The 230,686-nt window shown below is 61.8% G+C and carries 183 protein-coding genes, 2 tRNA genes, 10 pseudogenes and 1 riboswitch (2 of these 196 running past the window's edge); of the genes and pseudogenes, 91 read left to right on the forward strand and 104 right to left on the reverse strand.

Features of this window, described 5'->3' with window-relative positions; genetic code table 11:
- Window positions 1-386: the 5' end (the start) of a dermonecrotic toxin domain-containing protein gene (locus GN234_RS14915; RefSeq protein ID WP_176688705.1), read on the reverse strand. Its footprint begins 3,583 nt before the window's first position; the window shows 386 of its 3,969 coding nt (coding positions 1-386); its start codon is at window positions 384-386; its stop codon lies off the left edge, out of view.
- Window positions 387-579: 193 nt separating this feature from the next.
- Between GN234_RS14915 and prmA the strand changes: the two genes are divergently transcribed.
- The 7 genes from prmA (at window position 580) to GN234_RS14950 (ending at window position 10,307) form a co-directional block, all read left to right on the forward strand.
- The gene (gene prmA / locus GN234_RS14920; RefSeq protein ID WP_109752251.1) at window positions 580-1,458 is read left to right on the forward strand and encodes a 50S ribosomal protein L11 methyltransferase; all 879 of its coding nucleotides are present in this window, start codon (window positions 580-582) and stop codon (window positions 1,456-1,458) included.
- 30 nt (window positions 1,459-1,488) lie between these two features.
- Window positions 1,489-2,715 carry a DUF3426 domain-containing protein gene (locus GN234_RS14925; protein WP_109752249.1) on the forward strand — a complete coding sequence of 409 codons (1,227 nt, stop codon included), beginning with the start codon at window positions 1,489-1,491 and terminating at the stop codon, window positions 2,713-2,715.
- Between the two features lie 185 nt (window positions 2,716-2,900).
- Window positions 2,901-3,908, forward strand: a complete 1,008-nt coding sequence (gene dusB / locus GN234_RS14930; RefSeq protein ID WP_109752247.1) for a tRNA dihydrouridine synthase DusB — start codon at window positions 2,901-2,903, stop codon at window positions 3,906-3,908.
- On the forward strand, window positions 3,905-4,225 hold the full coding sequence (fis, locus tag GN234_RS14935) for a DNA-binding transcriptional regulator Fis (protein ID WP_003186237.1): 321 nt from the start codon (window positions 3,905-3,907) through the stop codon (window positions 4,223-4,225). Before dusB ends, fis begins: the two co-directional genes overlap by 4 nt.
- An 83-nt stretch (window positions 4,226-4,308) precedes the next feature.
- Window positions 4,309-5,916 carry a bifunctional phosphoribosylaminoimidazolecarboxamide formyltransferase/IMP cyclohydrolase gene (gene purH, locus GN234_RS14940; protein ID WP_109752245.1) on the forward strand — a complete coding sequence of 536 codons (1,608 nt, stop codon included), beginning with the start codon at window positions 4,309-4,311 and terminating at the stop codon, window positions 5,914-5,916.
- Window positions 5,917-6,134: 218 nt separating this feature from the next.
- Entirely contained in the window at window positions 6,135-7,430 is a 1,296-nt protein-coding gene (purD, locus tag GN234_RS14945; protein ID WP_109752243.1) for a phosphoribosylamine--glycine ligase, read from the forward strand.
- Window positions 7,431-7,529: 99 nt separating this feature from the next.
- A complete protein-coding gene (locus GN234_RS14950; RefSeq protein WP_109752242.1) occupies window positions 7,530-10,307 on the forward strand; it encodes a hybrid sensor histidine kinase/response regulator in 2,778 nt (925 codons plus the stop codon).
- 37 nt (window positions 10,308-10,344) lie between these two features.
- Here GN234_RS14950 and GN234_RS14955 read toward each other — a convergent pair whose 3' ends face one another.
- The 3 genes from GN234_RS14955 to GN234_RS14965 all read right to left on the reverse strand — a co-directional run bounded on the left by GN234_RS14955 (window position 10,345) and on the right by GN234_RS14965 (window position 12,597).
- Window positions 10,345-10,938, reverse strand: coding sequence for a hypothetical protein (locus GN234_RS14955; RefSeq protein WP_233459472.1), 594 nt, complete (start codon window positions 10,936-10,938; stop codon window positions 10,345-10,347).
- A gap of 81 nt (window positions 10,939-11,019) precedes the next feature.
- Window positions 11,020-11,724: a hypothetical protein gene (locus GN234_RS14960; RefSeq protein ID WP_176688706.1), complete on the reverse strand. Its 705-nt coding sequence runs from the start codon at window positions 11,722-11,724 to the stop codon at window positions 11,020-11,022.
- Window positions 11,725-11,787: 63 nt separating this feature from the next.
- The gene (locus tag GN234_RS14965) at window positions 11,788-12,597 is read right to left on the reverse strand and encodes a hypothetical protein (RefSeq protein WP_109752238.1); all 810 of its coding nucleotides are present in this window, start codon (window positions 12,595-12,597) and stop codon (window positions 11,788-11,790) included.
- Window positions 12,598-12,849: 252 nt separating this feature from the next.
- On the opposite strand from GN234_RS14965, the gene GN234_RS14970 reads away from it, so the two are divergent.
- On the forward strand, window positions 12,850-13,446 hold the full coding sequence (locus tag GN234_RS14970; RefSeq protein WP_109752236.1) for a MarC family protein: 597 nt from the start codon (window positions 12,850-12,852) through the stop codon (window positions 13,444-13,446).
- On the opposite strand, the gene GN234_RS14975 is transcribed toward GN234_RS14970, so the two are convergent.
- The 5 genes from GN234_RS14975 to cobG form a co-directional block, all read right to left on the reverse strand.
- Window positions 13,447-20,514 (reverse strand): TcdA/TcdB pore-forming domain-containing protein, encoded by a 7,068-nt coding sequence (locus GN234_RS14975; RefSeq protein ID WP_176688707.1) that lies wholly within the window; start codon window positions 20,512-20,514, stop codon window positions 13,447-13,449.
- A gap of 345 nt (window positions 20,515-20,859) precedes the next feature.
- Window positions 20,860-22,551: a precorrin-3B C(17)-methyltransferase gene (cobJ, locus tag GN234_RS14980; protein ID WP_176688708.1), complete on the reverse strand. Its 1,692-nt coding sequence runs from the start codon at window positions 22,549-22,551 to the stop codon at window positions 20,860-20,862.
- Window positions 22,551-23,282, reverse strand: a complete 732-nt coding sequence (locus GN234_RS14985; protein WP_176689594.1) for a precorrin-2 C(20)-methyltransferase — start codon at window positions 23,280-23,282, stop codon at window positions 22,551-22,553. The genes cobJ and GN234_RS14985 overlap by 1 nt, the downstream gene beginning before the upstream one ends.
- Window positions 23,282-23,908: a precorrin-8X methylmutase gene (locus GN234_RS14990; protein WP_109752230.1), complete on the reverse strand. Its 627-nt coding sequence runs from the start codon at window positions 23,906-23,908 to the stop codon at window positions 23,282-23,284. Before GN234_RS14990 ends, GN234_RS14985 begins: the two co-directional genes overlap by 1 nt.
- Complete coding sequence (gene cobG / locus GN234_RS14995; RefSeq protein ID WP_176688709.1) at window positions 23,901-25,169, reverse strand: precorrin-3B synthase; 1,269 nt, start codon at window positions 25,167-25,169, stop codon at window positions 23,901-23,903. The genes GN234_RS14990 and cobG overlap by 8 nt, the downstream gene beginning before the upstream one ends.
- A 611-nt stretch (window positions 25,170-25,780) precedes the next feature.
- Here cobG and cbiE point away from each other — a divergent pair.
- The 13 genes from cbiE to GN234_RS15060 all read left to right on the forward strand — a co-directional run bounded on the left by cbiE (window position 25,781) and on the right by GN234_RS15060 (window position 37,818).
- The gene (cbiE, locus tag GN234_RS15000) at window positions 25,781-26,980 is read left to right on the forward strand and encodes a precorrin-6y C5,15-methyltransferase (decarboxylating) subunit CbiE (protein ID WP_176689595.1); all 1,200 of its coding nucleotides are present in this window, start codon (window positions 25,781-25,783) and stop codon (window positions 26,978-26,980) included.
- Window positions 26,973-28,070, forward strand: coding sequence for a cobalt-precorrin-5B (C(1))-methyltransferase (locus tag GN234_RS15005; protein WP_176688710.1), 1,098 nt, complete (start codon window positions 26,973-26,975; stop codon window positions 28,068-28,070). Before cbiE ends, GN234_RS15005 begins: the two co-directional genes overlap by 8 nt.
- The gene (locus GN234_RS15010; protein ID WP_176688711.1) at window positions 28,067-28,795 is read left to right on the forward strand and encodes a cobalt-precorrin-6A reductase; all 729 of its coding nucleotides are present in this window, start codon (window positions 28,067-28,069) and stop codon (window positions 28,793-28,795) included. The genes GN234_RS15005 and GN234_RS15010 overlap by 4 nt, the downstream gene beginning before the upstream one ends.
- A gap of 192 nt (window positions 28,796-28,987) precedes the next feature.
- Complete coding sequence (locus GN234_RS15015) at window positions 28,988-29,290, forward strand: type II toxin-antitoxin system RelE/ParE family toxin (RefSeq protein ID WP_109752224.1); 303 nt, start codon at window positions 28,988-28,990, stop codon at window positions 29,288-29,290.
- A gap of 3 nt (window positions 29,291-29,293) precedes the next feature.
- Window positions 29,294-29,584, forward strand: coding sequence for an addiction module antidote protein (locus GN234_RS15020; RefSeq protein WP_109752223.1), 291 nt, complete (start codon window positions 29,294-29,296; stop codon window positions 29,582-29,584).
- A gap of 158 nt (window positions 29,585-29,742) precedes the next feature.
- Complete coding sequence (locus tag GN234_RS15025; RefSeq protein ID WP_135843484.1) at window positions 29,743-30,141, forward strand: DUF2946 domain-containing protein; 399 nt, start codon at window positions 29,743-29,745, stop codon at window positions 30,139-30,141.
- Window positions 30,142-30,188: 47 nt separating this feature from the next.
- Entirely contained in the window at window positions 30,189-30,668 is a 480-nt protein-coding gene (locus GN234_RS15030) for a copper chaperone PCu(A)C (protein WP_176688712.1), read from the forward strand.
- A 57-nt stretch (window positions 30,669-30,725) separates the two neighbouring features.
- A complete protein-coding gene (locus GN234_RS15035; RefSeq protein ID WP_176688713.1) occupies window positions 30,726-31,124 on the forward strand; it encodes a DUF2946 domain-containing protein in 399 nt (132 codons plus the stop codon).
- Between the two features lie 84 nt (window positions 31,125-31,208).
- Window positions 31,209-33,335 carry a TonB-dependent copper receptor gene (locus GN234_RS15040; RefSeq protein WP_176688714.1) on the forward strand — a complete coding sequence of 709 codons (2,127 nt, stop codon included), beginning with the start codon at window positions 31,209-31,211 and terminating at the stop codon, window positions 33,333-33,335.
- Between the two features lie 161 nt (window positions 33,336-33,496).
- Window positions 33,497-34,876: a PepSY-associated TM helix domain-containing protein gene (locus GN234_RS15045; protein WP_176688715.1), complete on the forward strand. Its 1,380-nt coding sequence runs from the start codon at window positions 33,497-33,499 to the stop codon at window positions 34,874-34,876.
- A gap of 202 nt (window positions 34,877-35,078) precedes the next feature.
- The gene (locus GN234_RS15050; RefSeq protein ID WP_176688716.1) at window positions 35,079-35,867 is read left to right on the forward strand and encodes an ABC transporter ATP-binding protein; all 789 of its coding nucleotides are present in this window, start codon (window positions 35,079-35,081) and stop codon (window positions 35,865-35,867) included.
- Entirely contained in the window at window positions 35,864-36,811 is a 948-nt protein-coding gene (locus tag GN234_RS15055) for an ABC transporter substrate-binding protein (protein WP_116834068.1), read from the forward strand. Before GN234_RS15050 ends, GN234_RS15055 begins: the two co-directional genes overlap by 4 nt.
- Window positions 36,808-37,818: a FecCD family ABC transporter permease gene (locus GN234_RS15060; protein WP_116834067.1), complete on the forward strand. Its 1,011-nt coding sequence runs from the start codon at window positions 36,808-36,810 to the stop codon at window positions 37,816-37,818. Before GN234_RS15055 ends, GN234_RS15060 begins: the two co-directional genes overlap by 4 nt.
- On the opposite strand, the gene GN234_RS15065 is transcribed toward GN234_RS15060, so the two are convergent.
- The gene (locus tag GN234_RS15065) at window positions 37,793-39,328 is read right to left on the reverse strand and encodes a class I SAM-dependent methyltransferase (RefSeq protein WP_176688717.1); all 1,536 of its coding nucleotides are present in this window, start codon (window positions 39,326-39,328) and stop codon (window positions 37,793-37,795) included. The two genes, GN234_RS15060 and GN234_RS15065, sit on opposite strands and share 26 nt — an antisense overlap.
- 275 nt (window positions 39,329-39,603) lie before the next feature.
- Between GN234_RS15065 and urtA the strand changes: the two genes are divergently transcribed.
- The 11 genes and pseudogenes from urtA to ureC all read left to right on the forward strand — a co-directional run bounded on the left by urtA (window position 39,604) and on the right by ureC (window position 49,825).
- Window positions 39,604-40,869 (forward strand): urea ABC transporter substrate-binding protein, encoded by a 1,266-nt coding sequence (urtA, locus tag GN234_RS15070; RefSeq protein WP_025211599.1) that lies wholly within the window; start codon window positions 39,604-39,606, stop codon window positions 40,867-40,869.
- Window positions 40,870-41,028: 159 nt separating this feature from the next.
- Window positions 41,029-42,531, forward strand: coding sequence for an urea ABC transporter permease subunit UrtB (gene urtB, locus GN234_RS15075; RefSeq protein ID WP_116834065.1), 1,503 nt, complete (start codon window positions 41,029-41,031; stop codon window positions 42,529-42,531).
- The gene (gene urtC, locus GN234_RS15080) at window positions 42,531-43,610 is read left to right on the forward strand and encodes an urea ABC transporter permease subunit UrtC (protein ID WP_109752212.1); all 1,080 of its coding nucleotides are present in this window, start codon (window positions 42,531-42,533) and stop codon (window positions 43,608-43,610) included. Before urtB ends, urtC begins: the two co-directional genes overlap by 1 nt.
- Complete coding sequence (urtD, locus tag GN234_RS15085; protein WP_134922663.1) at window positions 43,607-44,476, forward strand: urea ABC transporter ATP-binding protein UrtD; 870 nt, start codon at window positions 43,607-43,609, stop codon at window positions 44,474-44,476. The genes urtC and urtD overlap by 4 nt, the downstream gene beginning before the upstream one ends.
- 167 nt (window positions 44,477-44,643) lie before the next feature.
- Window positions 44,644-45,342: an urea ABC transporter ATP-binding subunit UrtE gene (gene urtE / locus GN234_RS15090; protein WP_109752210.1), complete on the forward strand. Its 699-nt coding sequence runs from the start codon at window positions 44,644-44,646 to the stop codon at window positions 45,340-45,342.
- Window positions 45,343-45,372: 30 nt separating this feature from the next.
- A pseudogene (locus GN234_RS15095) lies at window positions 45,373-46,225 on the forward strand (urease accessory protein UreD).
- Window positions 46,226-46,378: 153 nt separating this feature from the next.
- Window positions 46,379-46,682 (forward strand): annotated as a pseudogene (ureA, locus tag GN234_RS15100) (urease subunit gamma).
- Between the two features lie 9 nt (window positions 46,683-46,691).
- On the forward strand, window positions 46,692-47,225 hold the full coding sequence (locus tag GN234_RS15105) for a GNAT family N-acetyltransferase (protein ID WP_109752207.1): 534 nt from the start codon (window positions 46,692-46,694) through the stop codon (window positions 47,223-47,225).
- A 7-nt stretch (window positions 47,226-47,232) separates the two neighbouring features.
- Window positions 47,233-47,766: a GNAT family N-acetyltransferase gene (locus tag GN234_RS15110; RefSeq protein ID WP_109752206.1), complete on the forward strand. Its 534-nt coding sequence runs from the start codon at window positions 47,233-47,235 to the stop codon at window positions 47,764-47,766.
- Window positions 47,763-48,071 carry an urease subunit beta gene (locus GN234_RS15115; RefSeq protein WP_003186307.1) on the forward strand — a complete coding sequence of 103 codons (309 nt, stop codon included), beginning with the start codon at window positions 47,763-47,765 and terminating at the stop codon, window positions 48,069-48,071. The genes GN234_RS15110 and GN234_RS15115 overlap by 4 nt, the downstream gene beginning before the upstream one ends.
- Before the next feature lie 53 nt (window positions 48,072-48,124).
- Window positions 48,125-49,825, forward strand: coding sequence for an urease subunit alpha (gene ureC, locus GN234_RS15120; RefSeq protein ID WP_092443963.1), 1,701 nt, complete (start codon window positions 48,125-48,127; stop codon window positions 49,823-49,825).
- Window positions 49,826-49,965: 140 nt separating this feature from the next.
- Here ureC and GN234_RS15125 read toward each other — a convergent pair whose 3' ends face one another.
- A complete protein-coding gene (locus GN234_RS15125; protein ID WP_163855514.1) occupies window positions 49,966-50,265 on the reverse strand; it encodes a chaperone modulator CbpM in 300 nt (99 codons plus the stop codon).
- 50 nt (window positions 50,266-50,315) lie between these two features.
- Window positions 50,316-51,254, reverse strand: coding sequence for a DnaJ C-terminal domain-containing protein (locus GN234_RS15130; protein WP_176688718.1), 939 nt, complete (start codon window positions 51,252-51,254; stop codon window positions 50,316-50,318).
- A gap of 296 nt (window positions 51,255-51,550) precedes the next feature.
- On the opposite strand from GN234_RS15130, the gene GN234_RS15135 reads away from it, so the two are divergent.
- A complete protein-coding gene (locus tag GN234_RS15135; protein WP_109752202.1) occupies window positions 51,551-52,825 on the forward strand; it encodes an Hsp70 family protein in 1,275 nt (424 codons plus the stop codon).
- 133 nt (window positions 52,826-52,958) lie between these two features.
- On the opposite strand, the gene GN234_RS15140 is transcribed toward GN234_RS15135, so the two are convergent.
- The 5 genes from GN234_RS15140 to GN234_RS15160 all read right to left on the reverse strand — a co-directional run bounded on the left by GN234_RS15140 (window position 52,959) and on the right by GN234_RS15160 (window position 57,696).
- Window positions 52,959-53,972: an AI-2E family transporter gene (locus GN234_RS15140; RefSeq protein WP_109752201.1), complete on the reverse strand. Its 1,014-nt coding sequence runs from the start codon at window positions 53,970-53,972 to the stop codon at window positions 52,959-52,961.
- Window positions 53,973-54,189: 217 nt separating this feature from the next.
- Window positions 54,190-54,480 (reverse strand): PsiF family protein, encoded by a 291-nt coding sequence (locus GN234_RS15145; protein WP_116834059.1) that lies wholly within the window; start codon window positions 54,478-54,480, stop codon window positions 54,190-54,192.
- A gap of 375 nt (window positions 54,481-54,855) precedes the next feature.
- Entirely contained in the window at window positions 54,856-55,878 is a 1,023-nt protein-coding gene (locus GN234_RS15150; RefSeq protein ID WP_176688516.1) for an IS110 family RNA-guided transposase, read from the reverse strand.
- 158 nt (window positions 55,879-56,036) lie between these two features.
- Window positions 56,037-56,927 carry an esterase/lipase family protein gene (locus GN234_RS15155; protein ID WP_109752199.1) on the reverse strand — a complete coding sequence of 297 codons (891 nt, stop codon included), beginning with the start codon at window positions 56,925-56,927 and terminating at the stop codon, window positions 56,037-56,039.
- Window positions 56,928-57,057: 130 nt separating this feature from the next.
- A complete protein-coding gene (locus tag GN234_RS15160; RefSeq protein ID WP_116834058.1) occupies window positions 57,058-57,696 on the reverse strand; it encodes an FMN-dependent NADH-azoreductase in 639 nt (212 codons plus the stop codon).
- Between the two features lie 137 nt (window positions 57,697-57,833).
- On the opposite strand from GN234_RS15160, the gene GN234_RS15165 reads away from it, so the two are divergent.
- Window positions 57,834-58,775 carry a LysR substrate-binding domain-containing protein gene (locus GN234_RS15165; RefSeq protein WP_176688719.1) on the forward strand — a complete coding sequence of 314 codons (942 nt, stop codon included), beginning with the start codon at window positions 57,834-57,836 and terminating at the stop codon, window positions 58,773-58,775.
- Between the two features lie 57 nt (window positions 58,776-58,832).
- On the forward strand, window positions 58,833-59,363 hold the full coding sequence (locus GN234_RS15170) for a ferritin-like domain-containing protein (protein ID WP_109752196.1): 531 nt from the start codon (window positions 58,833-58,835) through the stop codon (window positions 59,361-59,363).
- Window positions 59,364-59,482: 119 nt separating this feature from the next.
- On the opposite strand, the gene GN234_RS15175 is transcribed toward GN234_RS15170, so the two are convergent.
- Window positions 59,483-61,558: an AsmA family protein gene (locus GN234_RS15175; protein WP_176688720.1), complete on the reverse strand. Its 2,076-nt coding sequence runs from the start codon at window positions 61,556-61,558 to the stop codon at window positions 59,483-59,485.
- Between the two features lie 377 nt (window positions 61,559-61,935).
- On the opposite strand from GN234_RS15175, the gene GN234_RS15180 reads away from it, so the two are divergent.
- The 7 genes from GN234_RS15180 (at window position 61,936) to GN234_RS15210 (ending at window position 67,119) form a co-directional block, all read left to right on the forward strand.
- Window positions 61,936-62,445, forward strand: coding sequence for a hypothetical protein (locus GN234_RS15180; protein ID WP_109752194.1), 510 nt, complete (start codon window positions 61,936-61,938; stop codon window positions 62,443-62,445).
- A 156-nt stretch (window positions 62,446-62,601) separates the two neighbouring features.
- Entirely contained in the window at window positions 62,602-63,234 is a 633-nt protein-coding gene (locus GN234_RS15185) for a TetR family transcriptional regulator (RefSeq protein ID WP_109752193.1), read from the forward strand.
- 172 nt (window positions 63,235-63,406) lie between these two features.
- On the forward strand, window positions 63,407-63,907 hold the full coding sequence (ureE, locus tag GN234_RS15190; RefSeq protein ID WP_063323158.1) for an urease accessory protein UreE: 501 nt from the start codon (window positions 63,407-63,409) through the stop codon (window positions 63,905-63,907).
- Window positions 63,904-64,578, forward strand: a complete 675-nt coding sequence (locus GN234_RS15195; protein ID WP_176688721.1) for an urease accessory protein UreF — start codon at window positions 63,904-63,906, stop codon at window positions 64,576-64,578. Before ureE ends, GN234_RS15195 begins: the two co-directional genes overlap by 4 nt.
- Before the next feature lie 9 nt (window positions 64,579-64,587).
- On the forward strand, window positions 64,588-65,202 hold the full coding sequence (gene ureG, locus GN234_RS15200; protein ID WP_003197309.1) for an urease accessory protein UreG: 615 nt from the start codon (window positions 64,588-64,590) through the stop codon (window positions 65,200-65,202).
- A 31-nt stretch (window positions 65,203-65,233) separates the two neighbouring features.
- Window positions 65,234-65,806 (forward strand): HupE/UreJ family protein, encoded by a 573-nt coding sequence (locus GN234_RS15205; protein WP_109752191.1) that lies wholly within the window; start codon window positions 65,234-65,236, stop codon window positions 65,804-65,806.
- A gap of 179 nt (window positions 65,807-65,985) precedes the next feature.
- Complete coding sequence (locus GN234_RS15210) at window positions 65,986-67,119, forward strand: AGE family epimerase/isomerase (protein WP_163855528.1); 1,134 nt, start codon at window positions 65,986-65,988, stop codon at window positions 67,117-67,119.
- 159 nt (window positions 67,120-67,278) lie between these two features.
- Here the strand turns inward: GN234_RS15210 and GN234_RS15215 are convergent, their stop codons facing one another.
- The 8 genes from GN234_RS15215 to amaB form a co-directional block, all read right to left on the reverse strand.
- Window positions 67,279-68,043, reverse strand: a complete 765-nt coding sequence (locus GN234_RS15215) for an SDR family oxidoreductase (RefSeq protein ID WP_103310938.1) — start codon at window positions 68,041-68,043, stop codon at window positions 67,279-67,281.
- A gap of 852 nt (window positions 68,044-68,895) precedes the next feature.
- Complete coding sequence (locus GN234_RS15220) at window positions 68,896-69,612, reverse strand: ABC transporter ATP-binding protein (RefSeq protein WP_176688722.1); 717 nt, start codon at window positions 69,610-69,612, stop codon at window positions 68,896-68,898.
- The gene (locus GN234_RS15225; protein WP_109752188.1) at window positions 69,609-70,481 is read right to left on the reverse strand and encodes an ABC transporter ATP-binding protein; all 873 of its coding nucleotides are present in this window, start codon (window positions 70,479-70,481) and stop codon (window positions 69,609-69,611) included. Before GN234_RS15225 ends, GN234_RS15220 begins: the two co-directional genes overlap by 4 nt.
- Window positions 70,478-71,758 carry a high-affinity branched-chain amino acid ABC transporter permease LivM gene (gene livM, locus GN234_RS15230; RefSeq protein ID WP_116834052.1) on the reverse strand — a complete coding sequence of 427 codons (1,281 nt, stop codon included), beginning with the start codon at window positions 71,756-71,758 and terminating at the stop codon, window positions 70,478-70,480. The genes GN234_RS15225 and livM overlap by 4 nt, the downstream gene beginning before the upstream one ends.
- 2 nt (window positions 71,759-71,760) lie before the next feature.
- On the reverse strand, window positions 71,761-72,675 hold the full coding sequence (locus tag GN234_RS15235; RefSeq protein WP_042732182.1) for an ABC transporter permease subunit: 915 nt from the start codon (window positions 72,673-72,675) through the stop codon (window positions 71,761-71,763).
- Window positions 72,676-72,839: 164 nt separating this feature from the next.
- Window positions 72,840-73,976 carry a branched-chain amino acid ABC transporter substrate-binding protein gene (locus GN234_RS15240; RefSeq protein ID WP_109752186.1) on the reverse strand — a complete coding sequence of 379 codons (1,137 nt, stop codon included), beginning with the start codon at window positions 73,974-73,976 and terminating at the stop codon, window positions 72,840-72,842.
- A 371-nt stretch (window positions 73,977-74,347) separates the two neighbouring features.
- The gene (gene amaA, locus GN234_RS15245) at window positions 74,348-75,631 is read right to left on the reverse strand and encodes an L-pipecolate oxidase (RefSeq protein WP_163855535.1); all 1,284 of its coding nucleotides are present in this window, start codon (window positions 75,629-75,631) and stop codon (window positions 74,348-74,350) included.
- A gap of 155 nt (window positions 75,632-75,786) precedes the next feature.
- Entirely contained in the window at window positions 75,787-77,277 is a 1,491-nt protein-coding gene (amaB, locus tag GN234_RS15250; RefSeq protein ID WP_109752184.1) for an L-piperidine-6-carboxylate dehydrogenase, read from the reverse strand.
- A gap of 178 nt (window positions 77,278-77,455) precedes the next feature.
- Here amaB and GN234_RS15255 point away from each other — a divergent pair, with 178 nt between their 5' ends.
- The 3 genes from GN234_RS15255 (at window position 77,456) to nadE (ending at window position 80,568) form a co-directional block, all read left to right on the forward strand.
- Entirely contained in the window at window positions 77,456-78,367 is a 912-nt protein-coding gene (locus GN234_RS15255) for a LysR family transcriptional regulator (RefSeq protein ID WP_109752183.1), read from the forward strand.
- 142 nt (window positions 78,368-78,509) lie between these two features.
- Entirely contained in the window at window positions 78,510-79,736 is a 1,227-nt protein-coding gene (gene pncB, locus GN234_RS15260; RefSeq protein WP_109752182.1) for a nicotinate phosphoribosyltransferase, read from the forward strand.
- A 4-nt stretch (window positions 79,737-79,740) separates the two neighbouring features.
- On the forward strand, window positions 79,741-80,568 hold the full coding sequence (nadE, locus tag GN234_RS15265) for an ammonia-dependent NAD(+) synthetase (RefSeq protein ID WP_163855539.1): 828 nt from the start codon (window positions 79,741-79,743) through the stop codon (window positions 80,566-80,568).
- Between the two features lie 171 nt (window positions 80,569-80,739).
- Here the strand turns inward: nadE and azu are convergent, their stop codons facing one another.
- Window positions 80,740-81,186 carry an azurin gene (gene azu, locus GN234_RS15270; RefSeq protein ID WP_109752180.1) on the reverse strand — a complete coding sequence of 149 codons (447 nt, stop codon included), beginning with the start codon at window positions 81,184-81,186 and terminating at the stop codon, window positions 80,740-80,742.
- Between the two features lie 342 nt (window positions 81,187-81,528).
- Here azu and GN234_RS15275 point away from each other — a divergent pair, with 342 nt between their 5' ends.
- Together GN234_RS15275 and GN234_RS15280 are read left to right on the forward strand one after the other, a co-directional pair.
- Window positions 81,529-82,116 carry an LOG family protein gene (locus GN234_RS15275; protein ID WP_116834050.1) on the forward strand — a complete coding sequence of 196 codons (588 nt, stop codon included), beginning with the start codon at window positions 81,529-81,531 and terminating at the stop codon, window positions 82,114-82,116.
- A gap of 68 nt (window positions 82,117-82,184) precedes the next feature.
- Complete coding sequence (locus GN234_RS15280) at window positions 82,185-82,373, forward strand: hypothetical protein (RefSeq protein ID WP_109752178.1); 189 nt, start codon at window positions 82,185-82,187, stop codon at window positions 82,371-82,373.
- A 43-nt stretch (window positions 82,374-82,416) separates the two neighbouring features.
- Here the strand turns inward: GN234_RS15280 and GN234_RS15285 are convergent, their stop codons facing one another.
- From GN234_RS15285 to rnr, 14 genes are all read right to left on the reverse strand, one after another.
- Complete coding sequence (locus GN234_RS15285) at window positions 82,417-82,794, reverse strand: NUDIX hydrolase (RefSeq protein ID WP_176688723.1); 378 nt, start codon at window positions 82,792-82,794, stop codon at window positions 82,417-82,419.
- Window positions 82,795-82,918: 124 nt separating this feature from the next.
- A complete protein-coding gene (locus GN234_RS15290) occupies window positions 82,919-83,812 on the reverse strand; it encodes a transglutaminase family protein (RefSeq protein WP_116834047.1) in 894 nt (297 codons plus the stop codon).
- Window positions 83,812-86,298 (reverse strand): circularly permuted type 2 ATP-grasp protein, encoded by a 2,487-nt coding sequence (locus GN234_RS15295; protein WP_109752175.1) that lies wholly within the window; start codon window positions 86,296-86,298, stop codon window positions 83,812-83,814. The genes GN234_RS15290 and GN234_RS15295 overlap by 1 nt, the downstream gene beginning before the upstream one ends.
- An 88-nt stretch (window positions 86,299-86,386) precedes the next feature.
- Window positions 86,387-89,662: a transglutaminase family protein gene (locus tag GN234_RS15300; RefSeq protein WP_176688724.1), complete on the reverse strand. Its 3,276-nt coding sequence runs from the start codon at window positions 89,660-89,662 to the stop codon at window positions 86,387-86,389.
- 174 nt (window positions 89,663-89,836) lie between these two features.
- On the reverse strand, window positions 89,837-90,298 hold the full coding sequence (locus GN234_RS15305) for a hypothetical protein (RefSeq protein WP_109752173.1): 462 nt from the start codon (window positions 90,296-90,298) through the stop codon (window positions 89,837-89,839).
- Window positions 90,295-91,221 carry an NAD synthetase gene (locus GN234_RS15310; RefSeq protein WP_109752172.1) on the reverse strand — a complete coding sequence of 309 codons (927 nt, stop codon included), beginning with the start codon at window positions 91,219-91,221 and terminating at the stop codon, window positions 90,295-90,297. Before GN234_RS15310 ends, GN234_RS15305 begins: the two co-directional genes overlap by 4 nt.
- Window positions 91,222-91,524: 303 nt before the next feature.
- Complete coding sequence (locus GN234_RS15315) at window positions 91,525-93,825, reverse strand: YgiQ family radical SAM protein (RefSeq protein ID WP_176688725.1); 2,301 nt, start codon at window positions 93,823-93,825, stop codon at window positions 91,525-91,527.
- A 196-nt stretch (window positions 93,826-94,021) separates the two neighbouring features.
- Window positions 94,022-95,419 (reverse strand): replicative DNA helicase, encoded by a 1,398-nt coding sequence (gene dnaB / locus GN234_RS15320; protein WP_027911801.1) that lies wholly within the window; start codon window positions 95,417-95,419, stop codon window positions 94,022-94,024.
- Window positions 95,420-95,536: 117 nt separating this feature from the next.
- Entirely contained in the window at window positions 95,537-95,983 is a 447-nt protein-coding gene (gene rplI, locus GN234_RS15325) for a 50S ribosomal protein L9 (RefSeq protein ID WP_003197251.1), read from the reverse strand.
- Window positions 95,984-96,001: 18 nt separating this feature from the next.
- Complete coding sequence (locus tag GN234_RS15330) at window positions 96,002-96,892, reverse strand: YybS family protein (RefSeq protein ID WP_109752170.1); 891 nt, start codon at window positions 96,890-96,892, stop codon at window positions 96,002-96,004.
- A gap of 36 nt (window positions 96,893-96,928) precedes the next feature.
- Window positions 96,929-97,159 (reverse strand): 30S ribosomal protein S18, encoded by a 231-nt coding sequence (rpsR, locus tag GN234_RS15335; RefSeq protein WP_002551829.1) that lies wholly within the window; start codon window positions 97,157-97,159, stop codon window positions 96,929-96,931.
- A 28-nt stretch (window positions 97,160-97,187) separates the two neighbouring features.
- The gene (gene rpsF, locus GN234_RS15340) at window positions 97,188-97,616 is read right to left on the reverse strand and encodes a 30S ribosomal protein S6 (RefSeq protein ID WP_003186395.1); all 429 of its coding nucleotides are present in this window, start codon (window positions 97,614-97,616) and stop codon (window positions 97,188-97,190) included.
- A gap of 306 nt (window positions 97,617-97,922) precedes the next feature.
- The gene (gene rlmB / locus GN234_RS15345) at window positions 97,923-98,684 is read right to left on the reverse strand and encodes a 23S rRNA (guanosine(2251)-2'-O)-methyltransferase RlmB (RefSeq protein WP_109752169.1); all 762 of its coding nucleotides are present in this window, start codon (window positions 98,682-98,684) and stop codon (window positions 97,923-97,925) included.
- Entirely contained in the window at window positions 98,681-101,311 is a 2,631-nt protein-coding gene (rnr, locus tag GN234_RS15350; protein WP_176688726.1) for a ribonuclease R, read from the reverse strand. Before rnr ends, rlmB begins: the two co-directional genes overlap by 4 nt.
- Before the next feature lie 227 nt (window positions 101,312-101,538).
- On the opposite strand from rnr, the gene GN234_RS15355 reads away from it, so the two are divergent.
- Window positions 101,539-101,625: transfer RNA gene (locus GN234_RS15355), tRNA-Leu, on the forward strand.
- Between the two features lie 177 nt (window positions 101,626-101,802).
- Window positions 101,803-101,889: transfer RNA gene (locus GN234_RS15360), tRNA-Leu, on the forward strand.
- 374 nt (window positions 101,890-102,263) lie between these two features.
- Here GN234_RS15360 and GN234_RS30355 read toward each other — a convergent pair.
- From GN234_RS30355 to GN234_RS15420, 13 genes and pseudogenes are all read right to left on the reverse strand, one after another.
- Window positions 102,264-103,148: a methyl-accepting chemotaxis protein gene (locus GN234_RS30355; RefSeq protein ID WP_371914581.1), complete on the reverse strand. Its 885-nt coding sequence runs from the start codon at window positions 103,146-103,148 to the stop codon at window positions 102,264-102,266.
- A 21-nt stretch (window positions 103,149-103,169) separates the two neighbouring features.
- Window positions 103,170-103,862: pseudogene (locus tag GN234_RS30360) on the reverse strand (methyl-accepting chemotaxis protein); the annotation flags it as partial.
- A gap of 486 nt (window positions 103,863-104,348) precedes the next feature.
- Window positions 104,349-105,641: an adenylosuccinate synthase gene (locus GN234_RS15370; protein ID WP_003186407.1), complete on the reverse strand. Its 1,293-nt coding sequence runs from the start codon at window positions 105,639-105,641 to the stop codon at window positions 104,349-104,351.
- A 54-nt stretch (window positions 105,642-105,695) separates the two neighbouring features.
- On the reverse strand, window positions 105,696-106,883 hold the full coding sequence (locus tag GN234_RS15375; protein ID WP_109752166.1) for an ATP phosphoribosyltransferase regulatory subunit: 1,188 nt from the start codon (window positions 106,881-106,883) through the stop codon (window positions 105,696-105,698).
- Between the two features lie 313 nt (window positions 106,884-107,196).
- Window positions 107,197-108,066, reverse strand: a complete 870-nt coding sequence (hflC, locus tag GN234_RS15380; protein WP_109752165.1) for a protease modulator HflC — start codon at window positions 108,064-108,066, stop codon at window positions 107,197-107,199.
- Window positions 108,066-109,238, reverse strand: coding sequence for an FtsH protease activity modulator HflK (gene hflK / locus GN234_RS15385; protein ID WP_109752164.1), 1,173 nt, complete (start codon window positions 109,236-109,238; stop codon window positions 108,066-108,068). Before hflK ends, hflC begins: the two co-directional genes overlap by 1 nt.
- 85 nt (window positions 109,239-109,323) lie before the next feature.
- The gene (gene hflX, locus GN234_RS15390) at window positions 109,324-110,625 is read right to left on the reverse strand and encodes a ribosome rescue GTPase HflX (protein WP_109752163.1); all 1,302 of its coding nucleotides are present in this window, start codon (window positions 110,623-110,625) and stop codon (window positions 109,324-109,326) included.
- Between the two features lie 12 nt (window positions 110,626-110,637).
- Complete coding sequence (gene hfq, locus GN234_RS15395; RefSeq protein WP_003186419.1) at window positions 110,638-110,898, reverse strand: RNA chaperone Hfq; 261 nt, start codon at window positions 110,896-110,898, stop codon at window positions 110,638-110,640.
- A gap of 91 nt (window positions 110,899-110,989) precedes the next feature.
- A complete protein-coding gene (miaA, locus tag GN234_RS15400) occupies window positions 110,990-111,961 on the reverse strand; it encodes a tRNA (adenosine(37)-N6)-dimethylallyltransferase MiaA (RefSeq protein ID WP_109752162.1) in 972 nt (323 codons plus the stop codon).
- Complete coding sequence (gene mutL, locus GN234_RS15405) at window positions 111,961-113,874, reverse strand: DNA mismatch repair endonuclease MutL (RefSeq protein WP_116834041.1); 1,914 nt, start codon at window positions 113,872-113,874, stop codon at window positions 111,961-111,963. Before mutL ends, miaA begins: the two co-directional genes overlap by 1 nt.
- A complete protein-coding gene (locus tag GN234_RS15410) occupies window positions 113,871-115,301 on the reverse strand; it encodes an N-acetylmuramoyl-L-alanine amidase (RefSeq protein WP_109752160.1) in 1,431 nt (476 codons plus the stop codon). Before GN234_RS15410 ends, mutL begins: the two co-directional genes overlap by 4 nt.
- On the reverse strand, window positions 115,301-115,771 hold the full coding sequence (tsaE, locus tag GN234_RS15415) for a tRNA (adenosine(37)-N6)-threonylcarbamoyltransferase complex ATPase subunit type 1 TsaE (RefSeq protein ID WP_109752159.1): 471 nt from the start codon (window positions 115,769-115,771) through the stop codon (window positions 115,301-115,303). The genes GN234_RS15410 and tsaE overlap by 1 nt, the downstream gene beginning before the upstream one ends.
- A complete protein-coding gene (locus GN234_RS15420; protein WP_176688727.1) occupies window positions 115,759-117,258 on the reverse strand; it encodes an NAD(P)H-hydrate dehydratase in 1,500 nt (499 codons plus the stop codon). The genes tsaE and GN234_RS15420 overlap by 13 nt, the downstream gene beginning before the upstream one ends.
- Window positions 117,259-117,321: 63 nt before the next feature.
- On the opposite strand from GN234_RS15420, the gene queG reads away from it, so the two are divergent.
- Entirely contained in the window at window positions 117,322-118,401 is a 1,080-nt protein-coding gene (gene queG / locus GN234_RS15425; RefSeq protein WP_109752157.1) for a tRNA epoxyqueuosine(34) reductase QueG, read from the forward strand.
- Here queG and GN234_RS15430 read toward each other — a convergent pair.
- The gene (locus GN234_RS15430; protein ID WP_170866829.1) at window positions 118,383-118,997 is read right to left on the reverse strand and encodes a trimeric intracellular cation channel family protein; all 615 of its coding nucleotides are present in this window, start codon (window positions 118,995-118,997) and stop codon (window positions 118,383-118,385) included. The two genes, queG and GN234_RS15430, sit on opposite strands and share 19 nt — an antisense overlap.
- A 254-nt stretch (window positions 118,998-119,251) precedes the next feature.
- Window positions 119,252-119,796, reverse strand: a pseudogene (gene orn, locus GN234_RS15435) (oligoribonuclease).
- A 110-nt stretch (window positions 119,797-119,906) separates the two neighbouring features.
- Between orn and rsgA the strand changes: the two are divergent.
- Entirely contained in the window at window positions 119,907-120,938 is a 1,032-nt protein-coding gene (rsgA, locus tag GN234_RS15440) for a small ribosomal subunit biogenesis GTPase RsgA (protein ID WP_028237543.1), read from the forward strand.
- A gap of 138 nt (window positions 120,939-121,076) precedes the next feature.
- On the opposite strand, the gene motB is transcribed toward rsgA, so the two are convergent.
- Window positions 121,077-122,114: a flagellar motor protein MotB gene (motB, locus tag GN234_RS15445; protein WP_176688728.1), complete on the reverse strand. Its 1,038-nt coding sequence runs from the start codon at window positions 122,112-122,114 to the stop codon at window positions 121,077-121,079.
- Between the two features lie 3 nt (window positions 122,115-122,117).
- Window positions 122,118-122,969 (reverse strand): flagellar motor stator protein MotA, encoded by an 852-nt coding sequence (gene motA / locus GN234_RS15450; protein ID WP_003197198.1) that lies wholly within the window; start codon window positions 122,967-122,969, stop codon window positions 122,118-122,120.
- Window positions 122,970-123,135: 166 nt separating this feature from the next.
- Here motA and GN234_RS15455 point away from each other — a divergent pair, with 166 nt between their 5' ends.
- The 4 genes from GN234_RS15455 (at window position 123,136) to GN234_RS15470 (ending at window position 128,401) form a co-directional block, all read left to right on the forward strand.
- Window positions 123,136-124,674, forward strand: a complete 1,539-nt coding sequence (locus tag GN234_RS15455) for an HDOD domain-containing protein (RefSeq protein ID WP_116834039.1) — start codon at window positions 123,136-123,138, stop codon at window positions 124,672-124,674.
- A gap of 42 nt (window positions 124,675-124,716) precedes the next feature.
- Window positions 124,717-125,532 carry a rhodanese-like domain-containing protein gene (locus GN234_RS15460; RefSeq protein ID WP_109752154.1) on the forward strand — a complete coding sequence of 272 codons (816 nt, stop codon included), beginning with the start codon at window positions 124,717-124,719 and terminating at the stop codon, window positions 125,530-125,532.
- 19 nt (window positions 125,533-125,551) lie between these two features.
- Window positions 125,552-126,412 (forward strand): archaetidylserine decarboxylase, encoded by an 861-nt coding sequence (gene asd, locus GN234_RS15465; protein WP_109752153.1) that lies wholly within the window; start codon window positions 125,552-125,554, stop codon window positions 126,410-126,412.
- Window positions 126,413-126,640: 228 nt separating this feature from the next.
- On the forward strand, window positions 126,641-128,401 hold the full coding sequence (locus GN234_RS15470) for a molecular chaperone (protein WP_109752152.1): 1,761 nt from the start codon (window positions 126,641-126,643) through the stop codon (window positions 128,399-128,401).
- A 186-nt stretch (window positions 128,402-128,587) separates the two neighbouring features.
- Here GN234_RS15470 and serB read toward each other — a convergent pair whose 3' ends face one another.
- On the reverse strand, window positions 128,588-129,802 hold the full coding sequence (gene serB, locus GN234_RS15475; protein ID WP_003197189.1) for a phosphoserine phosphatase SerB: 1,215 nt from the start codon (window positions 129,800-129,802) through the stop codon (window positions 128,588-128,590).
- A 133-nt stretch (window positions 129,803-129,935) separates the two neighbouring features.
- Here serB and GN234_RS15480 point away from each other — a divergent pair, with 133 nt between their 5' ends.
- The gene (locus tag GN234_RS15480) at window positions 129,936-131,453 is read left to right on the forward strand and encodes an AhpA/YtjB family protein (RefSeq protein WP_109752151.1); all 1,518 of its coding nucleotides are present in this window, start codon (window positions 129,936-129,938) and stop codon (window positions 131,451-131,453) included.
- Window positions 131,454-131,689: 236 nt separating this feature from the next.
- On the opposite strand, the gene GN234_RS15485 is transcribed toward GN234_RS15480, so the two are convergent.
- The 11 genes and pseudogenes from GN234_RS15485 to GN234_RS15535 form a co-directional block, all read right to left on the reverse strand.
- The gene (locus tag GN234_RS15485) at window positions 131,690-132,394 is read right to left on the reverse strand and encodes a PqiC family protein (RefSeq protein WP_176688729.1); all 705 of its coding nucleotides are present in this window, start codon (window positions 132,392-132,394) and stop codon (window positions 131,690-131,692) included.
- A 179-nt stretch (window positions 132,395-132,573) separates the two neighbouring features.
- Window positions 132,574-134,838, reverse strand: a complete 2,265-nt coding sequence (parC, locus tag GN234_RS15490) for a DNA topoisomerase IV subunit A (protein WP_116834037.1) — start codon at window positions 134,836-134,838, stop codon at window positions 132,574-132,576.
- Window positions 134,839-134,848: 10 nt separating this feature from the next.
- Window positions 134,849-135,370 carry a retropepsin-like aspartic protease family protein gene (locus tag GN234_RS15495; protein ID WP_109752147.1) on the reverse strand — a complete coding sequence of 174 codons (522 nt, stop codon included), beginning with the start codon at window positions 135,368-135,370 and terminating at the stop codon, window positions 134,849-134,851.
- Window positions 135,367-136,353 (reverse strand): esterase-like activity of phytase family protein, encoded by a 987-nt coding sequence (locus tag GN234_RS15500; RefSeq protein ID WP_109752146.1) that lies wholly within the window; start codon window positions 136,351-136,353, stop codon window positions 135,367-135,369. The genes GN234_RS15495 and GN234_RS15500 overlap by 4 nt, the downstream gene beginning before the upstream one ends.
- A complete protein-coding gene (parE, locus tag GN234_RS15505) occupies window positions 136,353-138,257 on the reverse strand; it encodes a DNA topoisomerase IV subunit B (RefSeq protein WP_116834034.1) in 1,905 nt (634 codons plus the stop codon). Before parE ends, GN234_RS15500 begins: the two co-directional genes overlap by 1 nt.
- Before the next feature lie 42 nt (window positions 138,258-138,299).
- A complete protein-coding gene (locus tag GN234_RS15510) occupies window positions 138,300-138,908 on the reverse strand; it encodes a YqiA/YcfP family alpha/beta fold hydrolase (protein ID WP_116834033.1) in 609 nt (202 codons plus the stop codon).
- Between the two features lie 227 nt (window positions 138,909-139,135).
- A pseudogene (locus tag GN234_RS15515) lies at window positions 139,136-140,436 on the reverse strand (IS4 family transposase).
- 507 nt (window positions 140,437-140,943) lie between these two features.
- On the reverse strand, window positions 140,944-141,300 hold the full coding sequence (locus GN234_RS15520; protein ID WP_109752143.1) for a DUF6124 family protein: 357 nt from the start codon (window positions 141,298-141,300) through the stop codon (window positions 140,944-140,946).
- A 489-nt stretch (window positions 141,301-141,789) separates the two neighbouring features.
- Window positions 141,790-142,605: a 3',5'-cyclic-AMP phosphodiesterase gene (cpdA, locus tag GN234_RS15525; RefSeq protein WP_109752141.1), complete on the reverse strand. Its 816-nt coding sequence runs from the start codon at window positions 142,603-142,605 to the stop codon at window positions 141,790-141,792.
- A 99-nt stretch (window positions 142,606-142,704) separates the two neighbouring features.
- Window positions 142,705-143,157 (reverse strand): DUF1249 domain-containing protein, encoded by a 453-nt coding sequence (locus GN234_RS15530; protein WP_003186471.1) that lies wholly within the window; start codon window positions 143,155-143,157, stop codon window positions 142,705-142,707.
- On the reverse strand, window positions 143,148-143,765 hold the full coding sequence (locus tag GN234_RS15535) for an NUDIX domain-containing protein (RefSeq protein ID WP_109752140.1): 618 nt from the start codon (window positions 143,763-143,765) through the stop codon (window positions 143,148-143,150). The genes GN234_RS15530 and GN234_RS15535 overlap by 10 nt, the downstream gene beginning before the upstream one ends.
- Before the next feature lie 214 nt (window positions 143,766-143,979).
- On the opposite strand from GN234_RS15535, the gene GN234_RS15540 reads away from it, so the two are divergent.
- Window positions 143,980-144,726, forward strand: coding sequence for a DUF3298 domain-containing protein (locus GN234_RS15540; protein ID WP_109752139.1), 747 nt, complete (start codon window positions 143,980-143,982; stop codon window positions 144,724-144,726).
- Here the strand turns inward: GN234_RS15540 and cytX are convergent.
- On the reverse strand, window positions 144,695-145,987 hold the full coding sequence (cytX, locus tag GN234_RS15545; RefSeq protein ID WP_176688730.1) for a putative hydroxymethylpyrimidine transporter CytX: 1,293 nt from the start codon (window positions 145,985-145,987) through the stop codon (window positions 144,695-144,697). The genes GN234_RS15540 and cytX overlap by 32 nt on opposite strands.
- A 171-nt stretch (window positions 145,988-146,158) precedes the next feature.
- Window positions 146,159-148,048 (reverse strand): phosphomethylpyrimidine synthase ThiC, encoded by a 1,890-nt coding sequence (thiC, locus tag GN234_RS15550; protein WP_109752137.1) that lies wholly within the window; start codon window positions 148,046-148,048, stop codon window positions 146,159-146,161.
- A 175-nt stretch (window positions 148,049-148,223) separates the two neighbouring features.
- Window positions 148,224-148,329: riboswitch (TPP riboswitch) on the reverse strand.
- A 154-nt stretch (window positions 148,330-148,483) separates the two neighbouring features.
- Between thiC and GN234_RS15555 the strand changes: the two genes are divergently transcribed.
- Complete coding sequence (locus GN234_RS15555; RefSeq protein WP_109752136.1) at window positions 148,484-149,923, forward strand: TolC family outer membrane protein; 1,440 nt, start codon at window positions 148,484-148,486, stop codon at window positions 149,921-149,923.
- 132 nt (window positions 149,924-150,055) lie between these two features.
- Here the strand turns inward: GN234_RS15555 and waaA are convergent, their stop codons facing one another.
- Both waaA and GN234_RS15565 read right to left on the reverse strand, forming a co-directional pair.
- Window positions 150,056-151,330, reverse strand: a complete 1,275-nt coding sequence (gene waaA, locus GN234_RS15560) for a lipid IV(A) 3-deoxy-D-manno-octulosonic acid transferase (protein ID WP_176688731.1) — start codon at window positions 151,328-151,330, stop codon at window positions 150,056-150,058.
- A gap of 22 nt (window positions 151,331-151,352) precedes the next feature.
- Window positions 151,353-152,243: a LysR family transcriptional regulator gene (locus GN234_RS15565; RefSeq protein WP_176688732.1), complete on the reverse strand. Its 891-nt coding sequence runs from the start codon at window positions 152,241-152,243 to the stop codon at window positions 151,353-151,355.
- Between the two features lie 104 nt (window positions 152,244-152,347).
- Here GN234_RS15565 and GN234_RS15570 point away from each other — a divergent pair, with 104 nt between their 5' ends.
- From GN234_RS15570 to GN234_RS15585, 4 genes and pseudogenes are all read left to right on the forward strand, one after another.
- On the forward strand, window positions 152,348-152,680 hold the full coding sequence (locus tag GN234_RS15570; RefSeq protein WP_109752132.1) for a DMT family transporter: 333 nt from the start codon (window positions 152,348-152,350) through the stop codon (window positions 152,678-152,680).
- A gap of 203 nt (window positions 152,681-152,883) precedes the next feature.
- The gene (locus GN234_RS15575; protein ID WP_109752130.1) at window positions 152,884-154,059 is read left to right on the forward strand and encodes an NAD(P)/FAD-dependent oxidoreductase; all 1,176 of its coding nucleotides are present in this window, start codon (window positions 152,884-152,886) and stop codon (window positions 154,057-154,059) included.
- Entirely contained in the window at window positions 154,056-154,868 is an 813-nt protein-coding gene (locus tag GN234_RS15580; RefSeq protein ID WP_109752129.1) for an aldo/keto reductase, read from the forward strand. Before GN234_RS15575 ends, GN234_RS15580 begins: the two co-directional genes overlap by 4 nt.
- Before the next feature lie 34 nt (window positions 154,869-154,902).
- Window positions 154,903-155,869, forward strand: a pseudogene (locus GN234_RS15585) (metal ABC transporter ATPase).
- 141 nt (window positions 155,870-156,010) lie between these two features.
- Here GN234_RS15585 and hldE read toward each other — a convergent pair.
- The 5 genes and pseudogenes from hldE to GN234_RS15610 form a co-directional block, all read right to left on the reverse strand.
- A pseudogene (gene hldE / locus GN234_RS15590) lies at window positions 156,011-157,434 on the reverse strand (bifunctional D-glycero-beta-D-manno-heptose-7-phosphate kinase/D-glycero-beta-D-manno-heptose 1-phosphate adenylyltransferase HldE).
- Window positions 157,435-157,533: 99 nt separating this feature from the next.
- The gene (gene cysC / locus GN234_RS15595) at window positions 157,534-158,142 is read right to left on the reverse strand and encodes an adenylyl-sulfate kinase (protein WP_176688733.1); all 609 of its coding nucleotides are present in this window, start codon (window positions 158,140-158,142) and stop codon (window positions 157,534-157,536) included.
- Window positions 158,135-158,839 carry a sulfotransferase family 2 domain-containing protein gene (locus tag GN234_RS15600; protein WP_176688734.1) on the reverse strand — a complete coding sequence of 235 codons (705 nt, stop codon included), beginning with the start codon at window positions 158,837-158,839 and terminating at the stop codon, window positions 158,135-158,137. Before GN234_RS15600 ends, cysC begins: the two co-directional genes overlap by 8 nt.
- Window positions 158,840-159,153: 314 nt before the next feature.
- Window positions 159,154-160,959 carry a lipid A export permease/ATP-binding protein MsbA gene (msbA, locus tag GN234_RS15605; RefSeq protein ID WP_109752123.1) on the reverse strand — a complete coding sequence of 602 codons (1,806 nt, stop codon included), beginning with the start codon at window positions 160,957-160,959 and terminating at the stop codon, window positions 159,154-159,156.
- Between the two features lie 15 nt (window positions 160,960-160,974).
- Window positions 160,975-162,147: an O-antigen ligase family protein gene (locus GN234_RS15610; protein WP_163855578.1), complete on the reverse strand. Its 1,173-nt coding sequence runs from the start codon at window positions 162,145-162,147 to the stop codon at window positions 160,975-160,977.
- A 107-nt stretch (window positions 162,148-162,254) separates the two neighbouring features.
- Here GN234_RS15610 and GN234_RS15615 point away from each other — a divergent pair, with 107 nt between their 5' ends.
- Complete coding sequence (locus tag GN234_RS15615; RefSeq protein WP_116834023.1) at window positions 162,255-162,860, forward strand: BUD32 family EKC/KEOPS complex subunit; 606 nt, start codon at window positions 162,255-162,257, stop codon at window positions 162,858-162,860.
- Here GN234_RS15615 and GN234_RS15620 read toward each other — a convergent pair.
- The 15 genes from GN234_RS15620 to glnE form a co-directional block, all read right to left on the reverse strand.
- Complete coding sequence (locus tag GN234_RS15620; protein ID WP_109752120.1) at window positions 162,846-163,949, reverse strand: glycosyltransferase; 1,104 nt, start codon at window positions 163,947-163,949, stop codon at window positions 162,846-162,848. The genes GN234_RS15615 and GN234_RS15620 overlap by 15 nt on opposite strands.
- A gap of 48 nt (window positions 163,950-163,997) precedes the next feature.
- Complete coding sequence (locus tag GN234_RS15625; protein WP_109752119.1) at window positions 163,998-164,762, reverse strand: glycosyltransferase family protein; 765 nt, start codon at window positions 164,760-164,762, stop codon at window positions 163,998-164,000.
- 55 nt (window positions 164,763-164,817) lie between these two features.
- Window positions 164,818-165,774, reverse strand: a complete 957-nt coding sequence (locus GN234_RS15630) for a glycosyltransferase family protein (protein ID WP_109752118.1) — start codon at window positions 165,772-165,774, stop codon at window positions 164,818-164,820.
- Window positions 165,775-165,858: 84 nt separating this feature from the next.
- Complete coding sequence (locus tag GN234_RS15635) at window positions 165,859-167,259, reverse strand: PIG-L deacetylase family protein (RefSeq protein WP_109752117.1); 1,401 nt, start codon at window positions 167,257-167,259, stop codon at window positions 165,859-165,861.
- Between the two features lie 8 nt (window positions 167,260-167,267).
- On the reverse strand, window positions 167,268-168,164 hold the full coding sequence (locus GN234_RS15640) for an antimicrobial resistance protein Mig-14 (protein ID WP_116834021.1): 897 nt from the start codon (window positions 168,162-168,164) through the stop codon (window positions 167,268-167,270).
- A complete protein-coding gene (locus GN234_RS15645) occupies window positions 168,164-169,294 on the reverse strand; it encodes a glycosyltransferase (RefSeq protein WP_109752115.1) in 1,131 nt (376 codons plus the stop codon). The genes GN234_RS15640 and GN234_RS15645 overlap by 1 nt, the downstream gene beginning before the upstream one ends.
- The gene (locus tag GN234_RS15650; protein ID WP_109752114.1) at window positions 169,278-171,035 is read right to left on the reverse strand and encodes a carbamoyltransferase family protein; all 1,758 of its coding nucleotides are present in this window, start codon (window positions 171,033-171,035) and stop codon (window positions 169,278-169,280) included. The genes GN234_RS15645 and GN234_RS15650 overlap by 17 nt, the downstream gene beginning before the upstream one ends.
- A 360-nt stretch (window positions 171,036-171,395) precedes the next feature.
- Window positions 171,396-172,856 carry a lipopolysaccharide kinase InaA family protein gene (locus tag GN234_RS15655; protein ID WP_176688735.1) on the reverse strand — a complete coding sequence of 487 codons (1,461 nt, stop codon included), beginning with the start codon at window positions 172,854-172,856 and terminating at the stop codon, window positions 171,396-171,398.
- Window positions 172,856-173,608 (reverse strand): lipopolysaccharide kinase InaA family protein, encoded by a 753-nt coding sequence (locus tag GN234_RS15660; protein WP_176688736.1) that lies wholly within the window; start codon window positions 173,606-173,608, stop codon window positions 172,856-172,858. Before GN234_RS15660 ends, GN234_RS15655 begins: the two co-directional genes overlap by 1 nt.
- Window positions 173,605-174,339: a lipopolysaccharide kinase InaA family protein gene (locus tag GN234_RS15665; protein ID WP_163855584.1), complete on the reverse strand. Its 735-nt coding sequence runs from the start codon at window positions 174,337-174,339 to the stop codon at window positions 173,605-173,607. The genes GN234_RS15660 and GN234_RS15665 overlap by 4 nt, the downstream gene beginning before the upstream one ends.
- Entirely contained in the window at window positions 174,339-175,145 is an 807-nt protein-coding gene (gene rfaP, locus GN234_RS15670; protein ID WP_109752110.1) for a lipopolysaccharide core heptose(I) kinase RfaP, read from the reverse strand. The genes GN234_RS15665 and rfaP overlap by 1 nt, the downstream gene beginning before the upstream one ends.
- Window positions 175,142-176,266 carry a glycosyltransferase family 4 protein gene (locus GN234_RS15675; RefSeq protein ID WP_163855588.1) on the reverse strand — a complete coding sequence of 375 codons (1,125 nt, stop codon included), beginning with the start codon at window positions 176,264-176,266 and terminating at the stop codon, window positions 175,142-175,144. Before GN234_RS15675 ends, rfaP begins: the two co-directional genes overlap by 4 nt.
- Window positions 176,266-177,324: a lipopolysaccharide heptosyltransferase I gene (gene waaC, locus GN234_RS15680; protein WP_176688737.1), complete on the reverse strand. Its 1,059-nt coding sequence runs from the start codon at window positions 177,322-177,324 to the stop codon at window positions 176,266-176,268. The genes GN234_RS15675 and waaC overlap by 1 nt, the downstream gene beginning before the upstream one ends.
- Before the next feature lies 1 nt (window position 177,325).
- Window positions 177,326-178,360 carry a lipopolysaccharide heptosyltransferase II gene (gene waaF, locus GN234_RS15685; protein ID WP_176688738.1) on the reverse strand — a complete coding sequence of 345 codons (1,035 nt, stop codon included), beginning with the start codon at window positions 178,358-178,360 and terminating at the stop codon, window positions 177,326-177,328.
- Window positions 178,361-178,704: 344 nt separating this feature from the next.
- Window positions 178,705-181,644: a bifunctional [glutamate--ammonia ligase]-adenylyl-L-tyrosine phosphorylase/[glutamate--ammonia-ligase] adenylyltransferase gene (gene glnE / locus GN234_RS15690; RefSeq protein WP_109752106.1), complete on the reverse strand. Its 2,940-nt coding sequence runs from the start codon at window positions 181,642-181,644 to the stop codon at window positions 178,705-178,707.
- Window positions 181,645-182,026: 382 nt separating this feature from the next.
- On the opposite strand from glnE, the gene aceE reads away from it, so the two are divergent.
- The 5 genes from aceE to msrA all read left to right on the forward strand — a co-directional run bounded on the left by aceE (window position 182,027) and on the right by msrA (window position 191,720).
- Entirely contained in the window at window positions 182,027-184,672 is a 2,646-nt protein-coding gene (aceE, locus tag GN234_RS15695; RefSeq protein WP_063323231.1) for a pyruvate dehydrogenase (acetyl-transferring), homodimeric type, read from the forward strand.
- Between the two features lie 11 nt (window positions 184,673-184,683).
- Window positions 184,684-186,324, forward strand: coding sequence for a dihydrolipoyllysine-residue acetyltransferase (gene aceF, locus GN234_RS15700; protein WP_163855593.1), 1,641 nt, complete (start codon window positions 184,684-184,686; stop codon window positions 186,322-186,324).
- Window positions 186,325-186,674: 350 nt separating this feature from the next.
- Window positions 186,675-188,066 (forward strand): alkaline phosphatase D family protein, encoded by a 1,392-nt coding sequence (locus tag GN234_RS15705; RefSeq protein ID WP_176688739.1) that lies wholly within the window; start codon window positions 186,675-186,677, stop codon window positions 188,064-188,066.
- A 194-nt stretch (window positions 188,067-188,260) separates the two neighbouring features.
- Window positions 188,261-190,954 carry a putative bifunctional diguanylate cyclase/phosphodiesterase gene (locus GN234_RS15710; protein WP_163855597.1) on the forward strand — a complete coding sequence of 898 codons (2,694 nt, stop codon included), beginning with the start codon at window positions 188,261-188,263 and terminating at the stop codon, window positions 190,952-190,954.
- Window positions 190,955-191,072: 118 nt separating this feature from the next.
- Window positions 191,073-191,720, forward strand: coding sequence for a peptide-methionine (S)-S-oxide reductase MsrA (gene msrA, locus GN234_RS15715; RefSeq protein WP_109752361.1), 648 nt, complete (start codon window positions 191,073-191,075; stop codon window positions 191,718-191,720).
- Window positions 191,721-191,842: 122 nt separating this feature from the next.
- Here the strand turns inward: msrA and GN234_RS15720 are convergent, their stop codons facing one another.
- The 3 genes from GN234_RS15720 to GN234_RS15730 form a co-directional block, all read right to left on the reverse strand.
- Complete coding sequence (locus GN234_RS15720; RefSeq protein WP_116834017.1) at window positions 191,843-192,682, reverse strand: 23S rRNA (adenine(2030)-N(6))-methyltransferase RlmJ; 840 nt, start codon at window positions 192,680-192,682, stop codon at window positions 191,843-191,845.
- Between the two features lie 81 nt (window positions 192,683-192,763).
- A complete protein-coding gene (locus GN234_RS15725) occupies window positions 192,764-193,495 on the reverse strand; it encodes a DUF4123 domain-containing protein (RefSeq protein ID WP_176688740.1) in 732 nt (243 codons plus the stop codon).
- Entirely contained in the window at window positions 193,492-195,546 is a 2,055-nt protein-coding gene (locus GN234_RS15730; RefSeq protein ID WP_176688741.1) for a type VI secretion system Vgr family protein, read from the reverse strand. The genes GN234_RS15725 and GN234_RS15730 overlap by 4 nt, the downstream gene beginning before the upstream one ends.
- Before the next feature lie 266 nt (window positions 195,547-195,812).
- On the opposite strand from GN234_RS15730, the gene GN234_RS15735 reads away from it, so the two are divergent.
- Complete coding sequence (locus GN234_RS15735) at window positions 195,813-196,307, forward strand: DUF2165 family protein (protein ID WP_176689596.1); 495 nt, start codon at window positions 195,813-195,815, stop codon at window positions 196,305-196,307.
- 220 nt (window positions 196,308-196,527) lie between these two features.
- Here GN234_RS15735 and putP read toward each other — a convergent pair whose 3' ends face one another.
- A complete protein-coding gene (putP, locus tag GN234_RS15740) occupies window positions 196,528-198,012 on the reverse strand; it encodes a sodium/proline symporter PutP (RefSeq protein WP_109752099.1) in 1,485 nt (494 codons plus the stop codon).
- Window positions 198,013-198,475: 463 nt separating this feature from the next.
- Between putP and putA the strand changes: the two genes are divergently transcribed.
- The gene (gene putA, locus GN234_RS15745) at window positions 198,476-202,429 is read left to right on the forward strand and encodes a trifunctional transcriptional regulator/proline dehydrogenase/L-glutamate gamma-semialdehyde dehydrogenase (RefSeq protein WP_116834015.1); all 3,954 of its coding nucleotides are present in this window, start codon (window positions 198,476-198,478) and stop codon (window positions 202,427-202,429) included.
- Window positions 202,430-202,697: 268 nt separating this feature from the next.
- Complete coding sequence (locus tag GN234_RS15750; protein WP_109752097.1) at window positions 202,698-204,500, forward strand: acyl-CoA dehydrogenase; 1,803 nt, start codon at window positions 202,698-202,700, stop codon at window positions 204,498-204,500.
- A 162-nt stretch (window positions 204,501-204,662) separates the two neighbouring features.
- Here the strand turns inward: GN234_RS15750 and GN234_RS15755 are convergent, their stop codons facing one another.
- Together GN234_RS15755 and GN234_RS15760 are read right to left on the reverse strand one after the other, a co-directional pair.
- On the reverse strand, window positions 204,663-204,965 hold the full coding sequence (locus tag GN234_RS15755) for a cell division protein ZapA (protein WP_109752096.1): 303 nt from the start codon (window positions 204,963-204,965) through the stop codon (window positions 204,663-204,665).
- Entirely contained in the window at window positions 204,962-205,192 is a 231-nt protein-coding gene (locus GN234_RS15760; protein WP_109752095.1) for a hypothetical protein, read from the reverse strand. Before GN234_RS15760 ends, GN234_RS15755 begins: the two co-directional genes overlap by 4 nt.
- Window positions 205,193-205,516: 324 nt before the next feature.
- On the opposite strand from GN234_RS15760, the pseudogene GN234_RS30365 reads away from it, so the two are divergent.
- From GN234_RS30365 to GN234_RS15785, 6 genes and pseudogenes are all read left to right on the forward strand, one after another.
- Window positions 205,517-206,173: pseudogene (locus tag GN234_RS30365) on the forward strand (MCP four helix bundle domain-containing protein); the annotation flags it as partial.
- Window positions 206,174-206,476: 303 nt separating this feature from the next.
- A pseudogene (locus tag GN234_RS30370) lies at window positions 206,477-207,076 on the forward strand (methyl-accepting chemotaxis protein); the annotation flags it as partial.
- Window positions 207,077-207,352: 276 nt separating this feature from the next.
- Complete coding sequence (locus GN234_RS15770; protein WP_109752093.1) at window positions 207,353-209,095, forward strand: potassium/proton antiporter; 1,743 nt, start codon at window positions 207,353-207,355, stop codon at window positions 209,093-209,095.
- A 34-nt stretch (window positions 209,096-209,129) separates the two neighbouring features.
- Complete coding sequence (gene mscK / locus GN234_RS15775) at window positions 209,130-212,492, forward strand: mechanosensitive channel MscK (protein ID WP_109752092.1); 3,363 nt, start codon at window positions 209,130-209,132, stop codon at window positions 212,490-212,492.
- A 36-nt stretch (window positions 212,493-212,528) separates the two neighbouring features.
- The gene (selO, locus tag GN234_RS15780) at window positions 212,529-213,992 is read left to right on the forward strand and encodes a protein adenylyltransferase SelO (RefSeq protein ID WP_176688742.1); all 1,464 of its coding nucleotides are present in this window, start codon (window positions 212,529-212,531) and stop codon (window positions 213,990-213,992) included.
- Window positions 213,993-214,530: 538 nt separating this feature from the next.
- Window positions 214,531-214,881 (forward strand): DUF6124 family protein, encoded by a 351-nt coding sequence (locus GN234_RS15785; protein ID WP_109752090.1) that lies wholly within the window; start codon window positions 214,531-214,533, stop codon window positions 214,879-214,881.
- A 125-nt stretch (window positions 214,882-215,006) separates the two neighbouring features.
- Here GN234_RS15785 and GN234_RS15790 read toward each other — a convergent pair.
- From GN234_RS15790 to GN234_RS15800, 3 genes and pseudogenes are all read right to left on the reverse strand, one after another.
- Window positions 215,007-215,409, reverse strand: a pseudogene (locus GN234_RS15790) (helix-turn-helix domain-containing protein).
- A gap of 303 nt (window positions 215,410-215,712) precedes the next feature.
- On the reverse strand, window positions 215,713-215,991 hold the full coding sequence (locus GN234_RS15795) for a hypothetical protein (protein WP_109752088.1): 279 nt from the start codon (window positions 215,989-215,991) through the stop codon (window positions 215,713-215,715).
- A gap of 250 nt (window positions 215,992-216,241) precedes the next feature.
- Window positions 216,242-217,147: a LysR family transcriptional regulator gene (locus GN234_RS15800; protein WP_204334279.1), complete on the reverse strand. Its 906-nt coding sequence runs from the start codon at window positions 217,145-217,147 to the stop codon at window positions 216,242-216,244.
- Window positions 217,148-217,354: 207 nt separating this feature from the next.
- Here GN234_RS15800 and ycaC point away from each other — a divergent pair, with 207 nt between their 5' ends.
- Together ycaC and trxC are read left to right on the forward strand one after the other, a co-directional pair.
- Window positions 217,355-217,981: an isochorismate family cysteine hydrolase YcaC gene (gene ycaC / locus GN234_RS15805; RefSeq protein ID WP_109752086.1), complete on the forward strand. Its 627-nt coding sequence runs from the start codon at window positions 217,355-217,357 to the stop codon at window positions 217,979-217,981.
- Window positions 217,982-218,156: 175 nt separating this feature from the next.
- Window positions 218,157-218,579 (forward strand): thioredoxin TrxC, encoded by a 423-nt coding sequence (trxC, locus tag GN234_RS15810; protein WP_176688743.1) that lies wholly within the window; start codon window positions 218,157-218,159, stop codon window positions 218,577-218,579.
- Window positions 218,580-218,731: 152 nt separating this feature from the next.
- Here trxC and GN234_RS15815 read toward each other — a convergent pair whose 3' ends face one another.
- On the reverse strand, window positions 218,732-219,502 hold the full coding sequence (locus GN234_RS15815; RefSeq protein ID WP_109752084.1) for a ParA family protein: 771 nt from the start codon (window positions 219,500-219,502) through the stop codon (window positions 218,732-218,734).
- A 340-nt stretch (window positions 219,503-219,842) separates the two neighbouring features.
- Here GN234_RS15815 and GN234_RS15820 point away from each other — a divergent pair, with 340 nt between their 5' ends.
- The 12 genes from GN234_RS15820 to GN234_RS15875 form a co-directional block, all read left to right on the forward strand.
- A complete protein-coding gene (locus GN234_RS15820) occupies window positions 219,843-220,571 on the forward strand; it encodes a beta-ketoacyl synthase chain length factor (RefSeq protein ID WP_109752083.1) in 729 nt (242 codons plus the stop codon).
- Window positions 220,547-221,356, forward strand: a complete 810-nt coding sequence (locus tag GN234_RS15825; protein ID WP_109752082.1) for a lysophospholipid acyltransferase family protein — start codon at window positions 220,547-220,549, stop codon at window positions 221,354-221,356. The genes GN234_RS15820 and GN234_RS15825 overlap by 25 nt, the downstream gene beginning before the upstream one ends.
- Complete coding sequence (locus GN234_RS15830; protein ID WP_109752081.1) at window positions 221,337-221,594, forward strand: phosphopantetheine-binding protein; 258 nt, start codon at window positions 221,337-221,339, stop codon at window positions 221,592-221,594. Before GN234_RS15825 ends, GN234_RS15830 begins: the two co-directional genes overlap by 20 nt.
- Before the next feature lie 9 nt (window positions 221,595-221,603).
- Window positions 221,604-221,858 carry an acyl carrier protein gene (locus tag GN234_RS15835; protein ID WP_030140951.1) on the forward strand — a complete coding sequence of 85 codons (255 nt, stop codon included), beginning with the start codon at window positions 221,604-221,606 and terminating at the stop codon, window positions 221,856-221,858.
- On the forward strand, window positions 221,855-222,400 hold the full coding sequence (locus tag GN234_RS15840) for a COG4648 family protein (protein WP_109752080.1): 546 nt from the start codon (window positions 221,855-221,857) through the stop codon (window positions 222,398-222,400). Before GN234_RS15835 ends, GN234_RS15840 begins: the two co-directional genes overlap by 4 nt.
- Window positions 222,397-224,076: an AMP-binding protein gene (locus GN234_RS15845; protein WP_109752079.1), complete on the forward strand. Its 1,680-nt coding sequence runs from the start codon at window positions 222,397-222,399 to the stop codon at window positions 224,074-224,076. Before GN234_RS15840 ends, GN234_RS15845 begins: the two co-directional genes overlap by 4 nt.
- A 146-nt stretch (window positions 224,077-224,222) precedes the next feature.
- Window positions 224,223-224,957, forward strand: coding sequence for a glycosyltransferase family 2 protein (locus GN234_RS15850; protein WP_109752078.1), 735 nt, complete (start codon window positions 224,223-224,225; stop codon window positions 224,955-224,957).
- A complete protein-coding gene (locus GN234_RS15855) occupies window positions 224,954-225,898 on the forward strand; it encodes an LpxL/LpxP family acyltransferase (protein WP_109752077.1) in 945 nt (314 codons plus the stop codon). The genes GN234_RS15850 and GN234_RS15855 overlap by 4 nt, the downstream gene beginning before the upstream one ends.
- Window positions 225,879-227,423 carry an HAL/PAL/TAL family ammonia-lyase gene (locus tag GN234_RS15860; RefSeq protein ID WP_109752076.1) on the forward strand — a complete coding sequence of 515 codons (1,545 nt, stop codon included), beginning with the start codon at window positions 225,879-225,881 and terminating at the stop codon, window positions 227,421-227,423. Before GN234_RS15855 ends, GN234_RS15860 begins: the two co-directional genes overlap by 20 nt.
- Complete coding sequence (locus tag GN234_RS15865; protein ID WP_176688744.1) at window positions 227,416-227,841, forward strand: acyl-CoA thioesterase; 426 nt, start codon at window positions 227,416-227,418, stop codon at window positions 227,839-227,841. The genes GN234_RS15860 and GN234_RS15865 overlap by 8 nt, the downstream gene beginning before the upstream one ends.
- Window positions 227,838-228,431 carry an outer membrane lipoprotein carrier protein LolA gene (locus GN234_RS15870; RefSeq protein WP_176688745.1) on the forward strand — a complete coding sequence of 198 codons (594 nt, stop codon included), beginning with the start codon at window positions 227,838-227,840 and terminating at the stop codon, window positions 228,429-228,431. The genes GN234_RS15865 and GN234_RS15870 overlap by 4 nt, the downstream gene beginning before the upstream one ends.
- Window positions 228,415-230,686, forward strand: partial view of an MMPL family transporter gene (locus GN234_RS15875; RefSeq protein WP_163855615.1) — the 5' portion only. Its footprint extends 68 nt past the window's final position; 2,272 of the gene's 2,340 nt are visible here — the first part of the coding sequence; it begins with the start codon at window positions 228,415-228,417; its stop codon lies beyond the right edge, outside the window. Before GN234_RS15870 ends, GN234_RS15875 begins: the two co-directional genes overlap by 17 nt.

Consider the following 230,686-nt stretch of genomic DNA (forward strand, 5'->3'; position numbering starts at 1 on the left):
GAAGCGCTGCTTTCCACCACCTGGGCGATGACCTCCTGGCGCTCGACCGGCATCCCTCGATCAGCCGCGTCCGGCCAACGGTAAGGTGCGTCCTGCTCTTCGTCGGGCATGACCGGTTGCTGGTCGATCATGCGTTGCAACACCGTATCGAGCAGGGTGCCGATGAAGTGCGGATCGATGTTGTCTTGGTAATAATGGGTGCGCAGTTCGACCAGCAGATACTCCTCCAGCACCTCCAGCACGCTCATCTGGGCTTGCAGTCGAGGGTCGATGACTGCCTGCCAGCGAGTCAGTGTTTCCAGGACCGCTTGTGCCGTTGCCGCCTGCGGGGAAGATATCGGCCCCCTGCCGCTCACGTTTCTTTGTCGCTCGGCCGTGTTATCCATCACATTCCTCCCTGTTGTGTGGACCCGCACCTTATCTGCCCGCCAGTTCCTCCATGTCATACATATATATATCGAAACACCAAGCTGGACGGCGCATGACTCGCTTATCCACTTTGACGGCGACCTGGCGTACACTGCGCGCCTTTGCAGCCCCGTGCTGTCCCCCTGTAGATTTTTTCCAAAGGTGCCCGCCATGCCTTGGCTGCAAGTACGTCTGGCCATCAGCCCGGAACAAGCCGAAACCTACGAAGACGCGTTTCTTGAAGTAGGCGCCGTATCGGTAACCTTCATGGACGCCGAAGACCAGCCGATCTTCGAGCCAGAGCTCAATACCACCCCGCTGTGGTCCCACACCCACCTGCTGGCCCTGTTCGAAGGCGGTACCGAAGCGGCCAGCGTGCTGGCCCACCTCGAACTGCTCACCGGCAGCCCGCTGCCCGAGCATCACAGCGAAGTGATCGAGGACCAGGATTGGGAACGCAGCTGGATGGACAACTTCCAGCCGATGCGTTTCGGCCAGCGCCTGTGGATCGTTCCGAGCTGGCACGCCGCACCGGAGCCGGACGCGGTCAACCTGCTGCTGGACCCGGGCCTGGCGTTCGGCACCGGCACACACCCGACCACCGCACTGTGCCTGGAATGGCTCGACGGCCAGGACCTCAAGGGCTGCGACGTGCTCGACTTCGGCTGTGGCTCGGGGATCCTGGCGATTGCCGCGCTCCTGCTGGGCGCCCGGGAAGCGATCGGCACCGACATCGACGTCCAGGCCCTGGAAGCCTCCCGCGACAACGCCGGACGCAACAATATTGCCGAGGCGCAGTTCCCGCTGTACCTGCCGCAAGACTTGCCAGCGGTCCAGGCTGACGTATTGGTTGCCAACATCCTGGCCGGCCCACTGGTGTCCCTGGCGCCGCAGCTGTCGAGCCTGGTCAAGCCGGGCGGACGCCTGGCGCTGTCGGGCATCCTCGCCGAACAGGGCGAAGAAGTCGCTGGCGCTTATGCCGCGGACTTTGACCTGGACCCGATCGCCAATCGCGATGGCTGGGTGCGCATCACCGGACGTCGGCGCTAGAATGACCGCCTGTATCCACCGGATTGCCGCATGACTGACAGCTTCGTCACCCAGTGCCCGCATTGCCACACCCGTTTTCGCGTCAGCCATGCTCAATTGAGCGTGGCCCGCGGGGTGGTTCGTTGCGGCTCGTGCCTGCAGGTATTCAATGCCGCACGACAGTTGCTGGAACAACGCACTGCCAAGCAAGCGGCTCCTGCCGTCGCGCCGCCCGCCAAGCCTGCCGTCGAAGCCCCGCCCCGGGCGATCAGCCAGAAACAATGGAGCGCCGCCGAGCTGGATCTGGATGATCTGGACAAGGAACTGGCGCGCCTGGAACGACGCGACAATCGCGCCCCGGGAAATACCGGCCGGCGCCGGGAAGACAACCTGAGCGCGCAACGCGACTCGCTCTCCAGCGAGCAGCAAGCCTGGCCCGACAGCCTGTACAGCGAAACCCCGAGCGAGCGCGTCGAAACTGTCCTCGATACCCCGTTCGAACCGTTCGAACCCCACGAACCGGTGCGACCACCGCGTACCGAGCCGTCCTTGTCCCTGGCCCTTGAACCACTGGAACCGGACGACGAACCTGTCGCCCCGCTCCACCTGGCGCCAGACGACGAGCCCGACGAACACCTCGAGCGCCTGTCCGCCACCGACGACCACGACGACGAACCCGAGCAACCGGCACCGTTGCGCAAGTCACGCGAACGCCAGGAACCCGGGATACGTGCCGAGGCGCTCCACGACCTGGACGACGACCCACTGCAACTGGACTGGCGCAAACGCCGCTCGCCCTGGGGCCGCCGCCTGCTGTGGGGCCTGTTGGTGCTGCTCGCCGCTGCGGCCCTGGGCGGTCAGTACATTGCCTACCATTTCGAGGAGTTGGCCCGCCAGGACCAGTACCGCCCATGGTTCCTGCAAATCTGTCCGACCATCGGTTGCGACGTGCCATCCAAGGTCGACATCGCCAAGATCAAGAGCAGCAACCTGGTGGTGCGCAGCCATCCGGAATTCAGCGGCGCCCTGGTGGTGGACGCGATCATCTATAACCGTGCGCCCTTCTCCCAGCCTTTTCCGCTGCTGGAACTGCGTTTTGCCGACCTCAACGGGCACCTGATCGCCAGTCGCCGCTTCAAGCCAGGGGAATACCTGGGTGGCGATCTCGAGGGGCGCGGCGAAATGCCGCCGCAGACGCCCATCCATATCGCGCTGGATATCCTGGACCCTGGTCCCAAAGCGGTGAACTACAGTCTGAGCTTCCATTCTCCCGAATGAAGCCGGCGCGGGTCGGTCGATTGACGGCAGCTTTCTGACTCACCCCACCCAGACCAAACCGCTGGCGATAACAAAATAGCTGTTCAGATTTTATCCAATTCGACCTTTATCCAGTCATCGAGAGCGGGTATCATGCCAACCCTTTTTCGAACTCTCATGATCCGGCCCCACTTCAGGGAAGTCCTATGTCGGCGGTACGCATCGGCCCATATACATTGCAGAACGGCCTGGTTCTCGCCCCTATGGCGGGCGTCACCGACCAGCCCTTTCGTCAGCTGTGCAAACGCTTGGGCGCAGGTCTTGTGGTTTCGGAAATGGTCACCAGCGACATGAGTTTGTGGAACACCCGCAAATCGCGTCTGCGCATGATCCACGAAGGCGATCCCGAGCCGCGCTCGGTACAGATCGCCGGTGGCGATGCACAGATGCTGGCGGAGGCGGCCCGGGCCAATGTGGCGTTGGGCGCGCAGATCATCGATATCAACATGGGCTGCCCGGCAAAGAAGGTCTGCAACAAGGCCGCAGGCTCGGCACTGTTGAAGGATGAAGCCCTGGTCACCGAGATCCTGCAGGCGGTCGTCGCCGCAGTCGATGTGCCGGTGACCCTGAAGATTCGCACCGGATGGGACCGGGAGAACAAGAACGGCCTGACGGTGGCGAAGATCGCCGAACAGGCAGGCATCACGGCGCTGGCGGTCCACGGCCGCACCCGTGCCGACCTGTATACGGGCGAGGCCGAGTACGACACCATCGCCGCGATCAAGCAGGCGGTGTCGATTCCGGTCTTTGCCAATGGCGACGTCGACTCGCCCGAGAAGGCCCGGTACGTGCTGGACGCGACCGGTGCCGATGGCCTGTTGATCGGTCGGGCCGCCCAAGGGCGGCCATGGATTTTTCGTGAGATCGAACACTACCTGCGCACCGGGGAAAAGCTCGCGGCGCCGCAGTTGGCCGAGGTGGAACGTATTCTGCTAGAGCATCTGGCCGCGCTCCATGCCTTCTACGGAGAAGTCATGGGCGTACGCATCGCTCGCAAGCATGTGGGCTGGTATCTCGCAACCCTGCCGGGCGCCAGGGAGTTTCGCGCCCGTTTCAATCGTTTGGATGGTACGCAAGCACAATGCGCCGACGTTCAGGCGTTCTTCGCTGAGCGTTACAAGAGCCTGACAGGGGACGAAGGGGTGGCCGCATGACGATGATGACCGAGACTTTAGTGAGTGGAACAACACCCGTGAGCGACAACGTGAATTTGAAACAGCACCTCAATACGCCCAGCGAAGAAGGCCAGACCCTTCGCGGGAGTGTCGAGAAGGCGCTGCACAATTATTTCGCCCACCTTGAGGGCGCTGCCGTCACGGATGTGTACAACCTGGTGCTTTCCGAAGTCGAGGCGCCTTTGCTCGAAAGCGTGATGAACTACGTCAAGGGCAACCAGACCAAAGCCAGTGAGCTGCTGGGCCTGAACCGCGGCACCCTGCGCAAGAAACTCAAGCAGTACGATCTGCTGTAAGCATTCAATCAAACCAGAAAGGCGCCCGTGTAAAAAACGGTCGCCTTTTTTGCTGACTTCCCTTGCTTTTGATGGAAATTGAAATGACCGACCAGACCACCCGCCTGCCGATCCGCCGCGCCTTGATCAGCGTCTCCGACAAGACCGGGATCCTCGAATTCGCCCGCGAGCTGCAACAGCTGGGCGTCGAGATTCTCTCCACCGGCGGGACCTTCAAGCTGCTGCAGGACAATGGCGTTGCCGCAGTGGAAGTCGCGGACTACACCGGTTTTGCGGAAATGATGGACGGTCGGGTCAAGACCCTGCACCCGAAAATCCATGGCGGGATCCTCGGTCGTCGCGGCATCGACGATGCAATCATGAACGAACACGGCATCAAGCCGATCGACCTGGTGGCCGTCAACCTCTACCCGTTCGAAGCCACCATCAGCAAGCCTGGTTGCGACCTGCCGACCGCCATCGAAAACATCGACATCGGTGGCCCGACCATGGTCCGCTCGGCGGCCAAGAACCACAAGGACGTGGCCATCGTGGTCAACGCCAGCGACTACGCCGGCGTGCTGGAAAACCTCAAGGCCGGTGGCCTGACCTATGCCCAGCGTTTCGACCTGATGCTCAAGGCCTTCGAACACACCGCCGCCTACGACGGCATGATCGCCAACTACATGGGCACCGTGAACCAGGCTGCTGAAACCCTGAGCACAGAAGGCCGCAGTGAATTCCCACGCACCTTCAACACCCAGTTCATCAAGGCCCAGGAAATGCGCTACGGTGAGAACCCGCACCAGAGCGCGGCGTTCTACGTGGAAGCCAAGCCAGCCGAAGTCGGCATTGCCACCGCCACCCAACTGCAAGGCAAGGAACTGTCGTTCAACAACGTGGCCGACACCGACGCCGCGCTGGAGTGCGTGAAGAGCTTCGTCAAGCCGGCCTGCGTGATCGTCAAGCACGCCAACCCGTGCGGCGTGGCCGTGAGCCCGGACGCCGAGGGCGGCATCCGCCAGGCCTACGAACTGGCCTACGCCACCGACACCGAGTCGGCCTTCGGCGGCATCATCGCCTTCAACCGTGAACTGGACGCCGCGACCGCCAAGGCCATCGTCGAGCGCCAGTTCGTCGAAGTGATCATCGCCCCTTCGGTCAGCGAAGAAGCCCGCGCCATCGTCGCCGCCAAGGCCAATGTGCGCCTGCTGGCTTGCGGCCAATGGTCGGCCGACCGTGCGCCGGCCTGGGACTACAAGCGCGTCAACGGCGGCCTGCTGGTCCAGAGCCGCGACATCGGCATGATCGGCAGCGAAGACCTGAAAGTGGTGACCAAGCGCGCCCCGAGCGAGCAGGAAATCAACGACCTGATCTTCGCCTGGAAAGTCGCCAAGTACGTCAAGTCCAATGCCATCGTCTACGCCAAGAACCGCCAGACCATCGGCGTTGGCGCCGGCCAGATGAGCCGCGTGAACTCGGCCCGCATCGCCGCCATCAAGGCCGAGCACGCCGGTTTGCAGGTACAAGGCGCGGTCATGGCCTCCGATGCGTTCTTCCCGTTCCGCGACGGCATCGACAATGCGGCCAAGGTCGGCATCACCGCGGTGATCCAGCCGGGTGGTTCAATGCGTGACAGCGAAGTGATCGCTGCTGCTGATGAAGCAGGCATTGCCATGGTATTCACCGGCATGCGCCACTTCCGTCACTAACATCGATCAATGTGGGAGCTGGATTTGTGTGGGAGCAAGGCTCTGTGGGAGCAAGGCTTGCCCGCGATGCAGGCAACTCGGTCCATCAGGCAAACCGAGGTGATGCTATCGCGGGCAAGCCTTGCTCCCACACAAGCCCAGCTCCCACACAAACTCGCTCCCACAGAAAAGCATCTCTGTGGTGCTCAACAGAATCAGCGTCATCCGAGGTTTTTGAAATGAATGTTTTGATCATTGGCAGCGGTGGCCGCGAACACGCCCTGGCCTGGAAAGTGGCTCAGGATCCGCGTGTGCAGAAGGTCTTCGTGGCACCGGGCAATGCCGGCACCGCCATTGAAGCCAAGTGTGAAAACGTCGCCATCGACGTGCTGGCCCTGGAACAACTGGCCGATTTCGCCGAGAAAAACGTCTCGCTGACCATCGTCGGCCCGGAAGTGCCACTGGTCGCCGGCGTGGTCGATCTGTTCCGCTCCCGTGGCCTGGACTGCTTCGGTCCGACCGCCGGTGCCGCGCAACTGGAAGGCTCGAAAGCGTTCACCAAGGACTTCCTGGCGCGTCACAAGATCCCGACCGCCGACTACCAGAACTTCACCGAAATCGAACCGGCCCTGGCCTACCTGCGCGAGAAAGGCGCACCGATCGTGATCAAGGCCGACGGCCTGGCGGCCGGTAAAGGCGTGATCGTCGCCATGACCCTGGCCGAAGCCGAAGACGCCGTGCGCGACATGCTGGCCGGCAATGCCTTCGGTGACGCCGGTTCGCGCGTGGTGATCGAAGAGTTCCTCGACGGCGAGGAAGCCAGCTTCATCGTCATGGTCGATGGCAAGAACGTCCTGCCAATGGCTACCAGCCAGGACCACAAGCGCGTCGGCGATGGCGACAGCGGCCCGAACACCGGTGGCATGGGCGCCTACTCCCCGGCCCCGGTGGTGACCGCCCAAGTGCACCAACGGGTCATGGACCAGGTGATCTGGCCGACCGTGCGCGGCATGGCCGAGGAAGGTAATGTCTACACCGGTTTCCTCTATGCTGGCCTGATGATCGACAAGGCTGGTAACCCAAAAGTCATCGAATTCAACTGCCGTTTCGGCGATCCTGAGACCCAGCCGGTGATGCTGCGCCTGCAATCGAGCCTGGTCCTGCTGGTCGAGGCCGCACTGGCCCAGGCACTGGACAAAGTGGAAGCCCAGTGGGATCCACGCCCAAGCGTCGGTGTCGTATTGGCGGCCGGCGGTTACCCGGGCGACTATGCCAAAGGTAGCGCGATCTTGGGCCTGGACGCCGCGGCCCGGTTGGAAGGCAAGGTCTTCCATGCAGGCACAGCGTTGAAGGATGGACACGTGGTCACCGCCGGCGGTCGTGTGCTTTGCGCCACCGCCATGGGCGCCAGTGTCGACGAAGCTCAGCAGCAGGCCTACAAGCTTGCCGCCGAGATCGACTGGGAAGGTTGTTTCTACCGCAAGGACATTGGCTACCGCGCCATTGCCCGCGAGCGTGGCGAAAATCTGGAATAACCCAGCCATTCAGCCAGGCAAGGGTCTACGGCCCTTGCCTGACTGTTCCGGCGCCGCGCATAGTTATAATCTGGCATCAACCTACGAAGGGATTTCGCCGTGCGCTGGCTCAGGATTGCCATAGGCCTTACCGTCACCCTGCTGACGCTGCTCTGCATGCTCCCGGCCCAGGCCGCGCCAGGCAGTGGCTGGGCGGTATTGCTCGACGAACAGGGCGACCTGACGCTGAGCGACATCCGTTCTGCCCGCTACACCAATCAATTCAGCCCCATCGACCTGGATCGCCTCAAGGCCGCCGAGCCCGGCGGAGCATTGTGGCTGCGTTTCCGCCTGGCCCCCGACAGACACGAACAGATCCTGCGCATCTTCGCGCCCGACCTGTCACGCCTGAACCTCTATGTGCTGGACGGCGACACCCTGGTTGACCAACAAGTCAGCGGCAATGCCACGCCGCACACCGAACCCGCGGTCCCCAGCAGCGACTTCATGCTGCCCCTGCCGCGCAGCGACAAATCACTGGACGTCTACCTGCGACTGGCCTCGCGCCATGAACTGCGCCCCTACGTGACCTTGCAATCGGCGGTCGTGGCGGCGGCCGATCAGAACCAGACGCTGATCTACGGGTTGCTGTTCGGCTGCATCGCCATGCTGATCCTGCACAACCTCACCCGCTATGCCTACACTCGCTCACGCAGTTGCCTGTGGCTGGCAGCCTGTGAAGGGCTGCTGATGCTCAGCCTCGCGTTGCTGCTGAACCTGGCCGGGCCCTGGTTGCCTGACTGGCCTGCGGTCCAGACGCCAGGAGCCTACCTGGCCTTGCTGCTGACGGCGCCCTGCGGCCTGATGTTCGCCTACCGCTTCTTCGCTCCCCTGGGACCGCACCCATTGAACCGGCTGCTGCTGGGGGACATTGTGTTCGTCATGCTGTGCTGCCTGCTGCTGTTGTTCGTCAACACGCTGCCGCTCAACATCATGACTTATACCCTGGTGGCCCTGGCCGGCCTGAGCATGCTGTTCGTCAGCGCCTGGCACTGGCAAAAGGGCTACCGCCCGGCCCGGCTGTTCGTCGCGGCCATGGTGGTCTTCAACCTGGGCACGCTGATCATCCTTCCGGCGCTGCAAGGGCTCACGGAAGTTCCTCCCCAGGGCTTGATCATCACCCTGTTGATCTTCATCTGCATCAGCGGCCTGTTGATGAGTGTCGCCCTGGGCGAGCGCCAACGCTCGATCAACGAAAGCCGGTTCAGCATCAGCCGCGACCTGGCGGCGAGCAATGCCGAAATCAATGCCAAGGCCGAGTTCCTGGCCAAGATCAGCCACGAGATCCGCACCCCGATGAACGGCGTGCTGGGCATGACCGAGCTGCTGCTGGGCACGCCGTTGTCGGTCAAGCAGCGCGACTACGTGCAGACGATCCACAGCGCCGGCAATGAACTGCTGACCCTGATCAACGAGATCCTCGACATTTCCCGGCTCGAATCCGGGCAAATCGAGCTGGACGACGTGCAGTTCGACCTCAATGCACTGATCGAGGATTGCCTGAGTATCTTCCGCGCCAAGGCCGAACAGCAGAATGTCGAGCTGATCAGTTTCATCCAGCCCCAGGTGCCGCGAGTGATCAGTGGTGACCCGACACGGCTGCGCCAGGCGCTGCTGAGCCTGTTGGAAAACGCCCTGAAGAAGACTGACGAGGGCGAAGTGCTGATCGTCGTCGCCCTCGACGAGCGCAGCAATCAGCCGCGCCTGCGCATCGCCGTGCAGGACAGTGGGACACCGATGGACGCTGAAGAGCGCGACACGCTGATGCACGCCGAGCTGCACAGCAAGAATTTCCTTTCGGCCACGCGCCTGGGGGGTAACCTGGGCCTGGTCATCGCCCGCCAGTTGATCATCCTGATGCACGGGGAATTCGGCATCAAAAGCGGCAGCAACCAGGGCAGTACCTTATGGCTGACCCTGCCCCTGGACCCGGATCGCCTCGAACATCCGACTTCCGACCTCGATGGCCCGCTGCAAGGAGCGCGCGTGTTGATCGTCGACGACAACGACACCTGCCGCAAAGTGCTGGTGCAACAGTGCAGCGCCTGGGGCCTGAACGTCAGCGCGGTGCCATCGGGCAAGGAAGCCCTGGCGCTGCTGCGTACCAAGGCCCACCTGCGCGATTATTTCGACGTGGTGCTGCTGGACCAGAACATGCCGGGCATGACCGGCATGCAACTGGCGGCCAAGATCAAGGAAGACCCGAGCCTTAACCACGACATCCTGTTGATCATGCTCACCGGTATCAGCAACGCGCCGAGCAAGATCGTGGCGCGCAACAGCGGAGTCAAGCGCATCCTCGCCAAACCGGTGGCCGGTTATACCCTCAAGACTACGCTGGCGGATGAGCTGAACCAGCGCAACAGGGGCCAGGCGACGAATGTACAGGTGAATGCCGGTCCGCCCATGCCGGTGAAGGTACCGAGCGATTTCCGCATCCTGGTGGCCGAGGACAACAGCATTTCCACCAAGGTCATTCGCGGCATGCTCGGTAAGCTCAACCTGCAACCCGACACCGCCAGCAACGGCGAAGAAGCCCTCAAGGCCATGAAGGAACAACGCTACGACCTGGTTCTGATGGACTGTGAAATGCCGATCCTCGACGGGTTTTCCGCCACCCAGCAATTGCGCGCCTGGGAAATGGGCAACCAGCGGACCCGCACCCCCGTCGTGGCGCTCACCGCGCATATCCTGGCCGAACACAAGGAACGCGCCCGCCAGGCCGGAATGGACGGGCACATGGCCAAGCCGGTGGAGCTGTCGCAATTGCGCGAGCTGATCGAGCACTGGGTGGCCCAGCGTGATCAGCAGAACAGGTCGGCGGCGCACACATCCTAGGCGGCGACATGGCTGTCAGCGGGCCCCGCCGCTCTGTTCAAAGTTCCAACGCATGCAGATGTCGGACTGTCTCGCTCATCACCGCGGCGGCGACTTTTTCTCTGAACGTCGCGTAGTGCAGCGTGCTGAATGTAATGACCGCCATTTCCTCCTGGCTGCTTTCCACCACGTCCTCTATCGGCCAGAACAGAAATCTCGAGACCGTTCTGCGGGTGCGGAACTGCTTGTGGTAGAGGCCTATTTCTATTCTCCCGGAAGACTTGGACGTGCAAGGAATCACTTGGAAGAATCCCCTATCACGCAGCAGGCTTGTCCTTTCGAATACCTCGAGCGCATCGGGATTACGCCTCAGGGTTCCTAACGCCTGGCTCGCCTGCCGGGAAAAACGTTCATCGAATGACCGGGATATTTGCCGCGAAACGCTATCAACCATCAATCCCTGCCCCGCCCGCCCGGCACTGACAGGACGCGCCGAATCCCATCCCAGATACCTGAGTTTATTCTTGTAATAGTCGAACCAGTTGCCGACCAAACCGTCCTTGTAGGCCGAACGTGTTGCCAATTGCGCGTACAGGTTGCTCAGGTAGATATCCTCCCGATCCTGGAAGGACAGCCCCTCATCGAATGACACGATACTCCCGCCCACCACGGCAGCCGCCGGTGTGCCGCTGTGGCGAAGCAACTGCCCATCGGTCGATCGCCCCCATGTCATTCATAAAGACACAGCCCCCGTTACCTCAGGCTCGACCGCGTCGGAAATATCGATGATGTTCTTGGCGGCCTTATCCCCCAGCTTCTTGATAATGGCATCGCGAACGGGCGCATAAAGCGCATCGGACAAGTTCGCCTGGAAGCAGCGCAGTTGAATATCACCCGGTACAGGACCGGTGGAAAAAAGCGACCCAAGAGGATTGGTCGTAATGTGCCCAGTCTCAAACTCCACGCAAACACTGTTCAGCACAGGCCCCCGCTGGGCCAGGATGACTTGCAGCCTGACCCTGCACGCAGGCTCCGGGGATCTGGTACCTTGAACCCGCTTACACAATCGTTCAATGGCCGGCAAGGTGCAGGGCAATTGAGCGACACGATTCAACAGGCGCGTGAATTCAGTCACTTTAGTTTGGTCAACATATGTACCCAGTCGTTTTTCCACCCAAGTCATCATGGTGCATGTCGAAGAAGCATCGAGTGTAAAGTTGTCCCACGCTACCGCCTTCTGCAACCAACCCGTCTGTAAGACTTCCCGATATGCCCCGTACCATTCACCCAGTGACGTAAGAGCCGGATACCTCTTGTCGGCTACCAGCTGCGCAAACAATACCGAATTCATTACATCGCACTTCTCCTGCTCCAGCATATCCGCTGACAACAAGACAACAGCCCCGGCGTTGATAAAAACCGAACAATGATCACTCATTATAGTTACCTGATTCGCTAATGGATGGCGACCACTGTGTAGTCGCCAAAAGATCAAACGAGATTAAATCTCGTAGTCTTCGATCTTTTTCTGCGCACGATCACCCAACCTTGCAATGATGGTGGCTCGGGTACGATTAATAATTGACGGCACCATGGTCATATGACATTCGCCGCGATACAGATCGACCGAACTGCTGTCCCAATTCACAAACAGGACTTTGGTCTGATTCGTCCGATTAATGAAACGCACGGCCCCCAATGCCATGATGACTTCACCGTGTGGGGTTTCGTGGCAGGTCGCCACACCAAAACCACCCGCACCGGTCTCCCTGATATTTTGATCAAAGAGTTGAAGTGGCTTGTCACTGCTTTGCAGCGCAGCTATTGCGTCACCTGCCACTTTAAGCATCAGTGCCGACGTTGGCCCAGGAACAGCGGCGGCAGCCACGGCCGAACCCAGGATCCTCAACACCAGTTGATCCATCTTGAAGCTCCTGCCCGACGCCGCGACTGTGTCGTAATAGCGTTGCAGGATCGTCCAGCCGCAGTCTTGCATGACTTGCAGAAAGAATTGATACCACTCTCTACCTTGATCTTCCCGTGGATACGCCCTGTTCGCCGCCAACGATGCATACAGATAGGAATGCTGGATATCCGCCTGATTTTGCTCAGTCATTCCCGAGACGAATGCCAGGATACTTTCCCCGACAATCGAAGCGCGATCCGGCTTTTCCACAGCCGCTTTATACCCGACAGGATTGATTGCAACAGTGCGCGAAGAAACAACTAAATTTTCCGGCATGATTTCATAACTATTCAGCCGATCAAGACGATCAGCCAAGGTTAAAACCGAATCAAACTTAACACTCATAGATATATTCCTTATTTAATTAAGGTCCTCCATGGACCCCGGGGACAACATGACTCAAACCCACTCCGAACAACAACTGCAAAACTGTAACGGCACATAATTTCTGCGACACTGACATTTCAATGACACTTCGCCCCTCACAATAAAGCGAAGTTTTCGGCACTTAAAAATTTCACGTTCACGGGCGAGCCGACAGACACCCCCAGCGCCTGATAAACTCCACGGCAATTTCATTCGTCGTGAGCTTCGACCATGCTCCATGTGCTGTTCAGCGTTTACCTGAAGATGTTGGTGCTCTACAGCCCTTTCTTCGTGTTGTCGTGTTTTATCGGCCTGACTCGCGGCTATTCACGCAAGGAACAACGTCGCCTGGCCTGGAAGGTCGCGACCGCGACGCTGGTATCCAGCGTATTGCTGTACCTGTTCGGGCGAGTGATTTTCAGTGTATTCGGCATCACCGTGGACGCGTTCCGTATTGGCGCCGGCAGCGTGCTGTTCATTTCGGCGCTGGGCATGGCCCAAGGCAAGTCGGCCGTCCAGACCGACAGCGTTCAGCAGGACGTGACCATCGTCCCGCTGACCATTCCGTTGACCGTCGGCCCAGGCACCATCGGCGCCCTGCTGGTGATGGGCGTGAGCCAACCGCACTGGGACGACAAACTCATGGCCATCATCAGCATCGCCCTGGCCAGCTTCACCGTCGGCGTGGTGCTTTACCTGTCCAGCCGCATCGAGCGGATCCTGGGCGACCAGGGCTTGCAGATCGTCAGCCGCCTGATGGGGCTGTTTGTCTGTGCGCTGGCCGCGCAGATCATCTTTACCGGGGTCAAAGGCTATCTGGTGCCGTAATCAACCCACCTCATTGGTTTCCACCGCAGACGACACACTCAGCGCCTTGAGCGTGATACCGCTCTCGGCGTCCTGCAAGGCGTCCAATCGCTCTATCAGGGTCGAAACGGCATAATGTCGATTCCCGCCAAAACTGAGCAGGACTTCCCCACGCATGTTGATATCTGTCGCATACACCTCACGAACAATCACACTGTGCCCACTGTCCGGATCAATGATCACCAGGTGTTCCTGGACACGACTGAACAACAACTGATCAGGCTCATCCAGGCTCCAGAGCAATTTGCCGGGGATTGTCACCGCACGGCCCAGGGCATGCCGGCAGTCGAGGATGACCGACTTGACCCGCAACCAGGCCGCTTTTGACAGCCGGTAACTCACCGCACCGTGCCCCATGCGCAAAATCAGGGTCGTGACATCGTCGGGCATCAGCGCCAGCAAATCATCGATCTTCATGTCCTGGCCCTCGACGACCAGCACCTCGCCTTCGCGCTGGACATAACTGAGTGGCCCCACATGCCCCGCCTCCGGCAGGGTCAACAGCTTTCCATTCTCGCTTTCATGAAGTAATACCTGGGTCTGGCGCTGGGTTCCCAATAGCTCGAAAGACTGCGCAATCGCGGCCCTGGGAACTCGGATCATACGTCCGGTCTTGGCGACGAACCACGTCAGGCTACCGGGCTCCTCCACCGACAGCAGTGCGCCGTGAGACGACTGGGCCGCCAATTGCCTGAGCCCCTCTTGCTCCCGGCCATCTTGAGCGACCAGCCATTGATGAGTGACACCAGTAATCGAGGCCGGCTCCTGGTCTCGTAACGCGACCACCACCCCCTCGAATGTCACGCCACGCAGCCCCACACCTTCAGCCGTCAGCTCGACAAACTGCCAGGGCGCCCATTCACGCTGCGCGCTGGGTAGCGCATCGATCTGCAGCAAGCGTGAACCCTGGCCAAAAGCCGCCTCCAGTTTCTGTGGGTCGATAAAGGCCTGGCGATAGACTTCACCCCTCGAAACATCGAATAACCACGCCGCCTCGCCATCCGGGGTAGCGCCGAGCAGGCGTACTTCCTTTGCAGGGCCCAGCTCAGCCAGTAACAGCCTGTTGCCGACGTACCAGGCACATAATTTGGCGTCGTCGTTGAAGTTGCTCAAACCGATAAGGGCAAATTGCTCGCTCGCCGATCTCCGGGCCAACGACTCCAATGCCAGCCACCAATGCCCCCGATCCTTGAACCATGTCTCGTTCACGCCGCCCAGCTTGAGGTCGCCCTGGCTCGTCAGATTTAAGAACCGGCCATCGGATGTCAGCACCACGTAGCCACTCTCGGCAGCGATCACATTCTCCAGCTTGTCGGATTGCAACCACCGGTTGGACCACTGCCCTTTGCCCGCGACCAAAGTTCGCTGCCTGCGGCACAGCTCCTTTGCAAGCCGGTCATACACAACAAACCTATCGCTGTCGTCCGCCAGCGTGAGCAGCGTCAGGTCCGTCATGTTCTTGATCGAGTCGGCCCAGCCACGGGGACGGCCGCGTCTCGACGAAGGACGAATGATCAAGCCGTCCCTGTGGCGAACCCAGGCCATGTCCCGCAACTGCGGCTCGCTCTTCCAGCAGACCGAAACGAAGGGAGCCGGTTGCCAATTGACGGTGGCAAAGGTGTCCTCGGTGCGAACAGACGGGACAAAGGGGTAATCGCTGCCCAGCACCTGGGACCAGTCGGCCAGTGTCTCGCTGGCGCTGAAAATGGATTCCAGCGCCGGGGCCAGATCGCGCGTGACCGAACTGAGCAGCAGTTGCCCTTCATGGATCACGTACACCAGCACATCGTCGGTCTGATCCTCGCGAGTGATGCGCTGCACGACATGAATCACCCCTTGCGCATCCGCCTCGACACGCTGGATGGTGGCGGTCGCATTCCTTGTGCTGCGCAACCAGTAACGATGGCTCAGCAACCCGGTGACCGCGTCGGCTTGCCAGATGATCAGGTCCTGTGGGTCATAGAAATAGCAGGCGCCACCTGCCACCGCGCCCAGCACCGCGTCATCGACGCCTGGTAGTTCATCACGAATGAACAGGAAACGGTCATCCTTGGCGTCATACCAGGCCGTGATGTAGCGGGGCTCTTCCGGCTTCTCGAACGGCACCAGGTAACGATGAACCGGCGTATACGGCATCACCAGGCGGTGCTGCCTGGCAAGGCTCTTGAAGTGCTCCTGCAATGCCTGTCGATCCATGCCCGCAGGCACATCCTGCTCGACAACCACAAGCTTGCCCGCCTCCACCTTGAACACTTGATTCTGGCTGATCCGCAGCAGCACGTCGTGACGCCCCGATCCAGTGAGCGCCACCTGAACGTCGCCGATGAACAGTCTCGCGTAACGCTCGAGCCGGATATCACTCTCCTGGGCCCAAGGGGCGTCCAACACCCAACTCGAGTTCAACGGGCGCGCCGTATCCAGGGTCAGGCTCACGCCGGGATGGAGCACCAATGCACAGCGCTTGCCGGCGCCCTGGATCTCATAGGTGATTTTTCCGTGCCAATCCGGTGGCAGCACGGGCACCACCAGCGAGCGATCGATGCCATCGAGCAACACCTTGATCACCGTCGGCCGGTAATCCGGGACCAGGCGATAAAGGATGTAGTCACTGGGGAACGAGTAGAAAGAAAACAGAAACAGCCATCCTCCCTGCGCGGTCTTTTTCTCCAGGCGCCGTGCCGTGTCGAACCCGATGTCATGGCGCAGCCCGGCGAAGGGCAATGCCTTGTACTCGTAGCGGTAACAGGTTTGCGGCGTACAGGGCAGGACGATGGCTGCACCTGCCGGTGGCGTGAATCGGGCTCGACCCGGCAGATTCAGCTGGCGACGGATATCGATCGCCCGGTCGTAATCGTCATCAAAGGTAGGCACCCCGAAATGATCGCGCAGCGGATACAGCTTGGGGCTGTCCAGCATCAGCTCGGCGCGGGTCAGGTCCAGTGTATGAACGATCAGCGATGAACGCGGAAACCATGCGCCACCGCGGGCATCAGCCCGATAAGGCTGGAGATGGGCGGTTGCCACCTCATCGAAAAACAGCCCGACCTGCTTGGCTTCTTCGGCAATGGTGGCGAAGCCCTGGGCCAGCGCCGCCACCCCCACCGCCAACCCGCCCAGCATCACCGCAGCGCCGCCCAGCAATGCTCCAGCGGTGGTAGCGCCGGCAGCGTAGGCGCTCACCGACAACATCAGGCTGGCCGAGTCGAACGCCAGTTGGGTACCGAACTGAGCGCGTTCGACGTCGTTTTGCGCAGTCGACAACTGGTAGATGTCGAACCCGACATTCGCCAGTTGCAGCAATCCCCCGGTCGCTTCGCTCACGCTGTTTCCCACTGCGGTCTTGACCACGGGCGCGACGGTTTGGGCAATCAGTTTCTCCTGGGCCAATGCCTGTCGAACCAGGCCGACCAGGCCAGCGATATCGGCCACGTTGCCATGCACCAATTGCGCGTAATTGACATAGGCATGCAACCGGACCGCCAGGCTCAGGGGCCGACCAGGCCCTTCTCGGCCCCGCAAGGCGTTCATCAGCGCTTGTATGGCGAAGCCGGCGTTCAGGGTGTGGACGCTGCCCACCTCGGTCGGATCGCTCGCTACGGAAGGTCTATTGGCCAAGGCTGAAAAACGTTCCGAGAGGTAGTTTTTTATCCGCAAGAGTCGAGGGTCGTCCGTGATGGCCCGTACCAACTGTTCCGGGTTCCCAGGATCGATCAGGCTTATCCGGTACGACCCGTTCGTCATGACCTCCAGGGTTTCGAACAACGGCACAAGGTGAGGGGCCAGCTGATTTTTCTGCTGGAGGCCGCTGGTCACGTGCTCGATCTGCTGGCCCCACCAGTGACCATCCAGCGCCAGCAGGCAGTTGCCCAGCCGCGGATTGCTCTGCAGCGACTGCCCACGAGCGTTGATCAACCGCTGCCTGACAGGACGTTGCAATTGGCCGGGCAACGCGCCGGGTTGCAGCAGTTTCGCGACCTGGACGGCACCCGCCAATGTCACCTGTGACACCCGCGCGCCGTCCAGTTCGATCAGGTCGAACGTCGGGCGAACCGCATCGCCATACGCCGCGTAATGACTGGCCATATTCTGCTGGAGGAAGAACTGCTCCAATGCCTGCCTGAACCGAGTCGAATCCTCGAATTCGAATACCCCAAAATTCGGATCGTAGAAGTGGTAAGTACCGCGCTCGCCCTCCCAGGTCTTGGCTACCAGCATGGCGTGATTATCGGAGTTGAGCATCAGTGTGCTGGTGGCTGTCCTGGCTTGCAGAATGTCCACGACTGCATTCAGGTCCGAGCGTGCCAGTGCACTGCCGACATCGCCGATCTGCACCTCGCGCAACGACTCCACGCACTGCAAGAAGGTCGCCGAATCGCTGGCCTCTGGCTCGATAACCCCCAAGTAAAAGCGCTCGCGCAGGGTATTGACCGCCGCCTTGCCCTCCGACAAGGCAGCCGCCATTGCCAGGGCCAGGGGATAACAACGTCCGCCGACCCTATCGCCCTCACCCTGGAGCAGTAAATCCTGGGGCACCAGCTTGATCGTGTCGGCTCCAAAATCGTCCAGGACGGTACCGAGGTGCTCCACGATCCGGACACGGTATTCCAGTTTCGCCACCTGCCGGATGCGAGCCACCTGCCGACCCCATTGGCGCAGTGTCAAAGGCTGTTCCAGCGCGGCTTTCTTCAGCCCCAAGGCAGTTTCGTCATGCCCTGGCGGATCATCGGTAGCGCTGGCGAGCCCGGCCAGGAAGGCTGGGGCCTTATGTTGATACAACGCCTGTTCGATCGTCGCGTAACGGCCAGCGGTGCCATGGGCGGCAAGGTTGTTGGCGAGGTTATCCAACTGCGGGCGAACCGCGTCGAAGCTGCGATTATCCAAGGTCTTCGCACCCGTCAAGGCGCCCAGCAGCAAGCGTTGCAGGGGGCTCAATTGCGCGGCTTCGAAACGCCCTTCGGCGAGTTGCTTCAAGAGCTCGGCGATGGGCAACTGCCGCGTCTTCGCGTCCCCCAACGAAGCAGGCGGCAACACGTCGACGCCTTGGGCGAGAATCACCTGACGCTCATCAAAGCCCAGCGGTATGGCCTTGTCGAAAGTCACCACGCCGTCATGGCTCCGACTCATGCTCTGCTTGAACGGCTCACCCAGCTCATCGGCCAGGTGCTGCAACAGGTCGGTGGACAGTACATACCGCCCCTCGATCACCGGCCAGCCATCATCGAATTGGAGAGTGCGGTACTTGAGCAGCTCAGCCAGCTCACCCGCATAACGAACCTTGAACTGACCCGCTTGCCAACGTTCAATCTCATCGCTGAGCCACTGCCGGGTGTCACTCTGATTCTCTTTCCAGGAGTGATCCAGTTCCTCCTCGGTGGCGCCATTGACGGTGCCGACGGCGGCAATGGCAGCCTCCTCCCGCCACTGCTCAGCGGTTTGAGGCGTAAAGTGCGTGTTCAGGTATTGCGCCATGCCCTCACGCATGGCGCCAGGCCCGGTCAGATAAATCGTCCCTTCGCTCTGGGGACGGATGCCGTCGCTGTAGTAAGTGGCGGCCGCCTCGACCAGAAAAGCCGCGCCCATTTCCGCTTCCGGCGGCAGCTCATGGAACGCACCGAAAACCTGCGTCGCAGCCTGCCGCGCCAGACCACTCATGGCCTCGACATCGGTGAGGGCCACGTTTTGTTCATCCGCCAGGCGAGCGGTGGCATCGACAATTGCATAATTGCGCCTGAAGCGCTCGAGCACGGCGTTGAGCATCGCCGCCCCTGGGTGGGCCATCAGGAAGGCGTTGCTCAACGAATTTCGTACGGTCACGGCTCGCAGCTCGTACGGACGAGCCAGGCGCTGCGCCGGCGGGCAGAAAACGCGGTTCAACTCGGGTCGGCTTTTGGCGAAACGCTCGAGTGCATCGCGATGCTCGGTCGGGATCGCACTGGAATAATCCGTGTACTGGCCGCGCAATGCCTGACGGCCCGGCATCCATTCGGGATTTCGATCGAGCAGCAACTGCAACACGCCCAGGCGTGCGTCGGTCTTGAACCCGCGAATGTCCACCTCGCCCAGCTTGTCCAACAACGGCGGCAGGTGATCGATATCGACGTAGCTGCCACCCTCGCTGAGCAAGGCTTCGACCCGCACGATATCGGAGCCGCCCGCCAACATGCCGCGCAGGCTGATCTCGCGTTCGTAGATATCCCGCAAATGCAAGGGTGCCTCACCAATGGCAACATCGCGCAGTATCAGGTCGCCGTCAGCCACGGCCATGAGACTGAGACGGTTATCGTTCACCAAGGCTTTCAGCCGTGCCTTATCTTGCCCATAGGCCCGAACCAGCAAATCGATTCTCGCGTCATCGGCGCTGCCGCCGCTTTCCACCACCTTCTTGATATGGGCGTACATCTGTTGTTTGAGAACAATGGCGCGCTCTTCATAACGGTCGCCCAACGCCAACGCATCGCTACTGGCCTGTGCGCCATTGAGCATGGCATCGGCCTTGGCGGCTTCGACAATGATTCGGTTGGTTTCATGGGCCAGCAGCGCGTCGCTGTCGTACCAGAGGCTGAGACGATAGCCCTCTGCGCCCATTACTTTTTTCCAGACATTGATATAGTCACGCTGAATGGCCCCGACGCCGCCGCCGAGCCAGACAAAATGCAGGTTCTTCGGCACCTCGGTGGCGGGCAGTTTCAACTGTTCGAAACTGTAGTGCAGACGCGTTTCAAACCCTTCTATCTTGTTATACGTTTGCACCAGGTCCGCAGCCCTGGCGTCCTCTGAGTTCAACGGCCCTGTCGCACGACGAGACCGGCTACTTCCCCGCAAAGCGCCTACCGCTTGTTTGAGCAACCCCAACGGTTCCAACATGCGCGGCGAATCCAGCAAGGTGATACAACCGAAGTAATACCGAAGCACCGCATCATATTGTTCGGAGCCCTTGTGGGAAATTAATGCCTGTTCGAGATCCTTGAGTTTTAACAACCCCACAAAATCGACGTAGTTATCCGCCGATGAAAACTTGGATTCACTCATAAACAACACTTCCATTTATTGTATAGAGATAAGAAAAACTTCACGCATCCATGCGCGAACGGGCCATTGGGAGCCTGCGGCCTAACCAAATGATGAGCATCAACTCAGGCAACAATTATTCCCAATGGGCTGGATAAAAACATAACGATCATTGACGCGCGGCTCAACTAACAAGGAATTCAATAAGTTTCCAACCAGCAGGAGTTCAAACTTTTTTCTTCACCGCTTAATAAGCGCAGCGCTGAAAAGTTTTTATATAAGCAATCATTGAGCAGACTTGCCCATGTAGAAGCCAGGGCATCACGAGCTCAGGTGAAGGTGGCCCGAACGGGCCACCGGGTTTGATCAAAGAGGTTTGTTGCCATACCAGCGCGGTGTGTACACCCAGTCGCCACCCTGGGCGCGTGGGAACACGCACGTGGTGGAGGAGCCGATCAGCACCATGGTGCGCATGTCCACTTGATCCGGGGTCAATGCCCCCAGCGTGGTGACACGCAACGTCTGCCCCGGACGACCGATATCGCGCCCCAGCACCACTGGCGTTTGCGCCGTGCGATGTTGCCCGACGATCTCCAGCGCCCGGCCCAACTGCCATGGCCGGGAGCGGGAGATCGGGTTGTAGAAGGCCAGGGCCAGGTCGGCCTCAGCCGCAAGAGCCAGGCGCTTTTCGATGATCGACCAGGGCTTGAGGTTGTCCGACAGCGACATCACACAGAAGTCATGCCCCAATGGCGCACCGGCCTGGGCAGCGGTCGCCAGGGACGCCGAGACACCCGGCAGGATCTGCAGGTCGACGTTGTGCCAATGGGCATCCGTCGACTCATGCAACGCTTCCAACACGGCGGCAGCCATGGCGAACACGCCCGGATCGCCGGACGACACCACCACCACGGAGCGGCCCTCGGCCGCCAGTTCGAAGGCATGTCGGGCCCGCTGCATCTCTTCGCGGTTGTCGGTGCAGTGTTGCACCTGATCGGCCCGAAAGGGCCCGGCCATGCGCACGTAGGTTTCATAACCGAGTACATCGGTGGCACGGTCGAGCTCGGCGCGCACCGCCGGCACCATCAACTCGGCGGCGCCCGGGCCAAGGCCGATCACCGCCAGGCGCCCGCGCGCACGACCAATCTGCTGCGGATCGAGGGGTTGCGCGGTCAAGGCGATGGCATGGCTGCCCATGACCTGTAGCGACGCCGGTTGACCGAGGGCATCGCTCAACCACGTTTCGAGGTTGCCATTGGCCGCGGCAAAACGCAGCGGCACCCCCAACGCCGAAGCCGTTTCGTGCAGCTCGGCACGGGCCATGTCACTGTCCGCCGCCAACAGGCACGCCAGCGACTGCGGCGCGAGGCTGGCCTGCTCCAGTATCGCGCCGATGTCCGCCGACGCCCCTGCACTCAACGCCACCAGCACATTGCGCGGATAAATACGCAGTTCATCCGCCGCCGGTTTACCCGCAGCACTGTCGATACGGATCGCCAGCCGTGCCTGTTCATCCTCGGGCAACTGCGCCTGATCCAGCCATGGCGCGGCGCCTTCGATGCGCACCGATTCACCGGCCAGCAGATCGGAGACGAAACGCTTGCCTTGCTCCAGGTCGCCGAGGCTATAGCCACTCGGCGGATTGAGCAGGCAAGTGCCAAAACGCAGTTCACCGCTGGTGGTGATCGCCGGCGCGACTTGCAGCGCTGCGGCGATTTCCCGGGCCATGACATTGACCCCGCCCAGGCCGCCCAACAGCGGGACCACGGCGCTGCCATCCTCGGCCACGGCCAGCACCGGCGGCTCGACGCCTTTTTCCAGCAGCAGCGGCGCCAGGGTGCGGATGACGATACCCGCCGCGCACAGGGCGATGATCGGTGTGTCTTGCTGATAGAGCTCGCGCAACGTGGTGCCGAACTCGAGGTATTGACGATCCACCCCCTCGACCCGCCCAGCCAGGCCGTGGATCAACGCCTCGGGGTAGCGCTGTTGAATCCGTCGGGCGGTTGCCAGGCTGCCGGGGCCGAGGATGACGATGGCCGGCGTCTTGGCGGCCATCAACCCTGCCACCGTTCGCCCGGCACGATGATCAGCGAGAAGTACGGCGATGACATCGGCTCGACTTCATCCAACGGCACGATCTTCTGGTTGGCCATGGTCGCCCGTTCGACGTACAGCGCCCGCCCATCCAGGCCCAGCTCCTGAAGCACTTGGCGAACCTTGGGGAAATTGCGCCCCAGCTTCATGATCACCGCCGCGTCGGCATCGGCCAGGCGTCGCTTGAGCTCGTCATGGGGCAAGACGCCGGAGAGCACCGACAGGCTCTGGTTGCGATAGACCAGCGGCGCGCCGAGCACCGAGGCCCCGCCGAGCATTGAGCACACGCCGGGAATGACCTGGGCCTCATGGCGCTCGGCCAGGCGATCGTGCAGGTACATGTAGGAGCCGTAGAAGAACGGATCGCCCTCGCAGATCACCGCTACGTCGCGCCCGGCATCCAGGTGCACGGCCAACTGCTCGGCGGCGGTGTCGTAGAAATCGGCGATCACCTGTTCATAGGACAGCGGCGCCGGCAGCGCTTCTGTGGTAACCGGGTAGACCAGCGGCAGCAACGTCTGCGCGTCCTGCAAATGCGCCTCGATGATGCCGAAGGCATTGCCCTTCTTGCCCTTGGCGACGAAGTACGCCACCACGGGCGATTCGCGCAGCAGGCGCAGGGCCTTGACGGTAATCAGTTCCGGGTCACCAGGGCCCACGCCGAGGCCGATCAGACGTCCAGGCTGCTGCATCATTCGATCTCCGTAGCGAGGGCGTTGACGGCGGCGGCGGCCATGGCACTGCCGCCGAGGCGGCCTTGCATGATCACGAACGGCACACCACGGCTGTTGGCCGCCAGCATCGCCTTGGACTCGGCGGCGCCGACGAAGCCCACCGGGAAACCGAGGATCAAGGCCGGTTTCGGTGCGCCGGCATCGAGCATTTCCAACAGGTAGAACAGCGCGGTCGGCGCGTTGCCGATGACCACGACGCTGCCCTCCAGGTGCGGACGCCACAACTCCAGCGCTGCCGCCGAACGGGTGTTGCCCAGTTCCACGGCCAACGCCGGCACGCGCTCGTCGCGCAAGGTGCAGATCACCGGGTTGTTGGCCGGCAGCCGAGCGCGGGTCACGCCTTCGGACACCATCCGTGCATCGCACAGGATCGGCGCACCGGCGGCCAACGCCTGACGCCCGGCCGTGCCCGCGCCCTCGGAAAACTGCAGGCCGTCGATGGCCTCGACCATGCCGCAGGCGTGGATTACTCGCACCGCGAGTTTCTCCAGGTCGGCCGGAATGCGCGCCAGGTTGGCTTCGGCGCGGATGATCGCGAAGGAGTTGCGATAGATCTCCTGACCGTCGCGGATGTAATCAAGCATCAAGGGGGCTCCGGGGGCGAGCGTCGAGCCAGTGGCCGAGCGCTTCAATAGTCAGATTGTGTGCCTGCAACGCGCCGAAACCCGGCAGCGTGGCATCGCGAAAATACAGGTCGTAACGACCGGGAGCGACGGCCAGCAAGGTGGCCGGCGCGACATGGGCCGCCGCGCAGGAGCGCGGGCAGCCCGATAGATGAGCCTTCAAGGCATGACCCTGGCCTTGCAGCCGCTCGGCCAGTTGGCGGGCGTCGGCCTTGGTGTCGGCCAGGGCCTTGGCGCAGCCACTGGAACCGGTGCAGGCGATGAGTTGCGCCAGGGGCTGCTCGACCGAGCACAACAGGCCCAACCCCTCGAGCCCCGCCAGCACTTCGTCGGCATCCGCGCGGCGCACATTGGGCAGCAACAGGCTTTGCCAGGGGGTGAAGCGCAGGCTGCCGTCGCCCTTCTCCCGCGCCAACTGCGCCGCACCGCGCAGCATGGCGGTGTCGAGCCGACCAAGGGGCGCAGCGGCACCGACGTAGACGCGGTCATCGTGCTGGGGATGGATACCGATATGCAGTCCGTCGATGGACACGTCCCGCTGCCAATCGAGACAAGGTTGCAGGGGCACACGACGGGCCAACCGGGCCATGAACTCATTCATGGGGATTTCAGCCAGCAGGTGGCGCATGCGGATCTGGTCCGGGCGGGCCAGCTCGAGAAACAACTCCAGCACCGCCACCACCAGCGCATGCCCCTGGGCCAGGGGCACCCTGCCCGCCGGTTTATCCAACGGAACGCCGGCCAAGCCGAAGGCCAGCCAAGGCTCGCCATCGCGAACAAGGGCCGACAGCCATAGGTCGTGGTGATGTTCGAGCATCGCCAACGCTTCTCCACCGTCCAGTTGCACGGCGAACTTGGCCGACAACTCATGGAAGCGTTCCTGGGTTTGCAGGGTGACGAGAGTCTGCTCGGCCAACGGGCGGGTGTCGAACAGCATCTGTCGGTCGATCCCGGCCGAGGGGCTGAGCATCAGGTTGCGTACGTCATCGCCGGCCGGTTTGCGAGGGCCAAGCCCGGCGGCCAGCAATGGCTCGATCAGCGCACCGTGCTCAAGGCCGATCCCACGGATTTGCAGGTTGGCCCGGTTGGTCGCCTCGATCACGCCCCCGGCAAACCGCTCGGCCACCGACGCCACGGCTTCGGCCTGACTGGCCTGAATGGAACCGCCATCGAGCTTGATCCGGCAGATCCCGCCGTCCAGCGCCTGGACGACACGCAGCAACCCCGGGCAACCGGAGGGGGCGTACGACGTTGGAGGATGGACATTCGTTCAAGGGCAGACCGAGATAAGGCACGCCATGACGGCGAAGGAGCGCCATTATGCCTGCTTTGCCGGGGGTCATGAAAAGCTTGCTGGTCGGATTGACGTGAGATTGCTCAAGAACACGGGCGGCCTGTTCCAATGAGGTTGTCTGTTGCTCGCGATAGCGGTCTGTCTGAAAAGCTGATGCTGAATGGACCGACGCCATCGCGAGCAGGCTCGCTCCCACAGTTTTGGTCTGGTGGTGCACAAACTCTGTGGTTCACCCAAAATCCCCTGTGGGAGCGAGCCTGCTCGCGATAGCGGTCCGCCTGAAAAGGTGATGTCGGATGGACCGCCGCCTTCGCGAGCAAGCCCGCTCCCACAGGTTTGGTCAGGTTGTGCGCAAATCCTGTGTTCACCACAAATCCACTGTGGGAGCGGGCTTGCTCGCGAAAGCGGTCTAGCAGCCACAATGATGTTGCGCCAGGCGCCTGATCCGCCGGGGCGCGGTATGATGGCGGCCCGGTTCGCGGCGGCAACGTCCTGTCGATCAACCCCATTTATTCGAGGAACAGAGATGACCCCCCTGGCTGACCGTAGTGGGCATCGGTGAAGACGGCTTCAAGGGCCTGGGCCGAACGGCTCGCCATGCCTTGCTGCGGGCGTCGCACATTGTCGGTAGCGATCGGCAACTGGCGCTGCTGCCACTGTGTATCAGCGGCGAACGGGAGCTGTGGCCGAGCCCGTTTTCCCTGGAACCGCTGCTCGCTCGGAAGGGTGAGCCGGTGTGCGTGCTGGCCAGCGGCGATCCGATGTTCTACGGCGTGGGCGCCAGCCTGGCGAAACAGGTGCCGAGTGAGCAAATGCTGGTCATCCCCGCGCCCTCATCCTGCTCGCTGGCCGCGGCGCGCATGGGCTGGCCGTTGCAGGACGTGGTCACGCTGTCGTTGGTGGCGCGTCCCCTGGCGGCGCTCAATGGGTATTTATCCACAGGCCTCAGGCTGTTGCTGCTGAGCAATGACCGCCACAGCCCTGCCGCCGTGGCGACGTTACTGCGGGAGCGGGGATTCGGTCCAAGTACCATGACCGTGCTGGAACATTTGGGCGGGGCGGCAGAACGACGGATCGACGGTCGCGCCGCGCAATGGTCCGACGACACCGTCGCCGACCTGAACCTGATCGCCATCGAATGCCGGGCCGAACCGTCGACACCGCGCCTGTCACGCCTGGCCGGTTTGCCAGACACCGCGTTCGAACATGACGGCCAGTTGACCAAACGCGACGTGCGCGCCATCACCCTGGCCCGCCTCGCCCCGACGCCCGGCGAACTGCTCTGGGATGTCGGCGCCGGCAGCGGCTCCATCGGCATCGAATGGATGCGCACCCACCCCAGTTGCCGAGCCCTGGCCATCGAGGCCGACGAGGGCCGCCAAGCCTTGATCGAACGCAACCGCGACAGCCTCGGCGTGCCCGGCCTGCAACTGATTCGCGGGAAAGCCCCGCAGGCTTTGGAAGGACTGGAGCGCCCGGACGCGGTATTCATCGGCGGCGGCGTCACCCGCGCGGGCGTGCTCGACGCTTGCTGGGCCCAACTCAAGCCCGGCGGTCGGCTTGTCGCCAACGCCGTGACACTGCAAAGCGAAACAACCCTCATGCACTGGCGCGAACGTCACGGCGGCGAACTGACCCGCATCCACATCGCCCAGGCCCAGCCATTGGGCGAATTCGACACCTGGCGCCAGGCCTTGCCGATCACCTTGCTCGACCTGGTCAAACCCCTCGATGCGTGACGAAACCGCCGAACAACCCGCCCCCCTGCGCAGCGGCCTGACCACCGGCAGTTGCGCCACGGCCACCAGCCTGGCGGCCGCTCGATTGCTGCTGCGCGGCACCGAAGCCGACGCCGTGGAAATCGTACTGCCCAAGGGCAAGCAAGTGCAGATGCGCCTGGAGTTCTGCCGATTGACCGAGCAAGGCGCCGAGGCCGGAACGATCAAGGACGCCGGCGATGACCCGGACGTGACCCACGGCGCCCTGCTGTTTTCCCAGGTGCGCTTGATCGCCGAGCCCGGCGTGCGTTTCCTCGCCGGTCGCGGCGTGGGAACAGTGACGCGACCGGGGTTGGTGCTGGAAGTCGGTGAGCCTGCGATCAACCCGGTGCCGCGCAAAATGATCAACGACCACCTCGGCCGTCTGGCCGAGGAAAGCGGTTACGCCGGCGGCTTCGAAGTCACGGTCAATGTCGAGGGCGGCGAAGCCCTGGCGCTGAAAACCATGAACCCACGCCTGGGGATTCTCGGCGGCCTGTCGATCCTCGGCACCAGCGGCATCGTCCGGCCGTTCTCCTGCGCGGCCTACATTGCCTCGATCCACCAGGGCATCGACGTGGCGAAAACCAACGGCTACCTGCACATCGCTGCCTGCACCGGCAATGCCAGCGAAGACACCATGCGCCGGGTCTACAACCTGCCGGAAATCGCCCTGATCGAAATGGGCGATTTCGTCGGCGCCGTGCTCAAGCATGTGCGCAAGGTGCCGGTGGAAAAACTCAGCCTCTGCGGCGGCTTCGGCAAAATCAGCAAACTCGCCGCCGGCCACATGGACCTGCACAGCCGTCACTCCAGCATCGACCTGCCACAACTGGCCGAATGGGCCGCCGCCATCGGTGCCGATGAGGCGTTGCAGCAAAGCATTCGCCAGGCCAACACCAGCCAGCAAGCCCTGGCAATGGCCAGCGCCGCCGGCATCGCCCTCGGCGACGCGGTGTGTGAGCATGCGCTGGCCTTCGCCCGCAGTGTGGTGCCGACCCAGGTCCAGGTCGAAGTCTTCGCCATCGATCGCCAGGGCGGGATCGTCGGCCACGCCGGAGCCTTGAAATGAAACGTATCCTGCTGCTCGGTGGCGTCACCGAAGCCCTGGCCATCGCCCGAACCCTCGGGCCCCAGCACATCTACAGTTTGGCGGGCATCGGTCGCGTTCCCACCGACCTGACCTGCCAGGTGCACGTCGGCGGCTACGGCGGCGCCGAAGGCTTGGCGCAGTTCATTCGCGCCGAAGGCATCGACCTGTTGCTGGACGCCACCCACCCCTACGCCGCCCAGATCAGCTACAACGCCGCCCAAGCAGCCCGAGCCTGCGCCATTCCCTGCTGGGCCCTGCGCCGTCCGGCCTGGCAGCCCCAGGCCGGGGACGACTGGCGCGAAGTGGCCGATTGGGCCGACCTGATCCAGGCCCTGCAACCGTTCCACCGGCCCCTGTTCACCCTCGGTCGTGAGCCATTGCAACACCTGCACGAAATTCCGCCCGGGCAATTCTGGACCCTGCGCGCCTTGGATGTTTACCCGGGGAATGAGCGCTGTGAAGTCATCGGGGCGCGGGGGCCGTTTCACATCGAGGATGAGCGTGAGCTGTTTGCGCGGCGGCAGATCGATGTGCTGGTCAGTAAGAACAGCGGGAGTACGGCCACCGAACCAAAGCTTGAGGTGGCGCGGGAGCTGGGGGTGCCGGTGTTGGTGTTGAAGCGGCCGGTGTTGCCGGGGGTAGATCGGGAGTTTGGAGTGGTCGATAAGGTGCTGGACGCTTTATTCGTACCTGACGGGTTCTGAATTCAGCACGCCAACGCGACATTTCCGACGAACTTTCAAGACGGAGCCGGCTGTTTCGTCCAAGACGTTCAACTCTATAGTTCCAATCCTTAATACCCGCCGCAGCACTTGACTGCCATTAAGCATGAACGAGCCGTCTCGCGCCGAGGAAAGTGCTGCTTGCCAATGTGTATCCCAAGGAATACGATCCGAATGATCGAATTTGAACACTCCCGAGTATTTTCAAGCTGGCTTAGCGGGTTGAAGGACATCTCTGGGAAGGCTCGCATCATCGCCAGGCTTCGATCTGCAGAGCATGGAAATTTTGGTGATTGCGAACCGGTGGGCAGCGCAGTATATGAGATGCGTATTCACTCGGGTCCGGGCTACAGAGTGTACTTCTCCCGTCGAGGCCCCGTGTTTTATTTACTGCTTGTGGGAGGTGACAAATCGACTCAGAAACGGGATATCACACGCGCTATTCAAATGGCGCAAACCATGGGCAATGAGGAGTGAATCATGACCGAGGAATTCACACGTTTCGATGCAGCCACCTACCTCAAGACGCCTGAGGAAATGGCCGCATATCTGGATGCCTGTTTTGAAGAAGATGCGGGTGACGGCGTACTGGTTCGAGCAGCTCTTAACGATATCGCCAGGGCAAAAGGCATGACGCAAATTGCCCGTGATGCGGGCCTGGGGCGAGAGAGTCTTTACAAAGCACTGGGAAGTGCGGGTAATCCAGAGTTCACAACTATCATGAAAGTCATGAAAGTTTTGGGCTTGAGGTTACATGCTACAACCATTTAACAAAACGTTCTCCCTCGCCACGAGAGCACTTACTTGAAGATCTGTTGCTACTGTTAAACCCTAGCCCTGCGACCCTACACCGCACGTGGCCTTTTTACTTCTCAACCCCGATCAGGCTAAATACCGCCACCTGATCGCCCAACCGAGCGGATTGCCCCATGTCCCGACAACGGCTTGCATTTGCCTGGATCGCCTGCTTCGCAGTGCTGTTCAACATGCTTGCCATGCCCCTTTCCGGCAGCGGTGGCACGGCGGCGAGTGCACCGACCGAACAAGTGCTGTGGGGCAGCTTCTGTTCCTCCAGCGGCACGAAAATGCTGGCGATTTCCCTGGGCAAGTTCGAGCAGGGCACGCCACAGAAAGACAATCATTCGACGATGCAGCATTGCTGGTGCTGCTCAGGTTCCGCGCCGTTGGTGGCGCTTACCGGCCATGTCCCACAGTTGTATCTGGATGCACAGCTGGCGCATCGCAGAATCGCCCATTCGAAACTCGACAGTCCCACACCGCGCCAGCAATGGCCGAGCCTCAACCCCCGCGCCTCGCCTCTGGTCTGATTCCTTCCGCATAACCCTGCGCCTTGAATCGTTCTGGAGAATCACCCATGTTGAACAGACTCATCCTGTTGGCTGCCCTGCTGCTTCCCGTCGGCTTCGCCCAAGCTCACCAATACAAGGTGGGCGAGCTTGAAATCGCCCATCCGTGGTCCCAGGAATTGCCACCCAACGCGCCGACCGTGGCCGCGTATTTCGTGATTCACAACAAGGGCACCACCGCCGACAAACTGCTCAGCGTCGACTCGCCGATTGCGGGCAAGGCCGAGCTCCACGAACACGTGATGCAAAACGACCTGATGAAAATGCAACCGGTGCCCGTCGTGGATATCGCCCCCGGTGCCACGGTCACTTTCGCACCGATGGCGTATCACGTGATGCTGCTGGACCTGAACGATCGCAGCCTGCTCAGCGATGGCAAACGCTTTGCCATGACCCTGCATTTCGAAAAGGCGGGGGATGTCACGGTCGACGTCGCGGTGCAGAAAAAAGGCCCCGGCGGCGACAAAAACCAGAAGCACATGCACTAAGCGCGTCTGCCCGTGGCTCTTCCTCGCAACAGGTCCGCCGTGCCCCGCCGTCAGCCCATGAGCCTGACACGCGGCAGCTGGCTCAGCCTGTTCGCCATGCTGATGATCTTTATCGGTCCACTGATTTCTCAGTCGATGCCGATGGATCAGCGCATGTCTTCGTCCATGTCCATGTCCATGAGCATGGAAATGGACATGTCGGCAGGAGCCCACGCCGAGCATGCCGCACCAGCGACCGAACACTGCCAGCCTAAGAGCGAGCATCACGCACTGTGGGAAAAGTGCGGCTATTGCAGCCTGCTGTTCAACTGTCCCGCATTGCCGGGTGGCCACACCTTCGCTGTCTTCGACACACCGTCGGCCAGCACCTACACCAGCCCTTTCCCACGCCTGGGCCATGCCCGGCAACCGTTCTTCCCGGGTGCCCGCACCCGCGCACCGCCCCTCGACGCGTAAGCCCGACACTTACCTCATCCCGGTCGCACAAGACAGCCCCAGGCTGCCCGACCGTGTCGTCTACGTCTGTTCGATGGAATTATCATGTCCAGGTTTTCTGCTGGCACCGCTTTGGGCACTGCCCAGGTTCGCTGCCCCCCGAACGAGCCACGGGTTCGTTTACGTCATTCGGTCGCCGCACTGTGCGGCCTGCTGCTCACGCCCTACGTACTTGCCGATGAGCACGAGCATCACGAGGCTCAGCTCGAAGAACTGAGCCCGACAGTCATCACCGCCATCGCCCCCAGTTCGCCCCTGACCGTCGTCACCAACCCCAAGGATCCGCGCCAACCGGTACCGGCCAGTGATGGCGGCGACTACCTTAAGACCATTCCCGGCTTCGCCCTGGTGCGCAACGGTGGCACCAATGGCGACCCGGTGCTGCGCGGCATGTTCGGCTCGCGGCTGAACATCCTCACCAATGGCAGCATGCTGTTGGGCGCCTGCCCAGGCCGGATGGACGCGCCGACCTCCTACATCTCGCCGGAAACCTACGACAAGCTCACCGTGATCAAGGGCCCGCAAACCGTGCTCTGGGGCCCCGGCTCATCGGCGGGGACCATCCTGTTCGACCGCGAGCCGGAACAGTTCGGCGAGCTCGGCACGCGGGTCAACGCCAGCGTGCTGGCCGGCTCCAACGGCCGTTTCGACAAAGTGGTGGATGCCGCCGCCGGTGGACCGCTGGGTTATGTGCGGGTAATTGGCAACACCGCCCATTCGGACGACTACCGCGACGGCAACAACGACACCGTACCGTCGCGCTATGACAAGTGGAACGGCGACGTCACCCTCGGCTGGACCCCGGATGCCGACACTCTGCTGGAGCTGACGGCCGGCAAGGGTGACGGCGAAGCGCGCTACGCCGGGCGTGGCATGGACGGCTCGCAGTTCAAGCGCGAAAGCCTCGGGCTGCGGTTCGAGCGCTCGAACATCGGTGACGTGCTGGATAAGGTCGAGGCGCAGGTCTACTACAACTACGCCGACCATGTGATGGACAACTACACGCTGCGCACACCCTCCGGCACCGGGATGATGGCCGGGCCCATGGCCTCCAACGTCGACCGCCGCACCCTCGGCGCACGTATCAAGGCCACCTGGCACTGGGCCGATGTGCAATTGATCAGCGGCCTGGACGCCCAGACCAACGAGCATCGCCAACGCAGCAGCATGGGCGTGGACACCTATAAGGACCTGCCCTACACCAAGGACGCCGACTTCCACAATTACGGCGTGTTCAGCGAGCTGACCTGGTACGCCGCCGACCGCGACAGAGTCATCACCGGCGCCCGCCTCGACCGGGCCTCGGCCAAGGATTACCGCCAGAGCATCGGTTCCGGCATGTCGGCCCGGCCCAACCCCACCGCCGACGAGACCCGTGCCGACACCCTGCCCAGCGGCTTCGTGCGCTACGAACACGATCTGGACGACAGCCCCACCACCCTCTACGCAGGCGTGGGTCACGCGCAACGCTTCCCCGACTACTGGGAGCTGTTCTCGGCGAACGCCGGCCCCAGCGGTTCGTTGAATGCCTTCGACGCGATCAAGCCGGAGAAAACCACCCAGCTCGACTTCGGCCTGCAATACAAGACCGAAACCCTCGAAGCCTGGGCATCGGGTTACGTCGGGCAGGTACGCGACTACATTCTGTTCGACTACACCCCAGGGATGATGGGCACCACTTCCCGGGCCGAGAACATCGATGCGCGGATCATGGGCGGTGAGCTGGGCGCAGCCTACAAGCTGACCGAGCGCTGGAAAGCCGACGCCACCCTGGCCTACGCCTGGGGCAAGAACAGCAGCGACGGCAGCGCCCTGGCGCAAATGCCGCCGCTGGACGCACGCCTGGGCCTGACCTACAGCGAAGACCGCTGGAGCGCCGGGGCCCTGTGGCGGGTGGTGGCGGCGCAGCACCGGGTCGATGAGAACAAGGGCAACGTGGTCGGCAAGGACTACGGCAAAAGCTCAGGCTTCGGCGTGTTCTCATTGAACGGCGCCTACCGCATCAATAAACACTGGAAGGTCAGCAGCGGCGTCGACAACCTGTTCGGCAAAGCCTACGCCGAGCACTTGAACCTGGCCGGTAACGCCGGGTTCGGCTACCCGGCGAGCGATCCCCAGGCCATCAACGAACCGGGGCGCACGCTCTGGACCAAGGTGGATATGAGTTTCTAAAAACTTGCCCGAAGCAAACATAAAACCTGTGGGAGCGAGCCTGCTCGCGATGCGATCTATCAGACACATTGGTGCTGAATGTACCGCCGTTATCGCGAGCAGGCTCGCTCCCACAAAGGGTTCCATCGTTCAACCCAATTTGCCCTGCGGAGCGCTTTCTAATGAGCCAACCGAAACCCAATTTCTACAACCTGGCCTGGCGCTGGCATTTCTATGCCGGGCTGTTCGTGGCACCGTTCATGGTGATGCTGGCCCTGACCGGGATCATTTACCTGTTCAAGCCGCAACTCGACCCACTGATGTACGGCAGCCTGCTGAATGTGCCCGCCGGCCATCACACCCTGGCGGCGGACGACTTGCTCAAGCAGGTCCGCCAGGCCTATCCCGAAGGCCAGATCAAACAGTATCTGCCGCCGATCAACGCCGAGCGCAGCGCGCAATTCGTGGTGATCGACAAGGGCCGGGAACTGAACGTGTTCATCGACCCGTACCACGGCGATGTCCTCGGCGAGCAGGATGCGAAGAACAACCTGCAAGCCATGGCCCGGGCCATCCACGGCGAGCTGCTGATCGGCACGGTCGGTGACTGCCTGGTGGAAATGGCCGCCGGTTGGGGCGTGGTGCTGGTGGTGTCGGGGCTGTACCTGTGGTGGCCGCGCGGGCAATCGTCGGCCGGGGTGCTGTGGCCACGCTGGAGCGCACGCGGTCGGCTGTTCTGGCGCGACTTGCATGTCGTCGTCGGCTTCTGGGGCGCGGCGTTGCTGTTGGTGATGCTGCTCAGCGGCATGACCTGGACCGGCTTCTGGGGCAAGCAATACGCCAACCTCTGGAACCGCTTTCCGGCGGTGATGTGGAACGACGTGCCCAAGTCCGACGTCGAGGCCGGCAGCCTCAACAACGCCCACCGCCAGACCGTGCCGTGGGCGGTGGAAAATACGCCGATGCCGATGTCCGGCGACCATGCCGAGCACATGGGCCACGGCGGCATGCACGAAGGCCCCGCCGCCCCGACCGTCAGCCTGCAAGCGGTGCAGAACATCGCCACCGAGCGCCAGGTCGAGCCCGGCTACAGCATCACCTTGCCGACCACCTCCACCGGCGTATTCACCATCGCCGTGTTCGCCGACGATCCGCGCAACGACGCCACCCTGCACGTGGACCAATACACCGGCAAGGTCCTGGCCGACGTGCGCTGGGCGCATTACAGCGTCGTCGCCCGCGCCACCGAAACCGGCGTGATGCTCCATGAAGGCAAGATGTTCGGCCCGCTGAACCAGATCATGGTGCTGCTGATTTGCCTGATGATCCTGCTCAGCGCCGTGAGTGGCGTGGTGATCTGGTGGAAGCGCCGGCCCCAGGGCAAGTTCGGCGTGCCGCCGCTGCGTCACGATCTGCCGACCTGGAAGACCGGGGTGTTCATCATGCTGGCCCTGGCGCTGGTGTTCCCGCTGGTGGGGGCTTCGCTGGTGGTGGTGTGGTTGCTGGACCGGCTCGTCAGCCGGCTCAATCGCCAGCCTGAGATCGCTTCATCTTCAAGCTGAAGACGGTGCATTAACGGAAGGCGGCGCGAAACCTCTACAATCGCGCCCGCTATCAAGCCGCAACCACAGTCCGAATGGTGGGAGCGAGCCTGCTCGCGATAGCGGTGGATCAGCCAACAGAGATGTGACTGACCTACCGCTATCGCGAGCAGGCTCGCTCCCACAAGAGGCTGTGTGTCGATCCAATAATTTGAGTAGATGCATGACCTCGCTAACCCTCTCCCACCTCGGCTGGACGCCCCTGGGCCACGGCCACTGCCATCACCAGTTCCAGCTGCGTGACGTGACGTTGCAGGTGGCGGCCGGGGAGTTCGTCGGCTTGATCGGACCCAATGGCAGCGGCAAGACCAGCCTGTTGCGCTGCGCCTACCGCTTCAACCGGCCGGAACACGGCGAGGTCAAACTCGAGCATCACAACGTCTGGAGACAGTCCTCGCGCTGGTGCGCCCAACGCATCGCCGTGGTGCTGCAAGAGTTTCCCGATGCCTTCGGCCTGACGGTGGAGGAGGTGGTCGCCATGGGTCGCACGCCCCACAAAGGCCTGTTCGACGGCGACAATCACGACGACCGCCGGCTGGTGCTCCAGGCATTGGAATCGGCCGGGCTTGCAGGTTTTGGCGAGCATGCATTCGCCACCCTCTCGGGCGGTGAAAAGCAACGGGTGATCCTCGCCCGCGCCCTGGCCCAGCAGCCGCAATTGTTGATCCTCGATGAACCGACCAATCACCTCGACCCCCACTATCAATTGCAATTGCTGCAACTGATCAAGGGCCTGGGCATCGGCACCCTCGCCAGCCTCCACGACCTGAATCTGGCCGCCGCCTTCTGCGACCGCCTGTACGTGATCGAACACGGACGCATCGTCGCCAGCGGCACGCCCAAGGATGTCCTCAGCGCCGAGCTGCTGCGTGAGGTGTTCGGCGTCGACGCCCTGGTGGATGAGCACCCGCTGTCCGGCTACCCACGAATCACCTGGATAACCCAACCATGACCTTGCGTTCCCTGCTGTCGCTCGCCCTGCTGCTGGGCAGTGCCCACGCCCTGGCCGAGGCCACCCGCTACCCGCTGACGATCCAGAGCTGCAACCGCCAGGTGGTGTTCAACGAAGCCCCCCGACATGCCGTCAGCCATGACATCAACATGACCCAGATGATGCTCGCCCTGGGCCTCAAGCCACGCATGGTCGGCTACAGCGGCATCAGTGGCTGGAAGTCGGTGACGCCCGAGATGGCGAAGATCCTCGATGGCCTGCCGGAACTGGCGGCCAAGTACCCGTCGGTGGAAACCCTGCTCAGTGCCAACGTCGACTTCTTCTTCGCCGGGTGGGACTACGGCATGCGAGTGGGCGGCGACCTGACGCCGCAGACCCTGCAACCGCTGGGCATCAACGTCTACGAGCTGACCGAGTCCTGCGCGTTCGTGATGAAACGCCCGGCAGCCTCGCTGGAAGACACCTACAACGATCTGCGCAACCTCGGAAAAATCTTCGACGTCCAGGATCGCGCCAACGAACTGATCGCCACGATGCAGGCTCAGGTGGCCGAAGTGCGCAAACACCTGCCTACCGACCAGCCCCGGGTGTTCCTGTATGACAGCGGCGAAGACCGCGCCATGACCTCCGGCCGCCTGGGCATGCCCCAGGCCCTGATCGATGCCGCCGGTGGACGCAACATTCTCGATGACGTGGAAAGCAGTTGGACCCGGGTGAACTGGGAGAACGTGGTCGAGCGCAACCCGCAGGTCATTGTGATCGTCGACTACGGCGAAGTCAGCGCCGAGCAGAAGCAGCAGTTCCTGCTGAACAACCCGGCCCTGCAATCGGTGGAGGCGATCAAGCAGCGGCGCTTCATCGTCATTCCTTACGTGCAGGCCACGCCGGGCATCGATAACGTGCTGGCGGTGCAAACCCTGGCGCGGGGGTTTCACCGCCAATGAACGGTCGTCGTTATGGCGCCCTGTTGGTGCTCCTCGGCGCGCTGATGCTGGTGTCGTGCGTGGTATCCCTGGGCTTCGGTCCGGCGCGGGTGCCGGTGGCGGTGGTCTGGGACATCTTGCTGAACAAGGCTTTCGGCTTGGGCGAGGTGCATTGGACGCCGGGGCAGGAACATATTGTCTGGCTGATCCGCGTGCCGCGCCTGCTGCTCGGTACCCTGGTGGGCGCTGGGTTGGCATTGATCGGCGCGGTGCTGCAAGCGGTCACGCGCAATCCACTGGCCGATCCACACCTGCTGGGCGTGACGTCCGGTGCGACCTTGGGCGCGGTCATCGTGGTGCTGCATATCGGCGAAATCATCGGCCTGCTGACCCTGCCCCTCGCTGCGTTCATTGGCGCACTGCTGAGCATGCTGCTGGTGCTCGCCATCGCTGCCCGCCAGGGCCGCCTGGAGAGTGACCGGTTGTTGCTGTGCGGCGTGGCAGTGTCCTTCGTGATGATGGCGGCGGCCAATCTACTGCTGTTCCTGGGAGATCACCGCGCCAGCTCCGCAGTGATGTTCTGGATGCTCGGTGGCCTGGGCCTGGCACGCTGGGAGCTGCTGGCAGTGCCGGCGGCCAGTGTATCGCTGGGGCTGGTGTTACTGCTGGGCATGGCCCGGCCGCTGAACGCGTTGATGGCGGGTGAACAGACCGCCGTGACTTTGGGTTTGAACGCGGCGCGGGTACGGCTGTGGATCTTCTTGATCGCGTCGCTGATGACCGGGGTGCTGGTGTCCATCAGCGGCTCAATTGGTTTTGTCGGGCTGATGGTGCCGCACATTGCCCGGCGTTTGGTCGGTGCCGAACATCGCCGGTTGCTGCCGGCCTGCGTGCTGTTGGGCAGCCTGTTCCTGGTGTGGGTGGACGTGGCGGCGCGGACGTTGATCGCCCCGGAAGACTTGCCGATTGGAGTCGCTACCGCAGCCATTGGCGGGCTATTCTTCATCGGCCTGATGCGCCGTCGCTGAAAAAATGCTTCTTTTTGTACACGCCGAATAGCTCGGTCCCCAGGCCTCCATTACGAAAATGCTCAAGTTCCGCTCGAACCATATCAATGACCAATTCCTGGTCTTCAGCGTCTTCAAGATGAAAATTTCCACTGTAGGCAAGATTAACCATTCGCCAGAGGAAGCAGTTGGTGCGGTAAACATCTACCGGTTGTAGCCAACGCTCAAGGAGCGCGGTAATTTCCTCGCTTCGAATCCCCTCAAAACACCCAATCGAATGGTCCTTGTCTGGAATGACAGCATCGACAACCTGAGTGTCGGCATTTAATCGGTAGCGCGCTGGCAAGGAAGAGAATGCTGCGTCAGCAGCCATTATTGCGTCGGGCCACAAACGATTGCCATTACGTCCCACGGCCTCCCCCACACTCCAGAACTCCCCATCATTTTTCAAACTACGGGAGATAAAGAGCATTACCTTTTCCAGCTCCACCAAATGATGCAATGCCGAAACACAAATAATGACATCCCACTGTTCACCGGTAGGCACCAGGTTATTCGCATCCGCCACGATCAAATCGAGGCTGATCCCTGGCGGAAACTGCTTTGCCGCGATTTGGAGCAGGTCCTCATTGATATCCAGCAGTGACCATTCGACGCCTTCGGGAATAGCCGCTGACAAACCCGCCTCTATCCGCGCGGCGCCACTGCAGATTGACAAGACCTTTATTGCCCCGTGGTCCGTGACTTTTTGGCGTAGCCTCGCTTGAAAATCAGGCGGAGTTTGCGGGACGTTCGCCCTCAGGAGACGAGTCGCATAAGAGTAGGCGGCCTCTCCTTCAAACGGCTCCGAAATGACAATGTCAGCCTGCGCACCAAACCCTTGCGCCTGAGCCAGTCCGTTTAATTGGCGAACGGTGCGAGCAACGCCCATTGCAGTTTCACTCTGTCGCTCCTGAACGTTTGAGTAAAACGCGTTCCGGTAGACGCTACTGAAGTGTGCTATCTCGTTTTTCATGCGCATCTGATGATGGGTTTTCGCCAGAAGCGCCTTCATCTGTCCCTCCCTGGCGACACACAAGTCAGCTATCGCCAGCCAGTCGGCCGTAGGATCGTTCTGCGCACCAGGCCCGCACTTTATCAAGAGACGGCCACGCATCCCTGCCAACCAAGCCAAGTCCAAATCCACCGTCCTCCATTCCGACGGTGTATATCCTGCGCAAAAATGAAAAGTTCCAAGTTGAAATTCGGCTTGAGCTTTATCATCGAAAAAAACAACTGAGCATGTGAGCCCATCCAAACTGATGCTGGGTAGAGCAGCCGAAAAACGAACGTGTAACGTTGAATCAGGAAACACCTTCAGCTCACTACTTCGAAGGTGCTCTCCAGCGATGAGAATCAGCGAATATCTTGCTTCTCTCAAGTGCGCCACATGCATCCATGTCGGATGCTCGGCCAGTTTAACGTCAGGCAACACGTCAAAAACCGCCGTCTCATCGAGAAGAAAAAAGCTTGCAACGCCAGCGTCATTCAAACGGATTTCCCCTCTTCAGAATGGCAGAAGAGTCAGCATAGTCGGGCGGTCGAAAATCTCACGTTGAATTAACCCTTATCCACGCCCCAATGCAGAGCGCCACATTGCACCAGCGCCGGTGATACGGTCACTGATGGTGCATTGTCGTTTTCCTCTCCCGCCGCCAACCCCGCATTTCAAAGCCTTCCCCCGACCGGGCACACCCCTTGCAAAAGCACCTTCAGCGTTTGCATCTGCCCTCGAAAAAAAACTCATAAGTCCACGGAGATCGCACAATGAAGCGTCGTAGCTTGATCAAGGCTTTTACACTCTCGGCAAGCATTGCCGCGATGGGCATGGCCTGGACCGTCCAGGCCGCCGAGACCATCAAGGTTGGCATCTTGCATTCGCTGTCCGGCACCATGGCGATCTCCGAGACGTCCCTCAAGGACATGGCGCTGATGACCATCGACGAGATCAACGCCAAGGGTGGTGTGAACGGTAAGAAGCTCGAAGCGGTGGTCGTGGACCCGGCGTCGAACTGGCCGCTGTTCGCGGAAAAGGGCCGTCAGTTACTGACCCAGGACAAGGTCGCGGTGGTGTTCGGCTGCTGGACGTCGGTGTCGCGCAAGTCGGTGTTGCCGGTGTTCGAAGAGCTCAACGGCCTGCTGTTCTACCCGGTGCAATACGAAGGCGAAGAGATGTCGCCGAACGTGTTCTACACCGGTGCCGCGCCGAACCAGCAGGCGATTCCAGCGGTGGAATACCTGATGAGCGAAGAAGGCGGCAGTGCCAAACGCTACTTCCTGCTGGGCACCGACTACGTCTACCCGCGCACCACCAACAAGATCCTGCGCTCGTTCCTGCACTCCAAAGGTGTGGCGGACAAAGACATCGAAGAGGTCTACACCCCGTTCGGCCACAGCGACTACCAGACCATCGTGGCCAACATCAAGAAGTTCTCGGCCGGCGGCAAGACTGCGGTCATTTCCACGGTCAACGGCGACTCCAACGTGCCCTTCTATAAAGAACTGGCGAACCAAGGCCTGAAGGCCACCGACGTACCGGTCGTGGCCTTCTCGGTGGGCGAAGAGGAACTGCGCGGCATCGATACCAAACCGCTGGTGGGCAACCTGGCGGCATGGAACTACTTCGAGTCCGTGGATAACCCGGCAAACAAGAAATTCGTCGACTCCTGGAAAGCCTACGCCAAGGCCAAGAACCTCCCAGGCGCCGATAAAGCGGTGACCAACGACCCGATGGAAGCCACTTATGTCGGCATCCACATGTGGGCGCAAGCGGTGGAAAAAGCCAAGTCCACCGACGTCGACAAAGTCCGCGAAGCCCTGGCCGGCCAGACCTTCGCCGCACCGTCGGGCTACACCCTGACCATGGACAAGACCAACCACCACCTGCACAAGCCGGTGATGATCGGCGAGATCCAGGCCGACGGTCAGTTCAACGTGGTCTGGCAGACCGAAGGCCCGATCCGCGCCCAACCGTGGAGCCCCTTCATCGCCGGCAACGACAAGAAGCCTGACTATGCAGTGAAGAGCAACTGAGCCCATGGGTGTCGGTCCCGGATCCCGGAACCGACACACAACCCTTGTGAGAGGAGCCTGCTCGCGATAGCGGTGGGTCAGCCAGAAAGATGTGACTGACACACCGCTATCGCGAGCAGGCTCGCTCCCACAGAAAGAAGTTCGCGCAAGGCCTAGCATATGCCCACCGCCCTTTACCGCCTCATCCTCGCCCTGGTGCTGCTGTTGCCACTGGAGGCCCACGCCGGCGACGCCGAAGACTTCGTCGCCGCCAACCCGACCCAGCAGGCCAAGCTCCTAGAAACCTGGGCCGCGCAGCCCGAGCCGGAGCGTGTCGAACTGATCAATGCCTTGCAGCAAGGCCAGTTGACCGTCGATGGCCAGCCCAAGACCCTGCGCCTGAACAACCGCTTGCGCGGGCTGATCGAAACCGCCCTGGCCAGCCATCAACTGCTCGCTGTCGATGCTCGCGTACGCCTGGGCGCCGCGCAGCAATTGCAAAAAAGCGCCCGTCCGGCGCAACTGGCCTTTCTCGATCGGCAACTGGCCGGCGAGCAGGACGAAGACGTACACGCCGCCCTGAGCCTGGCCCTGGCGAACCTGCAACTGGTGGATGCCAACCCAAGCGTGCGCCTGGCCGCCGTGCGGTTGCTGGGAGAAACCGGCGATCCGCTGGCCCGCACCCGCCTCGAAGGTTTGCTCGAACCCGGCGTCGAAACCGATGCCAGCGTACGCACCGCTGCGGAAACCAGCCTCAGCCAGGTCAAACGCAAACTGCTGGTGGGCGAGTTGTTGGGCCAGGCCTTCAGCGGCATGTCCCTGGGTTCGATCCTGCTGCTCGCCGCCCTCGGCCTGGCAATCACCTTTGGCCTGCTGGGGGTGATCAACATGGCCCACGGCGAAATGCTCATGCTCGGCGCCTATTCCACGTATGTGGTGCAGATGCTGTTCCAGCGCTTCGCCCCGAACGCCATCGAGTTCTACCCGCTGATCGCCCTGCCGGTGGCGTTTTTCATCACCGCCGCCATCGGCATGGCCCTGGAGCGCACGGTAATTCGCCACCTCTACGGGCGCCCACTGGAAACCCTGCTCGCCACCTGGGGCATCAGCCTGATGCTGATCCAACTGGTGCGCCTGGTGTTCGGCGCGCAGAACGTCGAAGTCGCCAACCCGGCCTGGCTGTCGGGCGGGATCCAGGTGTTGCCCAACCTGGTGCTGCCATACAACCGCATCGTGATCATCGCCTTCGCCCTGTTCGTAGTGGCGCTGACCTGGCTGTTGCTGAACAAGACCCGCCTGGGCCTGAACGTCCGCGCCGTCACCCAGAACCGTAACATGGCTGCCTGCTGTGGCGTGCCCACCGGTCGCGTGGACATGCTCGCCTTCGGCCTCGGCTCGGGCATCGCCGGGCTCGGGGGCGTGGCCCTGAGCCAGATCGGCAACGTCGGCCCCGACCTGGGCCAGAGCTACATCATCGACTCGTTCCTGGTGGTGGTGCTCGGCGGCGTCGGCCAGTTGGCTGGTAGTGTGTTCGCCGCGTTCGGCCTGGGCATCGCCAACAAGATTCTCGAACCGCAGATCGGCGCCGTGCTCGGCAAGATCCTGATCCTCGCGCTGATCATTCTGTTCATCCAGAAGCGTCCGCAAGGCCTCTTCGCGCTCAAAGGACGGGTAATCGACTGATGAACCAGCCCCTGATGCTCACGGCCACGCAAAAGGCCGGCCCCAAAGTCACCCTCGCCGTCGGCGCGGTGATCCTGGCAGTGCTGCTGAGCCTGCCGTTGCTGTCGTTGCTGGCGGCGGACAATCCGTTGCACGTCTCGGCCTATACCCTGACCCTGGTGGGCAAGATTCTCTGCTACGCCATCGTCGCCCTCGCCCTGGACCTGGTCTGGGGCTACGCCGGCCTGCTCTCCCTCGGTCATGGCCTGTTCTTCGCCCTGGGCGGCTACGCCATGGGCATGTACCTGATGCGCCAGGCGGCCGGGGATGGCTTGCCGGCGTTCATGACCTTTTTGTCGTGGACCGAATTGCCCTGGTACTGGGCCGGCACCGACAGCTTCCTCTGGGCCATGTGCCTGGTGGTGCTGGCGCCGGGGTTGCTGGCGCTGGTGTTCGGTTTCTTCGCCTTCCGCTCGCGGATCAAGGGCGTGTATTTCTCGATCATGACCCAGGCCCTGACCTTCGCCGGAATGCTGCTGTTTTTTCGCAACGAAACCGGGTTTGGCGGCAACAACGGCTTCACCAACTTCCGCTCGATCCTGGGGTTTGGCATCACCGAACCGGGCACCCGGGCGGTGTTGTTCCTCGCCACGGTAGTGTTGCTGGTGGCGAGCCTGTTCATCGGCTGGCGCCTGGCCCGCAGTAAATTCGGTCGTGTGCTGACCGCCCTGCGCGACGCGGAAAACCGCCTGATGTTCTGCGGCTACGATCCCCGTGGCTTCAAGCTGTTCGTCTGGGTGTTGAGTGCGGTGTTGTGCGGCCTGGCAGGCGCGTTGTACGTGCCGCAGGTGGGCATCATCAACCCCAGCGAAATGTCGCCGACCAACTCCATCGAGGCGGCCGTATGGGTCGCACTGGGCGGGCGCGGCACGCTGATCGGACCGCTGCTGGGCGCCGGCGTGGTCAATGGCATGAAGAGCTGGTTCACCGTGGCCTTTCCTGAGTACTGGCTGTTTTTCCTCGGTGCGCTGTTCATCGTCGTGACGCTGTATCTGCCCAAGGGCGTGATCGGCCTGCTGAAGAAAAGAGGTGAACAATGAGAATTACAGCGAGTGCCGAATTCATGCTCGAACCCGCTTTTTTTCCGCCCGAACCCAACCAGGACGCCGGCAGCAGCCGCGACGCCATCGGCCTCGGCCAAGCGGCGGGCGTTGGCCTGAACACCCGTCACGGCACCATCCTGACCCTGGAAGACATCAGCGTCAGCTTCGATGGCTTCAAGGCCTTGAACGATCTGAACCTGTACATCGGCGTCGGCGAATTGCGCTGCATCATCGGCCCCAACGGCGCGGGCAAGACCACGCTGATGGACGTGATCACCGGCAAGACCCGGCCCAGCCATGGCAAGGCCTGGTTCGGCGAAACCCTGGACCTGACCAGCATGAGCGAGGTGCAGATCGCCCAGGCCGGCATCGGTCGCAAGTTCCAGAAGCCCACGGTGTTCGAAGCCCTGAGCGTGTTCGAAAACCTGGAGCTGGCGCTCAAGACCGACAAATCGGTGTGGGCCAGCCTGCGGGCCAAACTCACTGGCGAGCAACACGCGCGCATCAGCGAAGTGCTGGAGACCATTCGCCTCACGACATCGGTCAATCGCGCCGCCGGGTTGCTGTCCCACGGGCAGAAGCAGTTCCTGGAGATCGGCATGCTGCTGGTGCAGGACCCGCAACTGTTGCTGCTCGACGAACCGGTGGCAGGCATGACCGACGCAGAAACCGAGTTCACCGCCGAGCTGTTCAAATCCCTGGCGGGCAAGCATTCGCTGATGGTAGTGGAACACGACATGGGCTTCGTCGGCGCGATTGCCGACCACGTCACCGTGTTGCACCAGGGCAGTGTGCTGGCCGAAGGGTCGCTGGAACAGGTGCAGGACAATGAGCGGGTGATCGAGGTGTACCTCGGTCGCTAGCCCTGCAAACACATTCCCCCTGTGGGAGCGGGCCTGTGGGAGCAAAGCTTGCTCGCGATGAACGATAACGCGGTCCTTCCGATGGACCGAGGTGCCGCTGTCGCGAGCAAGCTTTGCTCCCACAGAAAGCCATTGTTCCCACAAGGGACTTGAGGAGAATCTGGAACATGCTGCAAGTCGACAAGCTGCACCAATACTACGGCGGTAGCCACATCCTGCGCGGCCTGTCGTTTGACGTGAAGGTCGGCGAAGTTACGTGCCTGCTGGGGCGCAACGGCGTGGGCAAGACCACCCTGCTCAAATGCCTGATGGGCCTGCTGCCGGCCAAGGAAGGCGCGGTGAATTGGGAAGGCAAGGCCATCACCGCGTTCAAACCACACCAACGGGTGCACGCTGGCATCGCCTACGTGCCTCAAGGCCGGGAGATTTTCGGGCGGCTAACAGTGGAAGAAAACCTGCTGATGGGCCTGTCGCGCTTCCCCGGTTCCGAGGCCAAGGAAGTGCCGGCGTTCATCTACGAGCTGTTTCCGGTGCTGTTGCAGATGAAACAACGCCGTGGCGGTGACCTGTCCGGTGGCCAGCAACAGCAGCTCGCCATTGGCCGGGCCCTGGCGAGCCGTCCACGCCTGCTGATTCTCGACGAGCCCACCGAGGGCATCCAGCCCTCGGTGATCAAGGAGATCGGCGCGGTGATCAAGAAACTGGCGGCCCGGGGCGACATGGCGATTTTGCTGGTGGAGCAGTTCTACGACTTCGCCGCCGAACTGGCCGATCAGTACCTGGTGATGTCCCGGGGCGAGATCGTGCAGCAGGGGCGCGGAGAAAATATGGAAGCCGAGGGTGTGCGCGGGCTGGTTACGATCTAGTCTGTAGCGTCCTGACGATAATCAGAAATCATGAATCTACCTGTCTCATTACTGGCCCCTTCTGCGGTGTTCACCCCCAGTTGGCATGCCGAGCTGGATCTGGGTTACGCCCGCTTTGGCGATTGCACGCGCCCGGTCCAGCGGCGGCACAAAGGCCCGCTGCGGGTGCAGAAGCACCTGTACGCCGAAGGCCCCGAGGTGTGCCAGCACATCATCGTCCACCCGCCTGGCGGGATTGCCGGCGGTGACCGCCTGGACATCTCGGCCCACGTCGGCCCTGGCGCCTGGGCGCAACTGACCAGCCCCGGCGCGGCCAAGTGGTATCGCGCCGCCGGCCCGGCGTATCAACAACTGAGCCTCAGCATCGCCCCCGGCGCAACCCTGGAATGGCTGCCCCAGGAAACCATCGTCTTCAGCGCGGCCCAGGCCGAACTGAGCACGAGCATCGACCTGCAGGGCGATGGGCGGCTGTTCTACTGGGACATGGTTGCCCTCGGCCGACCGGCCAGCGGCGAGCGGTTCGACCTGGGGCATTTCCAGTCGCGGCTGGACATTCGCCGCGACGGCCAGTTGCTGTGGCATGAGCGCCAGCGCATTGTGGGCGGTGATGGGTTGTTGGACTCGCCCATCGGCCTGGGCGGCGACCCGGTGTTCGCTACGTTGTTGGTGACCGGCGAAATCGACAGCGAGCTGCTGGAGCAATGCAGATCCCTGGGCCATGACGTGCGTGGGGATTTGACGCAATTGCCCGGGCTGGTCGTGGCCCGCTGCCTGGCGAGCGAGGCGTTGCTGGCGCGGGGGGTGGTTGATTGAATTGTGGAGGCTTCTGCGCCCGGCAATGCTCGGTCGAGAGGCGGTACCTCCCAGAATCTGGAGCACCTGAATCCGCTGGTCCTGTGGGAGCGAGCCTGCTCGCGATAGCAATGGAACATTCACCATAAATGTTGACTGACACACCGCTATCGCGAGCAGGCTCGCTCCCACAGGGGCAGTATTCAAGGATCTGTAATTTTTACCTGCCTTTATTGGATTGCACATGGACCTGACCCCACGCGAAAAAAGACAAGCTGCTGATCTTCACCGCCGGCCTCGTCGCCGAACGGCGATTGGCCCGTGGCTTGAGGCTCAATTACCCGGAAGCCATGGCCTACATTTCCGCAGCCCTGCTCGAAGGCGCCCGTGACGGCCAGACCGTGGCCGAGCTGATGCATTACGGCACCACCCTGCTAAGCCGCGAACAGGTCATGGAAGGCATCCCGGAAATGATCCCGGAAATCCAGGTCGAGGCGACCTTTCCCGACGGAACCAAATTGGTCACCGTCCACCAGCCCATCGCCTGAGGCCGTGTCATGACCTATCACGTTCGTGACGCCCAGCCCGCCGACCTGCCGGCGATCCGTGACATCTATAACGACGCCGTCCTCAACACCACGGCGATCTGGAACGAACAGCCCGTGGACCTGGGCAACCGCCAGGCATGGTTCAGCGCCCGGCAAGCCCAGGGCTACCCGATACTGGTGGTCAGTGACCCCGAGGAGAACATGCTCGGCTACGCTTCATTCGGCGACTGGCGACCGTTCGACGGCTTCCGCCACACCGTGGAGCATTCGGTGTACGTGCGTAGTGACCAGCGCGGCAATGGCCTTGGCCCTCTATTGATGAGCGCTTTGATCGAGCGTGCCAGGGCCTGCGATAAACATGTCATGGTCGCCGCCATCGAAAGCGGTAACGCGGCCTCGATTCGCCTGCACGAGCGGGCCGGTTTCGTGATCACCGGGCAAATGCCCGAAGTGGGAACCAAGTTCGGTCGCTGGCTGGACCTGACCTTCATGCAATTGAACCTCAATCCCGGGGCGCTACCGCCTGCCGTCGATAAGGAGTGAAAAGCCAATGAACCCCGCCCAGTTGCGTCGAGTCCACGCCGAGAGCTTTGCGCATTATCGCCAGGGCCTGATCGATCTGTTGCTCGACGCCGTCGGGTACGGCGCCAGCGTGGGGTTCATGGCCGATCTCGATGCCGTCCAGGCCCGCGCCTATTTCGACGAGGTCCAGGCCAGCCTCAACCAAGGCCACCTGTTGCTGTGGGTGGTGGTCAAGGATGAACAGGTACAAGCCAGTGTCCAACTCGCCTTGTGCCAGAAACCCAACGGCCTCAACCGCGCCGAGGTACAGAAGCTGCTCGTGCGCGGCGAGGCTCGCCGTCGGGGCCTGGGCCAGCAATTGATGAGCGCCCTGGAACTCGGCGCCCGCCAACACAAACGTGGCCTGTTGTACCTCGACACCGAGGCCGGTTCCGAGGCCGAGGCATTCTACCGCGCCATGGGCTATACCCGCGTCGGTGAACTGCCCGACTACTGCCAGAGCCCGGACGGGACTTACACCCCGACCGCCATCTACTACAAGCTTTTGGGGCAACCGCAATGATTCCAGGCCAATACCAGGTCCAACCCGGCGACATCGAACTCAACGTCGGCCGCCGCACGCTCACGCTGAACGTCGCCAACAGCGGTGACCGGCCCATCCAGGTCGGTTCGCACTATCACTTTTTCGAAACCAACGACGCCCTGACCTTCGACCGCGCCGCCAGCCGTGGCATGCGCCTGAACATCCCGGCCGGCACGGCGGTGCGCTTCGAACCGGGCCAGAGCCGCGAGGTGGAACTGGTGGACCTGGCCGGGCATCGGCGGGTGTTCGGGTTTGCCGGGCGCGTCATGGGCGACCTGGACTGAAGCTCCCTCGCCACAATGGACTGCACACGACTTAAGAACCTCAAGGCAAGCACATGAAGATTTCGAGACAAGCCTACGCCGACATGTTCGGCCCCACCGTCGGCGACAAGGTCCGCCTGGCCGACACCGAGTTGTGGATCGAAGTGGAAAAGGACTTCACCACCTACGGCGAAGAAGTGAAATTCGGCGGCGGCAAGGTGATTCGCGACGGCATGGGCCAGAGCCAGTTGCTGGCCGCCGAGGTCGTCGATACCTTGATCACCAACGCGCTGATCATCGACCACTGGGGCATCGTCAAGGCCGATGTCGGCCTCAAGGACGGGCGCATCGCGGCCATCGGCAAGGCCGGCAACCCGGACATCCAGCCCGACGTGACCATCGCCATCGGCGCCAGCACCGAAGTGATCGCCGGCGAAGGCATGATCCTCACGGCTGGCGGCATCGACACCCACATTCACTTCATCTGCCCGCAGCAGATCGAAGAGGCGCTGATGAGCGGCGTCACCACCATGATCGGCGGCGGCACCGGCCCGGCCACCGGGACCAACGCCACCACGTGCACCTCCGGGCCATGGCACCTGGCGCGCATGCTCCAGGCCGCCGATGCCTTCCCGATGAACATCGGCTTCACCGGCAAGGGCAACGCCAGCCTGCCGGAGCCGTTGATCGAACAGGTCAAGGCCGGCGCCATCGGCCTGAAGCTGCACGAAGACTGGGGCACCACCCCGGCGGCTATCGACAACTGCCTGAGCGTGGCCGACCAGTACGACGTGCAGGTGGCGATCCACACCGACACCCTCAACGAATCCGGTTTCGTCGAAACCACCCTCGCCGCCTTCAAGGGCCGCACCATCCATACCTACCACACCGAAGGCGCCGGTGGCGGACATGCGCCGGACATCATCAAGGCCTGCGGTTTCCCCAACGTGTTGCCCAGCTCCACCAACCCGACCCGGCCGTTCACCCGCAACACCATCGACGAACACCTCGACATGCTGATGGTCTGCCATCACCTTGACCCGAGCATTGCCGAAGACGTGGCCTTCGCCGAGAGCCGCATCCGCCGCGAGACCATCGCCGCCGAAGACATTCTCCATGACCTGGGCGCGTTCTCGATGATCAGCTCCGACAGCCAGGCCATGGGCCGTGTCGGCGAAGTCATCACCCGCACCTGGCAAACCGCCGACAAGATGAAAAAGCAACGCGGCGCCTTGCCCGGTGACGGCGAAGGCAACGACAACTTCCGCATCAAACGCTACATCGCCAAGTACACCATCAACCCGGCGATCACCCACGGCATCAGCCATGAAGTGGGCTCCATCGAAGTGGGCAAGTGGGCCGACCTGGTGCTGTGGCGCCCGGCGTTCTTCGGCGTCAAACCGACGCTGATCCTCAAGGGCGGGGCCATTGCCGCCAGCCTGATGGGCGACGCCAACGCCTCGATCCCGACACCGCAGCCAGTGCACTACCGGCCGATGTTCGCCAGCTACGGCGGCTCACGACACGCCACCAGCCTCACCTTCATCAGCCAGGCCGCCGCCGAGGCCGGGTTGCCGGAACAGCTCGGGCTGAAGAAGAGAATCGCCGTGGTCAAGGGCTGCCGCGATGTGCAGAAGACCGACCTGATTCACAACGACTACTTGCCGAGCATCGATGTCGATCCGCAGACCTATCAGGTCAAGGCCGATGGGGTGTTGCTGTGGTGCGAACCGGCTGACGTGCTGCCGATGGCGCAGCGCTATTTTCTGTTTTGAATGGGGTGAGGACCTGAAAACAAGACTTGCGGGAGCAAAGCTTGCTCGCGATACAGGCGCCTCAACGCTTGAGGACCGAGTTGAATTCATCGAGGGCAAGCCTTGCTCCCAAAGATGGGCGCTTGCTCATTGATCGATTTTCACTCCACCAACCGCCCCAACCGCTGCTTGAGCATGCGATTTTCGCTGCGCAGTTGCTGCACCTCTTCCAATAAATCCAGGGCCAGGGCGACGCCTTCCCATTCCAACTCCAAGTCGTGCCGCAACTTCGCGGCACGCTTGGCCAAGACCAGTTCGTAATCGGTAAAGCGCCAATCCGTCGGGGCCGCGCCGTGGGGTTCGAGGATGCCATGCTCGACGATCTCGATAACATGGACATCCGCCAACGCGGCGGCCTCGCAGAATTCCGTCAGAGTCAGTTCAATGATCGGGTTGTTCATGGTCTGCTTCTCCCAATGCTTTAACTGTCGAGTCTAGCCCCTCAAGACAATCAGAAGTTCTCCCGCGGATCGAACGCAGCCTTCTTCGCCAGCTCCGCCCACAGCGCCTTGACCGCCTCGTCGTTGGCCTTGGGCATCACGGCCTTGAGCTGCACGAACAGGTAGCCGCGCTCGCCGGTCTTGTTGCGCAGGCCGTGGCCTTTGGCGCGCATGCGCTGGCCATTCTGGCTGCCGGCCGGGACCTTGAGGTTGATCTTGCCGGTCAGGGTCGGCATCGCCACTTCGGTGCCCAGTGCCAACTCCCACGGCGCCAGGGGCAAGGTGATGATCAGGTCCTGGCCTTCGACGTCGAACTTGGGGTGCGGCGCGAAACGAATGGTCAGGTACAGATCGCCATTGGCACCGCCGCCAATGCCGGGTGCACCCTGGCCTTTGAGGCGGATGCGTTCGCCGTCGGTCACGCCCAGCGGAATCTTCACGTTCAGGCTTTTGCTGGTGTTGCTCACATGCTGGCCGGCCGCGTTGTACTGCGGCACCTGGAAGCTGACTTTCTTCGACTCGCTCGAGAGGGTCTCTTCCAGGAAAATCGGTAGTTCCATTTCCACGTCTTGCCCTCGACGGCCGGCGCTGCGACCTGACTGTCCGCCACCGAAACCCGGCCCGCGATTGCCGAAGATCGAACTGAAGAAGTCCGAGAAATCCCCAGTGTCCTGCCCACCAAAACCGCCACGGCTCTGCCAGCCCGGCGGGCCCTGGAACGGCTGGCCGTGCTGGCCGTAGCGGCGCAGGTCATCGTATTCGGCGCGTTTGTCGGCGCTTTTCAGCGCTTCGTAGGCTTCGGAGACGTCCTTGAACTTGGTCTCGGCGTCCTTTTCCTTACTCACATCCGGGTGGTATTTGCGCGCCAGTTTGCGATAGGCGGCCTTGATCGTGGCGTCGTCAGCCGTCGGCTCCACACCCAGAATCTTGTAATAGTCTTTGAAGTCCATCGAAGGATCACCATCCGTTATCGATATCGCACCGCCACCCGCAGCATGCTCGTGATACAAGTCCTGAGGGTTTGACCGATCTCAAGGTTTGAGACCGGGCGGCGCTTCAGAAGTTTATCGGCAGCCGGTGGCGGTTCTTGCACCGCCCTGTGCTACCAGGCCCATGCCAGCAAGTTTGGGGGTATGAGGGCAGCTTTCAAGGCCAACGTTTACGAATTAGCGGATAACCGGCCTTCGAATCCGCGCCGCACTGACATACACTGCGCGGCCGTTTTTTCAACTGGAACCCGAAAGACATGAAAAACGCATCCCCGGCCCGTGCCTGCGGCATCGACTTTGGCACGTCCAACTCCACTGTCGGCTGGCTGCGCCCCGGCATGGAAACGTTGATCGCGCTGGAGGACGACAAGATCACCCTGCCCTCGGTGGTCTTTTTCAATCTCGAGGAGCGCCGTCCGGTGTATGGCCGCCTGGCCCTGCACGAATACCTGGAAGGCTACGAAGGCCGGCTGATGCGCTCGCTCAAGAGCCTGCTGGGCTCCAAGCTGATCAAGCACGACACCAGCGTGTTGGGCACGGCGATGCCGTTCAAGGATTTGCTGGGGTTGTTCATCGGCCAGTTGAAGAAACGCGCCGAAGCCACCGCCGGTCGGGAATTCGAAGAAGTGGTCCTGGGGCGCCCGGTGTTTTTCGTCGACGACGATGAACTGGCCGACCAGGAGGCAGAGAACACCCTGGTGGACGTCGCCCGTGCCATCGGCTTCAAGGAAGTCTCATTCCAGTACGAACCCATCGCGGCGGCCTTCGATTATGAATCGACCATCGAGAAGGAAGAGCTGGTGCTGATCGTCGACATCGGCGGTGGTACCTCGGACTTCTCCCTGGTGCGCCTGTCCCCCGAGCGTCGCACCCACGACAACCGTCACGCCGACATCCTCGCCACTGGCGGCGTGCACATCGGAGGCACCGATTTCGACAAGCAACTCTCGCTGGCCGGCCTGATGCCGCTGTTCGGCTACGGCAGCCGCATGAAAAGCGGCGCCTACATGCCCACCAGCCACCACATGAACCTGGCGACCTGGCACACCATCAACGCGGTGTACTCGCAGAAATCCACCCTGGCCCTGGGCAGCATGCGCTACGACATCGAAGACACTGGCGGCATCGACCGGCTGTTCAAGTTGATCGAACAGCGCGCCGGGCACTGGCTGGCGATGGAAGTGGAAGAAACCAAGATCCAGCTGACTCACAGCGACCAGCGCCACGTGCCACTGGACCGGATCGAGCCGGGCCTGAGCGTGGACCTGAGCAGAGCCTTGTTCGAGTCGGCCATCGACGGCTTGCTGGAACGGGTACGCGGCAGCGTCTCGCAGTTGCTCAACGATGCCAACGTGCGGGTCGATCAGGTCGACACGGTGTTCTTCACCGGCGGTTCCAGCGGCATCCCGGCGCTGCGCAACAGCGTCTCGGCAATGCTGCCCCAGGCGCGGCATGTGGAAGGCAATATCTTCGGCAGCATCGGCAGCGGGTTGGCGATCGAGGCGATGAAGCGCTACGGCACGCAGGCCTGATCCAAGACCGAGGCGCAGCTATCGCGAGCAGGCTCGCTCCCACACTTGACCGGGTTTCTTCAGAAGGAATGCCGTTGACTGTGGGAGCGAGCCTGCTCGCGATGGCGCCAGATCAGACGCCACACCCACCGGTTCAAACCATCCCCACCTGCTTCAACTCACTCTTCAAGTAAGCGTAGTAAATCGGCCCCGCCACCACCCCCGGCAGACCGAATGCCGCTTCGAACACCAGCATCGCCATGAGCAACTCCCAGGACTTGGCGCTGATCTGCCCGCCGACGATGCGGGCGTTGAGGAAGTATTCGAGCTTGTGGATCACGATCAGGTAACCCAGCGCCGCCACGGCGACCCAGATCGACAGCGACAGGCCGACAATGGTGATCAGCGTGTTGGACATCAGGTTGCCGATGACCGGCAGCAGTCCCAGCAGGAAAGTCATCACGATCAGGGTCTTGGTCAGCGGCAGTTTGATCCCGAATAGCGGCAGCACCACCGCCAGGAAGATCCCGGTGAAAAAGGTGTTGAGCAGGGAAATCTTGATTTGGGCGAAGACAATGTTGCGAAACGCCTTGACCAGCAAATTCAGGCGATCGAACAGCGCTGCGGCCAGGGGTTTGCGCTTGGTCAGGTCGGGGATGCGCTGCAAGGCAACGATGGCCCCCAGGACCATACCGATCAGCAGCGTCACGAACATGTGGGCCGCGTCCTTGCCCACCAGTTGCAGGTCGCTCAGGTGCTTGCTCACCCAGTCACCGATCGCCACGCGGAACTCGGCGGCGCTGGCTGGCAGGTAAGCGTCGATGAACGGCGGCAACTGTCCGCGGGCACGATCGACCACCGCCATGAACTTGTCCAGGGACGCGCCAGGGTTCTCCGCTTCATGCAGCAGGAAACTGAAGGCACCGGCGAAGATCAACGTCAGCACACTGACCACCAGCGTGCCCAGCAACGCCACCGCCAGCCAGCGAGCGCGGCGGCCTTCGATCAACCGTTGCAACTGCGGGGTGAGCATGTTGACCAGCTCGAACACCAGCAACCCGGCCAGCAGGCTCGGCAACAGGCGCAGCGGCAGCACCAGCAACAGCCCACCAAAAATGATCACCCAACTGATCACCAACAACACATGACGCTGAGAAAACGTTGGCATACAGCCTCAGGACAAAACGGCGTGAAAGGATCGGCAGTCTGCCAGCGATCCGCTGACAGCACTAGGGATTGTGTCGGCCGACCTTGGTCGCAGTTCAGGGGTTTTTTGTAACTTTTGCGCCGGCCATCGCGAGCAGGCTCGCTCCCACGATGGACCGAGCACGACAAATCCACTGTGGGAGCGGGCCTGCTCGCGATGAGGCCCCCGCAGGCGCCACTTACTTGTTCTTCAGGCAATCACTCATGAACGCCTTGCGGGCATCGCCCTTCAGGGCCTGGGTGGTGGCCGTGGCGTTGCAGGTCTTCATGCGTTCCTGGGGCGTGCTCGGCGCAGCAGGAGTGGCCTTGAGGCAGTTACTCATGAAGGCCTTGCGCTCGTCGCCCTTGAGCGCCTTGGCGGAGGCATCGGCGTTGCAGGTGGTCATCTTGGTCTGCTGCGCCGTCGCGGCGAAGCCCTGGGAACACAGCAGCAAACCAATCATCAACAAAGGCACACGAAGCATCTTCATGGTGTTTCTCCTGGCTGCCGCACGAGGGTACGGCGATGAAGTGCAGTGTAGACAAAGCCTGTTACACCTTCACCCGATTGATCCTCAGTGCCTGATATGCCGCTTTCGCGAGCAAGCCCGCTCCCACATCTATGGTTATCCCCTTTTCTGCAATACTGTTTTTGATGCGTGGTTGGCTTGCTTTCATCTATCCGGCGTCTGAGTGGGGTTGTGGCCCCGCGCCTCGATGAGAATCGATGCCCGACGATCCTAATTAATTGGACGGCCTTTCAGCCGTGTGGGAGCTCAGGGTTGTCGTCAGGCCGGTTGGCCGTTCACGTCATCAGTTATCCAGCATCGCAAAACCAGGTGGGTGGTGCTCGGATGACAGCAGGGTCAGGTGTTCATCGCAGCTGGCCCTGCATCGAATTCAGTGTGGTGTGCCGCAATCGCCCAAGCGATCCTCGCCATCTTATTGGCCAGCGCGCAGACCACATGGTTGGAGTGATGGTGGGCCAACAGCTGCCGGACCCAGTCCGCCAGCCAGCCTCTTTGGCGCTCCAGCTGCATTAAGTAGACTCGGGCACACTGGATGAGCAGACGCCTCTGATTCCGATCACCGCGCTTGCTGATGCCCAGCAGTACCGTCTTGTCGCCCGTGGAATGCTGTTTGGGCACCAGCCCGATTGAGGCCGCATAGTTTCGCCCGCACTTGAACTGTTTACCATCGCCCAACTCAGCAGCCAGGGCGCTGGAGGTGATCGGCCCGACACAGGGCATAGTCATCAAACGAGCCGCCAGATCATCTTCAGCGGCCTGGCTCTCCACGTCCTTGTCCAGTGTCTTGACCTGCTCATCCAGGTGGTTGAAGTGCTCATGCAGCTTCATCAGAATTTTGAAGCGTTCAGAAAGTGAACTCGCCTCCAGCCACGCCGGAAGCTCTTTGATGGATTTGAAGCCTGGGGCCAGGCTGATGCCCACCTCTAGAAGGGCGGCATGAATCCGATTGGCGGTCGCGGTGCGGTCTTTGATGAACGAATCGCGGGTCGAGTTGAGCATGGCTAGCGCCTGCTGAGCTTGGTTTTTTGGCGGCACAAAGCGCATCGTTGGGCGAGTCGCTGCCTCGCAGATCGCCTCGGCATCAGCGAAGTCGTTCTTGTTGCTCTTCACGTAAGGACGCACGAGATGAGGAGCAATGAGCTTGGGCGTATGTCCCAGCTTCGCGACCTCCTGCGCCATGAAGTGGGCTCCGCCACAAGCTTCCATCACGACGGTGCAAGGTTCGAGATTCGCCAGGTGTTGAGCGAGCGTCACTCGAGTAAATTTTTTGCGATAAAGCTCATGACCACGATCATCTTGAGCATGCAGGTGAAAGGAGTGTTTTCCCAAATCGATGGCGGCAATAGCTACTTTGTTCATGGCAACAGTCTCCGATGAGCCCCCTGCGAAAGCTTAGTGGGCGATCGCAGGGGGCGGTGGGGGTAGCCATTTCATTAGTTGACTGAGTTTCTCAGGAAGAATGCGATCAACTGTGGGAGCGAGCCTGCTCGCGAAGAACGACAACGCGGTCCAACCAGCTACACCCCGGCAGCCTTCAACCGCTCGGCATGCTCGACAAACAACCGGATCGGCTCGGCCCCCTTGCCCACCAGCCCCAGCGACTGGTTGACGATATCGAAGTGGTCCAACGGATAGTCATCGCGGATGACCGTGCCCAAGTGCGAGCTGTAGCGTCCGACCATGCCGTCGCATTGCCCTACCTCCCTTACAAAGGTGCGGGCGAATAAACGGCAACTGCGGTTGGTGCCGTCGAACAGGTTGCGCCCCTTATCGGTCTTGCCCGGTTGCAAGGTGCCGGACCAGGAGTAATAGCGCACGCCGTTGACTTCTTCCGGGCCATGCCCGCCCCAGGTCACCGGCAGGCCCTGTGGATAACGCTGGTTGAACAGCGTTACCCCGGCGGTGGTCAGGGAGGCATGGGAAGCGTGGATATCCACCGGTAGCTTCGGCCCCCGATAACCAGTATCCAGCAGGCTCATCAGGGCGTTGATCAGTCGCAGCACGGCACTGAGCACGCGCCCCCCGGCACTGTCGGCCGGATAGTGGAGTTGCAGGTAATCAGCCAGCTCGGAACCGTGGTTGGTGCCGGCCACCGAAGTGACCGACGCCACCAGGTCCGGGCGCTTGGCAGCTGCATAGCGGGCGGTGAGGCTGCCCTGGCTGTGGCCGATCAAATTGACTTTCTGCGCACCGGTTTGCCGCAGGATCTCCTCGATCCGCGCCAGCAATTGCTCGCCGCGCACCTCGGACGAATGCAACGGCGAAACCTTCACCGCCACCACCACCGCCCCGCCGCGACGCAACGCCGAGACGATCCCATACCAGTACGGGTACAGCACCAGGCGTATGAACCCGAGCATGCCCGGGACCAGCACCAGCGGGTAGCGAGTGGCGCAGCGTTGCGACATGGCGACATCCTTGTGATCAAGAGGTGGTCCAGCATCGGTACCGATGATGACCAGTCTATGACACCCGTGTTACTTGCGAGCCATGAAACTGTGAGCGCTTGCTCCCGTTAGGCTGTGCAGCAGGCTTTTCTCAAAAGGTCCGTGCCAACGCCAGCAAGCGCTCCTCGGCCTCGGCACAGGACAAGGCAAAACTGCGCTCGGCCGATTCTTCGCCTTCGGCCGCCACCACCGTCACATCGGTGATACCGATAAACCCCAGCACGGTACGCAACAACGTATCGGCGTGGTTCATGCTCTCCAATTGGCCGCCGGGCCCGAAACCAAAATCGCCGCGACTGGTCACGATCAGCGCCTTCTTGCCCAACACCAACGGCTCGTAGTGCGACACGCCGTTATCCAGGCGGTGGTTGAACGTCAGCCCGATGCGCACGATCTGGTCGATCCAGGCCTTCACGCCACTGGGCACGCTGAAGTTGTGCATGGGCGCGGAGATCACCAGTCGATCATGGGCTTGCAACTCCTCGACCAAGGCATCGCTCAGGGCCAGGTCCGCTTGCATGATCAATGGTCGCTCCTGAGGCTCGGGGTAGAACGCCGCGGCGATGAAGGCTTCGTTGACCGGCGCGATCACCGTCCGTCCGACTTCGCGACGGGTCAATTGCGATTGTGGATGGGCAGCCTGCCACGCCGAGACAAACGCCTCGGCCAGGCGCCGGGAATGGGAGCGTTCACCACGAGGACTACCGTGCACTACAAGAATCTTGCTCATCTGAATCTCCTTTTATGCAGCTACAATCAACACTGTTCGTGCCTTGCAGCTTGATATCCAGGGCTGCTTCCAGACAAATGAGCGCTAGTTCATCTGGATGAATTAATTTCATCCATTGTATTTTCAGGAGAGTTCAGATGTTCGCCAGCCTGCCGCTCAATGCCTTGCGCGCCTTCGAATCAGCCGCGCGACTGCTCAGTTTCAAGGCGGCTGCGGCGGAGTTGTCGGTGACGCCGACGGCGGTCTCCCATCAGATTCGAGCCTTGGAGAGCTGGCTGGGGCTGATGCTGTTCGAACGCCTGCCACGCCAGGTACGCCTCACCGAAGGCGGGCAACGCTTGTTCCACAGCCTGCACGGGGCCTTGCTGGAGGTGGCGCAAAGTGTCGACACCCTGCGCCCGCAACGCAGCACCAGCCACCTGACCCTGTCCACCACCGCCGCGTTTGCCGCCCTGTGGCTGGTGCCTCGCCTGGGCCGGTTTTATGCGCGGCACCCGAACATCAACGTGCGCCTGGACACCCATTGCGAGGTGATCGACCTGCATCAGGACGCCAGCGTCGACCTGGTGGTGCGCTACAGCCTGGAGGCCTACCCGAACCTGTACGGCATGTGCCTGTTCGATGAAAGCTTCGGGGTCTATGGCTCGCCTGAGCAGGTAGCCCTGGCGACCCGGCAGGCGCCGACGCTGATCAGCGTGCGCTGGCACAACTCCAAGCTGTACGCCCACGGTTGGGATGCCTGGTGCGCCCAGGCCGGGGAAACCTGGCTGACCCGACAGCCATGCATGCGCGAGTACGACGAGGAGCATTACGCCTTGCAAGCGGCGATTGCCGGGCAGGGCCTGGTGCTGGCGAGCAATATCCTGGCGTCCGAAAGCATCGCCAGCGGCTTGCTGGTGGGCTATCGCCCGGACGTCCAGGTCAATGGCGCCGGCTACAGTGCCCTGTGCGTCCCGGGTCGCGAACGCCATCCGCCGGTGCGGGCATTCTTCCAGTGGCTGGGAGAGGAAGCGCGGCTGTCCGGTCATGCGCTGAAAAACTCGGTAAAACTTTTTCAGGACCGCGTCACTCACATTTAGAGTGATCGCGCCAGCAGAGCGTGACGCCCAAACCGGATCAGCCTCCAGGAGAACGAGATGAGCGACATGCACTTATCCGATGTAACCACCCTGCGCGAACGTGCACGGCAGAACGTGCAGAATGGCGCAGTGACCGAAGGCTACGGCGCCGATCGACAGGAAGTCATCCGCCTGCTCAACGAAGCGCTGGCCACCGAACTGGTCTGCGTGCTGCGTTACAAGCGCCACTACTTCATGGCCGCCGGCCTCAAGGCCAGCGTGGCGGCCAACGAGTTCCTCGAACACGCGAACCAGGAAGCCGAGCACGCCGACAAACTCGCCGAGCGCATCGTGCAACTGGGCGGCGAGCCGGAGTTCAACCCCGACCTGTTGACCCGCAATTCCCACGCCCAGTACGTGGCGGGCAACACCCTCAAGGAAATGGTGTACGAGGACCTGGTGGCCGAACGGATCGCTATCGACAGCTACCGGGAAATCATCCAGTACATCGGTGAAAAAGACCCGACCACCCGGCGCATCTTCGAAGACATCCTGGCCCAGGAAGAAGAGCACGCCGATGATATGGCCGACATTCTGGCCGACCTCTGATACCGCTATCGCGAGCAGGCTCGCTCCCACATTTGATCGGGTTTCTTCAGGAAGAATGCGATCCAGTGTGGGAGCGAGCCTGCTCGCGATAGGGCCAGTAGCCTCACTGCAAGACTTGGCTACCGAGTGGGCTTGACCGTCACCGGCGCCTTGCCCGCCTTCATCTGCTCCAGCAGCGGCGCGCACTGGTTCGGCTCACCGCCGCTGGGCGCCACCAGTGCCAGCAACCCGGCGGCCGGTGCGGCGATCACGCCCAATGCCACCATCCCGGCACCGCGCAGCATCAGCGGTACCGCCTTGACCCCGGCGGCGGGCTTGGCGAACGTGCCTCGTACGTACAATGGCGAGCGCAGGGAAATCAGGCGCCAGCCCTTGGACTCGGGGGTGATGGTCAGGTCCAGCTGTTCACTCGCCATGTTCGCCGTGCCGTCGATGTAGATGATCGCGTTCTCGGTGTCGAACACGAACAGGCGTGTGGTTGCCAGGCCGGTTTTGATGTCGAAGTCCGCCGCCGCGCAATTGATCTTCACTTCCTTGTCGCCAAAGATCTTCCCCACCACGTAGTTGCCAACGTTCAGCCCCGCCAGCTCCATCAATTCCCGGCTGATGGCGCCATCGTTGATGAGCATTTTCAGTGTGCCGTTGGAAGTGCCCAGCAACGCCGCCACCGAATTGCCGCGCCCGGAGATATCGGCATCGCCGTTCAATTCACCGAAGCTGGTTTTCATCGGCTCAAAACCCGGAAACAGCTGCTTGAGCTTGAACCCACGCGCCGTCAACTTCGCCTGGCCTTCAAGGGGCTGGGTGTGCCCGTTCAGGCGGATCTGTGCATCGAGCCGGCCACCAGCCACGCCGAAGCGCAGGGGCTCAAGGCTCAACTGCCCATCGTTGAGCACCAGATGGGTGTAAAGGTCGGTGAACGGCAACTGTTCGCTATGGACAATGCGCTTGCCGGTGAACTCCACATCGGCGTCCATCACGCTCCAGCGCTCGGTGCGAAACTCTTCCACGGGCAAGACCTTGTCGGCCGGCTGCTTGCTGGCGCCGCCCCGGGCCTTTTGCTCGGTATTGGAGTCAGCACCGATCAGCGGCGCCAGGTCGCTGAACAGCAGTTGATTGGAGACCAGTGCGCCACTGAGTTTCGGCCTGGGCTGGCTGGCGACGTAGGCCAAGTCACCGTGGATATCGCTGTCGCCGATCTTGCCGTTGAACGCCTCATAGCGAAACAGCGCCCCACCCGGCTCATGCAACTTGGCAATCAAGCGGCCATCGGTGGCATAAGGCGGCGAATCCGGCAGGGTCACGCCGGTCAGCGGGTAGAGATGAGCCAGGCTGTTGCCGGCCAGTTTCAGACGCAAATCCAGGGCCCCGAGGTTCATCGGGTCGGTCAGGGTGCCAGCCAGTTCGACGCGGGTATCGGCGATCTTCGCCTGGGCCTGGATTGGAAAGGGTCGTGATGCATCCTGCAAGGCCAGCAAGCCGCCGACCTTGCCGGAGCCGCTCAGGTTTTGCCCGTGATACTGCCCGGTGACCTTGAAGGCGAACGCGTAGTCCTGCGGTGTCGCACCTTGGTCCTGGGCTTTTTTCGCGGCCTTGTCACCGACGATATCGCTGAACGGGATGGGTTTGCCCAGCGGGTCGATCAATAGGTCGAGGCGGGTCTTGAGCCTCTGGTCATCAAGGATGACGTGGCCTTTGTCGAAGCCGATGGCCCCGATGTCCACCACCCAGCTGGATGGCTCGGCATCCGGGTCTTTCGGATCGAACTGGAAGATCCAGTTGGCGCGCCCGTCGGCCAGGCGTTGCAGGTTGGCGTCGGGTTCAGTCAGGTCAATGCGCGGGATCGCCACCCGTCGGGCCAGCAGCGCCAGGGGCGAGATACGCAATTCAACACGCTTGAGCGTGACCATTTGCGGGGTTTTCGACCAGTCCGGGTTACCCAGGCTCAAGTCCTCGGCCACCACATGGGGCCAGGGCAACCAGGCTCGCCAACCCCCTTCCTCTGGCTCACGCTGCCAAGCCACCGCCAGGTTGCCGTTGATGGCGAAGGGGCGATGCAGTTCCTCGGAAACCTTGGCATTGAGCGTGGGCTTTATGCGGTTCCAGTCGAAGAAAGCGATGACCAGGACCAGCACCGCCAGCAGGACAACAAGGCTGGCAAAGCTCCAGGCGAGGATTTTCGAGGTGCGCGTCATGCACAAGGCTCCTGATGAACAAATCAGCGTCTCGCAATCGCGACGCCTTGGAAACACGAACCTGCAGTCGGTTCGTTATAAAGGGTTGGACTGGTAGAACGGCCCACAGGTGCCGATGAACGGCGCAAAAAAAGCCAGGATCCTGACCAACCAGCCAACAAACTGTTACCGCACCCGCACATTTGCGAGGCGTCGATGGGTACAAAATACCCACGACAGTGCAAAACCGCACCTCGGAAAAGCCCGTTCTAGAGCCTTCCGCGCAAACAATCAATTCCGTTGATTATTACCATTGTCTTTATGAACTTTTATATCGACTTATCGAGAGTAGCATTGCCCTCGTACCCACTTTATCGCCCTCCCAAGGAGCAACGATCATGAAACGCCAATTACTGATGAGCCTGTCCCTTTCACTGCTGGCCTCTACTGCTTTCGCACTGCCAGCTTCCGAACAAGCCACGCCACAGGTCAAGGACAGCCACTCTGTCTACAGCCAGACGGTTGCTGAAGGTGGTCGTGATCGCCTGGAAGAAAAAGGCCTGGTTCAAGATGGTTCCGACCGTACGCCACAAGGCCAGACCCTCGCAGCCGACGGTTCCGACCGCACCCCACAAGGCCAGACCCTCGCAGCCGACGGTTCCGATCGCACCCCACAAGGCCAGACCCTCGCAGCCGACGGTTCCGATCGCACCCCACAGGGCCAGACCCTCGCAGCCGACGGTTCCGACCGCACCCCACAAGGCCAGACCCTGGCAGCTGACGGTTCCGATCGCACTCCACTGGGCGAAACCCTGGCCGAAGGTGGTTCTGACCGCACCCCACTGGGCGAAGCCTTGGCAGCAGACGGTGGTGACCGCGTGATCGAACGCAACAGTGCAGTGAGCTGAGCCCATGGTGGCCCGGAAAAAAGCCCGATTCCTCCAATCGGGCTTTTGACTTTTCAAGCCCTTCGTTTTCCCCAATCGATCCCTCTCTACCGTTCGACGTTGGCAAAGCCGATTTGCTAGAGTGCGTCGCTCCCATGAATCAGAAGTCAGCTTGCGATGCTGCCCCGCGCCGAACAGAAACAACAGACCCGAATTGCCCTGATGGATGCAGCCCGCCATTTGATGGAGTGTGGCCGGGGATTCGGTAGCCTGAGCCTGCGGGAAGTTGCCAGGACGGCAGGCATCGTGCCCACCGGATTCTACCGGCACTTCGACGACATGGACCAACTGGGCCTGGCACTGGTCTGCGAAGTCGGCCAGACCTTTCGCGAAACCATCCGCCTGGTACGCCACAACGAATTCGTCATGGGCGGCATTATCGATGCCTCGGTGCGGATCTTTCTCGATGTGGTGCAGGCCAACCGCTCACAGTTCCTGTTCCTGGCCCGCGAGCAATACGGCGGCTCCCTGCCGGTGCGCCAGGCCATCGCCCAACTGCGCGAAGACATCAGCTCGGACCTGGCTGCCGACCTGGCCTTGATGCCCAAGCTGCAGCACCTGGACCTCGCAGCCCTGGGGGTGATGGCCGACCTCATCGTCAAGAGCGTGTTCGCCACCCTGCCGGACATCATCGACCCACCCGCCCACGCGCTCCCCGAACACCTCACGCCCCAGGCGAAGATTACCCAGCAACTGCGGTTCATCTTTATCGGCCTCAAGCATTGGCAAGGGCTGGGCAGTACCGAATAACCCACTGTTTTCTTTGCAAAGCCGCAAAATGGTGCGAAATATTTCAGCGCGCACCAATATGGCACGCAATCCGCCCCATCCTGAAACGCCATCCCAGCTATTTCCTACACCTCCTTCGATTGGCAAGCCCCTTGCTCTAAACACAGCACTGTTCATTGCTGGAAGCACTCCGATGCTGGTGATTCACCGCAGAATCGACACTCAACCGCGCTGGGACGCCGAGTTGCACCTGACCTTCGACGCCCGCAGCAAAAGCCGCCTGCGCTGTTTCAGTGCCGAGGGTGAAGACGTGGGGTTGTTCCTTGAGCGAGGCCAGCCGCCGTTATACGACGGCGAATGCCTGCAAGCCGAAGACGGTCGCATCGTGCGCGTCTGTGCCCGCGCCGAGCAATTGCTGCATGTCACCTGCGCCAACGCGTTCGAACTGACCCGCGCCGCCTATCACCTGGGCAATCGTCATGTCGCCCTGCAAGTGGGCGACGGCTGGTTGCGCCTGTTGGACGATTACGTACTCAAGGCGATGCTCGAACAACTGGGGGCCCGCGCCGAATCCATCGAAGCGCCGTTCCAACCGGAACACGGCGCCTATGGTGGCGGCCATCATCATTCCCGGCACGGCGACGAAGATTTCAACTACGCGCCACGCCTGCATCAATTCGGCGTGCGCACATGAACCCGGCCTGGGCGCTGCTGCGTCTGGCCAGCCCACAGTTGCCAATTGGCGGCTACAGCTATTCCCAAGGGCTGGAGATGGCGGTGGACAACGGCCAGGTAAAAAATCCCGACGACGCACGTCGCTGGATCAGCGATCAATTGCTGCTGAACCTGGCCCGCTTCGAAGCGCCCTTGTTGCTGGCTCACTGCACCGCAGCAGCCGCTGACGATTGGGACGCGCTGCTGCAACATTGTGAAGCGCACCGCGCCAGCCGGGAAACCCGTGAGCTGTATCAGGAAAGCCGGCAAATGGGCTACTCGTTGCAGCAACTGCTCGCCGGCCTGCCGGAGCTCGACGCCACCGCACGGGGCTTTCTGGAACAACGCAGCGAGCCGCACCTGGCATTGTGCTGGGCCTTGGCCGCCCGCGCCTGGCATATCACCCCCCAGGACGCCCTCGCCGCCTGGCTGTGGAGTTGGCTGGAAAACCAACTGGCAGTGCTGATGAAAACCCTGCCCCTGGGCCAGCAAGCCGCCCAGCGCCTGACCAGCGAACTGCTGCCGCTGTTGCAACAGGCCCAGCACAACACCTCGAACCTCGATCCCGATCATTACGGCAGCGCCGCGTTTGGCCTGTCCCTGGCGTGCATGGCCCATGAGCGCCAGTACAGCCGTCTGTTCCGTTCCTAGGAGACACCCATGAATACACAACCTCTGCGCGTCGGTATCGGCGGCCCGGTGGGTTCCGGCAAGACCGCCCTGACCTTGGCCCTGTGCCTGGCCCTGCGTGAACGCTACAACCTGGCGGTGGTCACCAACGACATCTACACCCGCGAAGACGCCGATTTCCTGGTACGCAACGAGGCCCTGGCGCCGGAGCGGATCATCGGCGTGGAAACCGGCGGCTGCCCGCACACGGCGATTCGCGAAGATGCGTCGATCAACCTTGAGGCGGTGGATCAGTTGAATCGACGCTTCCCGGGCCTGGACCTGATCCTGGTGGAATCGGGCGGTGACAACCTATCAGCGACCTTCAGCCCCGAGCTGTCGGACCTGACGATCTATGTGATCGACGTCTCGGCCGGCGACAAGCTGCCGCGCAAGGGCGGACCGGGCATCTGCAAATCAGACCTGCTGGTGATCAACAAAATCGACCTGGCACCGCTGGTGGGCGCGTCCCTGGAAATGATGGACAGCGACACCCGGCGGATGCGCAACGGCAAGCCCTTCGTGTTCAGCAACCAGAAGACCGGCCAGGGCCTGGACGACATCATCGCCTTCATCGAACGCCAGGGCCTGCTGACCGCCGCCTGATCTTTCCGACTGACCACAAGGAAGCCTATCCATGACCTTCAAACGTATCCTCGGCGCCCTCGCCCTGCTACTGACCCCAGCCCTGGCCTTCGCCCATCCCGGCCACGGCGACAACGGTCTGATCGCCGGCCTCGGCCACCCCATCGGCGGGCTCGACCATTTGCTGGCGATGCTCGCGGTCGGCTTATGGGCCGCACAACAACAGGGTGCCGCACGCTGGGCGCTGCCGTGCACCTTCGTCGGCACGATGCTGCTCGGCGGCCTGCTGGGCTTTGAAGGCCTGGCGCTGCCGGCGCTGGAAGGCGGGATCGCCGCCTCGGTGCTCGCCCTGGGCCTGGCGGTGGCACTGGCCGTGCGTCCGCCGTTGAGCCTGGCAATCGGCGCGACGGCACTGTTTGCGCTGTTCCATGGCGTGGCCCATGGCCTGGAACTGCCAGACATGTCGAGCCCCTGGGCCTATGCGGCAGGGTTCGTCGCGGCCACGGCGGCGCTGCACGGCGCAGGTTTTGCCCTGGTGCGGGTGATGCCACGAGCGGCGGCGCCATTGGTTCGGTTGGCTGGGGCGGCTTCTGCGGCGACCGGGGTTTGGTTGTTGGCCGGTTGATTTCAAGCGCCCGTTAAGGCCTCATCGCGAGCAGGCTCGCTCCCACATTAATCGGTGTACACCATACCCTGTGGGAGCGAGCCTGCTCGCGATGGCGGACTCGCAGGCCCCTCATCTCTCGGGCCTGCCACTCTGCTACCATGTCGCGCAATCGCCCCCAGCCGTGACGACGTCCGCCAATGCCTGATGCTTCCCGCCCCGCCCCCCAGCCTGAATTGACCGCCCTGTTCGCCACGGTGCGTGAGCATTTTCACGAGGTGATCGTGCCAATGTGGCAAGGCCCGGGCTGGAATGCCGAACTGGCGTTGCCCTACGAATCCCTGGATGCCAGGCATGCGCCGCTGCCGCCCCAGCGCTACCGCGCCATGGCCTGTGCACGGCAGTTGTATGTGTTCGCCAGCCTGATTGGCGAAGTGCCCCAGGCCGAGGAGCGGGCCAGCGCATTGTTCCGCTCGTTGCAACGGCACTTCCACGATGCCGAACATGGCGGCTGGTTCTACAGCATCGACCCGCAGGGCACACCGCTGGACACCAGCAAGGACCTTTACACCCACGCCTTTATCCTGTTCGCCTGCGCCCATTACTGGGGCAAGGTTCGCGAACCGCTGGTGGAATCGGTGCTCAACGCCAGCCTGGAGGTCATTGCCCAGCGCTTTGCCAGTACAGACGGCCTCTACGAAGCCAGCCTCAAGCGCGACTGGTCGACGAGCGGATCCGGCCCGTTGCAAAACCCGTTGATGCACTTGGCCGAAGCGTTCCTCGCCACCCTCGCGGTCCGCGAAGACGCCAACGTCCGCCAAGCGTTGCTGAGCCTGTGCGACGGGATGGCCAAGCATTTCATCGAACCGCAGCAACGGGTCATGATGGAAAAACCACTCAAGGCTGTGGATAACTGGTTCGAGCCGGGTCACCAGTTCGAATGGTATTACTTGCTGGCCTCATCGCCCCTGTTGCGCAACGGCAAGTTGCACAACGCCCTGGAACACAGCTTCGGCCATACCGAACAACGCGGCGTCGAGCCGGACTCCGGTGCGGTGTGCGCGATGCTGGACCTGGAGCCACAAGCAGGCCCACGCGATGCCACCCAACGAATCTGGGCTCAGGCGGAATACTTGCGGGCGCTGACATTGCGTTCGGGAAGCGAAGGGACTTTGTTGTCTCAACTACGGGCGTTGCAACAGCATTTCCTGCATGCCAAGGGCTGGAACGAATGCCTGGACGCCGATGGCATGGTCAGCCGTCGGGACATGCCGTCCACCACGCCGTATCACCTGCTGACCTGCTATCGCGGGCTGGCCGATTATCTAGGCTGATTGGCAAACCGCTATCGCGGGCAAGCCTTGCTCCCACAGGGATTTGAGCAGCCCTGCTCCCCCAGGGATAGATCAAGCCTGTGGGAACAGCCCTATTTCCCAGAAATGAATCAAAACCTGTGGGAGCAAGGCTTGCCCGCGATGAACGATAACGCGGTCTTATGTTTTGTTGCGCTCAATGGCGAAACCAGCCCAGGTCTGGCTCACCGGCATCAGCTCCAGGCTGTTGATGTTGATGTGCGCGGGAGTGTTGAGCACCCAGAAAATCGTATCGGCGATGTCCTGTGGCTGGATCGGCTCGGCACCGGCGTAGGTGGCGTTGTAGCGCTCCTGGTCGCCACCGAAGCGCACCAGGGAAAACTCGCTTTCGCACAGGCCTGGCTCAATATTGCTCACCCGCACGCCCGTGCCTTGCAAGTCGCAACGCAGGTTCAGGGAAAACTGTTTGACGAACGCCTTGCTCGCGCCATACACGTGGCTACCCGGATACGGGTAGTTGCCGGCGATGGAACCCAGGTTGACGATCCCGGCCCCTCGGCCGTGGGCGATCAGGCGCGGCAGCAGCAGGCGAGTGCTATAGATCAGCCCTTTCACATTGGTGTCGACCATGGTGTCCCAGTCATCGAGATCACACTTGGGCGCCGGGTCGACGCCCAGGGCCAGGCCGGCGTTGTTGATCAGCCCGCGCAATTTGGCGAAGGACGGCGGCAGGTTGGCGATTGCCTCTTCCATGGCCTTGCGATCACGCACGTCCAGGACCAGGCCATGGACTTCGGTCTGCTTCGACAGCTCTGCACAGAGAGCATTGAGGCGTTCTTCACGACGACCGGTCAGCACCAGTTTCCAACCGGCCTCGGCAAAACGACGGGCACAGGCTTCACCAAAACCGGACGTCGCGCCGGTGATAAACAGGGTGTCAGACATCGTGTTCTCCTTGTTTGAACTTCAAAAGCCGTTGAATGGAAATCGGCACACAGCATGCCCGGCCTGGCACGCTGGGAGCAAGGCTTGCACACGCGCGTTGCCCCACAACTGCTCATAAAACATCCAATCCAGGCCAGGCCTTGTCCAACAAGGCCCGCAGCCGGTTGCCCGCATCTTATCCACAGGCACGTCCACAGTAATCGGGGGCAAGTGCAAATCCCGCAAGCCGCTGTGCATAAGGCTTTGCGAGGTATTTGGAAATTTTTTTCGCTTGACCCTGCAAGTGACGTTGTGCAGCGCAATTTATCTGCTATAAGCCGACACTGGGTGGGCGATGGCTCCAAGCCAGTAACGACGGCCCTCAGCGCGGTCTTTCCAGAGTTTAATCACAGACTTATCCACAGGCTTGCCCACAGAATTTCGAGCCCATTGCAGCGCCCATAAAAGTGTTGACAACAGCTCCTTGAGCTTGACCAAAAACACCTGATCAAAAAAATAACCACAGCCCTGCAAGCCACGTATTCAAAGGCTTGCAGCCAGCTACTCCCACGTTACCCACAGCCAGTTCCACAGCAAACGGGGACAAGTCAAAACCGTGACAAAACAACTGTTTGCGGCGACTTTATGTCGCGGTTTCGCAGGGGCTCAGGATTGTTGTCCACAATTCTTCGGCACAGCCAAAATCCCATTGTGGGAGCGGGCTTGCTCGCGAAGGTGGCGGGTCAGTCAACATTGACGTCCCCGGCACTCCGCTTTCGCGAGCAAGCCCGCTCCCACAGGGGTTTTCGGTGGGTTGAAGAATAAAAAAAACCCGGCGATCACTCGCCGGGTTTTGTTATTGCTGTACCCGCCTCAGTGCCCGCCCAGATACGCGTTGCGCACTTCCTCGTTGGCCAGCAGTTCCTTGCCCGTGCCGGTCAGGCGGATTTCGCCGTTGACCATCACATAGGCCCGGTCCGACAGCCTGAGGGCGTGGTTGGCGTTCTGCTCCACCAGGAAGATGGTCATCCCGGTGGAGGCCAGCTCACGCAGGGTGGCGAAGATCTGTTTCACCACGATCGGTGCCAGCCCCAGGCTCGGCTCATCGAGCAGCAACAACTTTGGCCGGCTCATCAATGCCCGAGCGATGGCGAGCATTTGCTGCTCGCCACCGGACATGGTCATGGCCCGCTGGTTGCGCCGCTCCTTGAGCCGTGGAAACAGCTCGAACATGCGCTGCATGTCTTCGCTGGCGTATTTGTCACCAATGGGGATGGTGCCCATCAGCAGGTTTTCCTCGACGGTCATGTCGGGGAAGACCCGCCGCCCTTCCGGCGACTGCGCAATGCCGTTGGAGGCAATGTAGTGCGACGACTTCTGGGTGATGTCCACGCCTTGGTAGATGATCTGCCCGCCTGCCGCACGTGGCTGGCCGAAGATCGACATCAGCAGCGTGGACTTGCCGGCCCCGTTGGAGCCGATCAGGCTCACGGTCTCGCCTTCGCCAATGTGCATCGAGACTTTTTTCAGGGCCTGGATCGGCCCGTAGAACACATCCAGTTCCTTGAGTTCGAGGATAGGTCCACTCATACCAGTTCCTCTTCATCGGCACCCAGGTAGGCCGCGATCACCTTCGGATCGTTGCGGATCGCCTCGGGACCGCCCTCGGCGATCACGTTGCCGTGGTCCAGCACCACGATGTGGTCGGAAATGCTCATTACCATGCCCATGTCGTGTTCGATCAGCACCACGGTCAGATCATGCTCGTCACGCAGCAGCCGGATCATCGCGCTCAGCGCTTCGGTTTCCTGAGGGTTGAGGCCGGCGGCCGGTTCATCGAGGCAGATGATCTGCGGGCGGGTGCACATGGCCCGGGCGATTTCCAGGCGCCGCTGCTGGCCATAGGAAAGCTCCCCGGCGAGGCGGTTGGCACAATCCACCAGGTCCACCACTTCCAGCCAGTAGAACGCATGGTCCAGGGCGTCGCTTTCAGCCTTGCGGTAGCCCTTGGTGTTGAGGATGCCCGCCACCAGGCTGCGGTTGACCCACATGTGCTGGGCGACCAGGAGGTTTTCCAGCACCGACATTTCCTTGAACAGGCGAATGTTCTGGAAAGTGCGCGCCAGGCCGGCGCGGTTCACCAGGTGGGTGCCGCCGAACATCTTGTAGTACAGCCGGCTGGCGAAGGATTTCGGCGACACGAAGTCGGTTGGGCGAAACGCTTCGCCCAACAGCTTGATGACGTTGGTTCGCTCGCCACGCACGTTGAGTTCGATCTTGCCGCCCGAGGCCTTGTAGAAACCGGTCAGGCAGTTGAACACCGTGGTCTTGCCCGCGCCGTTGGGGCCGATCAGGGCGAAGATCGAGTTGCGTTTGACTTGCAGGCTGACATCGCTGAGGGCCTTGATGCCGCCGAACTGCATCATCAGGTTTTCAACTTTGAGTACGACTTCGCTCATGGCGCTACCCCCTTGCGCGGCGTCACACCGGTACGGCTGATACGGATCAGGCCGCGCGGGCGCCAGATCATCATCAACACCATCAGTACGCCGAACAGCAGCACCCGGTATTCAGAGAAACTGCGCAGCAGCTCCGGGGCCACGGTGAGCACGAACGCGGCAATCACCACGCCGACCGTCGAGCCCATGCCCCCCAGCACCACGATTGCCAGGATCAGCGCCGACTCGAAGAAGGTGAACGACGCCGGGTTGACGAAGCCCTGGTAACTGGCGAAGAACACCCCGGCCAGGCCCGCCGTGGACGCGCCAATAGTGAAGGCCGAGAGCTTGACCAGCACATGATTCAGGCCCATGGAGCGGCAAGCGATTTCATCCTCGCGCAGGGCCTCCCAGGCACGCCCGACTGGCATACGGGTCAGGCGATGCTTGATGTAGAGCACCAGCAGCACAACGATGAACAGCACGATGTAGATGAACAGGAATTTCAGGTTCGGGTTGTAATCGATGCCGAAGAACTCATGGAACGGCACCCCGCCATCTTTCGCCCTTCGACCGAACTCCAGGCCGAAAAAGGTCGGCGAAGGCACAGGCATGCCGTTCGGTCCGCCGGTGAACGACAGCCAGTTGTTGAGCACCAGGCGAATGATTTCCCCGAAGCCCAAGGTCACGATGGCCAGGTAGTCACCGTGCATTCGCAACACAGGAAAACCCAGTATGCACCCGGCCATCGCCGCCGTAATGGCCGCCAGCGGCAGCACCGTCCAGAAACCCAGCCCCAGGTATTGATAGCCCAGCGCCAGGCCATAGGCGCCGATGGCGTAGAACGCCACGTAACCCAGGTCGAGCAGCCCCGCCAGGCCAACCACGATGTTCAGGCCCAGGCCCAACAGCACATAGATCAGCCCGAGGATGACCACCGTGAGCACATATTTGTTGGCAAAGAACGGAAACACGATGGCAATCACGATCAGCGCCGGGATAATCCAGCGCAGGTTCGACTTGTAGTCCGGTGGCAGTACATGAACGCCGGAACCGGTGCTTTCGAACCCCTGGAGCACCTTCAGGCCCTTGGGTGTTTGCAGGAACAGGCTCAAGGCAAAGCGCCCGACCATCACGATCGCCACCAGCCAGCCGACGCGGGCCGGTTGCAGGTTGAAGCTGTAGCCGTCGAGCACCACGCCGACAATCGGCCCGAACACGATCAGCGAGATCAGGCCGGCCAGGATCGCGTCGATGACGCTCTTTTTGATATCAATCGGTTTATTGGCAGCAGACATACTTATACCTTCGCCACGAGTGGGCGACCCAACAGGCCTTGGGGACGGAAAATCAGAATCAGCACCAGCAGCGAGAAACTGAACACGTCTTTGTAGTCAGAGTTGATCAGACCGGAGAACAGCGACTCGGAGATCCCGAGGATGATCCCGCCAAGCATCGCCCCAGGCAGGGAGCCGATACCGCCGAGTACCGCCGCGGTGAACGCCTTGATGCCGATGATGAAGCCGGCATAGAAGTCGAACGTGCCGTAGTTCATGGTGATCAGCACACCGGCCAGGGCCGCCATGGCTGCACCGATGATGAACACGTAGGAAATCACCCGGTCGGTGTTGATCCCCAGGATCGACGCCATCTTGCGGTCTTGCTGGGTGGCGCGGCACATGCGCCCGAGCTTGGTGTACTTGATGATGTAGGTCAGCAAGGCCATCCCGGCGAATGCGGCGACCAGGATGAAAATCTTGGTGTAGGTGAGCTGGACGAAGCCGCTGCCGATGTCGACGCGCATGGCGCCTTCGAGCAGTGTCGGCACGCCCTGTTGGCGGGCGCCCTGGCTGATCTGCGCGTAGTTCTGCAGGATCAGCGAAATGCCGATGGCACTGATCAGCGGTGCCAGCCGGGTCGAGTTGCGCAGGGGTTTATAGGCGACGCGTTCGATGACCCAGCCATAAACCCCGGTGACCACGACCGTGAACACGAGAGTGCCGAGGATCATAAGCGGAAAGGATTCGATACCGAAGTAAGCCAGCAGAGCCAGACTGATTGCCGCGAGGTAAGCGGAAATCATGTAAACCTCGCCATGGGCGAAGTTGATCATGCCGATGATGCCGTAGACCATTGTGTAGCCGATGGCGATCAGACCATAGACCGACCCGAGGGTCAGGCCATTGATCAGTTGCTGCAGGAAAATACCATCCATAACGCAATCTCACGCAGTGAGAACCTGCACACCCTGGGGTGTGCGGTTCTTCTAAGGAAAATACAGATGTACGTCGGAGCAATGTCAGGCACGACCGCTGCGCATCCCTTGGCAACCGGGGCTTGCCCGGCTCCCAAAGGAGGCCTGGACGGTCGCGTCAGGCCTTACTTCTGTTTTTCCAGCTGGTGGTATTTGCCGTCCTTGTCCCACTGGTAAACCACGTAGTCGGAGACTTTCAAGTCGCCCTTGGCGTCCCATTCCTTCTTGCCCATCACGGTCTGGACAGGGTTGGCCTTGAGCCACTTGGCCGCGTCTTCGCCTTTATTGGACTTGGCGCCATTGAAGCCGGCGGCCAGGGCCTGGACCGAAGCGTAGGCGTACAGGGTGTAGCCTTCAGGCTCGGTGCCATTCTTGCGGAATTCGTCAACCACGGCCTTGCTGTCTGGCAGCAGGCGCGGGTCGGCGCCAAAGGTCATGTACACGCCATCGACGTATTGCGCGCCGCCGGCGGTGGTGACCAGTTCGTCGGTCACGATGCCATCGTCGGACATGAATTTCACGTCCTTGAGGCCTTGTTCACGCAATTGGCGAACCAGCGGGCCGGCTTCCGGGTGCAGGCCGCCGAAATAGACCACATCGGCACCCGTCGAACGGATCTTGGTGACTACGGCGCTGAAGTCTTTTTCGCCACGGGTCAGGCCTTCGTACAGCACTGGCTTCACGCCACGCTCCGTGAGCCGGGCCATGGTTGCATCCGCCAGGCCCTGGCCGTAGGTGTCCTTGTCGTGCAGCACGACGACTTTCTTGCCCTTGAGCACGTCGACAATGTAGTCACCCGCCACGATGCCTTGCTGGTCGTCACGACCGCACATGCGGAACATCGCGCTCAGGCCACGCTCGGTAACCTTCGGGTTGGTCGAGCCCGGGGTGATCGCGATGATGCCGGCTTCGTCATAGACCTCGGAGGCCGGGATGGTATTGGACGAGCAGAAGTGCCCGACCACGCCGATTACCTTGTCCTGTTCGACCAGGCGGTTGGCCACGGCAACGGCCTGCTTGGGTTCGCAGGCGTCGTCGCCCGCAACCAGTACGATTTTCTCGCCGTTGACGCCACCCGCTTTGTTGATGACATCGGCTGCCGCCTGGGCCCCCTTCATGTACTGCTCGCCAAATGCAGCGTTGGCGCCGGTCATCGGCCCCGCCACACCAATTTTCACATCAGCTTGAGCAAACGCAGAAACACCCAGCGCAGCTGCCACTGCGAGGGCCAGGAAACCTTTCTTGTAAAACGTCTGGGACATGAGGTGGTGCTCCAAGGTTTTTTTTAGTTGGCACTGCGACTTCATTTCACTGAAAAGCTCAGAGCAAGGGCCGTGCCATCGGTTTTTTATTCTGAAAAAAGTCGCTGCTTTATTGTTATTTCGACTGTTTCGGGCCCTTTTTCATAGGGCGTGCAACCGTCTAAACCGCACGAGGTGCAACCTTTTACTTAAATGGGTGAAACCCTCCTTGAGCCATCATTGCAACCATCACACGAAACGGCGTGCAACCACTGTGTAACAACCCACGTCACCGAACTGCACACTGTCGGTGCGCGACTGCTACAACCCGCACCATAACAGGCTAGACGCTATGCCGGAAAAACGTGGCTTCCGGCAACATTTTTCAACACTCAAATGACGATCCGCAGGCACTGGCCCGCGTGATACAGCGAAAAGCCCGCCTCATACAAGCAACTGCGCAGGCCCACCCCGGCCAACGGCTGCATGGGTGCGAACGGAATCGGCAGCGCCTGGGCATTGCCGTGGCACAGGTAGTCGGCGAAAGCCTTGCCCACCACTGTACCGGTGGTCACGCCCCGACCGTTGTAGCCGGTCACGGCCACCAGCCCCGGGGCCGGTTCGAACAGACGCATCAGGTGATCAGGGGTGAAGGCAATGCAACCGGTCCAGGTACATTCCCACTCAACCGACTTGAGGTAAGGGAAATAGTGCTGCTGCACCCGGTCGGCCCAAGCCTTGAGGAACCAGGTCGGCTTGCGGTTGCCATTGCCCAGGCTGCCCAGCAGCAAACGGCCGTCCTTGTCCCGACGGATGCTGCTTAACACCTGGCGGGTATCCCACGAACCCTGCCCACCCGGCAGAATGCGTCGGGCGGCCTCGTCGGTCAGTGGGGTGGAGGCGACCTGATAGTAATAACCGGGGAAGAAATTTCGCCGCAGCTCGGTCCAGTCGCCTTCGGTATAGGCGTTGGAGGCGATCACTACCTGCTCGGCCAATACCGAACCCTGGGCGGTCTGCACCGACCAGCGCTGGTCTTGGCGTTCCAGGCGCGTCACCGGGGAATGGTCGAACAACTGGCCGCCAAGGTCCGTGGCCGCCTTGGCCAACCCGCTGGTGTAGGCCATCGGATTGAGGGTGCCGGCGCGGCGGTCGAGCAATGCCGCGGCGATTTTCGACGTACCGGTCGCCTCGGCACACGCCTGGCCGGTGAGTAACTCCACCGGGGCACCACGGCGTTTCCATTGTTCTTCGCGACTGCGCAGGTCTGCCTCACCCCGGGCGTTATGGGCCATGTGCAAAGTGCCTTCGCGGCGCAACTGGCAATCAATGTTGTATTTATCGATGAGGCTGAACACCAGGGCCGGCGCGGCCCCCAGCATGCGGTTGAGCTGGCTGCCCACCGCCTCGCCGAACCCGGCCTCGATGTCGTCCGGCGGGATCCACAGGCCGGCGTTCACCAGGCCGACGTTACGCCCCGATCCGCCATGCCCGGCGCGGTGGGCTTCCAGCACGGCAACACGCTTGCCCTGCTCCAACAAGTGAACCGCCGCCGACAGCCCGGTGAAACCGGCACCGATCACACACACATCAACGGTGATTTCGCCCGTCAGCGCGGTGTTTTCAGGCCTTTGCGGCGTCAGCTTTTCCCACAGACATTCTTCGCGTAACGGCATTGCCAGACTCCGAAAAAGAAACCCAACCATCACACACGACTCATTGTGGGAGCGAGCCCGCTCGCGATGGCGGTGTATCTGCCAATATTGATGTCGGCTGATCCGGCGCTATCGCGAGCAGGCTCGCTCCCACAGGGAATTCCGTTGACTCAGCCTCAGTCGAAGGTAATCCCCTGCGCCAACGGCAACTCCAGCGAGTAGTTCACGGTGTTGGTCTGACGACGCATGTAGCCGCGCCATGCGTCGGAACCGGATTCGCGACCGCCGCCGGTTTCTTTCTCACCGCCGAATGCACCGCCGATTTCCGCGCCGCTCGGGCCGATGTTGACGTTGGCGATGCCGCAGTCGCTGCCCACCGCCGACATGAACTGCTCGGCTTCACGCACGTCGGTGGTGAAGATGCAGGACGACAGGCCTTGGGGCACGGCGTTGTTCAGGTGCAGGGCCTCGGCAAAGTCCTTGTAGCCGACCACGTACAGGATCGGGGCGAAGGTTTCGCTACGCACCACATCACTCTGCTCCGGCATCTCGACGATGGCCGGCGAGACGTAATAGGCATTCGGGAACTGGTCTTCAAGCTGGCGCTTGCCACCAAATACTCGCCCGCCTTCGCTCAAGGCCTGCTCCAGCGCATCCTGCATGTTGTCGAAGCTGTGTTTGTCGATCAGCGGCCCGACCAGATTGCCTTCCAGCGGGTGACCGATGCGCACTTTCGAATAGGCGGCCTTGAGGCGGGTGACGATTTCTTCCTTCACCGACTCGTGGGCAATCAGCCGGCGCAGGGTGGTGCAACGCTGGCCGGCGGTGCCGACGGCGCTGAACAGGATGGCGCGCACGGCCATATCCAGGTCGGCGCTCGGGGCCAGGATCATGGCGTTGTTGCCGCCCAGCTCCAGAATGCTGCGGGCGAAGCGCGCGGCGACTTTCGGCGCCACTTCACGGCCCATGCGGGTGCTGCCGGTGGCGCTGATCAAGGCCACGCGCGGGTCATCCACCAATGCTTCACCGGCATCGCGACCACCAATGATCACCTGGCTCAGGTACGGCGGTGCATCGCTGAAGTTCTTCAGTACACGCTCGAACAACGCCTGGCACGCCAGGGCAGTGAGCGGAGTCTTTTCCGACGGTTTCCAGATCACCGCGTTACCGCACACCAGGGCCAGCGTAGTGTTCCAGGCCCAGACCGCGACGGGGAAGTTGAAGGCACTGATCACCCCGACCACGCCCAGCGGGTGCCAGGACTCACGCATGTGGTGGCCCGGACGCTCGGAGGCGATGGTCAGGCCGTACAACTGGCGGGACAGGCCGACGGCGAAGTCGCAGATGTCGATCATCTCTTGCACTTCACCCAGGCCTTCCTGGGTGATCTTGCCAGCTTCCCACGACACCAGTTCGCCAAGGTCAGCCTTGTATTCACGCAACAGGTCACCGAATTGACGTACCAGCTCGCCACGACGCGGGGCCGGCACCTGGCGCCACAGGTCGAAAGCGTGTTCGGCACGGCTGACCTGCTGCTCGACTTCAGCCGCGCCTTCCCAGTTCACGGCGCCGATGCGACTGCCATCAATGGGCGAATGCACCGGTTGTGTGCCGTTCTGGTACAGGGCCGAGTCGACGCCCAGGCGATCAAGCAATGCAGCAACCATGGAAAATTTCCTCACACGAAAGACAAAGAATTGGCAGCCGGACGAATACGGCTGATCAGACCTGTAGTTGTAGCTGGCCCGAGACTTGCCAACAAACGACCTTTAAGCGAGATATCATTCCGTTTATTCATGCTGGCCATGACCGGATAAGCAGAGCCACAAGAAATAAGGCCTCATCATGCTCAATAAACGCTATTTGCCGTCGATCACGGCACTGCAGTGCTTCGAAGCGGTGACCCGCCACCTGAGCTTCACCCGCGCCGCCGAAGAGCTGAACCTGACCCAGAGCGCAGTCAGCAAGCAGGTCGCGCAATTGGAAGAGTTGCTGCAGCATTTGCTGTTCCGGCGCATACGCCGCCGCTTGCAACTGACGCCAGCCGGAGACTTGTACCTGGGAGAAGTGCGAAAAATCCTCACGCAGGTGGAGATGTCTACCCATTACCTGCGCTCCTACGGCGGCGATACCGAAGTCCTGCGCGTTTCCACTCCCCCGACCTTCGGTGCCCGCTGGCTGGTCCCGCGCCTGAAGGGCTGGCGACTGCGGCATCCGACGATTCACCTGGATCTGTGCAGCGAGCAGGAGGCCGACGATCTGCTGCAAGGGCGCAGCGACCTGGCGTTCTATTTCGGCCAGGGCTCACGGCCCGGCACCGAATCCCTGAAGCTGTTTGGCGAAGAACTGGTGCCGGTCTGCGCGCCCGGCAGCCTGCCTGAGCAGCCTTTTACCGACCCGACCCAACTGGCCGAGCTGGTGCTTTTGCAAAATGCCTCGCGCCCCCAGGCCTGGCACGACTGGTTCGACAACCAGGGCTATCACACCGAACACAGCTACCACGGGCCGCGCTTCGAAACCTTCTACATGTGCATTCGTGCCGCCCAGGTTGGCTGTGGCGTAGCCTTACTGCCGCGTTTTTTGGTGGAAGAAGAATTGGCCGACGGCAAGTTGGTCATTCCCTGGCCTCATGCGATGCCCAGCACCAACGCCTACTACCTGGCCTACCCGGAACATTCGGCGGAAGTGCCCAAGGTGCGGCTTTTTGTCGAGTGGATGCTGGAGCAGATCGACAACCCGGATGGACTGCAGCAATAAGCCATGGATGACGTTCATGGCCAAAAAAGCTTCAGTGACCAAAAAAAACTGGCAATCATCATGAGTGATATGCGCCACTAACCCCTTCACCAACCGCAGCACCCCGCCGCCTACCGCAGCGGCCTGTCTGGAGATTCCCGTTATGAGCGAGAGCGTATTTGCCGATCGTATCGTGCAGAACCTGCTCGACACCGACTTCTACAAACTGACGATGATGCAGGCAGTGCTGCACAACTACCCCAACGTCGAAGTCGAGTGGGAATTTCGTTGCCGCAACAGCGAGGACTTGCGCCCGTACCTGGCGGAGATCCGCTTCCAGATCGAGCGCCTGGCCGAGTTGAGCCTGAGCGCCGACCAGTTGGGCTTCCTGGAGCGTATCAGCTTCCTCAAACCGGACTTCCTGCGTTTCCTGGGACTGTTTCGCTTCAACCTGCGCTACGTCCACACCGGTATCGACAACGGTGAACTGTTTATCCGCCTGCGCGGGCCGTGGCTGCACGTGATTCTGTTCGAAGTGCCGCTGCTGGCGATTGTCAGCGAGGTACGCAACCGCTATCGCTACCGTGAAATTGTCCTGGAACAGGCCCGCGAGCAGTTGTATCGCAAGTTCGACTGGCTGAGCGCCAACGCCAGCGCCGAAGAGCTGTCCGAGCTGCAAGTCGCGGACTTCGGCACCCGCCGTCGTTTTTCCTTCCGCGTCCAGGAAGAAGTGGTCAACGTGCTCAAGCACGACTTCCCGGGGCGTTTCGTTGGCACCAGCAACGTGCACCTGTCCCGTGAGCTGGACATGAAACCGCTGGGCACCATGGCCCATGAATGGATCATGGCCCACCAGCAACTGGGCCCGCGACTGATCGACAGCCAGATCGCCGCCCTCGATTGCTGGGTGCGCGAGTACCGCGGTCTGCTGGGGATCGCCCTGACCGACTGCATCACCATGGACGCCTTCCTCAAGGATTTCGATCTGTTCTTCGCCAAGCTGTTCGACGGTTTGCGCCACGACTCCGGCGACCCGGTGATCTGGGCCGAAAAAGCCATCGCCCACTATCACAAGCTCGGCATCGACCCGATGAGCAAGACCCTGGTGTTCTCCGATAGCCTGACATTGCCCAAATGCCTGGAGATTTTTCGGGCATTGCGTGGTCGCATTAATGTCAGCTTCGGTATTGGCACCAACCTGACGTGTGACATTCCAGGTGTAGAGCCGATGAGCATCGTGCTTAAAATGATCAGCTGTGACGGGCAACCCGTGGCCAAGATTTCAGACGAGCCCGGCAAGACCCACTGCAAGGACCCGAATTTCGTCGCCTACATGCGACACGTTTTCCAAGTACCTGCCGCCCTTTCTGACACATCAAGCAAGGAGTGAATTCATGCAAGCCGTACAGCGTGAGATTGCTGAACAGCTCAAGGTCCAGCCGCCGTTCGCCGATGACGCCGCCCTCAAGGCCGAAATCGCCCGCCGAGTGAGCTTTATCCAGGATTGCCTGGTCAACTCCGGGCTCAAGTCCCTTGTACTGGGCATCAGTGGCGGGGTCGACTCGTTGACCGCCGGTCTGCTGGCCCAACGAGCCATGCGCGAACTACGGGAGAAAACCGGCAACACCGCCTACAAGTTCATCGCCGTGCGCCTGCCGTACGAAACCCAGTTCGACGAACATGAAGCGCAAGCCTGTGTGGACTTCATCGATCCGGACGAGCGTCATACCGTCAACATCGGTCCGGCGGTCAAAGCCTTGGCCGAGCAGGTCGCAGCGTTCGAAGGCAAGGCAGCGGTGTCGCGGGATTTCGTGCTGGGCAATACCAAGGCGCGGATGCGCATGGTGGCGCAATACACCATCGCGGGCACCGAGCAAGGCCTGGTGATCGGTACTGATCATGCAGCCGAAGCGGTGATGGGCTTCTTCACCAAGTTCGGTGACGGTGCTTGCGACTTGGCCCCGCTCAGCGGCCTGGTGAAAAACCAGGTCCGGGCCATTGCCCGAGACTTCGGCGCACCGGAATCGCTGGTGGAAAAAGTCCCCACCGCCGATCTCGAAGACCTGTCGCCAGGCAAGCCGGACGAAGCCTCCCACGGTGTGACCTACGCCGAGATCGATGCTTTCCTGCACGGCGAGCCGGTGCGGGACGAGGCGTTCAGGATCATTTGCGACACTTACCGCAAGACCGAGCACAAGCGGGTGATGCCGTACGCGCCGTGACCGGCAGTCCCTGTGGGAGCGAGCCTGCTCGCGATAACGGTGGATCAGTTTGCATTGATGTTGAATGTGCCGCAGCCATCGCGAGCAGGCTCGCTCCCACAGGAGATGCGATTATTGGCCGGACACAAAAAAGCGCCCTGCACGGGGGCGCTTTTTTGATGCCGAAGCGGGTTACTTCAGGGTAACAGTGCCTTTCATCATCGAGATGTGGCCTGGGAACGAGCAGAAGAAGCCGTACTTTTCAGCGGCATCCAGTTTCGATACGTCGAAAGTCACCGAGTCTTTCTCCCCGGCACCAATGATTTTGGTGTGAGCGATGACGCGAGCGTCATTTTCTTTCAGGTAGTTCTTGTCGATACCGGCGGCCAGGCCATCGGTGGCGATCGGCTGCATGTCAGCCTCTTTGCTCAGCACCCAGTTATGGCCCATGACGTTTTTCGGCAAGCTGCCCGAGTGAGTCAGCTCAACGGTGAACGTCTTGCAGCTCTTGTCGATCTCGATGGCCTTGGTGTTGAAGGACATCTGGTCGGTCGAATCGATGGTGGTCTTGCACTCCGCTGCCATCAGTTGGCTGCTGGCCAGCGTCAACAGGGATACTGCAACAAGTTTGGCAAACATCGTGAATCTCCAAGGCATGGTTAACAAAATTCCGTCAAAGGGGAAGACTGCCTGAATTTGAGACAAGTTCCTATGACCTGAATCAAACATTGTATACAACTTAAGGCTATCAGCCTGATGGACACAATCAACCAGCCAGAGGAATGACACCTCTCTATGATTGGCCCCATCACCTCTCTGGAGCGCCCATCATGAACCTCAACAGCCTGTTGTGCAGCTTGCTCGCCGCCTATGCCTGCGGCGCCAGTGGTACCTACGAAAAACCCCAACGCGAGGTTTAAGTCCTTTGCGCAGCATAGGCCAGGCTTTACTCTGGATCGGTTACTGATCATGGAGTAAAGCATGTCCATAGCATCCGTTTGTGTATTTTGCGGCGCCAGCACCGGCACCGATCCAACGTATCGTGAAGCGGCGCAGGCCCTGGGCCGGGCGTTGGCGGAACGAAAATTGACCCTGGTCTATGGTGGCGGAGCCGTCGGCCTGATGGGCATCGTCGCCGATGCGGCCCTGGCGGCCGGCGGCGAGGTCATCGGTATCATCCCGCAAAGCCTGAAGGACAAGGAAATCGGCCACGGCGGCCTGACCCGCCTGGAAGTGGTGGATGGCATGCATGCCCGCAAGGCGCGCATGGCCGAACTCAGCGATGCCTTCATCGCCCTGCCCGGCGGCCTCGGCACTCTGGAGGAGTTGTTCGAGGTCTGGACCTGGGGCCAGCTCGGCTACCACGGCAAGCCGCTGGGGCTGCTGGAAGTGAACGGTTTCTACAGCAAGCTCACCGGTTTTCTCGATCATATCGTCGGCGAAGGCTTCGTCCGCCCGCCCCATCGTGACATGCTGCAAGTGAGCCAATCACCGCACAACCTGCTCGATGCGCTGGACGAATGGCAACCGTCCGTGCAGCCAAAGTGGGCCGAACAAAAACCCAGCTAACGGCTCGGCCCCGATACAGGGCAGAATACGCGCCGCTCTACCTCACCTTCGACCCCAGAGGATCGCCCATGGCTAAACCCAATTATTCCTTCGCCAAACGTCAGAGAGACCTGGCCAAGGAGCAGAAGAAAGAGGAAAAGCTGCAGCGCAAGAAAGCCACAGCTGAAGAAGAAGCCGCACTGAGCCCGGATACCGAAGGCGAAGTAGCAGCAGAACATGACGTCGATGCACCGAAAGATCAGGCACCCGACGCCTGATACCCCATCTTGTGTCCAGGGCCGACAGCCCCGCTGTCGACCCTTACAATCCCAGCGCCTTGGTAATCGACAGGCGATAACCGACAGGCAGGTTCACCGGCAACTGGCCCGGCGCGAACAGCCCGATCTCTTTGTGCTCATGACTGACGATCGGCACGAAACCGCCCAGCAACTGGCAGCGGTACGTGGAGATGAAGACGTGCTTGCCGGGAATGACCTCGAACAGGTACGAATCCAACGGCTCCCCTACACTCACCTCAACCGCCAGCTCCTCGGCAATTTCCCGCGCCAGACATTGCGGCGCCGTTTCGCCCAGTTCGATCCGCCCACCGGGCAGTTCCCATTCGTCCCGTTCGTTGAGCATCAGCACAACCAGGCCTTCGGGGGATTGCAGCACGCCTTTGATGGACACCGGGAACATGCACCCTCCTTAGTTCGATACATACTGTGGGAGCGAGCCTGCTCGCGATAGCGTCACGACAGTCAATTACATGCTGGATGTGATGGCCTCATCGCGAGCAGGCTCGCTCCCACAAGGGAACGCTTCACGACTCCAGTGGCATCACCGTCACACGCACTTCAGGATCATGGGCACCGCCCCCCAGGATCACTCCCCGCAGCGGCGACACATCGGAAAAATCCCGGCCCCAGGCCAGAGTGATGTGTTCCAGGGCCGGCTGTACGTTGTTGGTCGGGTCGAAGTCCACCCAGCCCAACACCGGGCAATACACCGAGACCCAGGCATGGGACGCATCGGCGCCAATCAGCCGTGGCTGGCCGGGTGGCGGCTGGGTCAGCAGGTAGCCACTGACGTAACGCGCCGCCAAACCGCGAGAGCGCACACAAGCCAGCATCAGGTGAGCAAAGTCCTGGCATACGCCCCGCCGCCGCTCCAGCACCTCCACCAGCGGCGTTGCCACCTGGGTCGCCTCGGCATCGAAGGTGAACTCCTCGAAAATTTTCTCCATCAGCGCTCGAACCCCCACCATCAAGGGTCGCCCCGGCGGGAAGCAGCTTTCGGAAAACTCGACGAAACTGCGCTTGAGGTGCACATACGGTGACTCGAAACGGTAACGGCACGCCTCCAGCAGTGGCGCCGCGAGTGGCCGGCCACTGTAGGTCAGCGCGTTGCAGGTCGACTCCCAGGCCGGGGACAGGTTGAAATCCAGCTCGGGGCGAGCCAGCACCTCGACACTCAAGCGAGCATTGACCAACAGCTCGTCATGGGGCCGTTCAAAGGCCAGGCGCGTCAGCGGGTTGCCGAACACATCCTGCTCATCGCGACGGATCGTCGGCTCCGGGCTGATCAGCAACTGTTGTTCGGTGCACCGCTGCCAGTCACAGGCGCGCGGCCACAAGTGAGCGAGTTGCTGGGCCAGGGACACCGGGCTGTCGTAGTGATAATGAGTGTCGTGGAGGATCTGGTAACGAGCGTTCATCAGACGGACACCGTGCGTTGGCTGACATCATCGACATGGGCGAAATGACGCAACGCCAGGCGATCGGAGACCTGGCCACTGACGTCGGCCACTTCCTGCAACAGGTCGGCCAGACCATCGAGTGCGGCGCGCAGGCTGGCTTCACCAAACAGGGGGTTTTCCAGGCATCGCAGGTCAAAGCGTGACAGGCGTGCGACCAAGTCCGGCAATGCGGTTTCCCTGGGCGCGGCAAAATCATCGTTCAAGCGCTTGAGGGTACGGGCCACCAATTTCAACTGGAAGAGCACCGCGTGGGGGTTCTGCTCGTCCAGTAGCAACAGGTCCAGCACCGGGATCAACTGGGCCACCGCCAAATAGCGCGAGCGGTAGGTGATGCTGCTGTTGCCCAGTTCCAACAACCACTCCAGCCCGGCCTGGTCGAACACCGCCTCGCCCCGCAGGAACGCAGCCAGGCTACTGCTGAGAAACTGCAAGCGCTCCAGGCGCCGGCCCATCATCAAGAAGCGCCAGCCCTCATCGCGGGTCATATCGTCCAGGGCGAACCCGGACAATGCCGCCAAGGACATCACCAATCGGTTGAGGAAATCCAGCAGTTCACCAAAATCCGGCTCCCCGGTTTCCAACTCCATGGCCTCGCGCTGCAATTCCACCAGCGCTTGCCAGTTTTCCCGGGACAACTTGCCGCGCACCTGCGAGGCCGCCCACTGCAAGCGTTGCAGGTTGGCGCGCAGGCTGAACGACCAGTCATCCCCCAACAGTGCCGCCAGCAAACGCTCGGGCAACTCGCCCTCTTCGGGCAACAGCATCAGGCTTTCGCCCAGGGACACCGCCGATTGCAGGGCCTGTGGGTCGTCGCCATCGACATAGCGCGCCAGCATGATCCGCAGCAGCCGCGCGCTGTCGTCGCAACGCTCGCAGTAGCGACCGAACCAGAACAGGTTTTCCACCACCCGCGAAGGCAAATACGGATCGCGTCGAACCAGGTCGTGGACCCCCACGGTTCGCTGGGCCTTCCATTGTTCACCGCCAGGCGCCTGCTCCCCCAGCACCCAGGTGTCCTTGCTGGCGCCACCGCGCTGCATCGACACCACTTCGGCGTCGGCCTCGGCGGCCACGCGGGTCAGCCCACCCGGTAGCACCCGGTAATCGTCCTTGCCGGACACGGCATACATGCGCATGCCAATCGCCCTGGGCTGGATCTGGCCATCTTCGGCCTGCCAGACCGGGGCCTGGGACAATTGCGCCAGTTCCTGGGCGACATAGGCATAGGGCCGTGCCTGCATGCGCGCCGCCAGTTGGACGCGCTGCTTCTCGCTCAGGTCGCGGCCGAACACCGGGCTGAAACTCTGGGAAGGAAACGCCGGCTTGATCAACAGCTGCGGCAATTTTTCCAGGGCCTGGGCCAGCACCGGCGGCTCACCGCACCACCAGGTGGCGATGGACGGCAGCAGCAGCTCTTCGCCGAACAGGTACTGGTTGATCTTTGGCAGGAACCCCAGGAGGCCCGGTGATTCCAGCACGCCGCTGCCCAGAGCATTGGCCACCAGTACCCGGCCCTGACGCACCGCTTCCAACAACCCTGGCACGCCGAGGGCTGAATCGGTGCGCAGCTCCAAGGGGTCGCAGAAATCGTCGTCGAGCCGGCGCATGATGGCGTGGACCCGACGCAGGCCGCTGAGGGTCTTGAGGTAGACCGTGGCGTCCCGAACGGTCAGGTCCCCCCCTTCTACCAGCGGATAACCCAACTGGCGCGCCAGGTAGAGATGTTCGAAATAACTTTCGTTGAAGCGCCCCGGCGTCAACAGCACCACCAGCGGCGATTCGCCGTCGCTGGGAGCCTGTCGTGCCAGGGTTTCCTGCAAGGTACGGAAAAAGCCGGACAAGTGCCGCACCTTCAGATCACGATACAAATCGGGAAAGGCGCGGGAAACGATCATGCGATTTTCCAACGCGTATCCGGCACCTGAAGGCGCCTGGGTCCGATCCGCCGTGACCCACCAGCGTCCATCGGGCGTGCGCGCCAGATCCACCGCATACAGGTGCAGAAAGCTGCCGTCCGGCGGCGCGATGCCCTGGCAAGGCCAAAGGAAATTGTTGTGCCCATACACCAGTTCTGCCGGCAACAGCCCTTCGCTGATCAGCCGTTGTGGCCCGTACAGGTCGGCCAGCACCGCGTTGAGCAGCCGAGCACGCTGGGCGATTCCGGCCGACAGTTGCTTCCACTCTTGCGGGTCGATCACGTGGGGCAGCAGGTCCAGTTCCCACGGCCGGTCGGCGCCTTTGGGGTCCGCGTAGACGTTATAGGTCACGCCGTTTTCCTGGATCTGCCGGGTCAGCAGGGCCTGGCGCTGGACCAACTGGGCCGGCGTGCTGCGCTGCAACTGGTCGAACAGCCGCCGCCAGTGCGTACGCACGGTGCCGCTGTCGTCCAGCAGTTCATGATAGGTGCCCGTTGTCAGCGGGTAATGGTCAAGCAGGTCAGGCATGGAAAGCTCGGCAGACGGCAATGAAAGGTGAGACTAGCGCAAGCGCATGACGCCCGGATAGTTGAAATATCCGGGCGTCGCGTAAGACTCAGAACCGTCGCAGATCGAGCGTGAGGGGAAACTCGTCATCCATGGCCAGGCTGGGTATAGGAAGTTTCCCAGGCGTGTGTCCGAGACGGAAGAAACGCGCCATTCGCCGGCTCTCAGCCTCATTGGCATTGACCGGCAGGCTGTCGTAGTTGCGCCCGCCCGGATGAGCCACGTGATACTGGCAACCGCCTATGGAACGTTGCATCCAGGTGTCGAGCAAGTCGAAGACCAGCGGCGCATGCACCGGGATGGTCGGTTGCAAGCAGTTGGCCGGTTGCCAGGCGCGGAAACGCACCCCGGCGACGAACTCGCCAACCCGACCGGTGGGTTGCAACGGCACCGGCACGCCATTGCACGTCAGCAGGTAGCGTTGCGGCGCCAGGCCGCTGAGCTTGACCTGCAAGCGCTCCAGGGAGGAGTCCACATAACGCACAGTGCCGCCCACCGCGCCCTCTTCCCCCAGCACATGCCAAGGCTCGAGGGCCTGGCGCAATTGCAGTTCGATACCGTTGACCGCGTAATCGCCCACTTTAGGGAAGCGGAACTCCAGGTGTGCGGCGAACCACTCGGCCCGCAGCGGGTAACCGGCGGCGTTCAGCTCATGGATGACGTCGGCAAAATCCTGCTCGATAAAGTGCGGCAACAGGAAACGGTCATGCAGCTCCGTGCCCCAGCGCGCCAATTTCGCCGGTGCATAAGGCTCACGCCAGAACCGCGCCACCAGCGCCCTTAGCAATAATTGCTGGGCCAGGCTCATGCGCGCGTGAGGCGGCATTTCGAAAGCACGCAGTTCCAACAGGCCAAGACGGCCCGTGGCGCCGTCCGGTGAGTAGAGCTTGTCGATGCAGAATTCGGCGCGGTGGGTATTGCCTGTCACGTCGATCAACAGGTTGCGCAGCAAGCGATCGACCAACCATGGCGGGCATTCCTCGCCCGGCTGGGGCATTTGCGCGAAAGCGATTTCCAGCTCGTACAACGCGTCGTTGCGCGCCTCATCCACCCGAGGCGCCTGGGAGGTCGGGCCGATGAACAATCCGGAAAACAGGTAGGACAACGACGGGTGGTTATGCCAATAGCTGATCAGGCTGCGCAACAGGTCGGGACGCCGTAGGAACGGTGAGTCAGCCGGTGTCGCGCCACCCAGTACGAAATGGTTACCGCCACCAGTGCCGGTGTGTCGGCCATCGATCATGAATTTCTCGGTGGTCAGCCGAGTCTGTCGCGCCTGCTCGTAGAGGAACTCGGTGCGCTCGACCAACTCATCCCAGGTTGCCGAGGGTTGCACGTTGACCTCGATCACACCGGGGTCGGGGGTGATGCGAAAATTGCTCAGGCGCGGGTCGCTCGGCGGCTCGTAGCCTTCCAACAGCACCGGACAGTGCAACTCCTCAGCCGTCGCCTCGATGGCGCTGACCAGCTCCAGATAATCCTCGACCCGCTCCAGCGGCGGCATGAACAGATAGAGCCGGCCTTCACGGGCCTCGGCACAGAAGGCAGTGCGGGTCAGCCAGTCGGCGGATTGGTCGATCTGTGGGACACGCTCCTGTTCGGTCGCCGACTCGCCGTGACGCGCCAGCGCCTCGGTGCCGGGCAGTTCAGGCAAGTCCTGGTTCGGGTCGGTGGGATGAATGTACGGGTACTCGGCCGCCGTCACCCAAGGCTGGGACGCCAGCGGCAAGCGATAGCCCAGGGGCGAATCCCCCGGCACCAGGCGGCAGTGGTTGTCGCGCAGGTACCAACGACCGCTTTGCCATTGATCGCCCTTGGCGGTGCGGGCCAGCGGCAGGACCTGGCCGATGACCTTGTCCAGGCCCTGGCTGAAGACCTTGCGCAGCCGGGCACGTTCCAAGACGTCCTCCAGACGTGGATCCTCGGCCGTGACATTTGAAGGCAATGCACCTTCGCGCCAGAGGTAATAGAAGTTGTCTTCGTAGGCAGGAAACACGAATCGCGCAGGAATCTTCAAACGCTCGGCGACGCTCGCCAGGAAGCGCCCAGCCAGTTCGCCATCGGCACCGTAATCCTCCTGCTCGTCGGCGATCAACGCGCTGTTGTGCCAGATCGGCACACCATCGCGTCGCCAATAGCAGTTGAGCGACCAGCGCGGCAATTGCTCGCCCGGGTACCACTTGCCCTGGCCAAAGTGCACCAGACCTTGGGGCGCATAGTGCTTGCGCATGCGCTGGAACAGCTCGGCGGAGAGCCGGCGCTTGTCCGGCCCGAGGGCGGCGGTGTTCCACTCGGCGCCGTCCGGGTCATCAATGGAGACAAAGGTCGGTTCGCCGCCCATGGTCAGGCGCACATCGCCCTCCAGCAGGTCGGCGTCGATCTGGCGCCCCAGCGCCTGGATCGCCAGCCATTGCGCTTCGGTGTACGGCTTGGTCACCCGCGGCGCTTCCCAGACCCGCTCGACGGACATTTCGTGGCTGAACTCACACTCGCAAGGCTCCACCAGGCCGCTGATCGGTGCTGCCGAGGACGGATCGGGACTACAGGCCAACGGGATGTGGCCTTCACCAGCGAACAGCCCGGACGTCGCATCCAGGCCGATCCAGCCGGCACCGGGCAGGTAGACCTCGCACCAGGCATGCAGGTCGGTAAAGTCCACCTCGGTGCCGGATGGGCCATCGAGGCTTTTCACATCGGCGGTCAACTGGATCAGGTAACCGGACACGAACCGCGCCGCCAGGCCGAGGTTGCGTAACAACTGCACCAGCAACCAGGCCGAGTCGCGGCAGGAGCCGGACGCGTGCTCCAGGGTGTGCTCCGGCGTCTGCACGCCGGGCTCCATGCGGATCAGGTAGTTGATGTCTTCGCTCAGGCGCTGGTTGAGCGCCACCAGGAAATCCACCGCCGGCAATGGCGTGCGGTCGATGCCATCCAGATACGCCTGGAACCTCGGCGTCAGCGGCAGGGTTTCCAGGTAAGGCGCCAGTTCCTTGCGCTCATCGGCCGCGTAGGCGAACGGAATCTTTTCGGCGTAGGGTTCGAGGAAGAAGTCGAACGGATTGAATACCGCCATTTCCGCCAGCAGGTCGACCTCGATCCGCAGCTCCCGGGTTTTCTCGGGAAACACCAGCCGCGCCAGGTAGTTGCCCTGGGGATCCTGCTGCCAGTTGATGAAATGCTGGTCGGGCGAAACCTTCAGCGCATAGGAAAGAATGCGCGTGCGGCTGTGGGCCGCCGGGCGCAGGCGAACGATCTGCGGGCCGAGCTCGACGGCGCGGTCGTAACGGTAATGCGTGACGTGATGCAATGCGACATGGATCGACACGACGTGCCTCCTGCGAGCCTGGGCGATATCGAAAGCGGCGCAAGACTTATGCCATGCAGGCAGGCCGGACACTTTCTTGATCTACTCAAGGCAGTAGAGCACTAAAAACGCGCGATGCCCGTATTCATCTGCAAAGCAACGCACATAAATGCGGCGCGGGCAGCGCGAATCGACTCAGCGACGCGACCGTGGTGCCTTGGCGGCCTGGGTGATGAGTGAGCGCTGGCGGCGGATCTCCACCAGTTTTTTGCGCATTTCCCGGTGGCGCTTGCTGTTGAGCAGCAACAGCCCCAGCAGTGGCAACAGCACCGCGAACAGGTACACCCCCTGATGCGGTCGATAAGCGAGCATAGGCACCACCGCCGCCAGACAGGCCAGGAAATACCCCGCTACCCACCAGACCGCCCAGGCGCGTCCGCGAACGATCAAGAGGTTGCCCAGGACCAGGACGAGCACCAGGGCCAGAGTGCCGAGCCCGATATAGTCGGTCCTGGCTGACGGCTCCAGGGCACGCCAATAAGTGGTCCCGGCCAACACAAGCAAGGTCGACCCGGAAAAGCAGCCCAGCAGGATCGTCCCCATGAAAACCGGAAAATAACGGGCGAGGAATTGCTTGAGCGATCCGCCACCGATCATTCCGTGAATTCCTCATACAGGCCGACGGCAACAGTCTTCACGGCGCCATCGCCGGTATAACTGCCAATGATCCCCAGCGCGCCGCCGAGGGAATCCTTTATCTGGGTCAGGGTCGCGTGCCTGATTTCGGCTGAAGAATAACGCTTGGGCATGGCCCCGGCCCGTTGCTGCAACTTGAGTAGCTTGGCAGTCAGGCTCGGGTCCTTGAGCGTCAACAGTTCCTTGGTCAGCTTGCTTCGCTCTTGCCGATTCAAGCCCTTGAGCAACTGATACCAACTCTTTCCAGTGCCAGCCGCCTTGTTGGCCTTGAGCAGTCGGACAGTCGTCAGGGCCGAGCCACCGACACCCACCAGGGACACTCCGTCAAGGATCGGCGACACGATGTTGTACCAGTCAGCATCATTCATCTCATCGTTGCCAGTCGGATTGGTCAGCTCATTGGCCACCCGCATCCCGCCAATGACACATTGCGCGGTACTGGCCGTCGCGGCAGCAGCGCCCAGGGCAACGACAAAGGCGCTGGCCCCCGCCGTAAAGGGCACCGCGACGCTGCCACTGAACACCACCACCCAACCAATCACCGCGGCGACACAGGACAACCCGGCATTGGTTGCTTCAAGCCCGAGCTTGGATTCACGCGGGCTGCTTTTCACCTGGTCGATGAACTGCTGCGGCGCGATGTATTTTTTCGCCTCGCGCAGAATGATGCGCTTGGGCGCGATGCTGCAAATCGGCTTGAATTCGCGCAGGGTCACAACGTTGTATTCGGAATCGACATAGACCACACCCGCCCCGGCGATGCCAGGATCAGCGTCGATGGCAGCGAACAGGCGTGGCAGGTTGATCTGGCTTTCGATGCGTTTGCGGGCCATGAACTGGGAGAAGCTCAGGTCCATGCCGATGCCCGTTGAAGCGCTGCTCATATGAATCGTCCTTGAGAATCGGAAAGTGAGTCTTTATCCACACACAATACTGTGGCGAGGGAGCTTGCTCCCGCTCGGCGGCGAAGCCGTCGTAAACCGGCCGGCACGGTCTGTCTGAGAACATTGCATGGGATTATTTGGGGCCGCTTCGCAGCCCAGCGGGAGCAAGCTCCCTCGCCACAAAAGGCTATGCATCCGCCATCACGTCGTAAGGCGGTCGCCACGATAACAAACGACCAGCACCGTCGCTAGAAAGCAAAACGCCAGCACTTAAGGCTGGCGTTTTACGTTGTCGCTCAAGGATCAGCGCGGCACGACAGGCTTGCGCGCCGGTTTCGGGCCCTTGCCCTTGGCGGCGTCCTTGCGTTCCTTGGCGGCCTGCTGGTTGCGGGCGAATGCCGCGGCCTTGGCTTGCTCACGCTTGTCCCATGGGTTGCCACCGTCACTGGCACGCGGTGGCAGCCCAGTGTGCTGGGTCAGGATCTTGGTGGTTTCCTTGCCCACCTTGTGGCTGCCAGCCGGCGTCGAGTTCTTGCGCCGGGCGCTCTGGTAGCTGTCGGTGGCCGGCTGGTGCAACGGGATCAACTGGTTCTTGCCCGGCCCGATCAGGTCGGCGCGGCCCATGCGGGTCAGCGCTTCACGCAGCATCGGCCAACCCTTGGGGTCGTGATAACGCAGGAAGGCCTTGTGCAGGCGGCGCTGCTCCTCGCTCTTGACGATGGTCACCGCATCGCTCTTGTAGGTGACCTTGCGCAGCGGGTTCTTGCCCGAGTGGTACATGGCGGTCGCGGTAGCCATCGGTGACGGGTAGAACGCCTGCACCTGGTCGGCGCGGAAACCATTGCCCTTGAGCCACAGCGCCAGGTTCATCATGTCTTCGTCGGTGGTGCCCGGGTGGGCGGCGATGAAGTACGGAATCAGGTACTGCTCCTTCCCGGCTTCCTTGGTGTACTTCTCGAACATCCGCTTGAATTTGTCATAGCTGCCAATGCCCGGCTTCATCATCTGGTTGAGCGGGCCTTCCTCGGTGTGCTCCGGGGCGATCTTCAGGTAACCACCGACGTGGTGGGTCACCAATTCCTTGACGTATTCCGGCGACTCGACCGCCAGGTCGTAACGCAGGCCGGAGGCGATCAGGATCTTCTTCACCCCAGGCAAGGCACGGGCGCTGCGGTACAGCTGGATCAGCGAAGAATGGTCGGTATTGAGGTTCGGGCAGATGCCGGGGAACACGCACGACGGCTTGCGGCACGCGGACTCGATTTCCGGGCTCTTGCAGGCGATGCGGTACATGTTCGCGGTCGGGCCGCCGAGGTCGGAAATGACGCCGGTGAAGCCTGGGACCTTGTCGCGGATCTCTTCGATCTCGCGAATGATCGACTCTTCGGAGCGGTTCTGGATGATCCGGCCTTCGTGCTCGGTGATCGAGCAGAAGGTGCAGCCGCCGAAGCAGCCACGCATGATGTTCACCGAGAAACGGATCATCTCGTAGGCCGGGATCTTTTCCTTGCCATAAGCCGGGTGCGGAACACGTGCGTAAGGCATACCAAACACGTAGTCCATTTCCTCGGTGGTCATCGGAATGGGCGGTGGGTTGAACCAGACATCGACCTCGCCGTGCTTCTGCACCAGGGCACGGGCGTTGCCCGGGTTGGTTTCCAGGTGAAGTACACGGTTGGCGTGGGCATAGAGCACCGCATCGCCACGAACCTTTTCCACCGACGGCAGACGAATCACGGTTTTGTCGCGGGTCATTTTCGGGCTCGCCAGGATCTGTACGACCTTGGCTTCGCTCGGATCCTCAACCGGACCTTTCTCCTGCTCGATGGCGCAAGCAGCGGTGTCCTGGGTATTCACGTACGGGTTGATGATCTTGTCGATCTTGCCCGGGCGGTCGATGCGCGTGGAATCGACTTCGTACCAGCCTTGCGGCGTGTCGCGGCGGATGAACGCCGTGCCACGCACGTCGGTGATGTCTTCGATCTTGTGACCGTAGGACAGGCGCTGGGCGACTTCGACAATCGCCCGCTCGGCGTTGCCGTAGAGCAGGATGTCGGCGCAGGCGTCGATCAGGATCGAATTGCGGACCCGGTCCTGCCAGTAATCGTAATGGGCGATACGCCGCAGCGACGCTTCGATACCGCCAAGCACGATCGGCACATGCTTGTAGGCTTCCTTGCAGCGCTGGCTGTAGACCAGGCTCGCACGGTCCGGACGTTTGCCCGCCAGGCCACCGGGGGTGTAGGCGTCGTCGGAACGGATTTTCTTGTCGGCGGTGTAGCGGTTGATCATCGAGTCCATATTGCCGGCCGCGACACCGAAAAACAGGTTGGGCTCGCCGAGCTTCATGAAGTCGTCTTTGGACTGCCAGTTCGGCTGGGCAATGATCCCGACGCGAAAGCCCTGGGCTTCCAGCAAACGGCCAATGATCGCCATGCCGAACGACGGGTGATCGACGTAGGCATCACCGGTCACGATGATGATGTCGCAGGAATCCCAGCCGAGCTGATCCATCTCCTCCCTGCTCATGGGCAGGAACGGCGCCGGGCCGAAACATTCGGCCCAGTACTTGGGATAGTCAAATAACGGCTTGGCTGCTTGCATGTCGATGACCGGTATAAAGGATGAAAAATCGCGGGCGCGGAATATAGCACAAAATTTGACCAATTCCGACGGCTATGGTCGGAAATGGTGACGCCCTCATCGCGAGCAGGCTCGCTCCCACAAAATATCTGCAACACACAGATCCCATGTGGGAGCGAGCCTGCTCGCGATGAGGCCAGATCAGGCGATGAAGAATTTACTCATCGTCATCAAAATTGTAGCTACCCGGCGCCAGGTTCTCGAATCGGGTGTATTTACCGATGAACGCCAGGCGAATGAAGCCGATCGGACCGTTCCGCTGTTTGCCGATGATGATTTCGGCGATGCCCTTGTGTTCCGTCTCAGGGTGATACACCTCGTCACGGTAGACGAACATGATCACGTCGGCGTCCTGCTCGATCGCTCCGGATTCCCGCAAGTCGGAGTTCACCGGGCGTTTGTTCGGGCGCTGTTCCAGGGAACGGTTCAACTGGGAAAGTGCAACCACCGGGCAGTTGAATTCCTTGGCCAGGGCCTTGAGGGAACGGGAGATTTCGGAAATCTCGTTGGTCCGGTTGTCGCCGCTGGAACCCGGGATCTGCATCAATTGCAGGTAGTCGATCATGATCAGCGCGATGTCACCATGCTCACGCACCAGGCGACGGGTCCGGGCACGCATTTCCGACGGGCTGATACCCGCGGTATCGTCGATGAACAGCTTGCGGTCGTTGAGCAGGTTGACCGCCGATGTCAGGCGCGGCCAGTCATCGTCTTCCAATTGGCCGGAACGGACCTTGGTCTGGTCGATACGCCCCAGGGACGAGAGCATACGCATGATCAGCGATTCGCCTGGCATCTCGAGGGAGTACACCAGCACGGCTTTGTCGCTGCGCAGCACGGCGTTTTCCACCAGGTTCATCGCAAAGGTGGTCTTACCCATGGACGGACGGCCGGCGACGATGATCAGGTCGGACGGCTGCAGACCGCTGGTCTTCTCGTCGAGATCGGTGTAGCCAGTGGACAGGCCGGTGATGGCGTTGTCGGTGTTGAACAAGGTGTCGATACGGTCGATGGCCTTGGTCAGCAGGTCGTTGACACTCACCGGGCCGCCGGTTTTCGGCCGGGCCTCGGCGATCTGGAAGATCTGCCGTTCGGCTTCGTCGAGGATCTCGGCGGCGGTGCGGCCTTCCGGGTTGAAGGCGCTGTCGGCGATTTCAGTGCTGATACCGATCAACTGACGCAACGTCGCCCGTTCGCGGACGATCTGGGCATAGGCCTTGATGTTGGCGACAGACGGCGTGTTTTTTGCCAACTCGCCCAGGTAACCGAGGCCACCGACCTGGGAAGTCTGCCCTTCCTTGTCCAATTGCTCGGCCAGGGTGACGACGTCGATCGGCATGTTCTGATCGGCAAGCCTGGCGATCGCACGGAAAATCAGGCGATGGTCATGTCGATAGAAATCGCCGTCGGAGACTTGATCGAGCACGCGTTCCCAGGCGTTGTTGTCCAGCATCAGGCCACCGAGCACGGCCTGTTCGGCCTCGATGGAATGCGGAGGCACCTTCAGGGCAGCGGTTTGCAGATCATATTGCTCGGGAGCGGTGATTTCGTTCATGGCCACGTCTGGTTATGAAATTCAGCAATTGCAGAAAGACAAAGGGCACGACCTGTAAACAGGATCGTGCCCGATGTTACCGGCAAGCACCCGAGGGTGCCAGCCGACAGGTGTTGCTTAGGCTGCTACCACGACAACGCGTACGGTGGCTTCAACTTCGGCGTGCAGGTGCACGGCTACGTCGAATTCGCCTACGTTGCGGATGGTGCCGTTCGGCAGACGAACTTCGCTTTTCGCAACTTCAACGCCAGAGGCGGTCAGTGCGTCAGCGATGTCGTGAGTACCGATCGAACCGAACAGCTTGCCTTCGTCGCCAGCGGTGGCAGTGATGGTCACTTCCAGCTCGGCCAGTTGGGCAGCACGGCTTTCAGCCGAGGTTTTACGGTCTGCGGCAGCTTTTTCCAGCTCAGCGCGACGCTCTTCGAACGCAGCCAGGTTGGCAGCGGTCGCAGCGGTGGCTTTGCCGTAAGGCAGCAGGTAGTTACGACCGTAGCCGGCCTTAACGTTTACTTTGTCACCCAGGTTGCCCAGGTTGGTGACTTTTTCCAGAAGGATCAGTTGCATGTGAAAATCCTCTAACTTTTAACCTTCACCGTTCGCGTTGTCGGCGTCTTTCGGCGCCATACGACCGCGAAAATCAATCAGGCTGTCGACGATGGCCAAGACCACGAGCAACGGACCGAGCAAGTGCATGAAAGGCAACAACGTCACGTATATCCCCACCAGCCAGAACGTGGCCAGTCGCTTCTGCGCCACCAGCCCGTGAATCAGGGCCAGGCCGGCGAAGACCAGCGGTACACTGCACAACGGCAACAGGATCAGTGCATGCAGCCCGAAAAACGGGGCAACACACATGACGGCCAGCAGTGACAGCGCCACGCTCTTGGGGAATCGGATGGCGCGAAACTCGCGACCGAAACCACCGGGGTTATACAACGACGCCTGCCAATAGCGCCCAAGAATCAGGCACAGCACGCTAAAGATCTGCAGCGAAGACGCTATCGAGATGATCATCAGCGGAGCGCTCAGCGCGGCGAGAAATGCCTTCTGGTCTGCCGAGAATGTCTCGTAGACCTCACCCATCGCCAGCGGCAGGACGTGTTCGAACGTCTGCGCCAGTGACTCGATGAAGGAACCGAATACGGTCCCCAGGCTCACCGCACACAACAACCCCACGGCCACGCTGCACAGCAGCACGCGGTTCCAGGTATGTCCGGCGCGCAGAACCAACGCCAGGCCACAAGCCCCGAGCAACACCAGGAGTGTTGTCGGGTCCTTCAGGAAATACCAGCTCACCAACGCTGACAGCAACCCGATACCCAGGACGCTCAAGGCGTCCGAACCGCGCCGCAGGAGCACAAGGCACCCAGCGGCGGCACTCAACCAGAACAACAGCGGCAATGCTGCGGATCCGGCCACAACCAACGTGGCCTGCACACGTCCCCGCATGATGAAGTCAGCTAAGGCGCGCATGCATTCAATCCCTTACTACTCGTCGACTGCCCGGTCTCAGCGGCCGTGGCTGTCGGTGTAGGCCAGCAGGGCCAGGAAGCGGGCGCGCTTGATAGCGGTGGCCAGCTGACGCTGATAACGAGCTTTAGTACCGGTGATACGGCTTGGAACGATTTTGCCGGTCTCGGATACGTAGGCTTTCAGAGTGTTGAGATCTTTGTAATCGATCTCTTTCACGTCTTCAGCGGTGAAGCGGCAGAATTTACGACGACGGAAGAAACGTGCCATGTGATTGGCTCCTTAAAAGGTCCGTGGATTACTCGTCAGCGTTATCGCTGTTGTCGCTGTCGCTATCGCTGTCATCGCCATCGGCGCTGTCAGAGTGCTCAGGACGGTCGCGACGCTCACGGCGCTCACTGCGGTTTTCTTCAGCCTTGAGCATCTCGGATTGGCCGGTGACGGCTTCTTCGCGACGGATGACCAGGTTACGGATCACTGCATCGTTGTAGCGGAAGTTGTCTTCCAGCTCGGCCAGGGCCTTGCCAGTGCACTCAACGTTCAGCATCACGTAGTGAGCCTTGTGAACATTGTTGATTGCGTAGGCCAGTTGACGACGGCCCCAATCTTCCAGACGGTGGATTTTGCCGCCGTCTTCTTCGATCAGCTTGGTGTAACGCTCAACCATGCCGCCGACTTGCTCGCTTTGATCCGGGTGGACCAAAAAGATGATTTCGTAATGACGCATGAATGCTCCTTACGGGTTGTAGCCTGCCGCTCAAAAACGGTCAGACAAGGAGTGAATGACACTTATGGACTTGTGGACGCTAGACACATAAGTGCCTGCCATCACAGCAAGGGGCGCAATTGTAGAGAAGGGCCGAGGGAGGCGCAAGGTAATTGGTGATTATTTGAACAGCCACCAATCCATGCCCTTACACAAAACTACTGTGGGAGCGAGCGTGCTCGCGATGAGGGCGCCACATTCAACATTTGCGCCGAATGACACGCCGCTATCGTGAGCAGGCTCGCTCCCACAGGGCTTACAGCAAGATCAGGGCTTTTTGGCGACAGCCTTGACGCTACGCTGGCGCAGCGCTTCGAACAGGCACACCCCAGTCGCCACCGAGACGTTGAGGCTGCTGACGCTGCCAGCCATCGGCAACTTGACCAGGTAATCGCAATGCTCGCGGGTCAGGCGGCGCATGCCCTTGCCTTCGGCCCCCATGATCAGGATCGTCGGGCCGGTCAGGTCCTGGTCATAGATGCTGACCTCGGCCTCGCCCGCCGTGCCGACCACCCACAGGCCGCGCTGCTGGAGTTTTTCCAGGGTGCGCGCCAGGTTGGTCACCGCCACCAACGGAATCACTTCCGCGGCGCCGCAGGCGACTTTACGCACCACTGGCGTCAAGGTGGCCGACTTGTCCTTGGGCACGATCACCGCCAACGCACCGGCGGCATCCGCCGAACGCAGGCAGGCGCCCAGGTTGTGCGGATCGGTCACGCCATCGAGCACCAGCAGCAAGGGCGCGCCCTCGGTACGATCGAGCAGTTCGTCGAGCATCGCTTCGCCCCAGACCTGGCTCGGACTGACCTCGGCCACGACCCCCTGGTGCACGCCTTCGACCCAGGCATCCATTTCGCGCCGTTCGGCCTGGCCGACCGCGACGCGGCTTTCGTTGGCGAGTTCGACCAGGGTCTGGACCCGCGGATCGCTACGGCCTTCGGCCAACCAGATCTGCTTGACCCGCTTGGGGTGATGACGCAACAACGCTTCCACGGCATGCACGCCGTAGATTTTTTCCAACTGACTCATGACTTGGCCTTGGGTTTACGCGCCCCGCCGCTCTTGGCTGGGGCCGAGCCCGCTTTCGGCGGACCCTTCCGGTGTTTGCTTGGCTTGCTCGATGACTTTTCCGCCCCGTGGGACTTTCCCCCAGACGCCGCTTTACCACCGCTTTTGGCTTCGTTGAGCAACTGCTGCTTCAACTCGCGGCTCTTGCGAAGCTCGGCGTTCTTCGCCGCTGCGTCGCTGGGGCGGTAGGCTTCGGGAGCCTTGTCCTTGACGGACGAACGACGACCGGCCTTGGCTGGCTCAGGCTCTGCGGTTTTGGCAGGAGCACCTTTACCCTTGGTCGCAGGCGCTGCGGTCTCGCCGCCACGCTTTTTACGGCCAGTCGGCGCTTCGGCGGGCTTGTCAGACATTCCGAAGTCGATCTTGCGCTCATCGAGGTCGACGCGCATGACCTGCACTTCCACGGTGTCGCCCAGACGGAAGCTGCGACCGGTGCGCTCGCCCGCCAGGCGGTGGTGCACAGGATCAAAGTGATAGTAATCACCCGGCAAGGCGGTGACGTGCACCAGGCCCTCGACGTAGATGTCGGTCAGTTCGACAAACAAACCAAAGCCGGTCACAGCAGTGATCACGCCTGGGAACGACTCGCCCACGCGGTCTTTCATGAACTCGCACTTGAGCCAGTTCACTACGTCACGCGTGGCTTCGTCGGCGCGGCGTTCGCTCATGGAGCATTGCTCGCCCAACTGTTCCAGGGCCGCTTCGTCGTACGGGTAGATCCGCGCCTTTGGAATGGTCATGGCACCGGCGCGCTTGACGTGCGGGGTGTTCAGCTTGGAATGGATCACGCTGCGGATCGCGCGATGCGTGAGCAGGTCCGGATAACGGCGGATCGGCGAGGTGAAGTGGGTGTACGCCTCGTAATTCAGACCAAAGTGGCCCTGGTTGTCGGCGCTGTACACCGCCTGGCTCAGAGAGCGCAGCATCACCGTCTGGATCACATGGTAATCCGGGCGGTCCTTGATGCTGGCCAGCAGTGCCTGGTAGTCCTTCGGCGTCGGACCGTCCTTGCCTTTGTGCAGGGACAGGCCGAGCTCGCCGAGGAAGGCGCGCAGTTTTTCCAGGCGCTCCGGCGGCGGGCCGTCGTGCACGCGATACAACGCAGGAATCTCGTGCTTCTTGAGGAACTCCGCAGTGGCCACGTTGGCCGCCAGCATGCACTCTTCGATCAGCTTGTGCGCATCGTTACGGGTCGTCGGGGTGATTGCGGCGATCTTGCGCTCGGAACCGAAGACAATCCGGGTTTCCTGGGTCTCGAAATCGATCGCGCCGCGCACGTGACGGGCACCCAGCAACACCTTGTACAGCGCGTACAGCTGCTTGAGGTGCGGCACCACGCCAGCGTATTCGGTGCGCAACGCCTTGGCTTCACTGGTCTTCGGCGTTTCCAGGATGGTGCTGACCTTGTTGTAGGTCAGACGCGCCTGGGAGTGGATCACCGCTTCGTAGAACTGGTAGTCGGTCATTTCGCCGGTTTTGGAGATGGTCATCTCGCAAACCATGGCCAAACGGTCGACTTTCGGGTTCAGCGAACACAGGCCGTTGGACAACTGCTCAGGCAGCATCGGGATCACGCGCTCAGGGAAATACACGGAGTTGCCGCGCACCTGGGCTTCGTTATCCAGGGCCGAACCGATCTTCACGTAGCTGGACACGTCGGCAATCGCGACGAACAGCTTCCAGCCGCCGGAGAACAGGCGCAGCTTACCGGGCTTGGCTTCGCAGTAGACCGCATCGTCGAAGTCGCGGGCGTCTTCGCCGTCGATGGTGACGAACGGCAGATGGCGCAGGTCGATGCGTTTTTCTTTATCTTTCTCTTCGACTTCCGGCTTGAGCTTGGCGGCTTCCTTGAGCACAGCCTCGGGCCAGACGTGAGGAATGTCGTAGGTGCGCAGCGCAACGTCGATTTCCATGCCCGGCGCCATGTAGTTGCCGACCACTTCAACGATATCGCCCTGTGGCTGGAAGCGCGCAGTTGGCCAGTGGGTGATTTTCACCTCGACGAACTGACCCACCTTGGCGGCGCCATTACGACCCGGAGTAATCAGCACTTCCTGCTGAACCTTCGGGTTATCCGGCACAACAAAACCGATGCCGCCTTCTTCGAAGTAACGGCCGACAATGCTTTCATGGGCACGGGACACCACTTCGACGATCACGCCTTCACGGCGACCACGACGGTCCAGGCCGGAAACACGGGCCAGGGCCCGGTCGCCATCGAACACCAGACGCATTTGCGCCGGGCTCATGAACAGGTCGTCGCTACCGTCGTCCGGAATCAGGAAACCAAAGCCGTCACGGTGGCCGGCGATGCGGCCCAGGATCAAGTCGAGCTTGTCCACCGGCGCATAGGTGCCGCGCCGGGTGTAGATCAGTTGAGCGTCGCGCTCCATGGCGCGCAGACGGCGGCGCAGGGCTTCGAGCTGGTCCTCGGTGGTGAGACCGAACTCTTCGACCAACTGCTCGCGGCTAGCAGGCGAACCCCGATCGGCGAGATGCGCCAGGATCAGTTCGCGACTAGGAATAGGGTTTTCATATTTTTCCGCTTCACGAGCGGCCTCGGGATCGAGGGACTGCCAATCGGCCATTAGAGAGTTTTCACCTTGTCTATATGCGGGTTAGTTTGGCATAGGCTTAATGAAACGGGAAATTTCAAACATGCGATGGCTTTTCCAGATCGATTTGGCCTGCCTTTGAAGCCCCGGAAAAGCACCGCTCGTGAAATTTAGCGGTTTTTTTCTCAGGAGGGGTTTACAGTTAAAAACACGCTCCGTATAGTGCGCGCCATCGACGACGTACACACGTTGCCGATACTGCCCAGATGGTGAAATTGGTAGACACGCCAGCTTCAGGTGCTGGTGACCGCAAGGTCGTGGAAGTTCGAGTCTTCTTCTGGGCACCAATTTCGAGCAACAGGTCAATGACCTGCAAGCCCAACAAAAACCCGCGAAAGCGGGTTTTTGCATTTCTATCTCCCTGAAATTGCGTTTGGCAATTACTAAAACAAAAACAGGGGTTTACAGATCAAAACGCGCTCCGTATAGTGCGCCACATCAACAGCGGCAACGCTGAAGATGCTGCCCAGATGGTGAAATTGGTAGACACGCCAGCTTCAGGTGCTGGTGACCGCAAGGTCGTGGAAGTTCGAGTCTTCTTCTGGGCACCAATTCAAGCTTCAAGGTCACGACCTTGAACCTCACAGAAACCCGCGAAAGCGGGTTTTTGCGTTTCTGCCATCTGAACCTTTGCTCCCGCTGGAGGGCAAAGCCCTCCCCGACCGAACCAGGCCTGATGGAGGCACGACCGGAAGAACCGGGTCGGCTGTCAGGCCGCCTTCGCGAGCAAGCTTTGCTCCCACAAAATCTGACTGGTGTACCACCGGGAAGAACCAGGTCGGCTGTCAGGCCGCCTCGCGAGCAAGCTTTGCTCCCACAGATCTGATGGGTGTACGACCGGGAGGACTCAGGTCGGCTGTTAGGCCGCCTTCGCGAGCAAACTCGCACACAGGTTTTGGTCGCGTATAAGCCTGTGAAAACCCGATCAAGCCCTGAACTGCCCCAAACTCGCCTTCAACTGCGCCGCCAAACTATCCAGCACCTTGCCACTGGCCGTGGTCTCAACCACAGCCTGGGCCGCTTTCTCAGCCTGGGCATGAATCGTCTCCACCCGCCCACGCACCGCCTGCGCCCCCTGGGCCTGATGAGCCGCCGCCTGAGTCGCCAGACCAATAGCCGCATGCACCTGCTCTACAGAGGCCTGCACCGACTGCTGCAACCGCGCGCTGTCTCGCAGCACCAACAAACCTTCACTTGCCTGGCGCCCAGCTTGGCCGATGGCGGCCACAGCCTCGCGAGCCCCCTGCTGCAAGGCCACGATATGCGCCTGTATATCGCCCGTCGAGCTTTGGGTCTTGCTCGCCAACGCCCGCACCTCATCCGCCACTACGGCAAACCCGCGCCCGGTTTCCCCAGCCCGCGCCGCCTCGATGGCCGCGTTCAAGGCCAGCAAGTTAGTCTGCTCGGCGATGCCGTGGATCACCGTCAACACCACTTCGATCTGCTCGCTCTGCTGCGCCAGTCGCTCGATCACTTTCGCCCCGGTGTCTACCTGCCCGGCCAGGGCCTCGATCAAGCCACTGACCTTGGCCGAAGTGCGGGTGTTTTCATCGGTGGCCTGGCGAATTTCTACCACCTGCTGCAAAGCCGCCTGCATCGCCTGGCTTTCCGACTGAGCTTCATCTGCCATTTGCGATAGCGCACGCAGGCTCTCGGCCACTTCATCACGCTGCATCCCGGCCGCCGCATCGGCACCGGAGTTACGCAAGGTCATCGCACCGATTTCCACACCGGTACGCTGGGCCACATCACCCGCCTCGCGCACGATGGGCTGCAACTTATCCACAAAGCGATTGACCGCCGAGGCCATGTCGCCAATTTCGTCCTTGCTGTTGATTTGCACACGCTTGGTCAGGTCACCCTCACCCGCCGCCAGGTCGTTCATGGCCGCGATCAGCAACTTCAAGCGATTGACCACCCTACGCCCCAACACCACAGCCAGCAGCGCCAGTACGCCAAAGCCCACCAGTGCCAGGCCCAGGCCGATGCGCCAGCGCAGGGTAGCCGCGGCTTCCTGCACGGTGGTAGCGGTGTTGGTCTGCATCTGCGTGGCGGTGGCCTGGGCCGATTCCAGGCGACCGCGCATGGCGGTCGCGCTGTCGGCTGCCGCCCCCTTGAGGCTGTCGCCGACCAACTGGTCGCTGCTGGCGATCAAGGCCGAGAAGCGCTGGTCAAGCGCCTTCAGATCGGTTTCAACGGCAGCCGTGGAAACCCCCATCAGTACTTTGCCGATCTCCACGCCGTTGGGATTGATCGAGGCTTCAAGGTAATACACGGAAGGGTCGTTCTTCGCCGCATCCAGCACCTTGTCCAAGGCCCGCTCGCCCTTGCCTTTCTCCAGCAGCGCCTTGTTGATCGGGTTTTCCCGGTTCAGGTAGCGGGTGAGGTGCTCACCATTCGCGTCGTCATAAATGACAAACAGCACATTGGGATTACGCTGGGCCCGACGGGCGAATTCGGAGAGCGTGGGCACGTCGCTGTCCCACATGGCGCGAGGAGCGACGGAAGCCAGGAGTTGCGCCATATCATTGGCGGAATCTCTCAAATCCTTCTCCAATGTCCCACGCAGTTGCGCCTGCTCATCCTTCAGGCGAGCCGACAACCCGGCATTGAGCCGCTGGCGGGTATTGGCAGAAAGACTATCCAGGCTCGACGTGACTTCACGCCCCGCCTGCTCCAGCTCGCCGGAAAGCTTCTGGCTGTCAGCCCCCAGGCGCGCACCGAGGTCGGCTTCCAGCGCCGTGACCGTGCTTCGGGTCAGCGCAACAGCCACCAGTACCTGCACCAAAAGGGCGATACCGAGGGTAATGAACACAGGCCGCAACAAACGGCTTTGTAACAGTGAGAGAACGGCCGACACGTGAAATCCCTCTACCAAACGCCATTAATTTGATGGCACTTATGGAAGCGGTGCCTTAATGAAGATGCATAGCAAGTGTCGTGCCGTGCGGCAACCAGAAACGACAAAGGACCCAAACGAGGGTCCTTTGTGTTTTACATCAATGGCTTATCAGGCAAACGGATGACGCAGAACGATGGTTTCGTTGCGGTCCGGCCCCGTCGAAATAATGTCGATCGGCGCACCGACCAACTCTTCGACGCGCTTGATGTAGTTGCGAGCCGCCACAGGCAGTTCTTCCAGGGTCTTGGCACCCACGGTCGATTCAGTCCAGCCAGGCATCTGCTCGTACACCGGCTCCAGGCCAATGTAGCTGTCGGCGTCGGTCGGAGCGTCGATGACGGCGCCGTCCTGGTTCTTGTAGCCCACGCAGATATTGATGGTTTCCAGGCCGTCCAGCACGTCCAGCTTGGTCAGGCACAAGCCCGAGATGCTGTTGACGTCGATGGCGCGACGCAGGATGACGGCATCGAACCAGCCGCAACGACGGGCACGGCCAGTGGTAGCACCGAACTCGTGGCCACGCTTGGCCAGGAAGGCACCAACGTCGTCGAACAGCTCGGTCGGGAACGGACCCGAACCCACGCGAGTGGTGTAGGCCTTGGTGATGCCCAGGATGTAGTCCAGGTACATCGGACCGAAACCCGAACCGGTGGCGATGCCGCCAGCGGTGGTGTTGGAGCTGGTGACGTACGGGTAGGTGCCGTGGTCGATGTCCAGCAAGGAACCCTGGGCACCTTCGAACATGATGTCCTTGCCGGCGCGACGCAGCTCGTGCAGTTCGGCAGTGACGTCGAGCATCATCGGCTTGAGCAGCTCGGCGTACTCCATGCACTCGTCCAGGGTTTTCTGGAAGTCGATGGCCGGTTCTTTGTAGTAATTGACCAGGACAAAGTTGTGGTAGTCCAGCAACTCGCCCAGCTTGGCCGCGAAACGCTCACGGTGGAACAGATCACCGATGCGCAGGCCACGACGGGCCACCTTGTCTTCGTAGGCCGGGCCGATGCCGCGACCGGTGGTGCCGATCTTCAGCTCGCCACGGGCCTTTTCACGAGCCTGGTCCAGCGCAACGTGATAGGACAGGATCAGCGGGCAGGACGGGCTGATACGCAGGCGCTCGCGCACCGGTACGCCTTTCTCTTCCAGCTTGATGATTTCCCGCAGCAAGGCGTCGGGAGCAACCACCACGCCGTTGCCGATCAGGCACTGGACGCCTTCGCGCAGCACGCCCGAGGGGATCAGGTGCAGGACGGTTTTTTCACCGTCGATCACCAAGGTGTGACCTGCGTTGTGGCCACCCTGGTAGCGCACTACGGCGGCAGCATGTTCGGTCAGCAGATCAACGATCTTGCCTTTGCCCTCATCACCCCACTGGGTGCCCAGGACTACGACATTCTTACCCATAACACTTGTCCTCATTCGCGCAAACTTGGTGCCGGCCGCGGCCGGCAGGAAAACTCAAGAAGCCAGCGGCAATACTTGCCAAAGCCCGTTCTGCTGAATCAATTGCCGGTCGCAGTCCGCTTCACGGGCGGCGGCCAATGGTTGCCCAGGCAAGGCCTGGACGACACGCTGACCCTCACTGCGCAACTGGCAGACTGCTTGCCAGAGTGCCGCATCCGTACTGTCAGGCATCCAGATACCGCCAGACGGTAGCTCGACTTCAGCACGCCCCAGGGTCACCAGGGTTTTCAAATCGGTAGAAAAACCGGTCGCCGGACGGGCACGACCGAAGTCGGCACCGATGTCGTCATAACGACCTCCCTGGGCAATGGACTGGCCCACGCCCGGGACGAACACGGCGAACACCACGCCGGTGTGGTAGTGATAACCGCGCAACTCACCCAGGTCGAAATACAGCGACAACTCGGGGAAGCGCACCGACAGACGCTCGGCAATCGCCAGCAAGTCGTCCAGCGCCGCCAATACAGGCGCCGGCGCACGAGCCAGGCGCTCACGGGCAGCGGTCAACACCTCACGTCCGCCACACAGATCCACCAGCGCCCGCAACATGTCCGACAGATCGGCCGGCAGGCCCTCGGTCAGGCTGATGACCTCGTCGATGGCCTTGCGTTGCAGGGCATCGAACAACTGTTGCTCCACTTCGCCGGACAAACCGGCCGCACGGGCGAGGCCGCGATAGATGCCGACATGCCCCAGGTCCATGTGGACATCCGGCACGTCAGCCAGTTGCAGCATGGCCAACATCAGGCTGATGACTTCTACGTCGCTGCTCGGGCTGGCGTCGCCATACAATTCGGCACCCAGCTGGATCGGGCTGCGCGAAGACGACAAGGCCCGCGGCTGGGCATGCAGCACACTGCCGGCGTAGCACAGGCGGCTCGGACCTTCACGGCGCAGGGTGTGGGCGTCGATGCGCGCCACTTGCGGCGTGATGTCGGCACGAAAGCCCATCTGCCGGCCCGACTGCGGGTCGATAACCTTGAAGGTGCGCAGGTCCAGGTCCTGGCCCGCGCCGGTGAGCAGGGATTCCAGGTACTCGATATGCGGGGTGACGACGAACTCGTAACCCCAACTCTGGAACAGATCCAACACCTGCCGACGCGCTACTTCGATACGCGCAGCTTCCGGTGGCAGTACTTCTTCGATGCCATCTGGCAGCAGCCAGCGGTCTACCGTTGCCATTACGCCATTCCCCTATGGTCCGGGCGGCCAGCCCTCGGGCAAGCCTTGAGTGAAGCAGAAAACACTTGGCCCACACGCAAAACACGCGCATGAGCGACGTGACGAATGGCCCGCAATCGGCCTCGCCCAGCGCTTTCCTCGAAAAACCTGTCGGATCGTTCAACCCGACGCCTGCAACCAAAACCGCAATCAAACGTGCAGACGCAAAAAAGCCGGGAATTTCCCGGCTGCCGCATCATACACACGTTTTCCCAAAGGATCACCCCGCCCGACGCTTTAGCCGCCGGGCGGAGTGTCTCAGGTCAACGTCGCATCAAGGCTTGGACTTTTCCAGGTAGTGGAAGAAGTCGCTGCTTGGGTCCAGGACCAGGACGTCGGATTTGTTCGCGAAGCTTTCACGGTAGGCACGCAGGCTACGGTAGAACGCGTAGAACTCCTGATCCTGCCCGTAGGCCTTGGCATAGATCGAAGCGGCCTGGGCATCACCATCACCACGGACCTCTTCCGATTCACGATAGGCTTCGGCCAGCAGCACACGGCGTTGACGATCGGCGTCGGCACGGATGCCTTCGGCCAGCTCGTTACCCTTGGCACGGTGCTCACGGGCTTCACGCTCACGCTCGGTGCTCATGCGCTCGAACACGCTGCGGTTCACTTCCTTCGGCAGGTCGATGGCCTTGACCCGGACATCGACCACTTCGATACCCAGCTCTTTTTCTGCCATCGAGTTCAGCGAACGGGTGATGTCGGCCATGAGCGCATCACGCTCACCGGACACCACTTCATGCAATGTGCGCTTACCGAACTGGTCACGCAGGCCCGACTCCAGGCGACGGGACAAGCGCTCGTCGGCGATCTGCTTCAAACCCGAGGTCGCGGTGTAGAAGCGCTCGGCATCCTTCACGCGCCACTTGGCATAGGCGTCGACCATCACGGCTTTCTTTTCCAGCGTCAGGAAGCGTTGCGTCGGCGCATCCAGCGTCATCAGACGCGCGTCGAACTTGCGCACCTTGTTGACGTACGGCACCTTCACATGCAGCCCCGGCTGGACATCAGCCTGGACCACGCGACCGAATTGCAGCAACACCGCACGCTCGGTCTGAGCCACGATGTAGAAGCAGTTCCAGGCAGCGATCGCCACGACGACACCGACAATAAGGGCGATCAGCGATTTATTGCTCATCAGCGACTCTCCCTGGTACGTGCTTGCTGTTGCTGCAGATCCGCCGCCGCACGAGCGTTGGCTTCATTGCTGGCGGCCGCCGAACTGGTCGCTGGCGTGCTGGTGTTGCGACCGCTCTCGACCATCTTGTCCAGTGGCAGGTACAGCAGATTGCTCTGGCCGTTCTTGTTGCCGGTCACGAGGACCTTGCTGGTGTTGCTGAAGACTTCCTGCATGGTGTCCAGGTACAGACGCTGGCGGGTCACTTCTGGGGCCTTGCGATACTCGGCCACCAACTTGGTGAAGCGATCAGCCTCACCCTTGGCGCGGGAGACCACTTCGTCACGGTAACCGTTGGCATCCTCGATGATGCGTTGGGCCTGGCCACGGGCTTCCGGCACGACGCCGTTGGCATAGGTTTCGGCCTGGTTGCGCGAACGCTGCTCGTCTTCACGGGCACGGATCACGTCATCGAAGGCTTCCTGGACCTCACGCGGTGCCGCTGCGCTCTGGACGTTGACCTGGGTCACGGTGATCCCGGTGCGATAGGTATCGAGGAACCGTTGCAGGCGTTCCTTGATTTCGCTGGCCATCAGTTCACGACCTTCAGTCAGCACCTGGTCCATGGCGGTGGAACCCACCACATGGCGCAGGGCGCTTTCGGTCGCGTGCTGCAGGCTGATTTCCGGCTGGTCGACGTTCAGCACGAAGTCCTGCAGGTTGGTGATCTTGTATTGCACGGTCAGCGGCACTTCGACGATGTTCTCGTCTTCGGTCAGCATCTGGCCCTGCTTGGTGTACGCCCGCTCACGCGTGACGTTTTCCATGTACTTCTGGTCGATCGGCGGGAAATAGATGTTCAGGCCCGGGCCAACCGTCTCGTAGTACTTGCCGAAGCGCAGCACCACGGCCTGCTCCTGCTCGTCCACGACATAGACCGCGCTGTACAGCCAGACAGCCGCCAGCACGACGAGGCCGATGCCGAGCAGGCCGAAACCGCCGCCCTTGCCCGGACGACCACCACCCTCGTCACCGCGTTTTTTACCACCACCGAACAAACCGTTCAGGCTTTCCTGCAGCTTTCGGAAGGCCTCGTCGAGATCCGGCGGCCCCTTGCGGTCGCCGTTGTTACGACGCTTGCCACCCCAAGGATCCTGATTATTCGAGTTGCCACCCGGCTCATTCCAAGCCATAGCGCTCTCCATCTGATAAAGCAAAGACGCACCCACGGCGCGCCGACCAATGCTACAGAATGCCTGACACAGCTTTCTCAGGCTTTTATTGCAAAGTGTGTTGCTCGATGAATTCCATCGGTTGCAGCCCTTCGCGGCTGACCAGCCGGTTGAGCTCCGACCGAGGCAGGCGAACAGCCAGCAGGCAGACGCCTTCGTCGTCGTGTTCTTCTTTTTGCACGGCCCCCAGCTCGAAAAACTGCGCACGCAGCCGGGCGAAACGTTGCGGCAATTTCAGGGTGCCTACAAACAGATCGTTGCCCAACAGCTCGGCCACGGCCTGCCTGAGCAGGTCCAGGCCGGTGCCATCGCGGGCCGACAGCCAGACCCTTTGCGGCTTGCCATCGGCATCGCGCTGGATCTGCGGCTCCACGCCTTCGAGCAAATCGAGTTTGTTGTATACCTCGAGGATCGGCAAGTCCTGGGCTCCGATCTCACCCAGCACCACCATCACCTGCTCGATCTGCAGCATCCGGTCCGGTTCGGCGGCATCGATCACGTGCAGCAGCAGGTCGGAGTTGCTCGACTCTTCGAGCGTAGCCCGGAAAGCCTCGACCAGCTTGTGCGGCAGGTGACGGATGAAGCCTACGGTGTCGGCCAGCACGATCGGCCCGAGGTCGTCCAGGTCGAGCCGGCGCAGGGTCGGGTCGAGCGTGGCGAACAACTGGTCGGCGGCGTAGACGTCGGATTGGGTGACGTTATTGAACAGGGTCGATTTGCCGGCGTTGGTATAGCCCACCAGTGAAACCGTCGGGATATCCGCGCGCTTGCGGCCGCGTCGCGACTGCTCGCGCTGGCTGCGGACCTTTTCCAGCCGCCCCTTGATCTGGCGCAGGCGAACCCGCAACAGGCGCCGGTCGGTTTCCAGCTGGGTTTCACCCGGGCCGCGCAGACCGATACCGCCTTTCTGCCGCTCAAGGTGAGTCCAGCCGCGAACCAGCCGCGTACTCATGTGCTCAAGCTGGGCCAGTTCGACCTGGAGCTTGCCTTCATGGGTGCGGGCGCGTTGGGCGAAGATATCGAGGATCAGCCCCGTACGGTCGATCACGCGACACTCGAAGACACGTTCGAGGTTACGTTCCTGACTGGGCGTGAGGATGTGATTGAAAATCACCAGGTCGACCTGCTCGGCCTTGACCAGGTCGCGCAACTCCTCGACCTTGCCACTGCCGATCAGGAACTTGGCGGTTGGCCGATGACGCGGCACGTTGAAAAACGCGACGGTCTCGGCGCCGGCCGAAAGTGCCAATTCCTGAAACTCCTGCGGATCTTCGCGCGCCTCAGGGTCCTGTCCATCCAAGTGAACGAGAATGGCCCGTTCACCACCACCGTGGCGCTCAAAGAACAAAGGAGGCTCCTATCAGGCGTTACCCGGTTCAGCGTCACCGCCTTCGGATTCGGTTGCGCTAGGCAGACGAATTGGACGAACTGGCACGACTGTAGAGATCGCGTGCTTGTAGACCATCTGGCTGACGGTGTTTTTCAGAAGGATGACGAACTGGTCGAAAGACTCAATCGTGCCTTGCAGTTTGATCCCGTTGACCAGATAGATGGACACCCCAACTTTCTCTTTACGTAAAGTGTTCAAGTAAGGGTCTTGTAGCGAATGCCCTTTTGACATGTGCCGCACTCCTTTAAGGATCAATTATAAAAATCGGAATCAGATGGCTTGGGCCGTCACACCCCCAAGGATAGACGGCAATTGCAAGGACTCAGCTCAATATGGAGATGGTCCCAAGGTATTTCAAGGCGCGTGGCAGATTGTCGCAATCGAGACTGTCGAGCCAATGCAGGTCAGTCCAGCTGCGCAGCCAGGTGAACTGGCGTTTCGCCAATTGGCGCGTGGCAATGATCCCACGCTCCTGCATCTCGGCTGACGTCAGCTTGCCGTCCAGGTAATCCCAGACTTGTCGATAACCTACCGCACGTATAGACGGCAACCCGGGATGCAGGTCACTTCGCTCACGCAGGGCTACGACCTCGTCTATGAACCCCTGTTCCAACATTAATGTGAATCTTTGTTCAATTCGCCGATGCAGCACTTGCCGGTTCGCCGGAGCGATGGCCAGATTCGCGACAGTATAGGGCAATTGTTGCAGTCCCGAAGCGGCTGCTTCAGTACTTTGCGCAGATTGTCGTTGGCGCAGGGCCGTCATGCTCTGGCCGCTGACCCGATAAACCTCCAGGGCCCGACTGAGCCGCTGCGGGTCATTGGGGTGAATACGCGCCGCCGACTCCGGGTCGATGACCGCCAATTGCTCATGCAGGGCTTGCCAGCCAAGGCGCGCGGCTTCTTCTTCAATCTGCGCGCGCACCTCGGGATCGGCCGCCGGCATGTCCGCCAGCCCGTCGACCAAAGCCTTGTAATACAGCATCGTGCCGCCCACCAGCAGCGGGATCTTGCCTCGCGCGGTGATTTCGGCCATGGCCTGGAGCGCGTCACGGCGGAAGTCGGCCGCTGAATACGCCTCGGCCGGGTCCAGGATGTCGATCAGGCGGTGGGGAAATTCGGCCAGCAGTTCTTTTGACGGCTTGGCAGTGCCGATGTCCATGCCCCGGTAGACCAGGGCCGAATCGACGCTGATCAGCTCGCAGGGCAAAACCTTGGTCAACTCGATCGCCAGGTCGGTCTTGCCGGCGGCGGTCGGGCCCATCAGGAAAATCGCAGGAGGCAACTGGCTCATCAACGACCGCGCAGGAACAGTTTGTCCAGGTCGTCCAGGCCCAGTTGGGTCCAGGTCGGCCGGCCATGGTTGCATTGACCGCTACGCTCGGTGTTTTCCATGTCCCGCAGCAGGCCGTTCATTTCCGGCAGGGCCAGGCGCCGGTTGGCGCGGATCGCGCCGTGGCAGGCCATGGTGCCGAGCAGTTCGTTCAGGTGCGCCTGGATCCGGTCGCTGGTGCCGTATTCCATCAAGTCCGCCAGCACGTCGCTGACCAGGCGATTGGCCTCGGCCTGTTTCAACAACGCCGGAATCTGGCGGATCGCCAGGGTTTCCGGCCCCAGGCGCTGCAATTCGAAGCCCAGGCGCTGGAACCAGGCCACATGTTCCTCGGCACAATCGGCTTCGCGCTGGCTGACGGCCAGGGATTCGGGCACCAACAGCGGCTGGCCGCTCAAGCCTTCGCTGGCCATGGCGATTTTCAGCCGCTCGTACATGATCCGTTCGTGGGCGGCGTGCATATCCACCAGGACCAGGCCCTGGGCGTTTTCCGAAAGGATATAGATGCCTTTGAGTTGTGCCAGGGCATAGCCCAGCGGCGGGATATCGCCCTGGCCGTCGGGCAATGCCACCGCACCGGGTTCAGGCAAGGGTTTGAAGAACTCGCGATAGGCTGCCTGAGCCTCGGCCGCCGGCACGTTGGATTGCGGGCGCGGGGTGTATTGATACTGGTAGCCGCTGCCGGCACCGCTCCCGGCCGGGTTGTAGCTCGGTTGCGGCGGGGACTGTTCCAGCAGCGCGTTGGCCGCCAGGCGCATTTCGCCCTGCGGGCCGAACTCGCCCGCTTCCAGCCCCGTTGGCCGGACCATGCCAGCCACTGCCGCCGGAGCCGCCAATTGATCTTCCGGGCGCACATCGCCCAAGGCACGGTGCAAGGTGCCATAGAGGAAATCGTGGACCATGCGCCCGTCACGAAAGCGTACTTCGTGCTTGGTCGGGTGCACGTTGACGTCCACCACCGCCGGGTCGACTTCGAAAAACAGCACGAAGGTCGGATGCCGACCGTTGAACAGCACATCGCGATAAGCCTGGCGCACCGCGTGGGCCACCAGCTTGTCGCGCACAGCGCGACCGTTCACGTAGAAATACTGCAAGTCCGCCTGGCTGCGGGAAAACGTCGGCAACCCGACCCAACCCCACAGGTGCAGGCCATTGCGCTCCACCTCGATGGGCAATGCCTGCTCCAGGAAACCGGCACCGCACACCGCGCCGACACGGCGGGCACGGGCCGCATCATCATGGGCCTCGTGCAGGCTGAGAATGGTCTTGCCGTTGTGGCGCAAATGGAACGCCACGTCAAAACGCGCCAGGGCCAGGCGCTTGATGACTTCCTGCAAGTGATCGAATTCAGTCTTCTCGGCCTTGAGGAACTTGCGCCGGGCCGGAGTGTTGAAGAACAGGTCGCGCACTTCCACCGAGGTACCCACCGGATGGGCCGCGGGCTGGACGCGAGAGGCCATGTCCCGGCCCTCGGTCTCGACCTGCCAGGCCTGTTCGGCGTCACGGGTGCGGGAGGTGAGAGTCAGGCGCGACACCGAACTGATGGACGCCAGCGCCTCCCCCCGAAAGCCCAGGCTCATGACCCGCTCAAGGTCTTCCAGGTCGCGAATCTTGCTGGTGGCGTGACGCGCCAGGGCCAGCGGCAGGTCCTCGGAAGAAATACCGCCACCGTCATCGCGTACCCGCAGCAGCTTGACGCCGCCTTGCTCGACATCCACATCGATGCGCCTGGCCCCGGAGTCGAGGCTGTTTTCCAGCAACTCCTTGATGACCGACGCCGGCCGCTCGACCACTTCGCCGGCGGCGATCTGGTTCGCCAGCCGGGGGCTGAGCAGCTCGATGCGGGCGTTGCTGCCGATCACTTCGTCACTCATTGCTGAACCGCCACGTCATTGCCGGGAATGGTCAGGGTCTGGCCGATCTTGAGCTCGTCGCTCTTGAGGTTGTTGGCGCTGCGCAAGGTCGCAGGCGACACCTGGTAACGCACGGCGATCATCGCCAGGGTTTCGCCGGGGTTGACCCGATGGTCCCGCGGGCCCTGGGCAATCTTGCCGGAATCGCGCAGCCAGGCAATGTAGGTACCTGGCGGTGGATTCTGCTGGAAGAACTGCCGCACGCCACTGCTGATGGAACGGGCCAGGGCCTGCTGATGACTGGAGGACGACAGCTTGGACGCCTCGTTGGAGTTGGAGATGAAGCCGGTTTCCACCAGGATCGACGGGATGTCCGGCGACTTGAGCACCATGAACCCGGCCTGTTCGACGCGCTGCTTGTGCAGCGGCGTGACGCGACCGATGTTGCTCAGGACTTTCTGGCCGACGTTGAGGCTGGAGGTCAACGAGGCCGTCATCGACAAATCGAGCAATACACCGGCGAGCATCCGGTCCTTGTCATCGAGGCTGACGTTGCCGGCACCGCCGATCAGGTCGGAACGGTTTTCGCTGTCGGCCAGCCAACGGGCGGTCTCGGAGGTGGCGCCACGGTCGGACAGGGCAAACACCGAGGCCCCGAACGCAGCGGCCGAAGGCGCGGCGTCGGCGTGGATGGAGACGAACAGGTCGGCGCCCTTCTTGCGGGCGATTTCGGTACGCCCGCGCAGGGGAATGAAGTAGTCGCCGGTACGGGTCAGCTCGGCGCGGAAGCCTTTCATGCCATTGACCTGGCGCTGCAATTCGCGGGCGATGGACAGCACCACGTCCTTCTCACGTTGTCCGCGCGAGCCCGAGGCTCCAGGGTCTTCGCCACCGTGACCGGCATCGATCACCACGATAATATCGCGCTTGCCGGCCGGGGCCGGTGGTAGCTTGAGCGCAGGCTCGGTAGGGGTCACCGGCACCGCTGGGACCGTGGCGACATTGGTCGGCGGCGGTGGAGGTGGCGCCGCATCGGCCGGGTTGTCGAACAGGTCCACCACCAGCCGGTTGCCGTATTGGGCGTTGGGGGCCAGGGTGAAGCTTTTCGGGGTCACGGCTTTTTTCAGGTCGATGACCACCCGCAGGTCGGTCGGCGTACGCTGGGCCGAGCGCATCGCGGTAATCGGCGTGTTGGCGGTCGCCACGTTCAATGGCGCGCCCAGGGTCGCACCATTGATGTCGATCACCAGGCGATCCGGGGCGGTCAGGGTGAATACGCTGTGCTGCACCGGGCCCGTCAGGTCAAACACCAGCCGTGTATTGTCCGGCGCCCGCCAGAGGCGAACGCTGTTGACCTTTGTCTCGGCCACAGCATCGACGGCCAGTGCCGTAAGCAACAGTCCTACGACAGCAACCACCGCGCGAAAGCGCATACCAAACCCCATCATCAATTAGTTTCCAATGCCAAAGCGGCACACCACGACTCGCCACGCGAGCCTTGCGGCGTCAGTTTCAGCGAACGCCCGCCGTTCTGCGCGCCAATGGTAATGGTCAGGTCGGGCTTTGGCAAAAAGCCTGCACCCTTCTGGGGCCATTCGATCAGGCACAAGGCGTCATCTTCGAAATAATCGCGGATACCGAGGAATTCCAGCTCTTCAGGATCCACCAGTCGATACAGGTCGAAATGGAAGGCGCGAATGTCGCCGATCTCGTAGGGCTCGACCAGGGTGAACGTAGGGCTTTTGACGGAGCCGACGTGCCCGAGGCCGCGAATGATGCCACGGGACAAGGTAGTTTTCCCCGCGCCAAGGTCGCCTTCGAGAAAAATCAGGCCATGGCCGGCGGTGATCTGCGCGATGCGAGCGCCAAATTGTGTCATGGCGTGTTCGTCGGCCACGTACAGGGTTACTTCAGACACGGTGAATGCTCCTCCAACAACTGACGAATGGTCGGGATCAGATCGGTCGCCGCCAACCCCCGCCCCGCACGACCGGCCTGGGCGCCAGCACTGGCATGCAGCCAGACCGCCAGGCACGCGGCCTCGAAGCTCTCCATGCCCTGGGCGAGCAAGGCACCGACCACGCCGGCCAACACATCCCCCAGGCCCGCCGTGGCCATGGCCGGATGGCCCTGGCTGCAAACCGCCAGGCGACCATCCGGGCTGGCAATCAGGCTGCCGGCGCCCTTGAGGATCACCGTGGTGGTGTATTTCTGACTCAATGCATGGGCCGCCGCCGGGCGATCGGCTTGCACCTGGGCTGTGGATATCCCCAGCAATCGCGCCGCCTCGCCCGGGTGTGGGGTGATCACACACTGCTCGGGCAAACCAACGTCACCGTTGCTCAGCAGGTTCAGCGCATCGGCATCCCACACTTGCGGCAGCGACGCATTGGCCGCCGCCGACAACAGGCTACGCCCCCAAGCGGCCTGGCCCAGGCCTGGCCCGACCACCAGCACGCTGGCCTGTTGGAGCAAGCCCATCAATTGGTTCGCCGAATGGGTACCCTGCACCATGACTTCAGGTAAACGCGTCAGCGCAGCCGCTACATGCTCGCTGCGGGTCGCCATCGACACCATGCCCGCACCGCAGCGCAGGGCGCTTTCGGCACTCATCTGGATCGCACCGCCAAAACCCCGGTCGCCACCGATCAACAGCACGTGACCGAACTTGCCTTTGTGGGACGTGGCGGCGCGAGGTGTCAGACGTGGCAGATTATGGGGTGAAAGCAGTCGGGCACTGGCCGGTGTGGCTTCAACAATATCTGGGTCGGCGTGCAGATCATTGAATACCAGTTCACCGACCCGGTCCGCCGCTTCGCCGGTAAACAGGCCCAGTTTCAAGCCAATGAAGGTCACGGTCAGGTCAGCCGTCACCGCCGTGCCCAGCACCCGCCCGGTGTCGGCACACAACCCCGAGGGAATATCCACCGCCGCGACCGGCAGGCCGCTGACATTGATCGTATCGATGGCCTGCACATAAGGCTCGCGCACATCGCCACTCAGGCCCGTGCCCAGCAGTGCGTCCAGCAATACGCCACGCAACTCTGCCTCATCCGACCATGGCTCCATCGGCACGCCCACCGCCACGGCTTCGGCATGGGCATTGGCCGCGTCGCCCTGCAATCGCCGGGGCTCGCCCACCGTCAGCACCCGCACCGACCAGCCAGCGCGCCGGGCCAGGGTAGCGACCAGGTAGCCATCACCCGCATTGTTGCCATGCCCGGCCAGCACGGTCAGTTCGCGGGCGTCAGGCCAGCGCCGAACAATCGCTCGCCAGGTGGCGCGGGCAGCACGCTGCATCAATTCGAAACCGGCGGTGCCGGCCGCGATCAGTTGTGCGTCGAGGGCCCGGACCTGCGCAGCACTGTACAGCGCGTCGGGAAAATCATCTTTAGTGTGCGGCATGCGTCTTCGGGCTCCGATGTCTGGCAGAATTATACGCATCTCAGCTCTGGTTTCTCTCGCCTCATGCCTGCCATTCCCACAGACCTCCCCGCCCTCGCCCAATCCATCAAGGAATGGGGCCGCGAGCTGGGTTTCCAGCAGGTCGGCATCAGCGGCCTGGACCTTGCCGAGCATGAGCAACACCTGCAACGCTGGCTCGACGCCGGCTACCACGGCGAAATGGACTACATGGGCGCCCACGGCAGCAAACGCTCACACCCCGAGGAGCTGGTGCCAGGTACGCTGCGGGTGGTGTCCCTGCGCATGGACTACCTGTCGGGCGACACGCACATGGCGCAGATGCTCGGTCAACCGGAGAAAGCCTACGTCTCGCGTTATGCGTTGGGCCGCGATTACCACAAATTGATCCGTAAACGCGTGCAACAACTGGCAGAAAAAATTCAGGCGGTCATCGGCCCCTTCGGTTATCGCGCCTTCGTCGACAGCGCGCCGGTGCTGGAAAAAGCCATCGCCGAACAGGCCGGGCTGGGCTGGATCGGTAAAAACACCTTGGTGCTGAACCGCAAGGCCGGCAGCTATTTCTTCTTGAGCGAGCTATTTGTCGATCTGCCCCTGCCGGTGGACCCGCCCCATGCCAGCGAACATTGCGGAAAATGCACCGCATGCCTGGATATCTGTCCTACAAATGCCTTCGTCGGGCCCTACGTGCTTGACGCCCGACGCTGCATTTCCTACCTGACCATCGAACTGAAAAACGCCATCCCCGAGGAGCTGCGGCCGTTGATCGGCAACCGGGTGTTCGGCTGTGATGACTGCCAGATCGTCTGTCCATGGAACCGCTTCGCCCGACCGTCCGGGGAAAGCGACTTCAAACCACGGCACAACCTGGACAATGCCGGGTTGGCCGAGCTGTTCATGTGGGACGAGGCGACTTTCCTCAGCAGCACCGAAGGTTCACCGCTGCGCCGCGCCGGCTACGAGCGCTGGCTGCGCAACCTGGCGGTGGGCCTGGGTAATGCGCCCTCGACGATTCCCGTGCTGCAAGCTCTGGAGGCCCGGCGCGACTACCCGTCGGAGCTGGTGCGCGAGCACGTGGAGTGGGCGTTGCGCCAACATGCCGAGCGTCAAACTTCGTCGTTGTAGACGAACTTCGGCATTTCCCAGTGGAAGCGAATCGCCAGGAGCCGCAACAGGAAACCACCGAACAAGGTGATGAGGATCGCTTGTTCGTTCGGCAGTTGCAGGAAGACACACAGCAGATAACACCATGCCGCGGCAAACGAGACGCTGGCGTAAAGTTCACGACGGAAGATCAGCGGAATATCGTTGCAGAAGATGTCCCGCAGAATGCCGCCGAACACCCCGGTGATCACCCCACTGACCGACGCCACCAGCATGCCATGACCCATTTCCAGGGCCGTCATGCAGCCGATCAGGGTGAACGCCACCAGGCCCACGGCGTCGAGCACCAGGAACAACGAGCGCAAATGGCGCATCCAGCGCGCCAGGAACACCGTCAGCATCGCCGCTGCCGTGGTCAGCACCAGGTATTCGGGGTGCTTGACCCATGTGAGCGGGTAATGACCGAGCAGCACGTCGCGCACCGAGCCGCCACCCAGCGCCGTGACACAGGCGATCAGCACCACGCCGAACCAGTCCATGCCCCGACGCCCGGCAGACAAGGCGCCGGTCATGGCTTCGGCGGTGATGGCGATCAGATAAAGCATCAGCAACATGATGGCGGTCCGTACGGGAAGGCGCGCAGTCTAGCCAGTTTGGGCAGGCACCAAAAGAGGGGCGCAGCAGCGTCTTCTGCCTGAGCGCCATACCGCCAACTACCCCTGTGGCGAGGGAGCTTGCTCCCGCTCGGCTGCGCAGCAGCCGCCAAACCGGACAATTCGGCCTACCTGAAGCTGTTGGGGCCTGCTGCGCAGGCCAGCGGGAGCAAGCTCCCTCGCCACAAAAGCAATCTGGCCAGCCGCTGGGGTGCCGGTTAGAACTTGATGAAGTGCTTACGGTAATGCTGCAACTCGGCAATGGACTCGCGAATGTCGTCCAGGGCCAGGTGGCTGCCACCCTTCTGGAAGCTGTCGCGCACTTGCGGGGCCCAGCGGGCGGCCAGTTCCTTGAGGGTGGAGACATCCAGGTTGCGGTAGTGGAAGTAGCTTTCCCCAGGGATTTCATGTGGGTATAGAGGAAGCGACGGTCCTGGCAGATGCTGTTGCCACAGATCGGCGACTTGCCCTTTGGCACCCACTGTTCCAGGAAGGCGATGGTCTGGGCCTCGGCCTCGGCCATGCTGATCTTGCTTTCGCGCACCCGCTGGGTCAGGCCCGAGCCGCCGTGCTGGCGGGTGTTCCATTCGTCCATGCCGGCCAGGATCTCGTCGCTGTGATGGATTGCGATCACCGGGCCTTCGGCCAAGGTGTTGAGGTCGCTGTCGGTGACGATGGTGGCCATTTCGATGATGACGTCGGTATCAGGGTTCAGACCGGTCATTTCCAGGTCGATCCAGATCAGGTTCTGCGGGTTTTGCATAGGGGAGGCTCCTCGGCGTAGCCACGCAGTTTAGCCTAGGCCGGCCTTTGGGCGTGCTAAACTCGCGGCCGTTTTACCCTATTCGCTGTATTTCTTCATACGGAACACCCATGGCCAAACGCCAACTCAATCGTCGTCAGAACTGGCGCATCGAAAAGATCCAGGGCGAGCGCGCCGCCCGCGCCGCCAAACGCGAATCCAGTGCTGTCGAAGCCCTGGAGGGTGGCGACCTGGGCCCTGAACAGACCGGACTGGTAATCGCCCACTTCGGCGTGCAGGTCGAGGTCGAGGCCCGGGAAGGCGAATTGGCCGGCCAGGTATTCCGCTGCCACCTGCGCGCCAACCTGCCGGCGCTGGTGACGGGCGACCAGGTCGTCTGGCGTGCCGGCAACCAGGGCATCGGCGTGATCGTCGCACAATTGCCGCGCCACACCGAGCTGTGCCGTCCGGACAGTCGGGGCCAGCTCAAGCCCGTGGCCGCCAACGTCGACATGATCGTCATCGTGTTCGCCCCGCTGCCCGAACCCCACGCCAACCTGATCGACCGTTACCTGGTAGCCGCCGAGCATGCTGGCATCCGACCGTTATTGCTGCTCAACAAGTTCGACCTGATCGACGAACACAACGCTCCGGCGCTGAACGCCTTGCTGTCGGTCTATCGGGACTTGGGTTACCCGGTGCTGGAAGTCTCGGCCCATCACGGCAACGGCATGGAGCAATTGCAGCAGCAACTGGACGGGCGCATCAGTGTGTTCGTCGGCCAGTCCGGTGTCGGCAAGTCGTCGCTGGTCAACAGCCTGCTGCCGGACGTCGAGACCCGTGTCGGGCCACTGTCCGAGCTGTCCGGCCAGGGCACCCACACCACCACCACCGCGCGACTGTTCCACTTCCCCGGCGGCGGTGAATTGATTGACTCACCGGGCATCCGTGAGTTTGGCTTGGGTCACGTGAGCCGGGCCGATGTCGAAGCCGGATTCATCGAGTTCAACGAGCTGATCGGCACCTGCCGCTTCCGCGACTGCAAGCACGATCGCGAACCCGGCTGCGCCCTGCTCAAGGCCTTGGAAGAAGGTCGTGTGCATCAGCAACGGATGAACAGCTACCGCTCGATCATCGCCAGCCTGCCGGAAAGCAGTTACTGACCCGACCGGACACCTTTGTGGCGAGGGGATTCGTGGGAGCAAAGCTTGCTCGCGAAACAGGCACCTCGGTCTCTGAAAGACCGCATCGCCTTCATCGCGGGCCAGCCTTGCTCCCACAGGTCTGTATCGGCCCTTAGGTCACTGCGCAGGCGTTCCAGCAGGCTTGGGCGCAGCATCGTCGAACAGGTTCAGACGTTCGCGCAGCTCATGGGCCGGCACGGGCTGCTGGTCCGCCGGCAAGGCGTTCGGATCAACCGCAGCACCAGGCGTCGCCGGGACTTCACCCGGTGCGCCCTGGCCCTGGGCCGGATCCGGCGCCGGGTCGTCGGTTTGCGAACCTTCGATGGCCTGCTGGGCCTTCTTGGTCAACACCACGATATCGATACGCCGGTTGACCGGGTTGAACGGGTCCTTGCGGTCGAACAACGCCGAGGATGCGTAACCGACCACCCGCGCCACCTGTTCGTCCGGATAGCTGCCAGCCACCAGGGCACGACGCGCCGCGTTGGCGCGGTTGGCGGACAGCTCCCAGTTACCGAAATCACCTTTGCCGACGTAGGGCTTGGCATCGGTATGACCGCTGATGCTGATCTTGTTCGGCACCGCCTTGATGGTGTCGGCCATGGCCAGCAGGATGTCTTCGAAATAAGGTTTCAGGCGCGCACTGCCGGAATCGAACATCGGCCGGTTCTCGGCGTCCATGATCTGGATGCGCAAGCCGTTCGGCGTAATCTCGAACAGGATCTGGTCCTTGAATTTCTGCAGCTGCGGGTTCTCCTCGACCTTGTTCTGCAATTCCTGCAGCAACAATTCCAGGCGTTCGCGCTCGATCTGCTCGGCCATGCCTTCGACCTGCTCGGAATCCACCGTCACCTTGTCGGGCTGGGGCTCGGATTTGACTTCAGGATTGAGGGTCGTGTCCGGCGCCAGGGTCGGTGAACCACCCAGGTCGATGATGTACGGCGTGCCGCTTTCAGTAAAACCGACCGGGTCCTTGAAGTAACCGGCGATGGCGATCTTCTGTTCCGGGGTCGCGGTGGACAGCAGCCACAGCACCAGGAAGAACGCCATCATCGCCGTCGCAAAGTCGGCGAAGGCGATTTTCCAGGCGCCCCCGTGATGCCCCGCGGCTATGCGCTTGACGCGCTTGATGATGATCGGCTGGTTATTTTCCATGACTTAACGACCGCGAACCGCTTGTTCCAGCTCGGCGAAGCTTGGACGGTGCGCCGGGTACAGGACCTTGCGACCGAACTCCACCGCCAGCGATGGCGGCATGCCCGAGGCCGAGGCCACCAGGGAAGCCTTGATGGCTTCGTAGACGTTGAGTTCTTCCTTGGCGTCATGGGCCAGGGAGTGGGCCAGTGGGCCGAAAAAACCATACGCAGCCAGAATACCGAAGAAGGTACCCACCAGTGCCGCCCCCACGTGCAGGCCGATGGACTTCTGGTCGCCGTCGCCCAGGGAAGCCATGGTCACCACGATGCCCAATACCGCCGCGACGATACCGAAGCCGGGCATGGCGTCGGCGATACCGGTGACTGCGTGGGAAGGGTGCTCCAGGTCTTCCTTGAGGCTGTACAGCTCCATGTCGAACAGGCCTTCGAGCTCATGGGGCGCCATGTTGCCGGACGACATGATGCGCAGGTAATCACAGATGAACGCCGTCATGCGGGCATCTTTGAGCACCGCAGGATACTTGGCGAAAATCGGGCTGGCAGCGGCGTCTTCAATATCGCCTTCGATCGCCATCATGCCTTCGCGGCGGCTCTTGTTGAGAATCTCGTAGATCAGGCCCAGCACTTCGAGGTAGAAGGTGTGGCTGAAACGCGAACTGAACATGCCCAGGGACTTCTTGAGCACGTGCATCGTCATATAGCCAGGGTTGGCCTGCAGGAATGCGCCAAGGGCCGCGCCACCGATGATCATCACCTCGAAAGGCTGGATCAGGGCGGCAATCTTGCCATGGGAGAGCACGTATCCGCCGAGTACGCTCGCGAACACGACAATGATGCCGATAATTTTAGCCATAGATAGAAAGTACTTATTTAAGTCGGGTTCAAGGTCATATTCGGAAGCTGAAAAATCTCTTCTTCTACTTATCGGCAAAACTGCGCCAGACTATAGCCAGTTCTGGCGAAAAGCCAGTTTGGCCCGCTTCGGGCGTAGAGAATTCATACGATGATCACGTCCAGCCATGACTAACGAAACTAAGGTTCCAACGCCGCGACCGACCACGCTCGAAGGCTGGGTAAAGCTGCTGGACGGCGTGCACCTACCAGTGCCCCAGGCCAGTCATGACTTGGTCTGCAAGGCCATTGCCGACAGCCGCCGCTCGTTGCGCGACATCGCCGAACTGATGCAGGACAGCCCGGCCCTGGCCCTGAGCGTCATCCGCGAGGCCAACCATCACACCCATGGCAGCCTTGCAGAACCGGCGGAAAATCTCGAAGTAGCCATCAACCGTCTCGGCCTCAAGCGCACCGAGGAACTGCTCGCTCGCTTGCCGTCGTTGCCGGGGCAAGAAATCCCCGTTGCCTTGCGCCAGCTGCAATTGATCAGCCAGCACGCCACGCAACAGGCCAATGGCTTTTTTGCCAGCCGCCTGGCGCGACTGTGGCAGGACATACACTGGGGCAGCCTGTTGTTTCTGTCGCCGCTCTGGCCCCTGGCACTGACTCACCCGCGGTTGCTGGGGGAGTGGGAGTTGCGGGTCGTCCATAAAGGTGAGCCCGCGAGCAAGGTCGAGCGCGAATTGTTCGGCGTCAGCCTGCTGAAGATCTGCCTGGCGCTGGTAGAAACCTGGCGCTTGCCGATCTGGGTGATGCAGGGCTATCGCCTGCTGCTCAATGAACGCCGCGAGCTGGTAAGAGTGCTGCGCATCGCCCGGGACAGCGAACACCCACTGCGCCAACAGAATCGCCTGGACGATGACCCGACGCTGCGGCGCTGGCTCAATCAACCGGCCAATACCGTATTGCTGGCCAACGGCCTGGCACTTTCAGCGCAACAGGCCTGGGACAGCCCCCACATTGTCCGCTGGCAATACCTCACCAGTTTGTATCTGCAGATGCCGATGGATGAGGTCCAGCAACAACTGCACCAACAAGCTGTCACCAGCGCCCGTCATGACGCCATGCCGGACCTCTGGCACCCGGCCGTGGCGTTGCTCTGGCCCTGGGACAGCCGTCGCATCCACCCCGGATTGCTCCCCCCCGCCCCACCCAGCGCCGAAGACCTGAGCCAGTGGCGCAAGCAATGCTCCGCACTGTTGGTGGAACCGAGCCCCTTTCGCAATGCCATGCACTTGACCACCTCGGCACGGGACGTGTTGGTGGCCTGTGGCATGCGTCGGGTGATGATCCTGATGGCCGACCGCAGCCAGGCCAGCGTGCGCGTACACCAGACCGCCGGCCTGCCGAAAGAAGCCGCGGCCATGAGTTTTACCATCAGCCAGAGCAAGATATTGCAGCGGTTGCTGGCCCAGCAGGCCCAGGTTCGCCTGAACCCGGACAACAATGCGCAGTTTTCGGCTCTGCTGCCACCGGGCCTGCGCAGCCTGTTCCGGGGTGAGCACCTGCTGTTGCGCTCACTGACCTGCAATGGCCGAGTCATCATGCTGGTGGCGGTGGACCAGGGCGGCGGGCCGTTCTCGGACGTGACCGTGCAAGCCTTCGGCAAAACCGTGCAATGCATCGAACGGGCCCTGCATACCTTTACCAACCGCGGCCGCTGAACTTGCTACAATCCTTTCCCTTTGCGCCCCTGGAGACCTCACATGCCTGACTTCTCTGGCTTGCCACTGGTGATCGAGCCGAGCGAACTGCTACCGCGCCTCGACGCCCGCGAACTGATTCTGGTGGACCTGACCAGCGCCGCCCGCTACAGCACCGGGCATATTCCCGGTGCACGCTTCGTCGATCCCAAACGCACCCAGCTCGGCCAGCCGCCAGCCCCGGGCCTGCTGCCAGCCAAAGCCGACCTCGAAGCACTGTTCGGCGAGCTCGGGCATAACCCGGATGCGGTCTACGTGGTCTACGACGATGAAGGCGGCGGCTGGGCCGGGCGTTTTATCTGGCTGTTGGACGTGATCGGTCACTCGAACTACCACTACCTCGACGGCGGCTTGCTGTCGTGGCTGGCCGAAGGCCTGCCGGTGTCCGTCGACGTCCCTGCACCAGTTGCAGGCCCGGTCAGCCTGACACTGCACGATGCTCCCACCGCTACCCGCGAGTATCTGCAAAGCCGTCTCGGCGCTGCCGACCTGGCCATCTGGGACGCTCGCGGCCCGCTGGAGTATTCCGGCGAGAAAGTCGTCGCAGCCCGAGGCGGGCACATTCCCGGAGCGGTCAATTTCGAATGGACTGCTGGCATGGACCAGGAGCGCAACCTGCGCATCCGCAAGGACATGCCGCAAATCCTCGAACAATTGGGCATCACGCCCGACAAAGAAATCATCACCCACTGCCAGACTCACCACCGCTCCGGCTTCACCTACCTGGTGGCCAAGGCGCTCGGTTATCCACGAGTCAAAGGCTATGCCGGTTCCTGGGGTGAATGGGGCAACCACCCCGATACCCCCATCGAGCTTTGAAGGTTCTTAAGGACAGTTAATGAAAAACCGTTTGTTCATCCTCACTCAATACCTGCTGCCCCACCACCTGCTGTCGCGGCTGGCCGGCTGCATTGCCGAATGCCGCGTGCGCTGGTTCAAGAACGCCTTCACCGCGTGGTTTGCCAAGCGCTACCAAGTGGACATGTCCCAGGCCCTGGTGGAAGACCTGACGGCGTACGAGCACTTCAACGCCTTCTTCACCCGCGCCCTGAAAGACGGTGCGCGTCCGCTGGACCCAACCCCGGGCGCCATCCTCAGCCCCGCCGACGGTGCCGTCAGCCAGCTCGGCCCGATCGAGCACGGCCGGGTATTCCAGGCCAAGGGCCACAGCTTCAGCGTACTGGAGCTACTGGGCGGCGATGCAGCCAACGCGGCGCCGTTCATGGGCGGCGATTTTGCCACCATCTATCTTTCCCCCAAGGACTACCACCGCGTGCACATGCCGCTGGCCGGCACCCTGCGGGAGATGGTTTATATCCCAGGACGAATTTTCTCGGTCAACCAGACCACCGCCGAAAACGTTCCAGAACTGTTTGCTCGTAACGAACGCGTGGCGTGCATTTTCGACACCGAACGCGGGCCGATGGCCGTGGTGCTGGTGGGCGCGATGATCGTGGCGTCCATCGAAACCGTCTGGGCCGGCCTGGTGACACCGCCCAAGCGCGAACTCAAGACTTTCCGCTACGACGAAGTCGCCCGTGCGCCGATCCACCTGGAAAAAGGCGCCGAACTGGGCCGCTTCAAGCTGGGTTCGACCGCCATCGTGCTGTTTGGTCCGGATCAAGTGAAATGGGCCGAGGAACTGGTGGCCGGTTCGCCCGTGCAGATGGGTCAAGGCCTGGCACTGCCAAAAGCCTGATTCATGCCAGCCCTTTGAAGCAGGCCTATACCTATAGAAGTAGGCCTGTGGCGCAAGGCTTGTGGGAGCAAGGCTTGCCCGCGATGAACGATAACGCGGTCTAAAAATCGCGGCACCTGCATCGCGAGCAAGCTTTGCTCCCACAACACATTCAGGACAACACGCCTGCCTCTCAGCTGCTAGAGTTGGAAACATCCCTTTCATTTCCCGCCGGAGCCCGACCACGGCATGAATGAGACCAGCCCTCTCCAGCTATTGCGCGTCCAGCCCCCAACGCAATCACGCCTGTCGTTCTGCGATGCCACGCCACGGGACCTCAAGCGCTGGATCGCCAACCTGCCCAAGGCCAACATCGGCGAAACCGCCCGCCTGTTGTACCAGGCCCTTGGTGAACTCAACCAACTGCTCACGCCCAGCGACAATCGACTGCAACTGCTCGAGCTGCTGCGGCCCGAGGTGTATTACGTCTGCAAGCACCTGGAGCGGCACTTCCTGCAACAGGCCATCGTGCTGGATGAGCGCTCGCGCAAGATCGTCAACCTGTGCCAGGCCCTGCAAACCCAACTGGCGATGGGCTACAAACAGATCGTGGCGCGTATCGCCTCGAAATACACCAAGGATCGGGCTCGCCTACTGAGCACCGCGCTGCAACGGGCGATACATGCCCTCAACGGCCCGCTGCTGCGCGCCAGCCAGCTGTACAGCCCAGTACCTGAAGGGCTATGGCTCGATTTGCATCAGCTGTACCGGATCGCTTGCCTGCACCGCTTGCAGCACCTGAGCGTGAGTGATGACCTGGCCAGCCAGGTTCATCAATTGAACGCCGAGCAAACCTATGTCGTCGCCCTGCTGCTGGGCGCGTCACGCAGCAATCAACTGCGCCAGAGCCAGATCGGGCGACTGACCCAAGTGCTCGAATCCTGGAGCCAGTGGGTCAAGCTGGACCCTGCCACCGCTGCCAGCAGCCTGTTCGCGGTCGCGCCGGAGCTGGATGTCGGGCCGCGCTACCGCTCCAAGTTCCGAGCCGAACAGCAGCCGACCTTGCAGGGCTTCGATCCCCAGCCCCTGGTGCGTGCAATCGCCACTCACCTGGAACAACCTGCCGAGAACAACCTGCCAGTACCTGGCGGCATGAGCGTCGACACCTTGCATCACCTGCAAGCGGCCTGGGGCGAAGCGGCCGAACGCAGCTTCCAGCGCACCGAGGGCAACGGCACGCTGACCCTGTGCGTGGGCATGAGTGCGCTGCACTACTACCTCGGCGGCGAGCGCTCTTTCAACGAAATCCTGAAAAGCCCCACCACCCGCAAAGCCCGCTTCGAAGCCTCGCCGAGCAAGACAAACGACGCCTGGAAGCAGGCCTTCGACGCCGCCCCCGCCGGTGACAGCGACCTGCTGCCCTATGAAGAAATCGAGTACCCGGTCAACCCGGCCGATGACGACGGCACCAGCTCCGACAATCAGCACCACTTTCCCACCTACGACCTGCCGATCATCAACCACAGCCCTGGCGGTTATTGCCTCGGTTGGCCCAAGGAAGTGCCGGAACAGCTTCAAGCCGGTGAAATGATCGGCATTCGAGACAGCAGTGACCAAGCCTGGAGCGTTGCCGTGGTGCGCTGGATCCGACAAGTGCGCAACGGCGCCATGCAGATGGGCATCGAACTGGTCGCACCCCATGCCCAGCCTTGTGGGCTGCAACTGGTCCGGGAAGAGAACGAGCACGGTCACTACCTGCGCGGCTTGTTACTGCCCGAGATCAGCGCCATCGACCTGCCTCCCACCATGATCGCCCCACGCCTGCCGTTCCAGGAGGGCCAGCGTGTACTGATCAACACCAACGGCCAGGAACGCCGCGCCGGCCTGGACCGCCGGGTGACCAGTACCCACAGCTTCAACCAGTTTTCCTATCACCCGGAAGACTCAGCCGAGACTGAGGGTGGCGGCGACCAAGAGGGGAATTTTGATTCGTTGTGGAAGTCGCTCTAAACAGCGCATAGCCCCCCTGTGGCGAGGGAGCTTGCTCCCGCTGGGGCGCGTAGCGGCCCTAAACCTGAGACCGAGGAGTGTCAGGTTGGCCGCCTTGGGCCTGCTGCGCAGGCCAGCGGGAGCAAGCTCCCTCGCCACAAAGTGCGTGCCTCCCCCAGAGTCGGCGTATTGCTCAAAGCATGTTACTTAGAGCTGCCCGTCACGATCCCTGAAACCCAGCAGGTACAACACCCCATCCAGCCCCAGGGTTGAAATCGCCTGCCTGGCCGACTGCTTGACCAGCGGCTTGGCGCGGAACGCCACGCCCAGGCCGGCGATCGCCAGCATCGGCAAGTCGTTGGCGCCGTCTCCCACGGCGATGGTCTGCTCCAGGCGCAAGCCTTCCTTTTCAGCCAGCTCTCGCAGCAGGTCCGCCTTGCGCTGGGCATCGACGATCGGCTCCACGGCCACGCCGGTCACCTTGCCATCCACCACTTCCAATTCGTTGGCGAATACGTAGTCGATACCGAGCTTGGCCTGCAATTGCTTGGCGAAGTAGGTGAAGCCGCCGGACAGGATGGCGGTCTTGTAACCCAGGCGCTTGAGTTCAGCGAACAGGGTCTCGGCACCTTCGGTCAGGCGCAGGGAAGCGCCGATGGAATCCAGCACACTGACGTCCAGCCCCTTGAGCAGCGCCAGGCGCTCCTTGAAGCTGGCGCGGAAGTCCAGCTCGCCGGCCATGGCTCGTTCGGTGATGGCCGAAACCTTGTCGCCGACGCCGGCCGCCTTGGCCAGTTCATCGATGACTTCGGCCTCGATCAGCGTCGAATCCATGTCGAACACCGCCAGGCGGCGGTTACGACGGAACAGCGAATCTTCCTGGAAGGCGATGTCGACGTTCAGTTCCTGGGCCACGCTGAGGAACTCGGCACGCAACGCCTGGGGGTCAGCCGGCTCGCCACGCACGGAAAACTCAATGCAACCCTTGCCCTTGTCGTCCGGGGTGTCCAGCGGCATGCGCCCGGACAGTCGGTCGATATGGTCGATGTTCAGGTCATATTTGGCGGTGATCGAGCTGACGCGCTGCAATTGTTCGGCAGTGACCTTGCGGGTCAGCAGGGTAACGATGTGGCGCTTCTTGCCCTGGCCGGCCACCCAATGCCGGTAATCGTCCTCGGACACCGGGGTGAAGCGCACCTGTTGGTCGAGCTTGTAGGCGGTGAACAGGATGTCCTTGAGCACCGACTTGCCTTGTTCGGCGTCCGGAATTTCAACCAGGATGCCGAACGACAGCGTGTCGTGGATCACCGCCTGACCGATGTCGAGAATGTTCACACCACCCTGGGCCAGAACGCCGGTAATGGCCGCAGTCAGACCCGGACGGTCGCTGCCAGTGATGTTTATCAGGACGATTTCGCGCAAGGCGCACCCCCGCAGGTGGAAAAAAACCGCATTCTACCCACATTCAGTGACCATCGGGCACCGCCAGTGCTTTGCCGGTCATGGGGCTGTCGCTATACTGCGCGTCAATTTCACGGACAAAGAGCCGAGCTCAGTGAACCGGCCCACGCCAGTCAAAACCGACAACTTCTTCCTGCTGATCTTCCGTGCACTGCGTCACCGTCGTGTACCGATTGCATTGCGCATTGCCAGCCATAACGTGATCCTGGTCGCCCTGGCCCTGGTTATCTATGCCTGCGTGATGGGCTTGCAATTCAAGCAGGCGATGCACGAGCAGGCCGATGCCCTGGGTGAAAGCCTGACCACCCAGACCGCCACGTCCGCCACCGAGCTGCTGGTGTCCAACGACATCCTCAGCCTCAACGTGCTGCTCAACAACCTGACCAAGAACAAACTGGTGGCCCACGCCGCCATCTACAGCGTGGACAACCGCATCCTCGCCGAGGCCGGCCAACGGCCCAAGCCGGGCCTGCTGGGTGAGTCCGGCGGCATGTACCAGAGCAAGATCACCTTCCAGGACGTGACCGCCGGACAACTGCGCATCAGCCTGGACATGGACCAGTTCCAGCAACCGATGACCATCAGCCTGCAAAGCATGGGCATCCTCAGCGCGATACTGCTGGCCCTGGCTTTGGCCTTGAGTCTGCGCCTGGGGCGGCACATCTCCACGCCGCTGTTGCAATTGCGCGTCTGGCTGCGGGACATCGACGAACACACCCCTGCCACCCAGCGCCAGGATGAAATCGGCGACCTGGCCCGGCAACTGCACGCCAGCTTCGCGCCGGAACCCGAGCCCTTGCCGGAACCTGAAGACATCGACTACGTGGACGACGAGGACACTGAGCCGGGCTTCGAAGTGCGTAACCTGCGCGACCCGGGCTTTGATGAAAGCCAGCCGATGCCCGCCTCCAAACCGGCGCCACGCCACGTGGTGCGCACGGTGGAGGATGAGGAAGACGATGACGCCTTCGCCGACCTGCGTGACGAATCAGTCGATGGCGCACCTCAACCGCTCGCCAGGCCCGCTGCCTCGAACCTGCCCCAGCACAGTGCCGTGCTGGCCGTGCAACTGGGCGCCCAGGACCAACTGCGCCGCTTGCCCCAGGCCCGCCTGAAGGAACTGCTCGAACGCTACCGCGACTGCCTCGACCAGGCCGCCTCGCTTTATCAGGGTGAACTGCACACCCTGAACGACGGCAGCACGCTGATGCTGTTCCACACCGAAGACAGCGGCGACGACTACCTGACCAACGCCATTTGCTGCGGTGAGTTGCTGCGCGCCTTGGGCCACCAGTTGCAGATCGAAGTCGCCGACAGCGGCATCACCTTGCAACTGCAATTGGGCCTGACCTTGGGCGATGGTCTGTTCGGCCTGAGCCAGATCGACCTGCTGCTGACCGAAACCGCCCAGGACGCCCTGGCGTTGTCGCAACACAGCCGCAACCTGCTGCTGGTGGAACGCAAGATCAACGACGACGCCCTGATCCGCCAGCGCGCCCGCATCCGCCCCATCGCCAGCCCCGAAGGCGCGTGCTGCGTGGAGCGCTTGATGGAGCCTTATCCATCGTTGCTGGAGCGGCAACTGGCGCGGATGCATGAGCGCCAGGCCTGAGTCCCGGTACTTGAAGTAACGAAGCCCGCAGATGAGTGATTGTCTGCGGGCTTTTTGTTGTCCTCAGCGCCGCCATCGCGAGCAGGCTCGCTCCCACATTGGGTCTGTGGCTTGCAGAGCTCCCCTGTGGGAGCGAGCCTGCTCGCGATGAGGCCGGTACAGACACTGAAGAACCAACCCGCAGAAACAACAAAGCCCGCATCAATGCGGGCTTCGCTTTGCATCCAGGCCTAGCGTCAGAACCTGAACACTTCCATGTCCGTACGAATCGGCAAGGCCATGGGAATCTTGTCCTTTTCCTTTTCCATCGGCTTGGCTGGGGCTGGAGCGGGCTTGCGTGGCACTTCGGCGACAGGCGGCTGGTTGGCCAGGGGCTTGAGCGATACAGACAGTTGTTCGGCCAGGCGTTGCAGGAGCACGCCTTGAGCCTGGACCTGCGCGGCGGTGGTGCCGGCATGTTGCTCTTGCAGATGAACGATGCGGTTCTCACGCACCTTGCCACGACGGTCGATCAACCGCCATTGGGCATCGAGCACTGCCGGTTGCGCTTTACCCGAGTCCAGGCGAGTAATCGACAGCAGCACCTGCACATCCGGGGTGAAGCCCTGGGTCGCAGGCGCCAGTACCACACGCTGGCTGTCCAGGTGCCCGGCGACCTGACGCAACAGCAATTGATCGATGTCGGAAGACAGGCTGCCAGCCCAGCGTCCGTCGGTGGCGGCCTGCAGGCTACCGTCCGGTTGGCGTTGCAATAAGGTTTCGCGTTGCAGGTAATCGGCGATCAGGACCGGCCCCAGCAATACTGCCATGCCTGTGCTTTGCGCAGGCTGGGCCGGGGTTCCGCTGTCCAGTTGGTACAGCGACACCGGCTGGTTCATGCTGCAACCCGCCAGGCCAAGCAGGCCGGCGAGCCACAAAATAGGAAGGCGCAGAGCAGTCATCGTTCCGTCCAGGTGGCAGCCACAAGGCTTGCCACAGTGAAAAAATACTCGGTCATTATGAAGAACGCTCGGCCACGCCGGCGCTTGAAAGGGCCTATCATCCGTGAATATGCGCCGCGACTCCAGCGCCAAAGCATCGATCTGCGGCTTTTAATCGCAGACCGAGCCCTCTAGCACGCCTAATTGAGGTTTTCGACGAGCAGTGCATCCACCCGCTGAAAACCTCTTGGAAGCTTGTTGCCTCGCCGCCCGCGCTCACCTTTGTAATGTTCAAGATCGTCTGCTTTCAACGAAAGCGTACGTTTTCCAGCCTGTAGCACAAGCGTGGCGCCTTCCGGTAACACTGCAATATCCGTGACATATTCCTCGCGACTGGCCACCCGTTCGCCGGAAATACCGATGATCTTGTTGCCCTTGCCTTTACCCAACTGAGGCAAGTCGCTGATTTTGAACACCAGCAAGCGACCTTCGGTCGTTACCGAAGCCAGCCAATTGTTCTCTCGATCGCTGACCGCCCTCGGGGCGATGACCTTGGCGTTGTTCGGCAGGCTCAACAACGCCTTGCCCGCCTTGTTCTTGGCTTGCAGGTCTTCACCCTTGACCACGAACCCATAACCCGCGTCCGATGCAATAACGTACAGCCCATCATCATCAGGCATCAGCACGCATTCAAAAGTTGCACCCGGCGGGGGCGTTAAACGACCGGTCAGCGGTTCGCCCTGGCCGCGAGCCGATGGCAGGGTGTGGGCCGGCACCGAATAACTGCGCCCGGTAGAATCGACGAACACCGCAAACTGGTTGGAACGCCCGGCCGCCAGCGCCTTGAAACCGTCCCCAGCCTTGTAGGAAAGCCCGGTAGCGTCAATATCATGACCCTTGGCCGAGCGCACCCAGCCTTTTTCCGACAGTACGACGGTCACTTTCTCGTTCGGTAGCAGGTCGTGCTCACTCAATGCCTTGGCTTCGGCGCGCTCAACGATTGGCGAACGACGATCATCACCATAAGTCTCGGCGTCCTTGAGCAGTTCAGTGCGCACCAGCTTCTTGAGTTTGGCTTCGCTGCCCAACAAGGCTTGCAACTTGGCTTGCTCCTTGAGCAGTTCATCCTGCTCGGCGCGCAGCTTCATCTCTTCCAACCGCGCCAATTGCCGCAGGCGGGTATCGAGGATGTAGTCGGCTTGGATTTCGCTCAGGGCAAAGCGCTCGATCAGGCTGGCCTTGGGGTGCTCCTCGGTGCGGATGATGTGGATCACTTCATCCAGATTCAGGTAGGCAATCAGCAAACCGTCCAACAGATGCAGGCGGCGCTCGACCTTGTCCAGGCGGAACTGCAGGCGCCGACGCACGGTCTTGACCCGGAACTCCAGCCATTCGACCAGCAATGCCCGCAGGTTCTTCAACTGCGGTTTGCCGTCCAGGCCGATGATGTTGATGTTGACCCGGTAGCTGGACTCAAGATCAGTGCTGGCGAACAGGTGCTGCATCAGCGCGTCGTGGTCGACCCGGCTGTTGACCGGAATGATCACGATGCGGCAGGGGTTTTCGTGGTCGGACTCATCGCGCAAATCGGCGACTTGTGGAGCTTTCGACGGTTTTGCCTGCATCATCGCCGCGATTTGCTCCAAGACCTTCGCCCCGGAGACTTGGTGCGGCAATGCCGTGACGATGATGTCGCCGTCTTCGATGTGGTACACGGCGCGCATGCGCACCGAACCGCGACCGGTCTCGTAGATTTTCAGCAGGTCGGCGCGCGGCGTGATGATTTCCGCTTCGGTCGGGTAATCCGGGCCCTGGATGTGTTCGCAGAGTTGTTCCACCGTGGCTTTCGGTTCATCCAGCAGACGCACGCAGGCCGTGGCCACTTCCCGCAGGTTGTGGGGAGGTACGTCAGTGGCCATGCCCACGGCAATGCCGGTGGTGCCATTGAGGAGAATATTCGGCAAACGTGCAGGCAATACGAGGGGTTCTTCAAGGGTGCCGTCAAAGTTCGGGCCCCAGTCCGCCGTACCTTGGCCCAGTTCGCTGAGCAGAACCTCGGAATAACGCGACAGCCGCGCCTCGGTGTAACGCATGGCAGCGAAGGACTTGGGATCGTCCGGCGCACCCCAGTTACCCTGCCCGTCCACCAGCGTGTAGCGATAGCTGAACGGCTGGGCCATCAGCACCATGGCTTCATAGCAGGCCGAGTCGCCGTGGGGGTGGAACTTACCGAGCACGTCACCGACGGTCCGCGCCGATTTCTTGTGCTTGGAATCGGCATCCAGCCCCAGCTCACTCATGGCATAGATGATCCGCCGCTGGACCGGCTTCAGACCGTCGCCAATGTGCGGCAAGGCGCGGTCCATGATCACGTACATGGAGTAATTGAGGTAGGCACTTTCGGTGAAGTCAGCCAGCGATCGGCGTTCTACGCCGTCTAAGCTGTCTGCAAGAATGTCGCTCATGCGGGCCTCATCAGTTCGTTGTCTGGCGCAGCAGCATGGTGCCGTCGCGCTGGGTAAATTCAAGTTTGTTCAGGGCGCTCATGCCCAGCAGCACTTGCGTGCCACCCAGGCCTGGCGCCACCAGGGCACGGACATCGCGCAAGACGATGTCGCCCAATTGCAGCCGGTCGACGCGGGTACGGTAGCCCTCGCTCACACCGTTGGCGGTGCTCAAGGTCACGCCGAAACCCTTTTCCAGCTTGAGGCGCTCGGCCAACTCCATCGGAATCGCCACGTCGGTGGCTCCGGTGTCGAGCATGAAGTCCACCGGCTGACCGTTGATCTGGCCGCTGGCGACGAAATGCCCCTGTTGATTGCCGACCAGCTTCACCTCGATAAAACCTTCACCTCTTTGCGAGTACACCTGGGTATTGGGGTTTTGCTGGCGCTGTTCCCATTGGGCAAAAAACCGCGTCGCCAGAAACAGCGCCGCGCACCAGGCCAATATCATCAACACCCGGCCAGCACGCTTGCCCGGCGGCTGCTGACTCATGGCGAGGCGCCCCAACCACCGTCCGGCGCGGCAAAGCGCCAGATGATCGGCCGCGTTTCGCCGTCGGCGCGAGCACCATCGTTGTTGTCCAGGCCGATCCAGGCGCCCTCGGCGTCCACTACCAGCGCTTCGGCCAGGCCATAGGCCTGCGCGTAACGACGATTATCCAGCAACGCCTCGGCGGCGAACGACCAGCAGCGCTCCACTTGGGCGGTCTGCGAGTCACGCCGGCAGATCTGAAAGGCGTTGCGCTCCAAGGTAAACAGCTTGCCATTGAACAGTGACAGATCGGCGAAATCACGTGGAACCGCCTTGGCCTTGGGGAACTGCGCTGGCTGCATCTCCAGCCCCGCTTCGCTCAGCAATACACAATTGCCATCGCAGTCCCACACCGTCTGCTTGCGCTTGATCAGCAACAGGCCGCGACTTTCGCGCTCGGCCGCCAGCCACAATTGATCGCCAGCCGGGTTGATCGCCAGGCCTTCGAACAGGGCATTGAAATGCAGCAACATGCCACTGGCACGGGCCTGGCGGATCAGCGTCGGGGCGATTTTCAACCACGACGCAGGTCCCGATGGCGGCACCTGCAACACCGCGGCATGGGACTCACTGACCACATAGCGATTGCCAGCACTGTCGCAGCTGATGCCTTCGAAATCCAGCTCGCCACCGCGCAGGAACGACGCCGCCCAGGTGCGGGATTTCAAGCCCCAGGGAAAACCGCTGTCCGGCACCTCAGGCACCTCGATATCGACCACTTGCGCCGGCCAGACTGGTGCCTCGGAGGGTGTGAGGCGGTAGATCCGATCATCGTCGCGATCAGACACCGTCCACATTTCACTGCCGCACAGGGCCAGCCCGGACAGATTGCCACCGCGCATGCCCTCGACGACGTGCTCGGACAGCAACTTCAGTTCCGGCGCCGGTCCTGCGACCACAACCCCCGCCCACAGCAATAACGCCAGGGCGAAACCGTTGCGCATCAGGCCAGCACCTCGGCCAGGTCCCCTTTGGATTCGAGCCAGGACTTGCGATCACCGGCGCGCTTCTTCGCCAGCAACATGTCCATCATTTCCGAAGTCGCTTCGAAATCATCCAGGGTCAACTGCACCAGGCGGCGAGTGTTCGGATCCATGGTGGTTTCGCGCAGTTGCGGCGGGTTCATTTCGCCCAAGCCTTTGAATCGGGTGACCTGCGGCTTGCCACGTTTCTTCTCGGCCACCAGACGATCGAGGATGCCGTCACGCTCGGCTTCGTCCAGGGCGTAGTAGATTTCCTTGCCCAGGTCGATCCGATACAGCGGCGGCATTGCGACGTAGACGTGGCCGGCATCCACCAGTGGGCGAAAATGCTGGACGAACAAGGCGCAGAGCAACGTGGCGATGTGCAGGCCGTCGGAGTCGGCGTCGGCGAGGATGCAGATCTTGCCGTAGCGTAGCTGGCTCATGTCCTCGGCGCCCGGATCGACACCGATGGCCACTGCGATGTTATGCACTTCCTGGCTGGCCAGCACTTCGCTGCCGTCCACTTCCCAGGTGTTGAGGATCTTGCCCCGCAGCGGCAGTATCGCCTGGAACTCTTTGTCCCGCGCCTGCTTGGCCGAACCACCGGCGGAGTCACCTTCCACCAGGAACAGCTCGGAACGCATCGGGTCCTGCCCGGCGCAATCGGCGAGCTTGCCCGGCAGCGCCGGCCCTTGGGTGATGCGCTTGCGCTCGACCTTCTTGCTCGCCTTGAGGCGCCGGCCGGCGTTGTTGATCGCCAGTTCCGCCAGGGCCAAACCGGTTTCCGGGTTGGCGTTGAGCCACAGGCTGAACGCGTCCTTGACCACGCCGGAAACAAACGCCGCCGCTTCGCGGGACGACAGGCGCTCCTTGGTCTGGCCGGAGAATTGCGGTTCCTGCATCTTCATCGACAGGACAAAGGCGATGCGTTCCCAGACGTCTTCCGGCGCCAGCTTCACACCACGGGGCAGCAGGTTGCGGAACTCGCAGAACTCGCGCATGGCATCGAGCAAACCCTGGCGCAACCCGTTGACATGGGTGCCGCCCTGGGCCGTGGGGATCAGGTTGACGTAGCTTTCCTGGACGCTTTCGCCACCTTCAGGCAGCCACAACAGCGCCCAGTCCACCGCTTCCTTGTTACCGGCCAGGCTGCCGCAGAACGGCTCGTTGGGCAGGCGTTCGAAATCGTTGACCGCGTCCACCAGATAAGAACGCAGGCCGTCTTCGTAATGCCACTCGACTTTCTCTCCACTGGCCTTGTCCTCGAAACTGACCAACAGCCCCGGACACAACACCGCCTTGGCCTTGAGCACGTGCTTGAGGCGGCTGACGGAGAATTTTGGCGAATCGAAATACTTCGGATCCGGGGCGAAATACACGCTGGTCCCGGTGTTGCGCTTGCCGACGGTGCCGACCACTTCCAGCTCGGTGGCCTTGTAGCCGTCGGCGAAGGTCATCTGGTATTCGTTGCCATCACGCTTGACCCGCACCCGCACCTGAGTCGACAAGGCGTTGACCACAGAAATACCCACCCCGTGCAGACCGCCGGAGAACTGGTAGTTCTTGTTGGAAAACTTGCCGCCGGCGTGGAGCTTGGTGAGGATCAGCTCGACGCCCGAAACACCCTCTTCAGGGTGAATGTCCACCGGCATGCCGCGACCGTCATCGCTGACTTCCAGCGAGTGATCGGCGTGCAGGATGACCTGCACCGACTTCGCATGCCCGGCCAAGGCTTCGTCGACACTGTTGTCGATGACTTCCTGGGCGAGGTGGTTCGGCCGACTGGTGTCGGTGTACATGCCGGGGCGCTTGCGCACCGGGTCGAGGCCCGAGAGGACTTCGATGGCGTCTGCGTTATAGGAGCTAGCGCTGGGAGTGGCCATGGGGTCTCGTCGTCAGTGTTCAATGAAAAAGGGGCGATGGGCTCACAGCGACGTGAAGTCGATCGCCTGGTACAAATCGGCGCCAATGCCGGCAAAACTCAACAGCGCCGGCAACTGCTGGGCAAACCCTTGGAAACTGTGGTCGCCGCCGGCCTGGATGCGCAAGGCACAGGCGCGGTAATACTGCTGGGCGTGGCGATAATCCAGCGTTTCGTCACCGGTTTGCAACCATACCTGAAACCGCTGCGGATCCCGGGGCGCCGGCACTTCCAGTTCGGCCAAGGCCGTGACGTGGTCGTGGGTCAATTCCCAGGTTTCGTCGGTGTACAAATTCTTCTGCGTGCCCAGGTAACCGTCAAACATCCGATGGGGGCTGACGGCAGGGTTGATCAACAGGGCCTTGAGGCCGTGGCGCTCGGCCAAGTGAGTCGCATAGTAGCCGCCGAGCGAGCTGCCGACCAGCAGCGGCCGTCCCAGTTGTGTAATCGCCTGCTCCAGCTGACCGATGGCCTGGCGGGGGTGGTGGTGCAAGGCGGGCACCTGTAATTGGTCGCTCAGGCCGAGGCGGGCCATTACCTCGGTCAACTGACAGGCCTTGGTCGACGCTGGGGCGCTGTTGAAGCCATGGATATAGAGGATTGAACCCGACATTGCCGACTCCCTGGGTGTTGGGCAAAGGCCGGAGTTTACAGGGAGTTTGTGGGGGTTTGGGGGATTTGACTGTCTTGTTGTTGCCGATGATCAGTTGATCACGGTGCCTGTGGGAGCAAAGCTTGCTCGCGAGGCGGCCTTATAGCCGGCCGGGATTTTGTTGATTGAGTACATATCCATTGCTGCGGTAACGGCGACTTATGGTTCCGCTCTTACAGCCATCCCTTTCAAGGTCTTTTAGTTTTGGCGGCCTTGATTACTCGGTCCGTTGAAACATGTGCATGCACCGCAGTGCCTTGTACCCATGTTTTGGGTTTAGGCACCTTGGGGCCCCGGGGATTTTTCGCAACTTGTTTTGGTTGGATGTTTCTGGCCAGTTCCAACAAGCGCTGGGCCAGTTTTTCCAGAGGTATGACGGGAAAACATTCCGAGGGCAGCGCAATTTGCAGGCCTTCATAACCACTCCGGACCTGAACCGCCAAGTGATAGGTTGAGGCTTCCCAGCCGTCAGGCTGGGAAGCCTGATGGGCTTGCTCGACGCTTCGTTTGAGTACGGCCAGGACGTTGTAGGCCAACACCGCAGTAGTGAACCCGAGCAATGCAGCCTTTGGGCTACCAAGGGTTTCGATTTCACTTTCCAGGATTGTTTCCAGTCGCTGGAACATGCCTTCAATGCTCCAGCGGCGGCGATAGAGTTCCGCGATCTGCTGCGCGCTGACGCCTTCAGGCAGGTTGCTCCAGAACATCAAGCTGCTGTCACCCGAGTCTGTTGGCGAATGAAGCGTCAGTTCGACACGCCGACACTGATAACCGCCTCTGACCTGAATGATCTGCTCACGCACAGTGCCCGCGTCCACAGGCACGGGTTCTTGCCAATGACCCTCTTGAATCAAGCGTGGATGCTTGGCTTGTTGACGAATGACAAAGGAGGTTTGGACCTGTTCGCAAGCCTCCATGACCGGGAGCGTGCAATAGAGTCGATCAGCCAGCCACACCTGGCCCGGCTCGGCATTGGCCAATAGAGGCAGCACACAAACACGCTCGCTTGCGTAGGCATCTTCACATGCCTGCAGGTCGATGACTTGATCCAGGTCGGGGTCGTAGACAACCACCGAAAACCCGGGCCGAGCGGCGCCGCGCTCGTGGCGTAAAGCCCCCAGTCGTTTCTCAGTGGATGCCAAGTGATTACCGTCCACCACCCGAACCTGCCAACCCGACAACATCGTCGTGCAACCCAACTCCTGATGGTTGGAGCCAGGCGCTGCGCACAGCCCGTGACCAGGGCGCGCAACAAAGCTGGCTCGGTACGACTGATCTTGTCGTAGAGGGCCGCCAGGCTGACAGGAAGATCTTCCAGTTGCCGCGCGGCGGCGTGAAGGGACGGCTTCAAGCCCAATGAAACAAGGGACATCAGCTTGATGATGGTCGAGAACAGTAGCTCACGAGAATACTGCCGTTGCCGATGTTCTTCGAAGACCTGATCGACCCACTCAGGGGCAATAGCGTGCTCCAACGCCAATTTGGCCATAACGCTGGCAGGTGCTTTTTTCTCGAAACGCTCCAGAACATCGGCCCACATCGTTCGGGTATCCCTGATAGAAACTTCAGGGGATTTTACCTAAGACCTTGAAAGGGATGGCTCTTACAGCGGGTCACTTTCGAAAAGCCCGGAAGCCGGCCCAGTCGAAAGTAACCAAAGCGCTCCTGCCCCACCACTCGGCACCTCGCCTAGGCTCGGTATGCCCTCACTCCGGCATTGCTCCGTGGGCCCGCCGCGAAGGGCCATCCATGGCCCAGCGCGGCTATCCCGGCATCCATGCCGGGATGCCCACTACGCAATGCCTGCGTTCGGCCAGCGTGGTTAACGGGGCGCCGAGATCAACGTCCACCATGAGGCGGCCTAGTAGCCGACCTGGTTCTTGGTGAGACCGCGTTTCTCCTGTGGGAGCGGGCTTGCTCGCGAATGCGTCGGATCAGCCAACATCAATGTGGAATGACACCCCCAAGTGCCCCCACACAATGCTCGTGCTCGACGCTAGCGCGGATCGACGATGTCCAACGCCCGGTTCGCCAATAGCTCACTGAGCTCGATCATCTGCTGGACTCCCAGGGCGAAATGCCGACGCGAGCCTTCCAGGTCGAAGGTCAGGTCGCCGAGCATGGCGTTGGCGGAGGCCAGGGTTTCGCTGAGGTTGGCTAGGAGGGTTTCGGTGTCTGCGCTCTCCGCGACGGAGAACAATTGGCTTGAGGGTTGTTTCTTCTTGGGTTGGGGCTTGGGGTCGAGGTAATGGTCGATGGCGCGCTTGGCGGCTTCATCAAGCATTGGGGGAATCTGGCTGGCTTCGGGAGAAATGGAATCTTTTTTTGTTGGCCCAGAGTTACTTTCAGACATGTTGAGCGCTCCATTAGGATTGAAATAACGCCCCCTACTTTCGGGTTTCCAGACCCGGCCGCTGAGTTTTCAGCGACAGAAAAAGGTTAGCGACAGCCCTTCCCACCCGGCAACCGCCAGAGCTCGTCGGAAAAATCTAATGCAGCCCGGAGGGGTGTCCGACCATTCCCACAAACCCTGGTCGGCTGTCAGGCCGCCTCGCGGTGGACGTAGATTTTGGCGCCCCGTTAACCACGATGGCCGAACGCAGGCATTGTGGAGTGGGCATCCCGGCATGGATGCCGGGATAGCCGCGCTGGGCCATGGATGGCCCTTCGCGGCGGGCCCACGGAGCAATGCCGGAGTGAGGGCATGCCGAGCCTAGGCGAGGCACCGAGTGGTGGGGCAGGAGCGCTTTGGTTACTTTCGCGCTTTTCGAAAGTGACCCGCTGTAAGAGCGGAACCATAAGTGGCCGTTACCGCAGCAACGGATATGTACTCAATCAAAACTCAGTAACCGTTGGACTCATAGTCCGGGGTAAACGCAAACCCAACCACCCGCTCAACCCCCGTCTCCAACCGCCCATCCGGCCAAAGCCGCAACCACCGATACCCCGGCGCCTGCGAGCCCACCGCAAAATCCTCACTCCCCGGCTCAAACTGAATACAGGTCGAAGGCGAAGCCAACAAACGAACCCCCTCCCGCACCCGATCAACCTCCTGATGCACATGCCCCCACAGCACAGCACGCACCTGAGGAAACCGATCCAACACCGCAAACAACGCCTCCGGATTACGCAACCCAATCGGCTCCATCCACACACACCCAACCGACACCGGATGATGATGCAGACAAACAAGGTGATGCCGCTCCGGCGCCTCACTCAAGGCATTGGCCAACAGAATCAACTGCTCCTCGGCCAAAAAACCCGGCACCGACCCGGGCACGGCGGAGTCGAGCATCGTCACCCGCCAATTGCCAATGTCCACCACCGGATCGAGCAACGTGCTCTTGACCGCCGCCTCGAGCATCACCTGCGGCTCATCATGGTTACCGGGAATCCAGCGCGCCGGAGCCTCGATTAGTCCACTCAACTGCCGAAACGCTTCATAGGATTCCAGCGTCCCGTCCTGGGACAAATCCCCAGTGGCAAGCATCAGGTCGATGTCGGGCTGCTGCTTGAGCACCAGGTCAATGACCGCCCGCAAACTGTCACGGGTGTTCATGCCCAGCAACGAAGCATCGGCCTCGGCGAACAAATGGCTATCGGACAGTTGGACCAACAACGCCGCATCGGCAGTGGTCAGGCTGGATACGCTCGGCAAATCGCTCTCTCCCAGGCGCAATCACGCCGTTGCATGAAGCCGCAATTATGCTGGGGGACGATCGAAAGGGGAAACCCGCGAACCGGAACCGGTTCACAACTACCGAACGACTTCGAACTCGTGACCCAACGCCAGGCAATGACTCAGCCATTCACCCAAAAACAGATTCAACTGGGCTTTTTCGTCCGGCTGGTGCATTGACGCATTGGGGTAAGGATAGATGCCACGAAAGCGTCGTGCATGTTCAGCGCTCACGACTTCGGCCATGCGCGCATCGTGATAGACCTGCACTTCCAGTTGCGGCACCGGCAACCAGGGCAGGCTGTGTTCCTGGCGCACCTGCAAGGTGGTGGTGTAGGGACAGGTCTGCAATACCTCGAGGGCCAGCACGCCGAGCATCTGGTCGCCGTGGGTCACGGCGATGCGCCGTGGCGCCGGGTCGTTGCGCATGTCCGGCAACAGGCGCATCAGGCGGGCGTAGTTGGCCTCGCAGGCGGCCTGCAGCCCCACCAGATCGACGCGATAACGATCGCGCAGCTTGTTCAGGACCATAGCCCCCTCACTTCATCGCGATTCAAGGCCAGCCATTGCAAGGCAATGATGCTGGCCGCGTTGCAGATACGTCCGTCGCGCACCGCCTGCAAGGCATCTTCGAAAGCCCAGACCTTCACCCGAATGTCTTCAGCTTCCTCCTCCAGGCCATGCAGGCCTCCGGCCCCCGTGCTGTCGCAACGCCCCAGGTACAAATGTACGAATTCATCACTGCCGCCCGGCGATGGAAAATACTTGGTCATCGGCCAGAGCGCAGCGAAGACAAGCCCAGCTTCCTCCTGCGCCTCACGATGAGCAACTTCTTCCGGCTGCTCGTCCTTGTCGATCAGGCCGGCCACCAGTTCAACCAGCCAAGGGTTGGTCGTCTTGCCTATGGCGCCCACGCGAAACTGTTCGATCAACACCACTTCATCGCGCTGCGGGTCGTAGGGCAACACGCACACCGCGTCATGGCGTACGAACAGTTCACGGTTGATTTCACGGCTCATGCCACCGGCAAACAACTCGTGGCGCAGGACGAGGCGATCGAGCTTGTAGAAACCCTTGAAGCAGGTTTCACGCTTGACGATGTCCACGGTGCTGGGTGCGGCGTTGGCGAAGTCGGTCATGACAATCCTCGTGTGCAGTGAATCAATACGAGGTTCCAACCTCGGCTTCGCGCCATCCTAACGCGCCCGTACCCTTTGATGCAGCCCCTTTCCACTCATCGGGATGGACGGCAGAAGGTGAAAGAACTCTAATGAGCTTAGTGGCGAACTGATTGTCCTGCTGGCAGTCGAAGCGGGTAACTTTTCGCCTTTCCCTGTTCCATGAAGGACGCCCATGTCGCTTTTCAAAACTGCCTCCGTGGCCGCCATTGCCCTGACCCTGGGCGCTTGCCAAAGCCTGTTCCAACCCAACTACCGCGCCCCGCTGGAAACCACCCGCGATGCCTCGGAACAACTGCAACAAGGTTGCGCCAGCGCCGACTGCCCATTGGTAAACATCGACACCTTGCACTTCCCCACCGAACCGGTCCTGGACGGCATTATCGAAAAACGCCTGTTGGAACTGACCCGCACCACCCCGGGCGCCCCCGTGGCACCGACGCTGGCCGCCTATCGCGAGCAGTTTTTGCGCAGCGCCGCACCGCGTAACAGCAGCTATTTGCAAGCCAAGGTACGTGAGCAACATGACGGCCTGGTGATCATCGAACTGTCCAGCTACCTGGACACCGGCGGCGCCCACGGCACGCCGGGGCGCGGCTTCATCAACTATTCGCGCCAGCAACACAAGGTGCTGACACTGTCGGACATGCTGCTGCCGGGCCAGGAAGAAGCCTTCTGGAAAGCCGCGCAGGTCGCTCACAACAGTTGGCTGATCAGCACCAAGCTGGATCAGGAACCCGATTTCCTGAAACAGTGGTCCTTCCAGAAAACCCCACACGTGGCGCTGACCTACGGCGGTGTGATCCTCAAGTACGAAGTGAGCACCATTGCGCCCTACGCCCTGGGCCACATCGAATTGAAGATCGCTTACCCGCGCCTCAATGGCATTCTCAAGCCCGAGCTGTTTCCTGGCCGTAGCTAAAGGCCCGGCCCAGCAACAGCTGCAGCAACCCTGCCAGGATCAGCGACGGCAGGGTTGCGCCGATGTCCGGATAGAAGTTCGCCAGTAGGTGATAAGTGCTCACCCCGCCCAGCCAGGCCAACAGTGCCGGCCAGCGCAACGCGGCTGACAGCACCTGGCTACGGCGTTTGCGCAGGATGAAGTGGTCCACCAGCACCACGCCGAACAGCGGTGCGAACACCGAGCCGATCAGCAACAGGAAGTTCTGGTATTGCGCCAACGGCGCGAAGCAGGCGATCAAGGTGCAGATGACGCCAATCGCCAAGGCCAGGTGTTCGACTTTCAGCCCCGACAGCATGCCACTGGACACCGCCGCCGAGTGAATGTCAGCGAAGGCATTTTCCGACTCATCCAGCAAAATCAAAAGCAGTGGAATCCCCAACCCGGCGCCCGCCAGGGCCAGCAGCAGCGCATTGACTTCGCCGCTTGGCGCAAACGCCAGGGTGTAGGCCACGCCCAGGCTCATCAGCCAGAAATTACCGATGAAGAACCCCAGCGCGGTACCGCCAAAGACATTCTTGGCGCGTTTACCGAAGCGCGAATAGTCGGCGATCAGCGGCAGCCACGACAGCGGCATCGCAATGGCGATGTCAAACCCCACCGCCAGCGGCATCGAGCCGTCACCCGCCTGGGCCCACAGCGCGGCCAGGTCAGCCTTGGCGAACAGGTTCCAGGTCAGCCAGATGCATGCCGCCAGCAACAGCCAGATACCCCACTTGCGCAAAACCTTCCGTACGAAGGTCAGCGGTCCACTGACCGCGAGCAAGGTCGCCAGGGCGCCAAAGAACAGCGTCCACAGCAGTGGATTGGCCCCCAGGCTACCTTCACTGAAAGCCCGGGCGCCGAGCAGGCTGGCGGCGTCACGCATGACAATGATTTCGAATGAACCCCAGCCGATCAGCTGCAGCAGGTTCAACACCGCCGGCACGCTCGCGCCCTTGCCGCCAAGGCTGATCTTGAGGGCGGCCATGGCCGACAGGCCAGTGTCGCTGCCGATCACCCCGACGGCCGCCAGCAGCAGGACGCCCACCAGCGTGCCGAGGAAAATCGCCAGCAGCGCACCACTCAGGCCCAGGCCCGGCGCGAGCAAGGCGCCGACCTGCAAGACCATCAGGCCGATGCCGAGGGAGAACCACAGGGAAAACAGGTCGCGAGCGCCGAAGACGCGTTTGTCCAGGGGGACGGCGGTGTCTGGGGAGTAGGTGCTGGGTTGGATGTTCAAGAGTTGTTATCTCAGAGGAATATTTGTTGTTCTATCGATCGCTTTCGCGAGCAGGCTCGCTCCCACAAGGGACTTGCGGCGAACACGAGATGGGTGAACGACCGAGATCCATTGTGGGAGCGAGCCTGCTCGCGAAGGCGGCGGTGAAAACACCGCCGCCCACAGCTCACATCACACTTTCTTGTAAAGCTGACTACCTTCCTTCTTGAACCGCTCAGCCTGTTCCGCCAAGCCCTGGGCGACATCGACATCCACCGCTTCAATGCGCTGGTTGGCCGCGTACTCGCGCACTTCCTGGGTGATTTTCATCGAGCAGAACTTCGGCCCGCACATCGAGCAGAAATGCGCGACCTTGGCCGAATCCTTCGGCAGGGTTTCGTCGTGGTACGAACGGGCGGTGTCCGGGTCCAGGCCGAGGTTGAACTGGTCTTCCCAGCGGAACTCGAAACGCGCCTTGCTCAAGGCATTGTCGCGGATCTGCGCGCCCGGGTGCCCTTTGGCAAGGTCGGCCGCGTGGGCGGCGATCTTGTAGGTGATGATCCCGGTCTTGACGTCATCCTTGTTCGGCAGGCCCAGGTGTTCCTTCGGTGTGACGTAGCAGAGCATCGCGCAACCGAACCAGCCGATCATCGCCGCACCGATGCCGGAGGTGATGTGGTCGTAGCCCGGCGCGATGTCGGTGGTCAGTGGGCCGAGGGTATAGAACGGCGCTTCATCGCAGCACTCGAGCTGCTTGTCCATGTTCTCCTTGATCAACTGCATCGGCACGTGGCCCGGGCCTTCGATCATGCACTGCACATCATGCTTCCAGGCGATCTTGGTCAGCTCGCCGAGGGTTTCCAGCTCACCGAACTGCGCTTCGTCGTTGGCGTCGGCAATCGAGCCCGGACGCAGGCCATCGCCCAGCGAGAAGCTGACGTCGTAGGCCTTCATGATTTCGCAGATGTCTTCGAAGTGGGTGTAGAGGAAGTTCTCTTTGTGGTGTGCCAGGCACCACTTGGCCATGATCGAACCACCACGGCTGACGATACCGGTGACGCGCTTGGCGGTCATTGGCACATAGCGCAGCAGCACGCCGGCGTGGATGGTGAAATAGTCGACGCCCTGCTCGGCCTGTTCGATCAGCGTGTCGCGGAACAGCTCCCAGGTCAGGTCTTCGGCCACGCCGCCGACTTTTTCCAGGGCCTGGTAGATCGGCACGGTGCCGATCGGCACCGGCGAGTTGCGGATGATCCATTCGCGGGTTTCATGGATGTGCTTGCCAGTGGACAGGTCCATGACCGTGTCCGAACCCCAGCGAATACCCCAGGTCAGTTTCGCCACTTCTTCTTCGATGGACGAACCCAGGGCACTGTTGCCGATGTTGCCGTTGATCTTCACCAGGAAGTTACGGCCGATGATCATCGGTTCCAGTTCGGTGTGGTTGATGTTGGCCGGGATGATCGCGCGACCGCGGGCGATTTCATCGCGTACGAATTCCGGGGTGATGACTTTCGGCACGCTGGCGCCGAAGCTGTGGCCGGCGTGTTGCTGGTCCAGCAGGCCGGCGGCGCGGGCCACTTCCAGCTTCATGTTTTCGCGGATGGCGACATATTCCATCTCGGCGGTAATGATGCCTTTGCGCGCGTAGTGCATCTGGCTGACGTTGGCGCCCGGCTTGGCACGGCGCGGGTTGTTCACGTGGGCGAAGCGCAGCTTGGTCAGCTCGGGGTCGGCCAGGCGTTCCTGGCCGAAGTTGGAACTCAGGCCGGCCAGGCGTTCGGTGTCGCCACGGGCTTCGATCCACGGCGAGCGCACATCGGCCAGGCCCTTGCGCACGTCGATGATCACGTTCGGGTCGGTGTAGGGGCCCGAAGTGTCATATACCACCACCGGCGCGTTGATTTCACCGCCGAAGTCGGTGGGGGTCACGTCGAGGCTGATTTCGCGCATGGGCACGCGAATATCCGGGCGACTGCCCTGGACATAGATTTTTTGCGAGCGGGTAAAGGGCTGGACCGATTGCTCATCGACCTGGGCCGATTCACTGAGGTTGGTCGCGTTTTTTGCTTTTGTCGTCATCACGGGCTCTCCAGACACACATCCAGGCAGTGGATTTTTGTCGGAGCGAACCTGTAGCGAATGGACGCGTCCCTGCACGAGAGTGCGGACGCTGTGCTTGCTGCTCGAGGATGCTCGAAAATCGAAAGTCGATGGTCGAACAACATCCCGGACGAAGCACAAGAGGACTCGCCGGGTGACGAGAAATCTTGTTCCCTACGCAGGCGTTAACCTGATCAGGTTCAACGGGATCCGAAATTATTCGATCTCAGCCTCATAGCAAGGCACCCCGACAAGAACCCGGCCAGTCTAGACACAACTACCAGAGAACGCCATCGCCAGGGCAAAAGGCGTGATGAATGGCGCATATACAGGATTGTTGCCGTGCCATCGCGCAACTACACTCGCTACGCCGCGCCTCTTGTGCGCACTCATCCGTGAAATAGGGATCGCCTCATGTTGCGCAAACTCTCACTGGCCCTAGCCGTGTCTTGTGCGTCCAATGGAATGGCCTGGGCTGCCGAAGCGCCCATCACCACCAAAACCGATCTGGTGAGCGTGTACCAGGAAGCGGTAGACAACAACGCCGACCTGGCCGCTGCCCGCGCCCAGTACGGCGCCCAGAAGGAAGTGGTACCCCAGGCGCGTGCCGGATTGTTGCCAAACCTGTCCGGCGGTGCCGAAGTCGCCAACGTGCGCACCGATATCGACCAGCCTGCCGCGGTCGCCAACCGCAGTGCCCGCTCGTATCAGGCCACACTCTCCCAGCCGCTGTTTCGTGCCGACCGCTGGTTCCAGTTCCAGGCGGCCAAGTCGGTGAACGAACAAGCGTCGCTGCAACTGTCGGCCACCGAACAGAACATGATCCTGCAAAGCGCCGAGAGCTACTTCAATGTGCTGCGCAGCCAGGACAACCTGGCCTCGACCAAGGCCGAAGAAGCCGCGTTCAAGCGTCAGCTCGACCAGTCCAACGAGCGCTTCGACGTGGGCCTGTCGGACAAGACCGATGTGCTGCAATCCCAGGCCAGCTACGACACCGCCCGGGCCAACCGGATCCTGGCCCAGCGCCAGGTCGAGGACGCCTTCGAAGCGCTGATCACCCTGACCAACCGCCAGTACAACTCGCTCCAGGGCATCGTCCATACCCTGCCGATCCTGCCGCCGACGCCCAACGATGCCAAGGCCTGGGTCGACACCGCCGCCAGACAGAACCTTAATCTGTTGGCCAGCAACTACGCCGTCACCGCCGCCGAAGATACTTTGCGCCAGCGCAAGGCCGGTCACGCGCCAACCCTGGACGCCGTTGCGAAATACGAAAAAGGCGACAACGACGCCCTGGGCTTCAGCAACCCGAACGCATTTGGCCGCGCCTACAGTGGCGACGTCGATCAGCGCACGCTGGCCTTGCAACTGAACATTCCGATTTTCAGTGGTGGGCTGACCAGCTCCCAGGTGCGCGAGTCCTACTCGCAACTCACCCAGACCGAGCAACAACGCGAAGCCCTGCGCCGCCAGGTCGTGGAGAACACCCGTAACCTGCACCGCGCGGTGAACACCGATGTGGAGCAGGTCCAGGCCCGACGCCAGTCGATCATCTCCAACCAGAGCGCGGTAGAAGCCACGGAGATCGGCTACCAGGTCGGCACGCGCAACATCGTCGATGTGCTCGATGCCCAGCGTCAGCTATATACCTCGGTGCGCAACTACAACAATGCCCGCTACGACTACATCCTCGACAACCTGCGTCTCAAACAGGCCGCCGGCACGTTGAGCCCGGCGGACCTGCAGGACCTGTCTCGCTACCTCAAGCCCGACTACAACCCCGACCGCGACTTCCTGCCGCCGGACCTGGCCAAGGCGGCAGCGGAGCAGTTGCGTTCGCGGCCGGCGCAGTAACCCCTTGGAGGGAAGCCCTGCCAACAACATCCTGTGGGAGCAAGGCTTGCCCGCGATGAATACCACTCAGTCTCCCTGGAACCGGGGCGCTTGCATCGCGAGCAAGCTTTGCTCCCACAGATATTCAGTCGCTCAATCAATCAACCGCCCCAACCCGTCCAGCAAGCGCTGCAACGCGCCCTGATTGCGGCGCATCACCGCAAGCCCTGCCTCAGCCATGCGCTGGGCATCCCGGGGCAGTTCGAACAGGCGCTGTACCGCCAGGGCCAGGCTTTGGGCATCGTCCACTTCCGCCAGGGCACCGGCGGCACGCAGTTGCGCGGCGATTTCGAGGAAGTTGAACAGGTGCGGCCCGCTGAGCACCGGTTTCGCCAGCGCCGCCGGCTCGAGCAGGTTGTGTCCGCCGTTGGGCACCAGGCTGCCTCCGACAAAAGCGCTGTCGGCCAAGGCGTAGAGAAACAGCAGTTCGCCCATGGTGTCGCCCAGCAACACTGACGTCTGGGCGGTGACCGGTTGAGCGCTGGAGCGCCGGGCCGTGGCGAAGCCTTGGTTCTCACAGAGCTGATGCACGGCATCAAAACGCTCGGGATGCCGCGGCACCAGGATCAGCAAGGCATCGGGATAGCTGTCGAGCAGCCGACGATGGGCGGCCAGCACCACTTCGTCCTCGCCTTCATGGGTGCTGGCGGCGATCCATACTGGACGCTCGGTCGCCTGCCACTGGCGGCGCAAGGCGCTGGCGTCTTCGAGCAGTTGCGGATCGATGGTCAGGTCGAACTTGATGGAGCCGGTGACCTTGACGGTTTCCGCCCGGGCGCCCAACTGGCGAAAACGCTCGGCTTCGGCTTCGGTCTGTACAGCGAACAGGCTCATCTCGGCAAGCATCGGTCGGGTCAACTTGGGGAACCGCGCGTAACCGCGTGCCGAACGCTCCGACAACCGTGCGTTGGCCAAAGCCACGGGAATGCCGCGCCTGGCGCATTGGTGAATGTGGTTGGGCCATAGCTCGGTTTCCATGATGACCGCCAGGGACGGTCGGGCCCGGTCGAGAAAACGCTTGGCGGCGCAAGGCAAATCGTACGGCAAGTAGCAATGCTGGATACGCGGCTCGTTGGCGAACATGGCCTGGATCCGCTCCGAACCGGTGGGCGTCATGCAGGTAACCGTGATCGGCAGCTGTGGATAACGTTGCAGCAAGGCACGGATCATCGGCGCGGCGGCAATGCTCTCGCCCACCGACACCGCATGAACCCAGATGCCCCCCGGCACCATGACCGGCAGCCCCCAGGAAAACCGCTCGCCAATGCGCCGGGCATATGCCGGCGCCTTGCGGGCCCGTAACCACAGCCGAATCGCTACCAGTGGCAGCCCCAGATAAAACAACGCGCTATAGAGAGTTCTGTTCATGGCGGCGGAGTTTATCGGTTTTTCAGCCGATCGCCTGCAACTGCACGGCAAAACGTTCCGCCAGCCAACGGGCCGCCGGCCCCAGGGGTTCGTCGCGGCGCCAGACCAGTTCCACCACCAGCGCCGGCGGGGTCCACTCGCTGCTGAGTTCAACCATGTCGCCCAGGTACGCCGGGTATTGCACCACATGCCGAGGCAGCCAGGCCCAGCCCAGGCCACTCCTCAGCCATTCGGCCAACACATAGAAACTGTCAGCCCGCCAGACCTGTGGGCTGGCCTGCTCGCTGCCGGGATAGACGCTGGACTGGGTCGCCATCAACAACTGGCGGTGCCGGGCCATTTCCCGGCAGGTCACATAACCATGGTCCGCCAATGCATGGCCCCGGCCGCACACCGTGACCATTTCGACGCTGCCCAGTACCCGGCGCTCCAGCGCCTCGGGGATCTGGTCGTGATAGAACAGCAAGCCGAGGTCGGCGCGCCGCTCCACCAGTTTGCGCGCCACATCGCCCTGGGCGGCGCTGGCCAGTTGCACTTCGAGGGTGGGAAATTGCTCGGCCAGGGCCGCCAGGCTGTCGATGACCGGTTGATAGGGCATGGCTTCGTCCTGGGCCAGGCGCAGCGACGCTTCCTGCCCGCGCATCAGGGCCAGGGCCCGGCCATTGAGGCGCTCGCACTGGCGCAGCACCTCCCTGGCTTCTTCGAGCAGGGCTTCGCCAACGTCGGTGAGCCTCGGCTGACGGCCGCTGCTGCGCTCGAACAGGCTCACCCCCAAGTCGTCTTCCAGCAAGGCAATCGCACTGCTGATGGCCGACTGCGCCTTGCGCTGGTCCCGGGCCACGGCGGAAAACGAACGCTTCTCGGCGACCCCGACAAACAGTCGCAATTGCTCCAGGTTCCACTGTACGTTCATGGCCCAACCTATCTTGATTACAGATAGGTAATGACTTTACCGCATCTGGGCAATCTCTAGAATGGCCTCCATCGAAAGACGCAACCGTCGAAGAGGAACTGCCTATGAACGCCTACTACTACCTGGCCATCGCCATCTGCGCCGAAGTGATCGCCACCGTTTCGATGAAAGCGATCAAGGGCCTGAGCACACCCCTGCCCTTGCTGCTGGTCATCGCCGGCTACGGCACCGCGTTCTGGATGTTGACGCTGGTGGTACGCACCGTACCGGTGGGCGTGGCCTACGCGGTCTGGGCCGGGTTGGGGATCGTCATGGTCAGCGTGGCGGCGCTGTTCATCTACGGGCAGAAACTGGACGTGCCGGCGATGCTGGGGATGGCCTTGATTGTGTTGGGGGTGGTGGTGATCCAGCTGTTTTCCAAGACGGCAGGGCACTGAAGACACAGCTTAATAGGGCTGAAAATACATGTTTGGCAAGGAGGAATCTGGGAGCAAGGCTTGCCCGCGATGAAAACGACGCGGTCTCTCTGGAACCGAGGCGCCTGTATCGCGAGCAAGCTTTGCTCCCACAGGTTGAGCGGCGAAAACTCCACCCATCGAGTCTGTATACTGCGCCCTCGTCTTGAACACTGAGGTCGCTCATGTCATCCGTTATTTCCACCGACATTCTGATTGTCGGCGCAGGCGTCGCCGGTCTCTGGCTGAACGCCCGCCTGCGGCGCCAGGGTTTTTCGACCGTGCTGGTGGAAAGCGCCAGCCTCGGCGGCGGGCAGAGTGTCAAATCCCAGGGCATCATCCATGGCGGCGCCAAGTACGCCTTGCATGGCGCCCTGACCGGTGCCTCGGAAGCCATCGCCGACATGCCGCGCCGCTGGCGCGAAGCCCTGAAAGGGGAAGGTGAACTGGACCTGTCCGGTGTGCGTATGCTTTCCGACGCCCATTACCTCTGGTCCCCCGGCACCCTGGCCGGCAACCTCACCAGTTTCTTTGCCAGCAAGGCCGTGCGCGGGCGAGTCGACCAGGTCAAGGGCGATCAACTGCCGCCGGCCCTGCAAGACAAGCGCTTCAAGGGCAAGGTCTATCGCCTGGCCGAACTGGTGGTGGACGTGCCCAGCCTGATCGCGCGCCTGGCGGAACTGGCCGGCGACAGCCTGCTGGCCGGGCAGCGCATCGAGCCATTGCGCGAAGCGGGTGAGCTGGTCGGCCTGAAGGTCGACGACCGCGAGATCCGTGCCCAACGCATTATCCTCAGCGCTGGCGCGGGCACCGCTGACCTGCTCAAAGCCCTGGGCCTGGACAAACCGGCCATGCAGACCCGGCCGTTGCACATGGTTTTGGCCAAGGGGCCGAGCCTCAAGCCCCTTTACGCCCATTGCCTGGGCGGGGGACCGAAGCCGCGCGTCACCGTGACCACCCACCCGGCCGCCAATGGCCAATGGGTCTGGTACCTGGGGGGTGACCTCGCCGAAGGCGATGCCATCGCCCGCGAACCCGCCGAGCAGATCGCCGTCGCTCAGAAAGAACTTGGCCAATTGCTGCCGTGGATCGACCTCAGCACCGCGCAATGGGCCACGCTGCGGGTTGACCGCGCCGAACCGTTGCAGTCGGGCCTGACCCGCCCGGACAACGCCTTCCTCGCCGAGCAGGATCGTCTGCTGGTGGGTTGGCCGACCAAACTGGCCCTGGCCCCGGACTTCGCCGATCGGGTGGTCAATGCGCTGCAACGCGATGGCATCCAACCCAGTCACCCTGCCCCCTTGCCGGAGCTGCCGAAGCCGCCGATGGGCGTGCCTGCCTGGGAGCAACTGTTGCCATGAGCCAACCGACCCTGCATGACCTCTATCGCCCCTTGGGCCATGATGGCCCGCGGGTCTCCCCGTTGGGCCTGGGCACCGTCAAGCTGGGCCGCGACCAGGGCGTCAAATACCCCAACGGCTTTCGGATCCCCGATGACGACGAAGCGCGCATGTTGCTCAAACAGGCACGCGACCTGGGTATCAACCTGATCGACACCGCGCCGGCCTATGGCCGCAGCGAAGAACGTCTCGGCCCGCTGTTGCGTGGCCAACGCCAGGACTGGGTGATTGTCAGCAAGGTCGGCGAAGAATTCAGCGATGGCCAGTCACGCCACGACTTCAGTGCCGCCCATACCCGCTTCTCGGTGGAACGCAGCCTCAAGCGCCTGGAAACCGACTATATCGACCTGGTGCTGGTGCATTCCGACGGCAACGACCTGGCGATCCTCAACGACAGCGAGGTCTACCCGACCCTGGCGGCACTCAAGCGCGAAGGCAAGATCGGCGGTTTCGGTTTTTCCGGCAAGACCGTCGACGGCGGCTTGAAAGCCTTGGAGCAAGGCGATTGTGCGATGGTCACCTACAATCTGAACGAACGAAACGAAAAGGCGGTCATTGACTACGCCAGCGAGCACGGCAAAGCGATCCTGGTGAAGAAAGCCCTGGCCAGCGGTCACGTCTGCCTGAGCCCGGGCGTGGACCCGGTCCGTGCCAGTTTCGAACTGTTGTTTGAGCATCCCGGGGTCGCCAGTGCTATTGTCGGCACCATCAATCCGCTGCACCTCGCCCATAACGTCGCGACCGTAGCCAAGGTCCTGCGTAAAAACTGACGCCGCCCTACGCGGCCTTAAGGAAGGAGCCGACATGCCGCGTACGCTCATCAGAAAGAATCCAAGCAACTTCAAGACCCTGCCCCTGTTCGTCGAAGCAACACCCGAAGGCCTGACTTACCAGAGCGTCGGGATGCCACTGAATTTCGCCCAGACCTTGCAGCGCCGCCGCCCTGTCGCGGTGGCCGATGCCGAGCGCTTCTCCCTGGAGCTGGCCAACCTGGGCGTCTCGGTGCGCCTGACCCTGCATTGGCAGAACCGCGATTACTGGGTGCTGGTGCGCCAACGCCGACAGGATCGCGGCGACGTGGTGCTCAAGCTGATTTCCGGCTACGTCCCGGCCCATGAACTGAACCTGCCGCTGCTCACCGCCATCAGCGAGATCGCCGAAGAATGCCTGCTGGAAACCCCTGAAGGCTGGCTTGGCGGGCGTTTCAACGACACCTGGCTGCCGGCCCCCTACGCCACGGCCCTGCATTATCGCGAAGCCTTGCCGTTTCGCCTGACGCCGCTGTCGGGCTCGGCCCGCCCGGTGCGCAGCGCCAACCTGCAACTGATCGAGCGGCCACGGGCCTACGTGCACCTGCCGACGGCATCACTGCAACTGATCTATGACTTACGCCTGGATGTGCCCAGGGAAGCCAAGTCCCTGAGCCTGTTTCACGTTGATGAGCGCCTGGAGGGCGATCAACTGGTTGCGCGCCTGGACCGCAAGCGGCCTGACCTGTACCTGATGCCGCTGCAGGATGGGCAGCCCTTGCCTGAGCTGTACACCTTGAAAAAGGATCAGTTGTACCCGGCCAGCACTCGGGGGGCTGTACCTGGCGGAAAGTTTCGCCCGACAGGATGGCTGGCTGGTGCGCGACGAGCGGATTCGCTGGAAGGACTGGCTGCGCCAGCAAGGGCTGACACCACCGGGCAAGGAGTCGGGCCTGACCCGACTCAAGGGCAAGGCCCGGCAATTGCTCAAGAAGATCGTGCCGCGCAAGGTGGCTCGTTAGTTACAGCAATTGGAACGCTTCTGTGGCGAGGGAGCTTGCTCCCGCTTGGGTGCGCAGCGCCCATAAAAAAGGGGTTGCTGCGCAACCCAGCGGGAGCAAGCTCCCTCGCCACAACAGCCGCCAGGCCCTACAAACTGCGGCTCAGTTATTGCGGATCTTTTCCACAATCGCCGTCGTCGAGCTGTTTTCCACCAGCCCCAACACCTTCACCGTACCGCCGTAGGCCGTGTGACGATGTCCGCGCCCACGACCTGATCGATGCCGTAGTCACCGCCCTTGACCAGCACATCCGGCTTGACCTGGCGCAGCAGGTTTTCCGGCGTGCCCTCGCTGAAGCTGATCACCCAGTCCACCGCGCCCAGGCCGGCCAGGACCGCCATGCGCCGGTCGACGCTGTTGATCGGGCGACCCGGTCCTTTGAGACGGCTTACGGACGCATCGTCGTTGACCGCGACGATCAGGCGATCGCCTTGGGCCCTGGCCTGCTCCAGGTAGGTCACGTGGCCAGCGTGCAGGATGTCGAAGCAACCGTTGGTGAAGACGATTCTTTCGTTGTGAGCTCGGGCGTCGTCAACGGCCAGCAGCAGTTGTTCCAGGCCCAGCACGCCTCGCTCGGATCCTTCCTCGCGCTGGATGGCGCGGCGTAGCTCGGGAGCGCTGATGGCCGCCGTGCCGAGCTTGCCAACGACAATGCCCGCCGCCAGGTTCGCCAGGGCTACCGCGTGGGGTAATTCCTCGCCGGCAGCGATCGCCGCGGCCAGGGTGGAAATCACGGTATCGCCGGCACCCGTCACGTCGAACACTTCACGGGCACGGGCCGGCAGGTGCAACGCGGGGTGATCGGGGCGCAGCAGGGTCATGCCATGCTCGCCACGGGTCACCAGCAAGGCGCCGAGGTCAAGGTCTTGCATCAGTTGCGCGCCTTTGCTCACCAGGTCGTGCTCATCGACGCAACCGCCGACGATGGTTTCGAATTCGCTGAGGTTCGGCGTGATCAGGCTGGCGCCACGGTAGATGGAAAAATCCTTGCCCTTGGGATCGGCCAGGACCGGAATACCACGGGCACGGGCAGCCTGGATCAGCACCTGGTGGTTTTTCAACGCGCCTTTGCCGTAGTCCGACAACACCAGGACCTTGATACCTTCGAGCAGGTTGTCGACCTCGGCACCGAGGGCCAGGGGATCAGTGGCGAACGGCTCTTCGAAGTCGATACGCAGCAGTTGCTGGTGACGACTCATGACCCGCAGCTTGACGATGGTCGGCTGGTGCGCGATGCGCTGGAATATCGCCCGCACACCCGCCCCCTTGAGGCTGTTGGTCAGGCTGTCGGCAGCCTCGTCGTCGCCGGTCACCCCCACCAGGGAGGCCGGCGCGCCGAGGGCGGCGATGTTCAGGGCAACGTTGGCGGCACCACCGGGGCGATCCTCGATGTGCTCGACCTTGACCACCGGTACCGGGGCCTCAGGGGAAATCCGTGAGGTACCGCCATGCCAGTAGCGGTCGAGCATGACATCGCCGACCACCAATACAGGGGCTTGATCGAATCGCGGCATGGACAACTTCATGGAGCATCCCACATACAAAATGAACAGGGCCGCGATATTAGCACAGGGTTGGCGAAGGCTTATCCATGGCTGCAAGGCGACCCCAGGATGCGCGCTCGATCAAATCTGCAGCAACGCCGACAGCCGGGCACAGGCCTGGGCCATTTCCACCTCGCTGGTATCGATCGCGCAGTCCGGCGCGAGTGGCGCCTCGTAGGGACTGTCGAGCCCGGTGAAGTTCTTGATCCGCCCGGCACGGGCTTCGCGGTACAACCCCTTGGGGTCACGCTGGGCACAGACGTCGAAAGGCGTACTCACATAGACTTCCACGAAGGTGCCTTGGGCAAACAACTGTCGAGCCGCTTCCCGGTCGGCGCGAAACGGTGAGATGGCCGCAACGATGACGATCAGGCCGGCGTCGACCATCAGGCGCGCCACCTCGGCAATGCGGCGGATATTTTCCTTGCGGGCCTCGGCATCCATGCCCAGGCCCCGGCACAGCCCCTGGCGCAGGTTGTCGCCATCGAGCAGGGCGGTGTGCAAACCCTGCTGGTTGAGTTGCACCTCCAAGGCATTGGCCAGTGTCGACTTGCCCGCCCCCGACAGTCCGGTCAGCCAGATACAACGTGGGCGCTGGGCTTTGATGGCAGCCCGATCCTCGGGCGTGAGCGCCTGCGCATAAGGACGAATCTGCACCTGTTGCATCGATACCTTTGACGTTTCATTCATAACCAAGCATCTCGTAGTCACGTTGGTACACCCGCCGCACCAGCCGACGGGTCCGTACCGAGCAAATGTCCCGTACCGGCACCACGACGCGCTGGCGGGTGCGGTTCACATGGGGCAACGTCGCAGCCAGCCCCAGGTACTCGCACACCCGCTGATAGTCCCGCTCCAGGTATTCCTGATAACCGATGAAGTCCAACGCCAGGTGGCCGAGGGAGTCGGTGAGGAAATCTGTCTGCGCAGCGAAATGCAATTGCCGGGTGATGTTCTCCGGATGCAGCCAGCGAACGACAAAATCGTCGAAGTCGCGGTATTGGCCGACCAGTTTCTGAGCCGCATGGTCGCGCGCCCCCAACGTGTTGCCCCGCAGGAAAGCATAGGCCGAATATGCACGTTCCAGCGGATCACGGACAAAGGCAAACTTGAAACTGGCGGCGTACTGCTGCGCAAACTGCTCTTCGTACCAGTACAACGGCAGGTGGCCCGGGCTGTAGCCATCGAAAAGCCCGACGCAAATACTGCTGCCGGCGCATTTTGGCACATGGATGAACAAACAGCCGCGTTGGGCGAAAGCTTCGGGAAAACGGCAATTGGCCGACATCGATTTGTTCACGACCTGTCGGTCGACAACCGACAGGCGCCCCAACAGAAAGGAACGCTGCGACTTGGGCAGTAGCTTCCAGAGATAGCGTTGCAACATTCAAGCACCCGCGCGAGAGGGATGGCCCCCTCGATGACTAAGTTGGTCCAGGAAAAGTCCTGTGGCCAGACCTTAGCAGTCACGAGTCGCGGATTTATTGTGGGTTGGTCAAGGCGGGTAAGGATTTCGATACAAACTTGTGGGAGCGAGCCTGCTCGCGATGGCGTCGGAACATTCGACATCGCCGCCCCGGAGACACCGCTATCGCGAGCAAGCTCGCACATTGGTACTGGCTGCACACAACATTTGTGTCCCACAGTTGATCGAAGCCGGCCGAGAGAAACAGGCCGGCTGTCACAGCCTGGAATCCGAACTCAGGCGATATTCTCGGCGGGGGCGTCCAGCCCCATGGCGTGAAGACGCGCGTAGTAGCCGTTCTGCGCCAGGAGCTCGCCATGGGTTCCCCGCTCGACGATACGGCCCTGGTCCATCACCAGGATCATGTCGGCTTTTTCGATGGTCGACAGACGATGGGCGATGACCAGGGTCGTACGGCCTTTCATGACCTGATCCAGCGCGGCCTGGATATGCCGTTCGGATTCGGTGTCCAGCGCCGAGGTGGCCTCGTCGAGGATCAGCAGCGGCGCGTTCTTCAACAACGCCCGGGCAATGGCCAGGCGCTGGCGCTGGCCGCCGGACAGTAACACGCCGTTTTCGCCGACCTCCGTGTCCAGGCCATCGGGCAACTGCTCGATGAAGTCCATCGCATAGGCATCCCGAGCCGCCTTTTCAATGTCGGCCCGTGGCGCACCGGCCAGGTCACCGTAGGCGATATTGTTGGCCACCGTGTCATTGAACAGCGTGACATGCTGGGTCACCTGGGCGACATGACGACGCAGGTTACGCAGGCGGTAGTCTTCGATTTCCACGTCGTCGAGCAGAATCTGGCCGACCTCATGGTGATAGAAGCGCGGGATAAGGCTCGCCAGGGTCGATTTACCACTACCTGAACGGCCCACCAATGCAATCATCTGTCCGGGTGCCGCCGTGAAGCTGATGTCCTTGAGTACCTCGCGCTCAGCGTCGGGGTAGGTAAAGCTCAGGTTGCGCACATCGAGACGACCACTGACCCGCTCCTGCTCAACGGTCCCCCTGTCGATCTCCGGCTCGACATCCAGTTGCTCGAAGATGCTCTCGGCACCGGCCACGCCTTTCTGGATGGTGGAGCTGACTTCCGAGAGTTGGCGAATCGGCTTGGGCAGCAGACCAGCAGCCGTGATGTAGGCCACCAGGTCACCGGCCGTCGCGTCGCCGCGCAGGAACAGCACCAGGAACATCAGGGCCGCCATGGCGGTGTAGATCACCAACTGCAACATCGGCGTGTAGACCGCGCCGGTGCGAGTCATGCGCAATTGCTTGTCGGTGTTGCCCTGGCTGGCGTTGGTAAAGCGCTGCTCTTCATAGGCCTCACCGCCGAAGCTGCGCACCACCCGGTAGCCCTGGATGGTCTCGGAGGCAACGTGAGTCACGTCGCCCATGGCCACCTGGATCTTTTTGCTCTGCTTGCGGAATTTCTTGCTGGTACTGCTGACCATGACCGCGATCAGCGGCAGGATCGCCAGCATCACCAGGGTCAGCTTCCAGTTCATCCACACCAGGTAGGCGAAGAGGAACACCACGGAGAGACCTTCGCGGATCACCACCTTGATGGCATCGGTGGCAGCACCGGTGACCATGGTCACGTTGAAGGTGATGCGGGAAATCAGGTGCCCGGAATTGTGGGTGTCGAAATAGCGATTAGGCAGCACCAGCAACTTCTTGAACAACTCGACTCGCAAGTCGTGCACCAGCCCCAAGGAAACCTTGGCCAGGTAATAGTTGCCCAGGAACGACCCCAGGCCCTGCCAGGCAGCGATCAGAACGATCAGCAGCGGCACCGCCATCAGCAGTTTCAAATCCTTGAGGTACGGCACGTTGGGGAAGAGCACCGCATCGGGGTTGCTCAAGCCGTCGACGAAATATTTGAGAATCCCGGCCAGCATGGGCTGGGTCGAGGCAAATATCACGAAACCCACGATACTCAGCAGAAAAATGCCCGCGTAGGGTTTGACGTATCCCAGCAACCGAAAATAGATCTTCAGGCTGGAATCCTGTTCCGCTTTGGGCGGTGCGTCACTCATCGTCGGGCTCACTGGTTAGGAAGAACGCGGAATTTTATCACAGCCACCGGCATTGGCCTGCGCCCAGGTCAAAACGCTGGCCAGACCAATCGGCAGCCAGGTAATGAACCATTCGGCGCGGGGGGTTCCGGTCAGGCTCGCAGCGTCGAACTGCATCGCCAGGAATGAAAACACCCACATACCGAGCACGCCCCGGCCCAGCAGGCTTTCCCGGGCACGCCAGGCTTCGCGCAGCACGGCGAACCAGACGATGCACCACAGCAGCAGCCCCGGCAGCCCGAGTTGAATGGTGACATGGCTGAACAGATTGTGGGCGTGATCGAACTTGAGGCCGTGGACGATAACCCGGTAATCAGCCGCCGCGCCAAGGCCGCCCCACGGGCGCTCGGCAATCATGTGCAGGCTCGACATGAGAATTTCGGGTCGATAGGAAGCACCACGCTCCATGACCAGCGGTTCGAGCAACCAGAAAGTCAGCATCGCCAGCACCAGGGTCGTGGCGGCGATAATCCGGGCCCTCTGGTCACGACAATAGATCGGCATGGCCAGTACGCTGAGCAGCAAGGCCAGCGCAGCGCCGCGACTCTGACTCGCCACGACGAATATGCCCAACAGCGCCAAGGCCACGACCCAAAGCACTTGCAACCCCAAATGACGTGGCATCCAATGCAACATCCAGATTGCCGCCAACCCGATCACGTAGCCGCCAAGGATTGGATGAGACAACTCCCCCAACCCTTGCAGACGCACATTCCAGTGATGGTTCGCATACCCATAGAAATGGATGATGGCCAACAAGGCCGTCAGCGCAAGCCCCAGGCCGCCCCATTGCATGATACGAATCACGCGTTCGGGCTGACCGTTGGCAAAGATCGGGAAAAACAACAGGAACGCCAGGATGTAGAGCAATCGCTTGGCCTCGCGGGCAGGCTCTGCCACTTCGGCCCAGGCCAGTGTCACCAGGGCCCAGGCCATCAGCGCCAGCAGCGCCGTGTAGATCACGCGTTGGGCACGCCATACCTCCGCCAACCGATGACGGGCCGGCCAGGCGAAGACGATCACCGGCAGCCAGACAAATACAACCAACCCCTGTTGATAAATCTTGTTAGTCGGTGCCAGGGCTATCGCCAGCAAAAACCATAACAAGCCAAAGGCCATCCAGCCCTGTGCCCAACGTGTTGCCTGCATCTAACGCTCCTAAACGGTCTACCAGCCAAACCGGCATGGTGAAAACAAAAACTTTTGGGCATCATGGCCCGCCACGGCACCGGTTCTTTCAACAAGGTTTCCCTACGATGCAATCCTCACGGCTTCCCCAAGCCGCTTTGAATCAATTGATTGAAGGCGCCAGCATTCTGGAGGCCGACAGCTACGGCCCAAAAGTCTATCTGCTGCAGGATGGGAATATCCTCAAGCTGTTTCGCCGCAAGCGGCTTTTTTCTTCGGCCCTTCTGAGGCCTTATTCAACACGATTCATCAATAATGCGGCCCGCCTGCAGAAGCTCGGCGTACCGACCCTCGAAGTGCTGGCCTTCTATAAGCTGCAAAAACCCGGCATGACCGCCGTACTGTATCGACCGCTTCCTGGTAAAACCCTGCGTCAATTATCAAGTCAGGAAAACTTCAGCTGGCAGCATACCCTTCCAGCGCTTGTCGAGTTGATCCGCAGCCTGCATGCCAGCGGTATTTATTTTCGCTCGCTGCATCTGGGCAACATCGTCGTCACGCCTGAAAACCAACTGGGGTTGATCGATGTGGCCGACATGCGCTTCCTGCGCTCGCCACTGCCACGCTATCTGGCACGTCGCAACTTGCGGCATTTCGCTCGTTATATTGCCCGAGAGAACCTGAACGGGAGCTTTCCGATGCAAGCATTGGAAAATGCCCTACTGACTGCCTGAGATCAACTGCCGGGCGACCTGGCTGAAACTCGACCAGGCCTCGTCAGGGGCCAGTGCCCGGTACTGAGCCGCTGCGACCGTATCGGCCGAAGCCTGCGCCGCTCGTTCGATCGCCTCGCTCCAGCCACTTTCGTCGTTGGGCATCGCGTACCAGCCGGTGTCGCCCAGTTGTTCACGAAAGACCGCAAGTTCGCTGGCCAGCACCGGGACACGAGCCAGGACAGCCTCTTGGAGGGTCAGTCCAAGGCCCTCGTCCAGGGACGGGATCAGCACCCAGTCAAATGCCCGATAGAGCGTCGCCACATCCTCCAGATGCCCCACCAGCAAGACTTTGTCGACCAGATCCGGCCGGGCGATCCTCGCTTGCAGCGCTTCGCGCCTCGGTCCCTCGCCGACAATCACCAGGCGCCAATCGGGGTGGTGGATCGCCGCCCGGCCAAACGCCTCCAGCAGACAGGCGAACCCCTTGCTGTCCACCAGCCGTCCCACCGCGCCAAATATCCGCGTCTGCGAGTCTGGTAGACCCAGTCGGGCACGTGCCGCTTCGCGAGACAGCAGCGCGGCCTGGAATTGCGCCGGATCGAACGCGCTACGCAGCGCAGCGACCTGCATGCCCAACTCGTCCTGGAGCGACATCGCCAGGGTCTGGGAGACCGCAGCCAGGGTCAGGCGGGAGGCAGGGAAGCCGCGCAACAGCTCGCGCCCCGCAGGATTGAGCCGTGTCGCGCCATGGAAGATCACCACTACGCGGATCTGCGGCATGACCTTGAGGACCGGCAACAGGGTACGGGCCACACCGATGCCATCGAGCAATACCACACGCGCATCGCTGTCGAGCAACGCCTGACGGAAACGATTGTGCATCAGGGGTTTTAGCAGGCGCCAAACGTGTCGACCCTTGAGCCGGGCCGATGTCATATTCCACTCAAGCGCCGCCCCGACATCAATCTGGCAGGCAGCCGCCGACCCCTGCAAGAGCCATGTCTTGACAGGCATCGCTGGTTCCATCCGCGAGAGAATCTGATTATGGACCTTGTGTACCGAAGCGAACGGTGCACCGCCCGCCCACATGACATTGATAATGCTCATCGAGCAGCAAACCTTTTATCGCGGACCAGGATTCATGCTTCGCGGCATTCAGTAGTTGATAAGCCAGCCAATGCAGACCCCGAGCAAGAGAACCAGGGACAACTTGACTTGCTCGCGGCGCTTGCGGCGGGCCTTGCGCTGGCGCTCCACGGGTACTTCCACATGCACCCCGAATCCGGTATGCAAAACAGCATCCCCTTCGAGCGTGACCGCCGTCAAGTTCAGTTCGGCATAACGAAGCGACAAGGCTTTTTCACCGCCGAAACCGGCGAAAGGGGCACACAGCCGATACTCCTTCAACCGCCGCAGGCCAGGATTGAGGGAGAAGCTTTGCCATTCGGGCTTGTCTGAAATCAATGGATAACAGGGCACGCCGCCGATGACTTCACGCTCGCCCAGGCGAATGTAGGGACTGTGCACGCACAAATCGTAGACATAGTTACGCAACCACACCTGAAGAATATCCGGCCGTTGCTCCAGGATCGTGCGCGAATCTTCCACGAAGGCCGGGCGATAGAACGCCCAGTCATCTTCACAGTGAAAGATATAAGGCGTCTTGACGTGCTCGTACGCCAGGTCGATCGAAGCCAGTTGTCCCAGCTTCGGTCGATTGACGAAGGCCGTCGTGCGGTCCTTCCAGTGAGCGGGAATGACCGCATGTACGCCTTCGTCGCCGGCATCTTCGGTAATGAAGACCTCACGGATCGGCGCGGTGTTGAAACGGTCGAAGCTCTCCAGGGTCTGCTTGAGCAGGTCGAGCCGGCCGCAACTGGTTACCACCAGGGTAATGTCACTATCGTCGGAAAACTGCACTGAAATACCATTTAGTCAAACGCCATCTGAACACCGGATGGCTCAACGGTTCGTATCAAACGCCCAGTTTCAGGCGCAATGTTTCCAGCAGATTCAATGGGGCACGAGGCCGCAGCGGCGGCTCCAATGCTTCAACGATTTTCTGCCCGATGCGCGCGAAGCTGAACTGTTCAAGCGCCAGCTTCTGGCCGTTGTGCGCCACACTGCGCGCCAGCTCGGGGTCGGCGCGCAGCCGGGAAAGTTTTTCCTGGAGCTGTGGGATGTCACGGTACAACACCACGTTGTGCATGTCCTGCAACCCCAGCGCCCGCGCCTCCTCGACGCCCTGATCGAACGCCAGCAGCACACAACCGCAGGCCATCGCTTCAAAATTCTTGATCATGAATTCGCCCATGCCTACGTCGGCACTGACGAAAAAACGGATACGGTTAAGGGTTTCGCAATACTCTTCGCCGGACTTGGTCCGGGTCACGACCAGCGGCTCAACGCGCCCCAGCTCATCCAGCAGGGCCTTGCGACCACTGTAGGCGACACTGTTGGTGCTGCCGACGAAGGCCAACTCGATGTCCCGCTCACGACCCTGATCCTGCAATAACGACTGATCGTAGCCCTTGGGCACGAAAACCGCATCGAAACCTTCGCCGCGCAGACGTTCGGTCACCATGAAGCCGGAGCTGATCACCCGCACCCACGGCAGGCGACGGTAATGCGCACTGAACTTGCCGGTGTATTTGCACGGGATGTAATTCTGGTAGGCATCGTGCTCGAGGATCACCAGGTTGGGGATCGTGCGGATGAAACCAGCCTGGCGGATCTCCTGCTTGAAACGCAGGAAAAACACGATCCGGTCATAACGCGATACATCCACGTGGCGGCGGAAATATCCCCGCAGGTTGCGTTGTTCCTTGCTATCGAGCCAGCGCAAGTCGCACTCGCAATGAGCGGCCACGCCTTCGTAGAGTCGGTCCAGGATGGCCCGCTGTTCTTTCTGCACCAGAAACAGAACTTTCATCGTTTTCCTTGCGGCACCGAACGACTTGATAAATAACCGGAGGCCGGTTTGCGCCGTAGCGCAAAGCCTCCCCACCTTGGGCCGTTACAACCGCCAGAACAGCTCATGGCGACGCACAGCCTTGCGAAAAAACTCGTTCTCGCCATACGGCGAGCCCGTGCGCCCGGCCAGCAGGCGCTGGATGCCACGGCGCAAGCGTCGCTTGAACGGCGCGCGCGGTTGCAGGTCATGCATCATGCCCAGCGCCATGGCCTTGTCGCGCTGTCCAGGCAACGCCAGCGGCAGGCTGACAGGCTGCATCGGCTGGGCCGGCTCGAAATACGGCGGCAACGCAATGCCTGTGCCCGCATCCCCCATGGGCCAGCGATCATTGTCGTGCAGGTGATTGGCGTAGCCCAACAGCGTGGTCGGTTGCCACTCCAGGCCTTCGAGGGCTTGCAGGACGGCATGATGGGCGCAGAGATGATCGGGGTGCGGATCGAGGGTCGGATGTGGCAATACAATGACTTCGGGACGCGCCTTGAGCAGCAGTTCGCGCAGGTCCGCCAGCAGGTTGTTCCAGGTCGGCGCGCCGTCGGCATCGCCCGGCAAGGTGAACGGGTTCAACTGGCGGAACAGCCGGATATCGCTCAGGCCAGCCTCGCGAGAGCCTTGTGGTTGGCTCGGCGCCGCCTGCATGGCCGCCAGTTGCAGGCAGAAATACCCCAACTGCACACAGTGCGCTTCAGGCACCCCAGCCCAACGCGGTACGGCAATGCTGTCCCAGGCGCGCAAACGGCCCTTGAGCCGCGCGGCCTCGACACGGTCCAAGCCCATCTGTTGATAATGCTCAGCTTCGATTTCACCGGCGGTCAGCGTCACAATCCAGGTTTCGTCTGCCTGGCTGTACAAACCATAGGCAGCCAGTTCCGCATCATCGGCGTGAGGGGCGATGACCATCACCCGCTGGCGCTGGACTTGTGGTGGCGTGAAAGACCACAGCGTCGGCTCGCCCAGCAAACGGCAATGGCGCCCACGCAGACGCAGCTCGCCCCGGGACAACGCCGGACCCTGCTCGCTGAGGTTGAGATAGCGCAGGCCATTGACCCCGCGCTCGAAAGTTTGCAGGTCCCTTTCGCCGCCCGACAATTCGACGAGCGGGTCGATAAAGCGTCCCAGCCAAGTGCTCTTGATCCGCAGCGCGAGGATCAGCGTCGCGCCATCGTCCAGGATCACGCCTTCGTCCAACCGTAGCCGCCCGGCATTCAAATGCACCTTGGGTTGCTGGGTGAACGGCGGGAAGCTGTATTGGTAATCGTCCCGGGGCGAATAGAACAAGTGATCGGCGAACCACGCCTCGTGGGCGATCCAGCCCAGCACCGCCAGTACCAGGGGCAGCCACCAGGCCACCGCGACGCCCAGCGACACCAACACCACCAGGGCGAGTAACAACCCCACGCGCTTGTTGCGACGGTGGCGCCGGAGCAGCTGTTGCTTGCGACTCATGGGCGGGTTCATACGGTAAACACCGGCACGGGGTTGCACCAACGGTCCTTGTATTCCCGGTCCGCCCGGCCGAATGAAAAACGCAACGGCTTGCCGGCGGCACGAGCATGTTCCCAGGCGCTTTGGGTGTTGAGGAAGCTCAACACGCTGCCAGGGCTGAATTCGCGGGTCTGCGGGTCGACGCCACCGTTGATGTACTCGACGCTGATCCACTCGGGCGCTTCGACGCGATACACCAACTGGATGGCAATCGGCGCATCGTTGAGAAAAATCACCGAGCCGATCAACCATTCGCGCAGCAACTCGATCACCTCGCCCATGCGCTCGGCACCGGTGGCCGCAAAGCCCCAGCGACGCAGGAACAGGTCACAGTAGATCGAGGCCAACTCGGCGCTGGAAAACTCGTCGACCGGCCGTACCACCCCGCCCGCCTCTTCCAGCAAACGCAACTCGCGGCGCTGGTTGTAGCGAAACTTCTTGGACAGTTCTTCCGGCGTGCGGGCCATGGCCAGTTGTTCCTGCTGCAACTTCAAGCCGCTGAAGCGTCCCTCATTGAGGGCCGACAGGTAACGTCCACGATGCCGCAACGGGGCTTGTGCATCGGGCGCCGCCGGCAGGATCAGCTCGGCATTGCCCAGGTCGAACAGGCCCTTCTTGCCGCTGCGCTTGAGCACGTCTTTGGACAGCGCCAGGTCGCGGCCCCAGGTCGGTATGGCGGCCTTGAGTTCGCCATCCTGCTCGAACGCCAGGTAGCGCACGGGAATCCCGGCCAGGGCCGCCAGGCGCTCGACCACCAAAGGATGGGTCGCCACACTGCCGCCAAAACGCTGCCAGGCCTGGGCATAAATCGACGCATCGACAGCGGTCCAGCCGCGCTCGCGCCAGCCTTGGAATCGGTTGAGCATCAGGCCCTCGGCGCCAGTTCGGTGACTTGGGGCAAACGCCAGAATGCCTCGCGTACGGCGCGATCCGAGAAGCGTTCGCGCAAGCGGTCGAGCATCAGCTCGGCGCATTGGCGACGCTGCAGATCGTCCATGGCCGCCAGGTGTTGCAGCCCCTGGGCCATGTGCTCGGCGTCGCCCAGCGGAAACAAGATGCCCACGTCCTCGACCACTTCCTTGGCGCCGCCGCAGGCCGTGGCCAGCAACGGCACGCCAGCGGCCATGGCTTCGAGCAGCACCATGCCAAACGGTTCGTGGTCGGAGCTCAGGGCGAACACATCAAAAGCGCGGAAATAACGGCGCGCCTCGGGCACCTGGCCAAGGAACAGCACGCGATCAGCAATGCCCAGCTCACGAGCCAGTGCCTTGAGATCCTGCTCCAGACGGCCCTTGCCGAGAATCGCCAACTGGCTGTTGACCGGCAGATACTCCAGTGCCGCGGCAAAGCCGCGCAACAGTGTGGCCTGGTCCTTGTCCGGGTGCAGACGGCCAACATTGCCGACAATCCAGGCGTCCGTATCCAGCCCGAGCGTATGCCGCGCCTCCTCCCGGGAGACTTGGCCGGCCTGGGCGGCATCGAGGTCGATGCGGTTGTAGAGAGTCTGGATCCGCGTAGCCGGCCATTTCGGCAGGCAGCGACGCATGTCGTCACGCACCGCATCGGACACTCCGAGCAGGCTCAGACGCTTGCGAAACACATGGGCGAACAGCCGGCGCGTACGCCGCTGGTAGTCACCAAAGGCATGGTGCACGCCGATCACCGGCAGGCGCGTGCCCAGCAGGGCGATGTAGATCGGCTTGAAGCGATGGGCAATGCAGAAACTGAAATTGCGTGAGGCGGCGATCTTGCGCAGATCGCTGATGGCACCCAGCTTCAGGCCGCGAACGGCACTGGAGCTGTACTCCATGAACAGCACCTCGTCCGAGGCACAGCCGGCGGCGACCTCAGCATCGGCCGCCCCGGTGAGGAACACCGTGGTCACGCGATAGCCAGTGCCCGCGAACAGGCTGGCGTACTGACGGGCGCAGTCGAGGAACGGCCCGTCATAACCGTGGCAGAACTGCAGCACATGTCGCTCAGCCGAGCGTGTCATAAGCGTCCACGCCGTCTTTGACCACCAGGATGTCTTCCATGATCAGGTACTGCAGGTCGGAACCATAGAACATGTTCAGCGCGTCGGTCGGCGAGCAGATCATCGGTTCGCCACGACGGTTGAGCGAAGTATTCAGCGACACGCCGTTGCCGGTCAGGACTTCCAGCGCCTTCATCATGTCGTAGTAGCGCGGGTTGTATTCACGCTTGAGCACCTGGGCCCGGGACGTGCCGTCTTCATGGACGACTTCCGGCACGCGGGTTTTCCATTCTTCGGCCACTTCGAAGGTGAAGGTCATGAACGGCGCCGGGTGGTCGACCTTGATCATCTGCGGCGCGACGGTGTCGAGCATCGACGGGCAGAAAGGCCTCCAGCGCTCGCGGAACTTGATCTGTTCGTTGATGCGATCGGCCACGCCGCTGGCGCTCGGGCAGCCAATGATCGAGCGACCGCCCAGGGCGCGCGGGCCAAACTCCATGCGCCCCTGGAACCAGGCCACCGGATTGCCGTCGACCATGATCTTGGCGATGCGCTCAGGCGTGTTGTCGATCTTGCGCCATGCCGGCTTGCTCGGATGGCGGGCGCATGCAGCGATCACGTCTTCGTTGCTGTAGGCCGGGCCGAGGTAGACATGTTCCATCTTCTCTACCGGCACACCACGGGCGTGGGACACATAAGCCGCCGCACCCACCGCGGTACCGGCGTCACCGGAAGCCGGTTGCACGAACAGCTCCTTGACGTCGTCGCGGGCGATGATTTTCTGGTTCAGCTTGACGTTCAACGCGCAGCCGCCGGCGAAAGCCAGCTTGCCGGTTTCCTTGAGTACGTCGCCCAGGTAGTGATCGATCATTTGCAGCGCGAGCTTCTCGAACAGCGCCTGCATGCTGGCCGCGTAGTGAATGTACGGCTCGTCGGCGATGTCGCCTTCGCGTTTCGGGCCGAGCCACTCGATCAGCTTCGGCGAGAAGTAGAAACCCTTGCCCTTCTCTTTATAGCGACGCAGGCCGATCACGTTGGCATAGTCGGTGTTGATCACCAGCTCGCCGTTTTCGAACGAGGCCAGGCGCGAGAAATCGTACTTGCTGGCATCGCCGTAAGGCGCCATGCCCATGACCTTGAATTCACCGTCGAGCATTTCAAAACCGAGAAACTCGGTGATCGCGCCGTACAGGCCACCCAGGGAGTCTGGGTCGAAGAATTCCTTGATCTTGTGGATCTTGCCGTTTTCGCCGTAGCCGAAGAAGGTCGTGGCGTATTCGCCCTTGCCATCGATGCCCAGGATCGCGGTTTTTTCCTGGAAGCCCGAGCAGTGGTAGGCGCTGGAGGCGTGGGCCAGGTGGTGCTCGACCGGCTCGATCTTGATTTTTTTCGGATCGAAGCCCAGTTGCTCCAGGCACCAGACGATCTTGCGGCGATAGCGCTTGTAGCGACGGTTACCCATCAGGATCGCGTCGAGGGCGCGGTCCGGGGCGTACCAGTAACGCTTGGCGTAGTGCCAGCGAGCCTCGCCGAACAGGCTGATCGGGGCGAAGGGAATCGCCACCACGTCAACGTCGGACGGTTTGATGCCAGCCTGTTCCAGGCAGAACTTCGCCGACTCGTAGGGCATGCGGTTCTTTGCATGTTTATCGCGTACGAAGCGCTCTTCCTCGGCCGCCGCGATCAGCTTGCCGTCAATGTACAGCGCTGCGGAAGGATCATGGCTAAGGGCGCCGGACAGGCCAAGAATCGTCAATGCCACAGGGGGTCTAGCCTCTTATGTCTGCATACGGGCGACAAGCGCCGCGAAAAATTGATGTGCCGCGCGCCAAGGGTGCGGGGCAGCTAAAGGGCGGGATTATAGCTTAAAAGCGGCCTTAAGCCTCTAGCGGTGAGTGGCGAGCGTGCAGCACACGATCGCCTGGCGCTTGCAGGGCAGCGTACCTGTGGCGAGGGAGCTTGCTCCCGCTCGGCGGCGCAGCCGTCGTAAACCGGTTGATGCGGTTTTCCTGCGGGAATGCGCCGGCCTTTTTGGGGCTGCTGCGCAGCCCAGCGGGAGCAAGCTCCCCTCGCCACGGTGCATCGGCGACCTCACGTGAACAGCACGGTCTTCACTTGCGATTCATAGGGCGGACGAGGCGCTATCGATTGTTTTGGGCAACCGCCCATCAATCACCCGATACAACGCACTGTCCTGCGGCCAATTGCGCATGAACCGCGCGCGATCCCGGGCGTAGGCCGGGGCGAAGCTGGCCTGGGTGCGGTGTTGGCACATGGAGTCGAGGTCGATCAGCGCCCAGCGGTCGTGCTGCCAGAACAGGTTGTGGCCCTTGAAGTCGCCATGGCTGATGCGCTCGCGGATCAGGTCGGCAAACAAGCGATCCAGCGCCAGCAATTCAGCTTCGGGGGCTTCACCGTTCTCCACGTAAGGGCCGAAGCGCTCGATGATGTCCGGCCCCGCCAGGTGTTCGGTGACCAGGTAGGCGCCGCGGCGCAACCACAGGAAGCGCTTCTCCAGCAAAGCCAGCGGCTTGGGTGTGGCAATGCCGAGGAAAGCCAGGCGATGGCCTTCGCGCCAGGAATGCCAGGCACGGCTCGGGCGCCAGAAGCGCTTGAGCCAGTGGGCGAAGTTCTTGATGTTGTAGCGCTTGATCACCAAGGTACGACCGTTCGCCTCGACTTTGCCGACGCTGGCCGCGCCACCGGTCTTGTACAGATGGCCCTGGTCAAGCAACGCATCGGCCTGCTCCAGCACCGGCGTCATCGCCGCTTCTTCATCACGACGGACCGCCCGCAGGCCGAACGCCCCCCGCTGCACACTGAACAGGCTGCACTCACGCCCGACTTTTGCCAGGAAGTCCTTGAGACGCCAGGCTTGCACCTTGTCGATCTGTTTTTGCAACGCTTCCATGGGCAGCGCGTGTTCGGCGTTGCCCAGCAGGTAATACACCAGCAGCTCTTCATTGAACGGCTGGAGGGCTTTGGGCAGCTGGGCGAAAAATACCCCCAGGTTCTCCAGGACCTTCTGCCGCGACAACGGTTGCCCCGGGGTCTCAGCGCGGATGCCAGCGCCGTCGATCAAATAGAGCTTGCCGTCATGGCGCAGCAGATTGTCCAGGTGCAGGTCTTCCTGCCAGAGGCCTTTGCCGTGCAGTTGCGCGATGGCGCCGAGGGCTTCGGCCAGCACCGCCGCCTGCTCGTCGGCCAGCAACGGCAGGTGTTCGACCTGTTTCCAGGCATCGCCCAGGCTCTCGGCGTCTTCGAGCAATTGGAACAACAACCAGCCGCCTTCACCCTCTTTCAGGCCATCGGCGAGCAATAACGGCGTGGTCAACCCTTGCTCGGCCAGCAAGCGCACGCCTTGCAGTTCCCGCTGAAAATGCCGGGCGGCCTTGCTGCCCACCAATAATTTGGCCAGCACCGGCCGACCACGCCAGACGCCCGCGCCGACATAACGCTGCCCCGGCAACACCCGCAACAGCGAAAGCAGCTGCAATTGCGCCGCGCCAGCAGCGTCGGCCAGTTCCAGGCTCAGCGGCAGGCTGGGGCTGCGGCCGGCATTCTTCAATTCGGACAAATGCATCAACGGGCTTCCTTGTGGCTACGCCGGGCGGTCAGGCGGGTCATCCAGCTGTCGACCAGCCCACTGTCGAGCGGCTGGTCCAGGTAGGTAGACAGCAATTGGCGCACATCGGCATCGCTCCAGACTGCCGCGCGACGCAGCAGAGGCTCCAGGTCCTTGACCCGATCCCGTTGGCCGAACAGCAGTGGCCGGGTCTTTTCCAGGTCGATCAATTGCGCCTGGTAACCGCTGGCGGTGGCTTGCAGGAAGATGTGTTTCGGATAAAAGCAGCCGTGCACCTGATGCATGCCGTGCAGTCGCCGCGCCAACTGACCGCAGGCGTCGAGGATGGTGGTGCGCTGCGCCGTCGTCAGGCTCGGCCAGCGTTGCAAGAGTGAATCCAGGTCGTCCCAGCCATCCAGGGCGCGGGTCAGCAGGATCGCTCGCACCTCGCCATCCACTTTGCGCTGGCCGTAGAACACCGCTTGCAGGGCCGGAATCCCCAACTGGCGATAACGGCTGATGTTGCGAAACTCCCGGGAAAAACTCGGTTCGCCAAACGGGTGGGACCAGGTTCGGGTCAGGTAATTGCTCTGGCGCTTGAGGTAATAACCCTGCCCTTCCAGCTCCAGTCGGAACACGCTGCTCCAGCCGTCGCTCGAGGTATTGGGTTCGTCCACCGCCTCCAGTTGCCGCGCCCACAAGGCCTCGAAGCTGTCCAGGCCATGACGCTGCAACAACGCCCGGTCTTCAGCGGCCAGAAAATCAGTCATTCACGCCCCTCGAAAAATCTTACCACGTGACGGATGCGTTTCTTGTCGCACGCATCGAGCCGGTCGCGCTGACGGTATTGCAGATAAAAACGCAGGCGCTGCGTGGCCGACAAATGGTATTTGGCCACTTTATCCAGGCACGCCAAATCCTTGGTGATACGGTACTTGAGCCAGAAACCACGCCAGAAGTCGCCGTTTGGACAGTCGATCAGAAACAGCCGCGAGCGATCGTCGATCAACAGGTTGCGCCACTTCAGATCGTTATGGGTGAAGCGATGGTCGTGCATGGTCCGCGTGTAGCCGGCCAATTGCCGGCTCACGCCATCGACCCAGGCGCGATCCGCCAGTCGCGGGTCGTGCCGCTCGGCCAGGGCCGAGAGGTCCTCGGTATGCGGCAGTTCGCGGGTGATCAGCGCGCCACGGGCATAAGTCGCGCCGTTTCGCTCCAAGCCCCAGCCCACGACTTCGGCGGTGGGGATGCCCCATTTGGCGAAGCGCTTGAGGTTCTGCCACTCGGACTTGACCCGCGGCTTGCCCAGGTAGCGGCGCAAACCCTTGCCGGCGCCGACGTAGCGCTTGACGTAATAGTTCACGCCGTTGCGCTGCACCCGGATCACCTCTGACAACGGGTCACGGGTCAAACGCTCCCCTTGCAACGCGAACACCGCGTCGAGACTGCCAAAGTCCTGCGCCAGCTCGACGTACTCCGGTTCCAGATTCCAACCCGACATCAGAGCGCGTCCCCGTACCGCTGCTTGCGGGCATACAGCTTGTTGGCCTTGCCTTCGAGCCAGGCCAGCAACGCAGCCTCTTCGGCGAGAATCCGCCGTAACGGCTGCTGGAAATAGCCCTTGAGGAAACGCAACTTGTCGCGGCGGGTCAGGCCGATGTCCAGCGCCGAGAAATACAGTGCCGCCAGGTCCTTGTTGCGCCAGCGAGTGGTGATGGCCGGGCGGGTCTGGGCGCGGTGCAGGTCGATCACCGAGAGTTTGAAATCCGCCGGCGTCACCGGCTTGTCGGTATGCAACAGGAAGTGGCAGATGTAGCAGTCACGATGATTGACCCCGGCGCGATGCATCATGCCGGTCATGCGCGCCACTTCGGCGATCAGGGCACGCTTGAGTGTCGGTTGCGGCGGCTGCTTGACCCAGTCGATGCTGAAGTCTTCGAGGCTGACGGTCGGCGCCAGCTCTTCGGTGACGATGAACGAGTGCTGGTCCGCCGGGTTGCGGCCTTTCTCGCCGTAGGCTACAGCCGTCATGGTCGGTACGCCGACTTCCTGCAAACGCTGGATCGCCTTCCACTCCTGACCCGCGCCGAGTACCGGCAGCTTGGCGGTGAACAGGTTCTTGAAGATCTCGCCCCAACCGATACCACGGTGGATCTTCACGAAAAAACCACGACCGTCCACCTCCGTGCGCAAGGTGCGCCGGGCTTCCAGTTCGCGATAGACCTCGCCCTTGAGCGCCTCGACTTCGGCGAACGCATCGCGCCCGGCCCAAAGGCTCTTGAACGGTTCGGCCAGCATCAATTTCATTGTGCGTGCTCCGCCAATATCACATCGGCCGCGTGCTGCGGCATGCTGTAGAGGTCGGCCGTCTCGGCGAAGGCCAGACCATTGCGGCTCCAGGCCGCCCGGGCATCGGCGTCGCTCAACATACGGCCCAGGTACTCGGTGAGCTGTGCTTGTTCGAACGGCTCGTCGAGCACCAGGCCACTGTCGGCCTCGGCGATGTAATGGGCGTACCCACATACCGCGCTGACCAGTACCGGCAACCCGGCCACCAGCGCTTCGAGCAGCACGGTGCCAGTGTTCTCGTTGTACGCCGGATGGATCAACAGGTCGGCGCCCAACAGGAAACGCGGGATGTCGCTGCGGCCCTTGAGGAACCGCACATTGTCACCGAGCCCCAACGCAGCGCTCTGCAGTTGGAATACTTTGGGGTCGTCCTGGCCGATTACAAACAGCCGGGTGCGTTTTCGCAGTTCGGCTGGCAACGCGGCCAGAGCCTTGAGGCTGCGATCCACGCCCTTGGTCTTGAACCCGGAGCCGATCTGCACCAGCAGCAGGTCGTCGGCGGCCAGCTCGAATTCAGCCCGGAACGCCGCGCGGATCTCCTCGGCATCGGCGGGCCGACGGCGGTCCTGGGCGATGCCCGGTGGCAGCAGGTGAAAGCGTTCCAGCGGCGTGCCGTAATGCTTGATGAACAGTGGCTGCTGGACTTCGGAGATCATCAGCACGTCAGTCTTGGCGTCCTTGGCGAACACCGCCCGCTCGTACTCGGCGAAATGCCGGTAGCGACCCCAGCGCCGGTACAGCGAATTGCGCAGGTTCTGCGCCTTGTCTTCGAAGCAGCCGTCGGCGGCGTAGTACACGTCCAGGCCGGGCATTTTGTTGAAGCCGATCAAACGGTCCACCGGGCGCTTGGCCAGATCGGCCTCCATCCACGCACTGAGCTTCTCGTTGCGGCGATGGTTGAACAGCGCCTTGACCGGCGCCACCAGCACCTCGAAGCCAGGCGGCACGTCGCCTTCCCAGATCAGCGTGTAGACACGGATCTGGTGGCCGCGTCGCTGGCATTCCAGGGCGATGCGCATGAAGTCACGCTGCAGGCCACCGAAGGGGAAGTACTTGTAAAGGACAAAAGCCAATTGCATCAGCGCGGCTCCTCAGCCAATAACGTGCTCAGGTGGCTGGCAACACGCTCGGGGTTCAGACGCGTGAAGCACAGGGGCTGCTCGCGTTTCAGGTCAAACCGCCGAGCATCTTCGGCGGTCGGCGGGTAAGTGCATTGTTTCTGCATGCACGGCGCGCAGGGGAAATCACTGGCGAGGTGAATCTGGCCCTTGCCGTAGGCGCCGGTCAGCACCGGATTGGTCGGACCGAGCAGCGAAATGGTCGGCACGTCCAGGGCCGCGGCCAGATGCCCCAGACCGGTGTCCACGGCCACGCAGGCCTGGGCGCCGGCAAGCACCTTGCCCATCCCGCCCAGGTTCAGTTTCGGCAGTACCAAGGCGTTGCGCAGCCCGCTGGCGATGCGTTCGGCCCGGGCCTTTTCGGCGGGGTTGCCCCACGGCAGTTTTACCACCACTCCGAACTGCCCCATGCGCTCGGTGAGCTGGCGCCAGTAAAGTTCGGGCCAATGCTTGGACTCCCAGGTCGTGCCGTGCAGGAACACCACGTAGGGGTAGGGGCGTGGCAATTCCACCAATCGGTCGATGTCGAGGCCATAACTGCCCTGGGTTTGCGGCAAGTCATAGCCCAGCGCCAGAGCAAACAACTGGCGCACGCGCTCGACCGCATGCTGACCACGGGCCACCGCCAGGCGCCGGGAATAAAAGCGCGCCGCCAGGGGTTCGCGGGCCGAGTGCTTATCCAGGCCGGCGACCGGGGCCTTGACGTAGCGGGTCAGCCAGGCGCTTTTCAGCAGGCCCTGGGCGTCGATCACCAGGTCGTACTTTTCGGCCCGCACGTTCTGTTTGAAGCGTCGCCATTCGCCACTCTTGATGGTTTGCCAGAGGTTCTTGCGCCAGCGCCGGATCGCCACCGGGATGACCTTGCCCACGGCCGGGTGCCAGGTGGGGATTTCGGTGAAGCCTTCTTCCACCACCCAATCGAACTTGATGCCAGGAATCGCTCGCGCCGCGTCGGTCAGCGCCGGCAGGGTATGAACCACATCCCCCAGCGAAGAGGTCTTGATCAGCAATACCCGCAAGTTACCGGACCTCCACGGGTGTGCCTTGCAAACGTTCCAAGGCTTCGTTCACGGCAGGCGGCATAAGCTGGCGCAGGCAGTTGTAATGACCGAAGCGGCAGGTGCGGTCGAAGCACGGGCTGCACTCGATGCCCAGGCGCACGACTTCGACCTTGTCGGCCAACGGTGGTGTGAAGCCTGGCGAAGTAGAGCCGTAGACCGCCACCAATGGCCGATTCAGGGCGGCGGCCACGTGCATCAGGCCGGAGTCGTTGGACACCACGGAATCGGCGCAGGACAGCAGGTCGATGGCCTCGGCCAGGGAGGTGTCGCCGCTGAGGTTCACCGACTCTTCCCGAAGCCCCGGGATCAACCGCGAGCGGATGTCCTCGCCCACCGGATGATCTTTTTTCGAGCCGAACAGCCAGACTTGCCAGCCTTCGCGAATCTTCGCCTCGGCAACCTGGGCGTAATGCTCCGCCGGCCAGCGCTTGGATTCACCGAACTCGGCACCCGGACAGAGAGCCAGCACCGGACGATCCAGGCTCAGGTCGAACTTGGCCAGCGCCGCTTCACGGGTCACCGGGTCGATCGCAAGGCTCGGTCGCGGATAGGGTTTGGGCAACTCGACCCCAGGCTCGTAGGCCAGGGCCATGAAGCGCTCGATCATCAGCGGATAACGTTCTTTATCCAGTGTGCGCACATCGTTGAGCAGGCCGTAGCGAAACTCGCCACGCCAGCCGGTGCGCTTGGGGATACGGGCGAAGAACGGCACCAGTGCCGATTTCAACGAATTGGGCAACAGGATCGCCTGGTCGTACTGGCCGGCCAGGGATTTGCCGATACGCCGACGGGTCGCCAGTTCCAACACGCCGTGGCCGAGCGGGAAGCTCAAGGCCTTGCGTACTTCGGGCATGCGCTCAAGGATCGGCCGGCTCCACTCGGGGGCCAGGACGTCGATTTCGCACTGCGGATGGCGCTGTTTCAGGCACTGGAACAGTGTCTGCGCCATCACCATGTCACCGACCCAACTGGGCCCAACGATCAGAATATTCATGTGCTTTCCAAAAACGATACAGGGAGGCCTACGCCTCCCCGCCTCGAGAATCACTGTGGCTTAGGTCGTTGCCTGTTGCCCTAATCTACAACACACCCCCATCAACTGTGGGAGTGAGCCTGCTCGCGATGAGGCCGGTACATTCAACATCAATGTCGCCTGACACTCCGCCATCGCGAGCAGGCTCGCTCCCACAAGGGGCCTTCATCTGTTTCAAGTACGGTGCCGCACCGCAAATCCACTGTGGGAGCGAGCTTGCTCGCGATGAGGCCATCACATCCAACCTCAATGTCGCCTGACACTCCGCCATCGCGAGCAGGCTCGCTCCCACATTCATTCAATACTCAGCTCAGCCCCAGCTCCCGCCAGATCCGCAAGACCTGCCGGCGTTCATCCACGAACTGGTCGCCTGCGATCACCCCGGTATCTTTCTGCAAGGCCTGGCGGTGGGCAGCGGAGCGGTAGGCTTTATAGGCTTCGCGCAACAGCGTGGCATCTTCGGCCGGCATCAACCCGAGCTCCTGCAACCCGTCGAGGATGCGGATGTTATCGGTGTAGCGCACCAGCGAGGGGTGTTCCTCGGACCACGCCAGGGCCGCGTATTGCACCATAAATTCAATATCGACGATACCTCCGGCGTCCTGCTTGAGGTCGAAGGGCGCCGCGGCCTCGAAGGCATTCGGCGCAGTCCCGGCGGCGGTAGCCTTGCTGCCAAGGTTGTCCCGCATCTTGGCGCGCATTTCGCTGACTTCCTGACGCAGCATCGGCAAGTCACGCTTGCGTCCCAGCACCTGGGCGCGGACCTTCTCGAACGCCTGGCCCACATCCTGGCTCCCCACCAGCACCCGGGCTCGCACCAATGCCTGGTGTTCCCAGGTCCAGGCTTCATTCTCCTGATAACGGGCAAACGCCCCAAGGGAACTGACCAGCAACCCCGACGCCCCGGACGGTCGCAGGCGCATGTCCACTTCGTACAACTGCCCGGAGTTGGTCTGGGCGGTCAGCAGGTGGATGATCCGCTGGCCGAGCCGGGTGAAGAACTGCGCGCCGTCGATGGGTTTCGGGCCATCGGTTTCCGCCTGTGGGTCGCCATCGTGGATGAACACCAGGTCCAGGTCGGAACCATGCCCCAGTTCCAGCCCGCCGACTTTCCCATAACCGACAATAATGAAGCCCGGATCGCACAGACTGCCATCGGTGCGCAATGGCACGCCGTGCTTGGTCACCGTCTGGCGCCAGGCCAGGGCCAGCACTTGCTCGAGAATCGCCTCGGCCAGCCAGGTCAGGTAATCGCTGACTTTCATCAGCGGCAGGCTGCCGGCGATTTCCGAAGCCGCTACCCGCAGGCGATGCGCCAGCTTGAAATGCCGCAACGCCTCCATCTGTTGCTCCAGATCATCCTCGGGAATGCGCGTCAGGCGCTCACGCAACTCCGCCGCCAACTCCGGCGCCAGGGGCGGCTTGAACAGCCGGCCCTCATTGAGCAATTCATCGAGCAACAATGGGAAACGGGTGATTTGTTCCGCTATCCAAGGGCTCGCCGCGCACAGCGTCAGCAAGCGTCGCAGGGCTCCGGGGTTTTCCGTCAGCAACACCAGATAGGCCGAACGGCGGGCGACAGCCTCTACCAATGGCAGCACCCGCTCCAGCACCAGGTCCGGATTGGCATGCTCCACGGCCTGGGCCAACAGGCGTGGAATGAAGGCATCCAGACGCTCGCGCCCCAGGCGCTGCATGGCGCGCAGTTGCGGGCTGGCGCGCAAGGCAGCCAGTGCCTTGAGGGCCTTGGGTGCATCGACGAAGCCACCGTCCTGCAACTGACGACATGCCGCCTCTTCATCCTGGCTGTCTTCCCACAAGGGCAACCATTCGCCACCCACCACCACTTCGCTTTCCCCGCCCTCCTCTTCATCCGGGTCGGCGATGACCTGGCCGAAATGCCAGGCCACACGCCCGCGCCAGTACATCAATTGCTCGTGAAAGGCCGACCAGTCGGCAAAACCCAGCATGAATGCAATGCGCGCCTGATCCTGTGGGCTGTCCGGCAACATCTGGGTCTGGCGGTCGGCGATGGCCTGGATAGCGTGCTCGGTATAACGCAGGAACTCATACCCCTGGCGCAACTCGTCGACCACCTTGGCCGGCAGATAGCCCTGGCCTTCCAGGGTGCCCAGCACTTTGAGCAACGGCCGCTGCTGCAAGCTCAAGTCGCGACCGCCGTGGATCAGTTGGAACGCCTGGGCAATGAATTCCACCTCGCGAATGCCGCCCGAACCCAGCTTGATGTTGTCGGCCATGCCCTTGCGCCGCACCTCCTGCTGGATCAGTTGCTTCATGGTGCGCAGCGCTTCGATGGCGGAAAAATCCAGGTAACGGCGATAGACGAACGGGCGCAACATGTCGAGCAATTGCGTACCGGCCACCTGATCGCCCGCCACCACCCGCGCCTTGATCATGGCGTAGCGTTCCCAATCGCGGCCCTGGTCCTGGTAATACTGCTCCAGGGCATTGAAGCTCAGCACCAGCGCGCCGGCCGAGCCGTAGGGGCGCAGGCGCATGTCGACGCGAAAGACAAAACCGTCGACGGTCATCGGGTCCAGGGCCTTGATCAGGCGCTGGCCGACACGGATGAAAAACTCCTGGTTATCCAGCGGTCGCTTGACGCCAACGGTTTCGCCGCCCTCGGGGTAGGCGAAAATAAGGTCGATGTCCGACGACAGGTTCAGCTCCACGGCGCCAAGCTTGCCCATGCCCAGGATGACCATCTGCTGCGGCTCGCCGCTGCGCCGTCCGGTGGGCGTGCCGAATTGCTGACTGAGGCGCTGGTACAACCATTGATAGGCTTGGTCGATGCAGGTGTCGGCCATGTCCGAGAGATCGCGACAGGTCTGGACCAGGTCGGCCTGGCGGGTCAGGTCGCGCCAGATGATCCGCACCTGCTGGCGCGTACGCTGACGGCGCAGGACGCGTCCCAGTTCATCCTCGGTCTCGGCGGCCTGTACTGCGGCACCGATCTGTGCGCACATTTCACCGGGAGCCAGGCTGCGGTCCAGTTCGCCGCTGCGCACCAGCTCCAGCAGCATCGCCGGGTCACGGAGACTCTGCTCGATGAAAAAATCACTGGCGGCGGCAACGCGCTTGAACGCATCCCAACGCTCGGGCGTCCAGGCAGACAACCCGTGGTCGTCGTCGAACAAGGCGACCGCGGCACGGAACGACTGCTCGGCCCGACTGACCAATGACTGGAGAATGGCCGGTACTTCGGCAAGCGAGGGCAGGCTCATGGTCTATCCTTGATCGGCGCGGGAGAGGCTGGATGTAGTGTTTTTTCAGAAGACACTACCTGATCGACTGTCGAACAAAGATGATAAATAGCTGAAAATCTGATTTTATTGGCAGCCGGCATCAAGTTTTTACCTGTTCGAGTTGGCTAAAGACCAACAGTAACGATTATTCTCACAACGAAACGAGCGGCCATAAGCCGCTCATGTGTAGTTTTACTACTCGTCTATACATTCGAAAGGCTGAAACGGCCAACGATTTGTAGTAAAACTACACGCCGCCGAAACAACCTTCGGCAATCCAAGAATTTATATCGTCTGCCCACAAGGCCAGTCGCAAACTCAGGCAACCGATTCTGGTAGCCTTTCCGCCCTGGAGCAAGCCATGCAAGACCTCGATCCCGTCGAAACCCAGGAATGGCTGGACGCCCTGGAATCGGTTCTCGACAAAGAAGGCGAAGACCGTGCTCATTATCTGATGACCCGTATGGGCGAACTCGCGACCCGCAGCGGTTCGCAACTGCCCTACGCCATCACCACGCCGTACCGCAACACGATCCCCGTTACCCACGAAGCACGCATGCCTGGCGACCTGTTCATGGAACGCCGCATTCGCTCGCTGGTACGTTGGAACGCGTTGGCCATGGTCATGCGTACCAACCTGAAAGATTCTGACCTGGGCGGTCACATCTCCAGCTTCGCCTCCAGCGCGACGCTGTATGACATCGGTTTCAACTACTTCTTCCAGGCCCCGACCGACGAACACGGCGGCGACCTGATCTACTTCCAGGGCCACGCATCGCCAGGCGTCTACGCCCGTGCGTTCATGGAAGGCCGCATCTCCGAAGACCAGATGAACAACTTCCGCCAGGAAGTGGACGGCAACGGCCTGTCCTCGTACCCGCACCCTTGGCTGATGCCAGACTTCTGGCAGTTCCCGACCGTATCCATGGGCCTGGGCCCGATCCAGGCGATCTACCAGGCGCGCTTCATGAAGTACCTGGAAGCCCGTGGTTTCATCCAGCCAGGCAAGCAGAAAGTCTGGTGCTTCATGGGTGACGGCGAGTGCGACGAGCCGGAATCCCTGGGCGCGATCTCCCTGGCCGGCCGCGAGAAGCTGGACAACCTGATCTTCGTCATCAACTGCAACCTGCAGCGCCTCGACGGCCCGGTTCGCGGCAATGGCAAGATCATCCAGGAACTCGAAGGCGTGTTCCGTGGCGCCCAGTGGAACGTCAACAAAGTCATCTGGGGCCGTTTCTGGGACCCACTGCTGGCCAAGGACGTCGACGGCATCCTGCAACGTCGCATGGACGAAGTCATCGACGGCGAGTACCAGAACTACAAGGCCAAGGACGGCGCGTTCGTCCGTGAGCACTTCTTCAACACGCCTGAACTCAAGGCAATGGTTGCCGACTTGTCCGACGACGAGATCTGGAAACTCAACCGTGGCGGCCACGACCCGTACAAGGTCTATGCGGCGTACCACGAAGCGGTCAACCACAAAGAGCAGCCGACCGTCATCCTGGCCAAGACCATCAAGGGTTATGGCACCGGTGCCGGCGAAGCGAAGAACACCGCGCACAACACCAAGAAGGTCGATGTCGACAGCCTGAAGCTGTTCCGCGACCGCTTCGACATTCCGGTCAAGGACAGCGAGCTGGAAAACCTGCCGTTCTTCAAGCCGGAAGAAGGCAGCGCCGAAGCCCGTTACCTGGCCGAGCGCCGTGCCGCGCTGGGCGGTTTCGTACCACAGCGCCGCGCCAAGAGCTTCAGCGTCCCGACCCCGCCACTGGAGACCCTCAAGGCGATCCTGGACGGCTCGGGCGACCGTGAAATCTCCACCACCATGGCCTTCGTGCGGATCCTCGCGCAATTGGTCAAGGACAAGGAAATCGGCCAGCGCATCGTCCCGATCATCCCGGACGAAGCCCGTACCTTCGGTATGGAAGGCATGTTCCGTCAGTTGGGCATCTACTCCTCCGTCGGCCAGCTCTACGAGCCAGTCGATAAAGACCAGGTGATGTTCTACCGCGAAGACAAGAAGGGCCAGATCCTCGAAGAAGGCATCAACGAAGCGGGCGCCATGAGCTCCTTCATTGCCGCCGGTACTTCGTACTCCAGCCACAACCAGCCGATGCTGCCGTTCTACATCTTCTACTCGATGTTCGGCTTCCAGCGTATCGGCGACCTGGCCTGGGCGGCCGGCGACAGCCGTACCCGTGGCTTCCTGATCGGCGGTACCGCTGGCCGGACCACGCTGAACGGCGAAGGCCTGCAACACGAAGATGGCCACAGCCACATGCTGGCCGGGACCATCCCGAACTGCCGCACCTATGATCCGACCTATGGCTATGAGCTGGCGGTGATCATCCAGGACGGCATGAAGAAGATGACCGAAGAGCAACAGGACGTCTTCTACTACATCACCGTGATGAACGAGTCCTACCAGCAGCCAGCCATGCCGGCCGGTGTCGAGGCAGGCATCGTCAAGGGCATGTACCTGCTCGAGGAAGACACCCGCGAAGCGGCGCACCACGTCCAGTTGATGGGCTCCGGTACCATCCTGCGCGAAGTGCGTGAAGCAGCGAAGATCCTGCGTGAAGAGTTCAACGTCGGTGCCGACGTGTGGAGCGTCACCAGCTTCAACGAACTGCGTCGCGACGGCCTGGCCGTAGAGCGCAGCAACCGCCTGCACCCTGGCCAGAAGCCTAAGCTGAGCTACGTCGAAGAATGCCTGAACGGCCGTAAAGGTCCGGTCATCGCCTCTACCGACTACATGAAGCTGTTCGCCGAGCAGATCCGCCAGTGGGTTCCTTCCAAGGAATTCAAAGTGCTGGGCACCGACGGTTTCGGCCGTAGCGACAGCCGCAAGAAGCTGCGTCACTTCTTCGAAGTCGACCGTAAGTTCGTTGTGTTGGCAGCCCTGGAAGCCCTGGCTGACCGTGGCGATATCGAACCGAAAGTGGTGGCCGAAGCCATCGTCAAGTTCGGCATCGATCCGGAAAAACGCAACCCACTGGACTGCTGAGGAGAATTTTCGTGAGCGAACTCATTCGCGTACCTGACATCGGCAGCGGTGAAGGTGAAGTAATTGAACTGTTTGTGAAGGTCGGCGACCGCATCGAAGCCGACCAGAGCATCCTGACACTTGAATCGGACAAGGCCAGCATGGAAGTGCCTGCGCCGAAGGCCGGTGTGATCAAGAGCCTGAAAGTGAAGCTGGGCGACCGCCTGAAAGAAGGTGACGAGTTGCTGGAGCTGGAAGTCGAGGGCGCCGCCGCGGCGCCTGAAGCGGCCGCACCCGCTGCTGCCCCGGCCGCGGCTGAAAAGCCTGCCGCCGCACCGGCTGCCGAGGCGGCTCCCGCACCCGCTGCTGCGCCTGCCGCTGCCACGGTCCAGGACATTCATGTCCCGGACATCGGTTCGTCGGGCAAGGCCAAGATCATCGAAGTGCTGGTCAAGGCTGGCGACACCGTCGAAGCCGACCAGTCGCTGATCACCCTGGAATCCGACAAAGCCAGCATGGAAATCCCATCGCCGGCCGCCGGTGTGGTGGAAAGCGTCGAGGTCAAGCTGGACGACGAAGTCGGCACTGGCGACCTGATCCTGAAGCTGAAAGTAGCGGGCGCCTCGGCACCTGCCGCGCCAGCCCCAGCCGCTGCGCCTGCCGCCAAGACTGAAGCAGCTCCAGCGCCAGCCGCCGCGCCTGCGGCCAAGGCCGAAGCGGCTCCTGCGCCTGTTGCCGCCGCGCCTGCGCCAAGCGGTGCCAAAGTGCATGCCGGTCCTGCGGTGCGTCAGTTGGCCCGTGAATTCGGCGTCGAGCTGTCTGCCGTTGGCCCGAGTGGTCCACACGGTCGCGTGCTGAAGGAAGATGTGCAGGCCTACGTCAAGGCCATGATGCAGAAGGCCAAGAACGCACCGGCCGAAGGCGCCACTGGCGGCGCGGGCATTCCGCCGATCCCGGCGGTAGACTTCAGCCGCTTCGGCGAAACCGAAGAAGTGGCCATGACTCGCCTGATGCAGATCGGCGCGTCGAGCCTGCATCGCAGCTGGCTGAACATTCCCCACGTGACTCAGTTCGACCAGGCCGACATCACCGAGCTGGAAGCCTTCCGCGTCGCCCAGAAAGCCGTGGCGGAAAAGGCCGGTGTGAAGCTGACCGTGCTGCCGCTGTTGCTCAAGGCCTGTGCGCACCTGCTCAAGGAACTGCCGGATTTCAACAGCTCCCTGGCGCCAAGCGGCAAGGCAGTGATCCGCAAGAAATACGTACACATCGGCTTTGCCGTCGACACCCCGGAAGGCCTGCTGGTACCGGTCATCCGCAACGTCGACCAGAAGAGCCTGCTGCAACTGGCTGGCGAAGCCGCTGCCCTGGCCGAAAAAGCCCGGAACAAAAAGCTCACCGCCGACGACATGCAGGGCGCCTGCTTCACCATCTCCAGCCTCGGCCACATTGGCGGCACCGGCTTCACGCCGATCGTCAACGCGCCGGAAGTGGCGATCCTGGGTGTTTCCAAGGCCACCATCCAGCCTGTCTGGGATGGTAAAGCCTTCCAGCCGAAGCTGATGCTGCCACTGTCGCTGTCCTACGATCACCGTGTGATCAACGGCGCCGCCGCCGCACGCTTCACCAAGCGTCTGAGCGACCTGCTGGGCGACATCCGTACCATCCTGCTGTAACACCGGGCGGCCCTCCCTTTGCGGAGGGCCATCCGGACCGCTGTTTTCCGAGCGCCACGCTCGTACCTCAACCCCGCCCGTTTGGCGGGGCTTTTTTTGCCTGCCATTCAAGCCAGTCAGCAGGCCGGGCGCTTCTGTGGGAGCGAGCCTGCTCGCGATAGCGGTATGCCAGACATCCCAGCACTTTTCCTACCCCGCAAGTTTTAAATGACTACGCCCCCTATTAGTCATTACCCACAACCTGTGCCCCCTCCCCTCTCGATATTTATGACGCGCGGCGCTTTAGCATCAAACCGCCAAGGCAACTTGATGCTTACCCCCACCGATTACAACTTCGAATGGATTCGAACATGTTCAAACCTACCGTCGGCCCCATCGTCGGCCACACGACAACGGATCACGCTCGGATATTCCTGCGAGGCGATCTCGACAACAACCTGGTATTCGCCGGAGTTCGCCACAGGCGCCAAGGTGATCCCCACTGGTCGAAAGGGCATTTCGTCCAACTGAAGGCCTACCGCGACATGTCCGATGTCATCGTGTTGAAAGGCCTGCAACCCGACACCGCCTACGAATACCAGGCCGGCTGGTTCAGCCCCCTTAGCCCCACCCATACTGTGGAAACCGTCCAGGAACTGCCGCTGCAATGGCCCCGCAACACTTACTGCTTCCGAACGCCGGCCAGCAGAACCAACGCACCGCGCGCTTACATCGTGGGTTCTTGTCGCTACTTGCGAATCGCCGCCCGCACCCCGTTGTTACCCGGGCTTGGGGACCGCACCTTTGCCGGTATCAATCGCATCGTGGCACAGGCCAACCCGCCGATCAGCGCAGTGTTAATGATCGGTGACCAGGTTTATCTCGATGACCTTAACGTCATCGGCCCGGACCGAATCTATAAGAACATTCTCTTCAGGTACCGTGCGGTGTTTACCCAGCCGCACATCAGGAAGTTAATGTCGGGCATCCCTACCTACATGATCCTCGACGACCATGAAATCGAAGACAACTGGCCCGCCAGGAAAACCGTCAACGACGACGTTCTATACGCAAATGCCATGGACGCTTATGGGCTTTATCAGGCCAGCCATGGGCCCGCCCATGAACTGTCGGGCGACGGAAGATTAAACAAGTCGTTAACGCACTACTGGTACATCCTCACTCACGGCGATATCCAATGGTTCGTCACCGACAGCCGGACGCAACGCAATCTGTCGGCGGACGACCGACGCATCCTCGACGAGGAACAGGAACAGTCTTTGCTCCAATGGCTCATCGACAGCCCCGCCCGGGTCAAACTCATCGTGACCAGCGTCATGTTCTTCCCTGACAGCAAGCACAATGACGGCGATGCCTGGCAGGCCTTCCCCGAACAACGCCTGCGCCTGCTGGAAACCATTCGCCACCATCGGATCAAAAACGTGGTTTTCGTCTCGGGCGATGTCCACGGCTCCATGACCAGCCGATTGCGTCACAGCGAGGATCCTGATTTCGAGGTCAACACCGTGGTTTCCTCGCCGTTCTACAACAGCAAATTGCTGCCTTTTGCAAAAGCCTCGGATTTTATTTTCCACAGGCCCATGGCCCGCACCAAAAGCGGTCAGTATCGCTATGAACTGACCAGCAAAGTGGTGAGCCAAGACAACTTCGCCCGCCTGCATGTCACGGCGCAGAGCCTTCAAGTCACTTTCCACGACCGGGACGGCGCCCCCTTGCAGAGCGTCGATATACCACTGCAATGACAGGCACTGGTACCTTCCATGGCCTCTGATCGGTCGGCGACTGGAGAAATCCCCTCGTCGGCCGATAAAAGGTTTATAGCACTTGGCCTTCATCTCTCTTGTCAGCCAGTGCCGCAATGATGCAACCTTGCGCCAATCCGTAATAACGAGGGCGTCAGCCCGGCGCGATCAGCATTTTCGAAGCGAGTTTCCCCATGAAAAGCCAACCCGATGCCGCCAGCCGTATGGCGGCCGAGGTAGTGACGCAGTTACCGGTGCCCTCGCGGCTCGGTATGCTGCGTTTCGAACGGCTGAATGAAGCAAGCTGGGCGCTGTTGTTCCTCGACCCCAACTGCGAGCGATACTTCGGCCTGCCGGCGGTAGAGCTGTGCTCGCTGGTCAGTGCGCCCTATGCCAGCCTGATGGAGCCCGAAGCGCGCTATCAGTTGCATGACGCCATCCAGCAGCAACTGGCCCAGGCCTCGCATTACCAGATTCGCTACACGCTACACACCGCCAAAGGCCCGATGAACGTGCTGGAAACCGGTGAGGCCTATAAGCAACACAATCGTCATCTGCTGCGCGGTTTCCTGCTGGCGGTGGACAATTTGCTGCAAGGCGAACCCTCCATGCCGGCCCTGGACCTGGAAACCCAGAATTCACGCTTGCAGATCGCCCTGGAACTGAACCAGCGCGCCCAGCAAGAACAGCTCCAGCATCTGGACCGGGTGCGAGCCCAGCAAGACCTGATTCTGCTGCTGACCCGTCAACGCTACAGCGCCAACAATTCCCTGCTCGAAGCGGCCGAACTCATCACCCGCAGCGCCTGTGACATCTACCAGATCGACTGCGCCAGTATCTGGAACCTGGACGACGGCAAACTGGTACCGATCTCCGCCTACAACCGCGCTTCCCAGGAGTATTTCCTGCCGGAGGTGATCGACGCCAACGACTTTCCCGACTACATGGAGGCGTTGCAGACCTGCCGCGCCATCGACGCTCACAACGCGATGCGCGACCCGCGCACCCGGGAAATGGCCGAGAGCCTGCGCGCCCGCGACGTCAACGCCATTCTCGACGCCAGCATTCGTATCGACGGCCAGGTAGTCGGCGTACTGTGCCTGGAACAGGTCGGCGTCACCCGAGCCTGGCAATCGGACGAAATCGCCTTCGCCGGTGAACTGGCCGACCAGTTCGCCCAGGTCATCAACAACCACAATCGACGAACCGCGACCAGCGCCCTGCACTTGTTCCAGCGCGCCGTGGAACAGAGCGCCAATGCGTTCCTGCTGGTCAATTGCGACGGTGTGGTGGAGTACGTCAACCCAAGCTTCACCGCGATCACCCAGTACACCACCGAGGAAGTCCACGGCCAACGCCTCTCGGAACTGCCGGCCCTGGAGAACCTCAGCGAACTGCTGTTCGACGCGCCATCGGCGCTGGCCCAGAGCAACAGTTGGCAGGGCGAATTCAAGAGCCGGCGCAAAAACCTGGAACCCTACTGGGGCCAGTTGTCGATTTCCAAGGTCTACGGCGACAACCGCGAACTGACGCACTACATCGGCATCTACGAAGACATCACCCAGACCAAGTTGGCCCAGCAGCGCATCGAGCGCCTGGCCTACACCGACAACCTGACCAACCTGGGCAACCGTCCGGCGTTCATCCGCAACCTCGATGAACGCTTCGCCCGGGACAGTGATTCGCCCATCAGCCTGCTGCTGGTGGACATCGACAACTTCAAGCGCATCAACGACAGCCTTGGCCACCAGACCGGTGACAAGCTGCTGATCAGCCTGGCTCGGCGCCTGCGCAACAGCCTGAGCCCCAGCGGCAGCCTGGCGCGATTCGCCAGTAACGAATTCGCGGTCCTGCTGGACGACACTGACCTGGAAGCCGGGCAGCAGATCGCCAGCCAATTGCTGATGACCCTCGACAAACCCATGTTCGTCGACAACCAACTGATCAGCGTGACCGGCTCCGTGGGCCTGGCCTGCGCTCCGCTGCACGGCCGCGATCCACAGACCCTGATGCGCAACGCCGGCCTTGCCCTGCACAAGGCCAAGGCCAACGGCAAACATCAGGTCCAGGTATTCACCGAAGCGCTGAATGCCGAGGCCAGCTACAAGCTGTTCGTGGAAAACAACCTGCGCCGCGCCTTGACCCAGAACGAACTGGACGTGTTCTACCAACCCAAGTTGTGCTTGCGCAGCGGCCGTCTGCTGGGCATGGAGGCGTTGCTGCGCTGGAACCATCCGGAAAAGGGCATGATCCGCCCGGACCAGTTCATCAGCGTGGCCGAAGAAACCGGGCTGATCATCCCTATCGGTAAATGGATCGCCCGCCAGGCCTGCCGCATGAGCAAGCAATTGACCGCCGCCGGCCTGGGCAACCTGCAAGTGGCGATCAACCTGTCGCCCAAGCAGTTCTCCGACCCCGACCTGGTCGCCTCCATCGCCAGTATCCTCAAGGAGGAACAGCTGCCGGCCCGGCTGCTGGAACTGGAGCTGACCGAAGGCCTGTTGCTGGAAGCCACTGAAGACACCCACTTGCAGCTCGACCAGCTCAAGCGCCTGGGGCTGACCCTGGCGATGGACGACTTCGGCACCGGTTACTCGTCCCTGAGCTACCTGAAGAAATTCCCGATCGACATCATCAAGATCGATCGCAGCTTCATCCATGAGATCCCGGACAACCAGGACGACATGGAAATCACCTCGGCGGTGATCGCCATGGCCCACAACCTGAAACTCAAGGTCGTGGCCGAAGGCATCGAAACCGCCCAGCAGTTGGCATTCCTAAGGCGTCACCGCTGCGATGTCGGCCAGGGCTACCTGTTCGACCGCCCGATCCCCGGCGCCGAGCTGATCGAAAAGCTCAAGCGCTACCCCCGCGGGCCGCTCGTCTGACGGCCTTGCCTGCCCCTACGTCCATCCCCTCGTCAACGCTGTGTCTTTCTTAACTAACCGGCATTGGGCACACTGACGGTCTATTTCGCTCAACCCAATCTGACTGAGAGGACTGATGATGGTCTTGCGCTCGGAAATCCTGGTGAACAAAAACGTGCTCCCTACTCAAGAACAAGCCCTGCCTGGCCGTGAAACCCCAATGACCGTGCCGGAAAAACACTTCGTACTCGACGCGCCGCTGCTGGGCCCGTTTGCCATGGACGTGGATTTCGCGATCTTTGGCCTGGGCTGCTTCTGGGGTGCGGAACGCAAGTTCTGGCAGCGCGAAGGCGTGGTCAGCACGGCGGTGGGTTACGCCGGCGGCTTCACGCCAAACCCGACGTATGAAGAAGTCTGTTCGGGCCTTACCGGCCACAGCGAGGTGGTACTGGTGGTCTATGAGCCGGCAAAAGTCAGCTACGACCAGCTTCTGAAAATGTTCTGGGAACTGCACAACCCGACCCAGGGCATGCGCCAGGGCAATGACATCGGTACCCAATACCGCTCGGTGATCTATGCCACCAACCCGGCTCAACTGGCGGCGGCCAAACACAGCGAGCAAGTATTCCAGGCTGAGTTGACCAAGGCAGGCAAAGGCACCATCACGACCGAAATCGAAGAAGCACCGACGTTCTACTTCGCCGAGGCCTACCACCAGCAGTATCTGGCGAAAAACCCGGAAGGCTATTGCGGGATTGGCGGGACCGGCGTGACGTGCCCGATCTGAACCCTCTGTCCTGAAAAAAAGCTTCGCGAGCAAGCTCGGCTCCCACAGGGATTGGTGGCAGTGCGTCCACATGTGGGAGCGAGCCTGCTCGCGATGGCGGCCTTCCAGACGCCATCGGTGCATCAGCTTTCAGCGATCAACCAATCCATCTGCCACCCACCTTGGGTCTGCCCCAGTTTTTTCGACAGCCACGGCAGCAGTTCACGCAACTCCTCCTCCAACCCCCACGGCGGATTGGCAATCGCCAGGCCGGAGCCATTCAGGCTGTTGGGCGTCGCCAGTGGGTGCACCAGCAGCTCCACGCGTAACAGCTTCGGCGCCCCTGTGCCGGCCAGGTCCTGGTAGAAGCGGCGCAACATCCGCTGGTCCTTCACCGGATACCAGATCGCGGCCACTGTCTGGCGCATCCGGCCAATGGCCTCCTTGAGCGAAGCGGCGCAGCGCTGCATTTCGTCAAGCTGTTCGAAGGGCGGATCGATCAGCATCAGGGCACGCTTCTCCGCCACCGGCAGCAGTGCTCGCGACACATGCCAACCTTCACCCAGGTGTACCGCCACGCGACGGTCGCCTTTCATGTTGTCCTTGAGCAATACACCGTCTTCAGGGTGTTTCTCATTGAGCAGCACACGGTCCTGCGACCGGGTCAGGCGCCGCGCCAGCTCCGGCGAGCCCGGGTAGTAGCGCAACTGCCCGTCCGGGTTCATCTCGTGCAGCACCTTCATGTAATCGGCGGTCAATGGCGGCAGATCGCTCTCGCCCCACAACCGCGCGATGCCTTCCAGGTACTCACCGGTACGGTTGGCCTGGTCACCCTGCAAGTCGTACAACCCGATGCCCGCATGGGTATCGAGGTAAGCGAAGGGTTGCTCCTTGCGCGACATCAAGGCGATGAGGCGGGTCAAGGTCAGGTGTTTGAACACATCGGCGTGATTGCCGGCGTGGAAGGCGTGGCGATAATTCATGGCGGCTCCTGCGAAGGGCGACGAGTTTACCTCGAAGCGCGTCGGACGTCAGGCGTTCGCAGCCCGGCGGACAGGCCACAATCAGCCCAGCTCTCGCACCAGATACGCCAGCAATGGCGCCTTTGATGCTTCAACCGACTCCGATCGCTCAAGAAAGTGGGCAATCTTGCTGCGCAGGACGCTGTCGTCGACGCGCTCGAACAAATACGGATGCTCTTCGCCCAGCCAAGTGAGCAAGTTATCCAACAGACAGTCCGTCGGGACCTCGGCCATTGTCTCCAACAGCGCGACGGGTACCTGCCACCATGGAAAAGCCCGGGCCGCCCGCTGGGCATTTCCCATGATCTCAAGGGATTGCCCGTTGATCAGGCAGCGCGTGATGACTGGCAAGAGTTGCCCGGCCTCCACCTCCGTCGATTGCAGGATCGACCGCAAAAAGCGCCCATCCCAAAAACGCAGGAAGACCGGCTTGCCACCCGGCAACAGCACCTGCGTGAGCCCCCGCAAATGTTCGGCAAGGGTCTGCTGGTTCACACACGAAACCGCCAGCCAGCCCCAATCGAGCGAGTCGGTGGCGGCTATCCAATCAAGAAATCCGCTGTCCACGCCGACAAGCCCTACATAGGGCATGACCGATTCCCACTCGGCGTATGGCGTGTCGGCCCAGATCGGACTCGCCTCCGAGCTCATCGAGCGCTTCCAGGCCGACAACACCCCGGCGCTACTGGCGTTGCTGAAGATGGCGAAAAGTTGCTCGCTGGCCTGCAGAGGATGGTCCTCAAGCCAGGCGCGGGGAGATTGACCGCAGCTCATGGTCGCTCCTGGATATCGACAGGTTTGCGAAAGACCGATGGCGCTACGCAGACGCCGCTTCTGCAACGTTCACACTCCTCGCAGAACGGCGCCGAGCCCTGGAAACTGAGGATTTGCGCGAGGGAAAGCGCAGGCGCCGCAGCGACCCGCTTCTCGGCACTGCCTGGCGTACCGGATGCCGCGCTCAAGACCGCCATCGGCGCCCCACCGACCTCGATCGGCACGCTGCTGGAGATCCCGCCGGCCCCGATGCTGATCCAATGGCCGCCGGCCTGGAGGGTCACACTGGCACCCGCTTCCAATACTACGTGTTGGCCGGCGCTGACATGAAACTGCTGGCTCGCACTCAGCACCTGGCTGGTGACACGAATATGCCGTTCGCCACTCACCAGCAGATGATCATCCTGCCGGACTTCAGCCCGGCGCCGACCATGGGTAAGGCGCTGTTCATCGGCCTTGAGCTCGTGTCGCGCCGTACCGGTGACGACAATGCTGCGCTCATGATCGACCTGCACCCGCTGGTCATGCAGCACATGCTGGGTCCAGTTTCGCTGGGCCCGCAGGTAGATCTCCTCGGCGCCCTTGCGATCCTCGATGCGCAGTTCGTTGTAACCTCCCCCGCCAGGGCTGCTCCGGCTGCGCAACAGGCTGCGGGTCTTGTCCGCCGGCAAGTCCAGCGGCACGGGGTTGGCGCCATTGGGCAGACAACCCACCACCATCGGCTTGTCCACGTCGCCATCGATGAACCCGACCAGGACTTCCATGCCAACCCGGGGGATCATCACCACGCCATAGTGATCGTGGGCCCAACCGGAGGCCACACGCAGCCAGCAGCTGGAATGTTCGTCGTGTTTACCGTCGCGATCCCAGACCAACTGCACCTTGACCCGCCCGAACTCATCGCAATGGATCTCGCTGTCGACCGGCCCGGTCACCACCGCCGACTGATAACCATGGGCCCGCGGCTTTTCGTGATGCAGGGGTGGCCGAAAGAACACGTCCCATGGCGTGGCGAGAAAGGTATTTTTGTAACCCTGGAATTCATCCGGGCCGGCACTGGCGACTTCTTCCAGCACCTGCGGTTGACGACCATGATGGTCGACATGCGTCAAGAGCCAGAGATCATTGAACTGCTCACGAGGATGCTCCTTCATGCACATGAAATGTCCGCTGACGAAGGCGCTTTCATCGCTGCCGCCCTCTGCCACGCGCTGGTCGGCACCATGACGCTCAAGGGCGCGCCGGGTCAGATGCTTGCCGTCGTCACGGGCAGAGAATCCGCCGGGATAGCGATAGTCTTCCAGGGCAGGACGCTGCCGATTATCCAAATGGGTTTCCAATAACAAGCCGGGCTTGCGGAAGTCGTAATCGCGCAACGTTACGGCAGTGGTGCAGGTCTGGAGCCGCACCGCCAGGCGCTTGATCGCCGACTCGTCGGCGACCATGCCGCTGTCCGGCAGGTACAGCGTCGATTCGGGCAGGCGGGGAAACACCGTCTGGTCGTCACCGAACACCAGCAGATGGCCGTCAGGGCGGTGCCTGAAGTGATAATGGATACCGACTTCGGCGCAAATCCGCTCGATGAAGGCCAGGTCGCTTTCGCCATACTGCACACAATATTCGCGTTCGGGGTACTGCCCGCCAAGCGTGAACTGGCAGGCATCCGCCAGGATTCCGTGTTCCTTCAACACCCGGGCGACGATATCGGGCACGCTCAGGTGCTGGAAAATCCGCTGGTTGATGCGATGGCGCAAGTAGGCCAGGCGAGGCACCAGGCTGATCTGGTAACGGGTCAGGCGTTTGCCCGAATCCCCCTGGGCCACGCTGTAGACCTGACCGTGTATGCCACCCTTCCCGCCATCGAAACCCAGAAATGCCTGGCGATGCAGGAGTTCTTCCAGTGCCAGGTCAGACCGCTCACTGACCAGCTCCAGGTCAAAACGATAGGGCTGACTGATGGCTTCCGTGCCCTTGAACTCAAGCACCTTGAGGTCATTCGGTCCGCTGTCGAGCGTCAGCGTGAAAAGCGGTGGGTTGGCAGGCGGGAACATCCGATGTGCCTCTGCAAAATGGAGGTGGGCGATTGTGCATGAGCCCTACGCAAAGCTGATCGACCCTCATTAAAAACAGATTTGCCTTACACCCAAGAAGATAAAGGCATGCGGCATGCGCTGTATTTTCCGACAGACATTCCTTGCGTGACGGCAAACTGAAATCGCCGCACGAACAATCAGCAACTTCCTACAAAGTGACGGGCCTCGGGACTGCAACTGGCCGTGCTAACGTTCTTTCGTCGCAAAAAGCAAAGGAAGCACCGATGACGATCCGTTACGCAAAAATCGCAATGATCCTGGCGCTCGCCGCCTTCGCCTTCCTGACCGTGTTCAATAACATCACGGACTACAGCTCCAACTTCAATTTCGTCCATCACGTGCTAAGCATGGACACCACCTTCCCCGACAATGCCGCCCGATACCGGGCCATCGATCAGCCCTGGATGTGGCATGGCGCCTATTGGCTGATCATCGTCGGCGAAGCGCTGACAGCAGGGCTTTTGGGTTACGGCACACTGAAACTGTGGCAGGCACGCCGGGCCGAGGCCTCGGTGTTCGCCCGCGCCAAGGGGTGGGCCGTTGCCGGTCTGACGGTGGGTTTCTTTGTCTGGTTCTTCGGTTTCATGGTCGTCGGCGGCGAGTGGTTCCTGATGTGGCAATCAGACGTCTGGAACGGCCAGGATGCCGCGTTCAGGTTCTATATGGCGATTTTGGGCGTGTTGATCTTTCTCAACCAACCTGACACCGAGGTGAAGTGATGTGCGTCCTTTGAAGGTCCAGCGTGGGAGCGAGCCTGCTCGCGATAGCGGCGTACCAGCTTGCCTGGATGCTGAATGTGACACCTCATCGCGAGCAGGCTCGCTCCCACAGGTAACAGGCGCGGTCGATAAATTCCGCGCATAAAAAACGGCCCGTTTCCATTGGAGACGGGCCGTTTTCATGTTCTTCAAGCGCGCCGTCAAGGCCGCGCTGAAGGTCTTACTGATTCAGACGGAAATCTTTCTCGGCCGCTTCGAAGCGCTGCAGCATACCGGCGGTAGGCGAGCCCATCTTGCTGACAACGTAGATGGCCAGGCTGGCGAAGATGAAGCCCGGGATGATTTCGTACAGGCCCAGCAGCTCGAAATGCTTCCAGACGATCACGGTGATCGCACCGACCAGGATGCCGGCCAGCGCGCCGTTACGGGTCATGTTCTTCCAGATCACCGAGATCAGCACAACCGGGCCGAACGCGGCACCGAAACCGGCCCAGGCGTAGCTCACCAGGCCCAGTACGCGGTTTTCCGGGTTGGCAGCCAGGGCGATGGCGACCAAGGCCACCAGCAACACCATGGCACGGCCGACCCAGACCAGTTCCAGCTGGGAAGCGTTCTTGCGCAGGAAGGTCTTGTAGAAGTCTTCGGTCAGGGCACTGGAGCACACCAGCAACTGGCAGCTCAGGGTGCTCATTACCGCCGCCAGGATGGCCGACAGCAGGACACCGGCGATCCACGGGTTGAACAGCAGTTTCGCCAGCTCGATGAACACGCGCTCATGGTTTTCGGTCACCGGACCGGCCACTTCAGGGTGCGCCGAGAAGTAAGCGATACCGAAGAAGCCGACAGCCACGGTGCCGCCCAGGCACAGGATCATCCAGGTCATGGAGATACGACGGGCGTTGGCGATGGACTTGACCGAATCAGCCGCCATGAAGCGCGCCAGGATGTGCGGTTGACCGAAGTAGCCCAGGCCCCAGCCCATCAGCGAAATGATGCCGATGAAGGTGGTGTTTTTCAGCATGTCGAAGGACGAAGGATCTTTCGCTTCGATGGCCAGGAACGTGGTGTCCACGCCACCGGTGGCCAGCAGCACGATGATCGGCGTGAGGATCAGCGCGAAGATCATCAGGGTGGCTTGTACGGTGTCGGTCCAGCTCACGGCCAGGAAACCACCGACGAAGGTGTAGGCGATGGTCGCGGCGGCACCGGCCCACAGCGCGGTCTCGTAGGACATGCCGAAAGTGCTTTCGAACAGACGGGCGCCGGCGACGATGCCGGAAGCGCAGTAGATGGTGAAGAACACCAGGATGACCACCGCGGAGATGATCCGCAGCAGGCCGCTGTGGTCCTCGAAACGGCTGGAGAAATAGTCTGGCAGCGTCAGCGCGTCACCGTTGTGCTCGGTCTGCACCCGCAGGCGCCCTGCCACGAACAGCCAGTTGAGGTAGGCACCGACGATCAGGCCAATGGCGATCCAGCTTTCCGACAGGCCAGACATGTAGATGGCACCCGGCAAACCCATCAACAACCAGCCGCTCATGTCGGAAGCACCGGCGGACAATGCCGTGACCACGCTGCCCAGGCTACGACCGCCCAGGATGTAATCGGAAAGGTTATTGGTGGAGCGGTAAGCCATCAGACCGATCAGGACCATGGCTGCGATGTAGATCACGAAAGTGATCAAGGTGGGATTACTAACACTCATGAGTTACGCCCTGGCTTTGTTTTTATGTAGCGGTGGCAGTTGAAAGCGTCGACAACGCGGACGTTGTAGCGACGATTTGCAGTCCCGCGAATTTATGACTGATGTTTCCCCAGGAAAGCCATCAGCCGATGCCCCTCGACTTTCAAGCCGGTTGCACCTTGGCCGCGAATGCTATTCAACAAATGAAATAAGGTGCAACCTGTTTCGCTCGAATAAGTTGCACCTGATCGGTTTTATCGCAGAATCTGTACTTTTTGCTCCTTTTTAGTGCAGCCCATAGCGGTCCGCTAGAAGCCAAAGCACTAAGCCGGTGCAGGATTGACGGGGCAGAATTTGCTTCCAGATGAACTGCCTGTCATTTCAAGAAAAAAAGGGTTGCACCCGGTTGCACCTCAATCATCGCGCAGCTAATCTTGCCGCCAGCTGATGCCACGCCATACGTGGTAAACATGAGGATAAAAATATGGCTACCACCACCCTTGGGGTCAAACTCGATGACCCGACCCGCGAACGCCTCAAGGCGGCCGCAACCTCGATTGATCGCACACCACACTGGCTGATCAAGCAGGCAATTTTCAATTACCTGGAAAAACTCGAGGGTGGTGCAACCCTGACCGAGCTGAACGGTTCACCCCGCGCCGACAGCGATGATGCCGGCGATGTACAGGTCGACCACGCTCACCAATGCTTCCTCGAATTCGCCGAGAGCATCCTGCCGCAATCGGTCCTGCGTGCCTCCATCACCGCCGCTTACCGTCGCCCCGAGCCGGAAGTGGTGCCGATGCTGATCGAGCAGGCCCGCCTGCCGGCGCAAATGGCCGAAGCCACCAACAAGCTCGCCGCCTCGATTGCTGAAAAGCTGCGCAACCAGAAAAGTGCCGGCGGCCGTGCCGGTATTGTCCAGGGCCTGCTGCAGGAGTTTTCCCTGTCATCCCAGGAAGGCGTGGCACTGATGTGCCTGGCCGAGGCGCTGCTGCGTATCCCGGACAAAGGCACCCGCGATGCACTGATCCGCGACAAGATCAGTACCGGTAACTGGCAACCGCATTTGGGCAACAGCCCATCGCTGTTCGTCAACGCTGCCACCTGGGGCCTGCTGCTGACCGGCAAACTGGTCGCCACCCACAACGAAGCCGGCCTGACTTCCTCCCTGAGCCGCATCATCGGCAAGAGCGGCGAGCCGATGATCCGCAAGGGCGTCGACATGGCCATGCGCCTGATGGGTGAACAGTTCGTCACCGGCGAAACCATCGCCGAGGCCCTGGCCAACGCCAGCAAGTTCGAATCCAAGGGCTTCCGCTATTCCTACGACATGCTGGGTGAAGCCGCGCTCACCGAACATGACGCCCAGAAGTACCTGGCCTCGTACGAGCAAGCCATCCACTCGATCGGCAAAGCGTCCCATGGCCGTGGGATTTATGAAGGCCCGGGCATTTCCATCAAACTGTCCGCATTGCACCCGCGCTACAGCCGCGCCCAGTACGAACGCGTCATGGACGAGCTGTACCCGCGCCTGCTGTCGCTGACCTTGCTGGCCAAGCAATACGACATCGGCCTGAACATCGACGCCGAGGAAGCCGACCGCCTCGAGTTGTCCCTGGACCTGCTGGAACGCCTGTGCTTCGAGCCGCAACTGACCGGCTGGAACGGCATCGGCTTCGTGATCCAGGCTTACCAGAAGCGTTGCCCGTATGTGATCGACTACGTCATCGACCTGGCTCGCCGCAGCCGTCATCGCCTGATGATCCGCCTGGTGAAAGGCGCGTACTGGGACAGCGAAATCAAGCGCGCCCAGGTCGAAGGCCTGGAAGGCTATCCGGTCTATACCCGCAAGGTGTACACCGACGTGTCCTACATCGCTTGCGCCCGCAAGTTGCTGTCGGTGCCGGAAGTCATCTACCCACAGTTCGCCACGCACAACGCCCATACCCTGTCGGCGATTTATCACATCGCCGGTCAGAACTATTACCCGGGCCAGTACGAATTCCAGTGCCTCCACGGCATGGGTGAACCGCTGTACGAACAGGTTGTAGGCAAGGTCTCCGAAGGTAAGCTGAACCGTCCGTGCCGCGTGTACGCTCCGGTAGGTACTCACGAAACCCTGCTGGCGTACCTCGTACGTCGTTTGCTGGAAAACGGCGCGAACACCTCGTTCGTCAACCGCATCGCCGACCAGTCCATTTCGATCCAGGAGCTGGTGGCCGATCCAGTGGCCAGCATCGAGCAGATGGCAACCCTGGAAGGCGGCTTCGGCCTGCCACATCCGCGCATCCCACTGCCACGCGACCTGTATGGCAGCGAGCGCGCCAACTCCAGCGGCATCGACCTGGCCAACGAGCATCGCCTGGCGTCGCTGTCCTGTGCCCTGCTGGCCACCGCTCATAACGACTGGAAAGCCACGCCGATGCTCGGTTGCGCCGCCAGCGAAGAAGCACCGGCAGCAGTGCTGAACCCGGCCGATCACCGTGACGTGGTCGGTCATGTGCAGGAAGCCACGATCAGCGACGTCGACAATGCCATCCAGTGCGCCCTCAACGCCGCGCCGATCTGGCAGGCCACGCCGCCAGCCGAACGCGCCGCGATCCTCGAGCGCGCCGCCGACCTGATGGAAGGCGAGATCCAGCCGCTGATGGGCCTGCTGGCCCGCGAAGCCGGCAAGACCTTCGCCAACGCCATCGCCGAAGTACGTGAAGCCGTGGACTTCCTGCGCTACTACGCAGTGCAGGCACGCAACGATTTCACCAATGACGCCCACCGTCCTTTGGGTCCGGTGGTTTGCATCAGCCCGTGGAACTTCCCCCTGGCGATTTTCAGCGGCCAGGTCGCCGCCGCCCTGGCCGCCGGCAACCCGGTACTGGCCAAGCCCGCCGAGCAGACGCCATTGGTGGCGGCCCAAGCGGTGCGCCTGATGCTCGAAGCCGGCATTCCGGAAGGCGTGCTGCAACTGCTGCCGGGCCGTGGCGAAACCGTCGGCGCCCGTCTGGTGGGTGACGAGCGGGTCAAAGGCGTGATGTTCACCGGCTCCACCGAGGTCGCGCGCCTGCTGCAACGCAACATCGCCGGTCGCCTGGACAACCAGGGCCGTCCGATCCCACTGATCGCCGAAACCGGTGGCCAGAACGCCATGATCGTCGACTCCTCGGCGCTGACCGAACAAGTGGTCATCGACGTAGTGTCTTCGGCCTTCGACAGCGCCGGCCAGCGTTGCTCGGCCCTGCGGGTGCTGTGCTTGCAGGAAGATTCCGCCGACCGTGTCATCGAAATGCTCAAGGGTGCCATGGCCGAATCGCGCCTCGGCAATCCTGAACGCCTGTCGGTAGACATCGGCCCGGTGATCGACGCCGAAGCCAAGGCCGGCATCGAGAAACACATCCAGGCCATGCGCGATAAAGGTCGCACCGTGTACCAGATGGCAATCGCCGACAGTGACGAGTGCAAGCGCGGCACCTTTGTGATGCCGACCCTGATCGAACTGGAAAGCTTCGACGAGCTGCAACGGGAGATCTTCGGACCGGTGCTGCACGTAGTGCGCTACAAGCGCAAGGAGCTGGATCAGTTGATCAGCCAGATCAACGCTTCCGGTTATGGCCTGACCCTCGGCGTGCACACCCGTATCGACGAGACCATCGCCAAAGTGGTCGATAACGTCCATGCCGGCAACGTCTACGTGAACCGCAACATTGTCGGGGCCGTGGTCGGCGTGCAGCCGTTCGGTGGCGAAGGCCTGTCGGGCACCGGCCCCAAGGCCGGCGGTCCGCTGTACTTGTACCGCCTGCTGTCGACCCGTCCTACCGATGCAATCCAGCAATCCTTCGTGCGTGGCGATGCCCTCACTGCGCCAGACCTGCGTTTGCGTGAAGCCCTGAGCAAACCGCTGACCGCCCTGCAAGCCTGGGCCGACAGCCAGAAACTCGCCGAGCTGAGCGCCCTGTGCGTGCAGTTCGCCGCCCAGTCGCAAAGCGGTATTACCCGTCAGCTGACCGGCCCGACCGGCGAACGCAACAGCTACGCCATCCTGCCGCGCGAGCACGTGTTGTGCCTGGCGGACGTGGAAGGCGATCTGCTGACGCAACTGGCGGCGGTACTGGCTGTGGGCGGCTCGGCCGTGTGGCCGGAAACCGACACCAGCAAGGCTTTGTTCGCACGCTTGCCGAAGGAGATTCAGGCACGCATCCAACGGGTTGCCGACTGGACCAAGGACGACGTGCTGTTCGACGCCGTGCTGCATCACGGCGATTCGGACCAACTGCGCGGCGTTTGCCAGCAAGTGGCCAAGCGGGCCGGTGCTATCGTCGGGGTGCACGGTTTGTCCCAGGGCGAGACCAACATTGCGTTGGAGCGTTTGGTGATCGAGCGGGCGTTGAGCGTGAACACGGCTGCCGCGGGTGGTAACGCCAGCCTGATGACCATTGGCTAAACCGTTGTAGACCAGGCACCTGCAATGGGTGCCTGGTCATAGAAACCCTGTGTGCGAGCTTGGTGGGAGCAAAGCTTGCTCGCGATCCAGGCGCTGCGGTCCTCAAGAGACCGCGGCGCTTTCATCGCGGGCAAGCCTTGCTCCCACAAAACTCGCTCCCATATTGGATTAGTGTCGCCCTAACCTCTGCATCACTGCCATCAATCATCCTGTTCAGCCTCTATTCCCACGCCTAGACTCGGCCCATTCCAAAAAAAGGTAGGCCGCCATGTCCGAGACGTTGCTCAGTTCCCGCAATCTGGCTTTCGAGCTGTATGAAGTCCTCGATGCCGAGGGCCTGACCCAGCGCGAGCGGTTTGCCGAGCACAATCGCGAAACCTTCGACGCAGCCCTCGCTACGGCCCGCAGCATCGCCGAGAAATTTTTCGCGCCCCACAACCGCAAGAACGATGAAAACGAACCGCGCTACGAGAACGGCGAGGCGATTCTGATTCCCGAGGTGAAACCGGCGGTGGATGCCTTCCTCGAGGCTGGCTTTCTCAATGCCGCACGCAGCTTCGAGGCTGGCGGTATGCAACTGCCGACGTTGTTGTCCCAGGCCTGCTTCGCGCATTTCCAATCGGCCAACGCCGCTTCGACCTCTTACCCGTTCCTGACCATGGGCGCGGCGAATCTGATCGAGAGCTTCGGCAGCGAGGAGCAAAAGCAACGCTTCCTGCAACCGATGATCGACGGCCGCTTCTTCGGCACCATGGCCCTGACCGAGCCACATGCAGGTTCTTCGCTGTCGGATATTCGTACACGCGCGGAGCCGGCGTCCGACGGCACCTACCGACTCAAGGGCAACAAGATCTTCATCTCCGGCGGCGATCATCCGCTATCGGAAAACATCGTGCACATGGTGCTGGCGAAACTGCCGGATGCACCGCCTGGCGTGAAAGGCATTTCGCTGTTTATCGTGCCCAAGTTCCTGGTCAACGACGACGGCAGCCTCGGCCCGCGCAACGATGTGCTGCTGGCGGGGCTGTTCCACAAAATGGGCTGGCGTGGCACCACCTCTACCGCGCTGAACTTCGGCGACAACGGCGAATGTGTCGGTTACCTCGTAGGCAAACCGCACCACGGCCTGAGCTACATGTTCCAGATGATGAACGAGGCACGGATCGGCGTCGGCATGGGCGCGGTGATGCTGGGTTACGCCGGCTACCTGTATTCACTTGAATACGCCCGCGAGCGCCCGCAGGGCCGGGTACCCGACAGCAAGGACCCGACTACGCCGCCGGTGGCGATCATCCAGCACGCCGACGTACGCCGCATGCTGCTGACCCAGAAGGCCTACGTTGAAGGTTCATTTGACCTGGGCCTGTACGCCGCGCGGCTGTTCGACGACACCACCACCCTGGAAAGCGAAGCCGAGCGCCGGCGCGCCCATGAGCTGCTGGATTTGCTGACCCCTATCGTCAAATCCTGGCCCTCGGAGTTCTGCCTGAAGGCCAACGAGCTGGCGATTCAGATTCTTGGCGGCCACGGCTACACCCGCGAATACCCGGTGGAGCAGTATTACCGCGACAACCGCCTGAACCCGATCCATGAAGGCACCCACGGCATCCAGTCCCTGGACCTGCTGGGGCGCAAGCTGGCGCAGAACGGCGGCGCTGGCCTCAAGCAATTGATCCGGCTGGTGGCCGACACCACTGAGCGCGCCCAGGCCCACGCATCACTGACGCCATTGCGCCAACCACTGGAAGCGCTGGTAGCACGCCTGCAAACGGTTACCCTCGGCCTGCTGACGGACCTGGCCCAAGGCAAGGTCAACAGCAGTCTCGCCAACTCGGCGCTGTACCTCAAGGTGTTTGGTCACATGGTGATTGGCTGGCGCTGGCTGGAACAGGCGATTCGGGCCGAGGAAGGTTTGGCCAAGGGGAACGAGGCGGACAGCGACTTCTATAAGGGCAAGCTGCAAGCGGCGCGGTACTTCCTGACCTGGGAAGTGCCGGGGTGTCACCATGAGCTGGAGCTGCTCGAGACGCGGGATGATACGTGCCTGGGGATGCGGGATGAGTGGTTCTGAGCCTGCTCTTGTGCGGGGCTGAAAACCGATCGCGAGCAGGCTCGCTCCCACAGTGGAACGGGGTGAACACAGATTTTATGTCCACTTAGCCCCTATGTGGGAGCGAGCCTGCTCGCGATGACTCAGGTGCAGACAACACTGCTGCACAAGCCCGTCGCAGGTTCAGGCCTGCTGAATGGTCTTGGCAATCACCTCGACCGTGGCGCTGACTTGCTCTTGGTAACGGTCGAGTTCCGCTTGATGAGCCTTTTGCATTTCCATCTGTTGCGAACACAGGTTCATCGCCGCCAGTACCAGCAGGCGATCACCGATCAGCGTCGGGTATTTCCTCTTGGTATCGGCCAGGGCGGCCTTGAGCATGGCAGCGGCGTCCAGCAGGGCCTGCTCCTGCCCGGCCGGGGCCTTGATTGAATAGTCTTCTCCCAGGATCGAGATGACTGTCACCCCATCGGCGCCGTGCTTCATGCGCTGACAGGACCGGCGCTGGCGCGCTCGATCAACGCCTGGATGCGGGCAGCGGTAGCGCCGTGCAGTTCTTCCTGTTCCATCAGGCTCAGTTGCAAGCTCTCGTTTTCATCCTTGGCCCTGGCAAGTTCCGCGCTCAGGGTTTCGTTCAGGCCGGTGAGGTGACGGTTCTGTTGCACCAGGTCGTTGACCAGTTGCTCCAGCTGGCTGAGGGATGTTTCCAACATATTGATTTCCAGGCATTTTCAAGGGGCGCGTACGATAAAGAAAAGTCACCGCCGATGCCACGGTTACACGGCGGCGGTGCTTCGCTCGCGAGCTGTAGAGACTGCGATTCGGGAATCTGGTTCCTACCCTTCGTCGCACGGTAGGTGTTGCCCTGCGACAAAAGCACGCGTCGGCCTCAAGACTTCAGTCGTATGACCGATAAGTCAGGGAACAGCAGTCACAGCCCCGCACGGACGCGTCTTCTTCCGGTACTTCCCATGTCTCTACGTAATATGAACATCGCGCCGCGGGCGTTCCTGGGGTTTGCCCTGATAGGCGCCCTGATGCTGGCCCTCGGGGTGTTTGCCCTGGCCCAGATGAGCAACATCCGCACCTCTGGCGAAAGCATCGCCCGCAACAGCGTGCCCAGCATCAAGGCCCTGGATGAGTTCACCCAGCTCACCCTGCGTCTGCGGGTGCTGTCCTATCGTTTGCTGACCAACCGCGAACCGGACATCCAGCAGAAAACCTACGATCTGTTCGAGCAACGCAACCAACAGATCCGCGCCGCCCAGACGGCCTACGAAAAACTCATCAGCGCCCCGGAAGAACGGGCCGCCTACGATCAGTATGTGCAACTGCTGGGTCAGTACCGTCAGCTCGAAGAGCGGATGAAAACCCTGTCGCGCAATAATCAGATCGAGGAACTGCGGGTATTGCTCAACACCGAACTGCTGAGCAACTCCGAAGCCATCAACGCAATCCTGGGCCGCCTGCTGGAAATCAATAACCACCAGGCCGAGGCTTTCAACCAGAGCGCTGAGCAGCAATATTCAAAAGCCTTCATGCTGGTCGTCACGCTGCTGGTCATCGCCACCGGCCTGACCCTGCTGTTCGCCTGGCTGCTGACCAATAGCATTACCAAGCCGATTGCCAATGCCCTGGACGCCGCCGAGGAAATCGCCAAGGGCAACCTGACCCGGCCAATCACCGTCGATGGCACCGATGAAGCCGGTCGCCTGCTCAAAGCGATGGCGACCATGCAGGAGAAACTGCGCGACACCCTGCAGCGGATTTCTGGCTCGGCCACACAACTTGCGTCGGCGGCCGAAGAGCTCAACGCCGTCACTGACGAAAGCGCCCGTGGCCTGACCCAGCAGAACAACGAAATCGAACAGGCCGCCACGGCAGTCAACGAAATGACCAGTGCCGTGGAAGAAGTGGCGCGCAATGCGGTCAGCACCTCCGAAGCATCGAAAGACGCCACGACTTCCGCCGGTGATGGCCGTGACCTGGTGCAGGAAACCGTCAGCGCCATCGAACGCATGAGCGCCGACGTGCAAAGCACTGCCACGCTGATTGGCAACCTGGCCAATGAGTCCCGCGATATCGGCAAGGTGCTGGACGTGATCCGTGGCCTGGCCGACCAGACCAACCTGTTGGCGCTGAACGCCGCTATCGAAGCGGCCCGTGCCGGTGAGGCCGGTCGTGGTTTTGCCGTGGTCGCCGACGAAGTCCGCGCCCTGGCTCACCGCACGCAGCAGTCAACCAGCGAGATCGAACGCATGATCGGCAGTATCCAGAACGGCACCGAACAGGCCGTGGATTCGATGCGCAACAGCACCGAACGCGCCGAGTCGACGCTGAACATCGCTCGCGGCGCCGGCATGTCCCTGGACACCATCAACACCGCCATCGTCGAGATCAACGAACGCAACCTGGTGATTGCCAGCGCCGCCGAGGAGCAGGCCCAAGTGGCCCGCGAAGTGGACCGCAACCTGGTGAACATCCGCGACCTGTCGGTGCAATCGGCCACCGGCGCCAACCAGACCAGCGCCGCCAGTGCCGAACTGTCGCGCCTGGCCGTGGACCTGAACAGCATGGTTGGACGGTTCAGCCTTTAACCGCAAACCCATTGATCGCTCACAATCCATGAGCGATCAATGCTGTTGTGGCGAGGGAGCTTGCTCCCGCTGGGCTGCGAAGCGGCCCCAAAACTTCAAAAGCGACGACTGCTTCGCAGCCGAGCGGGAGCAAGCTCCCTCGCCACAATGGCTGCGCCCAGAACCCGATCCCCCAACCTTTTTTGACAGCATCACATTTCAACAGGTTAGAATCGCTGGCACGCAGACTGCATGGTCAGTCTGTGCCCGCCCTTCAGTTTTCCCGGAGTAACGCCTTTGACTGCGACGACCATCAACAGCCTGTTCTTGATCGGCGCGTTGCTGGTAGGTGCGAGCATCCTGGTGAGTTCTCTTTCGTCCCGCCTGGGTATCCCGATCCTGGTGATCATCCTGGCCGTGGGCATGGTGGCCGGTGTCGATGGCGCCGGTATTCTTTTCGATAACTACGCCACGGCCTACCTGGTCGGCAATCTCGCATTGGCTGTCATTCTGCTCGACGGCGGCTTGCGCACGCGGGTGTCGAGCTTTCGCGTGGCGCTGTGGCCGGCGTTGTCGCTGGCCACGGTCGGGGTATTGATCACCACTGGACTGACCGGCCTGGCGGCGGCGTGGCTGTTCAACCTGAACCTGATCCAGGGCCTGCTGATCGGCGCCATCGTCGGCTCGACGGATGCGGCGGCAGTGTTTTCACTACTGGGCGGCAAGGGCCTGAACGAGCGGGTCAGCGCCACCCTCGAGATCGAGTCCGGCAGTAACGACCCCATGGCGGTGTTCCTCACCGTCACCCTGATCGGCATGCTCGCCAGTGGCGAAACCGGCCTGCACTGGAGCCTGCTGGGACATCTGGTGCGCGAGTTCGGCATTGGCTCGGTGCTTGGCCTGGGCGGTGGCTGGCTGATGCTGCAACTGGTCAATCGCATCAACCTGGCCAACGGCCTCTACCCGATCCTGGTCATCAGCGGCGGCCTGGCCGTGTTCGCCCTGACCAACGCCCTGCACGGCAGTGGTTTCCTGGCGGTGTACCTGTGTGGCCTGGTGCTGGGCAACCGTCCGGTACGCAGCCGCCACGGCATCCTGCACATGCTCGATGGCATGGCCTGGCTGGCGCAGATCGGCATGTTCCTGGTGCTGGGGCTGCTGGTCACGCCCCACGACCTGCTGCCCATTGCCCTGCCGGCCCTGGGCCTGGCGCTGTGGATGATCCTGTTCGCGCGCCCGCTGTCGGTCATGGTGGGCCTGCTGCCATTCAAGGCGTTCCATGGTCGCGAAAAAGCCTTTATTTCCTGGGTCGGCCTGCGCGGCGCAGTGCCGATCATTCTCGCCGTGTTCCCGCTGATGGCCGGCCTGCCCCACGCCCAACTCTATTTCAACCTGGCGTTCTTCATCGTGCTGGTCTCGCTGCTGGTGCAGGGCACGAGCCTGCCGTGGGTCGCCAAGTTGCTGCACGTGACCGTCCCGCCCGAGCCGCTGCCGATTTCCCGGGCGGCGCTGGAAGTGCACGTCACCAGCGAATGGGAGCTGTTCATCTATCGCCTGGGCGCGGAAAAATGGTGCATCGGCTCGCCCCTGCGGGACCTGAAAATGCCCGAAGGCACGCGCATCGCCGCACTGTTTCGCGGCCAACAACTGCTCCATCCGTCGGGTAGTACGGTGTTGGAAGTCGATGATTTGCTCTGTGTTATCGGCCATGAACATGATTTGCCGGCCCTTGGAAAACTGTTCAGCCAAGCGCCGCAACGGGGCCTTGATTTGCGCTTTTTCGGCGACTTCGTACTCGAAGGAGACGCCCAGTTGGCCGCGGTTGCCGCCCTGTACGGATTGCAACTGGATGGCATCGATCCGGACATGTCCCTGGGGCGCTTCATTGCCCAGAAAGTCGGCGGCGCGCCGGTGGTCGGCGACCAGGTGGATTGGAACAACACCCTGTGGACCGTCGCGGCCATGGACGGGAACAAGATCGGCAAAGTGGGCGTCAGATTCCCCGAAGGAAGTCGCCCGGGTCCCGGCTTGTTCCTCTAAACTGCTCCCACTCTCACTTGCTCGACCGGTCTCTATGCCTACCCTGCGCTCCTTTTTCGCCATCGCCCTGCTGGGCTTGAGTCTCTCCGTCTGCACACTGCAAGCCGCTGATCTTCCCTCCAGTGCTTCGGTGCAGGCCAGCCTGGACAAGATCGCCGACCGCAAACTGCCGGAAGCCGACCAGAAAGCCCTGCAGGCCGTCTTGCAGAACACGCTGACCCAGCTCAGCAACAAGGCCGACTACGAACAGAAGTTGCAGGCGCTCAAACAGCAACTGGCCACCGCGCCCAAGCAGAACATCGAGAACCAGCGCGAACTGGCGCGGCTCAAGGGCACCACGGTGGTGCCGGTGGCGCAACGCTATGCCAACCTGCCGATTCCCCAGCTTGAGCAAATGCTCTCGGATCGCTCCACCCAGCAGGGTGATCTGCAAAAAGCCCTGGCCGACGCCAACAGCCTGATCATCACCGCCCAGACCCGTCCCGAGCGTGCCCAGGCGGAAATCTCCAGCAGCCAGACCCGCATCCAGCAAATCAACACCATCCTCAAGGCCGGTCGAGACGCCGGCAAAACCCTGAGCGCCGAGCAACGCGACCAGCTCAACGCCGAGCTGGCGGCGCTCAACGCGCTGATTCCGCTACGCCGCCAGGAGCTGGCCGGCAACAGCCAACTGCAGGATCTGGGCAACGGTCAACACGATTTGCTGATGGAAAAAATCGCCCGCACGGAGCAGGAAATCCAGGACCTGCAGAACCTGATCAACCAGAAGCGCCTGGCCCAGTCCCAGGAGACGGTGACCCAGCAATCCATCGAAGCCCAGAAGGCCGGTGGCAGCAGCTTGCTGGCGACCGAAAGCGCGGCCAACCTGAAGCTCTCCGACTACCTGCTCAAAAGCACCGACCGCCTCAACGAGGTGACCCAGCAGAACTTGCAGACCAAGCAACTGCTGGACAGCGTCACCCAGACCGACGCCGCCCTGGACGAGCAGATCAGCGTGCTCAAGGGCAGCCTGCTGCTCTCCAAGATCCTCTACAAGCAGCGCCAGACCCTGCCGCGCCTCAAGCTGGACCAGAACCTGGCCGACCAGATCGCCGACATCCGCCTGTACCAGTTCGAAGTCAGCCAACAACGTGAGCTGCTGAACAATCCCAGTGCCTATGTCGACAACCTGCTGGCCTCCCAGCCATCGGAACAGGCCACGCCGCAACTGCGCAAGACCTTGCTGGAACTGGCACTGACCCGCGTCGACCTGCTGGAACGGCTGAACCGCGAATTGAGCGCAGTGCTCAACGAATCCATCACCCTGCAGCTCAACCAGAAGCAACTGCTCAGCACCGCCCAGAACCTGCGGGCGACGCTTGAAGAGCAGATGTTCTGGATTCCCAGCAACAAGCCGCTGGATTTCGAATGGATGCGCGGCGTGCCGATGCGCCTGGAAAAACAGATCGATTCGCTGCCCTGGGCTTCGAGCCTCAGTGAGCTGGCCGATGGCCTGACCCAGCGTCCGCTGCTGTTCCTGCCCCTGGCGCTGCTGATTGGGGCACTGCTGTGGCGGCGCAAGAATCTTTATGCGCGCTTGAACAAGGTTCACCAGGACGTTGGTCACTTCAAGCGCGACAGCCAGTGGCACACGCCCCAGGCGATCCTGATCAATATCCTCCTGGCAATGCCGGTGGCCCTGGCGCTGACCCTCTGCGGCTATGCCTTGCAGATCGACGCCCGCGGCCAGAACGCCAACCTCGGCGCGGCGCTGCTGCAGATCGGCCAGGCCTGGCTGGTGTTCTACACCGCCTATCGGGTGTTGGCCCCGGGCGGCGTGGCCGAATTGCATTTTCGCTGGGAGAAACCCCAGGTCGAATTCCTCCAGGGCTGGATCCGCCGGCTTGGGCTGGTGGTGCTGGCGTTGGTGGCCGTGGTGGCCGTGGCCGAGTTGCAGCCCTCGACCCTGGCCGATGACGTGCTCGGCATGCCGGTGGTACTGACCTGCTACGCGCTGATGGCGTGGTTGCTCAGCCGCCTGTTGCTGAGTAGCCCGACACACAAGAACACCTCGCTGTTCCGCAAGGCCGTCGGGGTGCTGTTCACCGCGCTGCCGATCGCGCTGTTCGTGGCGGTGTGCTTCGGCTACTACTACACCGCACTGAAGCTCAGCGACCGGTTGATCAATACCCTGTACCTGCTGATGTTCTGGCTGGTGATCGAGGCGACCTTCGTGCGCGGCCTGTCGGTGGCGGCGCGGCGCCTGGCCTACCAGCGTGCCTTGGCCAAGCGCCAGGCCGCCAAGGAAGCCGGCGACGGCGAAGCGGTGGTCGAGGAGCCGACCCTGGACATCGAGAAGGTCAACGAGCAGTCCCTGCGCCTGATCCGCCTGGCCTTGCTCGGCGGCTTCATCGCCGCGTTGTACTGGGTCTGGTCGGACCTGATCAGCGTGTTCTCGTACCTGGACAACATCACCCTCTACGAATACACCAGCGGCACCGGCGTCAACATGAGCATGGTGCCGATCAGTATCGGCGACATGCTCGGCGCGTTGATCATCATCGGCATCACCTTCGCCCTGGCACGCAACCTGCCGGGCCTGTTGGAAGTGTTCGTACTGTCGAAACTGAACCTGGCCCAGGGCAGTGCCTATGCCACCACCACGCTGCTGTCCTATGTGATCGCGGGTGTCGGCTTCGTCACCACGCTGTCCACCCTGGGCGTGAGCTGGGACAAACTGCAATGGCTGGTGGCCGCACTGTCGGTGGGCCTGGGTTTCGGCATGCAGGAGATCTTCGCCAACTTCATCTCCGGGATCATGATCCTGTTCGAGCGTCCGGTGCGCATCGGCGACACCATCACCATCGGCAACCTGTCGGGCACCGTCAGCAAGATCCGCATCCGCGCGACCACCATCACCGACTTCGACCGCAAGGACATCATCGTCCCGAACAAGACCTTCATCACCGGGCAACTGATCAACTGGTCGTTGACCGACACCGTGACCCGGGTGACCCTGAAACTGGGCGTGGACTACGGCTCGGACCTGGATCGGGTGCGCGAACTGCTGCTCAAGGCCGCCCGTGAAAACCCACGGGTACTGAAGGAGCCGGAACCGATCGTGTACTTCCTGAACTTCGGTGAAAGCACCCTGGACCATGAGCTACGCATGCACGTGCGCGACCTCGGTGACCGCAACCCGGTACTGGACGAGATCAACCGCTTCATCAACCGAGAGTTCAAGAAGGAGCACATCAACATCTCCTTCCGGCAGATGGAAATCTATCTGAAGAACATGCAAGGCCAGGAATACAAACTGGTGCCTGCCGAGCCCGACAAAAAGACCATCGCACCCGTGCCTTCGGCTGTTGCCAGCATCAAGCCGGTACCCGAGCCGCCGCAAGAAACACTCGACTGATGCGCGCTGCCTGAAGGCCTCGCGCCGGAGACGGCCATGAAAACGCTGGAAACGTTGACCTTCGATAACCGTTTCGCCCGCCTGGGCGACGGGTTATCGACCCACGTGCTGCCCGAGCCCATCGACAATCCGCGACTGGTGGTCGCCAGCCCGGCCGCCATGGCGTTACTGGACCTGGATCCGGCCGAAGCCGAGGCTCCGCTGTTTGCCGAGATCTTCGGCGGCCATAAGCTCTGGGCCGAAACCGAGCCCCGGGCGATGGTGTATTCAGGGCATCAGTTCGGTCACTACAACCCGCAATTGGGCGATGGCCGTGGGTTGCTGCTGGGCGAGGTGTACAACGAGGCCGGCGAGCATTGGGACCTGCACCTCAAGGGTGCCGGCCAGACGCCGTTCTCACGGATGGGCGATGGGCGGGCAGTGCTGCGTTCCTCGATCCGCGAATTCCTCGCCTCCGAATCCCTGCACGCCCTGGGCATCCCCACCACCCGCGCCTTGTGCGTGATCGGTTCGGACACCCCGGTGTGGCGCGAAAAACAGGAGCGCGCCGCCATGGTGCTGCGCCTGGCACCCAGCCACGTGCGCTTCGGCCATTTCGAATATTTCTACTACACCAAGAAGCCCGAGCTGCACGCGGCCCTCGCCGAGCACGTGTTGAACCTGCATTTTGCCGAGTGCCGCGAGCAGCCGGAGCCGTACCTGGCGATGTTCCGCGAGATCGTCGAGCGCAACGCCGAGCTGATTGCCAAATGGCAGGCCTACGGTTTCTGCCACGGCGTGATGAACACCGACAACATGTCGATCCTGGGCATCACCTTCGACTTCGGGCCGTTCGCCTTCCTCGACGACTTCGACGCCAATTTCATCTGCAACCACTCCGATGACCAGGGCCGCTACTCATTCAGCAACCAAGTGCCCATCGGTCAGTGGAATCTCAGCGCCCTGGCCCAGGCCCTGACGCCGTTCATCAGCGTCGAAGCCCTGCGCGAAACCCTCGGCCTGTACTTGCCACTGTTCCAGGCCCACTACCTGGACCTGATGCGCCGCCGCCTCGGCCTGACCCTTGCCGAAGAAGATGACCAGAAACTGGTGGAGCGCCTGCTGCAACTGATGCAGAACAGCGGCGTCGACTACAGCCTGTTCTTCCGTCGGCTGGGCGATCGATCACCCGAACTGGCCATTGCCAACCTGCGCGACGACTTCGTCGACCTCAAGGGTTTCGATGCCTGGGGCGAGCTGTATATTGCCCGCGTCAACCGCGAAGGCGTTGTCGATCAGGACCTGCGCCGAGCCCGCATGCATGCCGTCAACCCACTGTATGTGCTGCGTAACTACCTCGCGCAGAAAGCCATCGACGCCGCCGAATCAGGCGACTACGAAGAAGTCCGCCGCCTGCACACAGTGCTGAGCAAGCCGTTCGAAGAACAACCGGGCATGGACAGCTACGCGCAACGTCCGCCGGAATGGGGCAAGCACCTGGAGATCAGCTGTTCGTCGTAACCTTCCCGCCAAACACATAACCCTGTGGCGAGGGGATTTATCCCCGCAGGGCTGCGCAGCAGCCCCAAGAACCAGGCAGCGCGGTGCAACAGATAAACCGCGTCAGCCGGATTACGACTGCTTCGCAGCCGAGCGGGGCGGTGCGACGTTTCGCTAAATCCCCTCGCCACAAGAGCACTGCAGTCACCGCGTTTATTTCGATGTAGGACCACTCAGGACCAGGCTACGCCGCCTTGCGCCATTGCCTACAACTACGCCAGAATCCGCCGGCTTGTGCGCCTTGGGGTCGGGCTCTATCGTTTCCCCGTCGCTGAAAATCAGCGATCGGGTTTAGCGATCCGACTCAACACAGACGCAACAATGCCCAGTCTCGATTGCAGTCTTTTACATCTGCAATTTGCTTAATGGTGGCTGTGCGTGGGAGACCTTCTGGTCTACCCGGGGTTTCTGTGACCCGGATCGCTAACCTGCGTACAGCCGCCACCTTTACTTGTTTAGCGATAGGTCGTGGCGGCTCAACCAATCACGGAGATTCGCCATGTTCAAAGCAACCCCCAACCCGCCTGATACCGATCCAGCCCACCCAAACTCAAAAGAATTCGACGAAACGGCCGACCGCGTCCTCGACTACTACCTCAACCCAAAACCCAGCAAACCCGAGGCTGATCCCAGCCAACTGTTCACCGTCGTCAATGGCGTCGACACCGAAACCCTGCTCGCCAACCTCAGCGAAAACCTAGCCTCGGCCAACGCCATGATCAGTGACCTGGCATTCGACCTGAAAGGTTCCAGGCGGCACGTTGCCATGGGTATTCAGCAATTGATCGAGCTGAGCAGCTTATTGGCGAACAGCGCACTGGACAGTGTCGAACCACGCCAGTCGACATAACGCATCCCCCCTGTGGCGAGGGAGCTTGCTCCCGCTGGGCTGCGCAGCGGCCCCAAAACCTCAAAAGCGACGACTGCTTCGCAGCCGAGCGGGAGCAAGCTCCCTCGCCACAGTACGCCAAGCCATCAAATAAAGGTCTCAACCGATACGCCGAAGCGCTCCGCCAGCCAGCGGATCTGCCTTAAATTGAGCTGGCGCTTGCCGCTCAATATCTCCGACACCACCGACTGGGTGCCTATGCCCGGCAAATCGCTCTGGCTCAAACCGTGTTCACGCATCAGATAACGAAGCGCCTCAACGCCAGTGGCCTTGGGGCATCGGCCGGTGTTGATGATCCCAGGCCTCGATCCATTCACCGATGATGTCCACCAGGCTCATCAGCGGATGGGCTTCTTCTTCGCCAACCAACTCCAACAATTCATCGAGCGCTGCAGCCAACCGGTCGTAATCCTCTTCGCTCCTGGGCTTACGCAGCAGGGGCGACACAAACTCCCAATGGGCGGCGACTTGTTCGATCAGCGGACTCATCTTTTTACTCATCTCATTTTGCTATGGACGAGTTAACCACGGACTTGGCTAATCGCAAACTGCGATAATTTCGGCAAGAGTGATGAAAACAGACGAAGCTTCTGTGGCGAGGGGATTTATCCCCCCAGGGTTGCGCAGCAGCCCCAAGAACCAGGCAGCGCGGTGCAACAGATAAACCGCGTCAGCCGGGTTACGACTGCTTCGCAGCCGAGCGGGGCGGTGCGACGTTTCGCTAAATCCCCTCGCCACAATGTTTCTGACTGGCTTTGAGTGGTTCATCGCCCGCCCAAACCGTCTGCCTGCTCATCCAACCTTATCGTTCCCCTGCTCAGGCGTCTCGATCCCCGACTCTGCCTCTTCAACCCCCTTCTCCTTGGGGTTGGCCGGTGGTTTTTCCTCGGGATAGCCGGGCATGCCGCGGGCGTCTTCAGGGGTCAGTTCATCCCGGTCGTGGCGGCGGTCGGTGGCGTAGGACGGGGCGGCGTTGGGGTCTTCATCGCGGCCGGCGGTGCCGAGGACGAAGCCGTCGTCGTTAGGGTTGTCCACTGCCTGGGGCGTGGTTGGGTCTTGAGGATGGCTCATGGGACCTCCTGAGTCTGCAAACAGGTACGTGGTGTCTTTTTGAGGCCGTGACACCTTCTCAGTGCGGCGCGCCTGATGAATGGCAGCCTTGGATAACTTTGGCGAAACTCGGAAGGAAGATCAGTGAAAAGCCTGTGGGAGCTGAGCCTGCTCGCGATGAAGGCACCACGATCTACCGGAAGATCGCGTTATCGTTCATCGCGAGCAAGCTTGGCTCCCACAGAAGCACGCTCACTCAAGAGCGCCCGCCCTACGCCATATCACTGTGGCTGAATTCCTCGGCCAGAAAATCAATCAACGTACGCACCGACGGCAGCAACCCCCGTCGCGAAGCAAAGATCGCATGGACGATGCCGCACTTGGGCGTCCAGCCCGGCACCAGCTCCACCAACCGCCCGGCTGCGATATCTTCGCGCACCACCACGGTGGGCAGGTGAGCGACGCCGATGCCGGCCAGCACGGCGTGACGCAAGGCCAGCAGGTCGTCGGTGACCATGCGCGGTTCATGACGGATCAGCGCGCGGGTGCCGTCGGGGCCGAACAATTCCCACTGGTATTCACGTTGTGCCGCCCCCCAGTGCACGCTCGGCAAGCCGTTGAGGTCCGCCGGGGAAGCCGGTGCAGACAAACGCTCCAGGAACGCCGGGCTGCCCACCAGGCATTGGGTGCTGTTGCTCAACACCTTCATGACCATGTCGGTGTTTTCCAGCGGCGGAAAGCGCACCCGCAAGGCGATGTCGAACCCTTCGTGGATCAGGTCGACCCGGCGGTTGGTGCTCTCGATGAACAACTCCACCCGTGGGTACTTGAGCATGTAGCGGGTCAGCATCGGTCCGACCCAACTGTTGAGCAGCGCCGTCGGACAACTGATGCGCACCAGCCCCTGGGGTTCGGAGCGGTTGCGCTCGATCACTTCCGCCGCGCTCTCGGCCTCGACCCGCATCGCCAGGCAGCGCTGGTAATAGGCCTGGCCGATCTCCGTCAGCGTGCAATGGCGGCTGGTGCGGTGGAGCAGCCGCACCCCGAGTCGCTCTTCCAGTTGGGCGATACGTCGGCTGAGTTTCGACTTGGGCATGTCCAGCGCGCGACCGGCGGCGGCGAAACCACGGTGCTCCACGACCTGGGTGAAGTAGTACAGCGTGTTGAGGTCTTCGATGATCGTTCTCCAAATAGAACGCTAAGGCTAATTTTCGCAGTCTAGCGCATCAAAGGTGCCAGTTTTAATCTACACCCATCGAAACGCAACACGGTTTGAAGCCGAAGCGCTTCGACCGGATGAGTCACCGATCAATCGCTACACCGACATTAAAAACCTTAACCACGCCGAAACCTTCGGCAACCAAAACTTAATGAGGGCTACGCCATGACTACTTCCTACAACCGTCTCGACAAAGATAACGCCGCCGTTCTGCTGGTGGACCACCAGGCTGGCCTGCTCTCGCTGGTGCGTGACATCGACCCGGACCGTTTCAAGAACAACGTGCTGGCCCTGGCCGACCTGGCCAAATACTTCAAGCTGCCAACCATCCTCACCACCAGTTTCGAAACCGGCCCCAACGGCCCGCTGATGCCAGAACTCAAGACCCTGTTCCCGGACGCGCCGTACATCGCCCGTCCCGGCCAGATCAACGCCTGGGACAACGAAGATTTCGTCAAGGCCATCAAGGCCACCGGCAAGAAGCAACTGATCATCGCCGGCGTGGTGACTGAAGTCTGCGTGGCCTTCCCGGCACTCTCGGCCCTGGCCGAAGGTTTCGAGGTGTTCGTGGTCACCGATGCCTCAGGCACGTTCAACGAACTGACCCGTCAATCGGCCTGGGACCGCATGTCCTCCTCCGGTGCGCAACTGATGACCTGGTTCGGCCTGGCCTGTGAACTGCACCGCGACTGGCGCAATGATGTGGAAGGGCTGGCGACCTTGTTCTCCAACCACATCCCGGACTACCGCAACCTGATGACCAGCTACAACACGCTGACCAACGCCAAGTAACAGCCACACCGATCCACCTTTGTGGGAGCGAGCCTGCTCGCGATGACGGCAGGACAGTCAATGATGTATTGACTGTCAGGTCGCAATCGCGAGCAGGCTCGCTCCCACAAAGGTTTGCGGTGTGCTTTGCACGGTGTTCAAATCTTCGCCAATGATTTTTCTGGAGACTGCCCCGATGCTGATCCCCTGCCCCCATTGCAACGGGCTCAACCGCATCCCCGCCGAACGCCTGGGCGACCAGCCCAAGTGCGGGCGCTGCAAGGCCCCAGTGCTATTGAGCAAACCGTTCGAACTCAAGCAAGGCGACTACGCCAGCCAGATCAAGGGCGACCTGCCGTTGCTGGTGGATATCTGGGCCGATTGGTGCGGACCGTGCAAGTCCTTCGCGCCGGTGTTCGAACAGGCCGCTGCGCAACTGACGGGTAAATGTCGGTTGGCCAAGCTCGACAGCGAGGCTAATCAGCAGTTATCGGCGCAGTTGGGGATCCGCTCGATTCCCAGCCTGATTCTGTTCAAGGACGGTCGGGAGGTGGCGCGTCAGAGTGGGGCGTTTCCCTTGCCTCAGTTGATGAGCTGGTTGCGCAGCCAGGGGATTTGAAGCCATGAGATAACTGTGGGAGCGGGCTTTTTGTGGGAGCAAAGCTTGCTCGCGATCCAGGCGCTGCGGTCCTCAAGAGACCGCGGCGTTTTCATCGCGGGCAAGCCTTGCTCCCACACAGTTGCTCCCACAGGGTTTTGCACAGGCCAGAATCAGGCGCCTTCCAGCAGGCTATGCAACTCCATGAACTGCTGGGTCAGCTTGTGCCGTGGGTCCAGGTGGATCAGCGGCAAACTGGCCTGGTGGGATTCGCGCATGCGCACCGAACTGCTCAGGTACACCGGCAGTACCGGCAGGCCTTCGGCGATCAGTTCGTCGAGGATCTGCTGCGGCAGGCTGGCGCGAGCCTGGAACTGGTTGACCACGATGCCTTCGACTTCCAGGCCCTCGTTATGGTCGTCCTTGAGCTCTTCGATTTCCGCCAGCAGGCCGTACAGGGCCTGACGGGAGAAACTGTCACAGTCGAAGGGGATCAGCACTCGATCAGCAGCGATCAACGCTGAAACCGCATAGAAATTCAGCGCTGGCGGGGTATCGAGGTAAATCCGGTCGTAATCTTCCTCCAGTTCTTCAAGCAGTTTGCGCAGCTTGTTGATCTTGTGCTTGGCCTCAAGCTTGGGCTGCAGATCCGTCAGCTCCGCCGTGGCGGTGATCACGTGCAAGTTGTCGAACGGCGTTTCGTAGATATCCACCTTGTTCTTTTTCGAAAAGGGCCCGGATGACAGGGTTTGCTTGAAGAAATCGGCAATGCCCATGGGAATGTCATCGCCGGTCAGGCCCGTCAGGTATTGCGTGGAGTTGGCCTGGGCATCCAGATCCACCAACAGCGTGCGATAGCCTTCGCTGGCGCTGACTGCCGCCAGGTTGCAGGCGATGCTGGATTTGCCCACGCCACCTTTCTGATTGAACACCACACGCCGCATGTCAAAACCTCCGTGTATCAAAGATCCCCGAGTGTAGTAGGCCGCGACACCGCTTAGCTACCTTCTGCGTAGAAGGACTACGGCAACAGTGGCTTTTCCAACAATCGAAGCGTCAATTCGCCCGGAAAATGACAGAAAGAACCGACAGACAGGCGAGCAATGATCGCGACAATAGTTTGCAACTGAACCAAGTCGTACATTTCGCTGGACAAAATGTAACCAGTATTTGCTACAAGCCAACCGCACCGGGATAATGCGCGCCACTTGGGTCGCAAGGCCATGCAGGGTTGGACGCGGGTCAAACCACTGAGCCGTGACAATAAAAGCCCGCAGGGGTGGGATGAATTTTGTGATCAATTTCAATATCGCCCAATGGCGCGCGTGGGCCCCTGGGCTCGAAAGCGTGGACGACTGGCAGGCCTGGAGCCGACAGCCGGTCGTATTGCCGCCCAGCGATGCCTCCCCTGACGTATCGTTCCTGCCGGCCATGCAGCGTCGGCGCCTCAGCCGCCTGGCGCGGATGGCCTTCAGTGTTGGCTGGCCGCTGGCCGAGGATCGGCCGGACCTACCGTTGGTCTTTATTTCCCGCCACGGCGAAACCCCACGCACTTTCGAGATTCTCAAGGACCTGGCAGCCGACCAGCCCTTGTCGCCGACCCAATTCAGCCTGTCGGTGCACAACGCAGTGATTGGCCTGTGGTCGATCATGCGAGGCGAAACCAGCGAAATGACTGCCCTGGCCGCTACCGGCGACGGGTTGGAGCACGGTGTGCTGGAAGCCGCCGCACTGTTGAACGAAGGCTCGCCGGCGGTGTTGCTGGTGATCACCGAGGAGCAACCCCCGCAGGTCTACGCGCCGTGGGTCAATGACGTGCCGTTTCCCTATGCCATGGGCTTGCTGCTAACCCCGGGCGACGACTGGCAACTGGACCTGTGTGCGCAAACCGGCCAATTGCCTGGCAGCGACTGGCCCCATGCCCTGGATCTGTTGCGTACCCTGCTGAACAACGAAACCACCTGCCAACATGCCTGGAAGAATCGTGTATGGACCTGGCAACGCAACCGGTGACCGGTAAACATCGCGACGCCTATTACTGGCGCCTGATCGCGACCGCCGCAAGCTTCGCCCTGTTCGGGCTGGGCGGGCTGTGCCTGCGTTTGCTGGTGTTTCCGTTGCTGGCCTGGTGGCCCGGCGATGCCCAGGCCCATCGGCAACGGGCCCGTCGCACGGTCGGGCGGTTGTTCTGGTTCTTCATCCGGTTCATGGCCCGCACCGGGGTGCTGACCTACCGGATCGACGGCGCCGAACGGCTCGGCCGCCCCGGACAAATGATCATCGCCAATCACCCGTCGCTGATCGACGTGGTGTTCCTGATCGGGCTGGTGCCCAACGCCAACTGCGTGGTCAAGCAAAGCCTGTGGGACAACCCCTTCACCCGCGGCCCGCTGCGCTCGACCCAATACATCAGCAACGACGGCAGCATGGACATGCTTGATGCCGCCAGCGATGCCCTGCAGGATGGCCAGACCCTGATCGTCTTCCCCGAAGGCACGCGCACCCAGCCCGGCCAGGCACCGGCCTTTCATCGGGGGGCGGCGGCCATTGCCCTGCGGGGTGCGAAAATCCTCACGCCCGTCACCATCAAGGTTTGCCCCACTACTCTGACCAAGGCCGAACCCTGGTATCGCATTCCCCAGCGCCGCGTGCACTTCAGTTTTCGCGTGGGGGCCGATATAGACCCACAGGCCTTCGCCGCGCTCGGCCCACCACCCCAGGCTTCGCGCAGGCTCAACGATTTTTTGCATCACTATTTCATCAAGGAGCTCGCCGAAGATGAGCGATCTGCACCGTGACATCAAACAGCTGATCATCGATGCCCTCGGCCTGGAGGACATAAGCATCGACGATATCGGCGACCACCAGACCCTGTTCGGCGAAGGCCTGGGCCTGGACTCGGTGGATGCCCTGGAGCTAGGCCTGGCGATCCAGAAGAAGTACGGCATCAAGATCGATGCCGACGCCAAGGACACCCGTAACCATTTCAGCAATGTGGCAAGCCTTGCGGCCTTCGTCACTGCAAAAAGCGCCTGAGACCAGACCATGCAAACTCGTGACGACATCTTCAACACCCTGCGCGATGCTCTGGTCGAGCTCTTCGAGCTGGACCCCGAGCGCGTGACGCTGGAATCGAACCTGTACCAGGACCTGGAAATCGACAGCATCGATGCGGTCGACCTGATCGACCACATCAAGCGTCAGACCGGCAAGAAAATCGCCGCCGAAGAATTCAAGTCGGTGCGCACCGTCAATGACGTGGTCGAGGCGGTCTATCGACTGGTCCAACCGGCCGCATGACCCGGCTGATTGGCCTCGGCCTGCTGCTGGCGGGCCTGCTGTACCCCTTTGCGGTGTATTTCGGCATGGAGCACTTCGCCCCGTGGCAGTTCGGGTTGCTGCTCGGCAGCCTGTGGCTGGCCCGGGCATTGCTTGGCAAGGGCGGGCCCGGCAGCCGCTGGATGGCGGCCACGGCGATCGTGTTTTGCGTACTGCTGGCGCTGTTCGACAGCCCGCTCCTGCTGCGCTGGTACCCGGTGCTGATCAGCGCGTTCATGCTCGGGCTGTTCGTCCTGAGCCTGAAATACGGCCCGCCGATGATCGAACGCCTGGCCCGCCTGCGCGAACCGCAGCTACCTGCCAAGGCGGTGGTGTATACCCGCCAGGTCACAGTGGCCTGGAGTGTGTTTTTCCTGTGTAACGGTTTGCTCGCCGCCGCCCTGACCCTCTGGGCGCCGCTGAGCTGGTGGATGTTGTACACCGGCCTGATTTCCTACGGATTGATGGGGCTGCTGTTTGCCATTGAATGGCTCATACGACAACGGGTAAGAGGCCGCCCATGAATTGGATAACACTTGAGCAGATTCTGCTCAGGACTGAACCGGAACGCGCCGTCGCGCTCGATCCGGCGCTCAGTCACACGCAACTGCGGGGCGCGGCGTTGAGCCTGGCGGCCGGCCTGCAAGCCCGTGGCGTGCGGCATGTGGCGGTGCACCTGGAAGACGCCGCCGACCTGGCCATCGCCCTGCTCGGCGCCTGGCGCGCCGGAGTCCGGGTCTTGCTTCCCGCCGACCTGCAGGTGCAGACGCGCCAGCGCTGGGCGGCGGACGTGGACCTGTGGCTGACCGACCAGCCCGGCGACACGCATCCCAACGACGTGCAACAGGCGCCGATGGACGCCGCCGAACTGGACCTCGATCACTGCTGGCTGAGCCTGTGCACCTCCGGCTCCAGCGGCGAGCCCAAGCGCATCGAGAAAACCCTGCGCCAGTTGAGTAACGAAGTCCACGCCCTGGAGCACTTGTGGGGCGCCGACCTGGGGCCGGCCTGCATGATCGGCAGCGTTGCCGCCCAGCATATCTACGGGTTGCTGTTCCGGGTGCTGTGGCCGCTGTGCGCCGGGCGCCCGTTCGTGCGTCGGCAATTGGCGTTTCCCGAGGACCTGCAACGCGCCAGCCGCGAACAACCGGCCTTCGCCTGGGTCGCCAGCCCGGCGCTGCTCAAGCGCATGGGCGATAACCTCGATTGGCCGGCCCTGAGCAGCGTGCGCCGGGTGTTCTCCTCTGGCGGCGCCTTGCCCCCCGAGGCTGCACAAAGCTTGCAGCAACGTCTGGGACAATGGCCGACGGAAATTTTCGGCAGTTCGGAAACTGGCGGTATCGCCTGGCGTCAGGGTGACGGATTGTGGCAGCCCTTTGCCGGCGTCGAGCTCAGCCAGGACAGCGACGGCGCCTTGCTGATCGCTTCGCCCTATCTGCCGGCCGGGCATGTGGAACACACCGCCGACGCGGCGCGAATCGCCACAGATGGACGCTTTGAGCTGCTCGGGAGACTGGATCGCATCGTCAAGCTCGAAGAAAAACGCATCTCCCTGCCGATGCTGGAACAAGCGCTGATGGCCCACGACTGGGTCAGCGAAGCGCGGCTGGGGGTGGTGCAGGAGAAGCGCGCCTCCCTTGGCGCACTGGTGGTGCTCAGCGAAAACGGCCTGCACGCCTTGCGCAACCTGGGCCGGCGCGCCGTTACCGAAGGCCTGCGTCGGCACCTGAGCGAACATTGCGAAACCCTTGCCCTGCCCCGGCGCTGGCGCTGGCTGCGGCAGTTGCCGCTCAACGCCCAGGGCAAGTTGCCCCAGGCCGAGGTCGAGGCGTTGCTGATGGCGCCACGTCCCAAAACCCCTGACGTGCTGGAGCAAGTCGAAACCGACGGTGAGTGGAACCTGCAACTGGTCGTGCCTGCGGACCTTGCATACTTCAGCGGCCACTTCCCCACCGCGCCAGTGTTGCCAGGCGTAGTGCAGGTCGACTGGGCCTTGAGCCTGGGCCGGCAATTGATGGACCTGCCGCCCCGGTTCGTCGGCATGGAGGTGCTGAAGTTCCAGCAACTGGTTCGCCCTGGCGATGAAGTCCAACTGCACCTGCGCTTCGACCGCGAGCGCGGCAAGCTGTACTTTGCCTACCGCAATGACACGGCGGCCTGTTCCAGTGGGCGGATTGTGTTGGGGGAAAACAATGCCTAGGCACCTGTACAAATCACTGTGGCGAGGGAGCTTGCTCCCGTTGGGCTGCGAAGCAGCCCCTGGTATTTCAAGAGCGAGTGCTTCGCACTTGAGCGGGAGCAAGCTCCCTCGCCACAAAATGCTCCTTGGCCACCGAGACATGCCGCATGCATAACCCCTGCGCCGTCATCCCGGTCTACAACCACGAAACCGCCATCTCGGCCGTGGTCCAGGCGTTGCTCGCCAACGGCCTGCCTTGTGTGCTGGTGGATGACGCCAGCAGCCCGGCGTGCGCCGCCGTGCTGGAGCGGTTGGCCGAAGACGAGCGGGTTCATCTGGTCAGGCTGGCGATCAACCAGGGCAAGGGTGGCGCGGTGATGACCGGCCTGCGGGAAGCGGCGCGCCTGGGTTTCAGCCACGCCTTGCAGGTGGACGCCGACGGACAGCACGATCTTGGCGACGTGAAGACTTTCATCGAGCAGTCCCGCGCCCACCCGGACGCGGTGATCTGTGGTTATCCGCACTACGACGCCAGCGTGCCGAAAGGTCGTCTGTACGCGCGCTACCTGACTCACATCATGGTCTGGATCAACAGCCTGTCCCTGCAAATCCGCGACTCCATGTGCGGCTTTCGGGTCTATCCCCTGCCACCGACCCTGGCGCTGATCGACTCGGCCAACATCGGCAAGCGCATGGATTTCGATTCGGACATCCTCGTGCGCCTGGCCTGGCGCAATCAACCGATGCACTGGCTGCACACCCGGGTCCATTACCCCCAGGACGGGGTCTCGCACTTTCGCCTGTTCCACGACAACGTGCTGATTTCCAGCATGCACACCCGGTTGTTCTTCGGCATGCTGGTGCGCTTTCCCCTGATTCTCTGGCGACGGTGGCGGGCATGAGCCTTCAGGCAGACAAGCAACATTGGGCCGACCGCCAGGAGCGCGGCAGTTTCTGGCTGATGAAACTCACCGCAGTCGCCGCCAAGGTGCTCGGCCGGCGCTTATTGACCCCGGTGCTGTACGGCATCGTCCTGTACTTCTTCATTTTCGGCCGCAGCGCCCGCCAGGCCGCCTGGCAATACCAGCAGCGCCTGGCCGAATGGAGCGAGCGCCCCGAACTGCGCCCGACCCACCGGCGGGTGTTCGGCCAGTTCATGGCGTTTGCCGATTCCCTGTTGGACAAGCTCGATGTCTGGAACGGCAAGCTGAGCATCGACCAGATCGAAATCGTCGACCCGGCGCTACTGCGCAATCACTTGCGTGACGCCCGCGGGCAGATGCTGGTGGGCGCGCATCTTGGCAACCTGGAAATGTGCCGGGCCCTGGCCGAGCTGGGCGAGAAGGTGACCATGAACGTGCTGGTGCACACCAAGCACGCCGAGCAGTTCAACCGCTTGCTCGGTGAAGCCGGCGCCACGCACCTGCGGCTGATCCAGGTCAGCGAGCTGGACCCGGTGATCATGTTGCAACTGAGTGAACGCCTGGAGCGTGGCGAGTGGCTGGCGATTGCCGGCGACCGCGTACCGCTGCACGGCGGACGCAGTGTGACCGTGGATTTCATGGGCCACCCGGCGGCATTCCCCCAGGGGCCCTGGTTGCTGGCTGGCCTGCTGAAATGCCCGGTCAACCTGCTGATGTGCCTCAAGCACGAGGGACGCTATCGCGTCACCCTGGAACCCTTCGCCGATGCCGTGGCGTGGAAACGCAACGACCGCGAGCAAGTGATCGCCCACTGGGCCGGCCGCTATGCCGAGCGCCTGGCGCAGTACTGCCTCCAGGGCCCCCAACAGTGGTTCAACTTTTACCCTTTCTGGAAGACCGATGACGATGCCCACTCTTGAGCCGGTAACCTTCGGCGAATGCCCCTTGCGCATTGAAGATGTGCTGGCCCTGGCCAACCGCCGGGCGCCGACGCAGTTGCAGGATGACCCGGCGTTCCGCCAACGGATTGCCAAGGGTGCGCAATTCCTCGATTCCCTGCTGGACAAGGAAGGCGTGATCTACGGCGTGACCACCGGTTACGGCGACTCCTGCGTGGTGGCCGTGCCGTTGCACCACGTCGAGGCCCTGCCGCGTCACCTGTACACGTTCCATGGCTGCGGCCTGGGCAAGTTGCTCGACGCCCAGGCCACCCGTGCGGTGCTGGCGGCGCGTTTGCAGTCGCTGTGCCACGGCGTGTCGGGGGTGCGGGTGGAACTGCTGGAACGCCTGCAGGCCTTCCTTGAACACGACATCCTGCCGCTGATTCCGGAAGAAGGCTCGGTGGGCGCCAGTGGCGACCTGACCCCGCTGTCCTACGTCGCCGCGACCCTGTCCGGCGAGCGGGAAGTGATGTTCCGTGGCGAGCGGCGCCTGGCTGCGGACGTGCACCATGAACTGGGCTGGACCCCGCTGGTGCTGCGGCCCAAGGAAGCCCTGGCGCTGATGAACGGCACCGCCGTGATGACCGGCCTGGCCTGCCTGGCCTTCGCCCGCGCGGACTATCTGCTGCAACTGGCGACCCGCATCACCGCGCTGAACGTTGTCGCCCTGCAAGGCAACCCGGAACACTTCGACGAGCGCCTGTTCGCCGCCAAGCCACACCCGGGGCAGATGCAAGTCGCCGCGTGGCTGCGCAAGGACCTGGCGATCGACGCGCCGACCGCGCCGCTGCATCGCCTGCAGGATCGCTATTCCCTGCGCTGCGCCCCTCACGTGCTCGGCGTACTGGCGGACAGCCTGGGCTGGTTGCGTTCGTTCATCGAAACCGAACTCAACAGCGCCAACGACAACCCGATCATCGACGCCGAAGCCGAGCGCGTACTGCACGGCGGGCATTTCTACGGCGGGCATATCGCCTTCGCCATGGACAGCCTGAAGAACCTGGTGGCCAACGTCGCCGACTTGCTGGATCGCCAGCTCGCGCTGCTGGTGGACGAGCGTTACAACCACGGCCTGCCGAGCAACCTGTCCGGCGCCAGCGCCGAGCGGGCGATGCTCAACCATGGCTTCAAGGCCGTGCAGATCGGCACCAGTGCCTGGACCGCCGAAGCCCTGAAAAACACCATGCCGGCCAGCGTGTTCTCGCGCTCCACCGAATGCCACAACCAGGACAAGGTGAGCATGGGCACCATCGCCGCCCGGGACGCGATCCGCGTGCTGGAGCTGACTGAGCAAGTGGCCGCCGCAACGCTGCTGGCCGCCAACCAGGGCGTGTGGCTACGCAGCCGCGCCGAAGACGCGCGACCGCTGCCCCCGGCCCTGGCCGCCATGCACCAGCAACTGGCCGAGGATTTCGCCCCAGTCATCGAAGACCGCGCCCTGGAAGGCGAACTGCGACTGTGCCTGCAACGCATCGCCGACCAACACTGGAGGCTGCATGCGTAACCAAGGTGTTTTGCACGTCGACACGCAGATCGTGGTGCCATTTTTCGATGTCGATTCGATGAACGTGGTCTGGCACGGCCACTACGTCAAATACCTGGAAGTGGCCCGCTGCGCCTTGCTCGACCTGATCGGCCACAACTACAACGACATGCTCGAATCCGGCCATGCGTGGCCGATCATCGACCTGCAACTGCGCTACGTGCGCAGCGCCGTGTTCGGCCAGGCGCTGACCGTGCGTGCCAGCCTGGTGGAATGGGAAAACCGACTGAAGATCAACTACCTGATCAGCGACGCCACCACAGGCGAACGCTTGACCCGCGCCAGTTCGGTACAAGTGGCCGTGGACCTCGCCAGTCGCGAAATGCTGTTGGCCTCGCCTCGGGTCTTTGTCCAAGCCGTTGAAAGGAAACTGCCATGAAGCGCCTGTCAGTCTGGCTGTTGCTGTGCTGCCTGGCGCCCCTGGCCCAGGCGTTCGACTTACAACAGCTGAGCGACCAACTGGCCCGCCCGGAAGTGATCCACGGGCAGTTCATCCAGGAAAAACACCTGCGCGCCCTGCCCCAGCCACTCACCAGCAAGGGACGCTTCGTGCTGGCGAAAAAACACGGCCTGCTGTGGCTGCTGCAAACCCCGCTGCAACAGGACTACCGCATCACCCCCCAGGGCATCGCCCGGCGGGACGGCAACGCCTGGCAGATGTTGCCGAACAAGAGCGCCGGGGCCGAGCAGAACCGCTTGTTCCTGGCGGTATTGCAGGGCGACAGCAGTGGCTTGCTGCGGGACTTCGAACTGAGCCTGTCGGGCGAGCCACAACAGTGGGAACTCACCCTGACCCCACGCTCGGTGCTGCTCAAGCAGGTCTTCAACCAGATCAACATCGACGGCGGCGAACTGGTGCAGCGCATCGAACTGCTGGAAACCCAGGGCGACAGCACCGTGCTGCGCATGCAGGACAGCATCAGCACGCAACCCTTGAGCGAAGCGGAGCAACATGATTTTGCCGAGTGAACGGATGCTGCCCCGGCTGTTCCTGGTCCTGCTGCTGGCAGTGCTGGCGCTCGCCGGTTGGCAATGGCGCAATGGCGCACCGCTGTCGGCCAATCTCATGGAGCTGGTGCCGGGCACGTCGCCCGATGCCCTGGAGCTGATCGCCGAGCAACGCATGCAGGAGCCGCTCAATCGTGAAGTGCTGGTGTTGGTCGGCCACACCGACCGCCAGCAAGCCATCGCCCTGGCACAGACCCTGGGTGAGCAATGGCAGGCCAGCGGCCTGTTCGACAAGGTCCAGTGGACGTTGCAGGCCGACTTGCCGGCGCTGCGCACGCAATTGCTCAACGGGCGGTTGGCGATGCTCTCGGCGGCGGACCGCCAGCAATTGATCGAGCAGCCCCAAGCGTTTATCCAACAACGGGTGCAGGCCCTGTTCGACCCATTCAGCGGCTTCAGCCTGGTGCCGAACCAGGACGACTGGCTGGGCCTGACCGGGCGCATCCAGAACAGCCAGCCACAACGCGGCGCGATCAAATTCGATATTGGCAGCGGTGCGTTGGTCGCCGATGCCGACGGTAAGAGCTGGGTGATGCTGCGGGCTCGCGCCCAGGGCAACGCCTTCGACATGAACCTGCCGTTGCAAGTGGCCGAACTGCTGCGGCGCAGCCGCGACCAGGCGGGCCAGGCCCAAGGGCAACTGCTGGCGGCCAGCGGCCTGCTGTACGCCGCCAGCGGCCAGCAACAGGCCTCGCGGGAAATCACCTGGGTCGGCGGCGGCGCGACGGTAGGCATCTTACTGCTGTTGTTACTGGCCTTCCGGCGTTTGCGCGTGTGGCTGGCGTTCGTGCCAGTGCTGGTGGGCATGCTGTTCGGCGCGGTGGCGTGCGTGGCCTTGTTCGGGCGCATGCATGTGATGACCCTGGTCCTGGGTTCCAGCCTGATCGGCGTCGCGGTGGACTACCCGCTGCACTACCTGTCCAAAAGCTGGAGCCTCAAGCCCTGGCGCAGCTGGCCGGCCTTGCGCCTGACTCTGCCGGGGCTGAGCCTGAGCCTGGCGACCACCTGCATCGGCTACCTGGCCCTGGCCTGGACGCCGTTCCCGGCCCTGACCCAGATCGCGATATTTTCCGCCGCCGGGCTGGTAGGCGCCTACTTGACCGCCGTCTGCCTGCTGCCAGCGTTGCTCAAGGGTGCCGATTTGCGTCCGGCCCAGTGGCCGCTGCGGCTGTGCGAATGCCTGCTCCAGACCCGCCAGGCGCTGTTGGCGCGGGTGCCCACGCCAGTGCTGCTGGTGTTGCTGCTGAGTTTTTGCGCAGGCGGCCTCTGGCACCTGACCACCAAAAACGACATTCGCCAGTGGATCGGCACGCCCCAGCACCTTACCGACGAAGCCCGCGACATCGCGCGCATCACCGGCTTCCAGCCCACCAGCCAGTTCTTCCTGATCCGCGCCGGCGACCAGGCACAACTGCTGGAGCGCCAGACCGCCCTCAACGAACGGCTGGATCAGTTGATCGGCCTGGAGAAACTCCAGGGCTACCTGTCGCTTAACCAACTGGTCAGCCCACCCGCCGAACAGCAGAAAGTGCGTGAGGCCCTGGCCCGCCTGCCAGCCTTCTGGCAACCGCTGCTGGACCTGGGCGTGCCGGTCGCCGCGCTGCAAACGGAGCTGGCGCAACTGCAAGCCTTGCCGGTGGAAGACATCGATGCAGCGTTGACCGGCCCCTTGGCCGAGCCCTATCGCACACTCTGGCTCGGCCCGACAGAACAAGGCGTGGCCGCCATGATCAGCCTGCAAGGCTTGAACGATGCCGCGCTGCTGCGGGTGCAGGCGGTGGATTTGCCAGGCGTGCAACTGGTGGATCGCCTGGGCGACCTGAACCGGGTCTTCGCCGCCACGCAGGTCAGCGCCGCCGAGTTGAAACTGGCCTCCTGCGTGCTGATTGTGCTGGTGCTGATCTGGCCGTTTGGCGTCGGCGGCGCCTTGCGCATCGTGGCACTGCCGCTGCTGGCTGCGCTGTGCAGCCTGGCGAGCCTCGGCTGGCTGGGGCAGCCACTGACCTTGTTCAGCCTGTTCGGCCTGTTGCTGGTGACGGCCATCGGCGTCGACTACGCGATCCTGATGCGCGAGCAGATCGGCGGTGCCGCCGTGAGCCTGCTGGGCACGTTCCTGGCGGCGGTCACCACCTGGCTGTCGTTCGGCCTGCTGGCGCTGTCCAGCACCCCGGCGGTGAGTAACTTCGGCCTGGCAGTGAGCCTGGGGCTGGCCTTCA

Origin of the sequence: Pseudomonas bijieensis (genome assembly GCF_013347965.1) — a bacterium.
In the GTDB taxonomy this organism is placed as follows: Bacteria; Pseudomonadota; Gammaproteobacteria; order Pseudomonadales; family Pseudomonadaceae; genus Aquipseudomonas; species Aquipseudomonas bijieensis.

Excerpts from the sequence above, each read along its gene's own strand:
- prmA (WP_109752251.1), top strand. The coding sequence starts at position 580 with ATGCCTTGGCTGCAAGTACGTCTGGCCATCAGCCCGGAACAAGCCGAA.
- GN234_RS14925 (WP_109752249.1), top strand. The coding sequence starts at position 1,489 with ATGACTGACAGCTTCGTCACCCAGTGCCCGCATTGCCACACCCGTTTT.
- dusB (WP_109752247.1), top strand. The coding sequence starts at position 2,901 with ATGTCGGCGGTACGCATCGGCCCATATACATTGCAGAACGGCCTGGTT.
- fis (WP_003186237.1), top strand. The coding sequence starts at position 3,905 with ATGACGATGATGACCGAGACTTTAGTGAGTGGAACAACACCCGTGAGC.
- purH (WP_109752245.1), top strand. The coding sequence starts at position 4,309 with ATGACCGACCAGACCACCCGCCTGCCGATCCGCCGCGCCTTGATCAGC.
- purD (WP_109752243.1), top strand. The coding sequence starts at position 6,135 with ATGAATGTTTTGATCATTGGCAGCGGTGGCCGCGAACACGCCCTGGCC.
- GN234_RS14960 (WP_176688706.1), bottom strand. The coding sequence starts at position 11,724 with ATGAGTGATCATTGTTCGGTTTTTATCAACGCCGGGGCTGTTGTCTTG.
- GN234_RS14965 (WP_109752238.1), bottom strand. The coding sequence starts at position 12,597 with ATGAGTGTTAAGTTTGATTCGGTTTTAACCTTGGCTGATCGTCTTGAT.
- GN234_RS14970 (WP_109752236.1), top strand. The coding sequence starts at position 12,850 with ATGCTCCATGTGCTGTTCAGCGTTTACCTGAAGATGTTGGTGCTCTAC.
- GN234_RS14975 (WP_176688707.1), bottom strand. The coding sequence starts at position 20,514 with ATGAGTGAATCCAAGTTTTCATCGGCGGATAACTACGTCGATTTTGTG.
- cobJ (WP_176688708.1), bottom strand. The coding sequence starts at position 22,551 with ATGGCCGCCAAGACGCCGGCCATCGTCATCCTCGGCCCCGGCAGCCTG.
- GN234_RS14985 (WP_176689594.1), bottom strand. The coding sequence starts at position 23,282 with ATGCAGCAGCCTGGACGTCTGATCGGCCTCGGCGTGGGCCCTGGTGAC.
- GN234_RS14990 (WP_109752230.1), bottom strand. The coding sequence starts at position 23,908 with ATGCTTGATTACATCCGCGACGGTCAGGAGATCTATCGCAACTCCTTC.
- GN234_RS15005 (WP_176688710.1), top strand. The coding sequence starts at position 26,973 with ATGCGTGACGAAACCGCCGAACAACCCGCCCCCCTGCGCAGCGGCCTG.
- GN234_RS15010 (WP_176688711.1), top strand. The coding sequence starts at position 28,067 with ATGAAACGTATCCTGCTGCTCGGTGGCGTCACCGAAGCCCTGGCCATC.
- GN234_RS15015 (WP_109752224.1), top strand. The coding sequence starts at position 28,988 with ATGATCGAATTTGAACACTCCCGAGTATTTTCAAGCTGGCTTAGCGGG.
- GN234_RS15020 (WP_109752223.1), top strand. The coding sequence starts at position 29,294 with ATGACCGAGGAATTCACACGTTTCGATGCAGCCACCTACCTCAAGACG.
- GN234_RS15025 (WP_135843484.1), top strand. The coding sequence starts at position 29,743 with ATGTCCCGACAACGGCTTGCATTTGCCTGGATCGCCTGCTTCGCAGTG.
- GN234_RS15030 (WP_176688712.1), top strand. The coding sequence starts at position 30,189 with ATGTTGAACAGACTCATCCTGTTGGCTGCCCTGCTGCTTCCCGTCGGC.
- GN234_RS15035 (WP_176688713.1), top strand. The coding sequence starts at position 30,726 with ATGAGCCTGACACGCGGCAGCTGGCTCAGCCTGTTCGCCATGCTGATG.
- GN234_RS15040 (WP_176688714.1), top strand. The coding sequence starts at position 31,209 with ATGTCCAGGTTTTCTGCTGGCACCGCTTTGGGCACTGCCCAGGTTCGC.
- GN234_RS15045 (WP_176688715.1), top strand. The coding sequence starts at position 33,497 with ATGAGCCAACCGAAACCCAATTTCTACAACCTGGCCTGGCGCTGGCAT.
- GN234_RS15050 (WP_176688716.1), top strand. The coding sequence starts at position 35,079 with ATGACCTCGCTAACCCTCTCCCACCTCGGCTGGACGCCCCTGGGCCAC.
- GN234_RS15055 (WP_116834068.1), top strand. The coding sequence starts at position 35,864 with ATGACCTTGCGTTCCCTGCTGTCGCTCGCCCTGCTGCTGGGCAGTGCC.
- GN234_RS15060 (WP_116834067.1), top strand. The coding sequence starts at position 36,808 with ATGAACGGTCGTCGTTATGGCGCCCTGTTGGTGCTCCTCGGCGCGCTG.
- urtA (WP_025211599.1), top strand. The coding sequence starts at position 39,604 with ATGAAGCGTCGTAGCTTGATCAAGGCTTTTACACTCTCGGCAAGCATT.
- urtB (WP_116834065.1), top strand. The coding sequence starts at position 41,029 with ATGCCCACCGCCCTTTACCGCCTCATCCTCGCCCTGGTGCTGCTGTTG.
- urtC (WP_109752212.1), top strand. The coding sequence starts at position 42,531 with ATGAACCAGCCCCTGATGCTCACGGCCACGCAAAAGGCCGGCCCCAAA.
- urtD (WP_134922663.1), top strand. The coding sequence starts at position 43,607 with ATGAGAATTACAGCGAGTGCCGAATTCATGCTCGAACCCGCTTTTTTT.
- urtE (WP_109752210.1), top strand. The coding sequence starts at position 44,644 with ATGCTGCAAGTCGACAAGCTGCACCAATACTACGGCGGTAGCCACATC.
- GN234_RS15105 (WP_109752207.1), top strand. The coding sequence starts at position 46,692 with ATGACCTATCACGTTCGTGACGCCCAGCCCGCCGACCTGCCGGCGATC.
- GN234_RS15110 (WP_109752206.1), top strand. The coding sequence starts at position 47,233 with ATGAACCCCGCCCAGTTGCGTCGAGTCCACGCCGAGAGCTTTGCGCAT.
- GN234_RS15115 (WP_003186307.1), top strand. The coding sequence starts at position 47,763 with ATGATTCCAGGCCAATACCAGGTCCAACCCGGCGACATCGAACTCAAC.
- ureC (WP_092443963.1), top strand. The coding sequence starts at position 48,125 with ATGAAGATTTCGAGACAAGCCTACGCCGACATGTTCGGCCCCACCGTC.
- GN234_RS15125 (WP_163855514.1), bottom strand. The coding sequence starts at position 50,265 with ATGAACAACCCGATCATTGAACTGACTCTGACGGAATTCTGCGAGGCC.
- GN234_RS15130 (WP_176688718.1), bottom strand. The coding sequence starts at position 51,254 with ATGGACTTCAAAGACTATTACAAGATTCTGGGTGTGGAGCCGACGGCT.
- GN234_RS15135 (WP_109752202.1), top strand. The coding sequence starts at position 51,551 with ATGAAAAACGCATCCCCGGCCCGTGCCTGCGGCATCGACTTTGGCACG.
- GN234_RS15140 (WP_109752201.1), bottom strand. The coding sequence starts at position 53,972 with ATGCCAACGTTTTCTCAGCGTCATGTGTTGTTGGTGATCAGTTGGGTG.
- GN234_RS15145 (WP_116834059.1), bottom strand. The coding sequence starts at position 54,480 with ATGAAGATGCTTCGTGTGCCTTTGTTGATGATTGGTTTGCTGCTGTGT.
- GN234_RS15150 (WP_176688516.1), bottom strand. The coding sequence starts at position 55,878 with ATGAACAAAGTAGCTATTGCCGCCATCGATTTGGGAAAACACTCCTTT.
- GN234_RS15155 (WP_109752199.1), bottom strand. The coding sequence starts at position 56,927 with ATGTCGCAACGCTGCGCCACTCGCTACCCGCTGGTGCTGGTCCCGGGC.
- GN234_RS15160 (WP_116834058.1), bottom strand. The coding sequence starts at position 57,696 with ATGAGCAAGATTCTTGTAGTGCACGGTAGTCCTCGTGGTGAACGCTCC.
- GN234_RS15165 (WP_176688719.1), top strand. The coding sequence starts at position 57,834 with ATGTTCGCCAGCCTGCCGCTCAATGCCTTGCGCGCCTTCGAATCAGCC.
- GN234_RS15170 (WP_109752196.1), top strand. The coding sequence starts at position 58,833 with ATGAGCGACATGCACTTATCCGATGTAACCACCCTGCGCGAACGTGCA.
- GN234_RS15175 (WP_176688720.1), bottom strand. The coding sequence starts at position 61,558 with ATGACGCGCACCTCGAAAATCCTCGCCTGGAGCTTTGCCAGCCTTGTT.
- GN234_RS15180 (WP_109752194.1), top strand. The coding sequence starts at position 61,936 with ATGAAACGCCAATTACTGATGAGCCTGTCCCTTTCACTGCTGGCCTCT.
- GN234_RS15185 (WP_109752193.1), top strand. The coding sequence starts at position 62,602 with ATGCTGCCCCGCGCCGAACAGAAACAACAGACCCGAATTGCCCTGATG.
- ureE (WP_063323158.1), top strand. The coding sequence starts at position 63,407 with ATGCTGGTGATTCACCGCAGAATCGACACTCAACCGCGCTGGGACGCC.
- GN234_RS15195 (WP_176688721.1), top strand. The coding sequence starts at position 63,904 with ATGAACCCGGCCTGGGCGCTGCTGCGTCTGGCCAGCCCACAGTTGCCA.
- ureG (WP_003197309.1), top strand. The coding sequence starts at position 64,588 with ATGAATACACAACCTCTGCGCGTCGGTATCGGCGGCCCGGTGGGTTCC.
- GN234_RS15205 (WP_109752191.1), top strand. The coding sequence starts at position 65,234 with ATGACCTTCAAACGTATCCTCGGCGCCCTCGCCCTGCTACTGACCCCA.
- GN234_RS15210 (WP_163855528.1), top strand. The coding sequence starts at position 65,986 with ATGCCTGATGCTTCCCGCCCCGCCCCCCAGCCTGAATTGACCGCCCTG.
- GN234_RS15215 (WP_103310938.1), bottom strand. The coding sequence starts at position 68,043 with ATGTCTGACACCCTGTTTATCACCGGCGCGACGTCCGGTTTTGGTGAA.
- GN234_RS15220 (WP_176688722.1), bottom strand. The coding sequence starts at position 69,612 with ATGAGTGGACCTATCCTCGAACTCAAGGAACTGGATGTGTTCTACGGG.
- GN234_RS15225 (WP_109752188.1), bottom strand. The coding sequence starts at position 70,481 with ATGAGCGAAGTCGTACTCAAAGTTGAAAACCTGATGATGCAGTTCGGC.
- livM (WP_116834052.1), bottom strand. The coding sequence starts at position 71,758 with ATGTCTGCTGCCAATAAACCGATTGATATCAAAAAGAGCGTCATCGAC.
- GN234_RS15235 (WP_042732182.1), bottom strand. The coding sequence starts at position 72,675 with ATGGATGGTATTTTCCTGCAGCAACTGATCAATGGCCTGACCCTCGGG.
- GN234_RS15240 (WP_109752186.1), bottom strand. The coding sequence starts at position 73,976 with ATGTCCCAGACGTTTTACAAGAAAGGTTTCCTGGCCCTCGCAGTGGCA.
- amaA (WP_163855535.1), bottom strand. The coding sequence starts at position 75,631 with ATGCCGTTACGCGAAGAATGTCTGTGGGAAAAGCTGACGCCGCAAAGG.
- amaB (WP_109752184.1), bottom strand. The coding sequence starts at position 77,277 with ATGGTTGCTGCATTGCTTGATCGCCTGGGCGTCGACTCGGCCCTGTAC.
- GN234_RS15255 (WP_109752183.1), top strand. The coding sequence starts at position 77,456 with ATGCTCAATAAACGCTATTTGCCGTCGATCACGGCACTGCAGTGCTTC.
- pncB (WP_109752182.1), top strand. The coding sequence starts at position 78,510 with ATGAGCGAGAGCGTATTTGCCGATCGTATCGTGCAGAACCTGCTCGAC.
- nadE (WP_163855539.1), top strand. The coding sequence starts at position 79,741 with ATGCAAGCCGTACAGCGTGAGATTGCTGAACAGCTCAAGGTCCAGCCG.
- azu (WP_109752180.1), bottom strand. The coding sequence starts at position 81,186 with ATGTTTGCCAAACTTGTTGCAGTATCCCTGTTGACGCTGGCCAGCAGC.
- GN234_RS15275 (WP_116834050.1), top strand. The coding sequence starts at position 81,529 with ATGTCCATAGCATCCGTTTGTGTATTTTGCGGCGCCAGCACCGGCACC.
- GN234_RS15280 (WP_109752178.1), top strand. The coding sequence starts at position 82,185 with ATGGCTAAACCCAATTATTCCTTCGCCAAACGTCAGAGAGACCTGGCC.
- GN234_RS15285 (WP_176688723.1), bottom strand. The coding sequence starts at position 82,794 with ATGTTCCCGGTGTCCATCAAAGGCGTGCTGCAATCCCCCGAAGGCCTG.
- GN234_RS15290 (WP_116834047.1), bottom strand. The coding sequence starts at position 83,812 with ATGAACGCTCGTTACCAGATCCTCCACGACACTCATTATCACTACGAC.
- GN234_RS15295 (WP_109752175.1), bottom strand. The coding sequence starts at position 86,298 with ATGCCTGACCTGCTTGACCATTACCCGCTGACAACGGGCACCTATCAT.
- GN234_RS15305 (WP_109752173.1), bottom strand. The coding sequence starts at position 90,298 with ATGATCGGTGGCGGATCGCTCAAGCAATTCCTCGCCCGTTATTTTCCG.
- GN234_RS15310 (WP_109752172.1), bottom strand. The coding sequence starts at position 91,221 with ATGAGCAGCGCTTCAACGGGCATCGGCATGGACCTGAGCTTCTCCCAG.
- GN234_RS15315 (WP_176688725.1), bottom strand. The coding sequence starts at position 93,825 with ATGCAAGCAGCCAAGCCGTTATTTGACTATCCCAAGTACTGGGCCGAA.
- dnaB (WP_027911801.1), bottom strand. The coding sequence starts at position 95,419 with ATGAACGAAATCACCGCTCCCGAGCAATATGATCTGCAAACCGCTGCC.
- rplI (WP_003197251.1), bottom strand. The coding sequence starts at position 95,983 with ATGCAACTGATCCTTCTGGAAAAAGTCACCAACCTGGGCAACCTGGGT.
- GN234_RS15330 (WP_109752170.1), bottom strand. The coding sequence starts at position 96,892 with ATGCGCGCCTTAGCTGACTTCATCATGCGGGGACGTGTGCAGGCCACG.
- rpsR (WP_002551829.1), bottom strand. The coding sequence starts at position 97,159 with ATGGCACGTTTCTTCCGTCGTCGTAAATTCTGCCGCTTCACCGCTGAA.
- rpsF (WP_003186395.1), bottom strand. The coding sequence starts at position 97,616 with ATGCGTCATTACGAAATCATCTTTTTGGTCCACCCGGATCAAAGCGAG.
- rlmB (WP_109752169.1), bottom strand. The coding sequence starts at position 98,684 with ATGAGTCAGTTGGAAAAAATCTACGGCGTGCATGCCGTGGAAGCGTTG.
- rnr (WP_176688726.1), bottom strand. The coding sequence starts at position 101,311 with ATGGCCGATTGGCAGTCCCTCGATCCCGAGGCCGCTCGTGAAGCGGAA.
- GN234_RS30355 (WP_371914581.1), bottom strand. The coding sequence starts at position 103,148 with ATGGCCTCGGCGGTCAATCGCTTTGTGGATAAGTTGCAGCCCATCGTG.
- GN234_RS15370 (WP_003186407.1), bottom strand. The coding sequence starts at position 105,641 with ATGGGTAAGAATGTCGTAGTCCTGGGCACCCAGTGGGGTGATGAGGGC.
- GN234_RS15375 (WP_109752166.1), bottom strand. The coding sequence starts at position 106,883 with ATGGCAACGGTAGACCGCTGGCTGCTGCCAGATGGCATCGAAGAAGTA.
- hflC (WP_109752165.1), bottom strand. The coding sequence starts at position 108,066 with ATGAGCAATAAATCGCTGATCGCCCTTATTGTCGGTGTCGTCGTGGCG.
- hflK (WP_109752164.1), bottom strand. The coding sequence starts at position 109,238 with ATGGCTTGGAATGAGCCGGGTGGCAACTCGAATAATCAGGATCCTTGG.
- hfq (WP_003186419.1), bottom strand. The coding sequence starts at position 110,898 with ATGTCAAAAGGGCATTCGCTACAAGACCCTTACTTGAACACTTTACGT.
- miaA (WP_109752162.1), bottom strand. The coding sequence starts at position 111,961 with ATGAGCCAGTTGCCTCCTGCGATTTTCCTGATGGGCCCGACCGCCGCC.
- mutL (WP_116834041.1), bottom strand. The coding sequence starts at position 113,874 with ATGAGTGACGAAGTGATCGGCAGCAACGCCCGCATCGAGCTGCTCAGC.
- GN234_RS15410 (WP_109752160.1), bottom strand. The coding sequence starts at position 115,301 with ATGATGGGGTTTGGTATGCGCTTTCGCGCGGTGGTTGCTGTCGTAGGA.
- GN234_RS15420 (WP_176688727.1), bottom strand. The coding sequence starts at position 117,258 with ATGCCGCACACTAAAGATGATTTTCCCGACGCGCTGTACAGTGCTGCG.
- queG (WP_109752157.1), top strand. The coding sequence starts at position 117,322 with ATGCCTGCCATTCCCACAGACCTCCCCGCCCTCGCCCAATCCATCAAG.
- rsgA (WP_028237543.1), top strand. The coding sequence starts at position 119,907 with ATGGCCAAACGCCAACTCAATCGTCGTCAGAACTGGCGCATCGAAAAG.
- motB (WP_176688728.1), bottom strand. The coding sequence starts at position 122,114 with ATGGAAAATAACCAGCCGATCATCATCAAGCGCGTCAAGCGCATAGCC.
- motA (WP_003197198.1), bottom strand. The coding sequence starts at position 122,969 with ATGGCTAAAATTATCGGCATCATTGTCGTGTTCGCGAGCGTACTCGGC.
- GN234_RS15455 (WP_116834039.1), top strand. The coding sequence starts at position 123,136 with ATGACTAACGAAACTAAGGTTCCAACGCCGCGACCGACCACGCTCGAA.
- GN234_RS15460 (WP_109752154.1), top strand. The coding sequence starts at position 124,717 with ATGCCTGACTTCTCTGGCTTGCCACTGGTGATCGAGCCGAGCGAACTG.
- asd (WP_109752153.1), top strand. The coding sequence starts at position 125,552 with ATGAAAAACCGTTTGTTCATCCTCACTCAATACCTGCTGCCCCACCAC.
- GN234_RS15470 (WP_109752152.1), top strand. The coding sequence starts at position 126,641 with ATGAATGAGACCAGCCCTCTCCAGCTATTGCGCGTCCAGCCCCCAACG.
- GN234_RS15485 (WP_176688729.1), bottom strand. The coding sequence starts at position 132,394 with ATGACTGCTCTGCGCCTTCCTATTTTGTGGCTCGCCGGCCTGCTTGGC.
- parC (WP_116834037.1), bottom strand. The coding sequence starts at position 134,838 with ATGAGCGACATTCTTGCAGACAGCTTAGACGGCGTAGAACGCCGATCG.
- GN234_RS15495 (WP_109752147.1), bottom strand. The coding sequence starts at position 135,370 with ATGAGTCAGCAGCCGCCGGGCAAGCGTGCTGGCCGGGTGTTGATGATA.
- GN234_RS15500 (WP_109752146.1), bottom strand. The coding sequence starts at position 136,353 with ATGCGCAACGGTTTCGCCCTGGCGTTATTGCTGTGGGCGGGGGTTGTG.
- parE (WP_116834034.1), bottom strand. The coding sequence starts at position 138,257 with ATGGCCACTCCCAGCGCTAGCTCCTATAACGCAGACGCCATCGAAGTC.
- GN234_RS15510 (WP_116834033.1), bottom strand. The coding sequence starts at position 138,908 with ATGTCGGGTTCAATCCTCTATATCCATGGCTTCAACAGCGCCCCAGCG.
- GN234_RS15520 (WP_109752143.1), bottom strand. The coding sequence starts at position 141,300 with ATGTCTGAAAGTAACTCTGGGCCAACAAAAAAAGATTCCATTTCTCCC.
- GN234_RS15530 (WP_003186471.1), bottom strand. The coding sequence starts at position 143,157 with ATGGTCCTGAACAAGCTGCGCGATCGTTATCGCGTCGATCTGGTGGGG.
- GN234_RS15535 (WP_109752140.1), bottom strand. The coding sequence starts at position 143,765 with ATGACCGACTTCGCCAACGCCGCACCCAGCACCGTGGACATCGTCAAG.
- GN234_RS15540 (WP_109752139.1), top strand. The coding sequence starts at position 143,980 with ATGTCGCTTTTCAAAACTGCCTCCGTGGCCGCCATTGCCCTGACCCTG.
- thiC (WP_109752137.1), bottom strand. The coding sequence starts at position 148,048 with ATGACGACAAAAGCAAAAAACGCGACCAACCTCAGTGAATCGGCCCAG.
- GN234_RS15555 (WP_109752136.1), top strand. The coding sequence starts at position 148,484 with ATGTTGCGCAAACTCTCACTGGCCCTAGCCGTGTCTTGTGCGTCCAAT.
- waaA (WP_176688731.1), bottom strand. The coding sequence starts at position 151,330 with ATGAACAGAACTCTCTATAGCGCGTTGTTTTATCTGGGGCTGCCACTG.
- GN234_RS15565 (WP_176688732.1), bottom strand. The coding sequence starts at position 152,243 with ATGAACGTACAGTGGAACCTGGAGCAATTGCGACTGTTTGTCGGGGTC.
- GN234_RS15570 (WP_109752132.1), top strand. The coding sequence starts at position 152,348 with ATGAACGCCTACTACTACCTGGCCATCGCCATCTGCGCCGAAGTGATC.
- GN234_RS15575 (WP_109752130.1), top strand. The coding sequence starts at position 152,884 with ATGTCATCCGTTATTTCCACCGACATTCTGATTGTCGGCGCAGGCGTC.
- GN234_RS15580 (WP_109752129.1), top strand. The coding sequence starts at position 154,056 with ATGAGCCAACCGACCCTGCATGACCTCTATCGCCCCTTGGGCCATGAT.
- cysC (WP_176688733.1), bottom strand. The coding sequence starts at position 158,142 with ATGAATGAAACGTCAAAGGTATCGATGCAACAGGTGCAGATTCGTCCT.
- GN234_RS15600 (WP_176688734.1), bottom strand. The coding sequence starts at position 158,839 with ATGTTGCAACGCTATCTCTGGAAGCTACTGCCCAAGTCGCAGCGTTCC.
- msbA (WP_109752123.1), bottom strand. The coding sequence starts at position 160,959 with ATGAGTGACGCACCGCCCAAAGCGGAACAGGATTCCAGCCTGAAGATC.
- GN234_RS15610 (WP_163855578.1), bottom strand. The coding sequence starts at position 162,147 with ATGCAGGCAACACGTTGGGCACAGGGCTGGATGGCCTTTGGCTTGTTA.
- GN234_RS15615 (WP_116834023.1), top strand. The coding sequence starts at position 162,255 with ATGCAATCCTCACGGCTTCCCCAAGCCGCTTTGAATCAATTGATTGAA.
- GN234_RS15620 (WP_109752120.1), bottom strand. The coding sequence starts at position 163,949 with ATGAGCATTATCAATGTCATGTGGGCGGGCGGTGCACCGTTCGCTTCG.
- GN234_RS15630 (WP_109752118.1), bottom strand. The coding sequence starts at position 165,774 with ATGAAAGTTCTGTTTCTGGTGCAGAAAGAACAGCGGGCCATCCTGGAC.
- GN234_RS15635 (WP_109752117.1), bottom strand. The coding sequence starts at position 167,259 with ATGAGTCGCAAGCAACAGCTGCTCCGGCGCCACCGTCGCAACAAGCGC.
- GN234_RS15640 (WP_116834021.1), bottom strand. The coding sequence starts at position 168,164 with ATGCTCAACCGATTCCAAGGCTGGCGCGAGCGCGGCTGGACCGCTGTC.
- GN234_RS15645 (WP_109752115.1), bottom strand. The coding sequence starts at position 169,294 with ATGACACGCTCGGCTGAGCGACATGTGCTGCAGTTCTGCCACGGTTAT.
- GN234_RS15655 (WP_176688735.1), bottom strand. The coding sequence starts at position 172,856 with ATGCATTTGTCCGAATTGAAGAATGCCGGCCGCAGCCCCAGCCTGCCG.
- GN234_RS15660 (WP_176688736.1), bottom strand. The coding sequence starts at position 173,608 with ATGACTGATTTTCTGGCCGCTGAAGACCGGGCGTTGTTGCAGCGTCAT.
- GN234_RS15665 (WP_163855584.1), bottom strand. The coding sequence starts at position 174,339 with ATGTCGGGTTGGAATCTGGAACCGGAGTACGTCGAGCTGGCGCAGGAC.
- rfaP (WP_109752110.1), bottom strand. The coding sequence starts at position 175,145 with ATGAAATTGATGCTGGCCGAACCGTTCAAGAGCCTTTGGGCCGGGCGC.
- GN234_RS15675 (WP_163855588.1), bottom strand. The coding sequence starts at position 176,266 with ATGCAATTGGCTTTTGTCCTTTACAAGTACTTCCCCTTCGGTGGCCTG.
- waaF (WP_176688738.1), bottom strand. The coding sequence starts at position 178,360 with ATGAATATTCTGATCGTTGGGCCCAGTTGGGTCGGTGACATGGTGATG.
- glnE (WP_109752106.1), bottom strand. The coding sequence starts at position 181,644 with ATGAGCCTGCCCTCGCTTGCCGAAGTACCGGCCATTCTCCAGTCATTG.
- aceE (WP_063323231.1), top strand. The coding sequence starts at position 182,027 with ATGCAAGACCTCGATCCCGTCGAAACCCAGGAATGGCTGGACGCCCTG.
- GN234_RS15705 (WP_176688739.1), top strand. The coding sequence starts at position 186,675 with ATGTTCAAACCTACCGTCGGCCCCATCGTCGGCCACACGACAACGGAT.
- GN234_RS15710 (WP_163855597.1), top strand. The coding sequence starts at position 188,261 with ATGAAAAGCCAACCCGATGCCGCCAGCCGTATGGCGGCCGAGGTAGTG.
- msrA (WP_109752361.1), top strand. The coding sequence starts at position 191,073 with ATGGTCTTGCGCTCGGAAATCCTGGTGAACAAAAACGTGCTCCCTACT.
- GN234_RS15720 (WP_116834017.1), bottom strand. The coding sequence starts at position 192,682 with ATGAATTATCGCCACGCCTTCCACGCCGGCAATCACGCCGATGTGTTC.
- GN234_RS15725 (WP_176688740.1), bottom strand. The coding sequence starts at position 193,495 with ATGAGCTGCGGTCAATCTCCCCGCGCCTGGCTTGAGGACCATCCTCTG.
- GN234_RS15730 (WP_176688741.1), bottom strand. The coding sequence starts at position 195,546 with ATGTTCCCGCCTGCCAACCCACCGCTTTTCACGCTGACGCTCGACAGC.
- GN234_RS15735 (WP_176689596.1), top strand. The coding sequence starts at position 195,813 with ATGACGATCCGTTACGCAAAAATCGCAATGATCCTGGCGCTCGCCGCC.
- putP (WP_109752099.1), bottom strand. The coding sequence starts at position 198,012 with ATGAGTGTTAGTAATCCCACCTTGATCACTTTCGTGATCTACATCGCA.
- putA (WP_116834015.1), top strand. The coding sequence starts at position 198,476 with ATGGCTACCACCACCCTTGGGGTCAAACTCGATGACCCGACCCGCGAA.
- GN234_RS15750 (WP_109752097.1), top strand. The coding sequence starts at position 202,698 with ATGTCCGAGACGTTGCTCAGTTCCCGCAATCTGGCTTTCGAGCTGTAT.
- GN234_RS15755 (WP_109752096.1), bottom strand. The coding sequence starts at position 204,965 with ATGAAGCACGGCGCCGATGGGGTGACAGTCATCTCGATCCTGGGAGAA.
- GN234_RS15760 (WP_109752095.1), bottom strand. The coding sequence starts at position 205,192 with ATGTTGGAAACATCCCTCAGCCAGCTGGAGCAACTGGTCAACGACCTG.
- mscK (WP_109752092.1), top strand. The coding sequence starts at position 209,130 with ATGCCTACCCTGCGCTCCTTTTTCGCCATCGCCCTGCTGGGCTTGAGT.
- selO (WP_176688742.1), top strand. The coding sequence starts at position 212,529 with ATGAAAACGCTGGAAACGTTGACCTTCGATAACCGTTTCGCCCGCCTG.
- GN234_RS15785 (WP_109752090.1), top strand. The coding sequence starts at position 214,531 with ATGTTCAAAGCAACCCCCAACCCGCCTGATACCGATCCAGCCCACCCA.
- GN234_RS15795 (WP_109752088.1), bottom strand. The coding sequence starts at position 215,991 with ATGAGCCATCCTCAAGACCCAACCACGCCCCAGGCAGTGGACAACCCT.
- ycaC (WP_109752086.1), top strand. The coding sequence starts at position 217,355 with ATGACTACTTCCTACAACCGTCTCGACAAAGATAACGCCGCCGTTCTG.
- trxC (WP_176688743.1), top strand. The coding sequence starts at position 218,157 with ATGCTGATCCCCTGCCCCCATTGCAACGGGCTCAACCGCATCCCCGCC.
- GN234_RS15815 (WP_109752084.1), bottom strand. The coding sequence starts at position 219,502 with ATGCGGCGTGTGGTGTTCAATCAGAAAGGTGGCGTGGGCAAATCCAGC.
- GN234_RS15820 (WP_109752083.1), top strand. The coding sequence starts at position 219,843 with ATGAATTTTGTGATCAATTTCAATATCGCCCAATGGCGCGCGTGGGCC.
- GN234_RS15825 (WP_109752082.1), top strand. The coding sequence starts at position 220,547 with ATGGACCTGGCAACGCAACCGGTGACCGGTAAACATCGCGACGCCTAT.
- GN234_RS15830 (WP_109752081.1), top strand. The coding sequence starts at position 221,337 with ATGAGCGATCTGCACCGTGACATCAAACAGCTGATCATCGATGCCCTC.
- GN234_RS15835 (WP_030140951.1), top strand. The coding sequence starts at position 221,604 with ATGCAAACTCGTGACGACATCTTCAACACCCTGCGCGATGCTCTGGTC.
- GN234_RS15840 (WP_109752080.1), top strand. The coding sequence starts at position 221,855 with ATGACCCGGCTGATTGGCCTCGGCCTGCTGCTGGCGGGCCTGCTGTAC.
- GN234_RS15845 (WP_109752079.1), top strand. The coding sequence starts at position 222,397 with ATGAATTGGATAACACTTGAGCAGATTCTGCTCAGGACTGAACCGGAA.
- GN234_RS15850 (WP_109752078.1), top strand. The coding sequence starts at position 224,223 with ATGCATAACCCCTGCGCCGTCATCCCGGTCTACAACCACGAAACCGCC.
- GN234_RS15855 (WP_109752077.1), top strand. The coding sequence starts at position 224,954 with ATGAGCCTTCAGGCAGACAAGCAACATTGGGCCGACCGCCAGGAGCGC.
- GN234_RS15860 (WP_109752076.1), top strand. The coding sequence starts at position 225,879 with ATGACGATGCCCACTCTTGAGCCGGTAACCTTCGGCGAATGCCCCTTG.
- GN234_RS15865 (WP_176688744.1), top strand. The coding sequence starts at position 227,416 with ATGCGTAACCAAGGTGTTTTGCACGTCGACACGCAGATCGTGGTGCCA.
- GN234_RS15870 (WP_176688745.1), top strand. The coding sequence starts at position 227,838 with ATGAAGCGCCTGTCAGTCTGGCTGTTGCTGTGCTGCCTGGCGCCCCTG.